General features: G+C 50.2%; 142 protein-coding genes, 1 tRNA gene, 1 other RNA gene and 2 pseudogenes (2 of these 146 only partly in view). 59 read left to right on the plus strand and 87 right to left on the minus strand.

All coding sequences use genetic code 11. The features are described 5' to 3' along the window. The 3 genes in view from xdhB to EKK48_17655 are tightly spaced (at most 28 nt apart) and all read left to right on the plus strand, a layout consistent with a single transcriptional unit that may run on beyond the window. A protein-coding gene (xdhB, locus tag EKK48_17645) for a xanthine dehydrogenase molybdopterin binding subunit (protein RTL39701.1) crosses the window boundary here: on the plus strand, positions 1-1428 show its 3' portion. 957 nt of this gene lie to the left of the window's left edge; the window shows 1428 of its 2385 coding nt (coding positions 958-2385); its start codon lies off the left edge, out of view; its stop codon occupies positions 1426-1428. A gap of 28 nt (positions 1429-1456) precedes the next feature. Beyond that, entirely contained in the window at positions 1457-2275 is an 819-nt protein-coding gene (locus EKK48_17650) for a xanthine dehydrogenase accessory protein XdhC (GenBank protein ID RTL39702.1), read from the plus strand. Position 2276: 1 nt separating this feature from the next. Continuing rightward, positions 2277-3014, plus strand: coding sequence for a hypothetical protein (locus EKK48_17655; protein RTL39703.1), 738 nt, complete (start codon positions 2277-2279; stop codon positions 3012-3014). A gap of 34 nt (positions 3015-3048) precedes the next feature. On the opposite strand, the gene EKK48_17660 is transcribed toward EKK48_17655, so the two are convergent. The 4 genes from EKK48_17660 to EKK48_17675 form a co-directional block, all read right to left on the minus strand. Then, the gene (locus EKK48_17660) at positions 3049-4221 is read right to left on the minus strand and encodes a hypothetical protein (protein ID RTL39704.1); all 1173 of its coding nucleotides are present in this window, start codon (positions 4219-4221) and stop codon (positions 3049-3051) included. Positions 4222-4326: 105 nt separating this feature from the next. Then, positions 4327-4857, minus strand: a complete 531-nt coding sequence (locus EKK48_17665; protein ID RTL39705.1) for a tetratricopeptide repeat protein — start codon at positions 4855-4857, stop codon at positions 4327-4329. Between the two features lie 94 nt (positions 4858-4951). Next, positions 4952-5410, minus strand: coding sequence for a hypothetical protein (locus EKK48_17670; GenBank protein RTL39706.1), 459 nt, complete (start codon positions 5408-5410; stop codon positions 4952-4954). 131 nt (positions 5411-5541) lie between these two features. Further along, a complete protein-coding gene (locus EKK48_17675; protein ID RTL39707.1) occupies positions 5542-6057 on the minus strand; it encodes a periplasmic heavy metal sensor in 516 nt (171 codons plus the stop codon). A gap of 124 nt (positions 6058-6181) precedes the next feature. Here EKK48_17675 and EKK48_17680 point away from each other — a divergent pair, with 124 nt between their 5' ends. Both EKK48_17680 and EKK48_17685 read left to right on the plus strand, forming a co-directional pair. Beyond that, positions 6182-6964, plus strand: coding sequence for a MarR family transcriptional regulator (locus tag EKK48_17680; GenBank protein ID RTL39708.1), 783 nt, complete (start codon positions 6182-6184; stop codon positions 6962-6964). A 134-nt stretch (positions 6965-7098) separates the two neighbouring features. Next, positions 7099-7629 carry an N-acetyltransferase gene (locus EKK48_17685; GenBank protein ID RTL39709.1) on the plus strand — a complete coding sequence of 177 codons (531 nt, stop codon included), beginning with the start codon at positions 7099-7101 and terminating at the stop codon, positions 7627-7629. Positions 7630-7735: 106 nt separating this feature from the next. On the opposite strand, the gene guaD is transcribed toward EKK48_17685, so the two are convergent. After that, positions 7736-9226 carry a guanine deaminase gene (gene guaD / locus EKK48_17690; protein ID RTL39906.1) on the minus strand — a complete coding sequence of 497 codons (1491 nt, stop codon included), beginning with the start codon at positions 9224-9226 and terminating at the stop codon, positions 7736-7738. Positions 9227-9633: 407 nt separating this feature from the next. Between guaD and EKK48_17695 the strand changes: the two genes are divergently transcribed. Next, complete coding sequence (locus tag EKK48_17695; GenBank protein ID RTL39710.1) at positions 9634-11406, plus strand: serine/threonine protein kinase; 1773 nt, start codon at positions 9634-9636, stop codon at positions 11404-11406. An 18-nt stretch (positions 11407-11424) separates the two neighbouring features. Here the strand turns inward: EKK48_17695 and EKK48_17700 are convergent, their stop codons facing one another. Beyond that, positions 11425-11814, minus strand: a complete 390-nt coding sequence (locus EKK48_17700; protein ID RTL39711.1) for a hypothetical protein — start codon at positions 11812-11814, stop codon at positions 11425-11427. Between the two features lie 300 nt (positions 11815-12114). Here EKK48_17700 and EKK48_17705 point away from each other — a divergent pair, with 300 nt between their 5' ends. Both EKK48_17705 and EKK48_17710 read left to right on the plus strand, forming a co-directional pair. Beyond that, on the plus strand, positions 12115-12837 hold the full coding sequence (locus tag EKK48_17705; GenBank protein ID RTL39712.1) for a hypothetical protein: 723 nt from the start codon (positions 12115-12117) through the stop codon (positions 12835-12837). A 9-nt stretch (positions 12838-12846) separates the two neighbouring features. Further along, positions 12847-16521 carry a hypothetical protein gene (locus EKK48_17710; GenBank protein RTL39713.1) on the plus strand — a complete coding sequence of 1225 codons (3675 nt, stop codon included), beginning with the start codon at positions 12847-12849 and terminating at the stop codon, positions 16519-16521. Between the two features lie 61 nt (positions 16522-16582). On the opposite strand, the gene EKK48_17715 is transcribed toward EKK48_17710, so the two are convergent. Further along, entirely contained in the window at positions 16583-17005 is a 423-nt protein-coding gene (locus tag EKK48_17715; protein ID RTL39714.1) for a transcriptional regulator, read from the minus strand. 154 nt (positions 17006-17159) lie between these two features. On the opposite strand from EKK48_17715, the gene EKK48_17720 reads away from it, so the two are divergent. The 3 genes from EKK48_17720 to EKK48_17730 all read left to right on the plus strand — a co-directional run bounded on the left by EKK48_17720 (position 17160) and on the right by EKK48_17730 (position 18809). Then, entirely contained in the window at positions 17160-17759 is a 600-nt protein-coding gene (locus EKK48_17720) for a polyisoprenoid-binding protein (protein ID RTL39715.1), read from the plus strand. A 346-nt stretch (positions 17760-18105) separates the two neighbouring features. Further along, on the plus strand, positions 18106-18375 hold the full coding sequence (locus EKK48_17725) for a hypothetical protein (GenBank protein ID RTL39716.1): 270 nt from the start codon (positions 18106-18108) through the stop codon (positions 18373-18375). A gap of 110 nt (positions 18376-18485) precedes the next feature. Further along, complete coding sequence (locus tag EKK48_17730; protein RTL39717.1) at positions 18486-18809, plus strand: hypothetical protein; 324 nt, start codon at positions 18486-18488, stop codon at positions 18807-18809. Between the two features lie 94 nt (positions 18810-18903). On the opposite strand, the gene EKK48_17735 is transcribed toward EKK48_17730, so the two are convergent. From EKK48_17735 to EKK48_17745, 3 genes are all read right to left on the minus strand, one after another. After that, a complete protein-coding gene (locus EKK48_17735) occupies positions 18904-21018 on the minus strand; it encodes a cytoplasmic protein (protein ID RTL39718.1) in 2115 nt (704 codons plus the stop codon). A gap of 195 nt (positions 21019-21213) precedes the next feature. After that, entirely contained in the window at positions 21214-22368 is a 1155-nt protein-coding gene (locus EKK48_17740) for a hypothetical protein (GenBank protein ID RTL39719.1), read from the minus strand. A gap of 242 nt (positions 22369-22610) precedes the next feature. After that, the gene (locus EKK48_17745) at positions 22611-23234 is read right to left on the minus strand and encodes a TonB C-terminal domain-containing protein (GenBank protein RTL39720.1); all 624 of its coding nucleotides are present in this window, start codon (positions 23232-23234) and stop codon (positions 22611-22613) included. Positions 23235-23632: 398 nt separating this feature from the next. Between EKK48_17745 and EKK48_17750 the strand changes: the two genes are divergently transcribed. Continuing rightward, positions 23633-24238: an MOSC domain-containing protein gene (locus EKK48_17750; protein ID RTL39907.1), complete on the plus strand. Its 606-nt coding sequence runs from the start codon at positions 23633-23635 to the stop codon at positions 24236-24238. 92 nt (positions 24239-24330) lie between these two features. Here the strand turns inward: EKK48_17750 and EKK48_17755 are convergent, their stop codons facing one another. Further along, on the minus strand, positions 24331-26301 hold the full coding sequence (locus tag EKK48_17755) for a tetratricopeptide repeat protein (GenBank protein RTL39721.1): 1971 nt from the start codon (positions 26299-26301) through the stop codon (positions 24331-24333). Positions 26302-26556: 255 nt separating this feature from the next. Here EKK48_17755 and EKK48_17760 point away from each other — a divergent pair, with 255 nt between their 5' ends. The 4 genes from EKK48_17760 to arsB all read left to right on the plus strand — a co-directional run bounded on the left by EKK48_17760 (position 26557) and on the right by arsB (position 29011). Further along, on the plus strand, positions 26557-26859 hold the full coding sequence (locus tag EKK48_17760) for an ArsR family transcriptional regulator (protein RTL39722.1): 303 nt from the start codon (positions 26557-26559) through the stop codon (positions 26857-26859). Further along, positions 26856-27392, plus strand: a complete 537-nt coding sequence (locus EKK48_17765) for a glyoxalase/bleomycin resistance/dioxygenase family protein (protein ID RTL39723.1) — start codon at positions 26856-26858, stop codon at positions 27390-27392. Before EKK48_17760 ends, EKK48_17765 begins: the two co-directional genes overlap by 4 nt. Then, positions 27383-27787 (plus strand): arsenate reductase ArsC, encoded by a 405-nt coding sequence (locus EKK48_17770; GenBank protein ID RTL39908.1) that lies wholly within the window; start codon positions 27383-27385, stop codon positions 27785-27787. The genes EKK48_17765 and EKK48_17770 overlap by 10 nt, the downstream gene beginning before the upstream one ends. A gap of 141 nt (positions 27788-27928) precedes the next feature. After that, positions 27929-29011 (plus strand): ACR3 family arsenite efflux transporter, encoded by a 1083-nt coding sequence (arsB, locus tag EKK48_17775; protein ID RTL39724.1) that lies wholly within the window; start codon positions 27929-27931, stop codon positions 29009-29011. Positions 29012-29013: 2 nt separating this feature from the next. Here the strand turns inward: arsB and EKK48_17780 are convergent, their stop codons facing one another. The 5 genes from EKK48_17780 to nbaC all read right to left on the minus strand — a co-directional run bounded on the left by EKK48_17780 (position 29014) and on the right by nbaC (position 34019). Beyond that, positions 29014-29550, minus strand: coding sequence for an N-acetyltransferase (locus EKK48_17780; protein RTL39725.1), 537 nt, complete (start codon positions 29548-29550; stop codon positions 29014-29016). 50 nt (positions 29551-29600) lie between these two features. Beyond that, positions 29601-31085: an FAD-dependent monooxygenase gene (locus tag EKK48_17785; GenBank protein RTL39909.1), complete on the minus strand. Its 1485-nt coding sequence runs from the start codon at positions 31083-31085 to the stop codon at positions 29601-29603. A gap of 79 nt (positions 31086-31164) precedes the next feature. Then, positions 31165-32469 (minus strand): kynureninase, encoded by a 1305-nt coding sequence (gene kynU / locus EKK48_17790; protein RTL39726.1) that lies wholly within the window; start codon positions 32467-32469, stop codon positions 31165-31167. Beyond that, on the minus strand, positions 32462-33508 hold the full coding sequence (locus tag EKK48_17795) for an amidohydrolase (protein RTL39727.1): 1047 nt from the start codon (positions 33506-33508) through the stop codon (positions 32462-32464). Before EKK48_17795 ends, kynU begins: the two co-directional genes overlap by 8 nt. Beyond that, positions 33495-34019 (minus strand): 3-hydroxyanthranilate 3,4-dioxygenase, encoded by a 525-nt coding sequence (gene nbaC / locus EKK48_17800; protein RTL39728.1) that lies wholly within the window; start codon positions 34017-34019, stop codon positions 33495-33497. The genes EKK48_17795 and nbaC overlap by 14 nt, the downstream gene beginning before the upstream one ends. A gap of 431 nt (positions 34020-34450) precedes the next feature. Between nbaC and EKK48_17805 the strand changes: the two genes are divergently transcribed. Then, complete coding sequence (locus EKK48_17805; GenBank protein ID RTL39729.1) at positions 34451-35425, plus strand: hypothetical protein; 975 nt, start codon at positions 34451-34453, stop codon at positions 35423-35425. Positions 35426-35499: 74 nt separating this feature from the next. Here EKK48_17805 and EKK48_17810 read toward each other — a convergent pair whose 3' ends face one another. Then, entirely contained in the window at positions 35500-35910 is a 411-nt protein-coding gene (locus EKK48_17810; GenBank protein RTL39730.1) for a response regulator, read from the minus strand. A gap of 122 nt (positions 35911-36032) precedes the next feature. Here EKK48_17810 and EKK48_17815 point away from each other — a divergent pair, with 122 nt between their 5' ends. Continuing rightward, entirely contained in the window at positions 36033-36932 is a 900-nt protein-coding gene (locus EKK48_17815; protein ID RTL39731.1) for an aldo/keto reductase, read from the plus strand. 7 nt (positions 36933-36939) lie between these two features. On the opposite strand, the gene EKK48_17820 is transcribed toward EKK48_17815, so the two are convergent. From EKK48_17820 to def, 8 genes are all read right to left on the minus strand, one after another. Next, on the minus strand, positions 36940-37947 hold the full coding sequence (locus tag EKK48_17820; protein RTL39732.1) for an alpha/beta fold hydrolase: 1008 nt from the start codon (positions 37945-37947) through the stop codon (positions 36940-36942). A gap of 127 nt (positions 37948-38074) precedes the next feature. Further along, positions 38075-39316 carry a molybdopterin molybdenumtransferase MoeA gene (locus EKK48_17825; GenBank protein ID RTL39733.1) on the minus strand — a complete coding sequence of 414 codons (1242 nt, stop codon included), beginning with the start codon at positions 39314-39316 and terminating at the stop codon, positions 38075-38077. 6 nt (positions 39317-39322) lie between these two features. Then, positions 39323-40273, minus strand: a complete 951-nt coding sequence (locus tag EKK48_17830) for a bifunctional molybdenum cofactor biosynthesis protein MoaC/MoaB (GenBank protein ID RTL39734.1) — start codon at positions 40271-40273, stop codon at positions 39323-39325. A gap of 3 nt (positions 40274-40276) precedes the next feature. After that, positions 40277-41260, minus strand: coding sequence for a GTP 3',8-cyclase MoaA (gene moaA, locus EKK48_17835; protein RTL39735.1), 984 nt, complete (start codon positions 41258-41260; stop codon positions 40277-40279). 16 nt (positions 41261-41276) lie between these two features. After that, complete coding sequence (locus EKK48_17840) at positions 41277-41753, minus strand: molybdenum cofactor biosynthesis protein MoaE (protein RTL39736.1); 477 nt, start codon at positions 41751-41753, stop codon at positions 41277-41279. Further along, on the minus strand, positions 41743-41997 hold the full coding sequence (locus tag EKK48_17845; GenBank protein RTL39737.1) for a MoaD/ThiS family protein: 255 nt from the start codon (positions 41995-41997) through the stop codon (positions 41743-41745). The genes EKK48_17840 and EKK48_17845 overlap by 11 nt, the downstream gene beginning before the upstream one ends. 49 nt (positions 41998-42046) lie before the next feature. After that, a complete protein-coding gene (locus EKK48_17850) occupies positions 42047-42607 on the minus strand; it encodes a pseudouridine synthase (GenBank protein RTL39910.1) in 561 nt (186 codons plus the stop codon). Between the two features lie 53 nt (positions 42608-42660). Beyond that, on the minus strand, positions 42661-43374 hold the full coding sequence (gene def, locus EKK48_17855) for a peptide deformylase (GenBank protein ID RTL39738.1): 714 nt from the start codon (positions 43372-43374) through the stop codon (positions 42661-42663). Between the two features lie 161 nt (positions 43375-43535). Between def and EKK48_17860 the strand changes: the two genes are divergently transcribed. Further along, entirely contained in the window at positions 43536-45512 is a 1977-nt protein-coding gene (locus EKK48_17860; GenBank protein ID RTL39739.1) for a S9 family peptidase, read from the plus strand. A gap of 41 nt (positions 45513-45553) precedes the next feature. After that, positions 45554-46117, plus strand: coding sequence for a hypothetical protein (locus tag EKK48_17865; protein RTL39740.1), 564 nt, complete (start codon positions 45554-45556; stop codon positions 46115-46117). Between the two features lie 39 nt (positions 46118-46156). On the opposite strand, the gene EKK48_17870 is transcribed toward EKK48_17865, so the two are convergent. The 3 genes from EKK48_17870 to EKK48_17880 are packed head-to-tail and all read right to left on the minus strand — an operon-like array spanning position 46157 to position 53096. Next, positions 46157-47629 (minus strand): TolC family protein, encoded by a 1473-nt coding sequence (locus tag EKK48_17870; GenBank protein RTL39741.1) that lies wholly within the window; start codon positions 47627-47629, stop codon positions 46157-46159. Between the two features lie 8 nt (positions 47630-47637). Continuing rightward, on the minus strand, positions 47638-51927 hold the full coding sequence (locus EKK48_17875; GenBank protein ID RTL39742.1) for an efflux RND transporter permease subunit: 4290 nt from the start codon (positions 51925-51927) through the stop codon (positions 47638-47640). Positions 51928-51944: 17 nt separating this feature from the next. Then, on the minus strand, positions 51945-53096 hold the full coding sequence (locus EKK48_17880; GenBank protein RTL39911.1) for an efflux RND transporter periplasmic adaptor subunit: 1152 nt from the start codon (positions 53094-53096) through the stop codon (positions 51945-51947). A gap of 439 nt (positions 53097-53535) precedes the next feature. On the opposite strand from EKK48_17880, the gene EKK48_17885 reads away from it, so the two are divergent. Next, on the plus strand, positions 53536-53820 hold the full coding sequence (locus EKK48_17885; protein RTL39743.1) for a hypothetical protein: 285 nt from the start codon (positions 53536-53538) through the stop codon (positions 53818-53820). A gap of 40 nt (positions 53821-53860) precedes the next feature. On the opposite strand, the gene EKK48_17890 is transcribed toward EKK48_17885, so the two are convergent. Further along, positions 53861-55123, minus strand: a complete 1263-nt coding sequence (locus EKK48_17890) for a hypothetical protein (GenBank protein RTL39744.1) — start codon at positions 55121-55123, stop codon at positions 53861-53863. 363 nt (positions 55124-55486) lie between these two features. Between EKK48_17890 and EKK48_17895 the strand changes: the two genes are divergently transcribed. After that, positions 55487-56668, plus strand: a complete 1182-nt coding sequence (locus EKK48_17895; protein ID RTL39745.1) for a hypothetical protein — start codon at positions 55487-55489, stop codon at positions 56666-56668. 13 nt (positions 56669-56681) lie between these two features. Here EKK48_17895 and EKK48_17900 read toward each other — a convergent pair whose 3' ends face one another. Next, positions 56682-57851, minus strand: a complete 1170-nt coding sequence (locus tag EKK48_17900; GenBank protein ID RTL39746.1) for a hypothetical protein — start codon at positions 57849-57851, stop codon at positions 56682-56684. A gap of 461 nt (positions 57852-58312) precedes the next feature. Here EKK48_17900 and EKK48_17905 point away from each other — a divergent pair, with 461 nt between their 5' ends. Further along, positions 58313-58960 carry a hypothetical protein gene (locus EKK48_17905; protein RTL39747.1) on the plus strand — a complete coding sequence of 216 codons (648 nt, stop codon included), beginning with the start codon at positions 58313-58315 and terminating at the stop codon, positions 58958-58960. 14 nt (positions 58961-58974) lie between these two features. On the opposite strand, the gene EKK48_17910 is transcribed toward EKK48_17905, so the two are convergent. The 3 genes from EKK48_17910 to EKK48_17920 form a co-directional block, all read right to left on the minus strand. Further along, positions 58975-59991, minus strand: a complete 1017-nt coding sequence (locus tag EKK48_17910; GenBank protein ID RTL39748.1) for a hypothetical protein — start codon at positions 59989-59991, stop codon at positions 58975-58977. A 201-nt stretch (positions 59992-60192) separates the two neighbouring features. Then, complete coding sequence (locus EKK48_17915; protein RTL39749.1) at positions 60193-61860, minus strand: hypothetical protein; 1668 nt, start codon at positions 61858-61860, stop codon at positions 60193-60195. A gap of 86 nt (positions 61861-61946) precedes the next feature. After that, positions 61947-63053, minus strand: a complete 1107-nt coding sequence (locus tag EKK48_17920; GenBank protein ID RTL39750.1) for a peptidoglycan endopeptidase — start codon at positions 63051-63053, stop codon at positions 61947-61949. Positions 63054-63335: 282 nt separating this feature from the next. Between EKK48_17920 and EKK48_17925 the strand changes: the two genes are divergently transcribed. After that, entirely contained in the window at positions 63336-65126 is a 1791-nt protein-coding gene (locus EKK48_17925; GenBank protein ID RTL39751.1) for a vanw family protein, read from the plus strand. Here EKK48_17925 and EKK48_17930 read toward each other — a convergent pair. The 9 genes from EKK48_17930 to EKK48_17970 form a co-directional block, all read right to left on the minus strand. Next, entirely contained in the window at positions 65093-65419 is a 327-nt protein-coding gene (locus EKK48_17930; GenBank protein RTL39752.1) for a hypothetical protein, read from the minus strand. The two genes, EKK48_17925 and EKK48_17930, sit on opposite strands and share 34 nt — an antisense overlap. Positions 65420-65483: 64 nt before the next feature. Next, complete coding sequence (locus EKK48_17935; protein RTL39753.1) at positions 65484-66005, minus strand: hypothetical protein; 522 nt, start codon at positions 66003-66005, stop codon at positions 65484-65486. Positions 66006-66026: 21 nt separating this feature from the next. Then, on the minus strand, positions 66027-67322 hold the full coding sequence (locus tag EKK48_17940) for an aspartate kinase (protein RTL39754.1): 1296 nt from the start codon (positions 67320-67322) through the stop codon (positions 66027-66029). Further along, positions 67300-68268 (minus strand): homoserine kinase, encoded by a 969-nt coding sequence (gene thrB / locus EKK48_17945; protein RTL39755.1) that lies wholly within the window; start codon positions 68266-68268, stop codon positions 67300-67302. Before thrB ends, EKK48_17940 begins: the two co-directional genes overlap by 23 nt. Continuing rightward, positions 68265-69329, minus strand: a complete 1065-nt coding sequence (locus tag EKK48_17950) for a threonine synthase (protein ID RTL39756.1) — start codon at positions 69327-69329, stop codon at positions 68265-68267. The genes thrB and EKK48_17950 overlap by 4 nt, the downstream gene beginning before the upstream one ends. Continuing rightward, complete coding sequence (locus EKK48_17955; protein RTL39757.1) at positions 69329-70603, minus strand: homoserine dehydrogenase; 1275 nt, start codon at positions 70601-70603, stop codon at positions 69329-69331. The genes EKK48_17950 and EKK48_17955 overlap by 1 nt, the downstream gene beginning before the upstream one ends. A gap of 148 nt (positions 70604-70751) precedes the next feature. After that, positions 70752-71852 (minus strand): type III polyketide synthase, encoded by a 1101-nt coding sequence (locus EKK48_17960; GenBank protein ID RTL39758.1) that lies wholly within the window; start codon positions 71850-71852, stop codon positions 70752-70754. Then, positions 71837-73045, minus strand: a complete 1209-nt coding sequence (locus EKK48_17965; GenBank protein RTL39759.1) for an NAD(P)/FAD-dependent oxidoreductase — start codon at positions 73043-73045, stop codon at positions 71837-71839. The genes EKK48_17960 and EKK48_17965 overlap by 16 nt, the downstream gene beginning before the upstream one ends. Continuing rightward, entirely contained in the window at positions 73038-73742 is a 705-nt protein-coding gene (locus EKK48_17970) for a methyltransferase domain-containing protein (protein ID RTL39760.1), read from the minus strand. Before EKK48_17970 ends, EKK48_17965 begins: the two co-directional genes overlap by 8 nt. Positions 73743-73944: 202 nt before the next feature. On the opposite strand from EKK48_17970, the gene EKK48_17975 reads away from it, so the two are divergent. From EKK48_17975 to EKK48_17985, 3 genes are all read left to right on the plus strand, one after another. Continuing rightward, positions 73945-74835: a hypothetical protein gene (locus tag EKK48_17975; GenBank protein ID RTL39761.1), complete on the plus strand. Its 891-nt coding sequence runs from the start codon at positions 73945-73947 to the stop codon at positions 74833-74835. 12 nt (positions 74836-74847) lie between these two features. Continuing rightward, positions 74848-75879, plus strand: a complete 1032-nt coding sequence (locus EKK48_17980) for a DMT family transporter (protein ID RTL39762.1) — start codon at positions 74848-74850, stop codon at positions 75877-75879. A gap of 97 nt (positions 75880-75976) precedes the next feature. Next, entirely contained in the window at positions 75977-76675 is a 699-nt protein-coding gene (locus tag EKK48_17985; GenBank protein ID RTL39763.1) for a GGDEF domain-containing protein, read from the plus strand. Between the two features lie 101 nt (positions 76676-76776). Here EKK48_17985 and EKK48_17990 read toward each other — a convergent pair whose 3' ends face one another. From EKK48_17990 to EKK48_18010, 5 genes are all read right to left on the minus strand, one after another. Continuing rightward, positions 76777-78270, minus strand: a complete 1494-nt coding sequence (locus tag EKK48_17990; GenBank protein ID RTL39764.1) for an RtcB family protein — start codon at positions 78268-78270, stop codon at positions 76777-76779. Between the two features lie 9 nt (positions 78271-78279). Further along, entirely contained in the window at positions 78280-79026 is a 747-nt protein-coding gene (locus EKK48_17995) for an SDR family oxidoreductase (GenBank protein ID RTL39912.1), read from the minus strand. 171 nt (positions 79027-79197) lie between these two features. Then, positions 79198-79845, minus strand: coding sequence for a hypothetical protein (locus tag EKK48_18000; protein ID RTL39765.1), 648 nt, complete (start codon positions 79843-79845; stop codon positions 79198-79200). A 104-nt stretch (positions 79846-79949) separates the two neighbouring features. Next, positions 79950-83672 carry a 5-oxoprolinase gene (locus tag EKK48_18005; GenBank protein ID RTL39766.1) on the minus strand — a complete coding sequence of 1241 codons (3723 nt, stop codon included), beginning with the start codon at positions 83670-83672 and terminating at the stop codon, positions 79950-79952. Positions 83673-83724: 52 nt separating this feature from the next. Beyond that, complete coding sequence (locus tag EKK48_18010; protein RTL39767.1) at positions 83725-83937, minus strand: hypothetical protein; 213 nt, start codon at positions 83935-83937, stop codon at positions 83725-83727. Between the two features lie 184 nt (positions 83938-84121). Here EKK48_18010 and EKK48_18015 point away from each other — a divergent pair, with 184 nt between their 5' ends. Continuing rightward, a complete protein-coding gene (locus tag EKK48_18015) occupies positions 84122-84481 on the plus strand; it encodes a tRNA-binding protein (GenBank protein RTL39768.1) in 360 nt (119 codons plus the stop codon). Positions 84482-84499: 18 nt separating this feature from the next. Here EKK48_18015 and EKK48_18020 read toward each other — a convergent pair whose 3' ends face one another. Then, positions 84500-85375, minus strand: a complete 876-nt coding sequence (locus tag EKK48_18020; protein RTL39769.1) for an SMP-30/gluconolactonase/LRE family protein — start codon at positions 85373-85375, stop codon at positions 84500-84502. A gap of 212 nt (positions 85376-85587) precedes the next feature. Here EKK48_18020 and EKK48_18025 point away from each other — a divergent pair, with 212 nt between their 5' ends. Together EKK48_18025 and EKK48_18030 are read left to right on the plus strand one after the other, a co-directional pair. Beyond that, positions 85588-86226: a hypothetical protein gene (locus tag EKK48_18025; GenBank protein RTL39770.1), complete on the plus strand. Its 639-nt coding sequence runs from the start codon at positions 85588-85590 to the stop codon at positions 86224-86226. Positions 86227-86463: 237 nt separating this feature from the next. Further along, positions 86464-87450 carry a hypothetical protein gene (locus tag EKK48_18030; GenBank protein RTL39771.1) on the plus strand — a complete coding sequence of 329 codons (987 nt, stop codon included), beginning with the start codon at positions 86464-86466 and terminating at the stop codon, positions 87448-87450. 164 nt (positions 87451-87614) lie between these two features. On the opposite strand, the gene EKK48_18035 is transcribed toward EKK48_18030, so the two are convergent. Continuing rightward, positions 87615-89015 carry a LysM peptidoglycan-binding domain-containing protein gene (locus EKK48_18035; GenBank protein ID RTL39772.1) on the minus strand — a complete coding sequence of 467 codons (1401 nt, stop codon included), beginning with the start codon at positions 89013-89015 and terminating at the stop codon, positions 87615-87617. Between the two features lie 253 nt (positions 89016-89268). Here EKK48_18035 and EKK48_18040 point away from each other — a divergent pair, with 253 nt between their 5' ends. Next, positions 89269-89859, plus strand: coding sequence for a hypothetical protein (locus EKK48_18040; protein ID RTL39773.1), 591 nt, complete (start codon positions 89269-89271; stop codon positions 89857-89859). 80 nt (positions 89860-89939) lie between these two features. Here the strand turns inward: EKK48_18040 and EKK48_18045 are convergent, their stop codons facing one another. Both EKK48_18045 and EKK48_18050 read right to left on the minus strand, forming a co-directional pair. Further along, positions 89940-91814: a CocE/NonD family hydrolase gene (locus EKK48_18045; GenBank protein RTL39774.1), complete on the minus strand. Its 1875-nt coding sequence runs from the start codon at positions 91812-91814 to the stop codon at positions 89940-89942. Positions 91815-91957: 143 nt separating this feature from the next. Further along, positions 91958-93073, minus strand: a complete 1116-nt coding sequence (locus EKK48_18050; GenBank protein RTL39775.1) for a radical SAM protein — start codon at positions 93071-93073, stop codon at positions 91958-91960. 38 nt (positions 93074-93111) lie between these two features. Here EKK48_18050 and EKK48_18055 point away from each other — a divergent pair, with 38 nt between their 5' ends. Then, entirely contained in the window at positions 93112-93741 is a 630-nt protein-coding gene (locus EKK48_18055) for a tetratricopeptide repeat protein (protein ID RTL39776.1), read from the plus strand. 7 nt (positions 93742-93748) lie between these two features. On the opposite strand, the gene EKK48_18060 is transcribed toward EKK48_18055, so the two are convergent. From EKK48_18060 to ffs, 3 genes are all read right to left on the minus strand, one after another. After that, on the minus strand, positions 93749-96157 hold the full coding sequence (locus EKK48_18060; GenBank protein ID RTL39777.1) for a PAS domain-containing protein: 2409 nt from the start codon (positions 96155-96157) through the stop codon (positions 93749-93751). 198 nt (positions 96158-96355) lie between these two features. Next, positions 96356-96637, minus strand: coding sequence for a hypothetical protein (locus tag EKK48_18065; GenBank protein ID RTL39778.1), 282 nt, complete (start codon positions 96635-96637; stop codon positions 96356-96358). A gap of 50 nt (positions 96638-96687) precedes the next feature. Then, positions 96688-96779: signal recognition particle sRNA small type (gene ffs, locus EKK48_18070), an RNA gene on the minus strand. A gap of 177 nt (positions 96780-96956) precedes the next feature. On the opposite strand from ffs, the gene EKK48_18075 reads away from it, so the two are divergent. Continuing rightward, positions 96957-97973: a methyltransferase domain-containing protein gene (locus tag EKK48_18075; GenBank protein ID RTL39779.1), complete on the plus strand. Its 1017-nt coding sequence runs from the start codon at positions 96957-96959 to the stop codon at positions 97971-97973. Between the two features lie 115 nt (positions 97974-98088). On the opposite strand, the gene EKK48_18080 is transcribed toward EKK48_18075, so the two are convergent. From EKK48_18080 to EKK48_18115, 8 genes are all read right to left on the minus strand, one after another. Beyond that, positions 98089-98556: a hypothetical protein gene (locus tag EKK48_18080; GenBank protein ID RTL39780.1), complete on the minus strand. Its 468-nt coding sequence runs from the start codon at positions 98554-98556 to the stop codon at positions 98089-98091. Positions 98557-98594: 38 nt separating this feature from the next. Continuing rightward, positions 98595-99554 carry a porphobilinogen synthase gene (gene hemB / locus EKK48_18085; protein ID RTL39913.1) on the minus strand — a complete coding sequence of 320 codons (960 nt, stop codon included), beginning with the start codon at positions 99552-99554 and terminating at the stop codon, positions 98595-98597. A gap of 243 nt (positions 99555-99797) precedes the next feature. Further along, positions 99798-100634, minus strand: a complete 837-nt coding sequence (locus EKK48_18090; protein ID RTL39781.1) for a uroporphyrinogen-III synthase — start codon at positions 100632-100634, stop codon at positions 99798-99800. 36 nt (positions 100635-100670) lie between these two features. Continuing rightward, positions 100671-101651 (minus strand): hydroxymethylbilane synthase, encoded by a 981-nt coding sequence (locus EKK48_18095; protein RTL39782.1) that lies wholly within the window; start codon positions 101649-101651, stop codon positions 100671-100673. Further along, positions 101648-103006 (minus strand): glutamyl-tRNA reductase, encoded by a 1359-nt coding sequence (locus EKK48_18100; GenBank protein RTL39783.1) that lies wholly within the window; start codon positions 103004-103006, stop codon positions 101648-101650. Before EKK48_18100 ends, EKK48_18095 begins: the two co-directional genes overlap by 4 nt. A gap of 321 nt (positions 103007-103327) precedes the next feature. Then, the gene (locus tag EKK48_18105; protein ID RTL39784.1) at positions 103328-104329 is read right to left on the minus strand and encodes a hypothetical protein; all 1002 of its coding nucleotides are present in this window, start codon (positions 104327-104329) and stop codon (positions 103328-103330) included. Then, positions 104275-104838: a hypothetical protein gene (locus EKK48_18110; protein ID RTL39785.1), complete on the minus strand. Its 564-nt coding sequence runs from the start codon at positions 104836-104838 to the stop codon at positions 104275-104277. Before EKK48_18110 ends, EKK48_18105 begins: the two co-directional genes overlap by 55 nt. Further along, on the minus strand, positions 104839-106398 hold the full coding sequence (locus EKK48_18115) for a flotillin family protein (GenBank protein ID RTL39786.1): 1560 nt from the start codon (positions 106396-106398) through the stop codon (positions 104839-104841). Between the two features lie 143 nt (positions 106399-106541). Here EKK48_18115 and EKK48_18120 point away from each other — a divergent pair, with 143 nt between their 5' ends. Then, positions 106542-106823: a hypothetical protein gene (locus EKK48_18120; protein ID RTL39787.1), complete on the plus strand. Its 282-nt coding sequence runs from the start codon at positions 106542-106544 to the stop codon at positions 106821-106823. On the opposite strand, the gene EKK48_18125 is transcribed toward EKK48_18120, so the two are convergent. The 3 genes and pseudogenes from EKK48_18125 to EKK48_18135 form a co-directional block, all read right to left on the minus strand. After that, positions 106812-107750, minus strand: coding sequence for a hypothetical protein (locus EKK48_18125; GenBank protein RTL39788.1), 939 nt, complete (start codon positions 107748-107750; stop codon positions 106812-106814). The genes EKK48_18120 and EKK48_18125 overlap by 12 nt on opposite strands. A gap of 600 nt (positions 107751-108350) precedes the next feature. Next, positions 108351-108440: pseudogene (locus EKK48_18130) on the minus strand (DUF1542 domain-containing protein). 250 nt (positions 108441-108690) lie between these two features. Continuing rightward, a complete protein-coding gene (locus EKK48_18135) occupies positions 108691-109242 on the minus strand; it encodes a hypothetical protein (GenBank protein ID RTL39789.1) in 552 nt (183 codons plus the stop codon). 168 nt (positions 109243-109410) lie between these two features. Between EKK48_18135 and EKK48_18140 the strand changes: the two genes are divergently transcribed. Then, on the plus strand, positions 109411-112182 hold the full coding sequence (locus EKK48_18140; protein ID RTL39790.1) for a CBS domain-containing protein: 2772 nt from the start codon (positions 109411-109413) through the stop codon (positions 112180-112182). Between the two features lie 10 nt (positions 112183-112192). Here the strand turns inward: EKK48_18140 and EKK48_18145 are convergent, their stop codons facing one another. The 4 genes from EKK48_18145 to EKK48_18160 form a co-directional block, all read right to left on the minus strand. Further along, positions 112193-112666, minus strand: coding sequence for a hypothetical protein (locus EKK48_18145; protein RTL39791.1), 474 nt, complete (start codon positions 112664-112666; stop codon positions 112193-112195). A gap of 170 nt (positions 112667-112836) precedes the next feature. After that, positions 112837-114654, minus strand: a complete 1818-nt coding sequence (locus EKK48_18150) for a peptidase (protein ID RTL39792.1) — start codon at positions 114652-114654, stop codon at positions 112837-112839. Between the two features lie 24 nt (positions 114655-114678). Continuing rightward, the gene (locus EKK48_18155; GenBank protein ID RTL39793.1) at positions 114679-115740 is read right to left on the minus strand and encodes a MoxR family ATPase; all 1062 of its coding nucleotides are present in this window, start codon (positions 115738-115740) and stop codon (positions 114679-114681) included. 387 nt (positions 115741-116127) lie between these two features. Further along, positions 116128-116676, minus strand: coding sequence for a hypothetical protein (locus EKK48_18160; protein ID RTL39794.1), 549 nt, complete (start codon positions 116674-116676; stop codon positions 116128-116130). Between the two features lie 185 nt (positions 116677-116861). Between EKK48_18160 and EKK48_18165 the strand changes: the two genes are divergently transcribed. Next, entirely contained in the window at positions 116862-117539 is a 678-nt protein-coding gene (locus tag EKK48_18165) for a response regulator transcription factor (protein ID RTL39795.1), read from the plus strand. Between the two features lie 166 nt (positions 117540-117705). Here EKK48_18165 and EKK48_18170 read toward each other — a convergent pair whose 3' ends face one another. Both EKK48_18170 and EKK48_18175 read right to left on the minus strand, forming a co-directional pair. Next, positions 117706-119220 carry a hypothetical protein gene (locus tag EKK48_18170; GenBank protein ID RTL39796.1) on the minus strand — a complete coding sequence of 505 codons (1515 nt, stop codon included), beginning with the start codon at positions 119218-119220 and terminating at the stop codon, positions 117706-117708. Beyond that, positions 119220-120425 carry a hypothetical protein gene (locus EKK48_18175; protein ID RTL39797.1) on the minus strand — a complete coding sequence of 402 codons (1206 nt, stop codon included), beginning with the start codon at positions 120423-120425 and terminating at the stop codon, positions 119220-119222. Before EKK48_18175 ends, EKK48_18170 begins: the two co-directional genes overlap by 1 nt. A 160-nt stretch (positions 120426-120585) precedes the next feature. Between EKK48_18175 and EKK48_18180 the strand changes: the two genes are divergently transcribed. Both EKK48_18180 and EKK48_18185 read left to right on the plus strand, forming a co-directional pair. Further along, positions 120586-121350 (plus strand): hypothetical protein, encoded by a 765-nt coding sequence (locus EKK48_18180; GenBank protein ID RTL39798.1) that lies wholly within the window; start codon positions 120586-120588, stop codon positions 121348-121350. A 252-nt stretch (positions 121351-121602) separates the two neighbouring features. Next, positions 121603-121686: transfer RNA gene (locus EKK48_18185), tRNA-Ser, on the plus strand. Between the two features lie 165 nt (positions 121687-121851). Here EKK48_18185 and EKK48_18190 read toward each other — a convergent pair. Together EKK48_18190 and EKK48_18195 are read right to left on the minus strand one after the other, a co-directional pair. Next, positions 121852-124197 carry a hypothetical protein gene (locus EKK48_18190; GenBank protein RTL39799.1) on the minus strand — a complete coding sequence of 782 codons (2346 nt, stop codon included), beginning with the start codon at positions 124195-124197 and terminating at the stop codon, positions 121852-121854. Positions 124198-124235: 38 nt separating this feature from the next. Continuing rightward, a complete protein-coding gene (locus EKK48_18195) occupies positions 124236-124697 on the minus strand; it encodes a nuclear transport factor 2 family protein (GenBank protein RTL39800.1) in 462 nt (153 codons plus the stop codon). A gap of 124 nt (positions 124698-124821) precedes the next feature. Here EKK48_18195 and EKK48_18200 point away from each other — a divergent pair, with 124 nt between their 5' ends. Beyond that, complete coding sequence (locus EKK48_18200; protein ID RTL39801.1) at positions 124822-125289, plus strand: hypothetical protein; 468 nt, start codon at positions 124822-124824, stop codon at positions 125287-125289. A gap of 88 nt (positions 125290-125377) precedes the next feature. Here EKK48_18200 and EKK48_18205 read toward each other — a convergent pair whose 3' ends face one another. Continuing rightward, positions 125378-125989: a hypothetical protein gene (locus tag EKK48_18205; GenBank protein RTL39802.1), complete on the minus strand. Its 612-nt coding sequence runs from the start codon at positions 125987-125989 to the stop codon at positions 125378-125380. Positions 125990-126171: 182 nt separating this feature from the next. Between EKK48_18205 and EKK48_18210 the strand changes: the two genes are divergently transcribed. Further along, positions 126172-126684 (plus strand): tetratricopeptide repeat protein, encoded by a 513-nt coding sequence (locus EKK48_18210; protein ID RTL39803.1) that lies wholly within the window; start codon positions 126172-126174, stop codon positions 126682-126684. 27 nt (positions 126685-126711) lie between these two features. On the opposite strand, the gene EKK48_18215 is transcribed toward EKK48_18210, so the two are convergent. The 7 genes from EKK48_18215 to speD form a co-directional block, all read right to left on the minus strand. Beyond that, the gene (locus EKK48_18215) at positions 126712-127830 is read right to left on the minus strand and encodes a class I SAM-dependent methyltransferase (GenBank protein ID RTL39804.1); all 1119 of its coding nucleotides are present in this window, start codon (positions 127828-127830) and stop codon (positions 126712-126714) included. After that, positions 127830-128831 (minus strand): class I SAM-dependent methyltransferase, encoded by a 1002-nt coding sequence (locus EKK48_18220; protein RTL39805.1) that lies wholly within the window; start codon positions 128829-128831, stop codon positions 127830-127832. Before EKK48_18220 ends, EKK48_18215 begins: the two co-directional genes overlap by 1 nt. A 46-nt stretch (positions 128832-128877) precedes the next feature. Continuing rightward, entirely contained in the window at positions 128878-130383 is a 1506-nt protein-coding gene (locus tag EKK48_18225; GenBank protein ID RTL39806.1) for a tetratricopeptide repeat protein, read from the minus strand. A 127-nt stretch (positions 130384-130510) separates the two neighbouring features. Then, on the minus strand, positions 130511-131221 hold the full coding sequence (mqnB, locus tag EKK48_18230; protein ID RTL39807.1) for a futalosine hydrolase: 711 nt from the start codon (positions 131219-131221) through the stop codon (positions 130511-130513). Next, positions 131218-132000, minus strand: a complete 783-nt coding sequence (locus EKK48_18235; GenBank protein RTL39808.1) for a 1,4-dihydroxy-6-naphthoate synthase — start codon at positions 131998-132000, stop codon at positions 131218-131220. Before EKK48_18235 ends, mqnB begins: the two co-directional genes overlap by 4 nt. A gap of 161 nt (positions 132001-132161) precedes the next feature. Further along, a complete protein-coding gene (gene paaI / locus EKK48_18240; GenBank protein RTL39809.1) occupies positions 132162-132590 on the minus strand; it encodes a hydroxyphenylacetyl-CoA thioesterase PaaI in 429 nt (142 codons plus the stop codon). Between the two features lie 121 nt (positions 132591-132711). Beyond that, complete coding sequence (speD, locus tag EKK48_18245; GenBank protein RTL39810.1) at positions 132712-133107, minus strand: adenosylmethionine decarboxylase; 396 nt, start codon at positions 133105-133107, stop codon at positions 132712-132714. Between the two features lie 236 nt (positions 133108-133343). Between speD and EKK48_18250 the strand changes: the two genes are divergently transcribed. The 7 genes from EKK48_18250 to EKK48_18280 all read left to right on the plus strand — a co-directional run bounded on the left by EKK48_18250 (position 133344) and on the right by EKK48_18280 (position 140985). Continuing rightward, positions 133344-134324, plus strand: coding sequence for a hypothetical protein (locus EKK48_18250; protein ID RTL39811.1), 981 nt, complete (start codon positions 133344-133346; stop codon positions 134322-134324). Further along, positions 134325-134954 (plus strand): DUF4178 domain-containing protein, encoded by a 630-nt coding sequence (locus EKK48_18255; protein RTL39812.1) that lies wholly within the window; start codon positions 134325-134327, stop codon positions 134952-134954. Beyond that, positions 134944-136338, plus strand: coding sequence for a DUF4178 domain-containing protein (locus EKK48_18260; GenBank protein RTL39813.1), 1395 nt, complete (start codon positions 134944-134946; stop codon positions 136336-136338). Before EKK48_18255 ends, EKK48_18260 begins: the two co-directional genes overlap by 11 nt. Positions 136339-136501: 163 nt before the next feature. After that, positions 136502-136720, plus strand: a complete 219-nt coding sequence (locus EKK48_18265; protein ID RTL39814.1) for a DUF350 domain-containing protein — start codon at positions 136502-136504, stop codon at positions 136718-136720. Positions 136721-136726: 6 nt separating this feature from the next. Then, positions 136727-138235, plus strand: coding sequence for a polyamine aminopropyltransferase (locus EKK48_18270; GenBank protein RTL39815.1), 1509 nt, complete (start codon positions 136727-136729; stop codon positions 138233-138235). After that, a complete protein-coding gene (locus EKK48_18275; GenBank protein ID RTL39816.1) occupies positions 138219-139859 on the plus strand; it encodes an FAD-dependent oxidoreductase in 1641 nt (546 codons plus the stop codon). The genes EKK48_18270 and EKK48_18275 overlap by 17 nt, the downstream gene beginning before the upstream one ends. 13 nt (positions 139860-139872) lie before the next feature. Continuing rightward, positions 139873-140985: a hypothetical protein gene (locus tag EKK48_18280; GenBank protein RTL39817.1), complete on the plus strand. Its 1113-nt coding sequence runs from the start codon at positions 139873-139875 to the stop codon at positions 140983-140985. Between the two features lie 79 nt (positions 140986-141064). On the opposite strand, the gene EKK48_18285 is transcribed toward EKK48_18280, so the two are convergent. After that, entirely contained in the window at positions 141065-142228 is a 1164-nt protein-coding gene (locus tag EKK48_18285; protein ID RTL39818.1) for a two pore domain potassium channel family protein, read from the minus strand. A 79-nt stretch (positions 142229-142307) separates the two neighbouring features. On the opposite strand from EKK48_18285, the gene EKK48_18290 reads away from it, so the two are divergent. Both EKK48_18290 and EKK48_18295 read left to right on the plus strand, forming a co-directional pair. After that, positions 142308-142787: a hypothetical protein gene (locus EKK48_18290; GenBank protein RTL39819.1), complete on the plus strand. Its 480-nt coding sequence runs from the start codon at positions 142308-142310 to the stop codon at positions 142785-142787. 150 nt (positions 142788-142937) lie between these two features. After that, a complete protein-coding gene (locus EKK48_18295; protein ID RTL39914.1) occupies positions 142938-143165 on the plus strand; it encodes a hypothetical protein in 228 nt (75 codons plus the stop codon). Positions 143166-144089: 924 nt separating this feature from the next. On the opposite strand, the gene EKK48_18300 is transcribed toward EKK48_18295, so the two are convergent. From EKK48_18300 to EKK48_18315, 4 genes are all read right to left on the minus strand, one after another. Beyond that, a complete protein-coding gene (locus EKK48_18300) occupies positions 144090-145496 on the minus strand; it encodes a cysteine--tRNA ligase (GenBank protein RTL39820.1) in 1407 nt (468 codons plus the stop codon). A 75-nt stretch (positions 145497-145571) separates the two neighbouring features. Next, the gene (locus tag EKK48_18305) at positions 145572-147050 is read right to left on the minus strand and encodes a glutamate--tRNA ligase (protein RTL39821.1); all 1479 of its coding nucleotides are present in this window, start codon (positions 147048-147050) and stop codon (positions 145572-145574) included. Between the two features lie 219 nt (positions 147051-147269). After that, positions 147270-147677, minus strand: coding sequence for a septal ring lytic transglycosylase RlpA family protein (locus EKK48_18310; protein RTL39915.1), 408 nt, complete (start codon positions 147675-147677; stop codon positions 147270-147272). Between the two features lie 1037 nt (positions 147678-148714). Next, positions 148715-149473 carry a YebC/PmpR family DNA-binding transcriptional regulator gene (locus EKK48_18315; protein RTL39822.1) on the minus strand — a complete coding sequence of 253 codons (759 nt, stop codon included), beginning with the start codon at positions 149471-149473 and terminating at the stop codon, positions 148715-148717. Positions 149474-149862: 389 nt separating this feature from the next. Between EKK48_18315 and EKK48_18320 the strand changes: the two genes are divergently transcribed. From EKK48_18320 to murG, 8 genes are all read left to right on the plus strand, one after another. Beyond that, positions 149863-151710 (plus strand): tetratricopeptide repeat protein, encoded by a 1848-nt coding sequence (locus EKK48_18320; protein RTL39823.1) that lies wholly within the window; start codon positions 149863-149865, stop codon positions 151708-151710. Positions 151711-151767: 57 nt separating this feature from the next. Beyond that, positions 151768-153564, plus strand: coding sequence for a HAMP domain-containing protein (locus EKK48_18325; protein RTL39824.1), 1797 nt, complete (start codon positions 151768-151770; stop codon positions 153562-153564). A 2-nt stretch (positions 153565-153566) separates the two neighbouring features. After that, positions 153567-155333: a PAS domain S-box protein gene (locus tag EKK48_18330; GenBank protein ID RTL39825.1), complete on the plus strand. Its 1767-nt coding sequence runs from the start codon at positions 153567-153569 to the stop codon at positions 155331-155333. A gap of 76 nt (positions 155334-155409) precedes the next feature. Further along, a complete protein-coding gene (locus EKK48_18335) occupies positions 155410-157239 on the plus strand; it encodes a PAS domain-containing sensor histidine kinase (GenBank protein ID RTL39826.1) in 1830 nt (609 codons plus the stop codon). Continuing rightward, positions 157236-159068, plus strand: a complete 1833-nt coding sequence (locus EKK48_18340; protein RTL39827.1) for a PAS domain S-box protein — start codon at positions 157236-157238, stop codon at positions 159066-159068. The genes EKK48_18335 and EKK48_18340 overlap by 4 nt, the downstream gene beginning before the upstream one ends. Before the next feature lie 24 nt (positions 159069-159092). Beyond that, on the plus strand, positions 159093-160526 hold the full coding sequence (gene murD / locus EKK48_18345) for a UDP-N-acetylmuramoyl-L-alanine--D-glutamate ligase (GenBank protein ID RTL39828.1): 1434 nt from the start codon (positions 159093-159095) through the stop codon (positions 160524-160526). Positions 160527-160641: 115 nt separating this feature from the next. Beyond that, a complete protein-coding gene (gene ftsW, locus EKK48_18350) occupies positions 160642-161721 on the plus strand; it encodes a putative lipid II flippase FtsW (GenBank protein RTL39829.1) in 1080 nt (359 codons plus the stop codon). Between the two features lie 19 nt (positions 161722-161740). Then, positions 161741-162880, plus strand: a complete 1140-nt coding sequence (gene murG, locus EKK48_18355; protein RTL39830.1) for an undecaprenyldiphospho-muramoylpentapeptide beta-N-acetylglucosaminyltransferase — start codon at positions 161741-161743, stop codon at positions 162878-162880. 76 nt (positions 162881-162956) lie between these two features. On the opposite strand, the gene EKK48_18360 is transcribed toward murG, so the two are convergent. Beyond that, on the minus strand, positions 162957-163214 hold the full coding sequence (locus EKK48_18360; GenBank protein RTL39831.1) for a hypothetical protein: 258 nt from the start codon (positions 163212-163214) through the stop codon (positions 162957-162959). Between the two features lie 255 nt (positions 163215-163469). On the opposite strand from EKK48_18360, the gene EKK48_18365 reads away from it, so the two are divergent. Next, positions 163470-163940 carry a hypothetical protein gene (locus EKK48_18365; protein ID RTL39832.1) on the plus strand — a complete coding sequence of 157 codons (471 nt, stop codon included), beginning with the start codon at positions 163470-163472 and terminating at the stop codon, positions 163938-163940. A gap of 331 nt (positions 163941-164271) precedes the next feature. After that, positions 164272-164975 (plus strand): annotated as a pseudogene (locus EKK48_18370) (hypothetical protein); it runs 82 nt beyond the window's last position.

Here is a 164975-nt window from a genome sequence, read left to right on the forward strand (position 1 = left end):
TATTTTGTTCCGAACATGGAAGTATACGGATATATCTGCAAGACGAATTTTCCGCCAAACACTGCATTCCGCGGCTTTGGTGGTCCGCAGGGCTGCATATTGATCGAGAACATCATGGAAGAAATAGCTGCCTATCTAGATATGGACGGCTTCGAAGTGCGTTCGAAAAATTGCTATGGCATCAACGATCGCAATATCACTCATTACGGTCAGTTGGTGGAAAACAATACGCTGCCCAAAATCTTTGATGAACTGCGTGAGACTTCTGACTACAAGGCTCGCCTGGAGCAGGTCAGGGAATTCAATGCAAAATCTCGCACACACCTGAAAGGTATTTCCTTTACGGCTGTGAAATTTGGAATCTCTTTCACAAACAAGTTCTTGAATCAAGCTAACGCTCTCGTGAACATCTATCTGGACGGCACCATTCAAGTTTCAACCGGTGCGACTGAGATGGGTCAGGGCGTCAACACCAATATTCAACAGCTCGTGGCCGGCGAGTTTTCCATCGATCATAAAAACGTCATCGTCATGGCGACGTCTACCGAAAAGAACAACAACACGTCTGCGACGGCGGCCTCTTCTGCGACCGACTTGAATGGCAGCGCGGCGGTAAATGCCTGTCAAAAGCTGAAACAGACTCTCGCTGAGTGCGCGGCAGGATACTTCTCAAGCAAAGAGGTCGGCATCGGAAATTATCCAGAAAAGATAGTTTTCGAGGATGGTTTTGTTTTCGATTCGCGCAGACCACAAAATCGTCTCACCTTCCCCGAGCTTGTAGTCATGGCTTATCGTGAGCGCCGCAGTCTTGGTGAGCGTGGTCATTATTTGACTAAAGGTATTGATTTCGATTGGAGTGTTGGGCAGGGAAATCCGTTTCTGTACTACACAAATGGATGTGCCGTTTCTGAGGTATTGATCGACCGTTTCACAGGGCAGATGAAAGTCGAACGTGCCGACCTGCTCATGGATGTCGGTAAACCGATTAACCCTGGTATTACCCGTGGGCAGATCGTGGGCGCATATGTTCAGGGGCTCGGTTGGGCGAGTATGGAGGAGCTGAAATATACCGATAAAGGCGCTCTTCTGGCTCATTCGCCTACTACGTACAAGATCCCGAATATCCACGATGTGCCACCAGTTTTGAATGTCGATATTATTGAGAATGACGCCAATACCGTTAACGTGCGAGGTACCAAGGCTGTTGGTGAGCCGCCTTTCGTGCTTGGCATTTCAGTGTGGACGGCAGTAAAACATGCGCTTTCGTTTGTCTCGAATGACGAGATACCGCGCTTGAATTTGCCTGCCACCAATGAGCAAATACTTTCTCGGTTGACTCATTATCAGAGTCAATCCAAGAACGCGGATCCGAAACAAGGCAAGACGAAACAACCCAAAAAGGACAGAGCCGCCGCACTGGCGCCCTGATTTTAACTTGATTACCTACTACGAAAAAATGAACGATTTGCTGCTGGAGAATACTCCATTCGTCAGCGTGACTGTTGTTGACGCTATCGGTAGCGTGCCTAATGAGATCGGTGCGAAGATGCTCGTTACTGATGAAGGGCTTTACTTTGGCACCATCGGCGGTGGAAAAGTTGAGACAAAAGCGATTGCTGAAGCACAGAAAATGCTCAAGCCGGAGAATGATCTCAAGCATGACAACAACTCCAGGAGCGCTTTTGCCAGTTGGGCTCTTGATAAAGATCTGGGCATGACTTGTGGTGGCTCAGTAAAAGTTTTTTTCGAAGCGCACAATACAAATCCCTGGCGTATCACCATATTTGGTGCTGGTCATTGCGCCAATGCTCTGATAAACATTCTCAAAAATCTTGATTGTCGCATTACTTGCATCGATCCTCGGAAGGAGTGGCTGGACAAGCTGCCGCAGAGCTCGAAACTGGCGAAAGTTCTTTCGTCTGACATGCCTTCCAAGGTTGATACTATCCACGACGACTCGTTTGTCGTGTTGCTCACCATGGGTCATGCGACCGACAAGCCTATCCTTTTGAATCTGCTCAGGCGTTATCCCGGCAAAAAGTTTCCTTACATCGGTGTAATCGGTAGCAAAGCTAAGGCGGCAATTCTTGTGAAAGATTTAGTTGCCGCGAACATGCCCGCCTCGCATGCCAACCTCTATCACTGCCCGATGGGCTTGCCAATTGGCAGCAATCATCCACAGGAGATAGCGATCAGTATCGCTGGGCAGCTTTTGCAAGAAAGAGATAAACTAAGAAAGCCCCCTACCGTAGAGCTAGCAGATTCAGTCAGTTGAGATGAGCGTTAGTCTGAAATCGCCGGTGATGATTAGTTCGAACAATAGATTTGTCGCCGCCTTCGTGTTGGCACTTTTGAACCTGCCAGGAATTGGGTTTTGCACACCGTCGCCGGCAGCGCCCATTGCTGATTCGACTTTTATTCGCGAGGTTGTTCCCAAAAACGCGGCGCAGCTGAAGGCGAAAATCGGTGAGCTGGATGTAATAATTCAAGCGAATCCGAAAGTAGCGAAGAATTACGCATTGCGTGGCACTGCCTATAACACTCTGGGTGAGCATGGTATGGCACTGTTGGACTATAACCGCGCAATCAAGCTGGAGCCAAAGAAACAACAGTGGTACGAGGAGCGTTCGCACGTTTATTTTCGGCTCTTGCGCACTAACGACGCTGTTAACGACCTGACTAAAGCGCTGGAGCTGGGGCCCGGTTCAGCCAAGATTTATCTGGCTCGAGCTCGTGGATATGAGCTGTTGCACGACTACGCGAAAGCGCTTGCCGATGCTGATAAAGCAGTGAAAATGGCACCAAAAAATTCGGACGCTTACGTGATGCGCGCCAATTCGAATTCACGTTTGGGCAACATGGAACAGTGTGTTGCTGACTGCACCGCGGCGATAGCAATCAAGCCGCAGAAGGCTGAAGTTTATTACACGCGCGGAAAAGCTTATGCTCAGCTGCAGAAGAAGGATCAGGCGGATGCTGATCTGCTGCAAGCTCAGAAGATGGGATTGCAATAACTGCGAATCGGCGATGTTCGTCTAACGCAGTGAACTACTGCTTTCGCGAGGGGATGACGATTGGGAATCCGAGATCGTCAAAAGAGTCGTCCAGACTCATGCGATGGCTTTCCGCATGCTTCAATGCGTCTATCGCCTGGTTTGTCGAAATCAGTTGGTGGCGCAGCAGAAATTGACAGCGCAGCGCCGACAGCAACGTCGCTTCCGAAATTACACCAGACAACACGAGCATTTTTCCAATTACTGAAGGGTATTTCGTGCTCAAGGCGATGGCGTGCTGGATGTCGTTATCATCGACAAGCCCGCACATTTTCAGCAATTCGCCCAGCCGGATTGTGTTGTCCGAGTTTGCTCGCTCTGTCTGGTCGGTGCGACCCGTTATCGAGAAGCTGTAGAGCGTGTCAGTTGCGCTGTGCAGCGACAGGCTTCCATCGCAAACAAGTTTCTGCAAATTCAAAGCGAGTTCAAGTACAGACTGACTGAGCAAGCCCAACTCAATCAAAATTTCGCCGAATGGCTTTTGCTTTGTAATGCCGTACTCCAGCGCATTCAAAATGTCGGATTCGTTGAGTATGCCTGAAAGCATCAGCAACTCGCCGAGTCTGATTTGCTTTTGACTGGCCTTGTCGGCGCCACTGGTGCCAAGAGCTTTATTGGCAGCGGATTTTTCCGGGTTCGGGTTGAGTGTTCTCAATGCCTGGCTGTAAGTAATACGCTCGGCTCGAAATGCCTTTTGCACTTCCAGCGCACCGTCGACTGTTTCCTGGGTTAGAACGCCCATCAAGACCAGCATTCGCCCGATCGGTTGCGCCGTTTCATAGCTCGCTCTTTGCGCGAGGTCGAGCTGTTCTTGTGTAATCAAGCTGGAATCTAGAAGCAGGGTGCCCAGCCTGCTGGCTGAAGCGGATGTCTGGGTGCCTGTGAATCCTGCCGCGAGCAATGCATCGCCCAGGTCGAGCTGCCGCACGCGCATCAACTTATAAGCTTCAATGGCTGTTGGCAAGGGCAATCCCTTGTTCTTTATCAGCGACTGCAGTTCGAGTGCCGTGTTTAGCTCGTCTTGCGTCAAATAACCGTAGAGAACCAGGGCGCGACCAAGTGGCAGCGCGACCTCGCCGGCCATGCGGATAGCCTCGTTCAACTGATCTCTCTGTACGATTCCAAGGGCTTGAAGCATTTCGCCAAGCCGCAGCTCTTTGTCCGCCATCCCGCCTCCCGGCACGGGGAATGTTAAGTTCAACCTCAGTCGGTCGAGCAATCCTCCAAGATTGTACCCGCTTGAGGTGCCGAGCTTTCCCTTTGTTTCAGTAAACTATTTGCCGAGGAAAGTGCGCACTCTGTCACGCAGATCGGGCATTCCGGCTTGCTGCACTTGCTGCTGATGGTAGCGGTTTACTGCATCAGCGTTGGTCTTTGATTGCAATTCTTTGACCTTCATGAGGTCTTTGACCGAATCGTTGTTTCTTCCGAGATTCTTAAAGACCCTGGCGCGGAAGCTATAGAGGAAGTCGACACTTGGATCGAGCGCAATTGCCTTATCGATGCTTTCAAGAGCGTGATCCCAATCATCTTTCTGTGCGTAAGCGAGAGCCTCACGTGCGTTGGTGGAGACACGATCGCCTACACTTTGAGCCGCAACGGGAGGTTTTGTGAATTTGCTGTTGGGGAGCGAAATAGTGGGCGCCGGTGTTTCCATAGGATTCGAGTTAGGCATCATCTTGTTCCAGTCGGACGGTTTCGACATTACTGGACCGGCGTCTGTTTGACCGCGCGGTGACTGTGCCGATGCCGACGCAATCGCGGTGATGGATACCAGTATTACGGCAACGATGGCTGTTTTCATGGACGTTCCTTTGATGGAGTTTCATATGGATCTGATTTAGGCTCTGCTACCGTATATGATACTGCTGAACTTGGTGATGGGCGCACTGGAATCGTTAGTCTTCGTCTTCGCACCAGAGCAAGCCTATGTTCTTATCATCTATTGCGACGATTCCAGAGTCAAAAGTTGCATTGGTAATGGACTTATACGATCCGATCGAAACAAGCCCACCGCTCTCCGGTTTGAAGTCGGCGTTCGAGTAAAATTGTGCTTTGTCGGAAAACAGATCGAAAAACGAGCGCATCATCGCCCTGGCCAAGCCGATCTCCATACATTCATACTGATACGCCATATCCTTGTGCAAAATAGATGTGAGCAGGCGTTCTGCATCATATTTCTTCAGGCATTTCCAATCTGAATCGAGTTTCTTATGATTCAGTTCGGAAACGAATTCGTCTATAGCCGCTATGTCGGATGTTTTAGGGAAGTCGCTTCGATCGCGAATTTCAAAATGCACCAGTCCGGCGTCACGTTTTGCAAGATTGTCACGTATCTGCGTTTGCTTGTCTGACATCGATTGCCCCAAATCGCAAAATCCACTTTTCTCACATTGTAAACGCTTCCGCGCAAACCGGGAATGGTGTGGTGGGACTACGTTGTGCGCCGAACTGGTGTTGATTTTGAAGTCGCTGCTAGAACTCGATTTTAACGGTCGGGTCTGCCGCCCGGTCCCCCTGGTCCTCCGGGTCCGCCCGGGCCGCCTGGACCGAATCCGAAGCCCGGACCGAAACCGGGACCTCCACGATCCCCGTCGAGTCCTAAGAACCTGCGCATAGTCGAGCGTTTCAGCTTTTTGCGTTGCTGTGGTGTCAGGGTTTCGGCAAATGCAAGAGCATGTTCGAGCATCGCATCGCCCATCTTGAGCTTGTGCTCTTGCAGTTTCTTGTGCGCATCCTTGACCTTGTTTTTATCGAGATCTTCTTTCATCAATTCGCGCATCATGTGCTTAAAGAGTTGTCCTCCCTCTGCCATCATCCGCATGCCTTCGCTCATACCGTCGGCTTTGAGTTCGGCTATTCGTTCGACCTGCTCGTCGGTCAGCTCGAGGTCGTGCAGCATTTCTGCTCCGAAGTGACCGAAGGGTCCATGTCCGTGGCGTCCACCGGGTCCACCTGGTCCGTAGTGTTTGCCCCCGAACTTACCACCTGAAAATGGAAACATAAGTCCTCCAATCGCCAGTAATGGCGACAGTCTTGAATATATTTAGTGTTTAGGGTATTTTTAATGTATGCACCTCATTGTGAGGCGCCTCACTAATTACTGAGTCTACTCACTAATATTCCCAGTGTCAAGCGGCAGAAAAATAAAAAAGCAGGGGCGCAACGAGCACGGGCGGGGGGATGAGCCGCACGGTGAGCATGGGCGTGGCGCACATGGCGAACACGGACATGGTGAGCGCGGGCGCGATGAGCACGGTCATGGTGAACACGGACATGGTGAGCACGGGCATGGTGAGCGCGGGCGCGATGAGCACGGTCATGGTGAACACGGACATGGTGCGCACGGACATGGTGAGCACGGGCGTGGCGAACACGGGCACGGTGAACATTCGCGAAAGGGAATGCGAGGATTCTTTCCGCCGCATGATGGTACCCCAGCAGAAAATGCAATGGCGGCTTTGATGATGACTGCCAAAATGATTCATCGGTTCGGCGAATCCAGAATTGCGCAGAATAAGCAGTACAGCAAGTTATCTGGCCCCCGCATGGGCGTGTTGTTTATTGTGCATCACACGGGTGGTATCAGGATGGGTGACCTGGCTGCCAGATTGAATGTGGCACCACGCACGGTGACTGACTTGGTCGATGGTCTCGAACGTGATGGCTTCCTCCATCGGGTTCCAGACCCGCGCGATCGGCGTGCTTCGCTTCTTGAGCTCTCGGACTTTGCGAAGAAAGATTTTGACCGAATATCGGCTATGAGGAAAGCTTTCGTCGAAGAAATATTCTCGCCTTTGAGCAACGAAGAGAAAGAGGCACTGATTGCGCTATTGAGTAAATTGCAGGAAGGTCCGATTCGAGATTTGTTGAATGGCAGCGCCGATGCTGATCAGCCGACGACTGATTAGGATGGCTGCCGTCGATCCTTCTGCTCAGATGTCTTCGTAGTCAATTGACAATCAATATTGTCATCGCGCTTGGTATTTGACGCTAATTTGACGTGATACCAGTAATTCTAAAGATTGAGCGAGGACTATGGACTATGCAAACAATAGAGATAGATTTAAAAATCAGACGACTTACTCACGACGACTTCGAGGACGCTTACAGCTTAGTCCGCGACATATACGCGTCGACGGACATGATGTGCCAACCGTTCGACGAGAAATATCCCGATTTCGAATCATTTGAACGCGATTTGAATGAGCACGATGCGACAGAAGGCGCATTCTTTCTGGTCGCGCAGACGTCTCACGGGTTAGCGGGCTATGTCACTGTCAAACCAGTTTCTGCTGCGAAGCTTGCGCATACCGCTTACTTGAACATGGGCGTGAGTGAGAATTCTCGCCGCAAAGCGGTCGGCAGAGCACTCTTATCTGCGGCTTTATCTCAGATTGTAGCCGACGGTAAAATCGAGATTCTATATCTGAATGTTCGAGCCGATAATTTTGCTGCGGTTAAGCTCTATCTGTCAGAAAAGTTCGAAGTCATCGCTGAACTCGAGAAGGATACAAAGATTGGCGACCGCTATTACACGGGTCTTTTGATGCGGCGATTTATCATCAATTCCTGAGTGGTCTGCTTGACGAACTAAGTAGTCTTATTACCGAAAAGAGCCTGGTTGCCCAGGCTCTTTCCAGTTGTTAGTTCGTATCAGTGCGGGTTTCCAGTGTCAAACACTAATTGTTGTCGTGCTTGGTTTCGCTGTTTACCAGAGTAGTGTCTCCACCACGCTTGTAAAGGCGCTTGCCGTATACCCAGGTTTCATCGACGGCGCGGTCGTCGCCGACAGCAATTACTCCGAAGAGCAATTTAGCTGCTTGATCGATGTTCTTTGGAGAGTCGCCCTCTTTGACGATCAAGGTCTGGTGCCACTTGGTTGCAAGAGGTCCGCCGTTCCAATCGAGAACAACAAAGTCGGCTTCTTTGCCGGGGTTGAAGTTTCCGATCTTATCGTCGAGGTAGAGTCCGCGTGCACCACCCAGAGTGGCAGAATAGAAGGCGCGCATTGCATTGAGTTTATTGCGCTCAGCTTCTGATTCATTCTTCCAGCGTGGGTCGACGCTGCCGTCGAGCATGGTGTTGTTGCACATGCCGACTTTGTAGCCCTGGTTCAGAACGTTGATCATGGAGAAGCTGTTTCCTCCGCCCATGTCTGATCCGAATGAGAGGCGCACTCTTTCGTTCGGGTCAGTGGCTTTGCCCAATCGGAACAAGCCGCTGCCGAGGAAAGTGTTGGAGTTGGGGCAGAAAGAAACAGCGGCGCCGGCTTTGTGCAAGCGTGCGAATTCATTGTCTGACAACCATACGCCGTGTCCAGCGGTGAACTTCGGACCTACCAAGCCGTATTTTTCATAGCAAGCGAGGTAGTCTTTGCATTTGTGTTCTTCCGCAGCGTTGTGAGTTTCTGTTGGGTTTTCTGATACGTGAGTATTGATCCAGCAATCTGGATACTCTTTGTGCAGTTTTCCGCACATTGCCAGCAGGTCGTCTGAGTCACCGTATGCGAAGCGCGGTGTGATCGCGTAGAGGTTGCGTCCTTTGCCGTGATACTTTTCGATCAAGCGCTTGCTGCCATCGTAGAATGCTTGCGGAGGTGTGATCATGCCTTCTGGGGCGTTACGATCGAGACCTGCAATTCCGCAGATGACGCGCATGTTGCGTCTGCTTGCTTCGTCGAAATATTGACCAACGGCTGATTCAGATGATGTTCCGAAGTCTTGCACGGTTGTGGTGCCGTTTGCCAACAGGTTATCGAAGAAGTGATTGATGCCTTCTTTTGCATAAGCAGCATCTTTGTACTTCATTTCTTCAGGGAAAATCCATTCTTGCAGCCAGGGCAGCAATTGTTCTCCATATGCGCCGAGAACACGAGTTTGCGGGAAGTGGATGTGACCATCGACAAACCCAGGCACAATGATGCGATTTGGTAGCGAGGTCACTTTCAGACCAGGATACTTGGCTATCGTGGCATCATAGGGTCCACATTCCTTGACGATACCGTTGTTGATTACCAGAAGACCATCTGGATAGAAGCGTGCCGCTTCATCACCATGACCGGTCGGCTTGGACCAGGGGTCATCTACAAAGTCCAGGATTCCACTTCGTATCGCGACTGTGCCTTCGTCAGCAGCTTGCACTGATGGCAACGCGTTGAAACCGCACACCATCAGCGAGAATGCCACTGCGCAAGCCTTTTTTAGCGAACTTGCAAACGTCATTAAAATTGCTCCTTGAGAAGGAAGTGATCTGAGAGTGTCGAGTCTAGCGCACAGTGCATATCTGTGAGGTGTATCAAGGATTAATTCTGCCGCTTGGTGTTAGGTAGGATACTGTCCACATCTTGAAAAGCTTATGGGGACTTTTGACTACTTGCCAAGCCGCGACTATGGAGAGGTTTTAGAGCGAGGACTTGCGCCGCGACGTGATGTTGGATTTAGTCGACGGCTTGGTCAGCTGTTTGGCTGGTCGAGAGAGACGTTATGGGCGAAGACGGTGTGGCGCATTAAGTGATCCGACCAGGTGTTTCTTTCGAACATTTGTAAGGGAACAATAGTTTCGTAGTTCAGGTACGGTTATGGATTTAACACCTGCAGATTTGAAATCATCACCTGCGATTTCGACCCATCCGCTGCAGAACAGCACTTTCGTCGGCGGTCGATATGAAATTATCGATTTGATTGGGCAAGGCGGCGCAGGTGCCGTCTATAGGGTCAGGCATCAAGCACTTAACAAGATCTTTGCTCTCAAGGCCTTGTACGCGGGAGTCACAACGGATGAAAAAGCCTTGCGTCGATTTGACGCAGAGGCCAAGACCGTTGGTAATTTGAACAATCCTTATTTGATTCAAGTGCACGACTATGGTGTCACAGATAGTGGCATTCCGTATATCGTGCTCGATTATATCGAAGGAACAAATCTTGCTGATGAGATTCTGAGACTGGGTCACCTTGATGAAGATCGGGTGTTGTCTATTTTCTCAAAGGTTTGTGAGGGGCTTGAGCACGCGCACACCAATCAGATTATTCATCGTGATCTGAAGCCAAGCAATATCATGCTGCTGCGTAATGAGCGAGGACAGGAGATTCCCAAGATTGTCGATTTCGGAATAGCGAAAAGACAGTCGGTCGACAACAGTGTCACTCAAACCGGCGAGATTTTCGGTACGCCCCTCTACATGAGCCCTGAGCAGTGTCTCGGTAAAGCGATAGACAGTAGAAGTGATATTTACTCGTTAGGGTGCGTCATGTATGAGGCTCTCGCGGGAGCACCGCCATTTGTCGGCAGTAACCCGGTCGAGACGGTGTTGCGACATATCAATGACACGCCCCTTCCCTTGCGTAAGGCTTGTGGTGACTGGAAAATCAGCCCTGAGTCCGAGCGGGTCGTAATGGCGTGTCTTGAAAAAGACCCAAAGGATCGTCCGGAAAGCGCCATTGCAGTGCAAAGGAATTTGGAGCGTATTGCTCAGGGTGAAAAACCGGCGCTGCGAAAAGCTGCTCATCGTGTGAAGAAGCGGATGAGCAAAACGCTACTTTTTTCCGTTATCAGTTTTCTGCTTGGTGGACTATTGCTGTATGCGTGCCTAATATTTGTTTATTTGCCTCACCGAAAGACAGCATCTAAAGGCTTTAGTCACGATTACGTTCTCGCACTTGGACTAGAGAAGCAGTTGCGTTATAAGGAAAGCATTGATGTTTTGTTGAATGCCATGAAAGTAAATGAAGGACATATGACGGAACAGCAGTTGCTGCCGTGCTACCTGGCATTAGTTGAAGATTTTGTCAAACTGGGAGATAAGGATAGTTCTGAAAAGTACTTCGACAAGATGATGGACCTCGTTAAGCAGTCAACAGATAAATTGGCTGTCTTTCGTTATTCCTCGAAAGTCGGCGATACAATTGTTGATCCGCTGCGTAAAATCTACGCATATGAAGAAGCAAGTTCCGTGTGGTCTTTAGCTGAGCCAACTAAGCCTGATTACCTATTGCACGTCTTAACCAACATGATCAAGCAATATCGTAAGCTGAACATGGTGGACAAAGCTTCCCACAGCTTGCAGTATGCGCGGGAAATTATCGAGAAATATCCCGAAGTTAGTGACGTGTATAAGTGGCAAATTGCTGACTGCTCGGGGGTGATTTCTCTGCAAATGTCTCAACCTTCTCGGGCTTTGCAATATTTTCGACAGGCCAAAGAACTAGCTCGTCTGCTGAAAAACCAGCAGTACTTGCAGCTTTCGGAGAAGCAAGAAGAGGATATCCTTAAGTCGCTCAACCAGGGCGTTAAGAGCGATACTGCTTCGAATGCCGAACTTCGCGATAATGGGCAAGAGAATATAGTGCACTGAGCGTAGTGCCCTTGCGTGTCAGTACGATGGATCGTAGAGTCGCTTTGACCAGGCTTCGCGGATGGCGAGATCAATGGAGTTCGCACTCTGATTGTTGTCGATAGCATTCAGTCCGGCTCGTGCCGCGGCCTCATCTGGTGAGCCGGCAAATTTGTCGAACAGTCCCGTAAAGTACAGTTCGCGACGAAACTGATGCTCCGCTTCTTCGACGTCGTTGTGCATGAGTGCGGTATGTGCTGCATTCATTATGGCTGCGCTATTGTCGCGTGCCCAGTCGAGGCGACCAAATACGGCGTTCATAGGGAATGTATGGCAGAAGTGCTCTTCCGAATAACTGTATGCGTCCAAAATGGTTTCGTGCGTGCGTCTGACAGTTTTGCCCGCAATTTCAAATGGATTGATGTCCATAGTGTCCTCCAATGGATGTGGTTTAGAATTTAGTCAGGAGTTTTGGCAAAATCAGGGCACAACGCAACAGCTTCATGTCTGGCGTTTTCGGTGATTTATGTGTGCTTTTCGAATTTGCCATGCAATTGCCAGATTTGAGGATTAGAGTGTTATCCAAGACAGCGGAGTCGGAATAACATCTATGTAGAATTTGTTTGGAGTCCAGTCTGCTGTTCGATACCATAAGTGGTGCATTTGCCCGAACAGTTCGTGTAGGGATCAAAATGCTAAACTGCATCAATAGGTTCACTGGTGCTTCTAATGCGTTTAAACAAAGGTTTGATTGTTGCTTGCTTGATGTTCGGACTGCCGGCTGCCAGCTTCGCCGCGAAGTTTAATCAGGATGATTTGTTCAAGGCGGTGCCGAGTCAGAGTAAGACCGTGACTCCGAGTCCTGCTGCGACGTCGAATGCGGCTGGGGCGTTTGTTAACACGGTTAGTAGCATTAAGGATGCCGATAAAAAGGCAAAGGCTCGTAAGTTCCTGCCGATTGCGAATGCAAAAATTGCTGAGGAGCCTAACAATGCACAGTATTATCTGGCTCGGGCGCAGATTTACCGTGATTTAGAAGATTATCAATTGGCTCTTAAGGACGTGAATCGATCACTTGAGCTTAAACCTTCAAATCAAATTGCTTATGAATTTCGAGCCGCTATTTATGGTCAGTTGCTCGATTGGTCGAGCTCGTTGCGAGATATAAACAAGGCTATTGAGATTGGACCTCAAAAGGCAGACCTGTTCCAGAGTCGAGCAACCAATCTTCTGTTTATGGAAAGATTTCAGGAAGCTCTTGCTGCAATCGATCGGTCGATAGCGATGGATTCAAATATTGCCTCATCATATGCAATACGAGGGTCTGCGCGCTTTCACTTGCACAATTACAAAGGTGCTCAGGAAGATTTGTTGCGAGCAGAGTCGATGGAACCGGGAAACGCGATTGCAGCACGTTTGCGAAGCCTTCTCCAAGCGGCGAAGCGCAATTGAGGGAAAGTCATGCCAGACGTACCTTCCGAAAGAAAGCCAGGAAATGAAGACATTGCTAAGGCAGAGGCAAACCGCCGAATGCTTGAACAGTCTAACAATTCGTCGCGTGGTAGTTTACTGAACCGTGGACAAGTCAGTTTTGAAGAAACACTTAGTGTAAACAATCCTGTTGTCCCTTCTGAGTTGAACGCTCATAAAACGGTACAAATACCAAGTCAAGCAAAGACTCCTGATTTCCAAGCTGTTTCTCCCGATGCACCTAGACCGACCGCTATCGATCAACCTGTGTCGGATTCTGTAAAATCCAGCGTTGTGCCTCCTGTAAGTTATGAGGGACGGACTTCAGATACGCAAACAGGAGTAAATCGTCCAGGTCCACCAGGTGGAAGGGAAACAAGTTACCAGCTGCAAGCTAGCACCGTGGATACTACGCGGCCGGGAGACAATATTGCCGCGAAAGCGCCAGATGCTGAGACCGGAACCACAACCCGGACGATTGGACCCATCGCGATAACTACAACGCCCGATGGCAAGACAACCGTCTCTAAGGAGGCCCCTGGGTCTTCACGGCAACCGACTGTTGCTGACCAGCCAACTGTTGCGAGCGTGCCTCAGGGAGGCTTGCAACAGCCTTCAAGAGTGACTGAGTTACAGCCTCGTCAGATCGCAAGCACAACTGAAGTGCCCGACTCCGTTAGCCAGCCTCGCGTTGCTGAGAAGATCGATCCTGCTAGTAATCCCGTTCGAGGTGCGAGTGGAATTCCGCTGGAAGCCGGAATTGTTAATAGACCTTCTGCAAACGTTTCAGAGAGTCCGCCTTCTATTAAGGCGGCTGGGCTCACGCCGGAGTCCAAAGGCATTCCAGCAAACTCCAATGACGTTGGTTTCCGCGAAGGCGTGTCATCGAACAAGCCTGGTGCTGCCGGAAATTCTTTTGACGCTTCAAGTCGACAGATTCCGCTGGCAGTTGATAGCTCAAGTGTTAACAAACCGACTGTCGATAAGACGTTATCGGTGAGCGATGGCAGGAATGCAGATAGCTCAGCGATTAAAGTAGCTAACCTGCAGACTCCGTCGGAAGCGCAGAGTAAGCCGCAGTTGAGTAGCTCTCCCTTGGAGACTCAATCGAAAGCGAATTCAACTCCGAATGCATCTGCTCTTGAATCGCCGGTAAGACCAAATCCGGGCGTGTCTACGGATGCTCCAGGCAAGCAAACAAGCGTCTCTGCTCTCGATGCGCAAGGAAAGTTGAACACAGCTGGTAGTTCCGATAGCTTTGGTACCAGACGTGAAACAGGCATTCAGATGCCTGAAACTAAGCAGACTACTGGGCGCATTGAAAGTGGAGTACAACTGCCTGATACTAAGCAATCTTCCGGTCGCACCGAATCTGGTATCGCGCAGGCGCCCGATGCTCGAAGCAATACCGGGCGAAATGATTCAAATTCGACTCGACTGCCGGATTCGAAAACCCTGGCAAATCTCGATCAAAAGGTTGGCGACAAATTAAATCCGCCGAACAAAGACACTGGGTTACCAATTCCAATGCCTGCTGGGGGATTACCAGATATTCTCGGCGGGCTGCGCGGGGAAAGAGATAACAAATCCGTGAAGGATGTGAAGGTTGACTCGGCACCATCGCGTGAGGGCTCGACTAGAGGCGACTCGCAAGGCAACAAAGATATCAAAGATGCGAAGAACGAACCGACAGGTGGAAAAGACGCCGGTTTTAAATCTGGCGATGGAAAAACCTCGCAAGATGTTCGGGTCTCATCACAGGACACCAAGGCGGGAACGGATGCCAAAGCTGTTCAAGATGTGCGGGTCCCATCACAGGATACGAAGACTGGAGCGGACGGCAGATCTGCTGATGTTAAACAACAAGGTGGAAGCAATTTAGTCCATGATGGCGGCACCAAATCTGATGGTGCATCTGGAAATCGCAGCGATCTTAGTGGTAAATCGGGAGAGCGCTCCATTGGTCTGTCTGACAAAACTTCTGGCGACAAAGGCAATAATTCGATTGCTGATAAAGTTACCAATGCAATAGCCGATAAGGGTGGCAGTGCAATAAGCGATAAAGGCAGCCACGCGGTCGCAGATAAAGGCGGTCCGGATAAAATTACCGGAGATAAGGTTCCGTCCGAAAAGTCGACCGGTGAAGGCAAGACGCGTGTTGAGGCGCCAACACCGCGTGTCGTTGATCCAGATGGAAGGTCACTAGGCATTAAGAGTGACGCTACAACTAGAATTGGAGTCGGTGAGAAAGGACCGTCTGATTCAGTCTCGGGAGCCGGAACTAAGGGTGGATCTCGTGCTGATGGTCAGCTGGTTCTTCCACCGGGAAGTTTGCCTGTTCCAGATCTGGTTTCTGGTGTGAGAAATATTGCACAACAGATCGATTTACGTGGCGGCAAATCACAGACTGATGAAAAGGTTGTTCGCCAGCAAGAGCCTGGCAAGGCCGGCGACGGCGTTAAGACAGTCGTTACTGGTGGGACAGGTGAAGGAATCAAAACTGCTCTGACAGGTGTAACCGGAGAAGGAGTCAAAACGGTTGTAACCGGCGGAGTTGGTGACGGATCCAAAATATCAGCAACGGGCGGAGTTGGTGACGGATCCAAAATATCAGCAACAGGCGGAGTTGGTGACGGATCCAAAATATCAGCAACAGGCGGAGCTGGTGACGGCACTAAAGGTGGCGCGAAACCAGGAGATGCTGGTGCGCTCGTTGTGACTCCGTCCGTGGTGCCCCTCGCAGAGATGGTTGGCAATCTTAAGGCTATCGCCAGCCGAATATTCCCGCCGGAGGCTAAAACCGGGCGACCTGATGCCTTTGAGAACTCGCTACCGGGACGAAAAACGGAGCGCCTGGAAGACCGTGCGCAGGCACCCACGGCTGGAGTTCGTCCGGAATCTACGATTCCGATCGTTCGTGCGATAGGTGAACGAATTGGAAAGTCTGATGAACAGTTCGTAATTAAAGCCCCGCAGTCACAAGTTGAGAACACAGGATTGCCACAGTCTCGAGTTGATTCCTCTAAGTCTTTGCCACCATGGATAGCGCCAGCAGAGGAGTCAGGCTCAGGCAAATTTGCTGATCATAGAAACGCAGACATCGACAATGCCATCCCCAGAGCTACCAAAATTAGCGATTCGGAGCAGGTCAGGAGCGACACTCCTCGTGGGTTAAAAGCTCCTGAAAATCATCCGTTGCTCGAAGAAAGCCACGACTTGGTAATCCATGACGAGGCGGCGGAGAAGCTCCTCTCGAATTTGGAACTTATTGGTTCGATTGAATCTTCGGCTGCTGTGGAACTCGAGGAGGAAGAAATATTTCCTCTCGCAGCTGTCGAATATTTTGGCGGCGATTTTGAGCGGTCCATATCATCCGAAGATGAGGTGGCTTTCGATGGCGACGGCACCGTCGCAGACGACGATGAGCAAAGCACTCGCTATCAGTATGTTGTTGAAGCAGGCGATACTGTTGAGTTGATTGCGATTAAAGTGTTCAAGAATGTAACGCTTGCACCATTGATTTATGAGATTAATAAAGAGTCCATACCGATTGGCATGCAAGATGGTCGAATGGTATTTACGCTTAAAGTCGGCACCATCATCTGGTTGCCATTCCCGAAAGAGATAAAAGCCTACATGCAAGGTCTGGGAGCGAGCCCAGCCTGAATACGTTACGCAATGGATGCTTCAATAAGGCGAATTCGATCCGTTAAAGGCTCGTTCTCAGCTATTGATTGCTGGCGTTGACCAGTTCCGGCACTGCCTGTAGTGGCGCTTCCTGCGCTGCAAGTTTCTTTTCATGCCTTGCCGCGCATTCTTGCATTCCGCGTGTAGCAAGAAGCTCTTCCGAATGTTCACGAGCCCACGCTTCTAAATTTTCCAGCACCGGAATGAGTGTTCGACCCAACTCGGTGAGCGAGTACTCAACCCGCGGTGGCACTTCTGCGTAGACCTGTCGCGTCACCAGCCCATCTGCTTCGAGTTCGCGTAACTGATGAGTTAAAACGCGCTGTGTTACACCTTTGAGTTCGCGGCGTAGCTCATTGAACCGCAAAGTGCCCTTGATCAGTTTGCAAATAATCAGAACTTTCCACTTGTCGGAAATCATTGCGATTGTTGCCATAATTGGGCATTCCAATTTCGTGTACATAACTACCTCAACCCATTCCTCTGTCAAACCCTCTCAAAATCATTGGTATCCAAACTGATACTACAATACATTTTGGTTACTTCTTGCGTCTGGATACCTACATCCTAGTATGATTATCCATTCCTAGCAAGCACGTCTTTTTTTTGGAGGCTCTATGATCCGTTTGGCTACAGCACTCACTTTCGTCGCTCTTGTATCAGGCGCTCTGCCGTCGTTTGCGACCACTTATACGATAGATCCTCAGCATTCACAGGCCGGTTTTTCGATTCGCCACATGATGTTGTCCAACGTGCGCGGCGCGTTTAGCAAAGTCAGTGGAACCATTGATTATGATCCCGCAAAGCCGGCCGCATCAAAGGTGGAAGCAGTCATCGACATGAATTCCGTTGATACGCATGATGCGAATCGCGACAAGCATTTGAAGACAGCTGATTTCTTTGACACTGATAAGTATCCGACCATGACTTTCAAGTCTACGAAGGTTGTTCCGAAAGGTAAGACAGGTTTGACCGTAACTGGTGATCTGACTTTGCACGGCGTCACCAAGTCTGTTGTCTTGAACGTCGAAGGTCCAACTGAAGAGTTGAAAGACCCTAAAGGTTCAAAGCGAGGCGCTTCGGGCACTACGAAGATACATCGCAAAGATTTCGGAATCACCTACAACAAACAGCTCGACAATGGCGGCGTCGCGTTAGGCGAAGACGTCGACGTGACGATTGATGTTGAGATGAAAGCCGAACCTGCTTCGAAATAAAATCCAGGGCAACTAAGACTGTAATGTCTCAGTAGTTTTTGGACGCAATAATGAGTTCTGTCGGTTTAATCTTGAGCCGGCAAAAACTATTGGCGCGAAATATCCTAAAAGCCCCGCTCATCCAATGTTTGCAAGTTGGGTGAAAGATTATTTTGAAAACTACGTATTTTCCCCACTGACTCTATTTGTCAGCGGTGTTATCAATATAAGCACACCTGGAAAAGGTGCCGGTCTTCCTAATCAGCTTCTTGCCCAAACTGATTTCCCACTTTCGGGAAAGAAAGACCTGATGTTTTAGTACTTCAAGTCTTATGTTTGCGCCCACCCAGGCGCAGAGGATTTTTCCATGCAAACATGCTCTTTGACTCTTCAACAGTTGGCGACAACTAACGAGACCTACGATGGAGACAGTCAGTGGTTTCAGGGATCTGTAGGTGCAATTTTGTATGAAATAGCACCTGGTGCCAGTTTCCTTTCGCAGCAGCAGATTGCGAGTGTGATGCGTGCAGCGTCTAAGCACTTCAAAAGAGGTCGAGTATCGGATGTGACCATCACAGTCGAGCGCGATGGAACGGTATCTTTTCGCGTCGAATTGCCGGGAGCCACGAGAGTTTAGAAGAATAACCTTATAGTTCGGAAAGAGCTACAGAGGCACAGGAAACACAAACACAAGGCAGTACGTTGCGTATGCCACCACTTTTAGGAAAATAATTGATGGATTGGTTTGTGGCAGTTTTTGTTATTCCAGAAGTCTGTATGTTGTTGCTAGGCTTTTTCGCCATAGCCTGTTCTCTTGTAGGAAGTGGTGAATTGGACCGATTCAAGCGTATCTACAAGCCGCGTGGGCGTGAGGTCGATCCCAGCTATTGGGGGCAATACATCAAGCAGACTCAACAGCGGGATTCAATTGAATTGAATCCTGTGCCAGGCGCGATTGCTGCGACGACGGGAGTTGCGAGTAGCTCTGTCGGTGGTATCAAGCTTCCGCGGTTGCTGAAAGCTCCTGAACCACAAGAATGGGATAAGGACTGGACGGGTGGACCACAGTAGAAATGGTCTTCAATTAGACCCGACTCTCAATTAGATCGGAACCTTAATTAGATCTGACCCTCAAATTGACCCGACTCATGCCGCCGTGAGTGGTTCAGTCGCTTAAAAATTCGCTTGCAATGCGTTCGAGATGAAAGGGTGTCTCCTTTGCCACAGAAAACACGGTATCGGCTTCCTCTTCCGTGTTCACCAATTGTCCTCGCGCCTCTACGTGCATATGGAGTAATTCGTTGAGGTTGAGCCATTCTCGTTCGCTGAATGCTTTCATTGTCCACTGGATGTTATGCAAATTGTTGCCTACATTATTTGACCAGTGTGGAACGCCCTTCAGCGACAAATCTAGCCAGATGATTTCTTTCGCCTGCAGATCAAAAATTGCTGGCAGCGCAATTTTTGTATTTGCGGTGAGATCCAATCGGTCGAATACGGTGCGTGGTTCGTAAATTTCACCTGAATCAGGCTTTTCGCGGGACATCCAACCAGCAAAGCATTCCGGTAAATCGCAGTATGGTTGTTGAGTGAAGCTTGTCACGCACATGACGACATAGCGCACATCCCTTTCACGACAGCGTGCAGTTGAGATATCGATGAATTCGCTTGCGCCAAACGGTGCATTCACAATGTCGCCGCTGTGGTGTCCGCCAAAGTTTTTCAAGTTGTAGTAGGCAACAACGTCGATATACGAAAAGTCTTCTCTGAACAATATTGCAGACAAATCAAGGTCAGTGCGATCCTTGCCGTTTTTCCACCAGATAAAAAATCTGAGGGTGTCACCTTTGGGCAGTGCCAGCCTGCTGCCGCGAGCAATGGTGCGAAGCGTTTTTGCGGCACTTCTTTGCGAGCCCGGCACGGCAAATTTGCTTAAACCCGGCTCGATGTAGCACTTGCCGAGAGGTGCAAGTTTGGCGAATCGCTTTACCAGCGTAGCTCGACACTCGCAAGCGATGGTGCCGCATATGGTGTCTGCAAGATCGGGCAGTTTGCTTGGAATTACTTGCGCTTTCCCAACATCGCTTTTGGGCAGGAACACTCGAAGTTCGCCCATGCGCGGGCGGTGTTTGAAATGGTGCATAACTTGCAAAAGCACAGGAGTCGATACTTGTGAGGCTACATCGGCGAACGCGGCTGCAACATCTAATTGTTTATCAGGGTGGTTGCGCAGCAAATGGTCCAATCTGCGGGCGAACTCTCCTGGCCTTGTGCGGAGCAAGTCAATCAATTGGTCAGCGTCTCTGGCAACGAATGCTGCTTCTACCTTGGTATTGAATTTCACCAGTTTCAGGTTGTTTCTAATTAGCATAAAAGCTAAAGCAGACTCTGGGTGAGTCTTTTCCAGTTCCAGGGGATGCAGCCTTTCGCCCAGGCGCTTCCAACGTTCCTTCCAGCGCAGCATATCTTCCTGAATGTTATTCTGTTTTTCCAGCAGATTTAGCAGAGCGCGCCTTTCGGCTCTTTTGAATGAGCGGAATTTGCATGGCGTCGCAAGCGAGACATCGCCATCACTCATTGAAACTGCCAATCTGAGAACATCTGTTGCGGTCGTGCATAGTGTTTGGGCTATCGCTAATGCCTGCTCGCCTTTACCAATGAGCTTCCCGAGTAGGAACGCTTTGTTCTCTCGGTTTGGTATTGCAGTCGGTATTAAGGCAAAAGTCTCGTCACCGAAATAGTGGATGATAGAGCATAAGTCATCCTTGTCTTGCTGAGATACCGAGGTATTAGCAGTAATGATGTTACGAAAGATGGTCAGTACATCACTGCTTGCACCTACGTCCATCCGCTGCATGTGACCGCGCTCGTCAAGCGCCTCGCGGTTTTCTTTTTTGAACTCGGGCAACCACTTGCCGCTTGCAATATAGTGACAAACGGCGTTCAGATAGAGTGTAGCTTTGCCGGTTTCCATCACCTGGCGTGGAAAGTTAGGATACATTGGCGCGAACGATTTGTTTCCACGGGCAATTTTAATCGATGACATCAGCCAATCATTTAACCGATCGAGTTCTTCGACAGAAAGATTTTGACAGGCGCTCATTAATTCAGGCGAGAATTCGTATCCGACTGATTCGAGATTCTTGAAAAAAGCGGCAATGACTGGCGCTTCCGCTGGTTGTTGTCCTGTCGGCACCGGCAACAGTACTTTGCGTGCGCGTCGAAACATCAGCTGTTTAATGAGTTCGGAATTTTTCGCCGACGTTTCCGCTACGACCATAAACACCCGTTATGTAAGAGATGCCGCGGAGAGCAAAGACTCTAGATCCAGATTGAGAAGGAAGAATCTTTATAGCCGCGACACTGATTTCGTACCCCTGTCGATGGATTTGAAAACACGCGTTTTAATTTCTTGTACTAACAAAACGAAGCCCCCTGAGGGACTTCGTTTTGTGCTTCACCTAAAATTTGCTCGTCAGCCGAATAAGCCGATCGGGTCGAGGATTTTGTGTACGATGTCCTTTGGACTTTTCGGTGGTTTTACCAGGTTTTCAATTGGGTTTGATAATCTGCCGCTGCCGTCGTTGCCACCGAGTAGGTCGGTTGGGTTAGGAAGTCCAGACATGTTGAACGGGTTTGGTAAGCCGCTGTCACCGCTTTTGCCACCGAATAAATCTGCTGGGTTAGGAAGTCCAGACATGTTGAAGGGATTCGGCAGTCCAACACCAGATTTGCTATCCGAGCCGCCGAACATGTCGAATGGGTTTGGTAAGTGTGAAACGATGTCGGCTGGGTTCGGCAGTCCGCCGCCAGAGTTGCTATCCGAGCCGCCAAACATGTCGAATGGGTTTGGCAAGTGTGCAACTATGTCTGCTGGATTCGGCATCCCTGACTGAAAGTCGAGCGAATTTGGTAAGTTGAAAGATAGCGAAGGGCTGCGGTTCGTGTCACCAGATGGAGGATACTCTGATTGGTAATATGAACCTGGTTGTTGTGGTCCGTAATTTTGCCAATCAGGGGCGCTATTGTTGCCTTGCAGACTTGCAATGCCGTCTCTTGTTTGATGTTGCCGATGGGCCACTTCTCTGATGCCTTTCTGCATCGCGTTGATCGCTCCTTCCGTATCACCTTCGCGCAAGAGCTGCTCCGCTTTCTGGATGTTTTGTGTACAGTCGGCTTCATTCACCATCGCTCTTTGAATTGTCTGGGAGCCGAAGCTCTGCCCTCCATCGCCGAGCTTTGCCAGCCCGGAATCGATCTTTCCACCCGCAGCGTTCAGATCTGTAGTTGCTTGTCTCAGATGCATCATGGCGCTGTCTATGTTTCCGAAGCTTGCATCTTGTATGGCATTCATCAGATCGTGGCGTGTGCGACTATCGCTCTTTATTCCGCGTTGCAGATCGCCGATGGCACCGCTAGTGGTATCGTGAGCTCCGAATATGGAGCCGGCGCTGTTTAGTTCGTTGTTCAACTGCGCATCCGTTTTCGTGCTGTCAGGTGTAGCTTTGTTTGTGAATACGCAGCTGTATATGTGTATTGAGTTGTTGTAGGCTTCCGTCGCTGCATGTGCCACCGAATTGTCATTGGTGGCGGCACTCTCAGAACCGCGTATGCCTCTGTCTGAAACCATGGTAAATTCCTCCGGGGTGAAGCGGAAAGTGAGCGGGCAACTCGCAGTCATCTCCTGTGAGCGTCACGTCGACGCGCAGGCGAAATGAGTCCGCAAAGCGGCGTGCTGTTTAGTAAGTGAATTTCGAGGGGCTAATGAACCGAACCAGTGAAAGCAATATACGCTTTATGGTGTGACCACGGCATGACCAATGACCGACCGGAACAAGTCGTGTTCGAACAAAGAGATGCGGACTGTTGCAATTAGTCCTTTGAGCTCGAAGCGGAATTGGTATTCTCACGATTCGGGCCATATAAGACGTTGTAATCGAAAGTGAATTCAATTGTCACTTCAGGTGGAGCACCGGCTGGGAGCGGCTTGAAGTTGGGAGCTGCATTTTCGACGGCATTAATCGCGGCCTGATCGGCTACCGCTACTCCGCAACTCTTCAAAACTTTCAGATTAGACAGTTCACCGCCTCTGTCGATATTGAACCGAACAACGACGCGCCTCGACTCTTGCCTCTGTGGAGGGAACCACGACCGTTTTATGTTGCGTTGCAAATTAGCCATGTAAGGACCAAAGTCAACATCGACCGCTGGTGCCTGTTTAACAGGTGCGGGCGCAACAGAGTGAACGTTTGATGGCTGGCTTAGATTGATCAGCGCAAAGATGCCGAGTCCCATGGCTGCCAGCATGGATACTTCGCCCAGGTGACGACTTACTTTGTGGCGCTGCTCGGTAGCCGTCGGTTTGGGCTTGTACTCACCCAGCTTGTCGCTTGCATTGAGCCATTCTTCCTCTGACGCATGTGGATTACCCAGTGTGTTGACCAGCTCTTCGTGTTGCGAGTTCTGGGATTCCTTGCGATTAAAGAGTGGCAGCATTGATAATCCCCCAAATGGAAATATATATTTCCATCATCCCCGCATAAGCCGGAAAATCAACTAGGCAAACCCCTGGATTTCACTGTGTCGAAAAGATTTTTCTGACAGAGATCGACAGTTTTACGAATGTGGCAATCTGGAAGGTGCAAACCCTACCTTAAACAATGCATTTCGCCCTTTACCGATGTCATCGCACGTTGTGTTAATATCGAGCCACGTCACACTCACTGTCCAACACGGTGCACTAATGCGTGCAGGATGAGACAGGGTCGGTGCTTTTGCGGACGGGAGCACCGATAAGGCTGACGTTCCTGGTGTTCGAATACAGGTGGGTGATTTTGGAAACTGTAGCCAATACCGAGTCAAAAGCCGGAAAAATTCTGTGCTTGTGCGTGGGCATGCCGATTACGGTTGTTAGTCAGGGGCGTGAGGTCGTAACAGGAATATTCAAAAAACCTGTCCAGGGCGCAATTAAATTGAGAAAACTGAACCTTGACGGCGACGCGCAGGCTGATTTGACCGTACACGGCGGTCCAGACAAGGCAGTCTATAGTTACTCCGCTGAGCACTATCCCTGGTGGCGCGAACAAATGCCTGGTTTCGATTTTGAGTATGGGCAATTTGGCGAAAATTTGACCACACAAAATATGCTGGAAAGCGATGTCTGCATCGGAGACGAATTTCAAGTCGGCACTGCAGTCATTAAAGCCTCGCAACCCAGATTGCCGTGTTACAAACTGGGAGTGCGGTTTGGCCGCAACGATGTGATCAAGCGTTTTATGCAGAGCGGTTTCAGCGGAATTTATTTTTCCGTCGTTCAGGAAGGCGAGCTGTCTGTCGGTGACCGTATTGAGTTTTTGCGCAGCGACGGGCTTGGGATAAACGTTCGGGACGTCGCAAGTCTTTTTACTGGTCGCCACATGCGAAACCCTGACTTTATCAGGAGAGCGCTCGATTCGCAGTTAGCTGACCAGATGAAGTCGTTTATACGTTCCCTCGGCTAAGCAATTCCGGCAAGGATGAGACGAAGTCCGCTGCAATTGCTGCCGGCGGACTTCGTAGATTGGGTTGCTATTTCCTTCAGTGCATGCCGCTTCTACTGACGTTCTTCTTTCTGTTTCAGCTTCGCGACTTTGTCGTTCAGCTTGCCAATCAAGTCAGTCAGTTTTTCCCGGTCGTGCTCAGTCAAATCTGTCGCTACAGCCAGGTAATACTGATATTGCTTGGCTGACTCGCTCAAGGTTGGAACTGAGTCTTCGGGACCTTCTTCAAGGGCTTCGGCGAGACCACGGCGTGCTGAGGGTAGCGCCGGGTCGTCTTTGATCGCTTCCCGAAATTTGGCGATGGCACCGTCCCACTGCCTTTTATGAGCGAGTTCGGCGGCGACAGCGGCTGCATCAGCTGCAGCTTTTCTCAAGTCTGCAACTTTCTTCAAACCTACTTGTCCGCGTTCAGGGTTTCCGCCCATCGCCAGAGATTTCTTGTAAGCCGCTTCTGCGCTGTCGAGAGAGCGAGTCAATGTTGCGATATCGGCAACGGCGTAGAGCTGTTTGGGATCCTTCAAATTGGTTGTTACCGCATTGAATTCATCCGCAGCTTTTTTGAATTGACCTTGCGTGGCGAGTACTTCTGCAAGTGCAACTCTTTCGCCGTCACAGGTCGGCTGAATGTTTGCATATTGAGCCTGAAACTCGGCGGCGCCGGAAAGTGATACCAATTTCGCTTTCGCCAGGCGCAACTCCATGTCGTCTGGGCTCAACTTGATCGCTTCATTCAAAGCTTTGTTGGCTGTGTCGTAGTCGTTCGAAGACAACATTGCGCCCACTGTGGCTTTTTGCGCTTTGAGGAAAAGTGCCTGGCTCAAGCCTTTGACGGCATTGTTGTCGTTGGCACTCATTGAGAGAATGGCGCGATAGCCCTTGATGGCGTCATCAGCGCGTTCGAGGCTGAGATCGATGTCAGCGATGCGTTGGCGCAAGCTCAGGTCGTATGGTGATTGCGTCAGTCCAGAGCGCAAGTCTGCGAGGGCCAACTCAAGATCTCCACGCTGTTGGTGGATGTCAGCCATAGCTAAATAAGGTTCAGCGTTTTCAGGCTTGATTAGAGTGGAAAGCTGGAACTGTTGAAGCGCTGCCACTGTATTTCCCTGTGTGTTGTAGGCTTGACCGAGCGCCATTCTGACCGGCCAGCTATTGGGAAACTGGTATAGCGAGGTGTTCAATTCTTTGATGGCATCATCGATCTGACCTTGTTTCAAGAGGGTGGCGCCCAGTCCGTAATGCGCGGTTGAGTTGCCGGAGTTCAATGTGATGGCGCGTTTGAAGGCTTCCGAAGCTTCAGCAGGACTGTTCTGCGCCAGTCGGACCATTCCGAGCGATGAGTAGGCGTAGGACATATCGGGATTCATGATGGTCGCATTGGTCAGCTCAGAAGCCGCTTCATCATTGCGTCCCTGCTCTTTGTAAACCTGACCGAGTGCGTTGTGAGCGTCGGCGTTGGCTGGACCAAGTGTGGTCGCGCGTTTGGCGTAATCTTCGGCTTGTTTGAGTATAGAGTCTTTTTCATTGCGAATCGTTCCAGAAGACGATTGCAGGCGGTTAAGCATGACCATGGCCTTGCCTGCGTATGCGGTTGCGTTGTTCGGGTCTATGGCGATGACACGGTCGAACATAGTGTCGGCACTGTCCAGCTTGAACTCATTAGCCAGGGCCATGCCGAGCCCCAGCGTCGCCAGAACGTCGGTAGGGTTGCTTACCAGTGCCTCACGGAAAAGCCCTTCTGCGTCCGACCATTTGCCCTGCGAGAGCAACTTTTCGGCAGTGGTCATGTCGACCTTGATGCCGCCGCTCAAGACCTGTGGGGCTCCTGAGCCCGTGGCGGAGGTCGATGTTGTGGTTGTCGATGTAGTCGATGTTGTTTTAGTGGAAGTCGTTGCGGCCGCACTGGGGAGCTTCTTCGCTGGTTGAGCTGGCTGAGTGCTCGGCACACCCGGAACTTGGGCTGTGGCGGTTGACGCGCTGAGAAGCAATCCAGATAAGGCTATAGCGAAAGAAAGAGTGCGGTTCATAATGTGCTCCGAGTACCTTGAAACCGGTCTATTTTACTGCTCGGAGCGTGACTTTTGACCCGATGCCATGATGTTCTTAACAATAGCCGCTTGCTGTCTGTGCATTGTTGCTTCGCACTGTCTGCGGTGGCAAATTGACTTTCCTGGCTCAGCATTAAGACACACTTCTACTTCGAGCACCGATTCGCCTTTTCATTTCTAACTAGTTTTCGGAGCGGCTTGACACATTGAGGATATTTCGATAATATTGGAAATATGAAAGCGAAAGACGCAGTCCGGGCATTATCTGCCCTGGCTCAGGAATCACGTTTGGAAGTATTCAGGCTGCTCGTGCGCAGGGGCCCCAGCGGACTGGCAGCCGGTGAGTTGAGCGAGACGCTAGGTCTTCCTCCAGCAACGATGTCCTTCCATCTGAAGGAACTATCAAACGCTGGATTGATCAGCTCTCGGCGTGAAAGCCGCTCGATCATCTATTCAGCGGATTTTGCACACATGAAAGACCTGATCGATTTTCTGCTTGAGAATTGTTGTTCAGACAATGGAGGCAAATGCCAATGAAAAGGTTTCACGTTCATGTCGCTGTAAGTGACTTAGAACAATCTATCCAGTTCTATTCGATCCTTTTTAACACAGAGCCTTCGGTCAGGAAGGATGATTATGCAAAATGGATGCTCGATGATCCACGGATCAACTTCGCGATCTCGAAACGTGCAGCGCAACCCGGTCTCGATCACTTGGGAATTCAAGTTGACGACGAAGGAGCACTAGAAGAAATAACATTTAGACTAAAACAAGCCAACCAAAAGGTTCTCGAACAAGAGAAAACTACTTGCTGCTATGCAAAATCTGATAAGACATGGGCGCACGATCCGCAAGGAATCGCCTGGGAATCGTTCTACACGATTGGTGAAGCAACCACCTACGGCGAAGATGTGCAATTGCTGCGTGAGAGTAATGCTGCTTGCTGCTCTCCGGCAGTTGAAGAAGCGATACCCGTGCAATTGACTCGCGAAAGCAAAGCCGCGTGCTGTGCTCCAGAAGCACCGGAAGTAGTACCAGTTCAAATTTCGAAAAAAGGATGCTGCAATTGAAGGTTCTATTCATTTGTATAGAGAATAGTTGTCGCAGCCAAATAGCTGAAGGCTTCGGAAGACGACTGGGACTTGAGGCTGAAAGCGCCGGTATAAAGGCCGGCGCCGGCGTTAACCCAGATGCTGTAAAAGTGATGGACGAGATCGGCGTCGACATATCGAAGCAGTACTCCAAGGCCATCGACAACGAAAAGCTCGGTAACTATGATGCAATCATTTCGATGTGCTCCGTGAAAACTGCCGACTTCTGTCCCTCAACATTCATTGGCACGCAAGCCAATTGGAACGTTGAAGATCCCAAAGGGCAGCCGCTTGATGTGTTCCGGCGGGTGCGTGACGAGATAAAGTCTAAGGTCGAAGAACTGGCTAAAGAAAAGTGCCCAAGTAAATCGTGAGAAAAGCAAGGAACTCGCATCAGCAATTAAGTTCTGTCGTGATCGCGCAGAGCTGACTGCCGTTGGCAATATTTGGAGCGCACTCGCCCTTCGCATGAACAAATCATTTGCGACACCTTAGAAACGCCGGAGACTTAGTAAATGACCAGTCAAGCAGAAGCGAATGGAAAAAATAAAAATCCTGAGTCGACGATCGGCTTCTTTGAGCGTTGGCTGACGCTTTGGGTTTTTCTCTGCATCGCTGCAGGTATTATTCTTGGTCAACTTCTGCCTGAACCAGTCAAGTTCATCGGGTCTCTTGAAGTTGCCAGAGTGAACATTCCGGTCGGTGTGCTGATTTGGCTGATGATTATACCGATGCTGTTGAAAATCGACTTCGGCGCTCTCGGCCAAGTAAGGGAACATTGGAAAGGCATAGCCGTAACGCTCTTCATAAACTGGGCAGTCAAGCCCTTTTCCATGGCTCTTCTCGCATATGTATTTATACGCGTTCTTTTTGCTCCGTTTTTACCTGCGGATCAACTTGATAGCTATGTTGCCGGTCTGATACTTCTTGCTGCTGCACCATGCACGGCCATGGTCTTCGTCTGGAGCCAACTCACGAAGGGCGATCCGTATTTTACTCTTTCGCAAGTTGCCGTAAACGACGTTATTATGATATTTGCGTTCGCGCCAATCGTCGGGCTTTTGTTGGGACTCTCATCAATAAGTGTGCCGTGGGACACTCTGCTCATTTCTGTTGGACTGTACATCCTGATCCCGGTCATCATTGCGCAAGCATGGCGAGGTACATTGTTGAAGCAAGGACAGAGCGCATTTGATAAAACGCTTACGTTCCTTCACCCCGTTTCGCTCTCCGCATTGTTAATTACGCTCATTCTATTGTTTGCATTTCAGGGCGAGGCAATACTCAAACAACCGCTCGTCATCGCTATGCTTGCGGTGCCGATTCTGATTCAGGTTTTCGTCAACTCCTCAATCGCTTATTTATTGAATAAGAAGCTCGGTGTTGCGCACTCCGTTGCGTGCCCATCCGCCTTAATCGGCGCAAGCAATTTCTTCGAGCTTGCCGTCGCAACAGCAATCAGCCTCTTCGGCTTCCATTCCGGCGCTGCTCTGGCCACCGTAGTCGGCGTCTTAATTGAAGTGCCGGTTATGCTCGGCGTAGTTCGCATCGTCAATAGTAGTAAAAGCTGGTATGAACAAGGACTTGTGCATAGGTAGATTCAATTTTTCTCTGCGGCGCCAAGTGGTTCCCACTGGTCGCGGGTAATCGAATAGACCTGACATTCTATGGTGTCGAATATGGTGGTGCGTTCGAGCGTCATCCCAATATTTTTTGCCACGCCCTGTGATGCTAGATTCAGTGGGTGGATAATCGAAATAATTTTTGGGTAGCTCAGTTCTCTAAAGCCATAGTCGCGAAAGGCTAAAGCTGCTTCGGTTCCCAGCCCGCCCCGCCAGAAAAATTTATCGAGCATATAACCGACTTCGGGAAATATTTCCCCTTCGATTTCTTGCAATACAATCCCGCATCGACCAATGAATTTGTTCTCGCGTTTGTGAATTGCTGCCATAAGACAAACTTGTTCGGTTTCGTATTTCTTTTGATACGTTTTAATTGATTCGCGCGTTTCTTCACGCGTGCGTGTTCTCGGGTAATAGCGCATTACATCCGGGTCTGCATAGAGGGCGGCCAGTGCGTCGAGATCGTCGTCAGTTATTCTGCGAAAAAGTATGCGCTCCGACTCAATTGTTTTCATAGCGACCTCGAGCGTTCTGAATTGTGTGCCTTCAGCGGTTTATTTGGCTTTTACTTAGCGGCAGCAAACAACTCGTCGCTGCGTTCTTCCAGAATCGGTGCTACCTTCGCTTTCAGCAGTTTCTGTGCGAGTTTCAGATCAACGTCTTCTGGTTTGCTGATGTTCGCGCAGAGTTCTGCCAACACTTCATCGTTGGCAATGCCTGCACGCATCGCGAAACTGTAAGGCACGTTGCTGAATGTCACTAACGAGTAGCGCGACAGATATGAGCCGGGAAATTCTTTCTGCAAGACTTTCTCCACTGCTTTTTCGAGCAGGAATTGCGGAATCGCTACCTTGTCACGCATCTCAGTGAAGTTTTCCACAGCCATGTCGGCAATAGCGTCAGTGTCAACCTTTCTGCGCTTGACGAAGTCGTCGAACACTTGCGCCCAACCGCTTGAACCTTCCTGGATTCTTCTGCTCAGCGCGTCTGTTTCCCCTTCACGCGACCGGCGATTGATATAGAGTGCACCGCCCTGCGTCAGGTGGTTTTCGATGCACTGATCCAGTATCGTCAAATCTTCAAACCCTGCATTCATGCCCTGTCCAAAGAAAGGAACGATGGCGTGGGCAGCGTCACCGACTAGCAAGACTCTTTCTTCCACATTCCAGGGGCTGCATTTGACAGTCACCATGTGACCGGTCGGGTTGTCGAAGAACGTCTGTTCCAGGTTGGATAGGAGCGGCACTGCATCAGCGAATTGTTCGTCGAAAAAGCGCTTTACGTCTTCCGGCGTTTTCAGTTTTTCGAAGCTGACCGGACCTTCCCACGGAAGGAACAGCGTGCATGTGAAACTGCCGTCGAAGTTCGGCAGTGCTATGAGCATGAAGGTGCCACGCGGCCAGATGTGCAGAGCGTTCTTTTCGATCAAGAACGTGCCATCTTTGCCCGGTGGTATCACAAGCTCTTTGTAGCCGTAATCAAGTTCTGATTCTGTTTGCTGAAAGCCCGGTTGTTTTGCCATGTCATTTCGAATGGCAGAGGCTGAGCCGTCTGTGCCAATGACGATGTTCGCGACGACATCGGCGTATTGATTGTCAGGCTCGTGAAACAGGGAAATCATTCCCTTATCGATGTCCATGCCGGTGCATTTTTGATTGAAATAAATATCAACCATGCCTGTCTCTTCCGCAGCTGTCATCAGCATTTTGTTCAAATCAGCGCGTGAGATGGAATTGATGTATTCGGAATCATCTTTGCCATATGGTTGATAAGTGAGCTGCCCGTCGATTGCGTGAATCATTCTGCCGCGCATGGGAACTGCGTATTTGAGCACTTCCTGGTCCAGTCCAGCTTGCTTGAGAGCATGAATGCCGCGAGTTGAAACCGCCAGATTTATAGAGCGTCCGGCACTGACTGTTTCTGTGCGCATATCCGGGCGTCGTTCGAAAATATCGATGGCAAATTTGCGTTTCGCCAGGAATATGGAGAGCAGCGACCCTACGAGTCCAGCGCCGACTACTGCAATGTCAGTTTTTCTTCTCAGTGTAATCATGTGTATTTCTGCTTGTTTTAGAGTGGCGGAATTTGGGTCTCAATGCGCCTGAGATTTACAGGTGCGGGTCTCCTAGTCAGGCAAATCTCGCCAGGATTTTGGCGAAGTCGTAGACGTCTTGATACTTGACGTAAAGCGGAACAGGCGTAGCTCTGATGATGTCTGGGTTGCGGAAGTCGCAAATGGCGCCTTCACGTTTCAGGGTTTCGAGCATGTCCTTAGGATCTTTAGAGAGGCGAATCGAAAGTTGTGAGCCTCTTTCCTCTGGATTGCGCGGTGTGATAATCGTGCAGAACCCCTTGGGCAACTGGTCCAGCAGATATTCCAGGTAGCCTGTGATGCGGACGCTTTTCTCGCGAATCGCTTTCATGGTGGCTTCGTCAAAAATCTCTAGAGAGGCTCTTAGCGCGGCCAATTGAAAGATTGGCGGATTGCTCAGTTGCCATCCTTCCGCTCCAGGAATTGGGTCGAATACCGGACCCATCTTGAAACGGTCTTTCTTATTGTGGCCCCACCAGCCTGCGAAGCGTGGCAGGTCGAAGCTCGTTGCATGTTTTTCATGCACGAAGCATCCAGACAATCCACCAGGGCCGGCGTTCAAATATTTGTAGCTGCACCAGACGGCAAAATCCAGGTCCCAATCGTGCAGCTTGAGCAACAAGTTTCCGGCGCCATGCGCTAAATTCAAGCCGATCAGGCAACCTTTGGCACGGGCTGCTTTGACAATCTTTTCCACTTCAAACGCCTGACCCGTCAAGTAATTGACGTCACCAAGCATAACCAGTGCGACCTTGTCGCCCTCTCTATCGATGACATCGAGAATGTCATCTGTGCGCAGAATCGATTCACCGTCGCGCGGTGTAAGCTCTATGATCGCTTGCGCCGGATCATAACCGTGAAATTTCGCCTGCGATGCGACCGCGTATTGATCGGATGGAAAGGCACCAGATTCGGTGATAATTTTGAATCGGTCTTTAGTCGGTCTGTAAAAGGAAACCATCATCAGGTGCAGATTGACAGTGAGGGTGTTCATGACCACAACTTCGCCAGGCTTTGCACCGACCAGTCGCGCCGACATATCGGTGACATTTTCGTGGTAGGGCAACCAGGGGTACTTCGCCTCGAAGTGACCTTCCACACCCAATCTTGCCCAATCATCCAGTTCTTGCTCGATGTATGTTCGCGCTTTACGAGGTTGCAATCCGAGTGAGTTTCCCGCCAGGTAGATGCTTTCTTTTCTCTCTCCAGCGGCTGGAATCAAAAACTGCTCGCGATAGTGTCTGAGTGGATCCTGTGCATCCATCGCCACCGCAAAATCGATCGAGTCTTCATACTGAATTGTTGACGAACCCGCGAGCGAAGACTGTTTAGTGCTAGACATTCTTTACCGCTAACTCCGTGGCGAGGGCGAAATCTTGCTCCGTTTTTCCCAGCCATTGCAGTGCTGTTCCGTAGAGAAGACGCTTGCGTGTATTTTCCGAGAATTCCGAAATCGATTCGATCAGTTTCCCTGGTTCCTCTTCGCCGAGCGGGAACGGATAATCTGTTCCCAGGGCGATGCACTTCTCTCCGTACACACTGACCAGATACTTGAGCATCTGAGCGTCGTGAACGAGAGAATCAACGAAAAATCTTCCTAAGTATGCGCGCGGATTTTTGTCGTTGTCGATTGCGCATAGATCGGGTCTGGCATGAAAGCCGTGTTCGATTCGCCCGATTGTTCCTGTAAAGGCACCACCACCGTGTGCGAAGCAGACACGCAGGTTTGGCAGCCTTTCCAGCACTCCGCCGAAGATCATCGAACAGATTGCCAGAGAAATTTCAGCGGGCATGCCGACGAGCCACGGCAGCCAATACTTCTGCATTTTTGCCTCGCCCATCATGTCCCATGGATGTACGAAGATAGCGGCGCCCAGCTCCTCTGCTGCCTGAAATATGGGGAAGAGATGTTCGTCGCTCAAATTCCAATCATTCACATGCGATCCAATTTGCACGCCGGCAAAATTGAGGTCGCGCATGCAACGTTCTAATTCTTTGATGGCGTGGGCGGGAGACTGCATCGGCAGCGTGCCCAGCCCAACGAAACGTTTCGGATTGGCGCGCACAACTTCGGCGATATGGTCATTTAGAAACTGTGAGAGATACATCGTATCTTCGACTTTTGCCCAGTAGCTGAACATAACAGGCACTGTCGAAAGCACTTGCACGTTCACTCCGTGCTTGTCTGCATCGGTAAGCCTTGTTAGCGGATCCCAGCAATTGCTCTCGATTTCGCGAAAGAATTTTCCGTCATCGCGAATCATGCGCGCACAGCAGGGCTTGTGATGTTCCAGTGTGATGAATCCGCCGTAGCCGAACTTTTGTTTCAAATCTGGCAAATCACGCGGCAAGATATGCGTGTGGACATCAATTTTTTGCATTTGGCTTCATCATCTTTGTGCCGCATTTTTTGCAGGTTGTGTGCTCGTCGTTGGCGTAAAAACGATCAAATATTGGAGGGAATTCTTTGACTATATCGGTGAGGTGAAATGACTCAGAGTACAGTTTTGTAGCGCAATTCTGGCAGTGCCACTGGAACGTGTCGAGTTCGTCCGGAGTTCGCTTTTTCTCGAGCACCAGCCCGACTGTGTTGGCTGGACGTTGCGGACTGTGTGGCATTCCGGCCGGAAGCAAAAATATTTCACCGGCGCGAATCGGTACATCGACAAATTTTCCGTCGTCGATAACTTTCAAAACCATGTCGCCTTCTATCTGGTAGAAAAATTCTTCGCCTTGATTGACGTGATAGTCGTTACGCGAATTTGGACCGCCGACCACCATAACGATAAATTCTCGGTCTTCCCAGACCACCTGATTGCCAACTGGCGGCTTGAGTAGATGACGATTGTCATCAATCCACTGCTTGAAATTGATCGGTGCGAGTCTGCTCATCTGATCTCCTGAACGTGGAGCGCGGCTATTTTACCGCTCGCGACAATGGCGGATCAAGCAAATGCGGTGATTCGAACTTCAAGTGCTGGCGAAAGCGGCAATTGGCTTGCTGTTCCGATTTCTGATGATTTTATGAAGGATGTTGGAATGCCCGTCGATAGGCGAGGCGACGTCAGACAAGGTCGTCGACGACGGCGTCGGGGTCGGAGTCGAGGCAGTGCTGTCTTGTACACAAGCTGAACGAATGAGGCGAGCGCTAGCAGACCAGTACTAGCAGATCAGACTAGCAGGCCAGTGCTGGCAGGACAGTGAGTGGTAGCAGGCCAGTGAAAGGCATGGTGATTGTACGAGATTTTCAGTCGGCAATTTTACCTGGGTTTGACGGGCTCATTGATAGCTTGGACTGAGAAGCGATTTGCCGGAGAAACCTCATGGGAATTGAACAGGGAATTGCGGCGGCGGAGAAGGTTATTCCACTAATTGAAAAGGCTGGCGTATCCAGTGCTGACATCCCTCTGGCAGACGAGGTAATCGCGCAACTGACAGCGATTAAGAAGAGCCTGAGTTCAGTTCCCAGTGGCGCAGTTGGTCCGCACATCAAAGTCCCGGAAGGTTTCCCGACATACATTTCAAACGATAGCCGGCTTGGAGTCTTGCCTGGTCAAGATGCTATGTCCTGGGAATCGTATGCAGCGCACTTCAAACAAGATCCTGTTGTCGGACTGATACGCGACTCAGGACCCCAGAGTGTGAATAGAATCAGCAGCACTACCATGGGTCCCGGATTCAAGCTCGATGGAAACTTGAGAATTGATGGTTCACCGGAATCTCCAGTCAGCATCGGTAACCACTTTATACAACGCCTGCCGGTAAGCATAAGTGCAGGCTCCAAATTAGGAGACAATGTCGTTCTAGGCAGCCGCGTCGACCGGCTTGCCCCGGAAATAACCATTCACCCTTCCGTGAGCCTGGGCAACGGAACGCGCCTGCTTGGGGGAAACATCAAGTTATTTGAGGCGACAGTCGGTCCTGGTGTCATTATCAAAGAAGGTGCTCAGGTCTACATGAGCGCACTGGGCAAAGGATCTCAGATCGGCGAAAGAAGTTACGTTTCCGGCGCCTCGACGGGATCATACGCTCACATCGGTGCAGATGCGCAGGTGCTGGCCTCGCAAGTTGGTAAACAGGCAGAAATAGGTGAAGGTGCGATTGCGTCTAACTCAACTTTAGGAGATAGAGCGGAGATCGGCGCCGGTGCAAAGGTGACATATTCAAAACTAGGACCGGATGTTCGCATTGCTCCAGGTCGCGTTGTCTCGGGAGAACACCATCAGGTGTTCCACGCTCCTGCCACAGATCCGCGCCAATTCGCAAACTGGTCGTTGCCGCCCGCCCCTCACTGGTAGCCTCTGCACAAGGCTTCGGATGGATTAGATGTTTCGCACAAGGCTTCGGATCGATTAGATGTTTCGATCGTTCATTATTCCGGCGTCTGCGGCAGGCGCTGTCCTTTTTCTGCCAGGCGAATGTTTATGTAGGGCACAAGCTCACGCTTGAGCTGAGAGGGCTCCAGTGGATAGTTTAGAACCGCGTCAGCACCAAGATTCGATGCTCTAGTCTGAATCGCGTCGTCGATGCCTGGCTCGATGAACAGAAAGGGTATATTGCGCAACTCTTCATCAGCTTTGACTTCGCCAAGGAAGCTCCAACCGTCGCCGTCGTGCATTTCAAATGCACTGAGAATGACGTCCGGCAGATTTTTTTGAGCTAGAAAGACGGCAAGCGTCATTGAGGTGGCGCGAACGATCTCGCAGTCAAGGTCTTCGAACGCTTCCCTCGCCAGGTCTGAATATTCGAGGTTACTGCTTGCGACAAGAATGTGAATTGTCATTTCAACCGTTTGCCCCGCAGCGACTTGCTTTTGCTTCCTTATGTATTGTCGCTTTTACATAGCTGATTTTCCATCCTTGAGAAGAAGTAGAATTGTGAACTCGCAACTTCTGAGGGCAGGTCATGGATAAGAAACCGTTCGGCAAGACTGGTATGAACGTGGCAGCGTTGGGCTTTGGCGGCGGCGAAATTGGATACGAGGGGGCGGCCCACGCGACTGTAAAGGAACTTCTCACTGCTGCGCTAGATGAAGGCCTGAATGTCATCGATACTGCTGAGTGTTACGTCGACAGCGAGGAAAAAATCGGTGAAGCAGTCAGCCACCGCCGAAATGACTTTTATCTTTTTACCAAGTGCGGGCACGGCGACACATACGCTGAAGACAAGTGGTCGAAGAAAGACATTACGAAGAGCATTGAGCGCAGTTTGAAGCGCTTGAAAATGGATTATGTAGACCTGGTGCAATTGCACAGTTGCAACGAGGCAATTCTGCGCAAGGGCGAAGTTATTGAAGCTTTGCAGGAAGCTAAAAAGGCTGGAAAGACCAGATTCATCGGGTATAGCGGCGATGGTACAGATGCTGTCTATGCCATCAGTACTGGTGCGTTCGATACGTTGCAGACTTCCGTAAATATTGCCGACCAGCAATGCATCGAACAGACGATTCCGCTTGCAGTGGCTCGCGGCATGGGAATTATTGCTAAGCGTCCGATCGCGAATGCTGCCTGGACGTTTAAAACAAAACCGGAGAATACCTACATTCAACCTTACTGGCAGCGGTTTCAACAGTTGAAGTACGACTTCACTTTGAATGGCGATGTTGGTGCCGCCGTGGAAAAAGCATTGCGATTCACGCTCAGTGTTCCAGGTGTGAATGTCGCTATCGTAGGCACAAAGCGTCCTGGCAGATGGCGTGAAAACGCACAGTTGTTAGAAAAGGGACCGCTCACCGAGGAAGAATTCGCGGCCATTCGACAGGTCTGGTTTGAAAGATCGAACGATGAATGGGTTGGACAGGTGTAGTTCGAGTCTAGTTCGACTTCTGCTGCTGGTCAGTAACATCCACAATTTTGTTGGTGTCAGGCTGTGGCTCGGTTTGTTTGGCAAGCCAATCATCTATTTGACCCATGATTTTGGGATCGGTGTGGGTCGTTTCAAGCAACAGATGCCCTTTTTCCGGCGCAATATAGATCGTTTGTTTCTGTGAGCCGGTCGATTTCATGAATGCTTCGATTCCATCTGCTTTGTAGATTTGATCTTTGGCTCCAGCCACTACAAGTAGTGGCATTTCAGCAGGTATGCGTTCAGCATCTTTGAGTGCTTCAGAATTCGTGCGCATGCTCTTGATCAAGTCAGCAGCGCTGAATCTGCGATTAATCATTGGATCTGCCATGTAATGCTCGGTGACAGTCTTGTCATCTGACAAATATGGCGCAATGTATTTGTCCAGATCCCGAGGTTTGTATGGATCGTGCCAGAGCTTGACGACATCTACAGCCATTCCTGGGCTCGGGTGCATTGCTTTTTTAATACAGGGGCTGGATAAAATCGCTCCGTCTGCCAGTTCCGGTCTGTTTGCTACAAGCCACAAAGCCATGTTCGACCCGAGGCTTTCGCCCATGCAGAAGATTTTGTCGTGCGGGTGAATTCGTCTGAGCATACCGAGCACTTCGGCTATGTCTTCTTTACTTTGCGTGTAGTGAATGGCAGAGTCGCCGCCGAATTTGTCATTCTCCTTTTGCCAGCGTCCGAAACCACGCATGTCGAGCGCATAGACGTGATAGCCCTCCGACGCGAGATGGCGGGCGAGATGATCGAAGGTGCCGGAGTAGAGCGTCGCTCCATGAATGCCGAAAATGATGGCTTTGGTGGGCACTGCATCATCTTTCCACTCCATGACAGGGAGCTTCAGATCAAGACCGACCGGGGATTCTTGAATTTGCACCGGCTCAGCTTTGGCGGCGTGTGCGAACGTGAACGAGGCGAAAATTGCAGCGAGTGTCGCAGTTACTGTCAGTTTTGTGGAGCGCGTTTTCATTTAAGTTTCAGGGGTTCCCGAAAAGTCTGCTTGAGGACCTTGGCACACAGTTGATCCTATCTCATGTGCCTTTAATATTCCCAGCTCGAGCGCTTAAGGTACACGATGCGCAATAGTCAAGAAGGCGCTAGTGGTCGTTCCAGTTGAGCATGTGAACGGCAACAGTGCTGCCTTCCAGTAGTGAATCACTCTGGTCCGGGAAGTGGATTAAACATTCTGCCAGACACAAACCGCTTATCATGTGGGAATCCTGCCCCATTGTCGGCATAACTTGTAATTGACCCTGATCGTTTAAGCTTAGTGTTCCGCGAACCAGGTCGAGCCTTCCCAATGGCTTGCGTAAGGACTTCTGCAGGATCGCGGGCAGCAACAAGCCTTGTTGGCGAGTGTCGCCCATCATTTTGAGAAGTGCTGGCTTGACAAATTCGTTGAACGTCACCAATATTGATACCGGATTTCCTGGCAATCCAAAGATGAGTTTCTTTTGCTTGCGGCGTGGTTGCTGCAAAGTACCGAAGTAGACAGGCTTGCCCGGCTTGATTGCAATTCGCCAGAACACTGTTTCGACGCCCATCTCTTCCAGAGTCGGTTTGACATAATCGTAGTCACCAACCGAAACACCGCCCGAGGAGATGATTATATCCGCCTGGTCGATGGCAAAACTAAAGGCTTGCTTTGTTGATTTCATGGTGTCGCGGGCATGCTGCACGACCCACTCGTCGATGCCGAGCGAGGACAATGCCGCTTGCAGGGCGTAAGAGTTTGAATCGTATATCTGTCCATCGCGCAGTTGGTGTCCCGGTTGAATCAATTCATCGCCCGTGGTGACAATGGCAACGCGCGGTTTGGTGTGCGCAGTAAAAGAAGCGTAACCTAAAGTGGCGAGAAGCCCTATAACAGCAGGGTTTACGCGCACACCGGCAGGCAAGACGTGCTCACCTGTTTTGAATTCATCGCCTGCTCTGCGAATGTTATCTCCCGGATTGGCGGTTTTGCTTACATGCAGAAAGCCGTAGTGCTCTTCGCAGTACTCTTTCATTACGACGGCTTCCACAGATGGCGGTACGCGCGCGCCTGTGAGAACTTTGATAGCTGTGCCCGGTTCCAATTTGAATTCATCTGCCGAGCCTGCTGCTATTTCGCCAAGTAATTTCAACTTTGCCGGTTCGCCTGAGCTGGCGTTCTGGACGTCTGCACACAGCACTGCATAACCATCAACTGCCGAATTATCGAAGCGCGGCATGGCAAACTTCGCTGTAACCGGCTGAGACAAGAATGAGCCCAGCAGTTCGTCAAGCCTCAGGCGCGCTTGCGGAAGCGGTGTGACCTCCTGCAAAATCAATCGCCTGGCTTCGTCGTAACTGATCACCGGATATCAACCTTCTGTTTTGGTTGTTTTGCTTGTCTCACGCTGAGCATGATTGCCGCCCGCGAGCATTTTGAATGAGTGTTTGATGGCTGGAAAGATAGCATCCATGGAGTCTTGAACGCCGCCAGCCGAGCCCGGTAGGCAGAGAATTACAGTCTTGTTGCGCACCCCTGCAAGTGATCTGGATAGCATCGAGAACGGTGTTCTGACCTGTCCATAGTTGCGAATCTGTTCTGTTACTCCAGGCAATTCTTTGTCGAGCAGCCGCTTTATTGCGTCCGGTGTAGTGTCTCTCGGACCGATGCCGGTACCGCCGGTGGTGATGATCAGATCGGCTCCACCGTCGTCGGAATGCTTTCTTATTGCCGCGATTATCTCTGATTCGTCGTCTGGCAAGACTTTGTATTCCACGATATCAAAGCCTTCCTTTTCCAGCCGTTTTCGAATCAAGTGCCCTGATACGTCTTCAGCTTTGCCTGCTGCAACTGTGTCTGACATAACGATGACAGCGGCGCGATAGTTGGCGCCTTCATTCTTGACCTGCCGGTCAGATTTGCCTCCGGTTTTGCTTTCTAATCGAACTGATTCGATCTGCATCACTTCGTCAAGCATCTTCGTCATGTCATAGATAGTCAGAGCGGCTACGGAAGCGGCGGTGAGCGCTTCCATCTCAACGCCGGTCTTGTAGATTGCTTTCACCGTGGTGACGATTTCGATGGCATCTTCGTCAAGCTGAAACTCCACTCCGACGAAAGCAACTGGAATCGGATGGCAGAGAGGAATTATCTGACTTGTATTTTTCGCCGCCTGGATCGCTGCTACTTTGGCGCAGCTGAGCGGGTCTCCTTTCGGTATCTTTTGATCCTTAATGAGCTGTATCGTTGCTGGGCTGACCCGCAGTATTGCTTTCGCAACAGCGGTTCGTAAACTGTCATTTTTCTGCGAAATGTCTCGCATTCCTCAACCCCCGATTTCGATCATCGCCCTGTTGTTTTCCGCTGCAATTTCTTCTGCTGGCGGATGAGCTTCCGGCTTCAGAGCCAGCGTTTGCAGTATCAATTCTTCCAGATATTCGTCTGTAATTCCTCTGCGCAGTTCGTCACGCAGGCTCGTCTCTGCTGGATAGAAGAGGCAAGATTTGATCGACCCATCGGCAGTCAGTCGAAGCCTGTTGCAAGTGCCGCAGAAGCTGTCCGACATGGAACTTATGAAGCTCACTGTGCCCGGGTATCCGTCGATGCCAAAGTCTTTTGCCACCGCAGACGGTTCAGCTGATAGCGGGTAAAGATTGTATTTTTGTTGGATTTGCTCGCGCATTTGTTGGAATGTGACAACTTTGTCCGACTTCCACTGATTGTCTTTGAACGGCATGTATTCAATGAATCGAACGTTCAGAGCTTTGTCTCTGGCGAAGTCTACGAAATCCATGACTTCGTCGTCATTGATACCACTCATCACGACCATGTTTAATTTCAGCGAGTCGAATCCGACTTCGAGTGCTTCGTTTAAACCGTCCATGACGCTGTAAAAATCGTCGCGTCTCGTTATTTCTGCGAATCTTTCTTCTCGCAAAGTATCCAGACTGATGTTCAGGGCTGTCAGCCCGATGCTTTTCAGATGCCTGGCCAGTGGCTTGAGCAGCGTTGCATTGGTTGTCATCGCCAGCGTTTTGACGCCATCAATGAGCGCCAGTTGCTCGATCAAAACTTCCAGGTCTCTACGCACGAGAGGCTCTCCGCCTGTCAGGCGGATTTTGTCGACGCCCATCCTGGCGAATACTCGCGAGATGCGAATGATTTCTTCGAAAGTCAAAAGCTGATCTTTTTTCTTCCACGCGATGCCCTCGTGTGGCATGCAATACTGGCAGCGCAAGTTGCATCTGTCAGTAACAGAGATGCGCAAGTAGTTGTGTTTTCTGCCGAAATTGTCGATCAGTCTGTTCACTTATGGCTTCCAGTGATTAGCGCCTTAGTGGCGCGGGCACTGCCTCCTCGTGCGCAGATTCGTGGTGATGGCTCTGGCAATTGACCCAGCCGGAAGAACCGTTTGTGTACGTTTCTTTTTTCCAGATTGGCAGACGCGTCTTTATTTCGTCGATAACATATCGGCATGCATCAAAGGCGGCGCCTCGATGTTTCGATGAAACACCCACCCATACTGCCAGTTCGCCGATCTTCAAGAGTCCGGTGCGGTGAACGCAATGCACATCGATGATGCCAAATTTTTCTTTTGCTTCTTGCAAAATAAGTTCCGCTTCGTTTTTGCAGAGCGCTTCGTAGGCTTCGTATTCAAGCGATAAGACCTGCTTGCCTTCGTTGTGATCGCGAACCCATCCTTCAAAAGTAACGAGTGCACCTGCGCTACGATCAGTCAGTTTTTCTTTTAACTCTTCGATATTTACGCCAGAGCTGGATATTGAGAACAAACTATCCTCCAGCTACGGGCGGAATGAAAACTACGCTGTCGTCATTCTTAAGTGGGTGTTGCCAATCGGCGAAGTGGTCGTTGATTGAAACTCTCAGCCTTTGTGCGTCAATGCTGAAGTGATACTTCGTCTTCAGCTCATCGAATAATTCTTGCGCGTTTGTTGCGTCGGTATCGAATCTTTCGCTGGAAAGACCGCGTTCTTCGCGCATCAATGCGAAGTATTGTATCTGGACTGTCTTGGAGCCGGTTTTCATCGCCGTCACTTTAAATGTCTTATCCTGGTCTTTGCTTAGCCCATAGATTTTAGCCTAACTTGTGGACTTTTTCGAACACTCGCGCCAGTTGGTCATCATCCAGATCGCACCATTGACCGGGCTCAAGGTCGAGTTCGAAGAGATCCAGCCGACCTATGGATTGTCGAATCAGGCGCAGCGTCGGGCAGTTGATAGCAGCGGTCATCTTGCGCACCTGTCTGTTTCTTCCCTCAATCAGTGTGAGGCTCAGCCAGGCTGTAGGAATGTTTTTGCGGAATCGAATCGGTGGGTTGCGCTCCGGCAGAACCGGCTCGAAATCGAGCAGTTCGGCGTGGGCGGGCAGCGTTTTCTTATTTTCGATAACAACACCCCGGCTCAGTTGGCGCAGTTGCTCAGCCGAAGGGATATTTTCAACCTGAGCCCAATAGGTGCGCTCGTGGGCGTTTACCGGCGAAAGAAGGCGGGAGTTCATGCGTGAATCATCTGTTAACAGAAGCAGTCCTTCGCTGTCGTAATCCAGCCGTCCGACAGGATATACCTCCTTTGGCAGATGGCAGAGTGCTAGCGTTTCCTTCGATTCGTCTTCCGTCTCGCTGAACTGGCTGAGCATGCGGTAGGGTTTGAAGAGCGCGATGTAGTGCCGCCCAGGCGCACGCTTGAACACTAGTGTTTTTCCTGCTCAGTAGGAGCGGACGGAATTGCTGAAGGATTGGCGCTTGCACTCGACGAAGTGCCCGGAATGGCTGAATGATCAGCGTTTGCACCTGACGCAGTGCCCGGAGTGGTTGAATGATCGGCGCTTGCGTCCAATACAGTGCTCGGTTTCGGCATGTGAAATTCTTTGTAGTTCGGCTGAGTCGAGAAGTTCAACATTGACTTCATGCGGTCGATGTAGACTTTCCCGTCCAGATGGTCGCATTCGTGCTGTATGACGCGCGCCGCCCAACCTTCGAATTCCTGAATGTGCTCTTCTCCGTCGACTGAGTCCCAGCGGCATTTAAGCCTCGTCGCCCTTGGAACCAGCCCCATATAGCCTGGAACGCTGAAACAGCCTTCCCAGCCGTCTACAGTCTCCTCTGACATCTCGATAATGTCCGGGTTGATCATGACGTAAAGAGGGGTCTCGGGTCGGTCTGGGTGCAATTCGGTTTTTCGAACTTGAAAAACCATGGCGCGTTGCCAGGCGCCGATCTGATTAGCTGCCAGCCCCGCTCCGTTGATTTCTGCAAGCAGGTACACGAGGCGCTCGCACAGAGCGCGGGCTCCATCAAAATCAGTGATGCGCGTTGTCGGCTGGCGGAGCATGGGCGTTCCAATGGTTACCAGCTCAGGATGAGCTGCACCCTCTGCGGAACCCTGGTCGGCAGGTCTGGTCATTTTTTCTCTCAGATGTGTTACAACAGCCTCCTATTATCCTACGTTCTCGGAAACGCACTCAAAAGTCGTTGTCGGTAGCCACGGCGTCACTACGCCTCGCAGCCGTCGCGATAGACTACATGACTAGTGATCCACTTGATAGACCACGAAAGGCGGAGAAAATGACCAACGATACCAAGCAGATTCGCCCATATGGAACCTGGACATCGCCCATCAGTGCTGAACTCGTGGCGACGAGCGGCGTGCGGCTCGGTCAAACTCTGTATGACAACGACGATCTGTATTGGCTGGAAGGTCGACCGTCTGAGGGTGGAAGGCAAGTGCTGGTGCGCCGGAGCGTGGATAAGCAAATTGCTGATGTGCTTCCGAGCAACTTCAATGTTCGAACTCTTGCGCACGAATACGGCGGCGGTCCGTATACCGTTAAGAACGGCATCATCGTCTTTTCCAATCTTTCCGACCAGCGCATCTATAAGGTTGAGAACGGCGGTGAGCCTGTTGTCCTGACTGCCGAGGGACCTTACCGCTACGCCGATTATGTAATCGATTTGCAAAAACGCCTTGTCTTCTGCGTTCAGGAAGATCATTCGGTGCCAGGCGAACAAGCGATTAACTCGATTGTGGCAGTGCCTCTCGACCCGGGCACAAGATTGGGGTATGGCGAGGTCACCGTATGTGGTTGCGACTTCTTCTCCAGCCCGCGCGTCAGTCCTGACGGTAGATTGTTGACCTGGTTGTCCTGGAAGCATCCTAATATGCCGTGGGACGGTTGCGAATTGTGGATGGGACATGTAGATAAAAGCGGCATGGTTGCTGAGCCGCGAAAGATTGCAGGCGGATCAGCTGAATCTGTTTTTCAACCGGAGTGGTTGCCGAACGGATCTATGACATTTATTTCCGACAAGACTGGTTGGTGGAACATTTATGTCAGAGATCTTTATTCGGATGACGCCGTCAACATGACGCCGCAAAGCAACGATTTCGGAACTCCACAGTGGGTTTTCGGAATGTCCACATATGCTGTTGTGTCGGATGAATTGTTGATCTGCAGCTACAGCGATAAGGGTTTGTGGAAACTAGCTCAATTGAAGATTGACGCAGAGAATTCTAAATTTGAATTGTCAGACATCAAAGCTGACTACACTGAATTTAGTTATTTCACTTCCAATGGCAAAGCTGTAGCCCTGGATGCAGCCGGACCAGCACATCCAGCCGCGATCGTCGAGCTTGATCTGAAGTCTTCGCAGTTCTCCGTGGTTAAGTCATCATCAAGTGCATCTGTCGATCCTCGTTTCATTTCGACTCCTCAGCCGATCACCTTTGATACCGCCAATGGTTTGCAGGCTTACGCGTTTTTCTATGCACCCAGTAGCCCAGGCTTCATTGGCTCTCGTGATGAATTGCCGCCGCTTTTAGTGAAGAGCCATGGTGGTCCGACTGGTGCAGCTTCGAGTGCCTACAACCTGGGTATTCAATATTGGACAAGTCGCGGATTTGCCGTCGTCGACGTGAACTATGGCGGCAGCTCAGGATTTGGACGGGAGTTCCGCCAGCGCTTGAACGGTCAATGGGGCGTCGTTGACGTTCAAGATTGCGAGAACGTGGCGAAGTATCTTGTCAAAACAGGAAAAGTCGACGGCAACCGCCTGGCTATTACAGGTGGTAGCGCCGGTGGTTACACTACGCTTTGCGCGCTTACTTTCGGCGACACCTTCAAAGCCGGAGCGAGTCACTTCGGCGTCAGCGACTTGAAATTGCTCATGGATGATACGCACAAGTTCGAGTCGCGTTACGGTGATACATTGATCGGACCTTATCCCGAGGCGATGGAGTTGTACATTTCGCGTTCCCCGGTTCACTTCACCGATAAGCTCTCTGTACCTGTGATCTTCTTCCAGGGGCTCGAGGATAAAGTTGTGCCGCCAAGTCAGGCGGAAGTGATGGTTAATGCCCTGCGCAAAAAAGGATTGCCGGTCGCTTACATCGCTTACGAGGGCGAACAGCATGGATTCAGAAAAGCCGAGAATATCAAACGAACCATCGAAGCCGAATTCTATTTCTATTCAGCCATATTCGGGTTCAAGCCGTCTGATCATATCGAGCCGGTTAAAATAGAGAATCTCGCGGCAGCGCGTTAAGCAGGCAACATTTTTTACGTTTTGTAGTCATACTAGAGACTATGGAAAATTATGGAGCCGCCTACGTTTTCATAAATTTCGAGCAAGCGATGGCTCTCGGGCACATCGGTTGGGGCTTCAAGGTTGAGCCCGACAGGTATTTTTTCGGCTCCACCGACCATCTCTGGAATCGCGAGTATCCGATGTGGCATCCGGGCGAATTGATTCGCTACATGGACGTGCCTGCTGGTGCCAACAACGATTATTGGTCAGCGTACGGTACCGAAGAAGAGATGCTGACGGTAATGCGTTCTGGACCGCATGTGCGCTATCACTCGTACAAGCGAGTTCCCGTTGCGGTGCCAAACCCTGCTGCAGCCATCGCATTTGCAGAGGCGCTGAAGCACAATGGTTGGAATGTGGCGCGGAACAATTGTGTTCATCAGAGTCACGCCGTGCTTACCCAATACAGTGGTCCTATTCTGCCGAATCCTCACACCACTCTTGATAGAATTCCGCGGCGATGGTTCGCTGCAATTCAGGCTGAGGAAATGGTGCTGCACGATCGAGTGCGCAATATTTTTCCAATTTTGATGCGCTCTCAGGCGAGACGCAAAATTAGTTGATGTTCGACTTTTGCTTTTGGTTGTGTATTGATTGGCGTTTTAGCGCCAGCCGCCACCAAGTGCTCTATAAAGGCTAACCCTGGACCCGACCAGGTTCATTTTCACTTCAACCAGATCTCTTTCGGCAAGCAGTTTCTCTTCCTGGGTGAGCAGCACTTCGATGTAAGTCGCCTTGGCGTACTTAAACAGGTTGTTGGCAATAACGATAGCTTCATCAAGCAATACGACTTCTCGTTTCTTTTTTTCAAAAGCCTGCTGCATGTTTTTTATATTCGCCTGCTGAACAAGAACGTCAGTGTAGGCTTGTAGCAAAGTCTGCTCATATTTCAAAATCGCCTGGGTTTGGACGGCATTTGCTATCTGTACTCGCGCGATGATTGCTCTTCGGTTGATCAACGGCATAGTAAATCCACCCGTCGCATTCCAGAGCAAGGATTGTGGTGACTGAAACAGCAGTGCAGGGCTGAACCCTGAGTAGCCAGTACCTGCCGTAATCGTCAGGTTTGGGTAGAGCTCTTTCTTGACACTTTTTAAATCGAGCTTTGCCGCTTTAATCGCCGCTTCAGCCTGACGAATATCGGCTCTGTTTTCCAAAAGCTGAGCAGGCACACCCGTCTGCAATTCATCCACCGGCATCGTCATAAACTGGTCCGAGTTTCTTGGTATTGGCGCATCTCTATAGATACCAGTGAGAAACTTCAGACGATTCTCTTTTTCGACAATGCTTTGAAGAGTTCCAAACCGCTGGCTTTTAGTCTTATTCAACTGGGCTTCAAACCGGTTGACCGCTAACTGATTCGCTTTCGCATAATGCTTCAGCAACTCCATTTTTTTGAAAGCCGCTTCCTGGATGCTGATGTTTTCATCCAGGATTTTCAGAGAATTATCCAGAGCCATTAATTCATAGTAGTTGCGCGCTATTTCAGTAACGAGCCTGGAAATGAGAAAATTCCGGACTTCGTATTGTGCCACCATCCGCAGTCTCGCGGACTCTTTGGCATTTCTCAATCTTCGCCAGATATCCACTTCCCAGGTCAGGGAAGGACCCAGATTCAGGTTAAAGTCTGGGTATCTATAAAAACCTCTCTCAGTAATGTTATCCAACACTCCTTCCGGGGTGTTTTCGGACGGCCTGATGTAGCTCGCGCCAAGTCCCATGTCAACTTTAGGCAAATACTGAGCTTGTCTTGCTCTCACTTCATTGGCAGCAATTTCAATATCCTGTATCGCAGTATTGAATTCCTGATTATTGGCCAGGGCTGTTTCAATCAGGGAAACGAGATAGGGATCGGAAAAAAATTGCCGCCAGCTAACAGAAGCCTCACTATTAACAGTGTCTATACGAGTACTGCCCTGTAGCTGCGGATTGTTGTAGGTCTTTGGTACGTTGAATTTCTCCTTTTTTTCCAGGAGACTAAATGGATGAAAAAACGATTTTGCAAAAGCAGGCGCTTGAGGAACACCCATAAAAGCTATGAGAGTTAAGAGGCTAACAATTTGTTTTCCGTGCATTCGACTCACTAACTCTTAGACGGAGGCTTGGCGTCGGCTGAAACTGAAGGTTTCGCGTCGGCTGAAACTGAAGGTTTCGCGTCGGCTGGAACTGAAGGTTTCGCGTCGGCTGGAACTGAAGGTTTCGCGTCGGCTGAAACTGGAGGTTTCGCGTCGGCTGGAACTGAAGGTTTCGCGTCGGCTGAAACTGGAGGTTTCGCGTCGGCTGAAACTGGAGGTTTCGCGTCGGCTGAAACTGGAGGTTTCGCGTCGGCTGAAACTGGAGGTTTCGCGTCGGCTGGAACTGGAGGTTTCGGAGCCGCTGCAACTGTGGGTTTCGCGTCGGCTGGAACTGGAGGTTTAACGTCGGCTGGAACCGTACGTTTCGCATCGGCTGAAACAGAAGGTTTCGCATCGGCAGCAACTGTAGGTTTCGCATCGGCTGAAACTGAAGGTTTCGCATCGGCTGAAACTGAAGGTTTCGCATCGGCTGAAACTGAAGGTTTAGAGTCGGCAGCAACTGAAGGTTTCGCGTCGGCAGCAACTGAAGGTTTCGCATCGGCAGCAACTGTAGGTTTCGCATCCGCTACGACTGGAGGTTTCGGTTCGGCAGCAACTGTAGCTCTCGGATCGGCTGCAACTGTAGCTTTCGCATCCGCTACGACTGGAGGTTTCGGTTCGGCTGCGACTGTAGCTCTCGGATCGGCTGCAGCTGTAGCTTTCGCATCCGCTACGACTGGAGGTTTCGGATCGGCTGCAGCTGTAGCTTTCGCATCCGCTACGACTGGAGGTTTCGAATCGGCTGCAACTGCAGGTTTCGCATCGGCAGCAACTGGAGGTTTCGAATCGGCTGCAACTGCAGGTTTCGCATCGGCAGCAACTGGAGCTTTCGAATCGGCTGAAACAGAAGGTTTCGCATCGGCTGCAACTGCAGGTTTCGCATCGGCTGCAACTGTAGGTTTTGCATCGGCTGCAACTGTAGGTTCATCGGCTGCAACTGTAGGTTTCTCATCGGCTGCAACTGGAGAATTCACATCGACAAGAGCTGAAGGCTTGGCGGTGGCAGTGGTTTGAGGTTTCTCATCGGCTGCGACAACAGGCTTCGTTTTTTTGATCAGTAGTTTGATAAGTTTACTTGTTTGCTGACCGTGTCTTTTCCTCCGCATAAGTGATTCCGTGATACTGGTATGGTCTTCATCTTTCAGAAGGTTTTTGCCATCAACCATGGTGGCAAAAACATAGTAGAGTCCTGGAATAACTAACACGCCTATGATGGTGCCCGTTATCATCCCGCCCATCGCAGATGAGCCCAGGGTTCTGTTTCCCACTGCCCCGGCGCCATGCGATATCACAAGAGGGATAAGTCCTGCGACAAAGGCAAAGGACGTCATCAAGATAGGTCGAAATCGCGCTTTGGCGCCTTCCAGCGCAGCGTTTCGCAACTTGAAGCCTTGATTCCGTTTTTGAACTGCAAACTCCACAATGAGCACGGCATTTTTACCTAACAGTCCAAGCAGGGTAATCATCGCGATCTGTGCATACACATCGTTGGCCAGACCCACCATACCAAGCATTGCGAACGAGCCAAAAATACCTACGGGCAGGGAAAAGAGTACAGACAGAGGCAGTGCAAAGCTTTCGTATTGGGCAGCCAGCACCAAATAGACAAAAAGCACGACGATAATAGAGATAACGACAAATTCATTACCTCGTTTCGCCTGGTCGAATGACAGGTCTTCCCAGGCAATGTCGTAGTCTTTGGACAGGGTGTTTTTAGCCACATCACGGATGGCCTGAATGGCGTCGCCAGTCGTATAACCTTTTGACTGAAATCCGCGAATGGCGGCAGAGTTGTACATGTTATAGCGCGTAATTTCATTGGCCCCTTTTGTTTTTTTCAGGGTCATAAACGATGTATACGGCACCATGTCCCCATTGTCATTTTTGACAAAGAAGGTCTTCAAATCATCCAGATTTCTTCTGTATTCAGGGGCTGCCTGGGTAAACACTTTAAAAAATCGGCCAAATTTCACAAAACCTTGTTCATATGAGCCGCTCATTAGAACATCGAGGTTTTCCATAGCCGTGCTTATCGAAACACCCTTCTGCATGGCCATTTGGTTATCGATGATGATTTCAGATTGCGGATAGGACGCGTTGTAGAAGGTAAATAGCCCTGAAACCTCTTTGCGTTTTTCCAATGCTTTCATAAAGTTCCGAGTGGCCACTTCCAGCTCCGGATAGCGGAGATCGCCGGTTTTATCAAGTAATCGCAACGAAAATCCGCCAGAAGTACCAAATCCAGGAATGGCTGGCGGCTCAAAGAATTCAACCTTGCCGCCCAATCCAACTGTCTTATGCTCTAACTCCTCGATAATTTCAGTGACGTTTTGTTTGCGTTCGTCCCAGGGTTTGAGGTTGATCAGGCAGGTCCCCGCATTGGAACCTCGGCCTTCTGTCATGATTTCGTAGCCAGCCATTGACGTGACCGAATCGACCCCTGGAATCGGTTTGACTAATTTTTGCAGCTGGCCCATCACTTTGTTTGTATATTCCAGCGAAGACCCCGGTGGCGTTTGAACGATCGCGTAGATGGTGCCCTGGTCCTCATTCGGGACAAAGCCGGATGAAACCTTTTGGTTCAAGTAGACAATGCCCGCAGCAAATAATCCGACGACTAACAGGCACAGTATCTTTTGAGTGACGATACGATTTAACACCCACATGTAGGCCCGGGTTAACAGCTCGAAACAGGCATTGAATTGACCAATGAACCATTGAAATACGTTGAAGCGAGAGGGCTTGTGTCCGGCATGATTTTTGAGAAACATTGCGCATAAGACAGGCGTTAGCGTTAACGCCACCAACGCCGAAATAATGATGGCGCTGGACATCGTGATAGAAAACTGCCGGTAAAACACTCCTACCGGGCCGGGAATGAATGCTATCGGTACAAACACCGAAATCATCACCATGGTGATGGCTATAATGGCGCCTCCCAGTTCGCCCATGGCTTTTTGCGTCGCCGCAAAGGGCGTTAGCTTCGGGTCGTTTTCCATGTTGCTATGGACGGCTTCAATCACCACAATGGCATCATCGACCACAATGCCGATAGCCAGCACCAGAGCAAATAAGGTAATCAGGTTAATGGACATACCAAACATCGCCAGCACCAGAAAGGCGCCTATTAATGAAATGGGTACGGCGATGACGGGAATAACGGTGGAACGCCAGTCTCCGAGAAACAAAAAGACGACCAGGGTGACCAGAAGGAAAGCATCTCGGAGTGTGTCGATGACTTGCTCAATCGAGGCGTCTAAAAACTTGGAGACATCGTAGCTGTACTCGATTTTTATGCCGTCTGGAAACTGTTTGGAGAGTTCGGCTACTTTCTCTTTGACCTTTTTGATGACTTCCCTGCCATTGCTATTGGTCGTCTGTTTCAGCACGATAGAGGCAGAGGGTTTTCCATCCAGGTTCGTGTAAATGTCATAGAACTCACTGCCCAGCTCCACGGTAGCAATGTCTTTGAGCTTGACCATTTCACCAAACCCGGAGCTTTTGATGATGATATTTTCGTACTGCTCAGGCTCGGAGTAGCGGCCGACATAAGTAAGCACTGTTACAGTCGACTGGGCTTGTTTTCCCGAGCTAATGCCGACCTGTCCGGGGCGCGCAATAATGCTCTGGTCTTTGACGGCGTTGACCACATCGTCAGTAGAAATATTGTAGGCTCGCATGCGATCAGGTTTGAGCCATAGTCTCATGGAATAGGTTCTGCTACCCAACAAGGTCGCGTTCGCAACCCCTGTAATTCGTTGAATCTCCGGTATCAGCTTGGTATAGGCGTAGTTGAACAAGTACTTCTCGTCAAAGCCCTCATTGTCAGAATATAAGCTCACATACATCAGCATGGAGGGCTGCAGGGGTCGAATGATGACACCCTCTCGCTGTACGAGTGCAGGCAACGAGCTCATCATCTGATCTACGCGGATTTTGACGTTAACCACAGCCTGGTTGGGGTCGGTACCCGGTTCGAATACAACACGGATGGTGGCTTCTCCAGCGCTGGTGGCATCGGAGGACATGTAGCGCATGTCCTGAACCCCGTTAATGGCCGCTTCCAGAGGTACCAGTGTCGAGTCGGTAAGGACCTTGGCACTGGCACCAGGATAAGCAATAAAGCAATTGACGACAGTCGGCGCAATATTGGGGAACTGTGAAATAGGAAGCTGCACAATGGACAGGCAGCCGAGGAAAACGATCAGAACCGAGATAACAATCCCGAGTACAGGCCGCGCGAGGATGTTACGGAACATAGCTGGCCCAACCTGAACTACTCTGCATACAGTTTTAAATTCTCAAAAGCAATTTTTGGTTCAATCAGCGTGTAATGAATTTTGTCGCCTTTCTCTAGTTTGTTCTGCCGTTCAAGGAGGAACATCTCATCAGGTTTTATTCCAGAGGAAACAATGTAGATGTTGGGTTCCTCACGGTCGACTTTAATCTCACGCTCGTGAATCACACCGCTTTTATCGACAATTGAAATAAAGCGTTTATCTAGAATTTCATACGTTGATTTTTGGGGAACAATCACCGCCTGACCAATCTTCTTGGGCCATAATATTGTGCCTGTTTGGCCGTAACGCAGCAGTCCGTGTGGATTACTGAAGCTGGCTCGAAAAGCAATATTGCCTGAAGTGCTATTAAAGTCTGATTGAATGACTTCTATCTTTCCAGGTTCAGGATAGATTTGCTTGTCGGCAAGCTCCAGTTGGACGTTCTGCGAACCACCCTTTTGTTTGTTTTGCATGTAGTTCAGGTAGATCGCTTCGGGCACATTGAAGTACACCCAGAGTCGATGGGTATCGCTCAGGGTCGTCAGCAGGTCGTTTTCTTCCAGCAGGCTGCCCAGCCTGATATCACCAAAGCGGCCTATCAGCCCGTCAAACGGCGCTCGAATTTCAGTAAAGCCTAAATGCGTTTTGGCCAGCTCTAGTTCCGCTTTGACTTTATTCAACTTGGCGGCAGACATGGCGGCTTCCGTGGGGGAAATAATGTCTTTTTCGACAAGTGCCTGGTTGTTCTGCAGCTCAATTTTTGAAAGCTCAACCTCTGCCTCTGATTTTTGAACATCGGCCTGGTAGACACTGGGCTTTATTTGAAAAAGCAGTTGTCCCTTATGAACGGACTGTCCTTCGTCAACGAGAATATTTTGCAGGTAGCCCTTCTCTAAGGAACGAATCTCAATGTGCTGTATGGCTCTAATCTGGCAGACATATTCATCATTGAGGGTCAGGTCTTTGACGAGGGGTTTACTGACCTGGTAAGTCGTATGCGATACTTCCTCATCATCATCATTGGGTGCCTGGTCTTTGATAGGGGGTTTCCTGACCTGGAATACCGCCTGCGACGGTTGGCAGCCTGATATAGACAGTGCGAGCAGTAAGGCGCTGCAACACAGTGCCAGTGTATTAAACAGTTTCATCATCCATTGTTTGTTACTTTCACAGTAACCGTCTGTCAGCAGGTATCCTGGTTGATGTTCACGGCTCTCATCACAGATGAGCTAACCGGGAACCAATTAAGCTTCTAAAGTAATCCTATTTTCAATTTGTGCAGAGGGTGTGAACTATCAAGTGTTAGTTTTCATTCACATAGGTTTTGAGTCAGGTTGTCGATGATTGATTGAACCTGTTCATGCGCCAGAGGCGCCGGAATTAATGCGTCATCTGCTGGATTTGATATGCCGACGCTGGAATTGATGAGCCGGCTGTAAAGTACCTGGACCGCTTGCCAGTTGGTGCATTCACCGCTATACTCGATATATCGTTAAAAAAGTTGTCGAGACGGGAAGGTCTCTTAAGGCGCCCCTCCTGGTAGCTCGACAAAAGTATCCGCCCCCCACCAGTATTGGAGGACGACAGATGACGGTATCCAAAAACAAATTCAGCTACGGCAACGAAATTCTTTTCGTAGCGATCATGGTTCTGTTATTTGCGCCCCATGACTACAAACTACCTGGTTTAGGGATTCTCTGCTTTTGCCTGATAATCGCTGCATTCATCGATTGGGAGAAGAATAAGAAGCGCGTCAGGCGAATCACCAGGCGGGTCGCATCTTGCAGTTGTGTGAAAGCGAGAGAGACGATTTCGAACATGCAAGTGCCACAACTGTTTAATTGCACCGTATGCGGCGCGGAAACTACATAAATCAAACTTGTATCCCGGGGTGCAAAGTTAGTCTCGCGAATTAGCCATGAGACTGTGTTTCGGGGGCAGCTTTTTCCTGGCGCGCTTCAGTGTCCACGCGCTTGCCTTTAGGGTTGGATTTGCCACTTGCCAGCATGGCATCGGTCAGGGCATATTTTGCCAGCGGTTCACGGGAATACGGCTTGAAAAACACTAGCTTGTAGCGGCTTTTGACGTTGTCCACGCTAAAGGTGATTTTGTTGTTGAGGTGACTGCCGGGCTCGATTTTGCTGAACCACATGTTCGTATCGCTAAGGGGAGAGCGGAGAAACACGTGTCCCTGCTCGTCTTCCAGACCGATTTCAAAGGTCGAGAACGCGTATTCTGTTTGATTCAAAATGTCCAGCATCAGCGTAATCTCGCTCATTTCGCCTAGTGGGTGACGGTCGACACGCATGCCCGCCACCTTTACCGTCAGACCAGGGAAGCTAAAATCTTCCGCCGTCACATCTGGCATTGTCATGGTGGGCAGATTCAGGGGCTCGTTGAGTTTGATCTGCATTTCAGAGCCGGGCTGTAGCATCACGCTTTTACCCTTCAGCACCAGCGCGGTAGTCAGCCCGGCAGCACCACCGATGGCTGCTCCGCCCGCAAGGGCTGTTCCGTGGCTGGCCGCCGCCGCCGCCAGACCGCCATACTTGAGTACCACCAGTGTGCCAATCACGCCACCAAGAGCGGTATAGCCCGCCGCACGCCCGACGACTTTAGCTGCTGCCTTGGCTTTGGGGTCTCGTGTCGTGCTGTTGCCCTCAATCGGGACTTCACGCCCGTCAGGCGTGATTAGAAAATCAAAGCGTGCGGTGATGTAGCCATTTCGGCCAGCGCGCTTCGGTTCTTCCATGCTGGTCAACACCCCGTGCACCAGAGTGCCATAGGGGAGCACCACCCCGCCATCTACCATTACGTCCTTGCAAATTTTGCCGACAAACTCATCGCCTTTAACGGTCTCACCGGGGGCAATCTCGCTCGAGAGAACCAAATCTAACACCGTGCCGGATTCCACCACACGCAAATCCTCCGTGTTAACGGTCGGGCTCTGCGGGCGGGTTTCTGTCCGCGTAACTGTGCTGCGGAGCACCGGGGCGCCGTCGCCGTCGGCTGGGGTGTCGGCGGACAAGACGGCCAGCGGGGCGCTGGCGCTGAGGGTCAGAAACAGACCCGATGCGCACAGGGCACGGATGACGGGCGAGGGTAAACCGACAACTCCTGGAAGGCTTGCAAACCGAGGTAATTTCCAGACACGGCTCTCAAAGATTTCTTCCATGGGTCTCCAGGGTGAGCGCGAAGTGCAATTATGCCACCGTCCGTAATGAAGGAACAGAAGCGTCAGATTGTGGTCTCAATTACACTTCTGACATCTAAAAGCAGCAGCATCAATAATGCCGTGAAAATCGTGGAGAACGTATGAACTGCCTCAATCGTGCTATGAGAGCCGCCTAAGAATTGGTTGGTTAATAAGGTTGAGCTTCGGGCAAAGCTTAGGACAAACTTGGGGCTATTTACTGTTATGCTGCGAAAGGGTGTACTTTTCAACCGGAAATGGTTGAATGAAGTTCAGAGATCAATAGAATCGCAGCTGGGTCGGCCTTAGCTGAGCTTCACCCTAACGGGATCGTCGGTCTGCCTTATGAGAGAAAATCAGTTACCCGTGCATCACACAGCCGCTGAGGAGACTGGGCGAGTTCGACCAGCAGTAGATTCCGGCGATGGTGGCGTGCATATTCTGAGCGAGCAAGTTGCGGATCTTGCTGTGAGACCAGTGGGCAATTATCTGGCTGATGATTTGACGAACAGCGTGCAGATAACCATGGCACACTGTTCTGCTGCCGGTTCGGCATCAAAGGCACCGGCTGTAGTGGTTGCTCCACGAGCATTGCCAGGTGATTGGAACCAGTACGTAGCTGACGATCCTGAGCGTCAATCCAGGTTGGAGGATCGTGATTCCAAATCAGAAAAATGGCTGCTGGCTGCAGCGGTCATCTCTGTGACGACTCTGTTCACCACTTTATCCACCCTTTCAAATCCCGAACGGGTGCCCAGCTTTGTTGCTCAAACTGTGAAAATCTCGAAGCAGCTGTCGTCTGAGAGCAAGAGAAGGTTTCGCACTACCTTTGGTGGCACCGCTGTTGCAGCGACCGCGACGGCTAGAGTCGGTACTGCCGATGATGCCGCGAAAGCTGGAGTCGGAACTGTCGCCGGTGCCGCGAAAGCTGAAGTCGGAGCTGCTGCCGCTAGTGGTCACGGTGCGACCCCCGGTTCCAACTCCGCGCTTGTCGCCCAACCAAAGGACGAGACGGCTATATCCGGAGTGAATAGCAATTCCGTAGTCCCTGGTGTAGTCATCGCTGATACACCAGACTCAAGGGAGGTCGGACGTCCGGCTGCCCACCATGATGGCTCCACTCGTGGTGAACGTGGAATCATCGCTTCAGGAACTGAAGAAACTGGAACGCACGAGAATTCGCGCGCAATCGAAATGCCAAAAGTTGCAGAAACAAGAACCTCAAAGTTGAAAACAGGCTTCCTGGTACCGCCACCACCGCCGACACCATGTATATTGCCGTCCGCACTTGGTCTCTTCCCTATGCAGTCAGATCAGCAATACCTAGCGGCCCAGCAGCAGTTACAGCAAGCACAAGCTCAGGCTTCGCTTAATACTCATAAACACGCCGGGAACATGACGCAGCAACCGACCGCAGCCTCCGGCAGAACTGAAGGAACTCAATCTGACGCGCTAGTTGACGCCGACCAGAAACTCCAGTCCGCGCTGAACTCGTCGCTACATACCGTGGGCGAGTGGACGCGTTAGCAAGGGCACTAATTCAATTTTGTGCGTAGGTTGGCTGCTGCTCTTGTAACTTTGGTGTTTCACCGTACTGTTGCACATTCGGCTTTTCAGCAGAACTTGGTGCAATCTGCTGCACTGCTGGTGGTTGGCTTGCGTATGCGGGAACCGAAGAGCGTTGGGCTTCAAAAGAAGAAGCTGCTTTGGTTTCCACTGTCGACGTCATGCTGACGGGTTCAATGACTTTCTTCGGAGCAGTATACACGCGGTTAGTGTGCGCTACAGCCGGCGCCAGGGCTTGCAACGGATCGAATGCCGCGGGAATACCAGTTGGCACCATGTAGGGTGTAGGAGGTGGCGGAGGTACAAATCCTCTCGCGCCTGGTGGGCTGTTGAACGCCATCGGAGGCGGGGGAGGTACGAAAAATTCTCCGCGCTGCGAATGGGAAGAATGTGTAATTTGTGTCTGTTCGTGGGAACGCGTCGACCTGCTGTGCACTTTCTTCGTTGATGCTTTCGCACTTTCATTGTTCACAACGCTTACCGGTGGCGGCTCCGGAATCGTATCGGCATTCGCTCTCGCTGATGTAAGAGACACCGTTGGAACTTTGGCGGAGGCTACTTTTGGCGCAACCTTTGCGGCAGCTGGCTTGTTCAGGGCATTGACCGTAATCTGCTTGCTCATTTGCAGCTTCTGTAAAATTCCGAGCTGATCGTGGACCTGCCCGGTTAGTACAAGCATTCCATAGCAAGCAGCGCCGAGCATGAATGTCATCGCGAACATAATCGCCGGCAGCTGGTTTGATTCCCGTTGATTGACCGAGTATGTGCGAGGTTCGTACATATAAGTATTGAAAGGCGCGAAATTGGTTCTGCGACCACCGCCGCCACCACCAACGCCAGCTAGTGCCGGTTGGTTCTCATTGAAAAAACTAAGCGACAGTTGAACGTTCGTACCGTCTGCCAGACGCAACGCCAGTTTGGACTCGGTATCTTCTCCCTCTTCGCCGATGGGACCGGACGTCTGTGCGTCCATCATCATGATCCGGTTATTGCCCGGCCTACCGACACGTTTTGCGAATCTGACTTGAACGCTGGGCGCAAGTTCATGTGGATTGTCTAGAACCTGCTGGACGAGTTCATCTCGATGGACGAGCTCGTTCTGTTGATCGGAAACCTCAGGAACGGTTAGTTGATTGTTTGTCATTCAATTACACTTCAAAAGGACGCGAAACGCCCTGCCCGATAGCCTATGCGACATGCTCAATATTCTTACGAGGGCAAAAAAATGAACTTCTCGAATGTATTTCGCAGTGGTTGCTGAAATACACGTGTGTGCTCGGAAGAGATCGAACTTGTCAACATTATATACCCATCGATATAAAAACTTGCATGCGTTTTGGAATTATCGGCTGGAAATATTGATGTGTGTAGAACTTGTGTAGTCCTGCCTGAACACGAAGTGACTGTTCTATACCCTTTTGAAGCACTGCATCTGGTGCCGCGGACTTGACTTGTAAATCGCCTCAAACCCCGTAAGTTTAGGTGTGGTGCTGGGTACATAATCGTAGAATCTGGCAGAATGGAACTTCAAGACCAGGTTGTTTGTTCGCACGGTGGATATTATCAGCTGCTGAGTTCGTTAAGCCTGGTGTTGAGGACCTTAGTTTGGATAAGCTGCTTCGAGCTGCATTAGTGTTTCTAGCTGTAGCCGTACTGACTGTCGGTCCCTGGACCTCAGTCCGTGGTTGGTTGAATGCTTGGGCTGCTTCGCCTCCACCGTCAGTGGATGTCCTCATCGTGCCTGGAAAGTCAGTGGGGCAAGTTTCGATTGGAATGACACCTGCGCAGGTGGCTGAGGCGCTGGGCAAACCCGAGCGTGAAGAGCCAGGCATGTGGGTTGAATACAAGGAAGGCAACGCGCCATTGCATATATTTTTCCGGCGTGGGAAAGTGACCGAGATTCGCTTTGGTTCGAAGAAATATCGCACTGCCGAGGGCATTTCGCTGACCACCTACGCCCAGAAAAAGTATCATGATGAATTCGACTACGACCGGTTGCAATTCAAATTCATGAATACACGTGCCCATTTAAAAGCGGGCGGCTTTAACATCTATAAGTTGAATCTCGACAGCACTGATCCAAAAAGTCCCGTCGAGACTTTGGGTCTGGTATACGATCAGATTCCTTTGCACGAAGCTGTCTTCATCGAAGGGCAAGCGGACAACGGTTGGGAAAAGTGGGATGGATCTTCAGCCACGTTGTGGGATAAGTTCAAATCTCACGGCCCGGCTTTGATGGATCTGCCGGAGTAGAACATTTTCAGAATCTAGCTTTCCGCTTCTTGTAACTTGCTTGTCACCGTATGTGATGGCGCAAATAGAATGTAAACGGCAGCATTTACACTTGCCAATGCCAGTATAACCGCGTACGCAAGAGTATGGTGGCTGGGAGCTGTAATCGGTTCGGCAATCAATGCCTGGTGTGTTAGCAGTGCAATTACACCCAAATACGTTAGGCCGATGTTTCCGATCAGTAATTCCTTGCGGAGGATCGAAACATTCGGAAGCAACTTCATAACAATAAAGGCAAGAACGGGAAAGAACTGCAGCGCGTGAATGCCGACGAAATGAGCGACTCGCAAGTCACCAGAGACTGTGCTCCAACCCAGGAAGGGAATACCGGAAGATGTTTGTTGTAAGCTGATAGACGCCTGGTGTAAGTTCGTGGACGCTTGTTGTAAGCCAGTAGATGTCTGGTGTAAGCTCGTGGAAACTTGATGAACAATTATGTGCTGCATTGCAACTGGTGCGAGCATCATGAACCCTGGTATGCAACCGATTACGCTGAGAAGCACTCCCCATCTCAATGCACAACCGAGGACGGCGGGAAGATTTGGTTCTCGAAGCAACAGAAAGAAGACCACCACTATGCTAAAAGCCACAGGCAGAATTGAAATTGCTGCCAGCCAGGCCATTCCATTGTCGAAGCTGCTGCCCATGTTGAAATGGTTGGGAGCGCCTCGCATCACCTGAATTATGATTATTGATAATTCGGCGATGGAACCAGACAGAGCTGCTCTACAGGTTCTTCGGAAAGCGTGGGTATGATTTGTCAGGAATTGACCGAGCCAGAAAAGGGTCACTCCAAAAATGGCTAGCGATGCACTGAACTTTACCGGCTTTATCCAGGGATGTTCTCCCAGTACCATCCGCTGATCGAAACAGAGTCCGAACATCGAGACTATCAACACCGAGACACTGAACACGATCAGCGCTGTGAGAGAACGGTTGCTTTTCCAGCATCTGATTAAGCATTTGCCGAACACGTTAGGAATGTGCGTCATTTTTATACGCTCGCGAAGATAGAGCCACCTGTCACGCAGATCAGACAGCTCGCGGTTCGTACTATTGATTTAATTTTCCAAACTGCTTTTGCGCAATTCGGAGGGTCACAAACTTAACTACGTAAGTTGCATCCAAAAAGTTCAAGGCGAAAGATTAAACTTGAAAAGCGCGGCACGGGCGAGGTCAGCGTTTGATCATTCTTACCATTGCACGTTTGGCAAGCCTGCAGCGATGGCTCGGATGCGTACGAGCAGACCGGTCGCCCAGGCCTGTTTTTCTTCATCTGAACCGATGTATGCGCTCATATAATTTTCTCTGGATCCGCCGGTTTGCTGCTTCATTGGAATTTCTTTGATCAACCCGACTCGCTCAAGCAGCCCGTAAAATGGAAATTTCGCTAAATAGGCGATAGATTCTTTACCATACAGAGGACCTTGACTATGGTGAACAAATTCGTGATAGATATTCTCGGCTGTTGCGGAATCTACTTTGGGGGAGTCGCCTAGCCCGACCTCTAAATGCTTCCCTATTGTTTGTCCATGCCGAGATGCGGAAACGTACACAGAGTTGACTGGTGGAATACCTATATCCGAGGCAAGTCCGTTAATTTCTGCTGTCAGCTTTTGGTCTGCTGTGGTTTTTTCGGGTGTCCATCGTGCACTTTGGGAGACCTTGGAGTATTCGGTGAGCGCCTTTTGTAGCGCAGCGTTTTCTGGCAGGTTTAATAGCGGTTCGACACTGCGGTCATATAGAACCTGCTGCAGCGACATATCCTTGAAGGCGGGGTTAACTGACATCAAATCTTTGATTTTGCTCGCTTTGTTTAAAACGGGCTCTTGAGTCAGTCTGTAAGCGTTAATAGCGGCGGTGTTTTCGCTGCTGGTCAGGCGTCCAAGAAAGGCATCGATATTGGAGTCCTGACCGAGATCTTTATGTGCCACTCTTCGCACAGCTTGGATAACTGCTGGGCGCTGCTCCGGCATCCAATCGGAAAGGCTCAAGTTTATTGAATCTTTGTCTTTCCACGCCAGACTTTTTAGCTCTTCGTACTTTGGTGGTTTGGGTACAAGGTTCTTATTGGCGAGCCAGGTTAAAATTGGTGATCTTATATCACCGATGTTTGAATCGTAAACATTAGCTGACCAATCTTCCGTTGTGTATGCACTACCTTTGATACCATCTCCGGTCGCTTGAATGGTCCGTGGTGCTCTTGGAATGCTGTGGTCTATTGCAGCCAAGCCGGCGCCAAAGATCGCGTTTTGAAGTATCGCTGATCCGGTCGCTTCCGCCGATGCGATTTGTCCTTTTGATATCAGGGAATCTAGATTCACTCCTACTCCCCCGCTCAGAGCCCCTGCCGCGGCATTTACGCCGGCGTCTTGCCAGAAACTTCTGAAGCCGGGGCGACCAAGAAATCCGAACTCGGCTGCTGTTCCGGTAACTCCCCCAAATGCGGCAAATGAGGCGCCTTCACTAACGATGCCTGCTAGTTTTTCCCGCGCAAAGTTATTGTCATTTACTGGCGTCAGAGCACCACTAACCGCTCCGGATATGCCCATCTTCAGTGCTTCACTGTTTTTGGTGCTAAACGCATTGAGGTGACCAAGTCCGGAGACGTTTCCCACGGCTCGATTAATCAGCCAGAACTCACCGACCTTACCCACCATCTTGCCGGTCTGGAATGCCGCACTCGACTCGACCTCAGGTTCAATTTGCGTTGGCTTTATGGGCTGACTTGAAAAACCTGTATGGTATGCAATCTGACGAATAGCATCGAGCGGCTCCTCTACGAGTCCTTTTTCCAATCCTATTGCAAATGATCTTGATTGCGCGCCGATGTCCATGACTGGTCCGATTCGACCGCGCACAATACGTTTGCTTGTATGCGATCTGTGTTGACTTGTCGCAGACTTTACGGCAATGAGATTGCAAAGTTGGTACAGAAGACCAGTTTTTATTTATGGGGGCGTCCAGCCATGGGCATCAGACCCTGGGTGCGCACCGGCACTTCTCGAACATTTGCTCCAGTGTGGGGCGCTTCGATCATTTTGCCGTTGCCGACATACATAGTGACGTGGTGAATGCTGCCGCCGTCGTTGTAGAAAAGCAGGTCTCCCGGTTTCAGTTGTGAAAGGGGTACGTGTTCCACATGCGCCGTGTCGTGATACTGCGCATCGGCATTGTGCGGTAGGTCTACGCCAGCCTGTTTCCATGCCCACATTGTCAGTCCGGAGCAGTCGAAGGCTTTGCCTGGCGATGCACCAGCCCAGACGTATGGCACCCCGAGCTGGCTTTCGGCAGCTTTTACGACTTGTTCAGTGGTGGCATCGCCGGCTTCGTTGCCGAATTCACCTGTGTAGTTTCCAGCTTCGGGTTCGGTTACGCCAGCGCCGGAGTCACCGCCGCCGCCGCCACCGCCGCCGCCGCCGCCGCCGTCACCGCCGTATCCACCGCCGCCGCCGCCGCCGCCGCCACTTCCGCCACCACCGCCTGAACCAGCGTCAGATGATCCATTCGGGTCGATCCATGGTTTTGGTCCGTTCGAGTCGCTTCCGCTGTTGGAATCAGATGGGGGTGGGAGGGGAGGAGTCTCCGGTAGAGGCTGCCATGTGAACTTGCCGGGCGCGGGCGAAAGGATTTGCAGCTTGGATGGCTTTAATTCCTCATTGATTGCATCGAGAAATTTTTTGAAATCCTCAGGCGTTTCATTGCGCTGTAGTTCAGCGAGCTGCGCCCAAATCTTCGTCATGTCGCCGTTGGGATTTTTGGCAGCATCTTTGATGTCGCTGGCGAGCTGCTTCGTGTTGACGACTTCAAAGCCTTCGGGATGCGCGGCGTTTTTGTCCGTATCTACAATCTGAATTTCCGGCAGCAATCCCTGTGAGTGAAGATCCTTATTGATCTTGATCAGATCCTGAGTGAAATTGGCACTGTCAGTGGTTTTCAGGTCGGATAACTCTTTCCAGATTGGGCCGAGATGGTCCAGGTCTTTGAACTGCACCTGATTTGACTGGAAATCCTTTTCCAGTTGGTTTATCTGGTTTGCCGGAGACATTGACATGACTAGTAATTCCAGGCGAAGGGATCTTGCGCCCGTTACTTAAACTCTGTCCGCAAGCGGTTCGAGTTATGTACGGACGTTTTCCTGAGTGCGCAAAGGCGCAGCAGGTCGGCGTTATTTGATATATGGGCTAGTCAAATATATGTCTATTCAGAGGTCTTGTCAATCAGAATTTATCTATTCGGCTGCCTTAAATCCCGTCCTAATTAGCCGTTGGCCGCTCGTTACTGTTACAACGGAAGCTAATGCAGTTTCCGAGCACCAGGAAACCAGGAAAAGGCAATGAGCGTGTATCCCGAAGAACATCGAAACTCTATCCCTACCAGACAAAGCGCCATGATCTTTCGCTTAAAGACTCATGTTTTGCAGACTGGTCGTTTCGTCAAAAATATTCTGGACAAGGCGCATGTGGAGCACAAAATTGCGCCTGTGGATGGCGATTTGACCGTTGTTGGCGAGTCGTCAACTCCCCTCTGGACGGAGATAGATCCGTCCGAGCGGAATTTGCAATTGGGGAAGGTACAGAATCTGCGCACTGCTTTGCGGAAATTGAACGGCGTCAGAGTTCCTGCCAATCAGACTTTCAGCTTCTGGGCACAGCTTGGCGCACCGACTCGTGCTCGGGGATACGTCGCCGGTCGGGAATTGCGTGAGGGGTGCATCGTTCCCAGCATCGCTGGTGGGCTCTGCCAGCTTTCTAATGCGCTTTATGATGCTGCATTACAGTCTGGTTTCGAAATTTTGGAAAGACACGCACATTCTCAGGTGGTACCAGGTTCGGTGGCGGAGCATGGCAGAGATGCCACCATATTTTGGAACTATGTAGACCTGCGATTTCGTTCAACGCAAGATTTCGCCATCGAAGCCTGGATGACGGATGAAAAGCTGATTGTCAGATTTCGTGCCGCTAAACCCGCTCCGAAGCTCGCTGCCGAGCCTGTCAAATCGATGCTGGCCATTCTGCCGATTTCGGATCATTCTTCGCCGAACAGTTGCATGAGCTGTGGCGTCATCGATTGCTTCCGATCGCCGAAGCTATCTGTTCTTTCGCCTGCTAGTCGCACCGCGTTTCTTGTCGATGAATACTGGCCCGAGTTTGATGCATACATCGGTCAACACAAGACTGCAAACGATTGTTTGATGTTGCCTATCGACGGCACCAAATTCAACAAAGCTAATTACAAGTGGACTACGCAAGGGTTTGCCGAATACAAGGAACAGCGGGTCTTTACTGCTCTGCGTTCCTTCGAATCGCGTTCACTTGCCCAACAGGGTGCCGAGCGCCAGCGCGCGTTGCTTAAGCAACAGAAGCGTCTGGCAAAAGCTTATGCCAGATCAATCGATTACCACATTACGCATCTTGTCGTAACCCAGAGTCTATTGCCGTACTTGTGGGATGAAGGCGTTCTCGGGGGCCGCACTTTCGATGTTCTGATGACCAGTTTGCCGCTCGCTAAGTTGCACGAGCGTCTTGACGGTGCCCAGTCCATGCATCCTAAAAGCCCCACATTGGGTGATTTTAGGGCTGATCAATCGATTGTAGCGTCTGAGACGAAGGCTTTGCGTCAGGCTCGGCGCATCATCACACCGCATTCGGAAATTGCTTCACTGTTCGGTGACCGTGCTGAGCTGCTGAATTGGGTGATGCCTGAGATGAAGCCGCAGACAAAGTTGGGCACCAAAATTGTCTTTCCCGCATCGACGCTGGGGCGCAAGGGTGCTTACGAGCTGCGAGATGTGGCGCTTAAAATGAATTTGCCTGTTGCCCTTGTTGGACCAAATTTGGAAGGCGATGATTTCTGGAAAGGCGTAAAAGTTGAGCGACTGAACAGCGATAATTGGCTGGATGACGCTGCGATGGTGGTGCTGCCGGCATGGGTCGAACAAAGACCCCGCCGTTTGCTTGAAGCAATCAGTCGGGGTATTCCCGTAATAGCGTCACGAGCCTGTGGTCTGGAAAAAATAGCGCAGGTGAAGTCAGTGAGAACGGGTGACGTTGCAGCGTTGTGTGCGGCGATGAAAGAAGGAATTCTAGAGCGTCATTCGATATCGACAGGATGCTCTTCCAAGTAGTCGCCTGCAACTTTTTTGCCACGTCGAGTCAAAAAGATCAGGTCCTGGTCATATGGACTCGCACCCATCAAACATTGCTGCGCCAGCCAACCGAGCGCCTCTTCGATAGCGTGAGAAACGGCATGATGGAAATCAGGATGGTAGTGAGAGGCAAGAGTTTTGGAAATTTCCTTACGTTTGATTTCCGATCCTTCGCCGCTATGGAGGACATGTAAGACGTGTTTCCCAAGCTCTTCCGGCTCCAGTTCAACTACCTTTTGCGGATCAGGAATAACGTCTTTGAGTGATTTCATTTCTCCTCCAATCTTCTCGTTGTGGTGACAATTTGTATTTGTTCTTGAGCAGTGAATCTTTGCCTTACTTGTGACTGCACTTTAAACAGAAATCGAAAGCATTGTCCCACGGCTCGTTGCAGCTCGGGCAATTTTTTTGTGCTGTTGAGCTGTTGGTGCCACCTCCGTTTTCGGTGACATGTGCATCGCCGTTTCCGGTGGCATGTCCCGTGCCATTGGCAGTGGCACTAGATTTCGCATCGTCGGTGGCACTGGCTTTGACGTTGGCTTCTGCCAGGGACATCTCCGGTTCGCTGCCTAGATGCGTTAGATGGTCGACTACATGTTCCAGTCCATCGTGAACTAATTGAACGGCCTTTTTTTGTTCGCTGACTGGTTCCGCTGTTGTTGCCGAGGTTGCTGATGATGCCTTTGATGCGGCGCTTGAACTTGATGAGGGAGTTGATGTTAGCGAGGCGCTGCTGTTTGAATCTTGAGCCTTTTGGGCTTCCAGCGCTTGCAGTTTTTTCTTTTCTCGAATTGCCTGAATTAAAAGAATGATGCTAACTACAAGCGCTATATGGAATCCAATAATGATCAGTTCCATGGTCCGATGTACCTCGCTGTGCTATTCGCCCAATCCAAATGCATCATGTATCACTCGTGCTGCTGCGTCTGCCTGAGTTGCTGCCACAACGCAGGTCAGTTTCTTTTCGCTTCCGGAAATCATTTTGATGTTGATCTTGTTTTGTCCCAGAATCGTGAAGAGCTTGGCCGCAACGGCAGGCTGACCGGCCATTCCGCTGCCGATCAAGCTGACTTTGGCGATGTCATTGTCGAAGATGACGCCCTTGGCACCCAGACGTCCTGTCATCTTCTCAAGCGCGTCGATCGTTTCATCAAGGTCTGAGGAGTTGACCGTGAAAGTCATGTTGTTCAATCCAGCTGTAGGATACAGTGCTTGCATGATCATGTCGATGACGATGTTTTTGTTGGCCAGGGCTTGCATGATCTCGCCCGCGATACCAGGCACGTCGGGCACGTCCATGATGCAAACACTGGCTTGATCCTTATCAACGGCAACGCCGCTGACTGTGCGATAAACCTCCATGTCCTCTCCTCCGTCAATGATGGTGCCGTTGTGTTCTGGTTTAAAGGTGTTGCGAATTCTCAGTTTGATATTGTATTGGCGTGATAATTCAACAGCGCGTGGATGTATGACTTGAGCGCCCAGTCGCGCCATCTCTACAACTTCGTCATAGGATATCCGTTTCAATAATTGTGCTTTCGGTATGACGCGTGGGTCAGCTGTGTAGATGCCATCGACGTCAGTGTAGATATCGCATTCAGGCAAGCCGAGTGCGGCTGCCAGCGCCACTGCTGTCGTGTCGGAACCGCCCCGACCGAGTGTAGTCACGTCGCCGTTTGGAGTGACGCCCTGAAAACCAGCGACGACTATAACGTCATTGTCTCGGAAAGATTCCACCAAAGTTTGTTTTCTGATGTCGACGATGCGTGCCTTGTTGTGCACGTTTTCAGTAAATATTCCGACCTGCATGGCCGTGTAAGAGCTGGCTTTGATCTTCATGTTGCGCAGCACCATAGCCAGAAGAGTTATGGAAATCTGCTCTCCTGTCGCTAGAAGATGATCCAACTCGCGCTGGTCTGGTCGATTTGAGGCTTGATGAGCCAGTTTGAGAAGGTAGTCGGTGGTGTCGCCCATTGCCGAAACCACAACAAGGACGGGACCCTCTTGCAAGCGCGTTTTTACAATCTCTGCAACGTGTTGAATACGGGCGATGTTCTTCACGGATGAACCGCCAAATTTAACAACACTGATGCGTTGGCTGGCGGGCAGTTCGATTTGCTCGGTGCTTCTGATAGCACTCAATGCAGGGCTGTTAGACTGATTGGAGTCCGTCATGGTCCACCTCCAAATTTAAAATTGCCGGACTGTCTGACTGTTCCGACTGCCACGATTTAAGCAGATCGCTAATCTCTGTTTCGTTGCGCCGATGGTAGACAATCATTACCGAAGAACCTGCACCGCTCAAAACGATGCCGATCACCGGTGCGTTGCGGAGATGCCGTCGCAGCGATCCGAGTTCAGGAACGAGTGAAAGTCGATAAGGTTCGTGCAAAGTGTCGATCATGGCTTCACGAGCCAGTCGTTCATCGCTGCGCGCTATGGCAGCCACCAGCATGGCGGTGTTCTGTACGTTAGATACCGCATCTGACATTGCAATGGTCTTGGGCATTACTGCCCTCGCTCTGGTGGTGGAGAGTTCGTAGGTCGGCACAATCACCGTTGTTTTCCAATCTCGTGGCCAATCGAGTTTTTGAAAAACCACTTTACCCGATCGCGCGTGTGTGCTGGAAATAGTCAACCCGCCGAACAGTGATGCGGAGAGATTGTCAGCGTGACCTTCGTAGCGACAAGATTCGCGTAACAAGTCTGATTTGTCGACAGGTCGCTTGCTGAAGTAGTGGGACGCATAGGCGGCGGCTAGAATGGCTGTAGAGCTGCTTCCCAGCCCTCGTCCAAGTGGAATGTCTGTAGTGATTTCCAGGCGCATGCGGTCGAATTTTTCTTTTTCATCAGTCCAGAGTTCGCCTAGAATGCGATAGGCGAGATTGCTTTTGTCGGTCGTCAGTGCGCAACTGTTGTCGTTTCCGAACGTTATTAAAGGCACGCTCGGATCATTTTTTTTAAGCAGCTTGAATTTGATTTTTGAATGCAGGGTGAGCGCCAGTCCAAGCGTGTCGAATCCGGGTCCGAGGTTGGCTGTGCTGGCGGGCACGCTGACGACAATTTCTTTTTCGACGAGATCAGTCATTTCTGGTTTGAGATCAGACGCAACGAGGGTCACAATCTTAGAACCTCCTTCAATGCCTGGAACGTAGCCGGTACAGGGGTTAAGTCGACTTTGCTCACTTTCAGCGGCGTGTCGGGGTCTTTCAGACCATTACCAGTTAAAACGCAGACAGCGGTTCCCTCACCAGATATGGTGCCTTTTTTGAGGCTTTTGATCAGTCCGGCAAGGCTTGCCGCACTCGAGGGCTCACAGAAGATGCCTTCAGTACGAGCAACTAACTGATAAGCATCGAGAATTTCGTCGTCGGTGACTTCGTCTATGAACCCTTCAGATTCAGACGCTGCTCGCTCAGCTTCTTTCCAGCTGGCAGGATTGCCTATGCGAATCGCTGTGGCAATTGTTTCCGGGTTCTCGAAAATTCTCTTGTGCACGATTGCCGCCGAGCCGGCCGCTTCGAATCCACACATTTTTGGCAGTGTGTTCGAGCGTCCGCTTGATTTTCCGAGTTTGAAGCCTCGCCAGTACGCACTGATATTCCCGGCATTGCCTACTGGAATGCAGAGATAATCCGGCGCGCCTTCAAGTTGCTCGATAACCTCGAGACCTGCAGTCTTTTGACCTTCGAGTCTATATGGATTGATCGAGTTGACGATAGTGATGTTGCACTTTTCACCGAGTTCTCTGACTAAATCGAGAGCCTGGTCGAAGTTGCCATCCAGGGGAACGACACGCGCGCCGTAAAGTATCGCCTGGGCGAGTTTGCCGAGTGCGACTTTGCCGGCAGGCAGAAGCACGTAACACGGCAGTCCGGCCTTAGTCGCGAAAGCTGCAGCTGACGCACTTGTGTTGCCCGTGGAGGCGCAAATAACGGCGGTGGCTCCTTCTTCCACGGCCTTGGACATTGCCAGGGTCATACCTCTGTCTTTGAAGCTGCCGGTCGGATTGAGACCTTCCAGTTTGAAGTGGATCTGGAGCTCAGGAAAACCCAGATGTTTGGGAAGATTTACCGCTTTCACCAGCGGCGTATTACCTTCGCCCAGCGAGATGATGGGAGTTTCAGCCGTAATGGGAAGAAATTCGCGATATTTTTCAATCAGTGCAATTGGTTTAGCCATTAGCGACCTGCCGGTTGAAAAATGCGAATCTTACTTTCCAGTTTGCGCAGGAAATCACACTTAGCCAGCTCGGCAAGGGCGGTTTCCATTTGCGAGTTCTTCACTTCGTGGGTGAATATGACGATTCTTGCGCCTGATTCTTCTACGCCGCGTTGAAAAATACTCTGAATGCTGATTTTGTGTTCACCAAATATGGTGCCAATGCGACCGATGACGCCGGGCGTGTCGTTGACGTCGAAACGCAGGTAAAATGGGCAGCTCCAGTCACCTGGCGCGGCTGTGACGGCCCATTCCGGTTCTATTTCCGGTTGGAAGTAAGTGGCAAAGTCAGGCAGTTGCAATGCGCTGGCCAGATTGATGGTGTCTCCCACGATGGCAGAAGCGGTCGGCATCTGACCGGCACCGGGACCGACCATGACGATTTCGCCGACGGCGTCGCCTGATACTACGATGCCGTTGTTCGAGCCCGATACGGACGCGAGAGCATGATTGAGCGGCACCAACATAGGATGTACGCGCACGTCAATTGCGCCTTTGTCGGCTCGGCGGGTGCTGCCCACCAGTTTGATGCGATATCCGAATTCTTGAGCCTGAGCCATATCTTCAGCCGAGACGGCGCGAATCCCTTCGCGATAGATTTCCGTGGGCTTTGCAAATCGTTGGTAGGAAAGCGCTGACAGAATCGATAATTTGTATGCGACGTCGTGTCCGTCCACATCATTAGTCGGGTCGGCTTCGGCAAAGCCCAACGACTGGGCTTTCTCCAGTGCCGCCGCGTAACTTTCTTTGTCCTCTTCCATTTTGGAAAGAATGAAATTGGTCGTTCCGTTCAAAATGCCTGTAACGCATGAGAACTTGTTGGCTTCCAGCCCTTTGCTGATTGTGGAAATCAAGGGCACGCCGCCTGCGACTGAAGCTTCGAAAAATATAGCCACGCCTTTCTGTTTGGCTAACTGAAAGAGCTCCGGTCCGTGCTTTGCAAGTACTTCTTTGTTGGCTGTGACAATATGTTTGCGTTTGTCGATGGCGCGTTTGATGTAGTCGAGCGCTGGTTGTTCGCCGCCCATGACCTCAATGAGAATTTCGATCTCGGGGTCGTCAATAACTTCCGCGACGTCTGTGGTCACCGGGCAGGCAGGGCGAACCGTGCGTTCCTTTTGCAACTCTTTTACTGCGACTTTCTTCAAAGTCAAGTGGCGCTGCTGTTCAAGCAAACGCACTACGCCGGTACCTACGGTACCCAGACCAATCATTCCAACTACAACTCTACCCATGTGCTCCCCGCGGTCGATTCCGGGTGCCCATTATTCCATAGATTGAAGGACCTGAAAGGCAGCGCACGGCTGAAAAAGTACGAAACTACACATCTGTATCCGACCGCTGGAACGGCAGTAGTGCTTGTGGGGCTCGATCGCTCGATCCTCAGGCGATCAGTGCTGCCTCGATGGTCAGCCCGGGACCGAATCCCAGCACCACATAGGGAGGCTTTTGCCCGCTTCTTAGCAGGTGTTTGAGGATAAAGAGCACCGTTGGCGATGACATGTTGCCGCACTCCGAGAGGATTTGTCTTGATGCTTCAAGAGAATCAGCCGGCAAATTGAGTGCGTTTGCCACTGCTTCAAGGATACGTGGACCGCCGGGATGAACGGCCCAGCCGCTGATCTGGTCGATGCTGAGGTTGTTCTTTCTGAGCCATGTCTCCATGAATCTAGGCAGGTTGGTTTCGATAATCTCGGCGACAGTTTTGTCCAGACTCATAACGAAACCGTTATTTCCAATTTTCCAGCTCATGATATTTTCTGTGTTTGGTATTACATATGATGCGGCGTCGGCATACATGCAGGGCGCCCTATTATCCCGATTTGCCATGGTGCGATTTCCGGTCAGCACCAGTGCAGCCGAACCATCTGCAAATAGTGCGTTTGAAACGACCAGATCTTTTGACCAGCCGTACTGGAAGTGCATCGAACAAATTTCTGTCGCACAAATAAGCACAATGTTATTCTCTGATTCTGAACAATAGCCATTGGCTGCGCGCAGAGCGTTAAGCGCTCCGTGGCAGCCCATGAAGCCAATATGCGTGCGCTGCACATCTGGGGTGAGGGACAGAGTTTTAACCAGTTGAATGTCAAAACCGGGAGCGAAGAAACCAGTGCAAGACACTGTGACTAGATGTGTGATTTCTTTCGCGTTCAGTCGAGCATCGTTTAGAGCTTCCATGCAGGCTCTTGTAGCCAGAGGTCCAGCTTTGGTTTCATAGATTGCCATTCGCTCGGCCGTGGATGGACCAGTATCACATGCGGTGCTGAGTGGTTGAAAGAAATTCGCTTCAGGGTGTTGATCGAGTTGCGCTTGCAGTACTGTGGAGCGTTTCTGCACACCTGACTTTAGATATACTTCTTCCAGAACGCGCATTTGTCGTGGCGTCTGGCAGCACAGATCTTTTGCCAGCACAAGAGCATCTTCCTGACTGACTATTGCGTCTGGTAGTGCTGTTCCCAAACCGATTATTGTTGACGACATAGCTCTGCCCTTATTTCCCCATCAGCTGCAGGTATGGTTACCTTGCGGCTTACGTCCTGAATAACTAGATTCGCCAGTGCCGGAAACGAGGCGATTAGCGGTAGTGCACAACGCCTGATTGCGTCTTTTCGCAATGCGTGAGCGATGAGGCGGCTTCTCTTCTGTCGAAAAGACAACATCGTTTCATGCTTCTGTTGCCACTTGCGAATCAAGTAAGGCGACCAGCAGTTGATTGCTTCTGCCGCGAGATCGGCTACTCCAACCGCCGATGTGAGCGCCCATGCGATGCCTTCACCGGTGAAAGGTTCGGCATATCCACAAGCGTCGCCTATGACGAATATACGTTCTGCTGCTATTTCTTTGCGCCTGCGGGTCAGTGACTCAGTGCCGTTCCACTGTGCGGTCATCAGAGCTTCGGGCACTGGCAAGCGGCTGCTTTTGATGATTTCGATGCAAGCCGCAGCCGGACCACCGTACTTTCTGGAATATTGTCTGTCAAGCGCCGCAGCCACATCTATACGCCCGTCTTCCAGTCTTACCAGTCCGACATAGCCATCGTGTGCGCAGACCATGTAGATGCATCCCGGCTCATAGAAATCTGGTCCTTCATCGATTATTGTTCCGCATCCGAATCGGGAAGTGGCTTCAGTGACGAAATCCAGCTCGTTAATCTGGTTAAGCGAGTGACCTCCCAGTCCATCGGCTACAAGTACTACTTTGGCGCTGAAGGTCTCTTTCGCGTAGCCGTTCTGTAATTGAACTATTCTTTCCGATGGTGTTGTCTGCAGGACGGTTGCCGTGGTTTCGGAAAGGAAAGTGACACCACTTCTTATTGCAGCGTTTGTAAGGGCGTTGTCGAATTGGCTTCTGGATAGAGAAAAGCCGCCCGGAAGTTGCACGTTGGCCTGTTGCTCTTTCTCGAATAATTTTAGTTTTGACAGTGAAACTGCATTTTGGTCTTGCAGGATATAACCGAGGGAACAGCTTTCGAGAATATTGACTGCGGCTAAATTGATGCAACAACCACATACTTTTGATCGTGGAAATTTTGCTTTATCGACAAGAAGAACTTTGTTGAATTTCTGTGCCAGGAGATAAGCTGCCAGCGCGCCGGATGGTCCTGCGCCAATGACAATGGCGTCCCACTCTTTGCCGATGTCGAGCGGTGATCGTGCCGTATTGAAGTCAGGCATGACGCTTCCAGGTGAGTGTTTGTCGACAGGGGGGACATTGATTCACAACGCTTCCTTTGAGACCGGCTTGCTCTGCCATCTCGAGTAATTCGGAGCTTGTATATGAGCCACGCACAGAGACGGGACCGTCATAGTGCACAATCGGTGATCGACTGAACAAGCGCGTTGCAAGCCAGACGAGCGCGTAAGATATCTCGCTGCGTACCAGATCGTTGACGAGCACCAATTGCTTTGCCGCAACTGACATTTTTTTGAGCAAATCGGTTACGTCGGAAGGGTCCAGGTGGTGAGTAAACAAGTTTGTCATAACTACATCGAATCCTGGCGGAATCTGATCTTGAAGAGCGTTGAGCTGAATGAATTCAATTGCAGCACCTTTCTCTTTTGCGTACGAGCTGGCGTATTTTATCGATGATGGGCTGACGTCGGACCCTGTGATTGCCACATTTAGCTTTGCCGCAATTGCTGTTTTGTAGAGGGCAACCGGAATGTCACCGCCTCCAGTGGCGATGTCGAGGATGCGCAGAGGCGTGCCGTCAGCATTTTGCTTTGCCAGAGGGCTTATTTGCTCCCACAGCGAAGCAGCACTTGTGCTGAAGAAATTGAGACGTTCGAGACCTTTTAGAGCTTCCGCATGGCTCGAATAATCGAGCGCAGGATCATCCATAAGTTCAGCCACGCGTTTGCGGGTTAGCATCAGTGAGCACGCCTTATGAATGTGGTCGAGCTGCAAGCACTTCTGTGTGGACTGGCGCGTCGGTGCTTCGTCGACAATTGTACTACGGGCTGCTATTTGCAAGCTCTAAGAGGCTACCACCAGATTTGATTTTTTGTGCCGAACTGGTGGACAATTGACTCTTCGGTTGGGCAACTTTCTGAGCGTTTTTTCAGGTTCGTTGATGAAGTTCCGGCATCTGAAATTTTTTCTGGCATTGCTTTTGGCAGGACTGTCGACGCTGCAAGGCTGTCTGGCCGCCGATCTCTTTGACACGTTGTCACCGATGGCTAAAGAAGTTGCTAAGGACATCGGCCTGACTCAACACATCGTCAACATTCAGGATCTGCGCGCTAAGGCGGCTAATCCAGACGTAATCAAGCTCGATGTGCAATTTCTCTTCTTAAAACAAGAAATGACTGAAATTCTCTTGACGACTTTTCTGGAAACCCGTGAAGTGGTTGCTGTTGTTGACGACGAAATGTCCCGCGCCGCTGAATTGAAAGATCTACTTGAATCAAGGCGTGATCGAGCTATTCGCTTGAACAACATTACCAACTTCACCAGTGGTGGTGCGTTGGCAATGATCGGTTCCGGTATTCAAATCGGCGGCGGCAATGCCATCAACAACGCCGGTAATCTCATGGAAGTTGCTGCTGGTGGTCTTGCTACGGGCATATCTACGTACGCATTGAAGCAATCGAGCGGAGAAAAGCGGAGCGCCGGCGTCAACCCTAATATGCTTGCGAAACTGTTTGACCTGCCAACGTCAATAGACACTGAGATTCCGACGCCCATCTGGAATTATCTCAAGGAGCCGATACCCGGCGGTAAAGGTGAATCGAGGCGCGACCTTCTCATCGATCGCTGGGTGAAACTGGGTCGCATTCCGCCTCCGACCAGCAAAGCCGGGCAACGTCGAGTTGCTCTGTTGGCAGGTGCAGTCGCTCAGACTCACGAGGTGACAATTGATTTGCTTGACGACCGGGTTGCGATGCTCAATGATATGCGTGCCGTGGTTGGATCTATGACCCGAGAACTGCTCGAGATAATGCGAGTAATGCGAAAGCTCTAATCTAAGAGGCTCGTGGGCGCCGTGAATCCCGTTTTGTTAGCTTTGCTGTCCGCTGCGCTCTTCGGCGCTTCAGCGCCTGCCGGGAAGGCTGTAATCGCATCATTCTCGCCTTTTCAGCTGGCCGGGCTCTTGTACCTGGGCGCTGCTCTGGGAGCACTCCCGGTCGTTTTGAAGCAGCATAAAGGGAAAAGGTTCGGGGTGCCTCAATCTGCTCGGGCTAAGCTTCTTGGTGCGCTCATCTGTGGCGGCTGCGCCGCTCCCGCTTATATGTTTTCTCTCACGCTCGCTCCCGCTTCGACTGTGGCTATGTATCTTTGCCTGGAATCACCATTTACAGCTTTGCTGGCGGCGCTCTTTTTCAAGGAGCACATTGGTAAGCTCGGATTACTGGGTGTTCTGGGCACCACCGCAGCGGCTGCTCTTCTCTCTTCAGGGCAGGGTGCCGCTGGTTTCTTTGCTGCACTGGCTGCTGCTGCGGCTTGTTTGCTCTGGTCTCTCGACAATAATTTGACAGCCATTATGGATGGTATCACGCCTGTTGAGTTTACCTTTTGGAAGGGACTGGTCGCCGGTAGCGTCAACTTCGCTCTGGGCTGTCTTGTTCAGCCTTTGACTGCTTCCGGTGCGGCTTTGTTTGGTGCCATTACCACTGGTGTTCTCTGTTATGGCTTGAGTATTACTTTCTATATCGCTGCCGCGCAAAAGTTGGGCGCGATGCGCTCACAGAGTATCTTTTCGAGTGCTCCCTTCTGGGGCGTCGGGATAGCTGCCGTTTTTCTAGGCGAGCGATTGACTGGAATTCAACTAGCCGCTGCGGGAATTTTGATCGCTTCGATTTTTGCGTTGTTGCGAGACCAGCACAGTCATAGTCATGTTCATGAAGCTGTGTCGCACGTTCACGAGCATAGCCATGACGACGGTCATCACAATCATGTCCACGAGGGAGAACCTACTTCATTGCGCCATTCGCACATGCACGAGCATGAAGTCATGGAGCATAGTCATCCGCACCTTCCCGACTTGCATCATCGACATTCTCATTAGGTGGGTTAAAAGAACCGGTTGCCAAGGGAGAACTCAAGGGTTGGAGAGGCTAAACTAATTGGTAGCTAACGCGAGGAAGCGTTGAAAAGGAGACATTATGGCTGATCAACCGGTCGCCGGAGCCGAAAAAGAGACTCGTTTGCAGCGAATTTTTGCCGACAGCAAAAAGCGTCGCGGTGTTCCGCTTTCTGGTTACAACGGAGATGAAGCCATTCTCAACCGGGTTCGCGATATTGAAAAGAGCAGCGGAACCCAGCCACAAACGGCCACTATAAGTTCGGCGCGCGGCGAAGATATTGAACGGCTTGCTCTTCTCGATGGTTTGACTGAGCTTTATAACTACCGCACCTTTATCAAAGAGTTGAAAGCTGAATTGGGCAGATCGGCTCGTTACAAGCACTCTGTTGCCCTGATTTTGATGTCTATCGATGACTTTGATGCGGTCACGCAGCAATATGGCGTCCTCACAGGAGACGCTGTGCTCAAGGTCGTCGCGAACGTTCTGCGTGGTGCAGTTAGAGAAGTAGATATACCGGCGAAATATTCGGACAATCAGTTTTGCGTTATTCTTCCTCAAACCCATGCATCGGGTGCTGCCCTTCTCGCTGAACGTATACGTCAGCGCATCGGAAACCAGGCTGTCACTCATAACTGGCAGAGTTTTTCGGTCACTGCCAGTTTAGGAGTTGCTGCTTTTCCTGTGCACGCTGAAGAATATGATCACTTGATTGCTCGTGCTTCCGAAGCGCTTGAGTATGCCATTGCCCGCGGTGGCGACCGCGTTTTCTCTGTTTAGTGCTGTATAGCCGCTGGTGCGATAATGCCGCTTATTCGATAAGCCGCTAGTTCGGTAATACCTTGCATTCGGTAATACCTTCTGGTCAGCAGGACCGCGGGTCAGTAATGCTGGCTTGTCTTCTTGGGCTTGTTGTTTTTGCGCGGACGGATTTCTTCAGTACCCTTCAGCGAAGCTAACGGCCACAATGTGTACTCGATCTCGGCCAGACCAGCATTAACCACTGCCTTGACCACTTCGGTCGAAGATTTGTAGGCTGGCGCTGCTTCGTCGAGGGGTACGTGACCATCGGTGTTGACCACCACTCCTGCTTTTCGATAGGCTTCATCCATGGCGTGTTGGGATAATTGACGATTTGCTTCTCCTCTGGACAGTCGTCTGCCGGCACCGTGATTGACTGAAAATCCGCTTTTGACGGCACCTGATTTCGGACGCAGAATGTAACTCCAATCTTTGTTGCTGCCGGGAATCAGCACCGGATGTCCTGTTTCTTCCCATTGTGTGCCTTTCAGGGCCGGGTAACCAGCAGGAAATGCACGCGTCGCGCCCTTTCGGTGCACCCAGACATCACCGAAATCAGGATGCCATTCCTTTTGCACGAGGTTGTGGCTGATTTCGTAGAACAGATGCAGATCCTCATTGAAGACCTTTTTGAAAGCTTCCGCGACTTGCTCGAAGATTACCAGTCGATTCAGGATGGCGAAGTTGCCCCCAGCCGCGACAGCGTTCAAATAGGATTTGTAGTGATTGCTTTCTGGCGTGAAATAACCGAGATCGATGTCTTTTATTTCGTCGGGTCGTTCGTTTTTGGCGATTTCGAAATAATTGGTGGCCAGACCGTGTCCGAATCCGCGACTGCCTGTATGCACTTGTACAAACAATGTGCCTGTCTCTTTGGCATGTTGCAATTCGATGAAGTGATTGCCTGCACCAAGGCTTCCAATCTGGTTCATGCCCCGCTCCGGCCGACCGGCGCCACCGTACGGCACTTGCCAATCTTCGTCAACAGGAATGCAGTGTCGTTCCGCCTGGGTGCGGTCGAAAGTGGCACCATATTTGTCGACGTAATATTCAGCACCGCCGCGAATCAGTTTTTCGAATTCTGTTTTGTTTACTGTTCCCAGTTTGTGACTGTGCCCACCGGCGCCCATGGATACGCCCTGCATGACCAACCGGTTGAATTCCAATCGCTTTTCGGGGGTTGCTTTTTCCACGGGCACATCTGACTTGGCGCTCATCATGCCGCATCCGATGTCGTAGCCGACAGGTCCCATGGCGATTGCGCCTTCGTGATGATCGGTGATCAAAACACAGCCAACCGGCACGCCGTAGCCGTAGTGCGTGTCAGGTGTTATGACGACCATTTTAACACCGGGAAATCTGGTGGCATTTACGATCTGTCTGTAGATGATGTCTTCAGTTTCTTGCAGTAGTGAATGTGTTAAAAACAGGCGTACCGGCACGTCACCAATGTCTTCGGTAGACAGCGCGAAGTAACCATCATCATTCCACTTTGCCAGCTGTTTCCAGTTGTGACCATTTTTCAGCGCTTTGGCAAGTTTAAGCGCTTTAGCATCTGTATTTTGTTTTGACATGATTTTGTCCTACACCATTTGTGTGCCACCGTTCACGGGAAGGTAGGCACCTGTAATAAAACGTGCTTCTGTGGATGCGAGCAACAGTACTGCTCCGGCGATGTCTTCAGGCATCGCCACTCTACGGAGTGGTGCGGCTTGAGCAAAAGTGTCTTTCTGCTCTGAAGACATGAATGCGGTCGCATCTGTCTCCACCAAACCTGGTGCAATTACATTGACTCGTATGCCGTGCGGTCCTAATTCGAAGGCGAGACTGCGCACGAAAGCGTCAAGAGCCGCTTTGGCGCTGGAATGCGCAATGAATCCGGAGACGGGATGACGCGATAGCCCCGTGCTGATTGCAATAATGTTGCCCTTTCGTTTCTGCACCATAGGCGGTACTACTTCTTTGCAGATGAAGAAAGCTGATTTCAATTCGCCAACCAGTTTCTTTTCGAAGTCAGTCCAGCTGTGATCGATGAACGATTTCATCGAGAAGCTTGGAGAAGCATTCAAGATAACGGTATCGATAAATGAGAACTGCTCTACTGCAGTCTCGATCATCTTTTTTACTTCCGCTTCGTTGTTGACGTCAGCTTTGATGGCTATTGCCGAACCGCCGTGCGACTTGATGTGGTCGACGACATTATTGGCTTCGCGAGCACTGCGATTGTAGTTGACAATGACTTTTGCGCCATGTGCCGCCAGCAGCTTTGCAGTTGCCGCGCCAATGCCTCGACTCGCGCCGGTCACGAGTATGACTCGATTGGCCAGCATAGGTTGGTCGATTGTGCCAATGGGCTTTGTGCTCAACTCAGCCATGATTCACCTCATATTCATATAGTTGGAATATTGTAAGGGATACAGAAGTCAACGGGCGACAGTACTAACTGCCCAGGATGCCCTTTCCGCAATTTTTTAGATTCGATTCGATTAAATCTGAAGCCGCTATTTCTTCTTGAAAATGTTGAATCGATCGAAGAGATTTTCTTCCGGTGCATTGTAGCTTGAGGCCTGCGGCGCCTCAAGGGATGCTAATCTGCACGCACTGAGCAGGTCAAGACTTTCCTGAAAAGCTTTGAAGCGGTTCTTCATCTGGGTGCGGTCGAAGACGCGACTCAGGTCGAACATGAAGATGCTGCCAGTTTGAATGCCTGCTACTTTCATTGAACAGATCAGAAAGTCTTGCAGACCGTCCGAATTAATCAAGACCTCGCGTACTACTGGAAGTCCAATGAATTTGCGGGCGTTGATTGCATCGTTACTGGTTATCGAATACAAATACTCGATTTCCGCAAAGCCTGTGTTGGGTACTTCCGAGCACATCAACATCGGCGGAATGGCTGCGCCGAGGCTGTCTGTCCAGTCGAACTTTTTGCGTTTTATATTGAGTGTAAAACTCTCCAGCGGCACGTATGAAACCTTGCCTGTGATGGTGTGACCGGTGGTCTGGAACGATATCGTCCAGTTCTTATATTGCTTTTCGACTGACGCAGTGTGAATAGTCGACAGCGGAACGGTGCCTTCCGTGAAGCTTCCGTCGATCTCTGCTGCTAAAAGGCGCCAGGTATCGCAAGTTTTTTCCCACGCGTTCATGATTTCACCTCTTCTGGATAATGCTATATGCCCAGTTTCTGCGCGAGGCTTACTTGGTCGCTTGTGAGTTTTTACGTTCGTTAGCCATCTCGCTCATCTCTTTATCAGTGCGGGGAGGCGCCAAAACCGCCGCCGCCTGGTGTTTCGATCACAAAGACATCGCCTTCTTCCAAATCAATTGTTGCTGTAGCGCCCAGGTCTATGCGCTTTCCGTCCCGCTTAATGGCATAGTTGAGTCCTTTTGCGCCGCATTCGCCGCCCTGCATGCCAAATGGCGCAACTGATCTGCGCAGGGAGAGAATTGAGGCGCTCATCGCCTGGCAAAATCGAATTCTTCGAAGAACACCGTCGCCGCCTTTGTGTCGACCCTTACCACCGCTGTTTTGGCGGATTGAGAATTCTTCCAGCACGACGGGGAAACGCATCTCCAGTATTTCTGGATCGGTGAGTCTCGAGTTGGTCATGTTTGTTTGAACTGCGCTCGCGCCATCAAAGTCGGGTCCGGCGCCTGAGCCACCAGATATGGTTTCATAGTACTGATGATTCTGGTTGCCGAAAGTAAAGTTGTTCATGGTTCCTTGCGAAGCCGCCATGACCCCAAGTGCGCCGTAGAGAGCATCGGTGATTTGCTGCGACGTCTCCACATTTCCTGCCACTATTGCCGCTGGATATTTGGGATTGAGCAAGCTGTGATCAGGAATTTTTATAGTTAGAGGCGCGAGAAATCCATCATTAAGCGGAATGTCGTCGTCGATCAATGTGCGGAAAACGTACATTACGGCTGCGTTCGTGATCGCTTTCGGGGCGTTCATATTGCCTTTCAGTTGCGCTGAAGTGCCGCTAAAATCCAGTATGACCCCATTGCCGTCCGGGCTTATTTTTACTTCGACGCTTATGCTGGCACCGTTATCCATTTTGCAGACGAAGCTTCCATCGTGCAGCGATTTGATTGCATTGCGCACCGCCAGTTCGGCGTTTTCCTGAACAAAGCGCATATATGCTTGCACCACGTGCGCACTGTGAGATCTGCACAGCGCAGTAAGGGCTTGTTCGCCTCGCACATTTGCTGCAACCTGTGCTTTGAGATCAGCTACGTTCTGAGCGATGTTCCTGGCGGGGTAGGGCCCGGAACTGAGCAATCGTTTGATCTCGTCTTCTGCGAATAGTCCGTTTCTGAGGAGCTGAAAGTTGTCGATCACGATTCCTTCTTCAACAAGAGACTGGCTATTGGCTGGCATGGAGCCTGGCGTTATACCACCGATATCGGCGTGGTGCCCTCGGGACGCCAGGTAGAACGATGGCGCAGTAGCAGTAGCATTAGCATTAGTACTAGCAGCCGTAGCCGTGGCAGCCGTAGCGGTAGCAGTGGTAGCCGGAGCAGTAGCCGTTGCGGCCGTATCATCGTTACCATGATCGTCGTCAATAAAGACTGGCGATACAACCGTAATATCAGGCAAGTGTGTACCACCCGCGTAAGGATTGTTTGAAACAAAAACATCGCCTTTAGTCATCTGATTGGCTCGACGCGTAATTATTTCTTGCACGCAGGCGCTCATCGAGCCAAGGTGTACGGGAATGTGAGGGGCGTTTGCTACCAATCTTCCGTGGCGATCAAAAATGGCACACGAAAAGTCCAGACGTTCTTTGATGTTGATCGACTGGCTCGTATTTTGCAGTGCAGCACCCATCTGTTCTGCTGTAGACATGAAGATGTGATTGAAGAGTTCGAGTTTTGTTGGATCTGGCTTTTGTAGATCCATTTTGACGGTGCTTGCGGCGACGAGTTCGGATGTGCGCTCAATAACAATCGATCCATTGGTGTCCACAGCGGCGCGCCAATCCGTTTCAATCAGTGTTGTGCTCATCTTTTCGGCAATCAATGCTGGACCTTTTATTTGCGTTGAGACGCCCAGCTCTTCGCTGGTCCATAAAGGTACTTCCTGCCAGGCTTGGTTCAGATAGACGTTGCATTTTTGGCGCGCTTTCTGTTCCTTTTGGGGTGACGCTGCAGTATTTTTCTGCGGCGGCATCTTTGCTTCAGCTTCCACTGATGCCGATTCAATGATCAGGTTCTTTTCCGGAGAAGTGAAACCAAATCGATCCTTGTGGATTTTTTCAAATGCGGTTCTCAAGCTTTGTAGAGAGCCGAATGGCACTGAGATAGCCATGTCCGTTCCCTCATATCGAAGCGCCAGAGTTCTGGTTGCGCTGACCTGTTCATTGCCGATCAGTTGAGGCGCCAGTTCGAATTCGCAAGCTCTCGTCAGCTTGTCCAGAGTTTTTACCGCGACTTTTAGATTGCCTTCTGTCAAGGAAAGTTCTACTGATTCATTTTTGACCGTTGTGAGATTGGCAGTGCCTATGCCGTACGCAGAAAGTACTCCTGCCAGCGGGTGAATAATTATTCTTCGAATACCTAGCGCGTCTGCGATCTGGCAAGCATGCTGTCCTCCCGCACCGCCGAAGGCAACAAGAGCATAGTTAGAAATGTCGTGCCCCTTTTCGATTGAAATCTGTTTTATCGCTGCAGCCATTTTTGCTACAGCGATCGTGAGAAAACCTTGCGCCACTGCCTCTGGTGCTGGTGAATCGGGCATGGAGTGCGCCAACTTAGAGAAAAGTTGCTCCACTTTTGTTTTGTCTAAACCCTGATCGCCTGATGGACCAAACACTTTGGGAAAAAAATCTGGTTGGATCCTTCCCAGCAGCACATTGCAGTCGGTTATGGTCAATGGACCGTCGTTTCCGTAGGAGGCAGGTCCAGGCAAAGCACCAGCCGATGCTGGTCCTACGCGCATGCGGAATCCATCAAAAGTGCAGATAGAGCCTCCTCCGGCTGCGACCGTGTTGATGGCGATCATCGGAGCTTTGACGCGAATACCTGCAAGGACTGCTTCGGTTGTGCGTTCATATCCTCCGCAAATATGGGAGACATCGGTCGACGTTCCGCCCATGTCAAAAGCAATGATGTTGGCTGCCCCTGATGCGTTGCCTACTGCAGCAGCGCCAACCACGCCGCCGGCAGGACCAGATAGGAGGCTGTCTTTGCCTTTAAAATGAGCCGCGTCAGCCAATCCACCGTTCGACTGCATGAAAAGCAACCTTACGCCGTTTAGCTCCTCCTGAACCTGTGCCACGTACCGGCGCAAAACCGGCGAAAGTGCCGCATCGGCCACCGATGTGTCGCCTCTACTAATGAGCTTCACAAGGGGGCTGGTTTCATGAGAAGTTGAGATCTGCGTGAAGCCTACCGATATGGCAATGTCTCGCAGGCGCTGCTCGTGCTCGGGATATTTGTAGCCATGCATAAGCGCGATGGCGCAGGATGTATAGCCGGTTTCGAATGCATCTTTCAATGCCCGACGGGCCGATGCCTCGTCTAGAGGAGTTAGCTCCTTTCCGGTAAAGTCATAGCGGCAGTCGATTTCAATAACGTGAGAGTAGAGTTGTTCGGGTAGGGTTATTTTGCGCGCGAAGATGTCAGGTCTGTTTTGATAGGCAATGCGCAGGCAGTCCCCAAAACCTTTGTTTGTTACGAAAACTGTTGGTTCGCCTTTGCGTTCTAGAAGCGCGTTAGTGGCAACCGTAGTACCTATCTTGACGCAGTCGATTCGATCGGCCGGAATGGAGCTCTCAGGTGTTAATCCGAGAATTTTTCTGATTCCTGCTGTAGCGGCATCTTTATATTGGCGAGGATTTTCAGAAAGAAGTTTTTCTGTTACGAGATCGCCATTTGGCGACAAACCGATCACGTCTGTAAAGGTTCCGCCGCGATCTATCCAGAACTGCCAACAAGCGGAGAAGGCTTTGTCCGTCTGGGTTTTCAATATTCAATCTCTACGAGTCTGGTAAGTCGGGCGCTAGTTCCGAGTGGTCTCGCTATGATGAGCTAGCGGCGGCAGTGGAGAGATTGTCCAGGTTACCTCTGACAACAGAAAATGCTGCAGAGACACTTTTACTCAAGCTTCCACTGGCAAAACCAAACGTCAGGGAGACCATCAAAGCCACAAATGCCAAGATGGCACCGTATTCGGTTATGCCCTGCCCTTTCTTATTCCGACGTTTACGGATACGAGCTCTACTTAACGCCATTGTGTGCCTCCGCTACAACGACAGGCCCGGAATGGTCCAGGCGGGAATAAAAATTTCAATTCGGCGGCAGGCAGTGTCGGGTTGTTGTTACCACTAATGTTCCACGCTCTTGACATCATTAACCACGTTTTAAACTAAATATTGGACAATTACTTTCGCCTGCATGAGAGTTTAAGAATCAGCTATGACAAAGTCAACGGACACAGAAACTATCACAATTAGCTTTGATGATTTTGCCAAAGTTCATATGCGTGTTGGTCGGGTTATAAAGGTAGAGGAATTTCCGAAAGCGCGTAAGCCTGCATACAAACTCTGGATTGATTTTGGACCATACGGAGTTAAGTGCTCGTCTGCGCAGATTACAGTGCACTATAAGCCCGAGGATTTGATCGAGCGCCTCGTGGTGGGTGTTACCAACTTTCCGCGCAAACAAATCGCCGATTTTTTCTCCGAAGTTCTTGTACTGGGCTCGTCTCGAGAGGACGGCAGCATTGTTTTGTTATCGGTAGATCAAGAAGTGCCTCTGGGATCGCAGATTTCCTAGTTTGCTTGGCTCCGAGAATTAACCTTTGTACTCGAAGGCTTTGCAGCCTTCCGAATTGTTTATCGAGACTTTGAATAGCGCTCCCGCATTGGGTTCTGTTTCGAGTTGAGCATCCTTGCCCGATGATGTGATGTAAAGGTCGTTCATCCTGGGACCGCCAAAAGCGCAGGATGTAATATTGCGGCATCCGGGAACCTCAATTCGTTCGATTAATTTCCCGGTTCTGGGATTGAGTTTGACGACGGCTCCGCCTTCCCACAGTGCGATGTAGACATTGTCATCGCGGTCGATCGTCATTCCGTCGAAATAGCCGCCCCAGGAGTTTTGGACCACGCTTCGGCGGTTCGATATGCGTCCGTTTTCGATCTCATAGTCGAATGCATCCAGTCTTTGCAGAAGCGAGTCAATGTAATACATAGTCTTGCCGTCAGAGGTCCAGACAAGACCATTGGAAACGCCGATTTTGTCTAGTTTGTGGTGAAGACTGTGGTCGGTATCCAGCATCCATAGATTGCACGCTTCAGGCGTTAAATCGAAATTGAAGGAACCCCACCAGAATCTTCCGACCGGATCGCATTTGCCGTCATTGGAACGATTACGGGAATGTTCGTGAACTTCGGAGAGTTTAGTCAGTTTGCCATTGTCATCGACATGGGCAATTGAATTGACCAGAGCGACGATGAACCCACCGCCACATTCTGGTGCTCGTCTCACTACCGTTCCCACATGTTCCCCGACATCAATCGAACTATTTTGACTGGTGGATGGATTGAAGGTCTGAATTTTGAAGCTGTCGATGTCGACCCAATGCAACACATGCTCGCGGAAATTCCAGATGGATCCTTCTCCCAGGAGTGCTCGGGCATGCAAGACTGGTTCAGCAATTAACGGCATGGTATCTAGTCTCTCGTCCTAATTCGTACTGAGTTTAGCTGATCTTGATTCTGGTATTACATGTAGTAGCAATTGCGTCGTTGTTGAAAGTTGAATTTGTTTAGCATAAAAACGAATTTCCTATAACGTTTCGGTCCTTCACGCGGCTTTACTGCTAAAACCAAAAGACTACAGACGGCCGCTGTCGTACGACGCAGTATCATAGGAGTGCAATGACGATGATAAAACAGCTGGGCAGAAAAATGGTTTCGAAGAATGGAGCGGCTTTGGCTGCCTTTGCAATGAGTGTGTTTGGTGCGTTTCCTGCTAGCGCAGAAACGTTTAACACCATGGCGGTGATCGCTGAGTGCGACGGTGCTAGAGACAGTGTTGTAAATACCTTTAGGGCAGGTGGTGGCATGGGCAACCACTTCAACATTTACGTTAGAGCCAACAATCCCGGTAATAACGGCAGAGCCGGGTATGTCGTGAACCGATTTGGAGGAAACGTAGATCTTATCAACGACGTTGTGGTCAATTTGTACAGCGCTGATATGGAGACGGCGAAGACATCAACTAGAGTACGATTTCTTTTTGCAGACGGTACGACAGTTGATAGGCTAATTTCGGAATTCTCGGTCAACAGCATCAATGGATTTAACGGCTACTATGAATGTCGATATCCTGCAAACAAATTATTGCCGGAGGGTCAAGTTCCGCGTCTGAGTAAGATTGCTATCTTCGTTGATAAGGGACCCGCTAATGTTGATCTCGGTTCGATCAAATTGAGTGTTTCAGAGGGCGAATGGAGAGTAATCTACCTGGACCTCACTGGTAAGGATTGCAGCGTTTTTCCAGCTCCTCCGAAGTGATCAAATTTCCAGAACTGTTGTAGATTTCGGCAGTCACTAAGCTGTTTGAAATAATTCATTGGTTTTCGAAGGCGGCGTTCTCAACGCCGGAGTTTGTGTCGGATAAATACGAAATTCCTATAACGTTTCGTCCTTATAGGCTGCTTGCCTGGTAAAACGGACATATAACAGGGGCCGCTGTTGTGCGAGTCCGTGTCATATAACCCCGGTCATTGAAATATGCTTCAGAGATTATCGATGGATCAGCGTTGTTCAGGGCGTAAACCTGTTTCAGGTTGGCGCTTCGCTCTGATCTTCGCAGTATCAGTAATAGTTTGCATTCCTGCAAATGCCGCAGATGCCGTCGAATTTCCTGGCTCGCGTCCTCCATCTCCGGTACAAAGCGCTGAGAGCAAAGCTACTAGCGATGCACATGCAACCGTTGTGCACCATTATCATCACTTCGATAAGACCGCCACGAAGAAGCCAGAACACGGGTTTCATCCGTTCCGGCGCACAATCAAGACTCTGGAAAATGTAGAACTGCAGATGGAAGATTTGACCGAGCCAATGGAAGATCTGCCCGTGCGTATCAGGCGATTACGCGAGCAGATGTCGGAGATTGCAAAACCGATGGCACTCCTTCAGAAAGAGATTGGCGAAATGAAGAAGCCAATGGAAGGGTTGAGCACAGGCGTAACTGAATTAAACAGCAATCTGCGCACCAATCTGCAAGATTTGCATCCTCGCTTGCGCGTCCTCAATTCGGGCATTGAGGGAGTTCAGACAACAGTTACTGCCGTTAACAGTGGTCTGCATTATCTCCGACCTCCTTTGAATACGCTGAATGCAGGGCTGCATGAGTTGCGAACCCCGCTTGCCGGGCTGAACACTGGACTCAGCGAAATGAAGCAACCTCTCGTTGGGCTGAATACAAGTGGTCAGCGACTGAGCAGCGAAATAGGCGACATCAAGCTGGAGATAAGAGCTTGCGAAAAGCAACTTCCGGAAGTGCAATCGTCAGTGAAGAATCTATCAACCAACATAGGTGGATTGCTGACGCCCGTAGACAGTCTCAAGAATCAGATCTCTGAACTGCGCACTGAACTGTCGCAACTAAAGTCAGTGGTGATCATCTTTTCCATAGCGATCGCTGCTATGTCTGTGGCTTTGATTGCTGCAGCGGTAATTGTTGCCATGGCGATCAAGAAATCGATGGACATAATCATCAAGCTAGCCAAGTAAAGACCTATTCTTGCGTCTAATTTGGCGAGGATTTTGAGCTGAAAATGGAAGCCGAGTCTAGGAGAAAGAGCATCACCTCCCCGTGATGCTCTTTTTATGGTTGGTTACTTGTTGTTGTTGTTGTTGTTGTTGTTCGTGTTGTTTAACTTTCAGAGTTCGCTGTGCTATTTATCTGCCTGGTTGTGCTCCTCCGGTGGACAGTCATGGTGTTTAGCTTGTTCGTCCCGTTTGGAATCCTGTGGTGGCGCAGGCGGTGCTGGCTGTTCATGATTCTGTTCCGGTTTTTCGCTTGAACATGGTTTTTCGGGTGGCTTCTGCTCCGGTGGTTTTTCAGGACACGGTTCGGGTGGCTTCTGCTCCGGTGGTTTTTCAGGACACGGTTCGGGTGGCTTCTGCTCCGGTGGTTTTTCGGGACATGGTTCGGGTGGCTTCTGCTCCGGTGGTTTTTCGGGACATGGTTCGGGTGGCTTTTGCTCCGGTGGTTTTTCGGGACATGGTTCGGGTGGCTTCGGTTGATCCGATGGAGATGGCGGCTTGGGCTGCTCTGTTGGACATGGCGGCTTGGGCTGCTCTGTAGGACATGGCGGCTTGGGCTGCTCTGTTGGACATGGCGGCTTAGGCTGTTCCGTCGGACATGGCGGCTTGGGCTGCTCTGTTGGACATGGCGGCTTAGGTTGTTCCGTCGGACATGGCGGCTTAGGCTGTTCTGTCGGACATGGCGGCTTGGGCTGTTCCGTCGGACATGGCGGCTTAGGCTGCTCTGTTGGACATGGCGGCTTAGGCTGTTCCGTCGGACATGGCGGCTTAGGCTGTTCTGTCGGACATGGCGGCTTAGGCTGCTCCGGTGGACACGGTGGGGGTGGCTGCTCAGGCGGACAAGGTGGAGGCGGCTGCTCAGGCGGACAAGGTGGCGGTGGCTGCTCCGGCGGACATGGTGGCGGTGGCTGCTCCGGCGGACATGGTGGCTTCGGCTGCTCAGGATGGCACGGTGGCTTCGGTTCCTCCGGGTGGCACTTTGGCGGCTTGTGCTCAGGTGGTTTGTGCTCGTGTGGTCGGCAATGCGGTTTCTCTGGTGGTTTGCAATCTATATCGTTGTCTTTGCAGTGGTCCGGCATCTTGAGCTTCCAGCCAGGAAGAATCAAATCCGGATTGCATTTCAGTGAAGGATGTTCCTTTTCATTCAATTTCACGATTTTATCGATTTCGTTTTTAATTGAGTGCGCATCAGTTTTCTCGCCATTCTTTTTAAGATCGCGTTCTGCAATTGTCCATAAGCAATCGCCATATTTGACCGTGTAAATATCGCATTTGGTCAGCTCGATTGGTTTTGTGCGATTGATGTCCGATTGTCTCTGCCAGTCTCGCGCCGATTGTGATGAGAGCGAGTAGTCTGGGCGCCAGCTGCACATATCGAAGAAGGCTTTAGGAGTCGACGTTGAGCAAGTATCTTTTTCTTTTGGTTGGTATGCATCGCGGCATGCCTGGTCTAGTAGGGTATTTGAAGCAGGTATGTGTTCCTGTGGGCAATTCTGTTTGGAAACATCACGCTGAAAATCAACACTCATGAGTTCTCACCTTCATGCAGATTTCAAAATGCGCGCTGCGGTGCGGCATTTGAAACGGGGATATTTATGGGCTCGAACATCGTAAGCAAATTGTGGTCGAATGGCTATGGTGGAATTCCCAATTATTCAGATTGGCTTTGCCACGATTTTGAGAACTTTAAATGTCACAATCCGGTCACGGGCGTGTCACGAGAAAGTCCCAACCGGTCAGTTAAAGTGGAGGTGCTTTTATAACTCACCGCGAGGATTCTTCATGGCTGGAGACAAGTCCGAAGGCGTACAAACAGCGCCACCCGCCCCTGAGTCTGAAGGACTGTTTGGACGCGTTATGGGACACATCAAGCACGGCGCGTCCGTCGTTCATGATACCGCCAGTGGTGTTGTGAAGAAGGGTGTGGAGAAGACGCAGGAAATCGCTCACAGCGAAACCACACATCGGATTACTGGACAGATTGCTGAAGCTGGCAAGGACGCCTTTCATAAGGGCAAAGAGATTGCTCAGAGTCCCACCACGAAGAAAATTGCAGGAGAAGTAGCTGGGGCGGGGCACGAAGTCGCCAGGGATCACATGAACAAGGTGCAGGGTATTGTCGCCGCTGAGCAGCGTGGTGATTATGGCGGCATGGTTCGCAACGCCGTACCTCTGGCAACGGAAGTTCTGGCTCCACATGCGGCTGCACTTGCGATCGTAAAAGACAAAGGCGGCAAGATTGTTATGGACCATGTGCCTGCAGAACATCGTGACACCGCCAAGAAGATCAAAGACGCAACTGATCTCGCAACGACAAAGCCAACCTTGCCGAATCTGATTCTGCATGGCGCAGACCAATCAGCGAAACGTTGAGCAACTGATCATCTGGCTTGAATTCCCTGCACGTGGGAATTTAATGCCGGTTTGATTTAACCACTGGAACAGAGATTCGACTAATTCGGATTCTCATCTACCGGCAGCGCCAGCTGAGATAGACAGTCCGCGCCTGTGAGAACTTCGATTCGATTTGCGATTCTCGTGAAATTTGGAGCCTTGAAATGGTCGTGGTCCAGTCCGCCGATCGCTAAACGGATGCGATGTCCTTTCTTAAACATAAAAGAACAAGGCTGGAGCGATAATTTTACTGGAGTTGTCTCGAAGGGCTCCAACGCCTTGTAGTCGGCTCTGAGAAACGACGGCACGGGATTTACAGTTTTGTAGAGCGGGGCGCGTTCAGGGTTGATACGATTTCCGCAGAGCAACTGCCCTTCAGTCACGTAGCGCACAAGCCCGTTCGGTGCGACATCCTCAAGGTAGGTGAATACTGCAGCGTCGGGCGCATCTGGTTTAACGTAGAGTTTGACTGACGGATGACCCGTAATTTTGATGTCTTCAGTAAGCGGTGGTGAATCATAGACGAGCAGCTTCTTGTCCGCCTTTTTTCTGTTCGGATGCGGCGTCCATAAGATTTGTCCGAGCAAACAATCCCAACGCGTTCTGCGTCCGGTGCCAGATGTGATATCAACTCTGTATGGGGTTTTACCGTCTTCCGCGGGCTTCTCAAAGTTTAGTTTGTGGTCGTTGTCTAGATAGACGATCTGCTCTTCGCTTTTGGGCGGCCAGACATCGCTGCCATGCCATTTTTCTTCACCGAGAGTGTAATAGTTGACTGCTTTATCTGAGGACAGCGGTTCGGTCTTTCCTTTTAGATAACTGTCGAAGAATTTCAGCATCTCTTGATCGATTCTAAACCGGCTCGGACCGCCATGAGTAAAGGGACTGATATTCATGTAATTGTGCTCCCATGGACCAAGCAACAGTTTGGTGCCGGGGGCTGTGTAGTTTAAAAAGCGTTTTACAGCGGCATCGGCATTGGTGCCTTCTTCCCATCCTGACGCTGCATAAATGGGTACTTGCGCTTTGTCGACATCTTTGTAATATCCGCTTGGGCTGGCGATATCGAGCCCTGCTTCCAGGTAGTCGTCTCCATATTTTACTTTGATCAAGTCGATACACTTGTCGAAGGTATCGGTCCGTTTGATTTTGTCTTTCGCGGCCAGCAGTGAGTCGTCGCGGAAATTCACCTGGTCGACAGCGCTTACATCGGTATTTAGTTTGTGCTGGGCTAATGCATCTCTTAGCAGGGAGCCGTCTAGATCTTCATCGACTGGTTTAGAGCCGTGCACAAACTTGCGATATTTTTGCAATCGTACAGGTAGTTGATTGCTGTCGAAACGTTTTGACAGATCGCCCCAATCGTGAATGAAAGGCATATTTGGCAGTCCGCCCGGTCGCATTACGTCTGTGTAGATGTCGAATGGGCTGGAAAGTATGGCGCAGGCTTTCACTTCAGGGGTTCGATTAATCAAAGCAAGCTCAGCAAGGTTGCCCGAAAACGAATGTCCTATGGTGCCTATTTTTCCGTTGAACCAGGACTGTTTAGTCAACCAGTCTGTCACTTCCTTAGCATCGGACTGATCGACTGGAGAAAGATCCCAGGGACGATCCCCGAACGAGGAACCGGCGCCGCGAGAGTCGACGACTACCCATGCATATCCATGGGTGATGAATTCGAGCCGATAAGGGCTGAGTGGCTTTGGATAGATTTTGTTGTACGGAAACTTTGGCTCGATGACGCGCCAGTAGCGCGTTAGTTCGAGAATAGTGGGAAGCTTCTCGCCCTTTTTGAGCTTGTCCGGCAGGTATATTTCTACAGCTAAACGCGTCCCATCTTTTAAGGTAATGTACCGAGAGGTTTGCGTGTAGCTTTTGTTGGTCGGCTTTGTTTTGTATGGCGCCGGAACGCCTTTGCTCTGATCGCTCTTCATAGGCAAGAACAATCTATAGTTGAGGCTTTCAGCAGTCAGTGCATTGTTTAAAATCAACGCTGCAGACAGAGAGAGAGCCGCGGCAAAACGTTTGAGGCACCGTGACGGGACGAAGCGTTTAAGGCACCGTGACTGGTGCGCAATTACATGAATGGGAGTTTGAGCTGGGTTGCCGATGATGCTACTAACTTCTTTTGAGGTTTTTTGACTGCCGGATTATGCGGTTTTAGCGCTGCGGCTTTTTGCGGCGTACGTGGTATGGATTCCACCTGAGCAGCAAGATCTATTATCGAATCTTTTTGCAAATCTTGCTCAGACAGATTGGCATTTGTATCGATGACGTCGAGGTAGTCGCCGGCTGGATCAAAGGCACCTATGACCGTGTGCGATTCGGACTGGGGCAAAATCGTGCCATGTAAAATTTCTGCGGCTTCCTCTGTGACTGGGCTGAGCGGTGGCTCTGACGTGCGGCGGCGTGGGAAGCGCGACGCAATGTAATTTACCGTTGCTTCATAGTTTTGCTGTCTAAAGAAGTCTTTGTACTTTTCAAGCAGCTCTGGATGGGTGTTTACTTCTGTCCATCGCATTGTGTCTATCCAGACCTTAGAAACATACGGCGCGACTATGGATATCAAACGATCCGGATCACAGGGCAGGAGCGGTGACATGGATACGTAGACTTCCACACCTGCTTCTCGCAGCTTTCTTATTAGTTGCAATCGGCGCCCTATGCTCGGTGCATGTGGTTCAAACTCGGCACGCACGTCTTCGTCGTCGGTGGTAAGACTGACTCCAACACTGAGACTCTTTCCAAATTGCTTGAGCAGTGCCAGATCCTGCAAAATCAGGTGCGACCGCGTGTGCATGGTCACTTTTTCAGGTTGATAAGTAAGCAATTGTTGCAAACAGCGCCTGCTCAGCCGGTATTTTAATTCCAGATATTGATAAGGATCTGTTGCGGAGCTGAAGAAGATTTTGCTGCCGAAGATTCGCGTTCTTTCCTTCTGCAAAAGCTCGGGTGCATTTATTTTGACTTCCACCCATTTGCCCCACTCGTTGAATTCATGGCGGGCGTTGGGAAATTTCGGCACATAGCAGTAGGAGCAGCTGAAAGCGCAACCGGCGTATGGATTCAGCGAAAAGTCGTATGCTGACGCCAGAGAGCCGACCTTCTGGGGCGTCAGAATCGATGAGGCTGTAATCTCAGTGATTTTGGTCATACATATATATGGTAGCATGACAAGGTCTATACCGAGCACGGTTCTTCGTTGTACTCTTTAAACCCTGTCTAATAGCCATGCTTGCTCTGCAGGCAGAAGGAATTTGCATGACCGAACAGCAGACTGAAGACCATATTGCCGAATGGCAGCGCATAGTGCAAGAGGGAAATGACGCGTATGCGCGGCGACGTTATACAGAAGCCGAGCTTGCCTTCATAGCGGCTTTGCGTATCGTTGAAAAAGCGGGATCGTCTGAGGAGTTAAGCAAACTCAGCGAGGAAGAACAGGTGGCTGCCAAAACGCGCCTGGCGAAGAGTCTGAACAATATGGCTGCCCTGTATCATACGCAAGGCAAATACAACATGGCGGAAGACCTTTATAAACGCTGTCTCGAGTTGAAGAAAGAAACTCACGGCGATGAGCACTTAGAAGTGGCAATCAGTTTGCATAATCTCGCTGTGCTGCATTCTGCCAAGCGCCGTTTTGCTGATGCAGAGCCCCTCTACAAGACAGCTCTTGAGTTGAAGGAAAGACTGCTCGGTGTTGACCATCCGGAACTCGTCACGCTGCTGACCAATTATGCGCTTTGTTTGAAGCGCATGGATAGAGCGGAAGAAGCGAAGAATATGGAAGCGCGCGCTGAAAAACTTGCTCCCAAAAAATCAGATCCGTTGAAGATCATCGCTGTACAGTATTCCGCAGAGTGAGCCTTTCCTACTGCATTGGCAGAGTGAAGATGATCGCGGTGCCGCGTCCGGCCTCGGATTCAGCCCAGATTTTGCCGCCCAATCTTTCCAGATTGTTGCGTGCCAAATACATCGATAGTCTGCTGCTGTAAGTCGACTCGGCGTGTTTACCTTCTATGAACCCGGCGAACATGTCGATGATTTCAACTTCAGGAAGTGAAGGTCCTGAGCTGGATACGACTATGCGCATGTCCGTTCCGCGGGCGGAACTTTCAACACGTGTGCGACCGCCCGGCGATGTGACGCTGATCATTTTTTCCAGTACTTGAACGAGAATGTCTTTCACTGCTTCGCGATTGCCGACTATGTTCGGCAGACCGGTGACGCTCTTGTAGTCCAGCGCCAGCTGTCGCTCTCGAGCCAATGGCGCCACTTGTTCGAGGCATTCGGATACCAGTCGGGTGACAACGATCTGCTCGCGTGGTGCGGTCACTTGTGGAACGTATCCGCCGTACATCATAAGTAAACTATCGACTACAGCGCAAAGCTGTTCGTAATGCGCGTGCAGCTCTGCAAGCGGCTGTCCGACCGAAGGGTGCATTGTTCTGGCGGCATTGCTGAGAATGTATTGCCACTTCATTTCGGCCGCACCGAGTGGTTGGCGAATCGATTCTGAAAGCATGGCGACAATCTCGCTCTTTAAATGCGAGATTTCGCTGCGCAATGACTTGTCGCGCAGCACCATAATATAGCCCTGTATGGAATTTTCTTCACTCAAGACTGGCTGCAGATGAGCGATCACTTCAACTGCTTTGTTCTGGTGGCGATGATAAATAACACCTTCCGGATAGAACTGATTGATAAGTTCGCCCGGTGTGCCACCGTGTCGCGCAAAAGCCTTGCCGTCTCGATCACCATTTGGCGATTCTCCAGGGCGTTTGATCAGGTCGAAACAGAGTCGTCCTGCGATTTCTCCCTCGGTGCAACCGAGCCAGTTCAGGAAAACTGGATTGGCAGAAAGTATATTTCCGAATTGATCGAGTACTAAAAAGCCTTCCGTCGACACTTGCAATACGGAATCGAGCTTGTGCTGCAACATTACCGATTGTCTGTTGGCATTGTTGATTTGCTTCGACACTTCGGTCAGTTGTTTTGCTTGATGCGAAAACTGTCGACTCAGGTTCTCCAGCTGCAGTGCTTTGTCTTCGACTGCTTTAGAATTCTCCTGACCTTCCTCTTGTTGCTTGGCTAACTGTGTGCGCAGGCTCTGTACCGAACTGCGCATGGAAGATAGGGCCGTATCAATCAATTCGCCTAATTCGAGCCAATCTCCGGAGAGCCCTTCAAGGGGTGGAGGTGTTGTTTGTTGAGTGGCCAGTTCGCTTGTGCGATCGATAAGCAAATTCAGAGGCTCATTTACCCCTTTGCTGATTCCAGCCGTGAATATCAACGCAAACAGAAGCGCAACGGCTCCGCAAGTGCCGGCAAGCAAGAGCACAACTGCCAGTCTTGATCCAAACTCGGGAACTGGTGTGCTTAACAAGAGAAGCGCGACGAGAGTTTTATCGTCGAGCTTGGTGTTTGCATCTTGCGGACCGGAATCGACAATATTGATCTGGTTCCACCAGCGCTGACCTTTTTCAAATCCCCCCTCGGGCAGATGCAGGTATTGCGCGATCGGCTTGGGAAAGGCAGGCGGCACGTTTGTTGCAGCCACTCCGCGTTTTTCCAGGTCTGTAATGAAAGATTTCATTTCAAACGATTTGTCATTGAGCAAATTAGGTGTGATGGCGACCAGCTTGTTTTCTCTTGTCGAAACCAGACAGAGATCAACACCTGTCAGATGATCTGAATCCAGTGCAAACTTTGTTACGAGACCTGTAAGGAATTCCGTGTCAAGCGGCTGACTGACAATGACGCAACCACCGACCTTCTGCCCGTTGTTCTGCAAGATGGGCAGGATACTGGACAGAGTCAGCATGTTGGTAGGACTGAAACAGGCTGGACCAAGGTACATGGCTTTTTTGCCCATGCAATAGTCAACACCGGCGCTCAACTTTCGGGCTGAGTAGCCGAACTTTGTCGGTGTATCCGTGCTGTAGAAAACGTTTCCACTGGCATCAACGATAGTTATGTATCCAATCAAGGAAGTCTTGTTGATGACGTTTTTGAGTGCCGCAGCCATCGCTCCGCGATCTTTGGCTGCCAGCGCCTGCATGACAGCCGGGTCCTGACAGACGGCAGCGGCAATGCCGCGGTTCATCATCTTGACTGATTCAAAGTCAGCGCCCAGCTTTTGGGTGGCTGTATACAGCCGCTTTGCCGCCGCTTCATGACTGCCCTGATAGTCGAGAAACAGACCGTAGCCAGCATTCCCCAATACAGCGACGAGGATTACGGTGAAAAATGCGAACGTTAATTTAGCGCCGATGCCCAATTGCTTTTACGTTTCGTGCTGAAGAGTCCACTAGAAGTTTAACGTACCCATCGCGTTCTCCACGATGTTAAACCGATGTGTTGTGCACGAATATAGGGTTTTCAAGGGATTGCGAGAGAAATAATTACTTCCACCCTGCTTCTGACTCGCCGATCAGTCGCCGGGGTGGGCATTCAGAGTAATGCAGAGACAGTAGAGTTATTCGTCGTCTTTGGCTGCCGCTGCCTGGGCGCGTCGATAATCGACCTGCACCTGAATGGCACGAATCAGTTGGTTGGGGCCGCAATAGCCGAGTTCAAGCAGAATTTGACCCAGTGGCTTTTGCTCTTTGCCACCTTCAGCGTCCTGGCGTTGGATATGAAGGGCTTCGTCGAGCTGGTAAATGGTGATATAGCCCAGTTCAACCAGGATTTGACCCAACAGAGTTTTATTTTGCTCTTGTTTAGGGTCTTTGGGCGACTTTGATGACCGTGTCTTCATTTTGCTGCGTCCTATTTACGCTTGCGGCCTAACGGTACTAACCATGAAAAGGTGACCGCTGGGCACACCCGAAGCTTACAACTTATGGCTGCTGGGTTTCCCCCCTGACCAGGTTCGTTGGTCTCCGCCGTACCCAACGATCTAGCTGCAATTATAGACTATTGTAGGCTGCATAGGTTCAGTCGTATAGCGGCTAACTTGGCAACCGACGAGATTTTATGATTCGAGGACACTTTTCTCAGGAATAAAGGAATTGTGTTTGCCCTCAGTCTTTTGCCCCTGGCACCGTATTTAGTATCACAAGTTCGGGAGGAATGTTATGACGGTTCTTGAACATAAAGTGCCCGCACCTCCTGAGCAAATAATGATGGTGCAGAGTGCGCCACGAGCTTACAACGTGTTGAAAGCGGCTATGGAGCTCAATGTGTTTGAGACTATGGAGCATGCGCCGCGATCAGCTGAAGAGATTTCCCGTGAGTTGCATTTGGATAAACGTGGCACTGAATGTTTGCTGAACGCTCTAGTGGGGCTGAAATTTTTGGCTCACGCTGAAAATGACAAATTCGAATTGATTGAAGTGTCTCGAACGTATTTACTGCAATCGAGCGATTTGTACATGGGTCTCTATCTCAAACACGCTGAGCAACTCGATAAGGGCTGGTCTCAGCTTGGTCAAGCGATTCGCAGTGGAAAGCCTGTAAAAGAGGTAAATACGCAGCAAACAGCAGAGGAATTTTTCCCCGCTCTTGCCGAGGGTATCTTTCCAATGAGCTATGCTACCGCCCAGATTGTTGCTCGGGATCTGAGCGACGTCAATCACGGCAAGGCACGCATTCTTGATATAGCTGCCGGCAGTGCGGTTTGGAGCATACCCTTTGCGGAAGCGAATCCCAGTGCGACTGTAGATGCTTTAGATTTTCCCGCTGTTTTGGAAGTGGCGAAAAAGATCACGACGAAACGTGGGCTTGTCGATCGCTTCAATTTCATTGCAGGCGATTGGCGAAAACTCGACTGGAAGTCACATCAGTACGACATCATTATTCTCGGTCACATTTTGCATTCTGAAGGACGAGAGGCGAGCATACAGTTGCTCAAGAATTGTGCGGATTCTTTGCGCCCCGACGGAGTTGTCGTAGTTGCGGAATTTTTGTGCAATCGTGAGCGCAGCGGTCCTCCAGCGGCGTTGATTTTCGAATTGAATATGTTCCTGCATACAACCGAAGGGTGCGTATTTTCTGTTGATGAATTGAAGAAAATCATGCACGATTGCGGTTTTAAACATGTGGACTATTCGGCGGACATCGGCGAGCAACCAGTTTTGGTCGGCTCGAAATAGATCACTTGCAAGACCCGCGTTTAAATCCCGGGAAGTTCTGATCACTCACGCTCCTGTCTTCGCACCACTTATAGTGGCGCGGCGAAGCATAGGCCGACGTTGCAGTATTGCAGACCTAGTCTTGTGCACCGCTCGCGAAGTCTGGACCGTTGTCTGACATATTCCAGCGCAATAATTCACGGCGCCATTCAAGATCGGCCTGCGCTTCCTTGATCAAGCTCGCCAGCCCTTGAAAGTCAGCGAACGACAGATCGATCGCCATACCCAGATCGAATGTCAGTTTGACTCGCTCGCAGTTCGGTGTGCATGCCATGCACACGATGTGCTCAGGTCCACAAACTTCGAAAACCTGATTTTCGTCACACTGCATTGGATCTTTCTGCCAGTTGAGATAGTCGAGAAATTCATCGACTTCCAGGCTCTGTTGAATCAGCAGAACAAGCGCCTGATACTGCACATTGTTCAAGTATATGGTCACTTCTTGCCGACGGAAATCTAGTGCGAACTCACCGTTTTCTTTGTCGAGATATAGATCTGCAAATGCGTTCGCAAAACTAATCTGGTAGGCCGTGCTTGTTTTCATTTACCAGTGTCCCCTCAGGACCTCCGTGCCGGACAGTTTTAACCTTTGAGCCATCTTGCAACGTCGCGTGCATGATATGTGATGATCAAGTCAGCTCCTGCGCGCGCGATGCCAGTCAGGGACTCGAGTACAACTTTTCTCTCATCGATCCAGCCGTTAGCTGCGGCGGCTTTGACCATTGAGTACTCACCAGAAACATTATAGGCCGCGATCGGCAGTTTGGTCATTTCTCGGGCTTTGGAGATGATGTCGAGATAAGGAAGCGCTGGTTTTACCATGACAATGTCGGCGCCTTCTTGAATATCTAATTCGATTTCTCTGAGCGCCTCGCGACCGTTGGCTGGGTCCATCTGGTACGACATGCGGTCGCCGAATTGTGGCGCCGATTCAGCTGCTTCGCGGAATGGACTGTAAAGTGCCGACGCAAATTTGGCGCTGTAGGCCATGATTGGTGTGTGCTCGAAGCCGGCTTCGTCAAGCGCATTTCGAATCGCTGCTATTCGTCCATCCATCATGTCTGATGGGGCGATCACATCTGCTCCCGCTTCCGCTTGAGCGACCGCAGACTTCGCCAGAATTTGCAACGAAGGGTCGTTAAGTATGCGACCGTCAGCGACAGTGCCGCAGTGACCGTGATCCATGTACTCGCATAAGCAAGTATCAGCAACTACAACAATCTCAGGGAAGCGTTTTTTGATTTCGCGAATCGCCTTGTTGACTATGCCGTCGCGTTTCCAGGCTCCAGATGCTTCGCTGTCTTTCTTGTCTGGAATGCCAAAGAGTAAAATCGACGTGATTCCGGCGTTCGCGGCCAGTTCGATTTCATTCAGTGTTTCGTCGATGCTCTGTTGATAGATGCCAGGCATAGAGCTGATCGGCAGTTTTTTCTTTGTGCCTTCGACGATAAAAAATGGATAGATCAGTTTTTCAAGATGCAGATGAGTTTCTCTTACCATCAAGCGAGTAGCAGGAGTGGCGCGTAATCTGCGCATTCTCATGTTTGGATAGTTTTGCGAACTCTGGGCAATACGATCTTTGGTCAGCGTTTTCAAATCAGTCATTTGGAATCCTGAATAAAAAGGTTATCGACGCGCGCTGTGCGGGAGTTTGCGGCAGGCTGTCGTTAGATAACTACTAAATATATCCTTTTAGCGACGGCTACCGTGTCATTTTGAGGCTTGTGTGGCAGAGAATTAATGCTGCCAAGAACGGTTGAAAACGGTTCGGTCGTTCGTTGCGCCTTATTCGCTGGCATTTGTTTCGACGAAGTAAAGTACGGCATTTATCAGTCCATCGAGATTGAATTCTTCCGCTTGCCCTTCACACTTGCCGAGGCACTCAACTGCAGTCGCGGTAGTTTGTGGACCGATTGAGATGATCGCTGTTCGTCTGAGGATTTGTCGAAGACTGGAGGCATCACTGTTGTCGAAAATGGAAAAAGCATTGCGCAAGATTTGAGCGAGATTGCGCACTGATTGGGAACTGGCGACGGTTATGATGTCGACCTGTCCTCTGACCAACATTTCAGTGAGGCTGGCTACGGTTTGATTGGAGGTGCTGGCAGGCACAGTCTGGTAAGCCTGTACTACATCCACTTCGGCACCGGCTGCTTGAAATTTTTCAACGATCAGGTCGCGACCGATGTTCGTTCTGGGCCAGAGAATTTTCAGCCCAGTCAGGTTTGGATAACCGGGAAATTGATCGACAAAATCTTCACTGACAAAAGAACCGCTGGGCTGAAAGGAGGGGTTGAGGTTATTTCGGCGCAGAGTTTCAGTGGTTGACGGTCCGATCGTCGCGTATTTGCCTGTGAACATTCTGCCACTCGGGCGCTCAGCCCATCGAGATATGAAGTACTGAACGGCATTCGTGGACGCAAACATAATCCAGTCATACTCATCGATTCGAGCAATGGCAGTGTCTACACTCTGCCAATTCAGTGGAGGAACGATTTCGATTGTCGGTAGCTCGATTACTGACGCACCCAGTGCCGTCAACCTTGATGTCAGCTCGCTTGCCTGATGCCCGGCGCGAGTCACGACTATGCTGATGCCAGTCAGAGGATGCGTTTTTTTCATCGCCTTTAGTTCCTTGCCGGGGATGACACAGAAGTACTAAGGAGGTGATATCGCCGATGGTGTCGATTGTTTGAGTTCGCGAAGAATTCTCTCTGCTCCGAGTTCTTCCACTCGCTCTGCCAGATTGCTTCCCAACTCGGTCGCTTTGTCGATTGCAGATTCGAGAGATACCCTGATTACTTCCGAGCCGTCTAAAGCTGCTACGCAACCAGTCAATCGCAGTCTGCCGTCTCTCAGTGTCTGACCCAGGGCGCCGACCGGAACCGAGCAGCCTCCGCCGAGTTTATCGAGAAAAGCGCGTTCAGCATCAATTTCTGCTCTGACGTTGATGTTTTCGATCACGGTCAAATAATCCAGAATAGCTTTGTCGCCCGCACGGCATTCCACTGCCAGCGCACCTTGCCCGACGGCAGGCGTACAAACTGCCATGTCTAGATATTCGTTTATCTTGTTGCTCAGACCAAGACGAATCAGTCCGGCCGCAGCAAGCACCATCGCATCGCATTGTCCATCTGTATGTTTACGCAGCCGCGTTGGTATGTTGCCGCGAATGTCGCAGAACTCCAGATCGGTTCGCAACGACCGTATCTGTGCGGTGCGTCTGCGACTGGATGTTGCCACTCGTGTTCCCGGTGGCAACGTTTTTAGTTCCAGATCATCATTTGCAACCAGAACATCACGAGGATCTTCTCGGTCTAAAACACAAGCCAGAACAAGGTCTCTGGGCAATTCGGTGGGCAGATCTTTCAAGCTGTGCACGACGAAGTCGACACGATCTGAGTAGAGGGCGTCTTCGAGCTCTTTAACAAATACGCCTCGACCGCCTAACTCGGCAATCGGCTTGGTTTGCACCTTGTCACCGCCTGTGGTGATAGGTACAATTTCGAATTTCAAGTCAGGAAATCTGCCGGTCAGCTCTTTGATGACGATGTCTGTCTGCAATCGAGCTAGCTGGCTCTCTCGCGTTCCAACGCGCACGCACTTTTGCTTGCTTGATTTGGTGGTCTTCTTTGTCACTTTTCTCTACAGGCGGTGTCTGGTCCGCTCAATCGGCTGCGAGAAGTCTTCTTGGAGTTCAGGGCTCCAAGCGGATCGAGGCTGAACAAAGTGCGCAGAGCTTCTGCTTGCTGTCGCAAGATTTCGTAGTCTCTGGTCGCTTTCAGTTGCACTGTCGGGTGATGCAAAATTTGATTGACGATGGCCCGACTGATTTCTTCGATTTGGGCCGGGTCTGTTTCGCTGTCGCTCAGACTGGCACCTCGTGTTTTCGCCATCTGTTCAAGGCGAATCGATTCGATTTTTTCACGCAGACCGGCAATGGTTGGTACCACCAGTAGTGAGCGTTGCCAGGCGTGAAACTCGTCTAGAGTTTGAAATACAATGTCTTCAGCTTCTGCGACTAGAGCTTCTCTCTCGGCCAGGTTCTTCGTTACTACTTCAGTCAGATCATCGGACTGGAAAAGTTTGACGCCTGGAAGATTAGCAATTGTGGGCTCTACATTGCGTGGCACTGAAATATCAACGATACAGAGCGGTTTTTGTTCTTTCGAACGGCTTGCCGCGAGTAGCTCACGTTCGAGCAAGAACCTTTGTGCGCTTGTCGAGACTACGACCAGATCAGCCGTTGCTGCCAGTTTGTGGCGATCTTCGAAATCGAACTCGGTTTCTAAACGATGTACGTTTGGCAGAGAGTTTTTCAAAAACTGTTGAACGCGTTCTTTGCTGCGATTCAGCAAAAATACGGTTCCGCTTCCCTGATCGGAAAGCAGTAGTTTGACGCATATCTGAGACATCTTGCCGGCACCGATGACGGCGATGCGCTTGTCTTTCAGGTCGCCCAGGGTTGTTCGAGCCAGTTCCAGTGCTGCTGAGCTCACTGATACGGCCCTTTTGCCCATCGATGTTTCGGAGCGAACACGTTTACCGCATTGCAGGGCAATTTTGAACAGATGGTCGAGCACAGGTCCGGCAGTCTTGGCTTCCAACGCCGACTGATAAGCGGCTTTGACCTGGGACATGATCTGTCCTTCGCCCAGAACCATACTGTCGAGCCCGGAAGCAACCCGGAAGAGGTGCAAAGCGACATCTTCTCTCAGCAGTCTGAAATTCGGTTTGAGGGCGCCGTGGTCGCTGACTGCCTGAGCTGAATTGAAAAATTGTTCGATTTCCTGCCAACCTGCTTGAACGTTCGAGACAACGGCATAGACTTCGGTGCGGTTGCAGGTCGATAAGATCGCCGCTTCTTTGACGTGCGGCAGGTGGGATAGAGCCATCAGTGCGTGGCTGACGCATGATTGAGGAATCGTGAAGCGCTCACGAATGGCAATCGGAGTGTTGTGATAATTCAGGCCACAGACTACGAGGTGAGTCATTCTGATGGGGTTTCCAGGTCGACCAGTAAGCCGTTGAATCGGTCCGTTTTTTTCATCCCAATCGACCTCAAAGCCTCTGATGATCGGAGCAGGTGATGATTGCCAATTATATCCACGCCGCGAAGCTCTTTTTCTGAACTAGATGTCAGCGTAAAGAATCTACAAATATGCTTCTAGCTTACTCGTAAGGGGGCAAGACGCGCTAGTGGCGGCATATACTGGCATTGCCGCTTGACTATAGGGGCTTTCGACCCGCTGGTCGTTTTGATTAGAAGATCTTCGATTGAGATGTTGATGGAGGGCATTTGTCTTTCCATCAAGTCAATTCGCCGGGGGCATGAACGGGGCCAGAGTCGATTGGGTGCGAGCCGACCAACTGTCGAGCTGGGTTGAAAGCTCGGGATGGACCTTTTTAGCCAGCCAGTACAGCCCAGTTGTAAGGCGCAGTGTTGGACGGGCCAGACCGTCGTGGGGCGGGTCTGGCAGGAAATAAACTCGCTTGTTTTTGACGGCTTTCAGCGACGACCATGGATGCTTTTCTAAAAATGAATGGTCTTTGCATTCGTAAGGCATGACTATCACGTCAGGATTTGCCAGAACTAATTTTTCCATGGAAAAGTGAGGATAGCCCGACTCGAGATTCTTGGAAATGCTGTCGCCACCACATACGGTGATGACTTCCGTCAGGTAACTAGCCTTTCCAAGTGTGAGAAGCGGTTGCGGCCAGACGCAATAGAAAACCGCAGGCTTTACGCTTGCTTTGCTTGTGATCTCTTTTAGCTCAGTAATGCAAGTGTTGAATTTAGCTGCTGCCTGGTCACCACGTGCGGTGCTGTTGGAGAGTGCGGCCAGGTCTTTCAGATTTTTGGAAATGTCTGATAAATGGTCGTTTTTTAGAACCAGGACCTTGTAGCCGTTATGCGAGAGTTGCCCGGCAAGAGCTTCCTGACCACTTACACAGACGATTTTGTCAGGTTTGACCGTTGCTAACCTTTCCAGATTGGCAGCAATGAAATTTCCGACTACCGTTTTCTTCTTCACTGCATCCGGATAATCGCAATAAGAGCAAACTCCAAAAAGCTTGTCTCCTGCGCCGACTGCATACAGAAGTTCTGTGTTGGAAGGAGCAAAGGAAACAAGATGTGTGCCGGCTGCTTGCTTGGGCTCATTGCCGCTTGCTGCATTGGCTGCGCCTGCGAAATTTGTTGCTGTTGCGCTGATTGTCAAAGCTGCTGTTATCGCAGCAACAGATTTAAGAGCTGCTGTCTTTACGGCAATTGATGCTGCTTGCTTAGCCAACTTTTGACTTCTTCCAGCCGGGATTCATTGTCCAATGATTGAACCACATAAGTTGCATGTGACAACTCCCATTCAAAAATCGTCATGCGAATAATTCGATCGATTTGCTTCTGGTAATCGGGTTCGGTCCATCTGAATCCGTCTTCTACTGGAGGAAACATTGGTGGAATATAGATGATGTGCGTATAACGCTCAGCTTGTCGACGCGATTGCTGGTAGTAAGCCTCTGTGTCATAGGTCATTGCCTGACAAATATTCCAGCGTTGCCAGAGCACCCAGCAGTCAACCGTGGAGCGGTCGGATATAAACGACCCGGCGGCATCTTCAGCGTCAATTTGCGCTTTCAGCACTTTCCTTTTGAAATCTTCTTGATCGGGAATGTCGCCGATTCTCTTATATCCAAGTTCCTGGCAAAGCTTTCTGCCAAGTTCAGGAATGACCGATAAAGAGAGCAGCGGGGCTAGCATCTCCACCAAAGTGGTTTTGCCGACCCCGCTTGCACCTGTAACGATAATCCTTTGCTGTGTGCTCAATTAGCTGAGTGATTTGGTTGGATCTACCGCTTGACTGCGGGCTGTACCACCATCGATTACTTTGCGGTCGCGCTTCAGGGCGTCGGCGATATCGATACCGGTCAGTCCTTTGATCATCATCATGCTCTGTGTTGCAACGTTGAGAACATCGTTGGTGACTTTGCTGGCACCGCCGTCGCTTCCAGTTGAAAGTACAGTCATGTTGCCAATCTTCGAGAGCGGTGAAGCAGCAGCGGCAATCATTTCAGGCAGTTTCTCGATGATCATGCTTGTCATAGCAGCGTCATTATAGAGCTTGTAGGCTTCCGCTTTCTTAGCCATGGCTTCGGCTTCTGCTTGACCTTTGGCTGCTGTAACGGTAGCTTCGGCAAGACCTTGAGCTCTGGTTGCTTCTGCATGGGCAAGACCCAGGGCTTTGGTGGCTTCGGAGTCTGCCATCGCTTTCAAACGAGTGGCATCCGCTTGACCTTGTGCTTGCAGTTTCATCGCTTGAGCGTCTGCTTCGGCAAGTAATCTGCGTTTTTCCTGTTCGGCTTGCGCCATCAAGCGAATTCTCTGTTGTTCTGCTTCGGCAGGCTTGGTGACTTCGCTTTCGAGAGATACCTGGCGTTTCTGCACTTCAACCTGTTGCAGTTCAACTTCTTTCTGTGCTTCAACGATTCTGATCTTCTGAGTTTCTTCAACAAGTTTCTGTTGTGTCTGCGCTTTGACGATGTCGTATGCCATGTCTGATGCAGCTTTCTTGTTGGCGACTTCGCTCTGGAACTGCGCCTGGTTGACCTGGAAGTTTTTGGAAGCTTCGGCAACTCTAGTGTCGGCTAACAGCTTGGCTTTGGCGCCTTCTTCTGCGGCTTGCGCTTGTGCAATCTGCGCGTCGCGTTGAGCTTGTGCTTGTTGGATTTGAGTTTCTTTGGCTGCGTGGGCAACACCGATGTCGGCGTTTCTTTTTGCTTCGGCTGTTTGTTGACGACCGAGTGATTCCAAATAACCAACTGTATCTTTGATTTCTTTGATGGTGAACGATACAACGGTCAAACCCATCTTGGCCAGGTCAGCAAGCGATACTTCTTGAACACGTTGGGCGAATGAGTCGTTGTTTTGTACCAACTCTTCGACTGCCATCGTACCGAGAATGGCTCTCAAGTGACCGACCAGTGATTCGTGAGCAATGTTCTTTATTTCTTCTTCCGTCTTGCCGAGGAATTGCTCAGCGGCTGTCGAGATTGAGATTTCGTCGCCTTTGACTTTTACTTGAGCAACGCCTTCTACGAATATTGGAACACCGTTTTTAGTGATCATCGGCGCTTGTGAGTGGACGTCTATCGTCATCACTTCAAGGCTCAACGTCGCTTTTTGTTGCACCATCGGCAGCATGACCGCGCCACCACCGACGATGATTTTATAACTTCTTCCGTCCCGCCCAGCGTACATACCGGAGATGATCATCGCTTCGTTGGGGCTGCACTTTTGGTAGAGGTTAACCATCAGATAGACCATGATGAAAGCTAGCATGACTCCGACGCCTACGGCTATTAGTGAACCGATCTCTAAACCAAACATATTGTGTCCCTCCAGTGGGAAAGCGAGAATCGTCTCTTTCCCTTATCATTCCCTAAAATCAGTTCTCTTTAGACAGTTTGCAATTTGATATTTGTCATTGATTTACTGCGTGAGAACATCATATATGCACTCTTGATTTCCTCTTGACAGCATCATCAATTCATTATTATTTGGCGTTCTTCGTCATTTTTTCTACACAATTTTTCAGCCAGCCGACGGCTGTAGTTTCCGATAAAGTTACTCGTGGGCATCTTAAAATTTTGCCGCAGTTCGGCACGGGGGCGAGCAAGCGGGCGTTGCAATTTGTTCAAAGGAAGTTTTATTTTTTCCCTACTGAGTGCAATTTGCGCGATACATTGCGTGCACAATTGTGCCCTTTTAGTACTTTCGCAGCAACGCTTATCGGTGCTGCCTTATTGAAGTGATTGCGAGCGCATCTTTGCTAGTTTTTCTTGCGGCGTAAGAGTGTCATCTTCGAAGGCGGGATCAATAAAGGTGTCGGTCCAAAGATCGACGAGAACATAATCAGGTTGATGTTCGCAGATATAAACTTTGGTTCCTCGTTTGATCTCTTGATCTGGCGATTTCGCTTTCGCAGGAGAGGCATAGCGTTTTGAAGAGACTATGTATGTCACTTCGCCGGTCCTGCCCGGTGGGATGGGCACGGTCACCTCGGCCATATGCCCGATCAGATCGTGCTCGGTGGCTGCCGATGAGGAGTACATTCTTGCGAAGACTGTATTCATGACGTTAGTGACTATTTTGACCGCGACAAAGCCGCCAAAGAGTGCAGGAGCGAGGGTTATGTAGCCAAGCACAGGGAAGCTGGAAATGAAAAAGAGCCCCGTCAATCCGAAGAATGCTAAAAAGGTTGTGATGATGGTTGGGTTCAACGCGCTGAGAATTGCTTCCACCGGACCGCCCTTCTCTTCTTCTCTCGTGGGCGCGTGGAAGGGACCTGTGCTGGCTTGCAGCGCTGCCCCTTGAATTATTACTTCGTTTGCACCGCTGGCGGTGCTTTGACCTGCTCCTGTATGGGTGCCACTGCCTGCGCCACCATGTGCCGAGCCGCTGGCTGCGCCATGTCCAGCGGCGGTGCCCCCTTGACCGATAGCAGTGTGTCCACCGCTTCCGCCATGACCAATTGCAGTGTGTCCTCCGGCGCCCGTATGACCAACGCCGGTGTGACCGCCGACACCACCGTGCCCGATGCCGGTGTGCCCACCGCCAACGTGCCCTCCGTGACCTCCGCCTGCATGGTGAGCTCCCATAAATGCGCAGGCGACCAGAAATAGCGAACCAATCGCGGCGCATACAATATAGATTTGATTTATCAACGGCAACGGTATCATGCTGTCACCTTTCTCTTAACTGATGAAACGTTGTTCCAACTCGTCATGTTCGGGATCATAGGGTTCGATCAAAACAATGTGTTCTTTCGAACCGACTATCAAAACCTTTGAGCCTTTCTTGAAATCGAGTCCTGGTTTGGCGGGCTGTGCAGTGGCGGTCATGCGTTTAGCATTGAGCACGTATGTAACTTCACCCATGCGCCCGTCATGGATGGGGACGTTGACTTCTGCCATCTGCCCGAGCAGGTCTGATTCGCGCTGATGAGTGGACGTGAACATGTTTTTGATCATCCACTGCGTCATGCCCTTAAATGCCGCTGAAACTCCGATGCTGACTGCAATTGCCGGAATTAGCGTGAAGTATCCCAGCCAGGGAGCGTTGAATGCGAGCACCAGACCCGTTAGTCCGAAGAAGGCCAGGTAGATGCAGACCGTCATCGGGCTCAGTAAGGTCAGGATTATGCCGAAAATCCCTGTTGTAACAGTGCTGGTCGCTGTTCGGTGGGTGAGAACTGGTCGCCCGGAGATGGGTACGACTCGATGGTTTGAGTTGCCGCCGGCGTTGAAATCAGTGCCGGCACCGCCATCGTCGCCGGCGTTGAAGTCGGTTCCGCCGCCGCCGTCATCACCGGCATTGAAGTCTGTTCCGCCCCCGCCATCGTCACCAGCATTGAAGTCACTGCCACCGCCGTCATCATGTCCTGCTCCGTCATGCCCTCCGCCTTCGTCGCCGAGGTGACCCATGAGGAAGCTGCCGATCACGAAAATGGAACCGATGCCCGCGCAGACGGCGTAAACTTGACCTAGCATTCCGAGCGGAATCATTGTTCTGATTGCCTGATTTTGGTTCTTGAAAAAGTCGGGTTTCCTAGCAATTCAGTACCCTGAGCAGGCATCCGGTAAACGCTGAAAGCCTTATGAAATGACTAAGCCGGGCACTTCAGTGGTGTTCTAAGCGACGCGCCTCGGAGCGATCTGCCTCGGCTCTTTTGTAGTCACCAAGCGCATCGTAAGCAAGCGCGCGCTTCTTGTAGTACTCAGGTCGGGGTCTCAGTTCAATTGCTAAGTTGTAATCTGCCAGAGCTGCTTTCGAGTTGAGAATTTGCTGATAGGAATCACCTCGCCTGATCAAAGCCTCGACGTCGCGAGGATATTTCTCGAGGAGCCTCGTTTCCTTTTCGATGCGCCTAGTTTCCCTCTTTTCTCCGCTGCTAAGAACATCGGAAACCGTGTCACCAAGTATGTTCTCGGGATTTCGGTGGGTGACGGCAAAGTACAGTCCGCCGAAAACTACCAGTGCGAGCAACACTTGAACTGGGTCACGCAGGAAGGCACCGAATTCCGCGGATTTGTTGTCGGGTGCCCGCCACTGGTTCACGTCCGAGTATTTGTGACCACAGTGGCGGCAGGTAGAAAACTCGGTCTCGTCGACCTGGCGGCAGCGGGGATTAGTGCATGTTTTCTTGATGGGATGACTATCGCCGGCGGTCATGGGGCTCTCATGATTGGATATGGTGAATCCTAACAGCTGAGGTCAGTTGTACCGTGGTTTATTGTAGTAACTATCGGACTGCTTCGAGTTGAGCTTCGAGTTGAGGGAAGATATAGATAGGTCGCGACAGTTCCACTGTCTGATAATCGCGCCAGCCGGGAGCGTTTCGTGGAAATAATTCTCACTCACAACAATATGGACTTCGACTCACTGGCTGCTCAGTTTGCAGTTTCGAAGCTCTATCCTTCCGCGCGAATGATTTTGGGCTATCCGCTGGTCGGCAACGTGCGCAATTTTGTGGCACTTTATCGCAGCTCGATGCCGGTGACTCAAATGAAGTACGTCGATGTTGAAAATGTTCGGCGCATTTTCATCGTGGACTGTCAGAACGTCGAGCGCCTTGATGAGATAGCAAGGAAAATGATCACGGAGCAGAAAATTCCGCACGTCGTTTTCGATCATCATCAGTTCGACCCGAACGGATTGGGTCCCACTGCTCAGGAAGATTCAGTGATAGAGCGGGTCGGCTCGGCAACAACAATTGTTGTCGATAAGATCATGAGTCGGAATATTCATTTGACCCCATTTGAAGCGACTCTTATGGCTATTGGCATTTACGAGGACACTGGTTGTCTTACTTATAGCGGTACGACCGATAAAGACGCTGCCTGTGTAGCCTATTTGCTCAAGCAAGGTGCCGATCTGGCTATTATCAACGATTACATACGTCCCAAAATGAACGACGATCAAATCGGATTGCTTGAAGATTTGATCAAAGATGCTCGTGTGATCACCGTGGGTGGTGCGCGTGTGATTGTCGCAGTCGGATCGCGTGACAAATATTTTGACGGCGTGGCTTCTTTGACGCGCAAGCTCACCGAAGTGGAATCGGCTGACGCTGCCTTCTCCGTCGTTCATATGCGTGATCGTGTTCACATTGTCGGTAGAAGCGATTCACACCTCATCGATGTTCGCCTGGTAGTGCGAAAATTTGGCGGTGACGGTCACCATGGTGCGGGCTCGGCTGTTACTCGTAATGGCACGGTTGAATCCATCGCTGCTGAAATCGAAAAGTTGTTGCGCAAGCAAGTCAAACCGGAAGTGGTGGCTGAGGAGATTATGATCTCTCCAGTGCGCACCATTCGCTCCAATATCACAATGGACGAAGCCAGTCGTATCATGCTGCGCTACGGTTTGGACGGTGTACTCGTTGCCGATGAAGACAGTCTTGTTGGCGTAGTTAGTCGCCGCGATATCGATCAGGCTAAACATCATAAGCTAGGTCATGCGCCTGTGCGCGGATTTATGAGTAAACCTGTTATTTCGATTGACCGGAAAACACCGCTCAGCAAGATTCAACAAATTATGGTTACTGAAGACATCGGAAGATTGCCTGTTCTTGACGAGGAGAAGCAGCTCGTCGGGTTAGTCTCGCGCGGCGATGTTCTAAAGACGTTGTATGGAGACAACGGTTCGAAACCGTTCCTCGTGCCTGAGTGGGCAACACTTCTCAAAAATGATTTTGCCGCCTCTGGAAGCACCGTGCACCTTGAGCCCCGGTCTGTCAATTTGCAGAAGCAGATGAGTACCCTGGATACGCCAACATCGTGGCTGTGCGTGCAGACCGGAAAAGTTGCTGCGCAACTGAATATGGTGGCTTATGCTGTTGGTGGTTCGGTTCGTGATTTGATTCTGAAAGTGCCAAACTACGATCTCGATTTTGTCATCGAGGGGGCCGCCATTGATCTTGCAAATGCTATGGAGTCCGCATATCCAGCTCGTCTTGAAGTGGTGGCTCGGCACGAGCGATTCCAGACCGCTAAATTGTGGTTTTATGCAGACACGAGAAGGGATATAGATTTTTCCACAGCGCGAACTGAATTCTACGAATTTCCCGCAGCTCTCCCTACTGTTGAAGCATCTCAGTTGGAGCAGGACTTGTTGCGCCGCGACTTTACCATAAACGCCCTTGCCATTTGTTTGAATCCGGGTCGCTATGGCATGCTTGTCGATCACTTCGGCGGGCTGGAGGATATCAAAAAGAAGACGATTCGTGTTTTGCATGCATTTAGCTTCATTGAAGATCCGACACGAATTATTCGGGCAGTGCGATTTGCCAGCCGACTGGAATTCAACATCGAGCCGAAAACAAAAGAACTTGCTAAACGCGCCGTAGCCATGGGCATCTTTGACAATCTTGGCGGCAGTCGCATGCGTGATGAGTTGCGTTCGATTCTGGAGTCACCGCGACGCATTCGTGCGCTTGATTTGTTAGCGGAGCTGGGAGCCAAGTTGCGTTATCTCGATGCCGAGTTGGAGTATCAGCAATCGATACGCACGCTGTTGCGGCGCGCTGAAGGCTTAATGAAGCGCTATACGCTGGGGCAGCCATGGGTCGTTTATCTGGCCCTTTTGCTGTCGCAATTGGACGAACATCGCATCGATGTAGTACTCGATCGGCTGCATCTAACTAACGAACAGAAGGCAATCGTTCGAAAAGGGCTGGCAATCCCGAGGCAGTTGCCCGAGGTTGTTGAAACGTTGAACAAACAGGGTGTCAAAAACAGCCAGATCTATTACCTGCTGAAAGGAAAGCCGGAAGAATCGCTTGCCATTGCGGCATGTCTTGCGAGCCCGGGGGCGCCTCTGCGTCGTATGATTCGTTTGTATCTCGAACACCTGGAGAAGGTGCAAATCGAGTTGACCGGTGCAGACCTGGTTGAACTCGGCGTTGCGCCTGGACCTGAAATCGGTCGGGCTCTTGATGCGATTCTCGAACGGAAGCTGGACGGTTTGATTTTCACCCGTCAGGACGAACTGGAATTCGTAAAAGAGCGGTTTCAGTCCAAATTTGCTATCAAGGAATCTTCTACCAGTGCTAAACAAGGCCCGTCCACGGAGAAGAAGCTGACAAAATCGACTCGTAAGACTGCGAAATAGTCTTCAGTGGCTATCTTTGAGTGATGCCAGTTCTTTTTTTTATTTCGACTGAGAAGGTTTGAGACACCTCGTAAATGCCTTCCGGAACCCTTTTTTCAAATCCGGAAGTTTTTCGCAGTGCCTCAATACATGCTAAATCGTTCAATTTATCTCCAGAACTACGTGCAATTGAAAAGTCGGAGAAGGTGCCATCGGAATGGATGAAAAAATGGACATCGGTACTTTTCGTTTTCTCTGAAGGGGGGGTCCATTTGTTATATGTTAGACGCACCATCGTCGATACGTATTTTTCCAGCCATGTCGGTTGTGTAGTCTTGGTAGGAGCTAACTCAGAGTGCAATTTGATTGTACGGACTCCTGCTACTACCGGAGTTGGGAAAGGCTCCTCCGGAGGATATGCTTTGCGACCCTCTGCCGACTCACTGAACAGAGAAACAATGCAAAATGCGTACAGAAAACATTTTTGAAGGCGTGAGGCGTGCACGTTTGCGGTTCCAAATAAGATAGTTAATTCAATTGATGTTCAATCCATCTTAAAGCATTACGTCTGGTATCAGTTGAGTCTCTGGCACATGTTTTTTTGCCGCACATAAGCTGCAGATATACCGGAAAGGTGTGACTAGGACCGGTATGTTTCAGGTTCAGATTTATTGCTCAGCTGATGTAAAACACTTTGCCTTTTGGACTGAAAGGCAAGTGATTCTGAGCGGGAAGCAAGTAAGCATGCTCGCGTCGAACGAGTAAGTTCTTTTCGCAGTAACCATCCGTGATGATGAGTATTGGACCTGTTTTGGGAAAGTCTTTGGCGTTTTGAAGCAGATCGATGCCAGGCTGTAACACTGTGCCACCACGACCACGCACTCTGACACGACCTGCGATCGCATCGATTGACATATAACCCTGATCGTAGGCGATTGCATCGCAAAATATTACGCGCGCGAATGGCACCTCTCGCGAGGCGCTGTAGCTCGCGATGGCTCCAAGTGCTCGAGCGAGCAGATGCCGATCCATCGAGCCAGACGTGTCAAGAATAACGCCAAAGGTGCGCGCATCATCGAATTCTCCGGGAACATAGCGAGGGCGCGGAATGTCCGGCGTGCTCGATTGACGGCGACTTTGCCGAGCGTAAGATCGAACTTTTTCCAGGGGCGGAAAATAATAGTCGAACCACTGCGCCAGTTCAACGTCCCATGGTATAGGCGGCTGAAGCAGCGCATTGATTTCTTCAACCAGATCGGCTGGCAGCAAGCCGCGATTGATCTGGTTGTGGCAATCTAGCCCTTGTGCCAGAGCGCGTCTATAGAAGTCATCGAGAGTTACGCCGTCAGCTAGTCTCCACCACTCTGGTATGTGTCCACTCAACATGTCACCATCTTCGCAGTTGCCACGCAGAGTTCGCAGTTTGCGGGCGCGACGCAGATCGCTTGCGATTCGGTCGTAAATTGTTTCAGCGGAAAGCCCTTTCAATTCAGGATCGTGCAGCAACCCTTGTGGGGGTATCTCGCCAACTTCCATCTCAACTAACCAGCCATTGATGACATAGTCGCAGGCAACATTCCAGAGGAATGCATCTCGCCCGCGGCGCCGTTGTTCATGTTGTAAGCCGACATGCAGAAACTCGTGAGCCATGACGAACCGGCATTGCGATTCAGTCAGCCCAGCAGCAGGATTCATGTATATTTCTTGTTGCTCTGCATGCACAGCAGCAATCGAGACGCTCATGCGAGTGCAAATGTGCGGGTCTTCGATCAGCTCAAAAGCGGCTGCCAGCGCACCAAGAAGTGGATAACTGCTGATGAACCAGGAGCGCGCTCGCTGTGCTGGTGTGCGTTTCATCAACGAATCATTGGCACCGACGAATGGTTCGAGCCCTGCTGCTACATTGACTGCGCTGCTTGCGGCTGATGCCAGACCGCCGGCAAAGAGTTCTTGCCAATCAACTGGCTTACCGTAGAAATTTCTGCTTTCGCCAGTGTTCATCATGTCGCATGCAAATGGACCTGCCATGCCACGGTCTTTCAAATCATCGCTGGCGCCATTACGGCAAATCTTTTCATAGAGCCGTTCTTCGTCCTGCGCACCGATAGCGAAGTCTCCCCTTATTTCCTCTGGTGCTTGTCCGAATTTTATGTCGGTCAGAAACTTGGCTACAAAGGCATCGCATGCGATATTCCATTCCATCTGATTTTCTTTCGTACGGAAGTGATCGAAGGCGTAATGCAGCAGACAGTGAGCGAGAACGTAAGCCCATTCTCGTGGTTCGGCAACTCTTTTGTGGTGCACGTAAATTGAGCCGGAACTCTGCGCAACAGCCCATCCGTCCGCAGGACAGACTTTGTTGTCTCCTCTGTAGATCGTCACATAATCCAGTAATCGCCCAAAGATAGGGTGTTGAGAAACGAGCGCACGGCCTTCGAAATAGTTTTTCGTAGCCGTATCGCACTGCTTTGCGGCTCGCGATTTCTTGCCCATTTCTCAACAACTCCTTTCCCTTAATCACGTTGTTTTCTTGTCGACTAGCCGGGGCAAGTCGCGAACAATGTCGACCATGAACCAGCTTGGTAGCACATCTCCACTCTTCTCTTCTTGCACTACCATTTGTGCCATCTCCAGGCTGATCAGCGAGAGGTCCTTCAGCAGACCTTTTGCTACGTGCGCCAACTCACGAGCGCTGCCGCTCATATCGTTTTTGTGTTGAGGTAATTCTTTGAGCAGTTGAGCACGGAAAGATTGCGCAAGAAAATACAGCACATCACGATCTTTGGGATCAGTTGGCCATTTTTCATCTCCTTTCAAGATTGCGCTCAATGCGTATTTGCTGCGCAATTGTTTGACGAAGCCTTTGAATTGGGTGGCGTGTTGTGGCGACAAGCAGCCGTATGCCACTACTTCCAGTGCCTGGTCATTAATGCCGTTGCCGTATTCATGCAGGGCATCGCTCAGCATGTGCCAGGATCTAGGTGTGGAGAATGGCTCTTCGTGCTTTGGCGCTTCTGCTGCGAGCTGATCTGGTCGGTTTTGAATGTAGCGGATCACTAACTCGTGAATGTCGTTTTGATACGCCCATTCCAGCCAATCGCGGTGCGATACGCGCAGATGCACGTGCACCAATCGATTCAACAGCGCCGACGACATTGGTTTGACGATGGCACTATCTTGAGCACGGTTGCCTGCTCCGATGACAATGGAACCTTTCGGTAATAGATATTCGCCGATTCGCCGCTCGTGAATCAGGCTGTAGAATGCCTTTTGCACTTCGTGCGAGCATGCATTAAGTTCGTCGAGGAACAGGCAATATGGCTCAGATCTTGCAATCATTGCAGGCGGACAAAAGCGGCTGACACCATGTTCGATTTGTGGAACACCGATAATGTCTTCAGGTGCGAGCTGACTTCCAAGTAACGAGACGCATGGCATTCCCAGCGATTCGGCAAAGTTTTGCACAATCGAAGATTTGCCGGTGCCGGGCGGACCCCATATGAATACGGGGCGCACCAGAGCGACGTTTAAGAGAAAGTCGGACAGCTCTCTTTGTGAGAGTGTGACAACTGGATTCATATGGTTGTTTTCCGTTCTGATGAGTGCAGGAGATTTCGTGATTCCCCGACATGCTTAGTGTGTCCGGCAGACGGAACACAGCCAGCGTGCTAAGGAATCTACTTGCGAGCTCTGAAAATTAGAGTTCGTGGAATTCTTGATGCGTTCGATAGTTTGCGTTTACGGCGCGAGAAATTTACGGGTAGCGTTGCCAGCCGACAATCATGTTGTCGATTCTGAGCTGCTTCTCGTGCCGAATGCAAATACCGGTCGCGTTTTGCGACTGGTTGAATTTCATCCTTTAGTGCACGGGAGCATTGCTTTATCCTCAAAAAAAGTTGTCCGCCATCTGCGGAGTTTTTTCATTCTAGCAGGCGCATGCCGACTGTCAAGTGGAAAATGAATGATCTATTTGCCGTTGCGAACATAGTCGAGAGCTTCATGAACGGCTTGTGTATCCGAGTTGAAGCTTGTGCCAAAAGTTTCTCTAATCGCTTCAGCGCCTCCTCGTGCGAGGTACTCCGCTCTCATTTCTTTCGTCACTTCAGGCGACGCGAAGACCTGTTCGAATTCCTGGAGATTGCCATGGTAAAGAGCCGTGGAAGCTCTCTCGTTCAGTCTTTGATTGGCTCTGAAGTATTCGTGAGACTTTTGGTTTTCCTGGAATGTCACCAGATTTCTCGCCGCTTCTCTTTCGAGAAGTTCTCGGTCGCCGCAGGTGTTCGATTGATTTATTTGATGATTGGTACGGTAATCGCGATTTCCCGTGTATGTTGCAGCGAGGTCATAGAGCCCGCGGGTGTCGAAAACTGTCTCTCCTTCGGCTAATCTACCGCCCGATTGTTTCAACGCAGATAGCCTGTAATCTGGTCTATCGAAGTTGCAGTCGGCTAGCAGAATCTGACCTACTTGTTCGGAGTTGTTGTCAGATTCATTGCGGTAATTTGCTCTGTCCATTCAATTAACCTCTAGCGAATGCAATGACAATATGGCGACGGAGGTAAAAATGAAGTAAAGCTCGAAACTGCTAGTCAGTGACCTGTTCCAGGCTTTCTTTCGGCACCGATCCGCTAATGTTGACCAGATCTGTTTACCGCCTGTCCAAACGCGTAAAATAGTGCAGCACGTCTGGAAAATTTAAATTGAGTAAGATTCTGCTTGTCGATGACGATGTTCTTTTGGGCGAAACGCTCCAAGAATTGTTTCTTGCGCGCGACTTGAATCTGGAAATCGCACACACGGCTGAAGATGGTTTGCAGTTGCTGAACGCATTCGAGTACGAACTGATTTTGCTCGATTGGAATCTTCCAGGCATGAGCGGAGTCGCGTTGTGCGAGCAGTATCGTAAGAATGGCGGATTAAGTCACATTATCTTTCTCACCTCTGAAAGTGACGTCAGCAAGAAAGAAGAGGCTCTTGATTCCGGGGGGGATGACTATTTGGTGAAGCCCTTTGACGAGAGGGAGCTGTTTGCTCGTATTCGAAGTGTAATGAGGCGCTCTCTTAATTCCTTCAGTGAAGAAATGAAAATCGGCGAACTGCATTTTAAAATTGACTCTCGTGTAATCGCTTGCAATAACAAGACAGTTCAATTGACGCCAAAGGAATCTCAGCTGCTGCAATTTCTGCTGCGTCACAGGGATCGTCCATATACTGGTCAGCGTCTGTTCGATGCAATTTGGCCATCAGATGCAGATGTATCAGCGCAGACCGTGAAAGTGCTGATCAATAATTTGCGTGACAAGCTGAGTAAGGTCGGGCAGCGTGATTTGATTAAGACTGTGGTCGGCAGTGGCTATGTGATTGAAAATCGTGATTGACGCAGTTGGCAATTGAAAGCTCTGGTGTGTGGAATGCGTTTTGAAGCAATCCGCAATTGGATGCATTGGTAATTCGGATTGGTAATTCTGATTGATAGTTCGGATTGGTAATTCGGATTAGTAATCCGGATTAGTAATCCGGATTCATAATTCGGACGGCAATCAGTTATTCAGTCGGTTCGTTTGTCATCGGAATCGTGAACCAGAATTGGCAGCCGTGACCGGGTTCACTATCTACTCCGATTTTGCCGCCATGAGCTTCGACTATTAGCTTTGCCAACGCCAATCCCAGTCCTGTTCCGCCCGCTTTTTTTCCATCTTCAGTCTGTTTAAACTTTTGGAATAGCCTGGAGGCATCTTCTTTGCTTAAGCCTCGTCCCTGATCGATGACTGCAACGCGCACGCACGTTGGATTTTGTTCAGCGGTAACTGTAACATCCGAGTTGGTCGGAGCAAATTTGATTGCGTTTGACACAAGGTTGGTTAGAACCTGGAGAATGCGGTTTCGATCAACCGCAATGTAACAGCGTTCTGCTTCGTTGAGCAGGCGTACTGATTTTGATTGTGCAATCGGCTGCAATATATTTATTGTCGCGTCAATCAATTCACGAACACTCTCAGGTTCGGGAGTCAGCACCAGGTGTCCGGTTTCAAGACTCTCGAGAAGGAGTAGATCGTTGATTAGAGTAACTAGTGTACCTAAGTTAGAGCGGATGCGATTGATTTGCCTTTCTTGTTTCTCATTCAAAGAGCCTGGATTGGCTGCGCCGATAGTTTCCAGTGAAATCAGACAGGAACTGAGAGGACTTTTTAAATCGTGAGCCATCATTTGTGTCAGGGCGCGTCGGTATTCCGCCGCTTCTGCAAGTTGGACGGATGCGGCATGGATAGCTGTGTCCAGTTCGCTCAATTCGTCGTTGCCTCCGACATGAGCAGTTAGCGGCAGATGTTTGGGCAAGAGTTGCGCGTTCGCGACGAGCATCTTGAGTCTGCCTTTTATGTCTTTGACCAGCAGTAAGACGAGAATGAGCGCCAGAATGAGATTGCAACCCAGCCCTGCAGCAACTAGATTGCGCACGTTTCGATCTGCTTCCTCCGCTTCCACATTCAGACTTTGCAGTCGGGACTCATTCTCTTTCACTATATCAACCAGAATGCGGTTCTTTTTTCCGATCTGTTTAATAAGTTGGCGAAGCCTTTTGACACGGGGCATGAGGTCTTCGTTCGATTGTGCTGACTTGTCAATTGAGGAGAGCACCTGCGAGTCCTGGTCGAGCGTGCCCAGCAACTGGTTCAGCAGCGGCTCGATCTGGTTGCCTTCTCGAGCCGTCAACTGTTTAAGCTTGTCGAATTCCACCTCGATTTCAGCGTTCAATAGGGAGGTCTTCGTCTTGTGCAGTTCATCGCCGCTCGAGGCATATGAAACGAGTTCTCCAAATGATCCTGTAAGAAGTACGGTGATGCGATTGAGATGACTGAGTATCTCCGCCTGGGTCTGTTCTTGTTGCAACAGTCCATGACTGTGAGCCAGCGCGGAAGACAGCAGAAAAATCCATACAGCGTTTACGAAGAGCGGAATGAGCGCCAGCGCAAGCCCTTTATGAATGATGCGCAGTCTGAACAGTGGGTGTTTGCTCAGGTGTTCTATTTCGATAACTGGAAGGCTCTTTGAAGTTGGCATCAGAGCGTTGTTTCATCTGCTCCCGATTCTGCTGCTTCTGCCCTGTCGCTCGAAATCGTTTTCGCTTTCCGCTCAACCTCAAGCCTTTCCGCTTCGGCGTCTGCTTCTGCTTCAAGCTTTTCCGCTTCCGCTTTTGCCTCAAGCCGCTCCGCTTCCGCCTCAAGCCGCTCCGCTTCCGCCTCACCGCTGCTTCTCAGTCTTGTGGCAAACTGTCGCGGTACCAGCACGTTCACCGCATGCGGTACTACTTTGATGTGCATCGGGGTTTCACCGAACGCATCGCCGTCAATCATAGCTATGACTTGTTGAGCGACTGGTGGACGGGTCTCATTGTTGCCGGAGAAAAAGCTGCGAATGCGATGCCCTATATGTTGGAAACGCGAGAGTTTCGCTCTAGATGGCACGACTTCCACTGTGAGCGACCTTACTTTGCGAATGTAGTAGGGTGCCTCTCCTCCGACGAATCCACCTGCAAAACGGAATCCCATGTGTAAGTAATCCCCGAATTCACTGGGATTGAGAATGCACAGGTCTAGTAGTCCATCATTCAATTCTGCGGTTTCGGACAGTGTTCCCAGTCCGAGGTCCGCAATGTTGCTCACGAACAATCCTGACGCTGCTACCTGGAATGTTTCGTTCTCCTCGTCGAGCGTCACCTTGAACATCACAGGCGGCATGGCAAAGTTCTGAATGACTGAGCTTGCATAAGCCAGCATCTTCCAGTTCACTTTGTCCTTTTGCTCGGGCATCAAAATAGCGTCTGAGAGTGGTCCAGCACCCGCGCAGATGCAAAAATACTGACCGTTCATGATGCCGAGGTCCATTCTCATCGTAACGCCATCCAGAATGATGCTGAGCGCTTCATCGAGTGGGTCGCTGAGAATGTTCTCCTCGTAAATCATCAGATTTCGAGCTAACTGGTTCCCTGTTCCCAGTGGAATAATGCCCACCGGAATGTCGCTTTTGGCTTCTGCAACGGCGCCAAGTGCGTAACGCAGTGTGCCGTCTCCCCCTGCGGCGACCAGCAAGTCAATTGGTTTTCCGATGGCATGCAGAATATCGGACGGATTCATGTCGGGCACCGTTGGCAGTACCGTCACGGTGTACCGAGAGGCGAGCCTGTGTACGACCGGTCCCAGCCACAGGTCAGCGCCGCTCGCTGAACCGGCGGTGGGATTGTAAACAACTAGTGCATGTCTTGACATCTCTTGCTGGGCTTTGGTTTCGGGGTTGTGGGGAGTGTGTGAATTTTGACCAGATTTTACCGTTAGAACAATATTGCTTGAGCAGGAAGTCAATAGGCGGTAGAATCTTCGCCGTGTTTAAGGACCCCCAGCTAATAAGAGCTAGAAGGTAGAAGCACGGCTGATATACGCAAATAAGCGGTCATTTATATCGGCTCTTCAAGGAGACACTTGGTTGACAATTAAACTGATTTCAGTATTGTATTCGACACCACACCTATTCAAGAAAAGTATCAGTCACTTTTCTCGTCAGAAAGGACGAATTCCAGTGAAACTTATCCCCCAGGCGGCGAGAAGAGCGCTTCTCGGCCGACTTCTCTGTGCCACGCTGTTAGTTCAACCGTTGGCAGTGTCCGCTCCTGTGTTCGCTAAATCTGTGGATTCAGGTGCGCAGAAGGTTACAGAAGAAGTGATCAACGGTAAGACATTCTGCGTCATCAAAGAATCTATCAAGGCGAAACCCGAGGCGGTCTGGCAAATTCTGACCGACTACAACAATGCCTCAAGAGTGTTTCCGCAGTTGAAGAAGTGCCACGTGGTCGCTGATCACGGGACTACAAAGGTTTTGAAGCACACGGTCGCCCCAAGTGGAATGCCTGGAACTTATGAGTACATAATTGAACTGAAGGAAATTGCACCGAGAGCCCTGGAGTGGCATCGCATGAGCGGCGCCTTCAAGGAAGTGGATGGTTTCTGGAAACTCGAACCCCTGGAAGGTGGCCACAGCACTCTCGTGACCTATTCTGCCTACGTCAATGGCGGGTTCTTTTTGCCTCAGCCCTTGGTTCGCCGGCAGTGCAAGGTCGACATGCCTCAAATCATGTCTACGTTGCGGAATGAGGCTGAGTCGATTCAGATCGCCAATCGCCCCACTCACGTGCAGTAGCCCTGATAAGGTCGCGACCGCGTTCGGCTCGGCTTGACGCGCACAGCCCGACCAATGTGTTCTCAATTTGAAAGCCGGTTTTCCTCTGGAGACCGGCTTTCTTCTTCAGAGAAAAGCTTTTGGGGACGATGTTCATTAGTTACTGACACGACGATGACTCTCGTCAAGAGGCGCTCAATGTGGCTTTTAGTGAAGGATTGATTCGGCTGAGCGCAATCTCCACTTGCGTTTGCTAGAATGTCTGGCTATTGAGGAGAGGTACCGAAGCGGTCATAACGGCGCCGCCTCGAAAGCGGATGGGTGCAAGCCACGCGGGTTCGAATCCCGCCCTCTCCGAGCTTTATTTCTTGAAACTTCACAGGCAGGCTAGAACAGTTGGTTTAGCTGCTGGTCTCCCACTTGAACAGCTGCTCTAGCAATAGCAAAGATGAAAAACTGATAAAATTCGGCTTTTGCCGCTAGTGAATCGCCGCTTGCTAAATTTACTGGCGATCTGAGTGATCAGTCGCTGTAGTGCGTTTCAAAAGTTCCGCCTGGATGGCTTTTGTAATAACTGCGTATTCCGTGCAGCGAGATGTTGTAGCAATGGCTGGCATCAACTGTCTTCAGCCCGGGTAAGGCAGCCAGATATTCTATGCCTCGGTCGCTTACGAGTGTGCCGCTCATATACAGACTTTGCAGATTCTTCAATCGGCTCAGATATTTCATGCCTGCGTCTCCAATGTTTGTCGATTCAATCCACAAGCTGGAGAGGTTTTGAAGATTCTGGATGCGAGCCGGAGTTTGATCGGTTATGTCAGTTTTATTGAGGCACAGACCTGTAAGCTGGGGCATTTTTGCGATGTAAGGTGCCGCCCCATCGCCGATGAGCGGACAGTCTTCCAAATAAAGCCTGGTCAGCGACTTGATGCCTGTGAGGTAATTCAAGTCATCGTTTTTCAAATTTGGAATGTGATAAAGCTCAATTACTTGAAGATTCTTGAAACCTGCCAGTGCTTGCAAGTCATCGTTCGATAATTTCATTCGACTGATGCGCAGCTCCGTGATTGATTTACAGTCCTTGAGGGCTCTGATACCACCGGCAGTAGCATTTGTGTCCCAGAGATCCAGGCGGTAAAGTCTCAATTTGGATATAGAATTCAGTCCTTCATTCGACACCCTGGTTCCGCTTAGCGACAAAGCAGTCAGATTTTTGCAATTCCCTAAGTGACCTAATCCCCTGTCGGTGATGTTTGCATTGCGAACCATCAATGTGGAGAGAGATTTGAGCTGGCTGAGCGCGGTCAAGGCATCATCATCCGTTCTGGTATCATCCAGATTCAGTTCACGAAGGTTTTGCAATGTATTCAATTTTGCAATAGCAGCCGGGCTGAGATGCGTTCCTTCCAGAACCAGGGCTGACAATGAATTTAGCTTCCTGAGCGGTTCTATGGCGCTGTCAGAGATGCTGGTATGGGATAAATCAAGTCGCTCGAGGTTCGGCAAATACGTCAGCGCGAGTAATGCTCCATCCGTGACTTTCGACTCACTCAAATTAAGTGAGTGACATTCGGGTCCCAACCCTTTCAAATTTTCATAGCTTGGGTCGTCCTTTATGTTTGCAGCGGTCGGCTTTGCAATCGGCGCGACGGGCTGCATCTTTCTCTCGTTGCGGGGCGGTGCTTTAGCAATTTCACTTTCAGCTTCGGTTTTGAGTTTGTCTGCTGCCTGGAGAGTGTTCTCTGCCTTGATCAATGCGATCAGCCCGGCAGTTGTGAGAAGGACTCCGATCGTAGCTAAAATGGTGGATTTGCTGACAGAGAATTTGTTCTGTTGAGCCGACTTTGGTGTCGGCAGTGTTCGCTGCAGTGACCCAGCCTGAATCGCTTCAAGTCGTTCTTTCACTTCTGAGATTGTTTGGATGCGATCATTTGCCTGCGTTGCCAAAAGGCTTGCGACGAGCTCTTCGAACGCTTCCGGGAAATTTATGTCTGGTCTGACTACATGAAGTGGATCTGCTTCCTCATGTAAGTGTTTAAAAATGGTCTCGATCATCGTGTCGCCACGATGTGGCGGAACTCCTGCCACCGCCTCATATAAAATGCATCCAAGTGAGTAGATGTCTGATCTTTGATCCAGTCTCTTTCCCATGCACTGCTCAGGGCTCATATAGAGCGGGCTACCCATAACTTCCCCAGACTGGGTCAGTTGCTGGGCTACGCCACCAGCCTCGGTGTCAATAACCTTGGCGATGCCGAAGTCTACGAGGAAGACATCGTACCCATCTTCTTTGGACCTCAGCATTATGTTGCTTGGTTTCAGGTCGCGATGCAGCAAATTATGCTGATGTGCGTGTTCAAGTGCGGACGAGACTGCTATGAAAATGTCCATGGCTTCAGGCAAAGGCAGTGCGCCGCGTTCTTTGATCACCTCGGCAAGAGTTTTGCCGTCGATGAAATCCATCACCATATACGGCTGCCCAAGTCTGGAAATACCGAAGTCGTGCACTGCGATAACATTCGGATGTTTCAAACTGCTCGCGGCTTTTGCTTCTTGTTGGAACCGCATGATTGAAAGTTCGCTCAACAGATGAGAGTGCAGCATTTTTATTGCGACTGGTTTGTCCAGCAGAAGCTGCTTCGCTTTATAAATCACGCTCATGCCGCCTGAGCCAATCGTTCCCAAAAATTCGTAGTTCGATGAAAGGACGTCCTCCAGCTGCTTTTGGGCATCCTGGGGGGTGCCGTCCTGTGGGCATATGGTGGCTGTCACCGGCACAGACAGGTTGCAGGTTGGACAGGTCCATGTTGCAAGTGACCTGATAGATTCGGACACCGATGATTCAATAGTGGAATCTTGTTCGTTCAAATCGGCACCCTGAATTATTTGGTGATGCGCCTGGGTAACTACAGACCTAGCTGAGAAAGCGACGGGTGATCGTCTGGGCGCCGTCCCAGAGTCCAGTGAAACTTGCGATCTGATTCGAGAATAGGTAAATCATTGATGCTGGCGTGCCTTGCGATCATCAGTCCTTCTTTGTCGAATTCCCAATTCTCGTTGCCGTAAGAGCGGAACCAATTGCCTGCATCATTATGCCATTCATAAGCGAAGCGCACGGCGATGCGGTTTTCTGTGTAGGCCCATAATTCCTTAATCAGGCGATAGTCCAGCTCCGCAGCCCATTTCCGGGTAAGAAAAGCGATGATCTCGTCTCTGCCATTGATGAATTCGGAACGGTTTCGCCATTTCGAGTCGATCGAATAACCTTTGCTGACCCGTTCCGGTGTACGTGAATTCCAGTTGTCCTCTGCCAGGCGCACTTTAAGTACCGCGGATTCTTCGGTGAACGCAGGCACGGGTGGGTTCATTTCGGCATTCCTCTGGTGGTCCAGTGCGCCTTCCGGTGTTTAGAAAAGCTCGTATTGTTGTGCCCAGATTTTGCCAAAATTGAAACGCATAATGACTTCGTTAGCTGAAACGAGGGACTGAGAAATGAGTAAGCAAGGCGCTGATCACGTTGAAAACCAAATTACTAAAGGTGACTCTCATCATGGCGCTCATACCCATAACCTCCAGCAAGAGGCTCAGTCGCTCCTTGGTAGTCTGACAAACAACGTTAAACACGCCGCTCAGGAAGTGCAGCATATTGATTTCACAGATCCTTTCAAGAAAGCTGGGGCAGCTATTTCACACACCGCTGAAAAGACCTGGAGCGATCTCGACAAGGACAAAAATGGTCACTTCTTCAAGCATGACATTTGCGGTGATAGTCCAGTCTTGGCTGGTGTTGCGGGAACGGCAGTGGTCGGAACGGCGGTGGTTGGAGCGATGATTGCTGCACCAGAGGCATTAGCAGCAGCCGGTATAGGTGAAACTGCAGCTGCAATATCCGCTTACAGCGGCGTGTTTGCTGCGGGCGCCTTGAAGTTTGATTATGAGCGTCGTCATCCTAATCAATAAATTAAGCAGGTTTGGGGAAGTCGGATTCGTGGCACCGTAGGTGGTGCTGCGAATCCTGCGTTATTGGCGCTTCTAGCTATTCGTCTGATTATTCGTCTGATGTTTTAAAGAACAACTTCTTCAAGCTGCCCTTGCCCAGCTTGGCGTCCAAATCTCTGTAGACAAAGAGCACTATGAAAACAAAGAATAACGATAATGAGTTAGCCACGACTCCCGCCAGTGGGAAGACGGCATTGGGATCCTCTTTCGCATGCACCAATTTGTCTTCTATTCTGTGTGCGGCCATCGTTATTATCGTGAAGAGAACCGCCTTGTACACGCAAGCCCAGAACAGAGGTCTTTGTCTGAATTTGTTGACAATCGGCAACGCCTGCGCAAGAACGATAACTTTTGAGAGCGCGAGTGCTGTGATCCAGGCAACCAGGTAGGCATTTTTGAATTCGTTTAGACCGTACTGCAACAAAACAAGGCATCTCATCGTTGCGAATACTGATAGCCAGCAGCCCAGGTAAACGATAATCGCGAAAATTTCGCGCAGCTCGTGTTGAACTTTTTCTTTGATGGTCTTTTTCTGAGCACCTTCGGGATCGCCTGAGGCTTTGGCGGCGGCACCCGAACCAGTGTCATTGCCCGTCAACTTTGCGGCTTGTTGAACAATTCGCTGGATTTCGGCGGTTTGTTCGTCTGTTTGCTCGTTCATTGATCACCTTTCGAAGAATTTCCTGACAACTGAGTGTCCGTTACAACTCTGGTTGACAGTAGGCGCGTTGAATTCTAGCTGCGCACGCTGTTATAGTACCCTACCGGCCCGGGCGCCACGTAGCTATGCAACGGGTGATTGCATAAAAGTATGATTCAGGTCTTTAGTTTTCTGGAGGAAACATGATCTCGGCAGAAGAGCAGAAAGCAAATCAGATGATTATTGCCGGAGATCTTGCGGGCGCTAGACCCATTCTGGTGCAGTTGTGCGTAGATAATCCGGATAACGCGACTTATCAGTATCGTGCAGCTTGCGTGCATGATGGACTTGGTCTGGAGAAGGAGGCGCTGCCTTATTACCAGGAAGCTTTTAAGCTGGGCGGGCTCTCTAATGAAGATCTTGAAGGCGCTTATGTTGGGCTCGGCAGCACGTACAGGGTGCTTGGATATTTTGCGAAATCGGCAGAAGTGCTTATCGAGGGAAGCAAGAGATTTCCCAATAGCCAGTGTATGAAAATTTTCGAAGCAATGACCTTGCATGAAAGTGGTCGTCACAATCTCGCCGTGGCGATGCTTTTGCATTGCGTCGCAGATAAACCCGGTGATGCGTCTGTGGCGCTATACAGGCGAGCGATACAGCAGTATGCGTCCGAGTACGGTCAAATCGACAAAGAATGCATCGGTCTGAAACCTTGAATCGTCGGCACTTTGCGTGCAATTCCGTTACCTGGAATAGATGGCGATGATATCAGCACCCGTATTATTAAGCGTGCACTGATGCATGCAATCAACGCCAAGAAGTCCTTTGAATATGTGTGATGTTGTTTCGAGGTAAACGCGTTTTAGACCGCACAGTTGAGCTAGTTCGTCCAGTGAGCGCGGCGAGTAGTATTTGATGTGATCGAGTTTAAAACTGTAATAGTAATCGCCGAGAATTTCATACTCAAGCGACACCAGATTCGGTGTGCGAATGGCAATCACTCCATTGGCGGTGAGAAATTGTTTGAGAATATTGAGCGTCAGCAGCCCATCATCAAGGTGCTCGATGACGTCCCACAGTGTTATCAATTCGATCTTGCCGAGCAGTTCCGGAGCCATTGCCGGCAGATCTTCGATTTCACCAAGCAAGCTGGAAAAACCGAACTTTTCGGCGCATATTTCGACTGCATCAGTGGACTGTTCGAGCCCATAATGTTCTATTTCAGATTCGTCCAGTGCTTTTCTAAAATATCCGACTGCTGAACCCACATCCAGTGCTGTCTTTACGGGTGGTTTGAGATTGCTTTTGGTGAGCACGATACGCAACTGCCGGCGCGCTTTTTCCAGACGCCATTCTTGATCGGCAACATAATTGCGCATCCCCAGGTGCGACTCAGGGGGATCTTGAAAGTATAATTTGTCGTACTCGACGGAATCTGCCAGCACTTGTTTTTGAGTAGATGCGTCAATGAGCCAGGCAAACTGAAGCTCTGCGTTTCCGACAATGTTGTAAGATTCGTTGCCGCTGATTGATTCGGCGTACAAAGTGTCTGCCATTGTTCCGTCAAATGCCATTCCGCTGACAGAAAAGTTCGGAGTTTTGTTGTATTCGGTGGGGTATTTCAAGCGAAACGCTTCTTTGATGAGGTTGATTTTGTCGCTCGTGTTCAAGGTGTTGAATTTTTCGCCATGAGCATCAACGCAGCTTTCAATCACGGTTCTGGCGGTGGTTTCATGTATTTCGAGCAGTCTGCAAAAGCCATTATGCCAGTGGTCCCAGTCATCATAGAAAACGACCGTTTCGTTGTGCGTGTAGTAAATTCCGGCAGAAGTCTCGTGCCAGACACCTTGTTTGACGAGCATTATCGACCTCGGTCTGGTTTATGAAAAGCAACGCCCATGTTTGATGTTTGACCGGTGGTTGCCTTGATCAAAGTATCTAAGCCGGCAAAGGAGGCATTGCGAACCAGGTTCGGCATGTTTGTTCTGGCCCAGTCAATGGGCGGGAAAAGCGTGTCTGCATATTTGGAAAGCAATGGATTTTCTTTCAGCATTGAATGGAAAGTCCAGACCCAGAAGATAGCATTTGGTTCGTATACTATTTTTACCAGTTCGAAGCCGGTGATTTGCGCCAGTTTTTCGACGGAGCGCCGGTCGTAAAAGACCCAGTGCCGTGGAAAGTGGTAAGCGCCCCAGTGTTTGTTTCGAAAGATCCTGGCGTCTAGTGACTCTATATTTGGTGTCCAGAACCAGAAAATGCCGCCTGGTTTTAACAGTCGAAAGACTTTTTCAGTGAAGGCTCTCGGGTCTGGAACGTGCTCGATGACGTGACTGGCCCAGACGAAGTCGAAATGTCCTTCCGGAATATCTATGTCTTCGAATCTTCCGGCATAAACTGTGTGCCCCTGTGCTCGTGCCTTGCTGACAGCCTCTTCGTTCAGGTCCACACCAAATGTTTCTACGTCGTGCGTTCTGACTTTGCGGAACCAGTTGAGGATGTGACCGTCGGCGCATCCTATGTCGAGCACCCGTAGTTTGTCTCCTTTGCAGAAGCTCAAGACATATTCCAGCCCTGCCAGAATTTTTGAATATCTGTATTTGTAGTAAAAATTTTGTTTCTGTGAATCGTCGTAATTTTCTTCAATTGCGTAAGCGTAGTAGTTGGGCGGATAGATTGTGCCCAACTCGCTTACATCAGGTCTTGGGTTCAGGTAAACCAGTCCACAGTCTGTGCATCGAACCACATTGAAGGTATCGTCTGTGGTGTTATCGTACTCATGCTCGCGCCCTACGGTAACAAGCTCGTGCTTATTCGAGCCGCAGTTATTGCAAGTGGTGTCGACCTTTCGTATTCCAGACTTCATTACTAATCCGCTGATGCTGAGTCTTAGTAATGTTAGCAGAACCGATTTAACCTATGTCCGGCAGTGGGGAAAACTCAAGCCCGTTGGCTTTATCGTCGTCGCACCGAGCGTCTCTCATCTTGCCGAGCTCTCTATATGCTCTAGCTCTCAAGTGGCTCGCTTCGGCGTTTTTAAGGCCAAGCTCGATGCACTTTGTGGTGTTTAAGACTGCCAGGTCGGGCTTGTGCTGTTCCAGATGCACTTCTGCCAGTCCATTGTACGCGGACTCCAGATCGTCGTTGTCTGGCTGAGCGGCGATTGCCTTGGAAAAATAATCAATAGCCTGATCGTACTTGCCGAGCTTCGTATACATCTTGGCGCAGTTGTTATATCTAGTTGCATCGGGCTTTACGGAGACTGCAATCATGTAGTCGCTAAGTGCCTTCGACCATTGTTCTTCCGTTTCATAATAGCTGGCGCGGAAGTCATAGGCATCAGCTTTACTATTGGCGTCTTGACTGTTTGGAAGTTGGTTAATGTCGCGATTGACGCGGTCCATCGCTATTTTTCTGTCGGCAGCGGCGGCGTCATGTCTGCCAATCGTGTCTAAAATTTTGGCTCTGAAAGCCCTGCGATGCGGGCATTCGTTGTCGTAAGTTACGAGAGCATCGGCGTCGGCAAGCGCCTTTTCAAAGTTGCCGAGCTTAAGAAGTAGGTTTGCCCTTCTGAAATGTGCGGAGTCAGTATCGAAGTGCGGGGCATCTGAATTCTTGTCGGCTGTTTCAATTAGCTTGTTGTAAACTGCGATAGCCTGAGAGGGGCGATTTGAATTCTCGTAGAGCCGTGCCAGTTTAAGGTAGAGTTCTCCCTCGAGCGGGTCTTTCTTCAGCGCATCTTCATAGTCTTGAATCGCTTCGTCGGTTCTTCCAACCAGGACAAATTGCTCCGCTCGAGCGTCAAAATCTACGTCGGATTGCTTGGCAGTACTGCTGTAATCAAGGCCGGATCGTGATGCTTGTTCGATTAGAGTGAGTCTGTCCATGCGCTCGAATAAGAGCTCTCCGACTATGTAATAGGCTTCGGCGCGCTGTGCGTAATACGAGCTCAGATACGGAGATTGGTCTATGGCTTTGCTGCAGTCAGCAATTTCCTTTTGATAGTTGTGTGAGGCATGGTCTATTTGCACGTTTGTCCAGGTGAACTCGTAGTCGTCGGGGTTGAACTTTAGTGCATGTTCGATGTCACTGCGAGCCTCTGAAAAGTCGGCTCTCGGACCCTTCTCCTGCTCCAGTTCGAGACGCAACTGAGCCCGCTTTCCATATGCCCGGGCCAGTGAAGGATTGACAGATAGAGCCCAGTCTAGATACTTCAGGGCTCGCGATTTGTGCTCATAGTCGTTCAGTTCTCGCTCAGCAAGAAGCATCTGAATAGCGCCGCTGAAGTAGATGCATAGCATAATTACTCCCAGCACCACCAGTGGTGCCACGGCAAGCAAGGTGCCAACAGAGAAAGGCAGCGTAATTTCGCCGTCGGCGCTAGCCGTCGGTTGTGTATTTGGATCGATTTTGCTCATGGTAAAGCTCGTACTAAAGGAATATTCCTAGCATATGTGGAAACTTGACAAGTTGTCAAAACTACAGCAAGCCTTAATAAAGGCCGGTTCGCGGGAGAGCGGGTGGGGGCGGAGCCAATTTACCGCATCATAAAAGAGTCCACTCTGAGACGATTTGCTTGAGCCGTTTAAATGATGTGGGAATATCCAGTTTGTTTATGTTTCTGTTGCCGCATCGGTTGCTGATCACTCGAAGTTCAGCAAAGGGAATTTCTAAACGCTGGCAAACTTGCGCAATGGCGGCGCCTTCCATCGCTTCGGCCAATGCTCCTGTTCTTTGTCTGTACTGAGCAGCAATTTCATCTGTGCCTGATATTGTCGAGACGGTTGCTATGGTCCCGACATGGTCCGCGTTGGCGGACAGATGCTGGCTCCAGTCACAGTCACTTGTATGAAAGGAAGTTTGCGCCCAACCCGACTGTTCGAGCGAAGTCCAGTCTTGACCGGCTATGAAAGGAGTACCTTCATCGGCAAACACGACCGTTGAACCGAAGACGGAAGATCCAATCTCAACGTGACTTTGCAGACTTCCTGCAATTCCAAATGAAAGCACGACTGCGTAGTTACGTCGGGACGCATTGCCGGACATCAGCTCATGTGTGACTGCACCTGCTGCATTTGCTTTGCCGACGCCTGTTTGAAGCAGTGAGAAGGACTCAAAATGCTGCGCCCGCCAATCACCTGCCGCGTCGTCGATTTTATGCTGCAAGGCTTCGATTATCGCCCTGTATTCACCGCCTGAAGCGACTGCTACAAGAAGGCGTTTTTCGCTACTGAAAAATTCGGAAAAGGTGCTCATCTGGCTGCGGACTTTGTTTCGACCTGATCGAGGAAGAATTTCACGGCTGACTCTCCGGCAGAACCGAGTTCCAGGGAAAATTCGTTCACATAAAGCTTGATGTGAGCTTCGATTACATCTGGCGACATGTCCGACGCGTACTGGCTGCAGAGCTTCAGTGCTTCTTCTCGATTTTGATAAGCCCAGGTAAGGCTTTGTTTGATGGTTTCGTTGAGGGCGACGGCATCAAGATGTTTTTTTGCGATTACACAACCGAGTGGTATCGGGCATCCTGTCTTCTCTTCCCAGTAAGCACCAAGATCTTGAATTAGTGTCAGCCCATCCGCTGCGTAGGTGAATCGTTTTTCGTGGATGACTACGCCCTGTGCTTCTTTTTTCTCTCTCAAAGCGTCGTAGAGAACATTGAAAGCGATGAATTTCTTCGTTAATCTGCGCTTTGCCCAGAAGTCGAGCAAAAAGTTTGCAGTGGTATACAAGCCCGGCACCATAACTTCTTTGTCTGGGTTCCAGGAATCGCCACCGGTGAGAAGTAGGGGACCGACTCCGCGCCCGAGTGCGCCGCCGCTGGGGAGCAAATTGTAGTTGCTGCTGCAGCGTGGATAATTTGCGTAGCTGATTTTGAGCAGATCAAATTCTCCACTCAGTGCCTTTTCATTCAGGGTTTCTATATCGAAGTAGTCAAAGTGCCATTCTGCTCCGTTAGCGTTCACCTTGTTCAGGATCAAGCCGCTGAAGATAAACACGTCATTTGGACATGGAGAGATAGCCATTTTCAGCATTGCGAAGTTCCCCTGGAAAATTGCCGACGCACCGTCACGCCGACGGCGTAGTAGTCGCTTTGTAAGCGTGGTTGAGCCGATCAAGCGGTGATTATAGCAACTCCGCTCGCAATGACTTGCCCAGGTTTCTATTGATGAAGTAGATGTGTGGAGAAAAGAAATTAGTAAACTGTGCTGCTTGTGCCGTAGCTCGTGCCGCGAAAGTGAGCAACAGTTTTGCCGTGTTGATTGACGATTGTGATGTCGTAGACGCCTGTGCGACCGGTAAGCGAAGTCTCTTCAGCGAACGCAGTCAAAACGTCACCTTCTTTAGATGCAGCTACATAGTGGATGCTGCACTGCATTGCCACTGTCTTTTTATTTCTCGAGTTGCAGGCATAAGCGAAGGCGGTATCAGCGAGCGAGTAAGTCATGCCGCCATGACAAATGTCGAATCCGTTAAGCATGTCTGCACGCACTTTCATCGACATTTTTGCAAAGCCGGGGCGGATTTCGAGCAGTGCTATGTCCAGTGCTTGAGCGGCTTTGTCGTTGCACATCATCGTTTCGCCGACGCGTTTTGCAACTTCCAATTCGTTGACGCTATTCATTGAGATTCCCTGTTGCTCTACAGCTATTTCTTTGTTGGACCTTTTGTCTTTACCAGGCTCGGACTTTTGCAGTTATTCTGCTTATCACTTATTTCCTGGAGCCACCGTTATCGGTGTCTACTTACTTGTTATTCTCAATTCCACGGTTGACCAGTTTAACTTCCGAAGTTTGTGGTTTCAGCTCGGATTTTAAAACGCGGTCGAATTCTTCAAGATCGCCAGCGCCGCAAGTAAAAAAGTCGATGAAACAGGAGCGATGCTCCGGATAAGTATGAATGCTGGCATGGCTTTCAGCGAGCAGCAAGATCGCCGTTACTGCACCGTTGGGAAAGTGATGAACGTTTTCGGCGACAACGTTTACACCGCCTGCGACCGCGGCATTTCTCAAAGCTGCGAGACAACGCTGCGCATCCTTTATAGTTGATTCGTCGCAGTTGAAATAACTTGCCAGCATATGGCGACCGGCAAATTCATGCTGCTGTAAATTCGAGACTTCCTGTTTAGAACTGAGTTGCATCTTTTGCACTCCAGGGACAAACAATTCCTCTTACAACTGAGAAATAACCGAGAAATTGTTTTACCAGCATACTGATTTCTGACCGTAGTAGATGGAAATGCTTTTCATTTCTTCCAAAATGCTGCACGAACCTAAACTAATTTGTACTTTTCAACCGGTCTGGGGTAGCTAAGCGTCTATCATAGTTCTCAGTTTAGAGGTTCCTTCTGTTCCTACAATCTAGACGGGAGTGTGCGATGTTAGACATTTTCAAAAAGCAGTTCATTGAGGTCATCGAGTGGACCGAGAATACCGACGGCGTCCTGGCTCACCGCTTTCCCACTCTGGACAAGGAAATCCAAACCGGCGCGCAGTTGACCGTTCGCGATTCGCAGATGGCGATGTTCGTCAATGAAGGTAATGTCGCCGACGTTTTCAGCCCTGGTCGCTACGTCTTGTCGACCCAAAATCTCCCCATTTTGACCACACTTTTGAACTGGGATAAAGCATTCAAATCTCCGTTCAAGTCAGAAGTCTATTTCTTCTCTACACGTGAGCAAATCGATCAGCGTTGGGGCACTGCACAACCGATCCAGATTCGCGATAAAGAGTTCGGTGTGATTCGCCTGAGAGCTTTCGGAACGTTCTCATATCAGATCGAAGAGCCGACCACGTTCTATCAAAAAATAAGCGGCACCCGAGAAGAATATACGACCGGTGAACTCGATGGTCAGCTGCGTTCATTGATCATCACTCACATGGCAACCAAGCTTGGTCAGGGTGACGTGCCATTCCTCGATATGGCTGCCAATCAGTTGAAGTTCTCCGAAATTATGAAATCGGAACTCGATTTGCCATTCCTGCAGTACGGTTTGAAGCTGAATACTTTCCTCGTTCAGAGCGTCACCTTGCCGGAAGAATTGCAGCAGTATCTCGACAAGCAGTCGCAGATGAATCTGGTTGGCGATTTGAAGAAATATGCCAACTTCCAGGCTGCTGATAGCATTTCTGCTGCTGCCAATAACCCGGGTGGAATCGCCGGGATGGGCGTCGGTTTGGGTGCAGGAGCGGCGATTGGCCAGACTTTTGCACAGGCGATGCCGGGCGGGGGAGGAGCTTCAAGCGAAGAAGACGTTTACGCTAAGCTTGAAAAGCTTCATGGGCTCGTCGCCAAGGGCGTTCTCACGCAGGAAGAGTTCGACAAGAAAAAAGCAGAACTGCTTAAGAGCATCACCTAAATGTTGACATTGAGTTGCCCTTCTTGTGGGGCAAACGTCGATTTTAAATCAAAAGCGTCTCTCTATGCGGTTTGCAGCTTCTGCAAATCAAGTCTAGTGCGCCACGATATGGACCTTGAAAAGATAGGCACCGTATCTGAGTTGATCGACGACCTGACTCCGATTCAAATTGGTACGACTGGAACCTTCGGCGAAGATAAGTTCGAGGTGATCGGGCGTTTAAAAGTCGGCTATAAGGACGGATATTGGAATGAATGGTTCGCGATGCTGGGCGACGGCAGAGTCGCCTGGCTCGCGGAAGCCCAGGGCTTCTATGCGTTCTGTTATCCGTTTTTCGAGACTACTCCGCCAACCAAAGCCAGTTTGTTCGTAGGCAAAACCGTTGACTTCGGCAAGAAAGGCATCTACGAAGTGGATGACATGCGCGACTGCAAGTGTGTTTATAGCGAAGGCGAATTGCCATTCAATGCCCCGCAAGGACGCGCCTCCACGAGCGTTGATCTGTCAGGCTTCGAGGACGAAATGGCGACGATAGAATATGCTGCGACAGAAACTCGCGTTTTCCTCGGCGCCTATAAAGAATTCGACAAGTTCCAATTCAAAAATTTGAGGCATATCGATGGTTGGTAATCCAGGTGAACCTGAGAAACCTGACGAAAAGCCAGTGGATTCTCCAACTCCACCGGACCCGGTGACTCCGCCGCCTCCTTCTAAGCCGCTGGCTAAATCGTTCTCGTGCACTGCATGCGGTGCGCCTGTGACGATCAAGTATCCCGGTGCGACTATGTCTGTGGTTTGTGCCAGTTGTCATTCTGTTATTGATGTCACAGACAAAAACTATGAGATCCTCAGCAAGTACTTCAGCAAGACATCACTTTATACACCAACTATTCCGCTCAACTCTCGCGGAAAGCTGGAAGGTAAGACCTGGGAAGTAATCGGCTTCATGGTGCGTTCTGACGTTGCTAGCGGTTATTACTGGATGGAATACTTACTTTTCAATCCGTACTATGGCTATCGATTTTTGACTCAGGACAAAAACCACTGGGTCATGGTCAAGATGATCAAGCGTAAACCCGAATCAATCGTCACTTCACTGAATCCCAAGAACCCTGCGCGGGTTGAGTTTCAGGATCGAACCTACAAAATCTTCAACAGAGGAATGTCCAGGGTCGATTATGTAATTGGCGAGTTCTACTGGCGAGTGGTGGTAGGCAGCACAGTTGCAGCTGCCGATTACATCGACCCTCCATATATGTTGTCGAATGAATCTGACGACACTGAGAACATCTGGAGTCTCGGCACGCACATTGACACAAAAGAAGTTTATGACGCGTTTAAGTTGACGAAACCCGTATCGGATTTGTTTATGGGCAGCGGCATTGGAGCTGTCGAGCCCTCCTCAAATACAGTCGATTGGAAGCAGATGGGGCCGCTTTGGGTCATCTTCTTAACCGTCCTTACCTGCGCGCAATTCTTCTTTAGCAGTACATCTAAAAGCATGATTGCTACTCAGTTTAACGGCAATTTTGTTCCTAACACTAAGATCAATGACGTCACAGTTCCCAAGTTTACTCTCGAGAAAAATTCTTCCAACGTCCTTCTGTCTTTGTATGCACCTGTCAGCAACAGCTGGTTTTATGTTTCCGGTGAGCTGGTCAACAACAATACCGGTGCCAGTTATCCTTTTGAGATGACTTCCGAATATTATTTTGGCACCGATAGTGATGGCGCCTGGAGTGAGGGCAGCGCTACTCACGATCTGGAAATTTCTAGTGTGCCGGGTGGCGAATACTATTTGAATATCGATGCTGAGAGCGGTGATTTCAAAAACCTCAATCAGCAGCAGTATTCAATTACCGTAAAGCGCGATGTACCGTCTTTTCATAACTACTGGTGGTTTATCTTTTTGATTTCGCTGCCGCCGATCTATTGCTGGGTGTTGATGCGACGTGATGAGGTTTCGCGTTGGTCTAATAGTGATTTCAACCCCTACGTTTCGACTTCTGATTGAGGAGATTTGCATGTCACGCGTTTACATAGTATTTGGCACGGTAATGTGCATTCTTTTCTGTTACGCACAGTCGATTGGTTGGAAAGTCGTCGATCCGTTCGGTGTTGGCGTCTCGCGTCCTTTGGGCCCTGGCGGGCATTATCACAAATAGAGGGGGAAATTCGTGGAGCAAGTTCTCAATTTTCATTACATACTGGCGGCAGTTGTTTACTCCGGTCTTGGTATAGCGATTCTTTGTTTCGCTACAAAGGTCTTTGATTGGCTGACGCCGGGCGACATGTGGAAAGATATTGTCGTCGAAAAGAACCTGCCGCTGGCAATTTGTCTTGCTGCCATGATGATTGCCGTCGGCACTATCATTGCCGCCGCCATACATGGGTAATCCAGCTTGACCTATGCGCTCTTAATTACAGCGTTCGTCATTTCGACGTGCGGTTTGGTTTACGAACTCATTGCCGGTACGATTGCAAGTTACTTGCTTGGTGACTCGATTACGCAATTCTCCACCGTGATCGGGGTCTATCTGTTTTCGATGGGGATTGGCTCCTTTTTATCCCGTTACATCGAGAAAAACGTTGCTCTTACATTTGTTCAGGTGGAGCTGCTAATCGGTCTGATTGGCGGATCTTCAGCCTCGATTTTGTTTCTGCTCTTTGAGCATGTTGATAATTTCAGGATTTTGCTTTACAGCCTGGTGTCAATCATCGGCATTCTGATCGGGCTAGAAATTCCTCTGTTGATGCGCATTCTAAAAGAGCGTCTGGACTTCAAAGAGTTGGTGTCCCAGGTCTTCACGTTTGACTATATTGGCGCACTGCTTGCGTCCCTGCTCTTCCCCTTGATTCTGGTTCCTTATTTGGGACTGATACGCACTTCCTTCTTGTTTGGTTTGTTCAACCTGGGTGTTGCGATCTGGACGATACGTATTTTTCGCGATCAACTGCCCTGGAAAATGTCGCTGCAAACCACTGCTTTTCTGCTGGTCATCGCTCTTGTTGCGGGTTTCGCCTTCTCGGATAAGCTGACTGGAATCGCTGAGGCATCGGCTTATCCGGATCCCGTTATTTATTCTACAAATACTCCCTACCAGCGTATTGTCATCACAGGTAATACCAAAGATCTGCGCTTGTTCCTGAACGGGAACTTGCAATTCAGCTCGCGCGATGAGTACAGATATCACGAGGCGCTTGTTCATCCAGCCATGGCAAGCATGAACAATCCGCAGGATATTCTCGTTCTGGGCGGTGGCGACGGATTGGCTGTGCGTGAGTTGTTGAAGTATCCTTCTGTTCGTTCCATAACGCTGGTCGATCTGGATAAACGCATGATCGATCTTTTCAAGGAGCAAGAGTTGCTTACCCGCTTGAATGGCGGCTCTTTGAACAATCCAAAAGTGAATGTGATTATCAATGATGCTTTTGTCTGGCTTAGAACCACAAAACAGAAGTTCGACCTGGCGATTGTCGATTTTCCAGACCCGAGTAACTATTCGCTTGGGAAGCTCTATAGCGATACTTTCTACAAGGCTCTGAAGGGAGCGCTCAAGCCTGATGGGATGGTTGTTGTTCAGAGCACCTCGCCCTACTATGCTAAGAATTCATTCTGGTGCGTCGATAAAACCCTTGCATCTGTCGGTTTTCATACGACTCCGTATCATGCTTATGTGCCTTCTTTCGGTGATTGGGGCTATGTTATCGCTTCTCTCGAACCTTTCAAGCCGGCTGAAGAGAAGCGTTATCCGGCCGGCTTGAGATATGTTTCGGATGCGACTGTTGCGCAAATGCTGTGCTTTGCCCGAGACATGCTGCCTACTGTGAGCAGTGTGAATCGATTGAACAATCAATCTCTTGTTCATCTTTTCGAGTCTGAGTGGAGCGAATATGTCGATGCCCATTAGCCGGGCCACCTTTCTCAAAGGGCTGGCCGGATGCGGTATCGCGGCTTTCGTCGGCAGAAGCTATTTTGACTGGATTCATGCCGATCCTAAGTTTCCCTGTCGCATGCTCGGACCCTCGAAAGAGCTGGGGCATTTGTTACGCGACTCGATGGATTCGCTCAAGATTCCCACATCACCACCATCAACGCACTGCAAAGTGACAATTGTCGGAGGCGGCATGGCTGGGCTTTCAGCTGGGTGGTGGTTGCAAAAGCAGGGGCTGTCGGATTTTGTTGTGCTTGATCTCGAACACGATGTCGGAGGTAATTCATCCTGCGGAAAAAATGACTTTGGTTCGTATCCCTGGGGCGCTCATTATGTGCCGATTTGCAATCCTGAGTCGGTCTATGTGCGTGAATTTTTCGAAGAGCTGAATATAATTCAGGGGCACAACGACGCCGGGTTGGCAATCTATGACGAGCTGATGCTCTGTCACGAGCCTCAGGAGCGACTGTGGAAAGATGGCTCCTTCCATGACGGGCTCGTGCCCAAGCGAGGCTTGCAGCCGGATGAGAATGAAGATATTGCGCGCTTTTTCAAAACGGTGATTGACCTGCGCGGTGCCACCGGTAGTGATGGCAAATTGGCTTTCGCCATTCCGCTTGATTTGAGTTCGCAAGATGAAAAATTCCTTCGTCTCGATGGAATCTCCATGGAAGAGTGGCTTGACGACAATAAGTTCAATACGAAGCCGTTGCGGTGGTACGTCAACTATTGTTGCCGTGACGACTATGGGTCTACTTTGAAGAATGTTTCGGCCTGGGCGGGGCTGCACTATTTTGTGGGAAGGCGCGGTGTGTCGGCTAATTCTGAGCCTAATGCGGTGATAACCTGGCCGCAGGGCAATGGTTATCTGGTTGAGAAGCTCAAGGGAAAGCTTAAGAAACAAATCGAGACTGGAGCAATGGTTGTTCGGGTTGAGCCTGTGGAAGGCAAAGTCGTAACCACTGTTATGGATGCGAAGAGTCGCGAGTTTCGTGCTGTTTCATCGGATTATGTTATTTTTGCCGCGCCACGATTCGTCGCGGACAGAGTTGTCGTCGGTCAAAAATTTTCCCATCAGCACGCCTTGAATTATGCACCGTGGATGGTAGCAAACATTACTCTCAAGGGTTTGCCTGATGCTCGCGGACTCGCTCCTGCTTGGGATAACGTCAGCTATTACAGTGACTCTCTTGGTTACGTTATGGCTAATCATCAGGATATTACGACTAGAGCTAAATCGTGCGTTATTACTTATTACTATCCACTTTCGGACCAGGAGCCACGGGAGGCGCGACGGGCGCTGTACAGCTCGACGCCCGAACACTGGTCGGAACTGATCGTTAAAGATTTGCAGAAAATGCATCCGACCATCGCCAACGAAATTGTTTCGATGGACCTGTGGCCGTGGGGGCATGGGATGATTCGCCCATCAGTCGGATTTATCTGGGGCAATGTGCGCAGGCAGATGAAAGAGAGCGCCGGGGGCGGGAGTATTATTTTTGCCCATTCAGATATGAGCGGTATGTCCAATTTTGAAGAAGCTCAATATCATGGAGTAGAGGCGGCTAAGACCGTGCTCTCCGGGTTCAAGAACGGTTAAAAAGGGACTCGTGATGCAGACCAGCCAGGCAATCTCTGCGCCGACCAGCAACGCCACACAGGCGTGGTTGTCTTCGGCTCGCTGGGATTGTCTCTGGATCATCGCGCCTGCCTTTCTCTCATCTGGGATTGTTTTGCTTCTGCGCAATCAAATTCCTGAAACTCAGAATGTGCCTCTCTGGGTCTGGGTTGGGTTTGTTCTATTGATCGACGTTGCTCATGTTTATGCAACGCTGTTCCGCACTTATTTCGATCCGCAATCTTTCGAGCGAAACAGGGGGCTTCTTCTGGCATTGCCTGCTATCGCCTGGATTGGTGGTAGCTTGCTTTATTCTATGGATGCATTATTTTTCTGGCGAGCGCTTGCGTATCTGGCAGTGTTTCACTTCATACGCCAGCAATTCGGATTTGCGGTGCTTTATTCCCGCAAAGACTCTGATCAAGTGAAGAAATACAGATGGCTTGATTGTGCTGCAATTTATATGGCCACGATTTATCCAATGCTTTATTGGCATACGAATATGCCGCGAAACATTTCCTGGTTTGTTGCCGGTGATTTTGTCGAAAACGTTCCCGAGATTGTTGGGCAAGTCGGGCTTGGTGTCTATGTTTTGGTAGCTGTTCTGTACGTCGTCAAAGAAATTTTCTTTGGAATCAAGAACAGATTTTTCAATATTCCCAGAAACCTGTTGATTGCTGGTACTGCTATCAGTTGGTGGACAGGAATCATCACATTCAACTCTGATATGGCGTTTACGATTACAAATGTAGTCAGTCACGGTGTTCCATACATGGCGCTTATATGGCTGTATCATCACAAAGATGCTGCTGAAAGCACCCAAAAGCTTTTTCAGAAGCGAGAGTGGGGAAAACTTCTCATCTCAAACGCTCTGATTTTCTTTGCTTTTCTGGTACTGCTCGCCTACCTCGAAGAAGGGCTATGGGACGGACTTGTCTGGCGCGAGCACTTGAGTGTCTTTGCACCATTTGCGGTATTGCCTGTGATTAATGATGGGGCGGTCCTGGCGCTTTTGATTCCATTTCTTGCGCTTCCACAGTCGACACACTATCTCCTGGATGGCTTTATCTGGCGAGTCAAGGACCGATCCGGCAATTGGTCCGCCTGACGCATGGAGCGCGCCCGTCCCGGGTGTTCAGTCGCTAACTTCCGAAGTCCATGGAGCGCGCCCGTCCCGGGTGCATCTTCTACACCTGCGGCTGAAACACGGAGTCCTCGACGCTATCTTTCACCGATATCTGGCTGATGGCAAGCTCGTGCAGCCAGGTTTGTCTAGGTAGCAGGAAGTGTTCGGACAGCGCGCGTATGTAAGGTAAATAACCCGTGCGACGCACTTTGAAAAGCTTCCACGCAAATTCCGGATCCGCCACCGTGTATCCTGCATCTTTCAAAAGCTCGATTCCGGCCTTGAATTGCTCAAACGTCAGCGTTTCGTCATTCACAACAGAAAGTCGAAAGTAACTGCAGATTGCTTTCACCGTGCTGCATGCAAGCCAGTAAAACAGCTCGGCTTCTCCATGCGAAACATCTTTGATCGTAGTTACGATCAAGGAGGATGCGTCGAGCATTGCGCCAACCACGCTAAGCCACGAGTCGGTATTGTTGGACGAGCGAAAATAAAGCAGCATCGGGTAAGCCCGATGACTCTCCAGAATGCCCGCTATCCAGCCTTCCCATTGCAAAAAATTGGTATAGAGTACAGGGAGAATGTTCAGCTCTTTGTAGCGAAGCATAATCACAAGCCCTGATGCTGGTGCGCCCGCTCTGCTTATAACTGTGTTGACCAGCTGTTCTCGCTGTTGCACGAGTGATTGCAGAGAGAATAGATAGGACACGGCCAGCGCCATGAACAGGAGTCCGCAAGTGGCTGCAGAGAGTACGACAAAGCGGGCTTTAACTCCCAGCGCGACAACATCACCAAAGCCAAGTGTGAGCACTGAAGTGCCGGCGAAGTAATATGCTTCCCAAAATGAATTGATCATTGGAGTAACGTTTAAGCGCAGGCTGTAGATAGTCAGAGCGAATCCCAATGTGAGCAGAAGTAGCCACACCAGCATGAGTGCGACGAAAACGACCGGCGCGAATGAGTCCAGCAATTCTCTGCTGTAGGGTGCCATTGGTTTCCATCGCATCAATCGTCTAAATGGCGGCCAGAGTACATCGCCGAGCAGGATTGGTGCGATTCGAAAAGTGCGCGGGCTTACTCTCGGTACAACGATGGTCTGAAAGACATCGAAGAGCACGAGGGTGACTAGTGTAATTCCTAGAATTGATTCCAGCATGTAAGAAGATTGGCTGTCGCTTAAACTCAAGTGGTTTAATATACGACAAAAGTCGGCACTGCGCATCATTTGCTTGTTTAGCCCTTAACGCGCCTAAAAATCCTTTGCTACAAGTAAGTTTGACATTAAACGGAGAATGAAGACCCTCATGAACGTTCGCAAGTTATCTACTGCTTTTGTCACTATCTGCGCCGCAGTGCAACCAGCTCTTTCCAAACCGATGGAGGCACCGACCCTGGAGGAAGCGGCGCGGAGCAACGTTGTTGTGATCGCGCAATATGTCGATTACAAGCCTTTCCTCGAACCAGTCACATATTTTGACGGCGTAATGGGGCATTATGTGGTTGAAAAAGTCTTGAAGGGAAAGCGCCCACGCGATAAGCACATCAATGTCGCCTATGCATTTCACGACGGTTCTGCTTGCTTGGCTGACAAGAATTGGAAATTCTCAGATGCAGTCATGCCGAAAAAGGAGTCAAGCTGGATTCTTTTCTTGCAGGAGCCGAACTGGAAATCCAGCACTACAGAGAACGCTTACTCGACCTATCGCGGTGATTTTGGCAGAATGCCTGCCAATGCAGCAAATATCGAAAAGGTACAGAAACTGCTATCGGCAAGCCACAACTAATGCCAATTACCAGCGACCACGATGATGGTAGTTATTGTAGTTGTTGTAGTTATTGTGTCTGCCTATGTTTGACATGACCAATCCACCAATAATGCTTAAGCCTATTGCCGCGGCGACTTGTCCGCCATTCATGTTATTTCCATAATAGCGCTGCGGTGGGCAGTAATCGCTGTAGCCGCCGCTGCTGTAATAGCGGTTGTTGTAGTTGTTGCCGTTGTAATAACTGCTATTGTAATTGCCGTTGTAATAGCTTCCGTTATAGCGGCTGTTGTTGTTGTAGTTGTCGTAGTAGCTGCCGTTGCTCGAATAGTAGCTACCGTTATTTGGATACTGGCTGTAGCGGTCGTAGTTGTTGTTGCAGTTGTCGATACGAGCTAGTTGGCGTCCGTACTGATCAACTACAGCCAGGTCGCCACGTCCTGTCTGCGAAATGTGTTCCATGGCGGAACGGTAACCCATTTGATAAGCACGTTGATCGGCTAATCTGTTTGCTTCGTTGAGAGCGCGATTGGGATCGTCATAAGTGCGGAGGATGTTCTGTGCGGTTATGGCTGCATCGCGCGTATCGCCTCGAGCCAGGTCATTAGCTAGTCTTCCGACTTGTCCATAATTTTGATTGCCGTATCCGTTGTTCAGGTACGACATGTCTTGAGGATAGCCGTTGGCGCCATTTTGATAGTAGCGGCTGTCGTAGTTGTTGTAATTATTGTAATTGTTGTAATTGTTGTATTGCATCTGCTGCAGTCGGCCAAGGTTTGCCACCGATCTGCCATAGTTGTCGACCATAGCAATGTCGCCGTCTGGTCTCTGCGTCAGGTGCAGGCGAGCATTAGGGCCGGCCATGCTGTTTGCCATTCGCAGTTCTTGTAGCACCTGCTGCGGATTCGCTTGAAGCTCATATCGAATCACGTTTGCCGCGTCTTGCGCATTGCCTGACCGCATGTCCTGGGCAATTCGGTAAACTTCACGCTCGCTCATGGAAAGCTCCTTCCTTGGCTGACGACCAATAGGGTTCTTGCGAACTGATGGTGTCAGTCGGTTGTTGATTATTACGCTGAAGCAGGGATGTCTTAAACTTTTTGGTTCTCGACTATTACACGATACTCCTTAGCGGCACGTATTAAAATCGCAAAAACACGAAGTCAAACCAAAAATAGTGGGAGATCTACGAAGAAAAACCCAAAACTTCCTCTAATCTGAGTGGATTTCAGTCAGGACTGGCTAGCCCTGTCCGGTTGCAAGTGCTTCCCAGACTCCATGGCGGCAGTGGTATCCCAGGTCGCTAGGCTCTTTCCCAGGTCGCTAGGTTCTTTCCCAGGTCGCGCCACCGGGAGCATCCATAACATTAATACCGAGCTCGGCGAGTTCTTTGCGGATCAGGTCCGAGGTCGCATAGTCTTTATTCTCTCGGGCGTTCTTGCGAAGCTGAAGAACAAGCTCCATAACGCCTTTAGCGGTTTCCGGCTCAATTTCGTTGCGGGTGTCAGCCAGCGTGAAGCCCAGAACTTTTGCCAGTTTAACAAGCGCCCCAGCGTAAGCTTTCTGCTCGGTTGCATCCTTGGTCTGGAAAACTTTGTCAGCCAGACTAAAAAGAACGGTTATGGCTACGGCCGTGTTGAAGTCGTTATCCATTGCTTCTGAAAATTGCTTTTCAGCATCAGCGATTGCTGCCTGAACCTTGCTTGGCACGTCGCCGTTTTGATCGACGTCGCTGTGCAAAGCTGCTGCACGAACCAGTCGCAGCACAGCTGATTTAGCCGCAGCTAAACTATCAGCCGTGAAATCGATTGGATTGCGATAATGCGTCTGCAAGACCAGCAAGCGCAGAGTGTCGGCGGAATAGTTCTGCAAAAGGTCTTTGATTGTTTTGTAATTGCCGAGCGATTTCGACATTTTTTCCGCGCTGACCTGCACGAAACTGTTGTGCATCCAGTATTTTGCAAGACTTTTGTCGAACAAAGATTCTGATTGCGCAATTTCGTTTTCGTGATGAGGAAAGACCAGGTCTTCGCCGCCGCCATGAATGTCGATGGTTTCGCCAAGCACGTTGCGTATCATCGTAGAGCACTCGAGGTGCCAGCCCGGACGACCATATCCCCAGGGGCTCGGCCAGCCCAGTTCGGATTGATTAGCACTTTTCCACAACGCAAAGTCGACTGGATTCTTCTTGATCGTGGCAAGTTCATCCTGATTGCGCACCTGTTCGCGCGCACCACTTTGAAGCTGCTCCAAATTTTGCTTGCTTAGTTTTCCATAGTTCTTGAACGAAGCCACGTCGAAATAGACATCACCGTTTGCCTCGTATGCATGACCTGAATCGATCAGTTCTTTGACGAATTGAATCATCGGCTGAATGAATTCCGTCGCCTTGGGTTCGAAATCAGGCGGCATTACATTCAGTGCATACATGTCACGCCAGAACTCGAATGTGTACTGGCGTGATAGCTGGTCTGGACTGACTCCAACCTCTTTGGCGCGATTGATGATCTTATCGTCTACATCTGTGATGTTGCGCACAAAAGTGACTTTGTATCCGAGGAAACGCAAATATCGCTGAATTACATCCCAGACAATCGCCATACGAGCGTGTCCCAGGTGGCTCGAATCGTACACCGTCGGTCCGCACGCGTACATGCGCACGTTCTTTCCATCGAGAGGAACAAACTCTTCTTTTTTATTTGAAAGCGTGTTGAAGACTTGAAGCGCCATAAAACTAGTCCTTGGAATATTTATGCATGGGAATATCTATGCACGGCAGTGCCAGTCAGAGTTACAGATGTTGCATCAAACCTGACTACACAGATTCAAAGCCGACTCCAGCCGAGCTTTTACACGCTTTTCGCCAAGTATTGCAATCATGGCACCCAGGTCTGGCCCGTGCGTCGAGCCAGATAAAGCGACACGCAACGGCCAGTAAAGCTCTTTGCCTTTGATGGAAAGCTCTTTGCCTACCTTGTCGACAAATTTTTTGCAGGCCGGACCGTCGCTAAACGGAACATCTTTCAGCTCAGCCAGAACTTTGGAGAGAATCTTTTTGGCGTTTTCGGTGCATAGATTCTCTGTTCTGAGCGCATCTGGAATGGCGCAAGTTTCGCCGAAGTAAAAACGTGCGGCATCGTAGATTTCGTTGAGAACAGATAGTCCTGATCTGACCGAGTCAACCAACCTCTCCAGTTCTTGCTGACTGTATTCGCCTGTATTGAAATGCTTTTGCAGAAACGGAACAGCTCGTTCTGTAACTGTTTCGATTGGCAAACTGCGAATGTAGTGGCCGTTAAACCAGTTCAGGCGGTGAATGTCGAAGACCGCTGCGCTCTTGCTGACCCGATCGAGATCGAACAATTTGCTCGCTTCTTCCAGTGTGAAGATCTCTTTGGCTTCGCCGTTTTCGATCTGGGGTGTCCAGCTCATTTGGGCTAGATAGTTGACGAGCGCCTCCGGCATGTAACCGAGTTGGCGATAGTTGTCTATGTGCACTGATTCACCGTGCAAGCGCTTTGAGAGCTTGCGGTGCTCGGTATCTTGAATCAGAGCAGCATGAGCGAATACTGGGTGCTCATGCCCAAGCGCTTCGTATAGCAGGATTTGCTTGGCTGTGTTGTGGATGTGATCTTCGCCCCGGATGACGTGCGTCATTTTCATGTCGATGTCGTCGACAACGACAGCGAAGTTGTACGTCGCCGTACCGTTAGACTTGACGATCACCATGTCGCCGCCGAGATCTGCCGTGTCAACCGAGATCTCGCCTTTGATAGCGTCGTGCCATGATACTACCCGCGGTTCTTCGATTTTGAAGCGAATCATCGGGATGCGCCCCTCGTCTTCGTAGCGCTTCAAATCATGATCGCTGAGATGGCGACCGCTGTTGTCGTAGCGATGAGCTTGATTGTTGCTCTTCTGAGTTTCGCGCAGAGCTTCCAACTCCTCTGGAGTTTCATAGGCGAGATAGGCTGCGCCTTTAGCAATCAGCGAGTTAGCAATATTTTCGTAGTGATCGATTTTTTGAGTTTGGCGATATGGAGGGAAAGGACCACCGATATCCGGACCTTCGTCCCAATGGATGCCCAACCACTTCAAGCCGGCGATGATGTCTTCGGTGTGTTCCTCTTTTGAACGCACTTCGTCAGTGTCTTCTAATCGCAACACAAAAGCGCCGCTGTGACGACGTGCAAAAAGATAATTGTAAAGTGCAGTCCGCGCCGTGCCCAGGTGGAGCGTGCCAGTTGGGCTTGGAGCAATTCTGACTCGAACATGGGTAGACACTTTTCAGTACCTTTGATTGAAGTTACAAAACCAAGCAGCACATGCCACTTGTCCGCAGTCTAAAGTGATTGAATTCTAACAGAAGAGATGGTCCGCTGAGCCGGAACCAGCCCATACTCTTACGGTTCGTCACACTGTTGGCAGCGATGAGTTGCACGCGAGACGCGTGCGCTCTATGTCCGGTGCACGCGGGACGCGTGCGGTCCATTGTCGGTAAACCTAGAGTTGCGGTGTTCCGTCTGGACGTAGAACCAGGCAGTCAACAACTGCAACGCCCGAGCTGAGCATGTTCAATCGCTTGGCGGCGCCTTTGGACAAGTCGATCACTCTGTCGTTCACGAATGGTCCCCGGTCGTTGACCGAAACAACGCATGTGTCACCAGTCTTGCGGTTCATAACGAGTAGCTTAGTGCCGAATGGCAAGCTTCTATGAGCAGCAGTCAGGGCATCCTGATCAAAAGTGCTGCCGTCGGAAGTTCTGCGACCGTGGAACTTGCCGCCATACCATGAGGCGTGTCCACTGAATTTGCTGCCGATTGCTTTGGCGAAAGCCGATAAAGCTTCAATTTTGCCGGTCGATTGGGTTGGAGCGGTTGGCGCAGTCGGGGTGACAGCAACCGCAGGCATTTCGCCAGTCTTCAGAAACGAAGCTGGAACTGCCGGAACGCCCATCGCAACGCGGATTCCATTGACTAATTTCAGACTTTGCTCGAGGGGCGAACCGGACTTGTTGCCGTCCACCGTGTCTGAAACATCGAACTTCAGAACGGTTGTTCCGTCCAGCTTGACCACTGCCATATCGCCATCTTTGGCTGGCAACAGTTTGCTGGCGTCGAATTTGTCTTCATTCATCAAGTCTTTGATTTTGTCGGCCAGGTCCTCTGCCTTTTCTTCAGCGACGTGATTGTCCACATTCGCTTTATAGGTAAGGACGTCTTTACCGTTGAGAGAAACTGACGCGTATTCCGCGTTGTTTTCCTCCCAGACGTTCGAAACTACTTCTGGCTGAATGTCGGTAGCTTGTACTGCATTTGCGGGCTGTATAACGCCTAGCCCTAAGGATAATGCAACAGTTACGACGGACAGAGCAACCTTGGTTCCAGTATTCACAGATTTCACCCTATTTCTCTGGAGTTGCGACCTGCTCAACACCACTAATACAGCGGTCAATTGGCTGATCTGCTTCCCTTACGCCAAACTTTCACGGCGATTTCAGAAGCGAGGCGAAGGTTAGCAGAGGATCTCGCCGGCAGTCAAAGATCCCCTGACAAATCGAGTTTTACGGAGTCTGTGATTATTAGCCGCTTTATGGCAAATTTTTCAGTGTTGAGGGGTTGACACCTCTTCGAAACCGGCTTGACAGCTATGTTTCCGATATATCGATAAAGCTGGGCAGTGATTCGCGAGATGAGTGCCGTCTAATCTGAATGGCAAGAGAACGATGTCATGTAGAAAAAGTAACGCAGTGTAAAAAGATCTCTTAACTGCTCCTAACTCTATGTGTTTTTGCGTGTCAGTGTGGCGAGCAGTCGATAGAAAACGTATATCTGTGCGGAATTGGGAAAAGCCTCTTTGTTGCCAAGCAAAGCTTTGTCTCGGGTTACGAAACTTTGCAAATGCTTGAGCAATTTTACGCATCATGCGACGCGCTTAAATAGCCGGTTTTAGCTGATTGCTTCCGTCAGCCATTTTTCATTCATATCGAAATTGGCATAGACGTTTTGTACGTCGTCGTGATTCTCGAGTGTGTCGAGCAGCCTGAGAAGCTGTTTTGCAACGTCTTTGCTGGTCACCTCGACAGTCGAGTTGGGTGCCATTGAAACTTGTGATGACTCGATCTGGTATCCGGCTTTTTCTAAAGCAGTGCGCACAGCCTCGAGTTTGAACGGTTCACAGACGACCACAATGTAGTCATCGGCATCGGTTTCGAGATCTTCAGCACCTGCATCGACTGCAGCGGCGAGTAGTGTGTCTTCGTCAAGATTGGCTGTTTTAGCCACTTGCACTTCGCCACGTTCGACGAAATTCCAGCTCACGCTTCCCGTTGAGCCGAGATTGCCGCCAAATTTGGTGAAATAACTGCGGATATCACCTGCGGTGCGGTTGCGATTATCGGTCGTGCAGCGCACCATCACGGCTACGCCGCCTGGACCGTATCCTTCATATGTAAGTTCTTCGAAGTTGTCAGCGCTGCCTGCGCCGGTACCTTTCTCTACAGCACGTTGAATGTTGTCATTGGGAACGCCCGCGGCTTTGGCTCGTTCGATCGCCTGTCTGAGGCGGAAATTTGCAGCCGGGTCTCCGCCGCCCATTTTTGCCGACACGATTATTTCTCGTCCCATTCGCGCATAGATGGCGCCTTTCTTGACGTCAGTGACGGCTTTTTCGCGCTTGATAGTTGCCCACTTGGAATGACCGGACACGTTTTAAACCTCACATCAATGAATAAATTATCTGACGACAGTCCCGACAGTATTCTGACCTACCGTTCAATTATATGACTAAGATCTGCTTGCTCTACTTCTGTTGATTGCCATTAGGCCTGGTTCTAAAAGAGTTGAAAGCGAACTGAAAGTTGAATGCTCGCTCTCACCGTTCGAAATCCATCTATATAAGTAGGAGAATGTGAGGCAAAAAGCTTTTTCGCCGAAAAACCCTTCTTTATAAGGAATGTTCGATCTGGTTGTCGTAAGCTTTGTGACTGGCACTGGTCAAGGTCTAGCGGATATGTAAGCAGCAAGATATCCTGGCCCTTGGTAAAACTATATGATGTGCAGATATTGTCGGATGTCAGTGAGTCGTGGGAGATTTTATGCAGACTAGAATTTCGTATCTAAAGTTGGGTCTTGTAGTCGCTAGCACCCTGGCGTTGGTGCACGCGGCGCAGCCTGCTGACGCGAAGAAAGTGCTCAAGATCAAAATCGATCGCGAAGTGGTCATGGCAGATGATCTGATGCTCAAAGGAAAATACGCCGACGCGGCTGATCTCTACAGAGCCGTGGTCGGGAAGAATGCCAAAAGTGTGCCCGCTCTGGTGGGGCTTGGAATGGCCTACGCAAAGCAGTTTAAGCTCGACGCAGCCTCGGAGCAGTTCGACAAAGCACTGGCTATGGATCCTCGCAACGCCATGGCTCACAGCGGCAAAGCCATGGTGCAATTCAATCGGCTTCAGTCGTCATCAAACACCATCATCAAGAACAAGGAAGCTCTGCTTAAGAGCGCCGAAGCTGAGTGTAAGCAAGGACTTGCCATCGACCCCGGTATGCCCGAAGCGCATTACACGCTCGGCATGATCTATAAGGAACAAGGTCGTCTTGATGAGTCGGTCAGTGAATTTAAGCAAGCGACTCAGATCGACCCGCAGTATTCGGAAGCTTTTGCCGGTTTGGGCGTCGTCAAGTTGCAGCAGGGTGATTATTCTGCCGCTATGACCGCTTTCAAACAAGCGATCGCCTTGAACTCAGGCAACTCAACTGCGCACTACGGGCTTGGTACCACTTATTTGCGTCAGGGGCAGCTTGATGATGCCATCAAAGAGTTGAACACTTCTTTGTATCAAAATCCAAACAGCGCTCCAGCTCGCTTGTCTATGGGGCAGGCTTACGCTCAGCAGGGTAACACCGTTGCTGGTATCAAAGAGTTTCAAGAATCGATCCGTATCAAGCCTGAGAACCCTGATGCTTACCTGGGCATCGCTGATATTCGCGAGCAACGAGGAGACCTCGAGCACGCTATAGCAGATTTGCGATCAGGTTTGGAGATGTCGCCCAATAGTGCAACATTGCATTCGCGCGTTGCAGACAACAGCCTCAAGTTGGAAAAGCTCGATGACGCGATCAAAGAATACAGAACAGTGCTCGATCAAGATCCTAACAATGCTGTTGCAGCAAAGGGTTTGACTCGCGCTTATTACCTCAAGGCAAATAAAGAAGCTACTGGTGCTTTCTTTGTATCGAATGAGTATGAGTCAGCCAAGAAGATGATCGATCAGGCTGTAAAAATGAATCCGAACGACATGGAATTGCGCCTGGCGCAAGCTAAGCTGCGTGCCATGTCTGGTGAGAAAGTCGATCTGGCATCCATCGGTACGCCGACTAACAACGGCGAGCGCATAGCCTATGCCGAAGCCCTTCTCGCTCAGAACAAATTCAAAGATGCCGATGCGCAAATTGCGCAGGTTCTGGGCAGCGCCACTGACGCCAAGCAAACCTTCGCAGTTGCAGACCTGGCTTTGATGATCAAAGATTTGCCAAACGCAGAAGCTGCCTACAAAAAAGCCGGCACCATGCCTGGTGGTGAAGAGCGCGCCAAACGCGGTCTTGATCTGGTCTCGAGAGCCCAGGACGCCGCTAAGCAAGACTTGACCCTTGCCGACGATCTGGCACGCAAGAAACAGCTCGCCAGCGCCATCGACAAGTACCATTCTTCTATTTACGGCAATCCAAAAGTCGCCGCGGCAAGATTGGGACTTGGACAGACTCTGGAAAAATTGTCGCCTGCAGCATCTAAAGACCTGCGCGAAGCGATTGTTCAATACCGCGCCTACATCTCGCTTTCTCCTGATCTTCCGCCTAAAGAGCTCGAGAAGTTGAACAAGAAAATTGCCAATCTCGAATCTAAAGCCTATAAGCTCGAACTGAAAGAGAAGCAAGGCAAGTAGAATTGAAAGCGTCGGTGATACCGGCGCTTTTGTTTTGCCGACGCCGGAGTCATTAATTTGAGCATCAGACTGTCAATTTGGCATAAGTTGCTTTTGATTGTGTTGATTCCGCTTGGCTTCGAAGTTGCATTCGTGGCGGTGCTTGCCAATCAGTTGCAGTCGGCTCAGCAAGCCAGTGAACAGTATGAACGCTCGAAAGAGGTGCTGCTGACCTTCAACAGGGCAGAAAGTATAGTCGTGCACACAATGTCTAAACTTGTCGTGAGCGGCAGCGCTGATGCGGGGCAATTCGAGGGTGTTGATGACGCTATAGTCCAGGTGAGTATTGCGGCCGACCGCATGCAGCAATTGGTAGCCAAGTCACCTGAACTGAAAGAAGTTATGGCTCCGGTGCCGGAACTTTTTGGGTCGGCTATCCGCGGAGTTCGGCAGGCAAAGCTAGACTTTGCCAGTGGAATGCCTTCCAATGAGCAGATCCTCAGAATGCGCAAAGCAGGACTGCCGATGATGCTCGATTTCGACCAGCTTTCCAAAAATCTGATTGAAGTTGAGAAGCAGTTGAACAAAGTTGGACCGGCGGAGATTGAAAGAAAGAGAAATTCCGTCCTTATCTGGATGGTTCTCGGCACGCTTATTAGTATTGCAATTTCTCTTGGTGCTGCCTGGTTTTTCGTCAACGATATTTTGAAGAGGCTTCGTATCGTTGAAGAAAATGCTCGGCGTCTGGCAATTCGTTCACCGTTGCAAACGGTGCCGATGGGAGACGATGAGCTGGCGCGTCTTGATGAGAGTTTGCAGAGAGCAGGCGTGGTTCTTGATGATGCCAGGCGCAAGGAGCTGGCAATTCTGGATGTTGCCACCGACGTTATTTGTTCTGCCGATCGGCGCTTTCGAATCACCGCGGTTGGTGCTGCGTCGCTTCAAGCCTGGGGCTATCCCGCTGATGACTTGCTCGGATGCTCGATTTTATCTCTGCAGACAAAAGAGACTGAAGGGGCTTTTCGAGAGACTCTGGATAACATTGCCACTTCCTTGCAGAGTGCGGAATTTGAATCGCAGGTTGTTTGCAGCAACCAGGCTCTCAAGGATTTTTCCTGGAAGATAAATTGGTCGAACGAGATGCAATCGTTTTATTGCGTCGCGCATGATATCAGCGAGCGCCGCGCGGCCGATCGCATGAAGCAGCGCTTTATCGCTATTGTCAGTCACGATCTTGGTACGCCTTTATCTTCGATTTCGGCGACCTTATCAGTGATGCTTGCCGGGGCGGGGGCGCTTTCTGATGCAGCCAAGAATGTACTGAAGAAAGCAGAATCCAGCCTTGAACGACTGATGGATTTGATTCGAGACCTGTTGGATCTGGAAAAGCTGGAAGCTGGAAAAGTTGTGCTGGATAAGGGAGCTGTTAGCGCCCTCGACGTATGTACCGCTGCATGTGAATCAGTAGAATTTCTGGCGCGTTCGCTGGGAGTCAAGATAGTCAAACCCAACAATGATTCTTTGATTCTTGGTGATGAGCGGCGTTTGATCCGGGTTCTTATCAATTTGATTTCTAACGCGATCAAATTTTCACCGCGCGGTTCAGCCGTTACAGTCACAATCAAGAACCTGGGAGCACAAACGCAGATTGAAGTTATAGACCAGGGACCTGGTATTCCCGAAGAAGATCGAGATTTGATTTTCGAGAAGTTCAGGCAATCCAAATCGCAGTCTTCAGTGAAAGGTACCGGGCTGGGGCTCGCAATTGCAAAATTGATTGTCGAAGGCCACAATGGCGTCATCGGTGTCAACAGCGTCTTGCAGCAAGGCAGCACGTTTTATATACGCATCCCGAACTTCGACGAGGGTGAGTAACCGTGAAACTTGCCACCAGAGGAATGTTGCTCGTAGCGGTGCCTGTTGTGATGCAGGTTTGTTTGATTATCACGATGTCTGTGCTTTTGTGGAAAGTGCATACACTCGCTCTGGACGAAGCGCGTTCGAAAGATGCCATTTCCAGTTGTAATCAGCTGGTTCACAATACCGGCCAGATTGTGAAGCGCATGTATGGACTCGAAGGCGAATCGACTCTCTTGACCGAGTCTGATTTGATTTTAGTCAGGTCGTATCTGCAAGAGTTAAAAGAGAGATTGACGCCGGAGCAATTGCAGATGGCGGAATTCAAGCGACTCAGTCAATTGGTGGACGAATTCGTTCCATTGATGAATGCAGTCAAGGAGCACAAATATGAACGAATGGGAAGTAAGTTCAGATCTGAGCGCGTTTTATTTACGAAGTTAGATCAGGTTTACGACTGCGTTTCCGGGATCCTCAAAGCAGTCAATACTGTGCACGAGGCGGCGCCGGCTGAGATGGCACAGGCGATAGATGCTATTAAGTACGCACTGGTAGCCTTTGTCGTCGCCAGTATTGTTTTGAGCATCCTACTTGCTTATTTCGCCTCAGTTAGCATCAGAAAGCCACTTGAATTGATGGCTCAAACAGCTGACAAAATTTCGCAACGTATTCCTCTGGAAGCGCCAATGGAAGGCCGAGACGAGTTGGCAGCTCTGGACGATCTGCTGCATCAGGTAGATACGGCAATCGACCACGCTTTAACAAGCGAGCGAAATCTTATTGCTTTTGCAGGCGATCTGGTTTGTTCAATCGATCAAAATGGCTTATTTACCAGTGCCAATCCGTACGCGTATACCCTGCTTGGATGCAGTCCGGAGCGGCTGATCTCATCATCAGTTCTTGATTTCGTTTTGTCCGATGATTGCGATAAAGTCGATCGGTTGATTGGTGCGCGCACTATATCTGGTGTCGCACCGGGACTTGAAGTGCGAATGCAAACCGTTTCAAAGAATATTATAGACACGTCCTGGTCGGCTATCTGGTCGGAGCGCGACCAGAGCCTCTTTTGCATTATTCATGATATTAGCGAGCGCAAAAATTTGGAGCGAATGAAACAAGATTTCATCGCCATGATTTCTCACGACTTGCGTACACCACTTATGTCGGTTCACAGTTCTCTAGAGCTTGTACAAAGTGGCGCGACAGGCGAACTCGCACCTCAGACTGAAGTGCAGCTAGGCAGCGCCAGTCGGAGCACAGAACATTTGATAGAGCTTGTGAACGACCTTCTCGACTTCGAGAAGCTTGAAGCCGGTCGCATGGATTTCACTGTCGAGACTGCACCGCTGCCGGAGATTTTTGAGGAAACTTGCCAACATGTGAAAGCCCTGAGCGACAAGATGAACGTTCAGATTATTTGTCCGGAAAATCGACTTTCAGTTCGTTGCGATCGCCGCAAGCTGATTCAGGTATTGGTCAATCTTGTTTCGAATGCGTTGAAGCATTCTCCAAGCGGTGGTGTTATCCGTCTGGAAAATCAGCGAGTTAAAGACATGATTGAGATTTCAGTGCATGATGAAGGTCCGGGTGTGCCCGAGGAGTTCCAGCAGTCAATATTTGCTCCTTTCGAGCAAATATCCAGCCGTGCAACTGCGAAATTGGGCACTGGTCTTGGTCTTGCTATCTGCAAGCTGATTGTTGAAGGTCAGGGTGGAAAGATCGGTGTGCGTTCCTCTGGAACACTGAAAGGCAGTGCTTTCTGGTTTACTGTCACTGCGGAAGAATAGAGTCTATAAGTGACGGATGATCCTGCGGTAGAATTAGCAAACTGTCCAACAGCCTCGAATCGGAGACCCGCCTGTTTTGCGCCTCAAACTGTCTCTCTGGCATAAGCTACTTTTGCTCGTGCTGATTCCGCTTGTTTTCGAGTTCATGTTCGTCGGCGGTCTGGCAGCAGCTCTCACTTATTCCGAGGATAGATCGGACAAGTACGAAAGTTCGAAAGAGGTTTCTTATCGGTTTTATACTGCTGTCAGTAGGCTTTTTATCGACTTGACAAAACTCGTGACGAATTTCACGACGGGTTCGTCAGATCAGCAAAAGGATCTGGATAACGCCGTTCAGTCAGCGCGAAATAGTCGCGACATTATCGCCAGTGCAAAATTGGTGAGACCGGATCTGACAGATGTGCTGCAACCACTGGTGGTGCTGCTGGACAGGTTGATTGCTGCCATTGAAAGTGGGCGGACGGTGATAGCAAATCCTGATATTCCTTATCGCAAGCAGACCAAGTTTGTTCGCCAGGCTGTATTGCCTCTCATGCTGCAGTTCCGCGAAGCGAGCGACAATGCTATGGCGCAGGAAGACAGTCTCGTTTCGGAAGAACCTCATGAACTGGAAAAGATACGACTGTTCGTCTTTTCTTTGATGGCATTCGGTATTTTTTCAAGCGTAGTGATTTCGATTTTTGCATCCAGAATTTTTACCAAGAACATTTTAAACAGGTTGTTGGCTATCGAAGAGAATGCCCAGCTGCTCGCTATTAGGGCACCCTTGAAGTTCTCTGACAGTGGTTCTGACGAAATAGCTGAGTTGGAAATGGCCCTTGAGGAGGCAAACAGTGTTCTGGCTGAAACTCGCCGAAAAGAGCTGGCAATTTTAGATGTTGCCACAGATGTGATCTGTTCGCTCGACAAACGATACAGATTCACCGCCATAGGCGCGGCCGCTCTGCCTGCCTGGGGTCTTTCTCCTGATGATCTGCTCGGACAGTCTCTCATCTCATTGCACACTAAAGAGAGTGAGCCAGCCATCCGCGCGGCTCTCGAATCGATTGCCCTGGTCGAGAAGGATACTCAGTTTGACGGTCAGTTGATCTGCAAAGATGGCAGCATCAAAGATGTTCTCTGGAATGTTAGTTGGGTGAAAGCGACACAGTCGTATTATTGCGTAGCGCACGATATCAGTGAGCGGCGAGCGGCGGAGCGCATGAAACAGCGCTTCATCTCAATTGCCAGTCATGATTTGAGAACGCCACTTTCATCAATATCCGCAGTTCTTAATGTTTTGACTTCAGGAGGAAAAGGCGAATTGCCCGAGCGCGCCGGTCAGGTTCTTCAGAAGGCTGATGCCAGCCTGGAGCGACTGATGGATCTGATCAGAGATCTGCTTGATCTGGAAAAGCTGGAAGCCGGCAAAGTCGTTATGTCTCTGGGCGTAGTTAGCGCTATGGATGTTTGCTCCGCTTCGTGCGATTCGCTTGAATTTCTGGCGAAATCGCTGGGCGTCAAGATTGTGCGACCGTTCAACGATAGCTTGCTTTATGCCGATGAACGCAGCCTTGTGCGTGTGCTTATCAATCTTCTTTCTAATGCCATTAAGTTTTCACCGCGCGGTTCGACGGTAACGCTGGAACTGAAAATTCTAGGTGATGTGACTGAATTCAGTGTCATAGACCAGGGTCCCGGAATCGCTGCTGAGGACCAGGAGATGATTTTCGAGAAGTTCAGTCAAACAAAATCGAGCGAAAAGTCTACTGCAGTTAAAGGCACAGGTCTCGGTCTGGCTATTTCTAAATTGATTGCTGAGGCCCATGGCGGCTCAATCGGAGTGGAAAGCGAACTGGGTAAAGGCAGCAGATTCTTCATGCGTATTCCAAATTACAAAGATTCCGGCGCTGAGGACGAGCAATGAAGTTAGCAACAAAAGGGTTGCTCGTCGTGTGCGTGCCGCTCGTATTTCAGTTGATTATTGTAGGAGTGCTGGCGATTTTGCTCTGGCGCGCCCAGGAAATTGCCGCCACAGAAGCCCGAGCTAAGGATGTAATCTCTCGCTGTAACCACACTACCGTTGATATTGCCAACACGATGCAGTCTGCTTTTAGAACTGACAGAGCGGCGGGGATGGAGCGTCGTGATTTGCAGCAACATGATATTGATGAAGTGCGCAAAAGCATAGGCGCCTTGCAAGATATGCTCATTGCGAGACCTGAGCAGGCTCGGAACGTTGAGCGGCTTTCGCAATTTTCTGAAAAGTTCATCAAACTGCTCATTGCCGCCAAAGCAGCTGAGGTGTCAACAGATCCAAACGTGCACGGCACCAGTGAGATTCTCGAATTTCGGATGCTGAAAACAAGCCTCCATTTGATCGATATTTTCGGCAATATAATTGCGCTCGAGGACAGGACTCATCCTGAAGACCCAACGCTACGTAAAGACGCCAGGATGATGATTCGAGTGTGGCTTCTTGCTGCTTGTGTAATCACTACAGTAATCGGCGTCGTGCTGGCGTATTTCTCATCGCAAACAATACGTAAACCAGTTGAGCGTATGGTCAAAAATGCGATTGCCATGTCAACGCGTCAACCGCTAGAGCCGGAATTGCAAGGCAAAGATGAGCTGGCCAATCTGGACCGGGTCTTACATTCGGTCAATGCCGCAATTGAGGAGGCGCTTACAAGTGAGCGCAACTTGATCAATTATGCTGCCGATCTTGTCTTTTCGATTGATCGACAGGGCAAATTTCTCAGCGTTAATCCATTTTGTAAGACCATGCTCGGCTACGAACCTGAGGAATTGATCGGCACTTCCGTACTGAAATTCATTGCTGCCGATGATGTCGACCAGGTAAAAAAGATGCTCTCGTCAAACTACAAAGGCCGTGAGAGCTTGTTGTTTGAGATAAAGATGCAGGGTAAGACCGCAGTAATTGAAACTTCATGGTCTGCCATTTATTCACAGCGCGATCGAACCTTTTTCTGTGTTGCGCACGATATTACAGAAAGGAAAAATGTCGAACGATTGAAGCAAGACTTCATCGCTATGATCAGCCACGATTTGCGTACTCCATTGATGTCCGTTTCGAGTTCAATCAATCTAGTGCAAAGCGGCGCTACCGGGGAAATTTCAGAGGTTGTAGAGCGCGAGTTGAGCAGTGCTGAAAGGAGTGTCGATCACTTGATTGAGCTCGTTAACGACCTGTTGGATTTCGAGAAGTTGGAAGCTGGTCGCATGAATTTTGAGCTTGTTCCACTGAAGATCAGTGAGGTGATTGATGAATCTGTTCGTCTTGTTGATGCACTTGCTAAAGAGCGGAAAGTAACGATCGAAAGCCCGAATAGAGATCTTATGGTCTCAGGCGATCAGCGTAAGCTTATCCAGGTCACCGTAAACCTCCTCTCAAATGCGCTCAAACACTCACCCGAAGGCGGTGTTATCAAAATTCAAACCCGTGAGGTCGGCGGAATGGTTGAGTGTGCTATTCATGATGAGGGACCCGGGGTGCCTGATGAATATGCAGAGAAGATATTTGCCCCCTTCGAGCAAATCAGTCATCGTGCCACTGCTGCACTGGGAACTGGTTTGGGCCTGGCAATCTGCAAACTTGTTGTGGAAGGACATGGTGGCAAAATTGCAGTCAGGCATTCAGATATACTTCAGGGCAGTGCATTCTGGTACAGCCTTCCGCCTGCAACTCCTCAGCCGATGTCTGTCGTCACCGCAAGTTCCGTAGTCACGCAATAACAAAATGGAACGCACTCGTCCCGAGTGCAAGAATCGTCGCAAGAAATTGTAGGCATCGGCACAGTGGGCTGCTATGATACCGCTGTGGCAGACTGGGACAAAAGAAAAATCAGCATCATGGGTTTGGGCAGGAGCGGCATCGCCACTGCCAAATATCTGGCTTCTTTTGGCGCCAATGTTTTGTTGTCGGAAGCGGAAGAAACGCCGGACAAGTTGCAAAAGGCAAAGAGTCTGCGAGCGCTTGGAGTGCGTGTTGAATTCGGACCGCCGACCGACGAGATTGCTAAGTTTGGCGAGTTTATCGTCACCAGTCCCGGCATCAAGCCTGACCATCCAGTTTTTCAGACGGCAAGGCAGCTTGGCAAGGAAGTTATATCTGATGTAGAGCTGGCTTATCGTGAGACGCGCGTGCCGATCATTGCCGTTACCGGCACTAACGGAAAATCGACCACGACTGCTCTGATCAGCTATATTCTCGAAAAGAGTGGTCGTGTTGCTCCTGCTTGCGGCAATATCGGTGTTCCTGTTCTCGATCAGCTCGAAAGACGCCCCGACTATCTCGTTATTGAAGTCAGTTCATACCAGTTGCACTATTGCAAAAATTTTGCGCCATACATTGGTGTCTGGCTCAACTTGACGCCGGACCATCTTGATTGGCATGGCAGTTTAGATGAATATGTGAAGGATAAGCGCAAGCTATTTACTAATCAAAGAGCCGACCAATACTCGGTCTTGAACATGGATGACTCCATTGTTGCCGCCACTCCCGGACGTTCTGAGATATTTCCGTTCAGCCCGACTACTGAGCTTGATGCGGCTGTGCAAGGTGCTTTCATGAAAGACGGCTATCTTGCCTATCGCATCGGTGGTCGTACTCGCCTGGTTTGTCACCAATCAGAGCTGCAGATTCTCGGGCAGCACAATTTGGAAAACGCCCTCGCTGCAATCAGTGTTTGCGCAATTATCGGCGTTGAACCAGCCGAAATTGAAATGTACTTGAAGGATTTTGGCGGACTGGAACATCGATTAGAGTATGTTGCCACCATAAGTGGTGTGAAATACTACAACGACTCGAAAGCGACAAACACCGATTCCGCTATAAAAGCGCTCCAGTCCTTTCCCGACGATAAAGTGGTTCTAATAGCCGGTGGTAAGGACAAAGGAACAGCACTTGGTGATTTTGTTCATTCTGTGAAAACTCACGCTGGTGCTGTTATTCTCATAGGTGAAGCCAAGGAGCGCTTCGAAAATGCGTTGAAAGAGGGAGGAGTCGAAAACATATATCCAGTCGATAGCCTTGAAGAGGCTGTAGATCTGGGTGGAAAGCTCAATCTCGGTCCAGTGCTTCTGTCACCGGCGTGTGCAAGCTTTGATATGTTTAAAGACTTCGAGGATAGAGGCCGTGTCTTCAAAGATATTGTCCGTGCAAGACTCGAAAAGGTGGCGCCGTCAAAGTAGCAATGCTACTCAAAGACGAAGAGATTTACCCGCTGAGCCGCCTGAACCAGAATTCAGAGGGCTGCCAAACCGGGCAATATTAAGCCTTGTCTTAACGTTATGCGGTTTCGGCTTAATGGCTGTTTACAGTGCATCAGCTCCAGAAGCTTTGCAAAGTTTTCACGATTCGACCGTTTTCTTGCGCCGTCAAGCTATTGCTTGTTTGATTGGCTTGTTCACGATGTTCAGCATCAGCCGTTATGACTATCGCAAGTTGAAAAAGTGGGCGTGGCCGTTTGCGCTGGTCTCACTGGTTTTGCTTGGATTGGTTTTAGTTCCAGGCTTGTCCGTAACCACGATGGGTTCTTCACGCTGGCTCGCCATCGGTCCAATTCAATTCCAGCCCTCAGAGTTTTGCAAAGTTGCCGCGATCATCCTGCTTGCCGCCGGATTGTCTAAACACTTCTGGTGGCACAAACAGATTTTCATCCGCATTGCAGTTAGCATGGTGATGGCTGTAATCATCGTTAAAGAGCCCGATCTCGGCAGTGCATTGATGATCATCGGCAGTATCTTTGCGCTTTTGTTTGTTTCAGGTATCAACGGAATTTTGGTAAGTGTTCTGGGCGTCGGTGGCGGTATATACATCTGGCACCACATCCAGAAAACCCCTTATCAGATGGCTCGTATTCAAAGCTGGCTGAATCCATACCTTTCTCCACAGAAGGACGGTTGGAACATCATTCAAGCGCAGCTCGCTATCGGCTCGGGAGGTCTACTGGGCGTCGGTTTTGGTCGGTCGTTGCAAAAGCTCTACTACCTGCCTGTTCAACATGCCGACTTTATCTTTGCCGTTATTGCCGAAGAGTTTGGTCTGCTTGGTTGTCTCGTGCTTTTGACGCTCTTTTCGCTATTTGGTTATTACGGTTTCAAAACCGCGATGGAAGCGCGTACTCTGTTCGGTCGATTGCTCGCAATCGGCATCACCAGTTCTATTTGCTTGCAGGCTGTCGTTAACGTCATGGTTACTACAGGATTGCTGCCGGTCACTGGAATCACGCTGCCGTTCATAAGTTATGGTGGCACCTCTCTGGTAATCACACTGACCATGGTCGGTATTCTTCTTTCGGTTTCTCGAGACACCGGCAAGCTTGTTGAAGACGACGAGTTCGGTGAGAATGCTGCCGATCCTTCTGAGCCGGCTCCGGCACAATAGGCTCCGGCCGGGATAGCTGATGGTAAAGCATCGAATTGTACTGACTGGCGGTGGCACCGGTGGCCACGTCTATCCAGCTTTGTCAGTGGCAGAGCAATTGAAGGAAAATCCGGACGTCGAAGCCATCCTTTATATAGGGGCGAAAGGTCATATCGAAGAGCGACTGGCCGCTGAACGAAAGCTGGATTTTGTTGGACTTTCCGTTGGTGGCATGCCTCGAAAATTGTCGCCAAAACTTCTCACCTGGCCGTTTCAGATGTTGTCCGCGATAATGCAGGCTAAGGCTGTATTGACAGAATTCAAGCCAACAGCAGTGCTCGGTACAGGCGGCTACGCATCTGCACCACCGCTTGCTGCCGCACAATTACTGAAAGTGCCTTATGCTGTGCACGAGCCTGATGCGCATCCAGGGCTCGTCAATCGCGTTTTCGGAAGCAATGCCAGAATAGTTTCGCTGGGCATGGAAGGTGCCGCTGAGAAGTTCCATCCGAAGAACGGCAAAGTCGTTGTGAACGGAAATCCGATCAGTAAAAACTTTTCCCGCCCGATGGACAAAGCTGCTGCTTGTGCCGCTTTCGGCTTGAACCCGGAATTCACAACTCTGTTGATTACGGGTGGCTCGCAAGGCGCGCAGGCAATTAACGAAACTGTGTTTCAGGCGCTTCCGCAATTATTGGCTCTGGAACCGCCTCTTCAGATAATTCATCAAGTCGGTGAAAAGAACTTTGCTGAATTCAAAAGCCGCCTGGATGGTTCGACCGTAAACAGCTCGCGCTATCAGTTAAGAGCTTATATTGATGATTTGTCCACTGCTTACGCGGCCTCTGACTTCACTGTCTGCCGCGCCGGCGCTATGACGATATCTGAACTTGAGGTCACGGGCACGCCAGCTATTTTCATTCCCTATCCTTTTGCGGCTCAGGACCATCAGACTTTCAATGCAAACTTTGTGCAAGAGCAGAAAGCAGCGCTCGTTATTCCGCAGTCCGATTTGACTGTCGATCGCTTCGTATCGGTTGTGAAACAGGCAGCAGATAAATCGAACAACATGCTGCAGTCTATGAGGACAAACATGGCTAAACTCGGGAAACCTGAGGCTGCAGCCAATCTAGCCCGAAACCTTCAAGATCTGAGCGCCGAATATCAGTCGAAAAAGTAGTCGAAATGCGGCAGTTGAACTGTTTCAGTGCAGTCGAGCTGGTTCAGTCGAATTGGACCAGTTCATTCGAACTGGTTCAAATGATTACAGTGGGCGCTATCGGATTGACCAGTGCCTGAGCGGCTGGGTTGACAAGCGCTTGTGCTGCGGGCGTCACCAGGCTCTGTGCCGCAAAAATTATTGGAACATCTGCGCGGCTTTCTATTTCGGTTGCACAGTTTTCAATTTGTTTGAGTAAGCGAACGGGCTCTGTATCAGCACCGTGCAAGCGAGTCACTACTTCTTTCAAATCGGCGATTGCACTCTTTAGAGTGATTTGATTGGGAAAGGACATATCTTTCCTTGCTAGTCTGTGAGGGGATTTACGAGACTTCGGTGCAACCGGGTTGCCATTACCTTGATGAGATACTAACACAGGGTTTTTAGATTGCAGCCGGCACTTTCAGCCAGCCAACTTAAATTTGATGTCAAGAACTGTGCGCCCAGCAACATGGCATGTCTTGGGTGTCTGATAGATATGGAGAACTTATTCACATTAGTTATTCAGGTATTATCCTGATAGTAGATAAGCGCGATTTTTGGTTTTCCCATGCCTCCACTAACTCCTGCTGCAATTGAAATGATCTGGTGGCTTTCCTTTGTCACTCTTTCCATTTTGTTTGTATCTGGATACGCCGCGCGTCGTTGGCAATTGCACTTAAATGCGCAACGACTGCGCGAGCTGACGGACCTGCAGTTGTACAGAAAGCGTTTGCAGGTGATTACTAATGAGATGCTTGTGCTGGCTAATGAGATGGATCAGCAGAGTAAGTTCATTCCAGGCAGCGCCTCGCAGAGCTGGTCTAAAAACCTCGGAATTGCTTGCGATGAGCTAGTTCAGCTGGGCGAAACATTGCCTCTCATCGATCAGCTTTTGGAGCGAAAAAAGATAAAGGCTGGACGAGAAGGCATTTTGCGGTCGTGTCGGATGGCTGCGAAAATCTCGCGCGAGCTGCATAACATTCGTGAGGCGGAACCGAAACTCTTAGGCGACAAACAGAGCGGTTCTAAATTGCCGTAGAGTCAAATCGAAAGTTGGCTTACGCTAACGATTTTACGGGCATGTCAGCTCGCATCCTCCGAATATAGATAGTAAGGCATTTCTATATGCGTGCGCCACTACTTTTGGTGCGTAAGTTGGATGCTAATTTCCGGCAAAGTTTAACCAAATATCTTTGCTCGAACATGTACATGACAACCTGAAAATCTCATAGAATTGAAATATAGGTTTCAACGAAGTCGGTGACAAGAGCAACGTGCGCTGTCGCTCCTGCGTGCACGAGCATGTGGCTATGCCCTTGCCGGAGATTTTGCTGCGACCAAATTGGGGATGAATCGTGGAGGACGTGATCATGGCTAAGAAGAAGAAAGGAGCGAAAGCAGCTGCGGCTGGGCAAGGAAGCAAGGCACCCGTGGCAGCGGCTTGCGTAGAAGAGGAGAAAGAAACTTGTGCATCCACCGAAGATGCAGCCGTAGCAACGGTTTCAGAGGCGGAGGAAGCACCGAAAGAAGATGAAGCAGCAGAAGTAACTTCAAGCGACGAAGAAGCGAAGGAAGAAGAATCGAAAGAGGAAGCATCGAAAGAAGATGAAGCTGAAGAAGTAACTGCGAGCGACGAAGAAGCAAAGGAAGAAGAATCGAAAGAGGAAGCATCGAAAGAAGATGAAGCTGAAGAAGTAACTTCGAGCGACGAAGAAGCAAAGGAAGAAGAATCGAAAGAGGAAGCACCGAAAGAAGATGAAGCTGAAGAAGTAACTTCGAGCGACGAAGAAGCTAAAGAAGAAGATACAGAAACAGAGTGCGATTCAAGTTGTTCTGAAGAAACCAGTGATGCTGCATTGGCGCCCGCAGCGCACGGAGTTGAAGTACCGGCAGAAGTTGTCGGTGGTGCTTTAACTGCTGATGAAATGGCTGAAGAGTGTAAGGAAGAGTGTAAAGAAGAAGCCAAAGAGTCAGAACCGGCTGCAGAAGCACCTGCAGAAGAAGAGAAGAAAGAGGATGAACCAGCTGCAGAAGCACCTGCAGAAGAAGAGAAGAAAGAGGATGAACCAGCTGC

It is taken from the genome of Candidatus Melainabacteria bacterium (assembly GCA_003963305.1).
GTDB lineage: Bacteria > Cyanobacteriota > Vampirovibrionia > Obscuribacterales > Obscuribacteraceae > PALSA-1081.

Excerpts from the sequence above, each read along its gene's own strand:
- EKK48_17650 (RTL39702.1), top strand. The coding sequence starts at position 1,457 with ATGAACGATTTGCTGCTGGAGAATACTCCATTCGTCAGCGTGACTGTT.
- EKK48_17655 (RTL39703.1), top strand. The coding sequence starts at position 2,277 with ATGAGCGTTAGTCTGAAATCGCCGGTGATGATTAGTTCGAACAATAGA.
- EKK48_17660 (RTL39704.1), bottom strand. The coding sequence starts at position 4,221 with ATGGCGGACAAAGAGCTGCGGCTTGGCGAAATGCTTCAAGCCCTTGGA.
- EKK48_17665 (RTL39705.1), bottom strand. The coding sequence starts at position 4,857 with ATGAAAACAGCCATCGTTGCCGTAATACTGGTATCCATCACCGCGATT.
- EKK48_17670 (RTL39706.1), bottom strand. The coding sequence starts at position 5,410 with ATGTCAGACAAGCAAACGCAGATACGTGACAATCTTGCAAAACGTGAC.
- EKK48_17675 (RTL39707.1), bottom strand. The coding sequence starts at position 6,057 with ATGTTTCCATTTTCAGGTGGTAAGTTCGGGGGCAAACACTACGGACCA.
- EKK48_17685 (RTL39709.1), top strand. The coding sequence starts at position 7,099 with ATGCAAACAATAGAGATAGATTTAAAAATCAGACGACTTACTCACGAC.
- guaD (RTL39906.1), bottom strand. The coding sequence starts at position 9,226 with ATGGTGTGCGGTTTCAACGCGTTGCCATCAGTGCAAGCTGCTGACGAA.
- EKK48_17695 (RTL39710.1), top strand. The coding sequence starts at position 9,634 with ATGGATTTAACACCTGCAGATTTGAAATCATCACCTGCGATTTCGACC.
- EKK48_17700 (RTL39711.1), bottom strand. The coding sequence starts at position 11,814 with ATGGACATCAATCCATTTGAAATTGCGGGCAAAACTGTCAGACGCACG.
- EKK48_17705 (RTL39712.1), top strand. The coding sequence starts at position 12,115 with ATGCGTTTAAACAAAGGTTTGATTGTTGCTTGCTTGATGTTCGGACTG.
- EKK48_17710 (RTL39713.1), top strand. The coding sequence starts at position 12,847 with ATGCCAGACGTACCTTCCGAAAGAAAGCCAGGAAATGAAGACATTGCT.
- EKK48_17715 (RTL39714.1), bottom strand. The coding sequence starts at position 17,005 with ATGTACACGAAATTGGAATGCCCAATTATGGCAACAATCGCAATGATT.
- EKK48_17720 (RTL39715.1), top strand. The coding sequence starts at position 17,160 with ATGATCCGTTTGGCTACAGCACTCACTTTCGTCGCTCTTGTATCAGGC.
- EKK48_17725 (RTL39716.1), top strand. The coding sequence starts at position 18,106 with ATGCAAACATGCTCTTTGACTCTTCAACAGTTGGCGACAACTAACGAG.
- EKK48_17735 (RTL39718.1), bottom strand. The coding sequence starts at position 21,018 with ATGGTCGTAGCGGAAACGTCGGCGAAAAATTCCGAACTCATTAAACAG.
- EKK48_17740 (RTL39719.1), bottom strand. The coding sequence starts at position 22,368 with ATGGTTTCAGACAGAGGCATACGCGGTTCTGAGAGTGCCGCCACCAAT.
- EKK48_17745 (RTL39720.1), bottom strand. The coding sequence starts at position 23,234 with ATGCTGCCACTCTTTAATCGCAAGGAATCCCAGAACTCGCAACACGAA.
- EKK48_17750 (RTL39907.1), top strand. The coding sequence starts at position 23,633 with ATGCCGATTACGGTTGTTAGTCAGGGGCGTGAGGTCGTAACAGGAATA.
- EKK48_17755 (RTL39721.1), bottom strand. The coding sequence starts at position 26,301 with ATGAACCGCACTCTTTCTTTCGCTATAGCCTTATCTGGATTGCTTCTC.
- EKK48_17760 (RTL39722.1), top strand. The coding sequence starts at position 26,557 with ATGAAAGCGAAAGACGCAGTCCGGGCATTATCTGCCCTGGCTCAGGAA.
- EKK48_17765 (RTL39723.1), top strand. The coding sequence starts at position 26,856 with ATGAAAAGGTTTCACGTTCATGTCGCTGTAAGTGACTTAGAACAATCT.
- arsB (RTL39724.1), top strand. The coding sequence starts at position 27,929 with ATGACCAGTCAAGCAGAAGCGAATGGAAAAAATAAAAATCCTGAGTCG.
- EKK48_17780 (RTL39725.1), bottom strand. The coding sequence starts at position 29,550 with ATGAAAACAATTGAGTCGGAGCGCATACTTTTTCGCAGAATAACTGAC.
- kynU (RTL39726.1), bottom strand. The coding sequence starts at position 32,469 with ATGTCTAGCACTAAACAGTCTTCGCTCGCGGGTTCGTCAACAATTCAG.
- EKK48_17795 (RTL39727.1), bottom strand. The coding sequence starts at position 33,508 with ATGCAAAAAATTGATGTCCACACGCATATCTTGCCGCGTGATTTGCCA.
- nbaC (RTL39728.1), bottom strand. The coding sequence starts at position 34,019 with ATGAGCAGACTCGCACCGATCAATTTCAAGCAGTGGATTGATGACAAT.
- EKK48_17805 (RTL39729.1), top strand. The coding sequence starts at position 34,451 with ATGGGAATTGAACAGGGAATTGCGGCGGCGGAGAAGGTTATTCCACTA.
- EKK48_17810 (RTL39730.1), bottom strand. The coding sequence starts at position 35,910 with ATGACAATTCACATTCTTGTCGCAAGCAGTAACCTCGAATATTCAGAC.
- EKK48_17815 (RTL39731.1), top strand. The coding sequence starts at position 36,033 with ATGGATAAGAAACCGTTCGGCAAGACTGGTATGAACGTGGCAGCGTTG.
- EKK48_17820 (RTL39732.1), bottom strand. The coding sequence starts at position 37,947 with ATGAAAACGCGCTCCACAAAACTGACAGTAACTGCGACACTCGCTGCA.
- EKK48_17830 (RTL39734.1), bottom strand. The coding sequence starts at position 40,273 with ATGCGAGACATTTCGCAGAAAAATGACAGTTTACGAACCGCTGTTGCG.
- EKK48_17845 (RTL39737.1), bottom strand. The coding sequence starts at position 41,997 with ATGAAAACCGGCTCCAAGACAGTCCAGATACAATACTTCGCATTGATG.
- EKK48_17850 (RTL39910.1), bottom strand. The coding sequence starts at position 42,607 with ATGCTCAGCCAGTTCAGCGAGACGGAAGACGAATCGAAGGAAACGCTA.
- def (RTL39738.1), bottom strand. The coding sequence starts at position 43,374 with ATGACCAGACCTGCCGACCAGGGTTCCGCAGAGGGTGCAGCTCATCCT.
- EKK48_17860 (RTL39739.1), top strand. The coding sequence starts at position 43,536 with ATGACCAACGATACCAAGCAGATTCGCCCATATGGAACCTGGACATCG.
- EKK48_17865 (RTL39740.1), top strand. The coding sequence starts at position 45,554 with ATGGAAAATTATGGAGCCGCCTACGTTTTCATAAATTTCGAGCAAGCG.
- EKK48_17870 (RTL39741.1), bottom strand. The coding sequence starts at position 47,629 with ATGCACGGAAAACAAATTGTTAGCCTCTTAACTCTCATAGCTTTTATG.
- EKK48_17875 (RTL39742.1), bottom strand. The coding sequence starts at position 51,927 with ATGTTCCGTAACATCCTCGCGCGGCCTGTACTCGGGATTGTTATCTCG.
- EKK48_17880 (RTL39911.1), bottom strand. The coding sequence starts at position 53,096 with ATGAAACTGTTTAATACACTGGCACTGTGTTGCAGCGCCTTACTGCTC.
- EKK48_17885 (RTL39743.1), top strand. The coding sequence starts at position 53,536 with ATGACGGTATCCAAAAACAAATTCAGCTACGGCAACGAAATTCTTTTC.
- EKK48_17890 (RTL39744.1), bottom strand. The coding sequence starts at position 55,123 with ATGGAAGAAATCTTTGAGAGCCGTGTCTGGAAATTACCTCGGTTTGCA.
- EKK48_17895 (RTL39745.1), top strand. The coding sequence starts at position 55,487 with ATGAGAGAAAATCAGTTACCCGTGCATCACACAGCCGCTGAGGAGACT.
- EKK48_17900 (RTL39746.1), bottom strand. The coding sequence starts at position 57,851 with ATGACAAACAATCAACTAACCGTTCCTGAGGTTTCCGATCAACAGAAC.
- EKK48_17910 (RTL39748.1), bottom strand. The coding sequence starts at position 59,991 with ATGACGCACATTCCTAACGTGTTCGGCAAATGCTTAATCAGATGCTGG.
- EKK48_17920 (RTL39750.1), bottom strand. The coding sequence starts at position 63,053 with ATGTCAATGTCTCCGGCAAACCAGATAAACCAACTGGAAAAGGATTTC.
- EKK48_17925 (RTL39751.1), top strand. The coding sequence starts at position 63,336 with ATGAGCGTGTATCCCGAAGAACATCGAAACTCTATCCCTACCAGACAA.
- EKK48_17930 (RTL39752.1), bottom strand. The coding sequence starts at position 65,419 with ATGAAATCACTCAAAGACGTTATTCCTGATCCGCAAAAGGTAGTTGAA.
- EKK48_17935 (RTL39753.1), bottom strand. The coding sequence starts at position 66,005 with ATGGAACTGATCATTATTGGATTCCATATAGCGCTTGTAGTTAGCATC.
- EKK48_17940 (RTL39754.1), bottom strand. The coding sequence starts at position 67,322 with ATGACGGACTCCAATCAGTCTAACAGCCCTGCATTGAGTGCTATCAGA.
- EKK48_17950 (RTL39756.1), bottom strand. The coding sequence starts at position 69,329 with ATGGCTAAACCAATTGCACTGATTGAAAAATATCGCGAATTTCTTCCC.
- EKK48_17955 (RTL39757.1), bottom strand. The coding sequence starts at position 70,603 with ATGGGTAGAGTTGTAGTTGGAATGATTGGTCTGGGTACCGTAGGTACC.
- EKK48_17960 (RTL39758.1), bottom strand. The coding sequence starts at position 71,852 with ATGTCGTCAACAATAATCGGTTTGGGAACAGCACTACCAGACGCAATA.
- EKK48_17965 (RTL39759.1), bottom strand. The coding sequence starts at position 73,045 with ATGCCTGACTTCAATACGGCACGATCACCGCTCGACATCGGCAAAGAG.
- EKK48_17970 (RTL39760.1), bottom strand. The coding sequence starts at position 73,742 with ATGCTAACCCGCAAACGCGTGGCTGAACTTATGGATGATCCTGCGCTC.
- EKK48_17975 (RTL39761.1), top strand. The coding sequence starts at position 73,945 with ATGAAGTTCCGGCATCTGAAATTTTTTCTGGCATTGCTTTTGGCAGGA.
- EKK48_17985 (RTL39763.1), top strand. The coding sequence starts at position 75,977 with ATGGCTGATCAACCGGTCGCCGGAGCCGAAAAAGAGACTCGTTTGCAG.
- EKK48_17990 (RTL39764.1), bottom strand. The coding sequence starts at position 78,270 with ATGTCAAAACAAAATACAGATGCTAAAGCGCTTAAACTTGCCAAAGCG.
- EKK48_17995 (RTL39912.1), bottom strand. The coding sequence starts at position 79,026 with ATGCTGGCCAATCGAGTCATACTCGTGACCGGCGCGAGTCGAGGCATT.
- EKK48_18000 (RTL39765.1), bottom strand. The coding sequence starts at position 79,845 with ATGAACGCGTGGGAAAAAACTTGCGATACCTGGCGCCTTTTAGCAGCA.
- EKK48_18010 (RTL39767.1), bottom strand. The coding sequence starts at position 83,937 with ATGGCGTTAAGTAGAGCTCGTATCCGTAAACGTCGGAATAAGAAAGGG.
- EKK48_18015 (RTL39768.1), top strand. The coding sequence starts at position 84,122 with ATGACAAAGTCAACGGACACAGAAACTATCACAATTAGCTTTGATGAT.
- EKK48_18020 (RTL39769.1), bottom strand. The coding sequence starts at position 85,375 with ATGCCGTTAATTGCTGAACCAGTCTTGCATGCCCGAGCACTCCTGGGA.
- EKK48_18025 (RTL39770.1), top strand. The coding sequence starts at position 85,588 with ATGACGATGATAAAACAGCTGGGCAGAAAAATGGTTTCGAAGAATGGA.
- EKK48_18030 (RTL39771.1), top strand. The coding sequence starts at position 86,464 with ATGGATCAGCGTTGTTCAGGGCGTAAACCTGTTTCAGGTTGGCGCTTC.
- EKK48_18035 (RTL39772.1), bottom strand. The coding sequence starts at position 89,015 with ATGAGTGTTGATTTTCAGCGTGATGTTTCCAAACAGAATTGCCCACAG.
- EKK48_18040 (RTL39773.1), top strand. The coding sequence starts at position 89,269 with ATGGCTGGAGACAAGTCCGAAGGCGTACAAACAGCGCCACCCGCCCCT.
- EKK48_18045 (RTL39774.1), bottom strand. The coding sequence starts at position 91,814 with ATGAAGAGCGATCAGAGCAAAGGCGTTCCGGCGCCATACAAAACAAAG.
- EKK48_18055 (RTL39776.1), top strand. The coding sequence starts at position 93,112 with ATGCTTGCTCTGCAGGCAGAAGGAATTTGCATGACCGAACAGCAGACT.
- EKK48_18065 (RTL39778.1), bottom strand. The coding sequence starts at position 96,637 with ATGAAGACACGGTCATCAAAGTCGCCCAAAGACCCTAAACAAGAGCAA.
- EKK48_18075 (RTL39779.1), top strand. The coding sequence starts at position 96,957 with ATGACGGTTCTTGAACATAAAGTGCCCGCACCTCCTGAGCAAATAATG.
- EKK48_18080 (RTL39780.1), bottom strand. The coding sequence starts at position 98,556 with ATGAAAACAAGCACGGCCTACCAGATTAGTTTTGCGAACGCATTTGCA.
- hemB (RTL39913.1), bottom strand. The coding sequence starts at position 99,554 with ATGAGAATGCGCAGATTACGCGCCACTCCTGCTACTCGCTTGATGGTA.
- EKK48_18090 (RTL39781.1), bottom strand. The coding sequence starts at position 100,634 with ATGAAAAAAACGCATCCTCTGACTGGCATCAGCATAGTCGTGACTCGC.
- EKK48_18100 (RTL39783.1), bottom strand. The coding sequence starts at position 103,006 with ATGACTCACCTCGTAGTCTGTGGCCTGAATTATCACAACACTCCGATT.
- EKK48_18115 (RTL39786.1), bottom strand. The coding sequence starts at position 106,398 with ATGTTTGGTTTAGAGATCGGTTCACTAATAGCCGTAGGCGTCGGAGTC.
- EKK48_18125 (RTL39788.1), bottom strand. The coding sequence starts at position 107,750 with ATGATACCGTTGCCGTTGATAAATCAAATCTATATTGTATGCGCCGCG.
- EKK48_18135 (RTL39789.1), bottom strand. The coding sequence starts at position 109,242 with ATGACCGCCGGCGATAGTCATCCCATCAAGAAAACATGCACTAATCCC.
- EKK48_18150 (RTL39792.1), bottom strand. The coding sequence starts at position 114,654 with ATGGGCAAGAAATCGCGAGCCGCAAAGCAGTGCGATACGGCTACGAAA.
- EKK48_18155 (RTL39793.1), bottom strand. The coding sequence starts at position 115,740 with ATGAATCCAGTTGTCACACTCTCACAAAGAGAGCTGTCCGACTTTCTC.
- EKK48_18160 (RTL39794.1), bottom strand. The coding sequence starts at position 116,676 with ATGGACAGAGCAAATTACCGCAATGAATCTGACAACAACTCCGAACAA.
- EKK48_18170 (RTL39796.1), bottom strand. The coding sequence starts at position 119,220 with ATGCCAACTTCAAAGAGCCTTCCAGTTATCGAAATAGAACACCTGAGC.
- EKK48_18175 (RTL39797.1), bottom strand. The coding sequence starts at position 120,425 with ATGTCAAGACATGCACTAGTTGTTTACAATCCCACCGCCGGTTCAGCG.
- EKK48_18195 (RTL39800.1), bottom strand. The coding sequence starts at position 124,697 with ATGAACCCACCCGTGCCTGCGTTCACCGAAGAATCCGCGGTACTTAAA.
- EKK48_18200 (RTL39801.1), top strand. The coding sequence starts at position 124,822 with ATGAGTAAGCAAGGCGCTGATCACGTTGAAAACCAAATTACTAAAGGT.
- EKK48_18205 (RTL39802.1), bottom strand. The coding sequence starts at position 125,989 with ATGAACGAGCAAACAGACGAACAAACCGCCGAAATCCAGCGAATTGTT.
- EKK48_18210 (RTL39803.1), top strand. The coding sequence starts at position 126,172 with ATGATCTCGGCAGAAGAGCAGAAAGCAAATCAGATGATTATTGCCGGA.
- EKK48_18215 (RTL39804.1), bottom strand. The coding sequence starts at position 127,830 with ATGCTCGTCAAACAAGGTGTCTGGCACGAGACTTCTGCCGGAATTTAC.
- EKK48_18220 (RTL39805.1), bottom strand. The coding sequence starts at position 128,831 with ATGAAGTCTGGAATACGAAAGGTCGACACCACTTGCAATAACTGCGGC.
- EKK48_18225 (RTL39806.1), bottom strand. The coding sequence starts at position 130,383 with ATGAGCAAAATCGATCCAAATACACAACCGACGGCTAGCGCCGACGGC.
- mqnB (RTL39807.1), bottom strand. The coding sequence starts at position 131,221 with ATGAGCACCTTTTCCGAATTTTTCAGTAGCGAAAAACGCCTTCTTGTA.
- EKK48_18235 (RTL39808.1), bottom strand. The coding sequence starts at position 132,000 with ATGCTGAAAATGGCTATCTCTCCATGTCCAAATGACGTGTTTATCTTC.
- paaI (RTL39809.1), bottom strand. The coding sequence starts at position 132,590 with ATGAATAGCGTCAACGAATTGGAAGTTGCAAAACGCGTCGGCGAAACG.
- speD (RTL39810.1), bottom strand. The coding sequence starts at position 133,107 with ATGCAACTCAGTTCTAAACAGGAAGTCTCGAATTTACAGCAGCATGAA.
- EKK48_18250 (RTL39811.1), top strand. The coding sequence starts at position 133,344 with ATGTTAGACATTTTCAAAAAGCAGTTCATTGAGGTCATCGAGTGGACC.
- EKK48_18255 (RTL39812.1), top strand. The coding sequence starts at position 134,325 with ATGTTGACATTGAGTTGCCCTTCTTGTGGGGCAAACGTCGATTTTAAA.
- EKK48_18260 (RTL39813.1), top strand. The coding sequence starts at position 134,944 with ATGGTTGGTAATCCAGGTGAACCTGAGAAACCTGACGAAAAGCCAGTG.
- EKK48_18275 (RTL39816.1), top strand. The coding sequence starts at position 138,219 with ATGTCGATGCCCATTAGCCGGGCCACCTTTCTCAAAGGGCTGGCCGGA.
- EKK48_18280 (RTL39817.1), top strand. The coding sequence starts at position 139,873 with ATGCAGACCAGCCAGGCAATCTCTGCGCCGACCAGCAACGCCACACAG.
- EKK48_18285 (RTL39818.1), bottom strand. The coding sequence starts at position 142,228 with ATGATGCGCAGTGCCGACTTTTGTCGTATATTAAACCACTTGAGTTTA.
- EKK48_18290 (RTL39819.1), top strand. The coding sequence starts at position 142,308 with ATGAACGTTCGCAAGTTATCTACTGCTTTTGTCACTATCTGCGCCGCA.
- EKK48_18300 (RTL39820.1), bottom strand. The coding sequence starts at position 145,496 with ATGGCGCTTCAAGTCTTCAACACGCTTTCAAATAAAAAAGAAGAGTTT.
- EKK48_18310 (RTL39915.1), bottom strand. The coding sequence starts at position 147,677 with ATGCCTGCGGTTGCTGTCACCCCGACTGCGCCAACCGCTCCAACCCAA.
- EKK48_18320 (RTL39823.1), top strand. The coding sequence starts at position 149,863 with ATGCAGACTAGAATTTCGTATCTAAAGTTGGGTCTTGTAGTCGCTAGC.
- EKK48_18340 (RTL39827.1), top strand. The coding sequence starts at position 157,236 with ATGAAGTTAGCAACAAAAGGGTTGCTCGTCGTGTGCGTGCCGCTCGTA.
- ftsW (RTL39829.1), top strand. The coding sequence starts at position 160,642 with ATGGCTGTTTACAGTGCATCAGCTCCAGAAGCTTTGCAAAGTTTTCAC.
- murG (RTL39830.1), top strand. The coding sequence starts at position 161,741 with ATGGTAAAGCATCGAATTGTACTGACTGGCGGTGGCACCGGTGGCCAC.
- EKK48_18360 (RTL39831.1), bottom strand. The coding sequence starts at position 163,214 with ATGTCCTTTCCCAATCAAATCACTCTAAAGAGTGCAATCGCCGATTTG.
- EKK48_18365 (RTL39832.1), top strand. The coding sequence starts at position 163,470 with ATGCCTCCACTAACTCCTGCTGCAATTGAAATGATCTGGTGGCTTTCC.